The organism is Sphingopyxis sp. FD7, from assembly GCF_003609835.1.
GTDB lineage: Bacteria > Pseudomonadota > Alphaproteobacteria > Sphingomonadales > Sphingomonadaceae > Sphingopyxis.
The window spans coordinates 793,521-1,022,572 of the sequence record NZ_AP017898.1; the positions used below are offsets into that span (position 1 = coordinate 793,521).

The 229,052-nt window shown below is 64.1% G+C and carries 208 protein-coding genes, 4 tRNA genes, 4 pseudogenes and 2 CRISPR repeat arrays (2 of these 218 cut by a window edge); of the genes and pseudogenes, 107 read left to right on the forward strand and 109 right to left on the reverse strand.

The features are described 5' to 3' along the window. The 3 genes from SPYCA_RS03695 to SPYCA_RS03705 all read left to right on the forward strand — a co-directional run. Positions 1-226 carry the 3' portion of a DUF6878 family protein gene (locus SPYCA_RS03695; protein WP_120218990.1) on the forward strand. Its footprint begins 236 nt before the window's first position, so 226 of the gene's 462 nt are visible here — the last part of the coding sequence; the start codon falls outside the window, past its left edge; its stop codon occupies positions 224-226. 10 nt (positions 227-236) lie between these two features. Further along, positions 237-662, forward strand: coding sequence for a DUF6915 family protein (locus SPYCA_RS03700; protein ID WP_054587173.1), 426 nt, complete (start codon positions 237-239; stop codon positions 660-662). Positions 663-1,021: 359 nt separating this feature from the next. Then, positions 1,022-1,411, forward strand: a complete 390-nt coding sequence (locus SPYCA_RS03705) for a single-stranded DNA-binding protein (RefSeq protein WP_007688363.1) — start codon at positions 1,022-1,024, stop codon at positions 1,409-1,411. Positions 1,412-1,527: 116 nt separating this feature from the next. On the opposite strand, the gene SPYCA_RS19485 is transcribed toward SPYCA_RS03705, so the two are convergent. After that, on the reverse strand, positions 1,528-1,758 hold the full coding sequence (locus SPYCA_RS19485) for a DUF6437 family protein (protein WP_039338502.1): 231 nt from the start codon (positions 1,756-1,758) through the stop codon (positions 1,528-1,530). 323 nt (positions 1,759-2,081) lie between these two features. Between SPYCA_RS19485 and SPYCA_RS03715 the strand changes: the two genes are divergently transcribed. Further along, positions 2,082-2,318: a hypothetical protein gene (locus SPYCA_RS03715; RefSeq protein ID WP_030092316.1), complete on the forward strand. Its 237-nt coding sequence runs from the start codon at positions 2,082-2,084 to the stop codon at positions 2,316-2,318. Positions 2,319-2,420: 102 nt separating this feature from the next. Here SPYCA_RS03715 and SPYCA_RS03720 read toward each other — a convergent pair whose 3' ends face one another. Further along, positions 2,421-2,615 carry a hypothetical protein gene (locus tag SPYCA_RS03720; protein WP_120218992.1) on the reverse strand — a complete coding sequence of 65 codons (195 nt, stop codon included), beginning with the start codon at positions 2,613-2,615 and terminating at the stop codon, positions 2,421-2,423. Between SPYCA_RS03720 and SPYCA_RS18960 the strand changes: the two genes are divergently transcribed. The 5 genes from SPYCA_RS18960 (at position 2,614) to SPYCA_RS03740 (ending at position 9,047) form a co-directional block, all read left to right on the forward strand. Then, positions 2,614-2,925: a helix-hairpin-helix domain-containing protein gene (locus SPYCA_RS18960; protein ID WP_146625084.1), complete on the forward strand. Its 312-nt coding sequence runs from the start codon at positions 2,614-2,616 to the stop codon at positions 2,923-2,925. The genes SPYCA_RS03720 and SPYCA_RS18960 overlap by 2 nt on opposite strands. A 128-nt stretch (positions 2,926-3,053) precedes the next feature. Continuing rightward, on the forward strand, positions 3,054-3,386 hold the full coding sequence (locus SPYCA_RS03725; RefSeq protein ID WP_066275457.1) for a hypothetical protein: 333 nt from the start codon (positions 3,054-3,056) through the stop codon (positions 3,384-3,386). After that, positions 3,376-5,772, forward strand: coding sequence for a type IV secretion system DNA-binding domain-containing protein (locus SPYCA_RS03730; RefSeq protein WP_120218993.1), 2,397 nt, complete (start codon positions 3,376-3,378; stop codon positions 5,770-5,772). Before SPYCA_RS03725 ends, SPYCA_RS03730 begins: the two co-directional genes overlap by 11 nt. 37 nt (positions 5,773-5,809) lie before the next feature. Continuing rightward, positions 5,810-8,737, forward strand: coding sequence for a MobF family relaxase (mobF, locus tag SPYCA_RS03735; protein WP_120222134.1), 2,928 nt, complete (start codon positions 5,810-5,812; stop codon positions 8,735-8,737). Positions 8,738-8,807: 70 nt separating this feature from the next. Then, the gene (locus tag SPYCA_RS03740) at positions 8,808-9,047 is read left to right on the forward strand and encodes a hypothetical protein (protein ID WP_030092562.1); all 240 of its coding nucleotides are present in this window, start codon (positions 8,808-8,810) and stop codon (positions 9,045-9,047) included. A gap of 24 nt (positions 9,048-9,071) precedes the next feature. On the opposite strand, the gene SPYCA_RS19490 is transcribed toward SPYCA_RS03740, so the two are convergent. Genes SPYCA_RS19490 through SPYCA_RS03760 form a run of 4 tightly spaced genes read right to left on the reverse strand, consistent with a single transcriptional unit; the run spans position 9,072 to position 10,650 of the window. Continuing rightward, complete coding sequence (locus SPYCA_RS19490; protein ID WP_120218994.1) at positions 9,072-9,269, reverse strand: DUF6961 family protein; 198 nt, start codon at positions 9,267-9,269, stop codon at positions 9,072-9,074. After that, positions 9,269-9,574, reverse strand: coding sequence for a DUF5818 domain-containing protein (locus SPYCA_RS03750; protein ID WP_066561351.1), 306 nt, complete (start codon positions 9,572-9,574; stop codon positions 9,269-9,271). The genes SPYCA_RS19490 and SPYCA_RS03750 overlap by 1 nt, the downstream gene beginning before the upstream one ends. After that, on the reverse strand, positions 9,571-9,996 hold the full coding sequence (locus SPYCA_RS03755) for a thermonuclease family protein (RefSeq protein ID WP_120218995.1): 426 nt from the start codon (positions 9,994-9,996) through the stop codon (positions 9,571-9,573). The genes SPYCA_RS03750 and SPYCA_RS03755 overlap by 4 nt, the downstream gene beginning before the upstream one ends. Before the next feature lie 12 nt (positions 9,997-10,008). Then, entirely contained in the window at positions 10,009-10,650 is a 642-nt protein-coding gene (locus tag SPYCA_RS03760; protein ID WP_007688341.1) for a S24 family peptidase, read from the reverse strand. Between the two features lie 575 nt (positions 10,651-11,225). Between SPYCA_RS03760 and SPYCA_RS03770 the strand changes: the two genes are divergently transcribed. From SPYCA_RS03770 to SPYCA_RS03805, 6 genes are all read left to right on the forward strand, one after another. Then, positions 11,226-14,345, forward strand: coding sequence for a helicase-related protein (locus SPYCA_RS03770; RefSeq protein WP_120218997.1), 3,120 nt, complete (start codon positions 11,226-11,228; stop codon positions 14,343-14,345). A 4-nt stretch (positions 14,346-14,349) separates the two neighbouring features. Further along, positions 14,350-16,053 carry a hypothetical protein gene (locus tag SPYCA_RS18965; RefSeq protein WP_146625085.1) on the forward strand — a complete coding sequence of 568 codons (1,704 nt, stop codon included), beginning with the start codon at positions 14,350-14,352 and terminating at the stop codon, positions 16,051-16,053. Positions 16,054-16,224: 171 nt separating this feature from the next. Beyond that, positions 16,225-17,073: a WYL domain-containing protein gene (locus SPYCA_RS03785; protein ID WP_120219000.1), complete on the forward strand. Its 849-nt coding sequence runs from the start codon at positions 16,225-16,227 to the stop codon at positions 17,071-17,073. Positions 17,074-17,398: 325 nt separating this feature from the next. Beyond that, positions 17,399-18,762 (forward strand): IS3 family transposase gene (locus SPYCA_RS03795; RefSeq protein WP_085995949.1). Its coding sequence is split into 2 segments (ribosomal slippage): positions 17,399-17,746 and positions 17,749-18,762, totalling 1,362 coding nucleotides; the frame shifts between segments, so codons are not numbered across the junction. A gap of 152 nt (positions 18,763-18,914) precedes the next feature. Next, a complete protein-coding gene (locus SPYCA_RS03800) occupies positions 18,915-20,450 on the forward strand; it encodes a UvrD-helicase domain-containing protein (RefSeq protein ID WP_120219002.1) in 1,536 nt (511 codons plus the stop codon). 203 nt (positions 20,451-20,653) lie between these two features. Then, positions 20,654-20,884, forward strand: coding sequence for a hypothetical protein (locus SPYCA_RS03805; RefSeq protein ID WP_120219003.1), 231 nt, complete (start codon positions 20,654-20,656; stop codon positions 20,882-20,884). A gap of 10 nt (positions 20,885-20,894) precedes the next feature. On the opposite strand, the gene SPYCA_RS03810 is transcribed toward SPYCA_RS03805, so the two are convergent. From SPYCA_RS03810 to SPYCA_RS03895, 18 genes are read right to left on the reverse strand one after another with little or no spacing between them, the layout of a single operon-like run. Then, positions 20,895-23,597: a conjugal transfer protein TraG N-terminal domain-containing protein gene (locus tag SPYCA_RS03810; protein WP_120219004.1), complete on the reverse strand. Its 2,703-nt coding sequence runs from the start codon at positions 23,595-23,597 to the stop codon at positions 20,895-20,897. A 33-nt stretch (positions 23,598-23,630) separates the two neighbouring features. Beyond that, positions 23,631-25,067 (reverse strand): conjugal transfer protein TraH, encoded by a 1,437-nt coding sequence (locus SPYCA_RS03815; protein WP_120219005.1) that lies wholly within the window; start codon positions 25,065-25,067, stop codon positions 23,631-23,633. 1 nt (position 25,068) lies between these two features. Further along, on the reverse strand, positions 25,069-25,920 hold the full coding sequence (locus SPYCA_RS03820; protein WP_120219006.1) for a conjugal transfer protein TraF: 852 nt from the start codon (positions 25,918-25,920) through the stop codon (positions 25,069-25,071). Next, complete coding sequence (locus SPYCA_RS03825) at positions 25,901-27,628, reverse strand: conjugal transfer protein TraN (protein WP_120219007.1); 1,728 nt, start codon at positions 27,626-27,628, stop codon at positions 25,901-25,903. Before SPYCA_RS03825 ends, SPYCA_RS03820 begins: the two co-directional genes overlap by 20 nt. Beyond that, positions 27,625-28,389, reverse strand: a complete 765-nt coding sequence (gene trbC / locus SPYCA_RS03830; protein ID WP_120219008.1) for a type-F conjugative transfer system pilin assembly protein TrbC — start codon at positions 28,387-28,389, stop codon at positions 27,625-27,627. The genes SPYCA_RS03825 and trbC overlap by 4 nt, the downstream gene beginning before the upstream one ends. Beyond that, entirely contained in the window at positions 28,386-29,414 is a 1,029-nt protein-coding gene (gene traU / locus SPYCA_RS03835) for a conjugal transfer pilus assembly protein TraU (protein ID WP_120219009.1), read from the reverse strand. The genes trbC and traU overlap by 4 nt, the downstream gene beginning before the upstream one ends. Beyond that, entirely contained in the window at positions 29,411-30,058 is a 648-nt protein-coding gene (gene traW / locus SPYCA_RS03840) for a type-F conjugative transfer system protein TraW (RefSeq protein WP_120219010.1), read from the reverse strand. Before traW ends, traU begins: the two co-directional genes overlap by 4 nt. Beyond that, positions 30,055-30,579, reverse strand: a complete 525-nt coding sequence (locus SPYCA_RS03845; RefSeq protein ID WP_120219011.1) for a S26 family signal peptidase — start codon at positions 30,577-30,579, stop codon at positions 30,055-30,057. The genes traW and SPYCA_RS03845 overlap by 4 nt, the downstream gene beginning before the upstream one ends. Then, positions 30,566-30,973 (reverse strand): type-F conjugative transfer system protein TrbI, encoded by a 408-nt coding sequence (locus tag SPYCA_RS03850; protein WP_120219012.1) that lies wholly within the window; start codon positions 30,971-30,973, stop codon positions 30,566-30,568. The genes SPYCA_RS03845 and SPYCA_RS03850 overlap by 14 nt, the downstream gene beginning before the upstream one ends. Further along, entirely contained in the window at positions 30,970-31,362 is a 393-nt protein-coding gene (locus SPYCA_RS03855; protein WP_120219013.1) for a hypothetical protein, read from the reverse strand. Before SPYCA_RS03855 ends, SPYCA_RS03850 begins: the two co-directional genes overlap by 4 nt. A gap of 29 nt (positions 31,363-31,391) precedes the next feature. Then, positions 31,392-33,935 carry a type IV secretion system protein TraC gene (traC, locus tag SPYCA_RS03860; RefSeq protein ID WP_120219014.1) on the reverse strand — a complete coding sequence of 848 codons (2,544 nt, stop codon included), beginning with the start codon at positions 33,933-33,935 and terminating at the stop codon, positions 31,392-31,394. Beyond that, a complete protein-coding gene (locus tag SPYCA_RS03865) occupies positions 33,935-34,744 on the reverse strand; it encodes a conjugal transfer protein TraV (RefSeq protein ID WP_120219015.1) in 810 nt (269 codons plus the stop codon). The genes traC and SPYCA_RS03865 overlap by 1 nt, the downstream gene beginning before the upstream one ends. A gap of 4 nt (positions 34,745-34,748) precedes the next feature. After that, positions 34,749-35,663: a DsbC family protein gene (locus tag SPYCA_RS03870; protein ID WP_120219016.1), complete on the reverse strand. Its 915-nt coding sequence runs from the start codon at positions 35,661-35,663 to the stop codon at positions 34,749-34,751. After that, a complete protein-coding gene (locus tag SPYCA_RS03875) occupies positions 35,660-37,000 on the reverse strand; it encodes a TrbI/VirB10 family protein (RefSeq protein WP_067402168.1) in 1,341 nt (446 codons plus the stop codon). The genes SPYCA_RS03870 and SPYCA_RS03875 overlap by 4 nt, the downstream gene beginning before the upstream one ends. Next, a complete protein-coding gene (locus SPYCA_RS03880) occupies positions 36,993-37,751 on the reverse strand; it encodes a type-F conjugative transfer system secretin TraK (protein ID WP_120219017.1) in 759 nt (252 codons plus the stop codon). The genes SPYCA_RS03875 and SPYCA_RS03880 overlap by 8 nt, the downstream gene beginning before the upstream one ends. After that, positions 37,751-38,323, reverse strand: a complete 573-nt coding sequence (locus tag SPYCA_RS03885) for a type IV conjugative transfer system protein TraE (RefSeq protein WP_120219018.1) — start codon at positions 38,321-38,323, stop codon at positions 37,751-37,753. Before SPYCA_RS03885 ends, SPYCA_RS03880 begins: the two co-directional genes overlap by 1 nt. Positions 38,324-38,334: 11 nt before the next feature. Continuing rightward, positions 38,335-38,622: a type IV conjugative transfer system protein TraL gene (gene traL, locus SPYCA_RS03890; protein ID WP_020819170.1), complete on the reverse strand. Its 288-nt coding sequence runs from the start codon at positions 38,620-38,622 to the stop codon at positions 38,335-38,337. 26 nt (positions 38,623-38,648) lie between these two features. Further along, entirely contained in the window at positions 38,649-38,978 is a 330-nt protein-coding gene (locus SPYCA_RS03895) for a hypothetical protein (protein WP_054725555.1), read from the reverse strand. Positions 38,979-39,328: 350 nt separating this feature from the next. On the opposite strand from SPYCA_RS03895, the gene SPYCA_RS03900 reads away from it, so the two are divergent. From SPYCA_RS03900 to SPYCA_RS03915, 4 genes are all read left to right on the forward strand, one after another. Further along, on the forward strand, positions 39,329-39,790 hold the full coding sequence (locus tag SPYCA_RS03900; RefSeq protein ID WP_073974478.1) for a hypothetical protein: 462 nt from the start codon (positions 39,329-39,331) through the stop codon (positions 39,788-39,790). A gap of 46 nt (positions 39,791-39,836) precedes the next feature. Further along, positions 39,837-40,070, forward strand: coding sequence for an AlpA family phage regulatory protein (locus tag SPYCA_RS03905; RefSeq protein ID WP_419470483.1), 234 nt, complete (start codon positions 39,837-39,839; stop codon positions 40,068-40,070). 288 nt (positions 40,071-40,358) lie between these two features. Then, positions 40,359-41,693, forward strand: a complete 1,335-nt coding sequence (chrA, locus tag SPYCA_RS03910) for a chromate efflux transporter (RefSeq protein WP_232003507.1) — start codon at positions 40,359-40,361, stop codon at positions 41,691-41,693. Positions 41,694-41,703: 10 nt separating this feature from the next. After that, entirely contained in the window at positions 41,704-42,423 is a 720-nt protein-coding gene (locus SPYCA_RS03915; RefSeq protein ID WP_081095187.1) for a superoxide dismutase, read from the forward strand. Here the strand turns inward: SPYCA_RS03915 and SPYCA_RS03920 are convergent, their stop codons facing one another. Genes SPYCA_RS03920 through SPYCA_RS03935 form a run of 4 tightly spaced genes read right to left on the reverse strand, consistent with a single transcriptional unit; the run spans position 42,424 to position 49,412 of the window. Beyond that, positions 42,424-43,740, reverse strand: coding sequence for an MFS transporter (locus SPYCA_RS03920; protein ID WP_067402161.1), 1,317 nt, complete (start codon positions 43,738-43,740; stop codon positions 42,424-42,426). A 35-nt stretch (positions 43,741-43,775) separates the two neighbouring features. Beyond that, the gene (locus SPYCA_RS03925) at positions 43,776-46,922 is read right to left on the reverse strand and encodes an efflux RND transporter permease subunit (RefSeq protein WP_067402159.1); all 3,147 of its coding nucleotides are present in this window, start codon (positions 46,920-46,922) and stop codon (positions 43,776-43,778) included. 13 nt (positions 46,923-46,935) lie between these two features. Further along, positions 46,936-48,186 carry an efflux RND transporter periplasmic adaptor subunit gene (locus tag SPYCA_RS03930; RefSeq protein ID WP_120219019.1) on the reverse strand — a complete coding sequence of 417 codons (1,251 nt, stop codon included), beginning with the start codon at positions 48,184-48,186 and terminating at the stop codon, positions 46,936-46,938. Between the two features lie 2 nt (positions 48,187-48,188). Further along, positions 48,189-49,412, reverse strand: a complete 1,224-nt coding sequence (locus tag SPYCA_RS03935) for a TolC family protein (RefSeq protein WP_120219020.1) — start codon at positions 49,410-49,412, stop codon at positions 48,189-48,191. A 1,224-nt stretch (positions 49,413-50,636) separates the two neighbouring features. On the opposite strand from SPYCA_RS03935, the gene SPYCA_RS03940 reads away from it, so the two are divergent. The 10 genes from SPYCA_RS03940 (at position 50,637) to SPYCA_RS03985 (ending at position 65,493) form a co-directional block, all read left to right on the forward strand. Beyond that, positions 50,637-51,275 (forward strand): tyrosine-type recombinase/integrase, encoded by a 639-nt coding sequence (locus tag SPYCA_RS03940; RefSeq protein WP_197715366.1) that lies wholly within the window; start codon positions 50,637-50,639, stop codon positions 51,273-51,275. A 236-nt stretch (positions 51,276-51,511) separates the two neighbouring features. After that, positions 51,512-54,436 (forward strand): TonB-dependent receptor, encoded by a 2,925-nt coding sequence (locus tag SPYCA_RS03945; RefSeq protein ID WP_232003510.1) that lies wholly within the window; start codon positions 51,512-51,514, stop codon positions 54,434-54,436. 109 nt (positions 54,437-54,545) lie between these two features. Continuing rightward, a complete protein-coding gene (locus tag SPYCA_RS03950; RefSeq protein WP_120219022.1) occupies positions 54,546-56,063 on the forward strand; it encodes a tryptophan halogenase family protein in 1,518 nt (505 codons plus the stop codon). Between the two features lie 19 nt (positions 56,064-56,082). Further along, a complete protein-coding gene (locus tag SPYCA_RS03955) occupies positions 56,083-56,799 on the forward strand; it encodes a SapC family protein (protein ID WP_120219023.1) in 717 nt (238 codons plus the stop codon). Continuing rightward, positions 56,792-57,817: a cupin-like domain-containing protein gene (locus tag SPYCA_RS03960; protein WP_120219024.1), complete on the forward strand. Its 1,026-nt coding sequence runs from the start codon at positions 56,792-56,794 to the stop codon at positions 57,815-57,817. Before SPYCA_RS03955 ends, SPYCA_RS03960 begins: the two co-directional genes overlap by 8 nt. A 5-nt stretch (positions 57,818-57,822) precedes the next feature. After that, positions 57,823-59,325 carry a tryptophan halogenase family protein gene (locus tag SPYCA_RS03965; RefSeq protein WP_120222136.1) on the forward strand — a complete coding sequence of 501 codons (1,503 nt, stop codon included), beginning with the start codon at positions 57,823-57,825 and terminating at the stop codon, positions 59,323-59,325. Next, complete coding sequence (locus tag SPYCA_RS03970) at positions 59,322-60,269, forward strand: glycoside hydrolase family 16 protein (RefSeq protein WP_120219025.1); 948 nt, start codon at positions 59,322-59,324, stop codon at positions 60,267-60,269. Before SPYCA_RS03965 ends, SPYCA_RS03970 begins: the two co-directional genes overlap by 4 nt. Before the next feature lie 3 nt (positions 60,270-60,272). Then, positions 60,273-61,328: a LacI family DNA-binding transcriptional regulator gene (locus SPYCA_RS03975; RefSeq protein WP_120219026.1), complete on the forward strand. Its 1,056-nt coding sequence runs from the start codon at positions 60,273-60,275 to the stop codon at positions 61,326-61,328. After that, complete coding sequence (locus SPYCA_RS03980; protein ID WP_331852517.1) at positions 61,276-62,529, forward strand: MFS transporter; 1,254 nt, start codon at positions 61,276-61,278, stop codon at positions 62,527-62,529. Before SPYCA_RS03975 ends, SPYCA_RS03980 begins: the two co-directional genes overlap by 53 nt. Positions 62,530-62,982: 453 nt before the next feature. Beyond that, positions 62,983-65,493 carry a glycoside hydrolase family 3 protein gene (locus SPYCA_RS03985; RefSeq protein ID WP_232003511.1) on the forward strand — a complete coding sequence of 837 codons (2,511 nt, stop codon included), beginning with the start codon at positions 62,983-62,985 and terminating at the stop codon, positions 65,491-65,493. 265 nt (positions 65,494-65,758) lie between these two features. Here SPYCA_RS03985 and SPYCA_RS03990 read toward each other — a convergent pair whose 3' ends face one another. Both SPYCA_RS03990 and SPYCA_RS03995 read right to left on the reverse strand, forming a co-directional pair. Continuing rightward, a complete protein-coding gene (locus SPYCA_RS03990; RefSeq protein WP_120219029.1) occupies positions 65,759-67,318 on the reverse strand; it encodes an MFS transporter in 1,560 nt (519 codons plus the stop codon). A gap of 193 nt (positions 67,319-67,511) precedes the next feature. Further along, the gene (locus tag SPYCA_RS03995; protein ID WP_120219030.1) at positions 67,512-68,849 is read right to left on the reverse strand and encodes an MFS transporter; all 1,338 of its coding nucleotides are present in this window, start codon (positions 68,847-68,849) and stop codon (positions 67,512-67,514) included. A gap of 169 nt (positions 68,850-69,018) precedes the next feature. Here SPYCA_RS03995 and cyoA point away from each other — a divergent pair, with 169 nt between their 5' ends. From cyoA to SPYCA_RS04030, 7 genes are read left to right on the forward strand one after another with little or no spacing between them, the layout of a single operon-like run. Next, positions 69,019-70,200 (forward strand): ubiquinol oxidase subunit II, encoded by a 1,182-nt coding sequence (cyoA, locus tag SPYCA_RS04000; protein WP_443029494.1) that lies wholly within the window; start codon positions 69,019-69,021, stop codon positions 70,198-70,200. 20 nt (positions 70,201-70,220) lie between these two features. Then, positions 70,221-72,239: a cytochrome o ubiquinol oxidase subunit I gene (cyoB, locus tag SPYCA_RS04005; RefSeq protein ID WP_120219031.1), complete on the forward strand. Its 2,019-nt coding sequence runs from the start codon at positions 70,221-70,223 to the stop codon at positions 72,237-72,239. A 4-nt stretch (positions 72,240-72,243) separates the two neighbouring features. Then, entirely contained in the window at positions 72,244-72,870 is a 627-nt protein-coding gene (cyoC, locus tag SPYCA_RS04010; protein WP_120219032.1) for a cytochrome o ubiquinol oxidase subunit III, read from the forward strand. Then, entirely contained in the window at positions 72,867-73,253 is a 387-nt protein-coding gene (gene cyoD / locus SPYCA_RS04015) for a cytochrome o ubiquinol oxidase subunit IV (protein WP_120219033.1), read from the forward strand. The genes cyoC and cyoD overlap by 4 nt, the downstream gene beginning before the upstream one ends. Next, the gene (locus SPYCA_RS04020; RefSeq protein ID WP_120219034.1) at positions 73,250-73,951 is read left to right on the forward strand and encodes an SURF1 family protein; all 702 of its coding nucleotides are present in this window, start codon (positions 73,250-73,252) and stop codon (positions 73,949-73,951) included. The genes cyoD and SPYCA_RS04020 overlap by 4 nt, the downstream gene beginning before the upstream one ends. Further along, positions 73,951-75,258 carry an ATP-binding protein gene (locus tag SPYCA_RS04025; RefSeq protein ID WP_120219035.1) on the forward strand — a complete coding sequence of 436 codons (1,308 nt, stop codon included), beginning with the start codon at positions 73,951-73,953 and terminating at the stop codon, positions 75,256-75,258. The genes SPYCA_RS04020 and SPYCA_RS04025 overlap by 1 nt, the downstream gene beginning before the upstream one ends. Further along, complete coding sequence (locus SPYCA_RS04030) at positions 75,255-75,788, forward strand: response regulator transcription factor (protein ID WP_120219036.1); 534 nt, start codon at positions 75,255-75,257, stop codon at positions 75,786-75,788. Before SPYCA_RS04025 ends, SPYCA_RS04030 begins: the two co-directional genes overlap by 4 nt. A gap of 117 nt (positions 75,789-75,905) precedes the next feature. Here the strand turns inward: SPYCA_RS04030 and SPYCA_RS04035 are convergent, their stop codons facing one another. The 3 genes from SPYCA_RS04035 to SPYCA_RS04045 all read right to left on the reverse strand — a co-directional run bounded on the left by SPYCA_RS04035 (position 75,906) and on the right by SPYCA_RS04045 (position 80,180). After that, positions 75,906-78,011, reverse strand: a complete 2,106-nt coding sequence (locus SPYCA_RS04035; protein WP_120219037.1) for a prolyl oligopeptidase family serine peptidase — start codon at positions 78,009-78,011, stop codon at positions 75,906-75,908. Positions 78,012-78,270: 259 nt separating this feature from the next. Further along, complete coding sequence (locus SPYCA_RS04040) at positions 78,271-78,693, reverse strand: DUF4112 domain-containing protein (RefSeq protein WP_120219038.1); 423 nt, start codon at positions 78,691-78,693, stop codon at positions 78,271-78,273. Positions 78,694-78,734: 41 nt separating this feature from the next. Continuing rightward, positions 78,735-80,180, reverse strand: coding sequence for an ABC transporter substrate-binding protein (locus SPYCA_RS04045; RefSeq protein ID WP_232003512.1), 1,446 nt, complete (start codon positions 80,178-80,180; stop codon positions 78,735-78,737). A gap of 140 nt (positions 80,181-80,320) precedes the next feature. Between SPYCA_RS04045 and SPYCA_RS04050 the strand changes: the two genes are divergently transcribed. Continuing rightward, positions 80,321-81,253, forward strand: coding sequence for a GNAT family N-acetyltransferase (locus tag SPYCA_RS04050; protein WP_120219040.1), 933 nt, complete (start codon positions 80,321-80,323; stop codon positions 81,251-81,253). A 25-nt stretch (positions 81,254-81,278) separates the two neighbouring features. Here SPYCA_RS04050 and SPYCA_RS04055 read toward each other — a convergent pair. Beyond that, positions 81,279-81,364 (reverse strand) — tRNA-Leu (locus tag SPYCA_RS04055). Between the two features lie 90 nt (positions 81,365-81,454). On the opposite strand from SPYCA_RS04055, the gene SPYCA_RS04060 reads away from it, so the two are divergent. Further along, complete coding sequence (locus SPYCA_RS04060; RefSeq protein ID WP_120219041.1) at positions 81,455-82,414, forward strand: ABC transporter ATP-binding protein; 960 nt, start codon at positions 81,455-81,457, stop codon at positions 82,412-82,414. Further along, positions 82,411-83,178, forward strand: a complete 768-nt coding sequence (locus SPYCA_RS04065) for an ABC transporter permease (RefSeq protein ID WP_120219042.1) — start codon at positions 82,411-82,413, stop codon at positions 83,176-83,178. The genes SPYCA_RS04060 and SPYCA_RS04065 overlap by 4 nt, the downstream gene beginning before the upstream one ends. A gap of 99 nt (positions 83,179-83,277) precedes the next feature. Here the strand turns inward: SPYCA_RS04065 and SPYCA_RS04070 are convergent, their stop codons facing one another. The 4 genes from SPYCA_RS04070 to aroA form a co-directional block, all read right to left on the reverse strand. Then, positions 83,278-83,556 (reverse strand): integration host factor subunit beta, encoded by a 279-nt coding sequence (locus tag SPYCA_RS04070; RefSeq protein ID WP_120219043.1) that lies wholly within the window; start codon positions 83,554-83,556, stop codon positions 83,278-83,280. Positions 83,557-83,763: 207 nt separating this feature from the next. Then, the gene (gene rpsA / locus SPYCA_RS04075) at positions 83,764-85,476 is read right to left on the reverse strand and encodes a 30S ribosomal protein S1 (RefSeq protein WP_120219044.1); all 1,713 of its coding nucleotides are present in this window, start codon (positions 85,474-85,476) and stop codon (positions 83,764-83,766) included. 488 nt (positions 85,477-85,964) lie between these two features. Beyond that, positions 85,965-86,594, reverse strand: a complete 630-nt coding sequence (locus SPYCA_RS04080; protein WP_120219045.1) for a (d)CMP kinase — start codon at positions 86,592-86,594, stop codon at positions 85,965-85,967. After that, the gene (aroA, locus tag SPYCA_RS04085; RefSeq protein ID WP_120219046.1) at positions 86,591-87,919 is read right to left on the reverse strand and encodes a 3-phosphoshikimate 1-carboxyvinyltransferase; all 1,329 of its coding nucleotides are present in this window, start codon (positions 87,917-87,919) and stop codon (positions 86,591-86,593) included. The genes SPYCA_RS04080 and aroA overlap by 4 nt, the downstream gene beginning before the upstream one ends. Before the next feature lie 125 nt (positions 87,920-88,044). Here aroA and SPYCA_RS04090 point away from each other — a divergent pair, with 125 nt between their 5' ends. Further along, a complete protein-coding gene (locus SPYCA_RS04090; protein ID WP_120219047.1) occupies positions 88,045-88,371 on the forward strand; it encodes a TIGR02300 family protein in 327 nt (108 codons plus the stop codon). A 118-nt stretch (positions 88,372-88,489) separates the two neighbouring features. Beyond that, positions 88,490-88,565, forward strand: a tRNA-Ala gene (locus tag SPYCA_RS04095). Positions 88,566-88,622: 57 nt separating this feature from the next. Here SPYCA_RS04095 and SPYCA_RS04100 read toward each other — a convergent pair. Continuing rightward, positions 88,623-89,066, reverse strand: coding sequence for an RrF2 family transcriptional regulator (locus SPYCA_RS04100; protein WP_120219048.1), 444 nt, complete (start codon positions 89,064-89,066; stop codon positions 88,623-88,625). A gap of 148 nt (positions 89,067-89,214) precedes the next feature. On the opposite strand from SPYCA_RS04100, the gene SPYCA_RS04105 reads away from it, so the two are divergent. From SPYCA_RS04105 to SPYCA_RS04115, 3 genes are all read left to right on the forward strand, one after another. Continuing rightward, positions 89,215-89,775 carry a hypothetical protein gene (locus SPYCA_RS04105; protein ID WP_232003513.1) on the forward strand — a complete coding sequence of 187 codons (561 nt, stop codon included), beginning with the start codon at positions 89,215-89,217 and terminating at the stop codon, positions 89,773-89,775. Then, a complete protein-coding gene (locus tag SPYCA_RS04110) occupies positions 89,759-90,469 on the forward strand; it encodes a hypothetical protein (RefSeq protein ID WP_232003514.1) in 711 nt (236 codons plus the stop codon). Before SPYCA_RS04105 ends, SPYCA_RS04110 begins: the two co-directional genes overlap by 17 nt. A 68-nt stretch (positions 90,470-90,537) precedes the next feature. Further along, a complete protein-coding gene (locus SPYCA_RS04115; RefSeq protein ID WP_120219049.1) occupies positions 90,538-91,140 on the forward strand; it encodes an HD domain-containing protein in 603 nt (200 codons plus the stop codon). A 108-nt stretch (positions 91,141-91,248) separates the two neighbouring features. Here the strand turns inward: SPYCA_RS04115 and SPYCA_RS04120 are convergent, their stop codons facing one another. After that, positions 91,249-92,052: an enoyl-CoA hydratase-related protein gene (locus SPYCA_RS04120; RefSeq protein ID WP_172594971.1), complete on the reverse strand. Its 804-nt coding sequence runs from the start codon at positions 92,050-92,052 to the stop codon at positions 91,249-91,251. Positions 92,053-92,450: 398 nt separating this feature from the next. Between SPYCA_RS04120 and rpoB the strand changes: the two genes are divergently transcribed. Together rpoB and rpoC are read left to right on the forward strand one after the other, a co-directional pair. Beyond that, a complete protein-coding gene (gene rpoB, locus SPYCA_RS04125; RefSeq protein WP_120219050.1) occupies positions 92,451-96,629 on the forward strand; it encodes a DNA-directed RNA polymerase subunit beta in 4,179 nt (1,392 codons plus the stop codon). Between the two features lie 127 nt (positions 96,630-96,756). After that, positions 96,757-101,034: a DNA-directed RNA polymerase subunit beta' gene (rpoC, locus tag SPYCA_RS04130; protein WP_120219051.1), complete on the forward strand. Its 4,278-nt coding sequence runs from the start codon at positions 96,757-96,759 to the stop codon at positions 101,032-101,034. A gap of 150 nt (positions 101,035-101,184) precedes the next feature. On the opposite strand, the gene SPYCA_RS04135 is transcribed toward rpoC, so the two are convergent. Continuing rightward, the gene (locus SPYCA_RS04135) at positions 101,185-102,012 is read right to left on the reverse strand and encodes an alpha/beta fold hydrolase (protein WP_120219052.1); all 828 of its coding nucleotides are present in this window, start codon (positions 102,010-102,012) and stop codon (positions 101,185-101,187) included. Between the two features lie 127 nt (positions 102,013-102,139). Here SPYCA_RS04135 and SPYCA_RS04140 point away from each other — a divergent pair, with 127 nt between their 5' ends. The 4 genes and pseudogenes from SPYCA_RS04140 to SPYCA_RS04155 all read left to right on the forward strand — a co-directional run bounded on the left by SPYCA_RS04140 (position 102,140) and on the right by SPYCA_RS04155 (position 105,640). Then, positions 102,140-103,153, forward strand: a complete 1,014-nt coding sequence (locus SPYCA_RS04140; protein ID WP_120219053.1) for a GlxA family transcriptional regulator — start codon at positions 102,140-102,142, stop codon at positions 103,151-103,153. Between the two features lie 163 nt (positions 103,154-103,316). Further along, positions 103,317-103,676: pseudogene (locus tag SPYCA_RS04145) on the forward strand (YciI family protein); the annotation flags it as partial. A 68-nt stretch (positions 103,677-103,744) separates the two neighbouring features. Then, a complete protein-coding gene (locus tag SPYCA_RS04150; protein WP_197715367.1) occupies positions 103,745-105,064 on the forward strand; it encodes an RNA polymerase sigma factor in 1,320 nt (439 codons plus the stop codon). 276 nt (positions 105,065-105,340) lie between these two features. Next, on the forward strand, positions 105,341-105,640 hold the full coding sequence (locus SPYCA_RS04155) for a hypothetical protein (protein ID WP_120219055.1): 300 nt from the start codon (positions 105,341-105,343) through the stop codon (positions 105,638-105,640). A gap of 31 nt (positions 105,641-105,671) precedes the next feature. On the opposite strand, the gene SPYCA_RS04160 is transcribed toward SPYCA_RS04155, so the two are convergent. The 10 genes from SPYCA_RS04160 to SPYCA_RS04200 form a co-directional block, all read right to left on the reverse strand. Next, on the reverse strand, positions 105,672-105,866 hold the full coding sequence (locus SPYCA_RS04160) for a hypothetical protein (RefSeq protein ID WP_120219056.1): 195 nt from the start codon (positions 105,864-105,866) through the stop codon (positions 105,672-105,674). Positions 105,867-105,893: 27 nt separating this feature from the next. After that, positions 105,894-106,046 (reverse strand): hypothetical protein, encoded by a 153-nt coding sequence (locus SPYCA_RS19195; protein WP_172594972.1) that lies wholly within the window; start codon positions 106,044-106,046, stop codon positions 105,894-105,896. A gap of 38 nt (positions 106,047-106,084) precedes the next feature. Continuing rightward, positions 106,085-106,342, reverse strand: a complete 258-nt coding sequence (gene infA, locus SPYCA_RS04165; protein WP_120219057.1) for a translation initiation factor IF-1 — start codon at positions 106,340-106,342, stop codon at positions 106,085-106,087. 2 nt (positions 106,343-106,344) lie between these two features. Then, the gene (locus SPYCA_RS04170) at positions 106,345-106,551 is read right to left on the reverse strand and encodes a cold-shock protein (protein WP_120219058.1); all 207 of its coding nucleotides are present in this window, start codon (positions 106,549-106,551) and stop codon (positions 106,345-106,347) included. Between the two features lie 541 nt (positions 106,552-107,092). Then, on the reverse strand, positions 107,093-108,802 hold the full coding sequence (gene leuA / locus SPYCA_RS04175) for a 2-isopropylmalate synthase (RefSeq protein WP_120219059.1): 1,710 nt from the start codon (positions 108,800-108,802) through the stop codon (positions 107,093-107,095). Between the two features lie 311 nt (positions 108,803-109,113). After that, entirely contained in the window at positions 109,114-109,602 is a 489-nt protein-coding gene (locus SPYCA_RS04180; protein ID WP_120219060.1) for a rhodanese-like domain-containing protein, read from the reverse strand. A gap of 127 nt (positions 109,603-109,729) precedes the next feature. After that, complete coding sequence (locus SPYCA_RS04185) at positions 109,730-110,083, reverse strand: hypothetical protein (protein ID WP_120219061.1); 354 nt, start codon at positions 110,081-110,083, stop codon at positions 109,730-109,732. Positions 110,084-110,171: 88 nt separating this feature from the next. Then, the gene (locus SPYCA_RS04190) at positions 110,172-110,816 is read right to left on the reverse strand and encodes a YceI family protein (protein WP_120219062.1); all 645 of its coding nucleotides are present in this window, start codon (positions 110,814-110,816) and stop codon (positions 110,172-110,174) included. A gap of 85 nt (positions 110,817-110,901) precedes the next feature. After that, positions 110,902-111,315: a hypothetical protein gene (locus tag SPYCA_RS04195; protein WP_232003515.1), complete on the reverse strand. Its 414-nt coding sequence runs from the start codon at positions 111,313-111,315 to the stop codon at positions 110,902-110,904. Positions 111,316-111,481: 166 nt separating this feature from the next. Then, positions 111,482-113,053, reverse strand: a complete 1,572-nt coding sequence (locus SPYCA_RS04200) for an amidase (RefSeq protein ID WP_120219063.1) — start codon at positions 113,051-113,053, stop codon at positions 111,482-111,484. Positions 113,054-113,167: 114 nt separating this feature from the next. Here SPYCA_RS04200 and SPYCA_RS04205 point away from each other — a divergent pair, with 114 nt between their 5' ends. Beyond that, positions 113,168-114,484 carry a spinster family MFS transporter gene (locus SPYCA_RS04205; protein WP_120222143.1) on the forward strand — a complete coding sequence of 439 codons (1,317 nt, stop codon included), beginning with the start codon at positions 113,168-113,170 and terminating at the stop codon, positions 114,482-114,484. Positions 114,485-114,594: 110 nt separating this feature from the next. On the opposite strand, the gene SPYCA_RS04210 is transcribed toward SPYCA_RS04205, so the two are convergent. Further along, positions 114,595-115,185, reverse strand: coding sequence for an NADPH-dependent FMN reductase (locus SPYCA_RS04210; protein WP_120219064.1), 591 nt, complete (start codon positions 115,183-115,185; stop codon positions 114,595-114,597). Positions 115,186-115,192: 7 nt separating this feature from the next. Beyond that, on the reverse strand, positions 115,193-116,482 hold the full coding sequence (locus SPYCA_RS04215) for an adenylosuccinate synthase (protein WP_120219065.1): 1,290 nt from the start codon (positions 116,480-116,482) through the stop codon (positions 115,193-115,195). 357 nt (positions 116,483-116,839) lie between these two features. Between SPYCA_RS04215 and SPYCA_RS04220 the strand changes: the two genes are divergently transcribed. After that, the gene (locus SPYCA_RS04220; RefSeq protein ID WP_232003635.1) at positions 116,840-117,664 is read left to right on the forward strand and encodes an alpha/beta hydrolase; all 825 of its coding nucleotides are present in this window, start codon (positions 116,840-116,842) and stop codon (positions 117,662-117,664) included. A 179-nt stretch (positions 117,665-117,843) separates the two neighbouring features. On the opposite strand, the gene SPYCA_RS04225 is transcribed toward SPYCA_RS04220, so the two are convergent. After that, on the reverse strand, positions 117,844-118,539 hold the full coding sequence (locus SPYCA_RS04225; RefSeq protein ID WP_120219067.1) for a glutathione S-transferase N-terminal domain-containing protein: 696 nt from the start codon (positions 118,537-118,539) through the stop codon (positions 117,844-117,846). Beyond that, positions 118,536-118,823 carry a chorismate mutase gene (locus SPYCA_RS04230; protein WP_120219068.1) on the reverse strand — a complete coding sequence of 96 codons (288 nt, stop codon included), beginning with the start codon at positions 118,821-118,823 and terminating at the stop codon, positions 118,536-118,538. Before SPYCA_RS04230 ends, SPYCA_RS04225 begins: the two co-directional genes overlap by 4 nt. Before the next feature lie 106 nt (positions 118,824-118,929). Here SPYCA_RS04230 and SPYCA_RS04235 point away from each other — a divergent pair, with 106 nt between their 5' ends. The 4 genes from SPYCA_RS04235 (at position 118,930) to SPYCA_RS04250 (ending at position 123,177) form a co-directional block, all read left to right on the forward strand. Then, on the forward strand, positions 118,930-119,943 hold the full coding sequence (locus SPYCA_RS04235) for a polyprenyl synthetase family protein (protein ID WP_120219069.1): 1,014 nt from the start codon (positions 118,930-118,932) through the stop codon (positions 119,941-119,943). Between the two features lie 43 nt (positions 119,944-119,986). Then, positions 119,987-120,367: a DUF1801 domain-containing protein gene (locus SPYCA_RS04240; protein WP_232003517.1), complete on the forward strand. Its 381-nt coding sequence runs from the start codon at positions 119,987-119,989 to the stop codon at positions 120,365-120,367. Beyond that, positions 120,364-122,832 (forward strand): ATP-dependent helicase HrpB, encoded by a 2,469-nt coding sequence (gene hrpB / locus SPYCA_RS04245; RefSeq protein ID WP_120219070.1) that lies wholly within the window; start codon positions 120,364-120,366, stop codon positions 122,830-122,832. Before SPYCA_RS04240 ends, hrpB begins: the two co-directional genes overlap by 4 nt. A 66-nt stretch (positions 122,833-122,898) precedes the next feature. Then, the gene (locus tag SPYCA_RS04250; protein ID WP_120219071.1) at positions 122,899-123,177 is read left to right on the forward strand and encodes an ETC complex I subunit; all 279 of its coding nucleotides are present in this window, start codon (positions 122,899-122,901) and stop codon (positions 123,175-123,177) included. 196 nt (positions 123,178-123,373) lie between these two features. Here SPYCA_RS04250 and SPYCA_RS04255 read toward each other — a convergent pair whose 3' ends face one another. The 5 genes from SPYCA_RS04255 to SPYCA_RS04275 form a co-directional block, all read right to left on the reverse strand. Then, positions 123,374-123,589, reverse strand: coding sequence for a DUF4170 domain-containing protein (locus SPYCA_RS04255; protein ID WP_120219072.1), 216 nt, complete (start codon positions 123,587-123,589; stop codon positions 123,374-123,376). A gap of 80 nt (positions 123,590-123,669) precedes the next feature. Beyond that, positions 123,670-124,026: a hypothetical protein gene (locus tag SPYCA_RS04260; RefSeq protein WP_120219073.1), complete on the reverse strand. Its 357-nt coding sequence runs from the start codon at positions 124,024-124,026 to the stop codon at positions 123,670-123,672. Next, a complete protein-coding gene (locus SPYCA_RS04265) occupies positions 124,010-124,393 on the reverse strand; it encodes a DUF3618 domain-containing protein (RefSeq protein ID WP_120219074.1) in 384 nt (127 codons plus the stop codon). The genes SPYCA_RS04260 and SPYCA_RS04265 overlap by 17 nt, the downstream gene beginning before the upstream one ends. Next, positions 124,393-124,842: a phage holin family protein gene (locus tag SPYCA_RS04270; RefSeq protein WP_120219075.1), complete on the reverse strand. Its 450-nt coding sequence runs from the start codon at positions 124,840-124,842 to the stop codon at positions 124,393-124,395. The genes SPYCA_RS04265 and SPYCA_RS04270 overlap by 1 nt, the downstream gene beginning before the upstream one ends. Before the next feature lie 7 nt (positions 124,843-124,849). Then, the gene (locus SPYCA_RS04275; protein ID WP_120219076.1) at positions 124,850-125,440 is read right to left on the reverse strand and encodes a hypothetical protein; all 591 of its coding nucleotides are present in this window, start codon (positions 125,438-125,440) and stop codon (positions 124,850-124,852) included. A gap of 154 nt (positions 125,441-125,594) precedes the next feature. On the opposite strand from SPYCA_RS04275, the gene eno reads away from it, so the two are divergent. From eno to SPYCA_RS04315, 7 genes are all read left to right on the forward strand, one after another. Continuing rightward, on the forward strand, positions 125,595-126,869 hold the full coding sequence (eno, locus tag SPYCA_RS04280) for a phosphopyruvate hydratase (protein WP_120219077.1): 1,275 nt from the start codon (positions 125,595-125,597) through the stop codon (positions 126,867-126,869). 163 nt (positions 126,870-127,032) lie between these two features. After that, complete coding sequence (locus SPYCA_RS04285; RefSeq protein ID WP_232003519.1) at positions 127,033-127,353, forward strand: FtsB family cell division protein; 321 nt, start codon at positions 127,033-127,035, stop codon at positions 127,351-127,353. Between the two features lie 255 nt (positions 127,354-127,608). Then, positions 127,609-128,679, forward strand: coding sequence for a pyruvate dehydrogenase (acetyl-transferring) E1 component subunit alpha (pdhA, locus tag SPYCA_RS04290; RefSeq protein WP_120219079.1), 1,071 nt, complete (start codon positions 127,609-127,611; stop codon positions 128,677-128,679). A 1-nt stretch (position 128,680) separates the two neighbouring features. Then, a complete protein-coding gene (locus SPYCA_RS04295) occupies positions 128,681-130,075 on the forward strand; it encodes a pyruvate dehydrogenase complex E1 component subunit beta (RefSeq protein ID WP_120219080.1) in 1,395 nt (464 codons plus the stop codon). Between the two features lie 175 nt (positions 130,076-130,250). Then, on the forward strand, positions 130,251-130,850 hold the full coding sequence (locus tag SPYCA_RS04300) for a hypothetical protein (protein WP_232003521.1): 600 nt from the start codon (positions 130,251-130,253) through the stop codon (positions 130,848-130,850). Between the two features lie 350 nt (positions 130,851-131,200). Then, on the forward strand, positions 131,201-131,926 hold the full coding sequence (gene cysE / locus SPYCA_RS04310; protein ID WP_120219082.1) for a serine O-acetyltransferase: 726 nt from the start codon (positions 131,201-131,203) through the stop codon (positions 131,924-131,926). Next, positions 131,926-132,273, forward strand: a complete 348-nt coding sequence (locus tag SPYCA_RS04315; RefSeq protein WP_120219083.1) for a DUF2794 domain-containing protein — start codon at positions 131,926-131,928, stop codon at positions 132,271-132,273. Before cysE ends, SPYCA_RS04315 begins: the two co-directional genes overlap by 1 nt. 3 nt (positions 132,274-132,276) lie before the next feature. Here the strand turns inward: SPYCA_RS04315 and SPYCA_RS04320 are convergent, their stop codons facing one another. Beyond that, complete coding sequence (locus tag SPYCA_RS04320; RefSeq protein ID WP_120219084.1) at positions 132,277-132,714, reverse strand: nuclear transport factor 2 family protein; 438 nt, start codon at positions 132,712-132,714, stop codon at positions 132,277-132,279. A 72-nt stretch (positions 132,715-132,786) separates the two neighbouring features. On the opposite strand from SPYCA_RS04320, the gene SPYCA_RS04325 reads away from it, so the two are divergent. After that, complete coding sequence (locus SPYCA_RS04325; RefSeq protein ID WP_120219085.1) at positions 132,787-133,692, forward strand: LysR family transcriptional regulator; 906 nt, start codon at positions 132,787-132,789, stop codon at positions 133,690-133,692. On the opposite strand, the gene SPYCA_RS04330 is transcribed toward SPYCA_RS04325, so the two are convergent. Then, positions 133,689-134,735, reverse strand: a complete 1,047-nt coding sequence (locus SPYCA_RS04330; protein WP_120219086.1) for a hypothetical protein — start codon at positions 134,733-134,735, stop codon at positions 133,689-133,691. The two genes, SPYCA_RS04325 and SPYCA_RS04330, sit on opposite strands and share 4 nt — an antisense overlap. A 234-nt stretch (positions 134,736-134,969) precedes the next feature. Continuing rightward, the gene (locus SPYCA_RS04335; protein ID WP_120219087.1) at positions 134,970-135,872 is read right to left on the reverse strand and encodes an SDR family oxidoreductase; all 903 of its coding nucleotides are present in this window, start codon (positions 135,870-135,872) and stop codon (positions 134,970-134,972) included. Positions 135,873-136,074: 202 nt separating this feature from the next. On the opposite strand from SPYCA_RS04335, the gene SPYCA_RS04340 reads away from it, so the two are divergent. Beyond that, positions 136,075-137,439 (forward strand): OprO/OprP family phosphate-selective porin, encoded by a 1,365-nt coding sequence (locus SPYCA_RS04340; protein ID WP_120219088.1) that lies wholly within the window; start codon positions 136,075-136,077, stop codon positions 137,437-137,439. A 14-nt stretch (positions 137,440-137,453) separates the two neighbouring features. Here the strand turns inward: SPYCA_RS04340 and SPYCA_RS04345 are convergent, their stop codons facing one another. The 4 genes from SPYCA_RS04345 to SPYCA_RS04360 form a co-directional block, all read right to left on the reverse strand. Further along, the gene (locus SPYCA_RS04345) at positions 137,454-138,875 is read right to left on the reverse strand and encodes a WS/DGAT/MGAT family O-acyltransferase (RefSeq protein WP_120219089.1); all 1,422 of its coding nucleotides are present in this window, start codon (positions 138,873-138,875) and stop codon (positions 137,454-137,456) included. An 84-nt stretch (positions 138,876-138,959) separates the two neighbouring features. Then, the gene (locus SPYCA_RS04350; RefSeq protein ID WP_120219090.1) at positions 138,960-139,268 is read right to left on the reverse strand and encodes a DUF1971 domain-containing protein; all 309 of its coding nucleotides are present in this window, start codon (positions 139,266-139,268) and stop codon (positions 138,960-138,962) included. Positions 139,269-139,278: 10 nt separating this feature from the next. Next, positions 139,279-139,686, reverse strand: coding sequence for a hypothetical protein (locus SPYCA_RS04355; protein ID WP_146625086.1), 408 nt, complete (start codon positions 139,684-139,686; stop codon positions 139,279-139,281). Beyond that, on the reverse strand, positions 139,679-140,164 hold the full coding sequence (locus SPYCA_RS04360; RefSeq protein WP_120219092.1) for a group III truncated hemoglobin: 486 nt from the start codon (positions 140,162-140,164) through the stop codon (positions 139,679-139,681). Before SPYCA_RS04360 ends, SPYCA_RS04355 begins: the two co-directional genes overlap by 8 nt. 82 nt (positions 140,165-140,246) lie before the next feature. On the opposite strand from SPYCA_RS04360, the gene SPYCA_RS04365 reads away from it, so the two are divergent. Next, positions 140,247-140,678, forward strand: a complete 432-nt coding sequence (locus tag SPYCA_RS04365; protein WP_120219093.1) for an RrF2 family transcriptional regulator — start codon at positions 140,247-140,249, stop codon at positions 140,676-140,678. 19 nt (positions 140,679-140,697) lie between these two features. On the opposite strand, the gene SPYCA_RS04370 is transcribed toward SPYCA_RS04365, so the two are convergent. Beyond that, on the reverse strand, positions 140,698-142,287 hold the full coding sequence (locus SPYCA_RS04370) for an AbgT family transporter (protein ID WP_120219094.1): 1,590 nt from the start codon (positions 142,285-142,287) through the stop codon (positions 140,698-140,700). Between the two features lie 56 nt (positions 142,288-142,343). Here SPYCA_RS04370 and SPYCA_RS04375 point away from each other — a divergent pair, with 56 nt between their 5' ends. The 17 genes from SPYCA_RS04375 to phhA all read left to right on the forward strand — a co-directional run bounded on the left by SPYCA_RS04375 (position 142,344) and on the right by phhA (position 159,971). After that, entirely contained in the window at positions 142,344-142,937 is a 594-nt protein-coding gene (locus SPYCA_RS04375; protein WP_120219095.1) for a thymidine kinase, read from the forward strand. Next, positions 142,930-143,466 (forward strand): GNAT family N-acetyltransferase, encoded by a 537-nt coding sequence (locus SPYCA_RS04380; RefSeq protein ID WP_120219096.1) that lies wholly within the window; start codon positions 142,930-142,932, stop codon positions 143,464-143,466. The genes SPYCA_RS04375 and SPYCA_RS04380 overlap by 8 nt, the downstream gene beginning before the upstream one ends. Positions 143,467-143,623: 157 nt before the next feature. Then, a complete protein-coding gene (locus SPYCA_RS04385; RefSeq protein WP_232003523.1) occupies positions 143,624-144,028 on the forward strand; it encodes a DUF6491 family protein in 405 nt (134 codons plus the stop codon). 32 nt (positions 144,029-144,060) lie between these two features. Further along, positions 144,061-145,017 (forward strand): tRNA pseudouridine(55) synthase TruB, encoded by a 957-nt coding sequence (gene truB / locus SPYCA_RS04390; protein WP_120219097.1) that lies wholly within the window; start codon positions 144,061-144,063, stop codon positions 145,015-145,017. Between the two features lie 24 nt (positions 145,018-145,041). Then, complete coding sequence (gene rpsO / locus SPYCA_RS04395; RefSeq protein ID WP_120222146.1) at positions 145,042-145,311, forward strand: 30S ribosomal protein S15; 270 nt, start codon at positions 145,042-145,044, stop codon at positions 145,309-145,311. 263 nt (positions 145,312-145,574) lie between these two features. After that, complete coding sequence (pnp, locus tag SPYCA_RS04400) at positions 145,575-147,875, forward strand: polyribonucleotide nucleotidyltransferase (protein ID WP_120219098.1); 2,301 nt, start codon at positions 145,575-145,577, stop codon at positions 147,873-147,875. Between the two features lie 297 nt (positions 147,876-148,172). Continuing rightward, positions 148,173-148,865, forward strand: a complete 693-nt coding sequence (locus SPYCA_RS04405) for a peptidylprolyl isomerase (protein ID WP_120222147.1) — start codon at positions 148,173-148,175, stop codon at positions 148,863-148,865. 97 nt (positions 148,866-148,962) lie between these two features. Continuing rightward, complete coding sequence (locus tag SPYCA_RS04410) at positions 148,963-149,757, forward strand: outer membrane protein assembly factor BamD (protein WP_120219099.1); 795 nt, start codon at positions 148,963-148,965, stop codon at positions 149,755-149,757. Between the two features lie 32 nt (positions 149,758-149,789). Continuing rightward, complete coding sequence (gene recN, locus SPYCA_RS04415) at positions 149,790-151,460, forward strand: DNA repair protein RecN (RefSeq protein WP_120219100.1); 1,671 nt, start codon at positions 149,790-149,792, stop codon at positions 151,458-151,460. Continuing rightward, on the forward strand, positions 151,457-152,143 hold the full coding sequence (locus SPYCA_RS04420) for a GNAT family N-acetyltransferase (RefSeq protein WP_172594973.1): 687 nt from the start codon (positions 151,457-151,459) through the stop codon (positions 152,141-152,143). The genes recN and SPYCA_RS04420 overlap by 4 nt, the downstream gene beginning before the upstream one ends. Positions 152,144-152,153: 10 nt before the next feature. Continuing rightward, positions 152,154-154,298 carry an NAD-dependent DNA ligase LigA gene (gene ligA, locus SPYCA_RS04425; protein WP_120219101.1) on the forward strand — a complete coding sequence of 715 codons (2,145 nt, stop codon included), beginning with the start codon at positions 152,154-152,156 and terminating at the stop codon, positions 154,296-154,298. 50 nt (positions 154,299-154,348) lie between these two features. After that, positions 154,349-154,747: a hypothetical protein gene (locus SPYCA_RS04430; RefSeq protein WP_146625087.1), complete on the forward strand. Its 399-nt coding sequence runs from the start codon at positions 154,349-154,351 to the stop codon at positions 154,745-154,747. 142 nt (positions 154,748-154,889) lie between these two features. Beyond that, positions 154,890-156,893, forward strand: coding sequence for a TonB-dependent receptor family protein (locus SPYCA_RS04435; RefSeq protein ID WP_120219103.1), 2,004 nt, complete (start codon positions 154,890-154,892; stop codon positions 156,891-156,893). A gap of 97 nt (positions 156,894-156,990) precedes the next feature. Further along, complete coding sequence (modA, locus tag SPYCA_RS04440; protein WP_120219104.1) at positions 156,991-157,755, forward strand: molybdate ABC transporter substrate-binding protein; 765 nt, start codon at positions 156,991-156,993, stop codon at positions 157,753-157,755. Beyond that, positions 157,755-158,450 (forward strand): molybdate ABC transporter permease subunit, encoded by a 696-nt coding sequence (gene modB / locus SPYCA_RS04445; protein ID WP_172595139.1) that lies wholly within the window; start codon positions 157,755-157,757, stop codon positions 158,448-158,450. The genes modA and modB overlap by 1 nt, the downstream gene beginning before the upstream one ends. Beyond that, positions 158,440-159,060, forward strand: a complete 621-nt coding sequence (locus tag SPYCA_RS04450; RefSeq protein WP_120219106.1) for a molybdenum ABC transporter ATP-binding protein — start codon at positions 158,440-158,442, stop codon at positions 159,058-159,060. Before modB ends, SPYCA_RS04450 begins: the two co-directional genes overlap by 11 nt. A gap of 38 nt (positions 159,061-159,098) precedes the next feature. Continuing rightward, positions 159,099-159,971 carry a phenylalanine 4-monooxygenase gene (phhA, locus tag SPYCA_RS04455; protein WP_120219107.1) on the forward strand — a complete coding sequence of 291 codons (873 nt, stop codon included), beginning with the start codon at positions 159,099-159,101 and terminating at the stop codon, positions 159,969-159,971. Between the two features lie 3 nt (positions 159,972-159,974). Here the strand turns inward: phhA and SPYCA_RS04460 are convergent, their stop codons facing one another. The 5 genes from SPYCA_RS04460 to SPYCA_RS04480 form a co-directional block, all read right to left on the reverse strand. After that, entirely contained in the window at positions 159,975-160,787 is an 813-nt protein-coding gene (locus SPYCA_RS04460) for a hypothetical protein (protein WP_120219108.1), read from the reverse strand. 62 nt (positions 160,788-160,849) lie between these two features. Beyond that, complete coding sequence (locus tag SPYCA_RS04465; RefSeq protein WP_120219109.1) at positions 160,850-161,821, reverse strand: 50S ribosomal protein L11 methyltransferase; 972 nt, start codon at positions 161,819-161,821, stop codon at positions 160,850-160,852. Next, positions 161,822-162,514, reverse strand: a complete 693-nt coding sequence (locus SPYCA_RS04470; protein ID WP_120219110.1) for an SDR family NAD(P)-dependent oxidoreductase — start codon at positions 162,512-162,514, stop codon at positions 161,822-161,824. It abuts the gene before it with no gap. A gap of 147 nt (positions 162,515-162,661) precedes the next feature. Next, on the reverse strand, positions 162,662-164,014 hold the full coding sequence (locus tag SPYCA_RS04475; protein WP_120219111.1) for a methyl-accepting chemotaxis protein: 1,353 nt from the start codon (positions 164,012-164,014) through the stop codon (positions 162,662-162,664). A gap of 100 nt (positions 164,015-164,114) precedes the next feature. Next, positions 164,115-164,582 carry an Lrp/AsnC family transcriptional regulator gene (locus SPYCA_RS04480; protein ID WP_120219112.1) on the reverse strand — a complete coding sequence of 156 codons (468 nt, stop codon included), beginning with the start codon at positions 164,580-164,582 and terminating at the stop codon, positions 164,115-164,117. Between the two features lie 154 nt (positions 164,583-164,736). Here SPYCA_RS04480 and ald point away from each other — a divergent pair, with 154 nt between their 5' ends. After that, positions 164,737-165,852 carry an alanine dehydrogenase gene (ald, locus tag SPYCA_RS04485; protein WP_120219113.1) on the forward strand — a complete coding sequence of 372 codons (1,116 nt, stop codon included), beginning with the start codon at positions 164,737-164,739 and terminating at the stop codon, positions 165,850-165,852. Positions 165,853-165,873: 21 nt separating this feature from the next. Continuing rightward, a complete protein-coding gene (locus SPYCA_RS04490) occupies positions 165,874-166,107 on the forward strand; it encodes a hypothetical protein (RefSeq protein ID WP_120219114.1) in 234 nt (77 codons plus the stop codon). A 68-nt stretch (positions 166,108-166,175) separates the two neighbouring features. Here SPYCA_RS04490 and SPYCA_RS04495 read toward each other — a convergent pair whose 3' ends face one another. Together SPYCA_RS04495 and SPYCA_RS04500 are read right to left on the reverse strand one after the other, a co-directional pair. After that, entirely contained in the window at positions 166,176-166,772 is a 597-nt protein-coding gene (locus SPYCA_RS04495; RefSeq protein ID WP_232003524.1) for an FMN-dependent NADH-azoreductase, read from the reverse strand. A gap of 114 nt (positions 166,773-166,886) precedes the next feature. After that, on the reverse strand, positions 166,887-167,585 hold the full coding sequence (locus SPYCA_RS04500; protein ID WP_120219116.1) for a pirin family protein: 699 nt from the start codon (positions 167,583-167,585) through the stop codon (positions 166,887-166,889). 134 nt (positions 167,586-167,719) lie between these two features. On the opposite strand from SPYCA_RS04500, the gene SPYCA_RS04505 reads away from it, so the two are divergent. Together SPYCA_RS04505 and ctrA are read left to right on the forward strand one after the other, a co-directional pair. After that, entirely contained in the window at positions 167,720-168,655 is a 936-nt protein-coding gene (locus SPYCA_RS04505) for a LysR family transcriptional regulator (RefSeq protein ID WP_120219117.1), read from the forward strand. Positions 168,656-168,851: 196 nt separating this feature from the next. After that, complete coding sequence (gene ctrA, locus SPYCA_RS04510) at positions 168,852-169,559, forward strand: response regulator transcription factor CtrA (protein WP_011540875.1); 708 nt, start codon at positions 168,852-168,854, stop codon at positions 169,557-169,559. Between the two features lie 356 nt (positions 169,560-169,915). On the opposite strand, the gene rplQ is transcribed toward ctrA, so the two are convergent. From rplQ to ychF, 5 genes are all read right to left on the reverse strand, one after another. Beyond that, a complete protein-coding gene (rplQ, locus tag SPYCA_RS04515; protein ID WP_120219118.1) occupies positions 169,916-170,335 on the reverse strand; it encodes a 50S ribosomal protein L17 in 420 nt (139 codons plus the stop codon). A 163-nt stretch (positions 170,336-170,498) separates the two neighbouring features. Next, positions 170,499-171,557, reverse strand: a complete 1,059-nt coding sequence (locus SPYCA_RS04520; protein ID WP_053554921.1) for a DNA-directed RNA polymerase subunit alpha — start codon at positions 171,555-171,557, stop codon at positions 170,499-170,501. A gap of 103 nt (positions 171,558-171,660) precedes the next feature. After that, positions 171,661-172,050 carry a 30S ribosomal protein S11 gene (gene rpsK, locus SPYCA_RS04525; RefSeq protein ID WP_003040416.1) on the reverse strand — a complete coding sequence of 130 codons (390 nt, stop codon included), beginning with the start codon at positions 172,048-172,050 and terminating at the stop codon, positions 171,661-171,663. Positions 172,051-172,128: 78 nt separating this feature from the next. Beyond that, the gene (gene rpsM / locus SPYCA_RS04530; protein ID WP_120219119.1) at positions 172,129-172,497 is read right to left on the reverse strand and encodes a 30S ribosomal protein S13; all 369 of its coding nucleotides are present in this window, start codon (positions 172,495-172,497) and stop codon (positions 172,129-172,131) included. A 207-nt stretch (positions 172,498-172,704) separates the two neighbouring features. Continuing rightward, the gene (gene ychF, locus SPYCA_RS04535; RefSeq protein ID WP_120219120.1) at positions 172,705-173,802 is read right to left on the reverse strand and encodes a redox-regulated ATPase YchF; all 1,098 of its coding nucleotides are present in this window, start codon (positions 173,800-173,802) and stop codon (positions 172,705-172,707) included. A 117-nt stretch (positions 173,803-173,919) separates the two neighbouring features. Between ychF and SPYCA_RS04540 the strand changes: the two genes are divergently transcribed. After that, the gene (locus SPYCA_RS04540) at positions 173,920-174,573 is read left to right on the forward strand and encodes a CAP domain-containing protein (RefSeq protein WP_120219121.1); all 654 of its coding nucleotides are present in this window, start codon (positions 173,920-173,922) and stop codon (positions 174,571-174,573) included. An 11-nt stretch (positions 174,574-174,584) separates the two neighbouring features. Here SPYCA_RS04540 and SPYCA_RS04545 read toward each other — a convergent pair whose 3' ends face one another. The 5 genes from SPYCA_RS04545 to SPYCA_RS04565 all read right to left on the reverse strand — a co-directional run bounded on the left by SPYCA_RS04545 (position 174,585) and on the right by SPYCA_RS04565 (position 179,539). After that, complete coding sequence (locus SPYCA_RS04545) at positions 174,585-175,571, reverse strand: SDR family oxidoreductase (protein WP_120219122.1); 987 nt, start codon at positions 175,569-175,571, stop codon at positions 174,585-174,587. 425 nt (positions 175,572-175,996) lie between these two features. Further along, positions 175,997-176,566, reverse strand: coding sequence for an aminoacyl-tRNA hydrolase (gene pth, locus SPYCA_RS04550; RefSeq protein ID WP_120219123.1), 570 nt, complete (start codon positions 176,564-176,566; stop codon positions 175,997-175,999). A gap of 146 nt (positions 176,567-176,712) precedes the next feature. Beyond that, positions 176,713-177,351, reverse strand: a complete 639-nt coding sequence (locus SPYCA_RS04555) for a 50S ribosomal protein L25/general stress protein Ctc (RefSeq protein WP_120219124.1) — start codon at positions 177,349-177,351, stop codon at positions 176,713-176,715. Positions 177,352-177,677: 326 nt separating this feature from the next. Further along, a complete protein-coding gene (locus tag SPYCA_RS04560; protein WP_232003525.1) occupies positions 177,678-178,460 on the reverse strand; it encodes a TraB/GumN family protein in 783 nt (260 codons plus the stop codon). A gap of 113 nt (positions 178,461-178,573) precedes the next feature. Next, positions 178,574-179,539 carry a TraB/GumN family protein gene (locus tag SPYCA_RS04565; RefSeq protein WP_120219126.1) on the reverse strand — a complete coding sequence of 322 codons (966 nt, stop codon included), beginning with the start codon at positions 179,537-179,539 and terminating at the stop codon, positions 178,574-178,576. Positions 179,540-179,786: 247 nt separating this feature from the next. Between SPYCA_RS04565 and SPYCA_RS04570 the strand changes: the two genes are divergently transcribed. From SPYCA_RS04570 to SPYCA_RS04595, 6 genes and pseudogenes are all read left to right on the forward strand, one after another. After that, entirely contained in the window at positions 179,787-180,668 is an 882-nt protein-coding gene (locus SPYCA_RS04570) for a glycine--tRNA ligase subunit alpha (RefSeq protein WP_120222149.1), read from the forward strand. A 148-nt stretch (positions 180,669-180,816) separates the two neighbouring features. Then, positions 180,817-183,093, forward strand: a complete 2,277-nt coding sequence (gene glyS / locus SPYCA_RS04575; protein ID WP_120219127.1) for a glycine--tRNA ligase subunit beta — start codon at positions 180,817-180,819, stop codon at positions 183,091-183,093. Between the two features lie 206 nt (positions 183,094-183,299). Beyond that, entirely contained in the window at positions 183,300-185,957 is a 2,658-nt protein-coding gene (ppdK, locus tag SPYCA_RS04580; RefSeq protein WP_120219128.1) for a pyruvate, phosphate dikinase, read from the forward strand. A 54-nt stretch (positions 185,958-186,011) separates the two neighbouring features. Further along, positions 186,012-186,088 (forward strand) — tRNA-Arg (locus SPYCA_RS04585). Between the two features lie 416 nt (positions 186,089-186,504). Beyond that, positions 186,505-186,924, forward strand: a pseudogene (locus SPYCA_RS19500) (transposase); the annotation flags it as partial. Positions 186,925-187,083: 159 nt separating this feature from the next. Next, positions 187,084-188,963: a CRISPR direct-repeat array (repeat unit 36 nt; unit sequence GTTGCAGCTGGACCGCGATTTCTGAAATGCTATGAC). Between the two features lie 113 nt (positions 188,964-189,076). Continuing rightward, positions 189,077-190,248, forward strand: a protein-coding gene (locus SPYCA_RS04595; RefSeq protein WP_120218809.1) for an IS3-like element ISSpma3 family transposase whose coding sequence is annotated in 2 segments (ribosomal slippage) — positions 189,077-189,329 and positions 189,329-190,248 — 1,173 coding nt in all. Because the reading frame shifts where the segments join, the coding sequence is not laid out codon by codon here. 63 nt (positions 190,249-190,311) lie between these two features. Next, positions 190,312-191,073: direct repeats of the CRISPR family, unit length 36 nt; unit sequence GTTGCAGCTGGACCGCGATTTCTGAAATGCTATGAC. Positions 191,074-191,145: 72 nt separating this feature from the next. Here the strand turns inward: SPYCA_RS04595 and cas2 are convergent. Genes cas2 through cas9 form a run of 3 tightly spaced genes read right to left on the reverse strand, consistent with a single transcriptional unit; the run spans position 191,146 to position 195,665 of the window. Then, a complete protein-coding gene (cas2, locus tag SPYCA_RS04600; RefSeq protein ID WP_197715368.1) occupies positions 191,146-191,475 on the reverse strand; it encodes a CRISPR-associated endonuclease Cas2 in 330 nt (109 codons plus the stop codon). Then, positions 191,472-192,404, reverse strand: coding sequence for a type II CRISPR-associated endonuclease Cas1 (gene cas1, locus SPYCA_RS04605; protein ID WP_120219130.1), 933 nt, complete (start codon positions 192,402-192,404; stop codon positions 191,472-191,474). The genes cas2 and cas1 overlap by 4 nt, the downstream gene beginning before the upstream one ends. Before the next feature lie 48 nt (positions 192,405-192,452). Further along, on the reverse strand, positions 192,453-195,665 hold the full coding sequence (cas9, locus tag SPYCA_RS04610; RefSeq protein ID WP_120219131.1) for a type II CRISPR RNA-guided endonuclease Cas9: 3,213 nt from the start codon (positions 195,663-195,665) through the stop codon (positions 192,453-192,455). A gap of 655 nt (positions 195,666-196,320) precedes the next feature. Between cas9 and SPYCA_RS04615 the strand changes: the two genes are divergently transcribed. Beyond that, positions 196,321-196,494, forward strand: a complete 174-nt coding sequence (locus tag SPYCA_RS04615; protein WP_232003527.1) for a transposase — start codon at positions 196,321-196,323, stop codon at positions 196,492-196,494. Between the two features lie 28 nt (positions 196,495-196,522). Here the strand turns inward: SPYCA_RS04615 and SPYCA_RS04620 are convergent. After that, positions 196,523-197,697 (reverse strand): IS3 family transposase gene (locus SPYCA_RS04620; RefSeq protein WP_120219132.1). Its coding sequence is split into 2 segments (ribosomal slippage): positions 196,523-197,412 and positions 197,412-197,697, totalling 1,176 coding nucleotides; the frame shifts between segments, so codons are not numbered across the junction. A gap of 19 nt (positions 197,698-197,716) precedes the next feature. On the opposite strand from SPYCA_RS04620, the gene SPYCA_RS04625 reads away from it, so the two are divergent. After that, a complete protein-coding gene (locus SPYCA_RS04625) occupies positions 197,717-198,271 on the forward strand; it encodes a site-specific integrase (protein ID WP_269462438.1) in 555 nt (184 codons plus the stop codon). Between the two features lie 17 nt (positions 198,272-198,288). On the opposite strand, the gene SPYCA_RS19200 is transcribed toward SPYCA_RS04625, so the two are convergent. Continuing rightward, positions 198,289-198,370 (reverse strand) — tRNA-Lys (locus SPYCA_RS19200). 94 nt (positions 198,371-198,464) lie between these two features. On the opposite strand from SPYCA_RS19200, the gene SPYCA_RS04630 reads away from it, so the two are divergent. Beyond that, complete coding sequence (locus SPYCA_RS04630; protein WP_120219134.1) at positions 198,465-199,736, forward strand: tyrosine-type recombinase/integrase; 1,272 nt, start codon at positions 198,465-198,467, stop codon at positions 199,734-199,736. Between the two features lie 89 nt (positions 199,737-199,825). Here SPYCA_RS04630 and SPYCA_RS04635 read toward each other — a convergent pair whose 3' ends face one another. After that, positions 199,826-200,482 (reverse strand): lytic transglycosylase domain-containing protein, encoded by a 657-nt coding sequence (locus SPYCA_RS04635; RefSeq protein WP_120219135.1) that lies wholly within the window; start codon positions 200,480-200,482, stop codon positions 199,826-199,828. Positions 200,483-200,606: 124 nt separating this feature from the next. Here SPYCA_RS04635 and SPYCA_RS04640 point away from each other — a divergent pair, with 124 nt between their 5' ends. The 4 genes from SPYCA_RS04640 to SPYCA_RS04655 are packed head-to-tail and all read left to right on the forward strand — an operon-like array spanning position 200,607 to position 207,010. Then, positions 200,607-201,536, forward strand: coding sequence for a DUF7146 domain-containing protein (locus tag SPYCA_RS04640; RefSeq protein WP_120219136.1), 930 nt, complete (start codon positions 200,607-200,609; stop codon positions 201,534-201,536). A 40-nt stretch (positions 201,537-201,576) separates the two neighbouring features. Continuing rightward, entirely contained in the window at positions 201,577-205,818 is a 4,242-nt protein-coding gene (locus SPYCA_RS04645) for a strawberry notch-like NTP hydrolase domain-containing protein (protein WP_120219137.1), read from the forward strand. 53 nt (positions 205,819-205,871) lie between these two features. Continuing rightward, positions 205,872-206,285 carry an MbcA/ParS/Xre antitoxin family protein gene (locus SPYCA_RS04650; protein WP_120222151.1) on the forward strand — a complete coding sequence of 138 codons (414 nt, stop codon included), beginning with the start codon at positions 205,872-205,874 and terminating at the stop codon, positions 206,283-206,285. After that, positions 206,282-207,010 carry an RES family NAD+ phosphorylase gene (locus tag SPYCA_RS04655; RefSeq protein WP_120219138.1) on the forward strand — a complete coding sequence of 243 codons (729 nt, stop codon included), beginning with the start codon at positions 206,282-206,284 and terminating at the stop codon, positions 207,008-207,010. Before SPYCA_RS04650 ends, SPYCA_RS04655 begins: the two co-directional genes overlap by 4 nt. A 233-nt stretch (positions 207,011-207,243) precedes the next feature. On the opposite strand, the gene SPYCA_RS04660 is transcribed toward SPYCA_RS04655, so the two are convergent. The 9 genes and pseudogenes from SPYCA_RS04660 to SPYCA_RS04700 form a co-directional block, all read right to left on the reverse strand. Continuing rightward, the gene (locus SPYCA_RS04660) at positions 207,244-208,065 is read right to left on the reverse strand and encodes an IS5 family transposase (protein WP_066114500.1); all 822 of its coding nucleotides are present in this window, start codon (positions 208,063-208,065) and stop codon (positions 207,244-207,246) included. Positions 208,066-208,144: 79 nt separating this feature from the next. Next, on the reverse strand, positions 208,145-208,546 hold the full coding sequence (locus SPYCA_RS04665; protein ID WP_232003528.1) for a DUF6933 domain-containing protein: 402 nt from the start codon (positions 208,544-208,546) through the stop codon (positions 208,145-208,147). A gap of 216 nt (positions 208,547-208,762) precedes the next feature. Then, on the reverse strand, positions 208,763-209,977 hold the full coding sequence (locus tag SPYCA_RS04670) for a restriction endonuclease (protein ID WP_120219139.1): 1,215 nt from the start codon (positions 209,975-209,977) through the stop codon (positions 208,763-208,765). 33 nt (positions 209,978-210,010) lie between these two features. Next, positions 210,011-210,202 (reverse strand): hypothetical protein, encoded by a 192-nt coding sequence (locus SPYCA_RS19375; protein ID WP_197715369.1) that lies wholly within the window; start codon positions 210,200-210,202, stop codon positions 210,011-210,013. Positions 210,203-210,388: 186 nt separating this feature from the next. Further along, a protein-coding gene (locus tag SPYCA_RS04680) for an IS3 family transposase (protein WP_120218721.1) occupies positions 210,389-211,560 on the reverse strand; the annotation gives its coding sequence in 2 pieces (ribosomal slippage) (positions 210,389-211,296 and positions 211,296-211,560; 1,173 coding nt in all). Between the two features lie 68 nt (positions 211,561-211,628). Further along, positions 211,629-212,444, reverse strand: a pseudogene (locus tag SPYCA_RS04685) (IS5 family transposase); the annotation flags it as partial. Between the two features lie 79 nt (positions 212,445-212,523). Continuing rightward, the gene (locus SPYCA_RS04690; RefSeq protein WP_197715370.1) at positions 212,524-214,368 is read right to left on the reverse strand and encodes a hypothetical protein; all 1,845 of its coding nucleotides are present in this window, start codon (positions 214,366-214,368) and stop codon (positions 212,524-212,526) included. A gap of 271 nt (positions 214,369-214,639) precedes the next feature. Next, a complete protein-coding gene (locus SPYCA_RS19380; protein WP_197715371.1) occupies positions 214,640-214,798 on the reverse strand; it encodes a hypothetical protein in 159 nt (52 codons plus the stop codon). A 271-nt stretch (positions 214,799-215,069) separates the two neighbouring features. After that, a complete protein-coding gene (locus SPYCA_RS04700; protein ID WP_120218713.1) occupies positions 215,070-216,293 on the reverse strand; it encodes an IS256 family transposase in 1,224 nt (407 codons plus the stop codon). A 58-nt stretch (positions 216,294-216,351) separates the two neighbouring features. On the opposite strand from SPYCA_RS04700, the pseudogene SPYCA_RS04705 reads away from it, so the two are divergent. After that, positions 216,352-216,990 (forward strand): annotated as a pseudogene (locus SPYCA_RS04705) (helix-turn-helix domain-containing protein); the annotation flags it as partial. Between the two features lie 155 nt (positions 216,991-217,145). Here SPYCA_RS04705 and SPYCA_RS04710 read toward each other — a convergent pair. The 4 genes from SPYCA_RS04710 to SPYCA_RS04725 all read right to left on the reverse strand — a co-directional run bounded on the left by SPYCA_RS04710 (position 217,146) and on the right by SPYCA_RS04725 (position 221,191). Then, the gene (locus SPYCA_RS04710) at positions 217,146-218,225 is read right to left on the reverse strand and encodes an IS5 family transposase (protein WP_120220341.1); all 1,080 of its coding nucleotides are present in this window, start codon (positions 218,223-218,225) and stop codon (positions 217,146-217,148) included. 135 nt (positions 218,226-218,360) lie between these two features. Further along, a complete protein-coding gene (locus SPYCA_RS04715) occupies positions 218,361-218,606 on the reverse strand; it encodes a transposase (protein WP_120219140.1) in 246 nt (81 codons plus the stop codon). A gap of 63 nt (positions 218,607-218,669) precedes the next feature. Then, positions 218,670-219,841 (reverse strand): IS3 family transposase gene (locus SPYCA_RS04720; protein ID WP_443029480.1). Its coding sequence is split into 2 segments (ribosomal slippage): positions 218,670-219,577 and positions 219,577-219,841, totalling 1,173 coding nucleotides; the frame shifts between segments, so codons are not numbered across the junction. Between the two features lie 138 nt (positions 219,842-219,979). Further along, the gene (locus tag SPYCA_RS04725) at positions 219,980-221,191 is read right to left on the reverse strand and encodes an IS256 family transposase (protein WP_066120009.1); all 1,212 of its coding nucleotides are present in this window, start codon (positions 221,189-221,191) and stop codon (positions 219,980-219,982) included. Positions 221,192-221,296: 105 nt separating this feature from the next. On the opposite strand from SPYCA_RS04725, the gene SPYCA_RS19505 reads away from it, so the two are divergent. Continuing rightward, a complete protein-coding gene (locus tag SPYCA_RS19505; RefSeq protein WP_232003636.1) occupies positions 221,297-221,743 on the forward strand; it encodes a S24 family peptidase in 447 nt (148 codons plus the stop codon). A gap of 408 nt (positions 221,744-222,151) precedes the next feature. On the opposite strand, the gene cueR is transcribed toward SPYCA_RS19505, so the two are convergent. The 5 genes from cueR to copC form a co-directional block, all read right to left on the reverse strand. Next, complete coding sequence (gene cueR / locus SPYCA_RS04735) at positions 222,152-222,541, reverse strand: Cu(I)-responsive transcriptional regulator (protein WP_011445792.1); 390 nt, start codon at positions 222,539-222,541, stop codon at positions 222,152-222,154. Continuing rightward, entirely contained in the window at positions 222,538-222,741 is a 204-nt protein-coding gene (locus SPYCA_RS04740) for a DUF2933 domain-containing protein (protein WP_066556611.1), read from the reverse strand. The genes cueR and SPYCA_RS04740 overlap by 4 nt, the downstream gene beginning before the upstream one ends. Beyond that, on the reverse strand, positions 222,738-225,083 hold the full coding sequence (locus tag SPYCA_RS04745; RefSeq protein WP_120219143.1) for a heavy metal translocating P-type ATPase: 2,346 nt from the start codon (positions 225,081-225,083) through the stop codon (positions 222,738-222,740). Before SPYCA_RS04745 ends, SPYCA_RS04740 begins: the two co-directional genes overlap by 4 nt. Before the next feature lie 64 nt (positions 225,084-225,147). Next, on the reverse strand, positions 225,148-226,080 hold the full coding sequence (copD, locus tag SPYCA_RS04750) for a copper homeostasis membrane protein CopD (RefSeq protein ID WP_120219144.1): 933 nt from the start codon (positions 226,078-226,080) through the stop codon (positions 225,148-225,150). Between the two features lie 4 nt (positions 226,081-226,084). Then, positions 226,085-226,468 carry a copper homeostasis periplasmic binding protein CopC gene (copC, locus tag SPYCA_RS04755; RefSeq protein WP_120219145.1) on the reverse strand — a complete coding sequence of 128 codons (384 nt, stop codon included), beginning with the start codon at positions 226,466-226,468 and terminating at the stop codon, positions 226,085-226,087. A 138-nt stretch (positions 226,469-226,606) separates the two neighbouring features. Here copC and SPYCA_RS18970 point away from each other — a divergent pair, with 138 nt between their 5' ends. The 4 genes from SPYCA_RS18970 to SPYCA_RS04770 all read left to right on the forward strand — a co-directional run. Then, positions 226,607-226,885, forward strand: coding sequence for a DUF3693 domain-containing protein (locus SPYCA_RS18970; RefSeq protein WP_143737092.1), 279 nt, complete (start codon positions 226,607-226,609; stop codon positions 226,883-226,885). Next, on the forward strand, positions 226,882-227,322 hold the full coding sequence (locus SPYCA_RS04760; RefSeq protein ID WP_027443891.1) for a Spy/CpxP family protein refolding chaperone: 441 nt from the start codon (positions 226,882-226,884) through the stop codon (positions 227,320-227,322). Before SPYCA_RS18970 ends, SPYCA_RS04760 begins: the two co-directional genes overlap by 4 nt. Beyond that, positions 227,319-227,888, forward strand: a complete 570-nt coding sequence (locus tag SPYCA_RS04765; protein WP_027443892.1) for an RNA polymerase sigma factor — start codon at positions 227,319-227,321, stop codon at positions 227,886-227,888. Before SPYCA_RS04760 ends, SPYCA_RS04765 begins: the two co-directional genes overlap by 4 nt. A gap of 61 nt (positions 227,889-227,949) precedes the next feature. Further along, positions 227,950-229,052 carry the 5' portion of a copper resistance system multicopper oxidase gene (locus tag SPYCA_RS04770; protein WP_120219146.1) on the forward strand. Its footprint extends 652 nt past the window's final position, so 1,103 of the gene's 1,755 nt are visible here — the first part of the coding sequence; the start codon lies at positions 227,950-227,952; its stop codon lies off the right edge, out of view.

The window sequence follows — 229,052 nt, forward strand, 5'->3', positions numbered from 1 at the left end:
GGAAGGCGAAGCAGACAGCGTTGATCGTACCGGTTCCAGAGAGCCGCAATCACTCGGGCAGGCACTCGAACAGCTGACCTACCTGTCGCTCGAACGTCACCATCCTGGCTGGGAGATCAACGACGGTGCCTGCGGCGAACTGGTGATTGATGTGGCTGAGGCGACTTTCGTGCTCGACTGCAGTCTGCGCTTCATCGCCACCGATGATCATTCGACCGAGCTCTAGGAGATTGAGCATGGCCCACTGCTATTACCACGCTCTCTCGTCGGTCCGGAAATGGGGCGGCACGGTCGATGACTATCTCCCGCTGCACCAGTGGTTCGACCAGTCCAAGGCAATCCTGGCAGACCCACGACACCGCGCGCTGCGGCACCATGCCGAGGGGATATTCATGCTCGAAACACTCTTCGGCGAGACCCTCGTCAATGCCGATGGCCGGGTCGTTCCGGTGCGTCTGGTCGGCGAACAGCACGTGCGCGAAGACTTGGGCTCGATCCCCTCCTTTGCCGATTGGGCGCGCTTGATCACGCCGCAGGCCTGGATGCTTCGCGGCAACCCTTTGGACGGCGCTGAAGGGGTGACGATCGACATGCCTGGCCGCGGTGAAGCAGTTGCGCCCAGGAGCGTGCCACCTGCTGAAGCGGTCGGTACCGTGATCTAAGAGGGGGGTCTCCGGTGAAGGGGCGGGGTGGATGATCCTGCCAAGACCGGAGGGAAACGAGTCAGGGCAAACCTGTTCAAGGCATCCAGCTCCACCCGGCTTCGATGCAAACCTGTCCCTGAATCACCCCTCGTCGAGACGCGCAACCCGGATCAGGTCCGACCGAGTTGCCGGGCACGATTTTGCGCATCGCTGGTGCCGAAAACCGGTTCCCACTTTTCGGCGCGATGCTGCGTGCCCGACTGCCCGCACCACCCGAACCAGTTCCGGGTTTCCCTTCGGTGCGCTTCGCCGCGGGGCGCTTCTGCTCGGGTTTTGCAGCCGGGATGGACCCGGAATGCTCGATCAGGAGAAAGCCCATGACCAATCTCGTTATCCTCGTTGGCCGCATCGCTCGCGACCCCGAGACCCGCACCACCCAGGGTGGAACCAGCATCACATCGATCTCGGTCGTGACCGACCGTCCCGCCCGCAAGGATGGCAAGACCTACAAGGACGAAAACGGCTACACCGCCAAGGACAGCGAATTCCACCGGATCACCTGCTTCAACGGCCTCGGCCAGAATGTCGCCAAGTACTGCACCAAGGGCCAGCTCGTGACGGTCGAAGGGCGCATCCACTACACCCAGTGGGAAGATCAGAGCGGCACCAAGCGCTACGGCTGCGAGATCATCGCCGACAAGGTCGACTTCCTCACCAAGGGCCGCTCCGGCAGCAACGAAGGTGCTCCCGATATCGATGAGGACTGAATGTCCTTGCCTCACGACAAGGCCCCGGTGGCAGACGCCATCGGGGCCTTTTCTTTTTGTACGCCGGCGATGCGGCGGCGCAGGGCATCGAACCCTTTGCCGCCGCCGGATGGGCTTTACGCGGGAGCAATCCGCTTCAGCGTTTCCTCGATCCCGAGCGCCATCGATGCGCGAACGATCTGGCGCAACTGCGCCGGATCGATCGTCTCCGCGCCGCACTCGATCAGCAGCTTTCCGAGTTCGGTCGCTGCTTCTTCGCGAAGACGCGCCTCCTCGTTCTCAAGTTGGGCACGCTGTTCACGCAGCTTCTTCAGCGCATCGCGGGCAGTGGGTTTGGACCTGGCCATAGTGCTTCCTTCTTGCTGGCCGTTGGTCCCCTCCGCTGCCGATCTTGGCACTGCGGGAGCATGTAGGAAAATGGTTTGTGGGGCAGGCGTTGCGCTTCTGCGCAGGCGTGGGAGAGGTCTCTCTCGCAGAAAGACCAAGTGTGATGCGGGCTTTGGGGCTGCGTCAAGGACGACGGGGCCCCACCATTTTTACCGGGCAAGCCCGGCAAAAATCGTTGCCCCCATCGCCGCTTCGCGGCCGCTATCGCGGTCCCTGACCCAGCCCGTCACCCACATCCTTCGCAGCTCCTGATGCGACGCATCGAACATCAGGAGGAAAGATCATGTACGCTTCACTGAACATTGCCGCTGCTGGTCCCGCCGCCGATCAGGCAGCCTTCGTTGCTGCCCTGGATCAGGCCCATGCCCGGTCCCTTCACAGCTACTTCACACAGTACGTCCTGACCGATGACGAGGCAGGCTATATCGCGGTCGATGAAGGCGACTACGGCGCCTTGCCCAAGGCCATGCTGGACCGTGTCATCGATACTGTGCCGGGCCGTCTCAGCGATGAATTCTGACTCGCCGGTTTGGGAGGAGGTCCGTCAGGGCTTCCTCCTTTCTTTTTGCTCGTAGACCGTTTCGGCAACCCTCGGCCGATACGGGAAGGCAGGTCGACAGCGTCAGTCGACGGTATCAGGACGGTCGAGATCGGCGAGCCGTTCCGGCATACCCAGAACCTTCAACGCCGCGGCCTCAATAGCTTCTGCCTGTGTCGGGAAAGCCTCGGAAGAACTGATCGACACCCCGTTCGGGTAAGTCACTGTCGCCTGGAAGCCGTTGCCCTTCGGTGTCGCACTCAGTGTGACCTGGCCCATGCGGCGCCTCCTTTCTGCCTGGAATATTGGCTGCAACATAGGCGTCAATCCCGTCTGTGCCTATCGCGATCCGCAGCTCGGCTACCTGCCGAGGACCCTGGGAACGGGGCTCGCAAATCGCATCATCCGCTACAGGATCAATAGCTGGTTCCTGTCCTCGCAGTTGGGGACATTTGGGCACACCGTACGCGACAAATCGCTGGATCAACTGGCAGAAAAACACGAAATTCCAGATGCATGGATCGAAATCTGCGAAATGGCAGCTTCTCCGTCAAAAGTGACGGGGGCGAGGGGAGTTACGTGGATTTGACCAAAGCGAGGCCGAGAATGGCGGAATTCGGCAGTCCTATATGTTCTTGACATGTTCTTGAATCTGACTTAGCTTCTACCTCGCCTTTCGCAGTGTGAACCGGGCTCCTGACCACAAGGAGTCCGTGCATGACACGGCCAATCTGTCTCCAGGTTTACATCTCGAGCGAGCTCAGCTCGATGATCCGCAAGGCTGCCAAGGCCAAAGGGATCAGCATGAGCGAGTGGGTTCGCGCCTTGCTCGCCAATGCCTGCACCGAGGACGAGCTTGCCTCGCGGCTCGACGCTTCCATTGAGCGAATTTCCCGCCGCTCGGTGTTCCTCATGGTCGGGGTTGATGCGCTGCTGGCAGGGCACCCCGACCACGCGCTGCGCGGTCGGGCTCACCAGGCTTACGTGCGCAAATGTAAGGAACTCGGTCTTTCCACAGCCGCTGGCGAGGGAGGCTCCGATGAAGCGTAATCTCGTCAACTTCACGCGTGGCAGCCAGCTGCTTGGACACTTCAGCTTCATGTTCGCGGCGGGTCTCAAGGGCCCATTGATTGTCGCCGCGCTCGTGATCTCATGGACCTCCTGGTGGACCATTTCGGCAGGCCTCACCGACCATGAAGTCTACCTCGTCTGGATGCGGATCTATGCTGCCATCTACGGCTTCATGGAGTTCGATCCCGCCAAGCGGATCACCCTGGAAACTGCCTTTGGCTCGACCATCCAGTTTCCGATTGCCCAGCTCGAAAGCTATCCGCCGGTGGTCCATGCGTGGCAGAAGCTGACTGCGCTTCTGACCAGTGCCTTGTGGCGGTCCGGCTTCCTCTTGGTCCCAGCCTTTGCCGTCTTCTACTGGTTCGCCGAGCGGTTCGGCGGTCGCTCCAAGGAGCGCAAACACGAGCGCGGCGCGATGCTCGTCACGCTCCCCGAGCTCGTCGATGAACTGACCGCGCACAACCGGCGCGAGCGCACCCGTGAGCTCGATGCCGCGCTGGGCTGGAAATGGCGGCTCAGCCTGCCGCGAGAGATCGCCGGGGTCTTTCCCTATCGGCCATCGCATATCGCCACGGTCACCTATCCGTGGCGGCTCGAACAAAGCCACGCAATGCTCATTGGCACCACCGGTATGGGCAAGACCGTGGCGATCTCCGACATGATTGCGGAAGCCAGAGCCAAGGGGCAGCGCTGCGTCGTCTTCGATCTGACCGGGGCCTTTATCGAGCACTTCCATGCGGCCCATTGCGACATCATCCTCAACCCGCTCGATGCGCGCTGCCCCCAGTGGAGCCTGTTTGAAGAATGCCGTTCCGAAGGTGAATTCTGGGCCGCAGCGGACGCCCTCGTCCCCCATGACGGGGGCGGAGAAGCCCAGTTCTGGGTGATTGCTGCCCGCGCGCTATTCGTCGAATTCTGCCTCAAACTCGTGGCCGAGGGCAGGGCGACCAACGACGCCCTGGCCCGTGAGCTGATGACCGCGGACCTGTCGCGCGTGCATGCCATGATGCGCGGTACGATCGCCGATCCGCTGACCGCGCCGGAAGCCGCCCGTATGGCGGAATCGATCCGGGCCGTTTTCAACGTCAACGCAAAGGCGCTCAAGCTGCTGCCGACTGCCGGACCTCGTTTCTCGGTCCGCCAGTGGATCGAGGACGGGGCCGATAGCGCCCAAAGCGAAGGCTCGATCCTGTTCATTTCGGCCCGCTATGTCGACATGAGCGTCTGCGCGCAGTTGCTTACGCTCTGGCTCGACACGGCCATGAACACGCTGATGACGATGCCCCGCACCCGCGATCTCAAGTGCTGGTTCTTCGTCGATGAGCTCGGCGCGTTGCACCGCCTGCCAGCCCTCGAGAAAGGCTTGCAGACGGCGCGCAATTTCGGCGGCGCCATTGTCCTTGGCCTTCACGCTTATGCCAAGCTCAAGGAGGTCTACGGCGAGAACATGGCGATGACGCTGGCATCGCTTGCCCGGACCAAACTGATCCTTGGAACCGCTGACCGCGAAACGGCCACCTGGTGCTCCGACTTCATCGGCCATCGCCAGGTCAGGGACATGGAAGAGGGCTACACTTACGGCTACAACAATGCCCGCGATGCGGTCAGCCTGACCCCGCGCAAGCATATCGAGCCGCTCCTGCTGCCTGACCAGCTGATGAACCTGCCGCGCCTGTCAGGGTACATCAAGTTCCCCGACGGCTTTCCCGCCGCACCGATCAAGCTGAAGCCCGTCGACCGACCCAAGCGGGCGGAGACCTTCATCGCCAGGGTCAAGGAAAGCCCGAAGGCAAGGGTCACGGTGCCCCATCCGGCGGCGGAGCAGGCCGAGCAGAAGGCAGCGCCAACAGGCAGCGAGCATCCCTCGTCTAACGATGACGGAGCGGGCAAGCCGGTCGTCCCGAAGCAGGGAGAACTGGCCCTGGATCAGGGACCGAAAGCCGCGCCGAGACAGGAGCCTGACGCGCCTGCCAAGGATCTTGGTCGAGCAGTGGAACACCCACCCGGCAAGCGAACCAAAGAGCGGGAACCGGCAGCTCGTTCCGGGCAGGAGAAGGCGGGCAAGGCCAGGAAGGAGCGATCGAATACCAGAACCGATGCTCCGCCGCGAAAGACTGGACCTTCCGCCCGCCCACTTCTCCCGACAGGCGAAGCCGCAACGGGGCGGGATCAGACGGCTGCTGCAAAGAGCGCTGCCCGGCCCGGCACGCCCGACACGAAGGCGCTGCAAGAGGGCAAGCCGGACAACCCGAAGAGCCAAGGCTCCAGCGATGCCGCCGCGCGCAAGCTGATGATCGAGGATGGTCTGCGGGAGCACGAGCCCCCGCCGATCACTGGTCCCGATCTTGGCGACATGGAGATGTGAGCATGGCGCTGACTGCCTCGGGATGGCGGACCGATCGATGCTGTCGGTAGCCAATGTCCGCACAGCCGGCGGCGCGGCCAACTACTTCGCTGCCGACAATTACTACACGCGGGCTGATGCCGATCGCTCGGGTGAATGGATGGGCAAGGGCGCTGCCGCGCTCGGGCTCGAGGGGACCGTCGACGCGCGGCAGTTCGAGGCGGTCCTTAAAGGACTGCTGCCCGATGGTAGCCGCGTCGGCAGTGACAACCGGGCGCACCGGGCGGGGACCGATCTCACCTTTTCGATGCCGAAGAGCTGGTCGGTCCTTGCTCTGGTGGGCGGCGACAAACGGATCCTCGATGCCTACGCGTCGGCCGTCCGGGAAACACTGCGCTGGGCCGAAAAGAACCTTGCCGAGACCCGGATGGAGGTTCGGGGCAGAGAGCGTGTTGTCCAGACCGGCAACCTTGCGATCGCGCTGTTCCAGCACGACACCAATCGCAACCAGGAGCCCAACGCCCACTTCCATGCCGTCATTGCCAATGTGACGAGAGGAGCCGATGGCAAATGGCGGGCGCTGCGCAATGATAAGCTCTGGCAGCACAATACTTTGCTCAATGCCATGACGATGGCGCGGTTTCGGCTGAGCGTCGAGAAGCTCGGTTACGAGGTCGGGGAGTTCGGCAAGCACGGCAATTTCGAGGCCGTCGGTGTGCCCAAAGACGTGCGCGATGCGTTCAGTTCGCGGCGGGCGGAGATTCTCGACCGCCTGGCAACGATGGAAGGGAGGGGGCTCGCCGCTCGCAGCGCAGCAAACCTAATGACCCGGGCGGACAAGGCGCGGATCGAGGATCGCGATGCGCTGCGGCAGCAGTGGCGGGATACGTCCACAAGGCTGGGCTTTGATCCCGCCATGGTCATTGCAAGGGCCAATGCCCGCAGCGCGCAGGACCTTGGCAATGTGACTGGCGTTGGGCCCACGATGCGCGCGATAGTCCGCAATGCTCAGGCCCTTGCAACCTCCTTGGCCGAGCGGCTTGGTCTACGGGAAGGTGACCCGCTGATACCCTCAAGGCTGACCAACCGCAGTGTCGAGCAGGTCGCCGCAATTCATGCAGTCGCCTCGGCTGTGCGGCATCTGGGCGAGCGGGAGGCAGCTTTCACCCGGGCCGAGATCTACCGCGCGGCGCTTGGCTTTGCGCTCCCAACCTCGCTCGCTGACATCGAGCAGCGCGTCGACCAGCTACTCCGACAGGGACATCTGGAGAAGGGCAGGGGCGCCGACCGGGAACTGCTGACGACACGCGATGCTATCAGCCTCGAACAGCGCATCATTGCTGGGGTCGAAGACGGGCGCGGCGCTGCGCCGGCGATTGTTTCTCCCGACCTTGCTGGGTCCCGTCTGCAGGCCCTGTCCCAGATCAAATATGGCCTAACCTTAAACGCTGGACAGGAAGGGGCAGGGCGTCTGCTACTTGGCTCGAACAATCGGATCGTCGCGATCCAAGGCGTCGCGGGCGCAGGCAAGAGCACGGTCCTCAAACCCGTCGCCGATATCCTGCGCGAGGAGGGAAGGGCCGTGCTCGGGCTCGCGGTGCAGAACACGTTGGTCCAGATGCTCGAGCGCGATACAGGCATTCCATCGATGACGGTGTCGCGGTTTCTCGCCCGGCACCGCGATCTCCTTGAAGGGGCCGATGCGGACCGTCTCGCCGAGGCGCGGGCCGACATGCGCGGCAGTGTCGTGCTGCTCGATGAGGCATCAATGGTCGGCAATGCCGACAAGGAGAAGCTTGTGCGGCTGGCAAACCTTCTCGAACTCGGCCGCTTTGCCAGCATTGGCGACCGCAAGCAGTTGGGTGCCGTCGATGCTGGAAAGCCATTCGATGTGATGCAGCAAGCCGGGATTGAGACGGCCATCATGAGCACCAATCTCCGCGCACGGACAGAGGGCCTTCGAGCTGCACAGCAGGCAGCGCAAGAAGGGCGCATCGAAGACGCCATGCGCCATTTGGCACCCCAGGTGATCGAGGTGGGAAATGACGTTGCTGTCGAAGCGGCCGCCGCCTGGCTGTCGCTTTCGACCGCCGAGCGCGAAGCAACCGCAATCTATGCCTCAGGCCGAAACTTGCGCAGTGCCGTGAACGATGCGGTGCAGACCGGCCTGAAGGCGAGCGGAGAGCTTGGTCCTGAAAACATGCGGCTCCAAACCCTGTCGCGCGTCAATGTAACCCGCGAGGAGCTGCGCTATGCGAGCACCTATGCCCCCGGCATGGTGGTCGATGTGGCGCGGCGTCAGCGCAGCCAAGGCCTTGCAGCAGGTGAATACCGGGTGGTCGGAACCGATGTGGCGCGCGAGCGGGTCACGCTGGAGAACGCGCGTGGCCGCCAGTTCGAGTTTCGTCCCGGTCAGATCAGGCCGCAAGGTGAGCAGGATCCGCTGCGTCTGTTCGAAGTCCGCGCCCTCGACATTTATACCGGCGACAGGATCCGGTGGACCGAGACCGATCACCAGCGGGGCCTGCTCAATGCCGACCAGGCCCGGATTGTCGCAGTCGACAAAGGGGCTGTCGTGGTGAAGACATCCTTGGGCGCAGAGCACAGGCTCGAGCAGGGCGACCCGATGCTGCGACGTCTCGATCTTGCCTATGCGCTGAATGCCCATATGGCGCAGGGGCTGACCTCCGATCGCGGCATTGCTGTCATGGACAGTCGCGAGCGTAATCTGGCCAACCAGCAGACGTTCCTGGTGACAGTTACACGGCTGCGCGATGGTCTCACGCTTTATGTCGATAATGCTGGCAAGCTTGAGGCAGCGGTCGAGCGCAATGCCGGCATGAAGCGTTCAGCGCTTGAAACGGTCGATCTCCTCCGCGATGCGGCAGCCAAAGGGCAGGCCAAAGATCGTGTGGCGCCTGCACCGGAACGCAAGCCGCCAGAGCTTGTCCGGTCGATCACCAAGCCATTCGAGATCGGCATCTAGCGTCCCGCTGTCCCCATGCGTCCGCACATGGCCGGTTGACGCGAAGTTCTTTATTTGTTCTCATTGACCCATGCCCCGAATCTCCGATGATATCCTGCTTACTCATCTCGAAGTCGCGCTGGCCGTTGCGCCGGAGCACACGCTCGTCCGTCTCAATGCCGATGATCCGCGCGCCCAGCGCAGCGCCAGGGTCGATCTTGCTCGTCATCTGGTCGAACGCATGCGCGGCTTCACCATCGAAGGCGACAGCCAGGGCGGCCAGGTCGCGCAATCGTGTCTGTTTCCGGGCGATCTGTCGCCGATCGGATGAACTGATTGGCCTTGTCGAGGAGGTTTACTGGAGTGGCCGGTCCGGGGCGTTGGAGCTCAGCTGAACAATCCGCTCGGCGATAGCCTGCCATGTCCGAATGCCTGCCTCGTCGCCAGCAAGTGCGAGCGCCCCAATCTGCTCGGCGACGTGCAAGGGAGCCTTGGCGCCATGAGTTTGCAGGACATGGTGGGCGCAGGCCCAAAGCTCCCAGTCGCTCAGCATCAGCCCAGCAGGCCGACGACACCGCCAACCGCCGCGTAGAGACCGTAGGCGACGAAGGCTACGGCAAGGAGGAATTCGAGGCGTAGTTTGAAGGCAGTCGGTCGAGGTTGTCCGACAGGCCATATCTGGTCGCAAGCAAATCCGTTGAACCCCGAACGCTCCCCGACCACTTCGACACGAGAGCCGATGAATTTCCGTACCTGGCGGGTGTTGTCGAGTTCCCAAGTCCCGCCACCGTCAGTTCGCAGCACTGGTCCGTTGGCCGCCCATTCGACGATGCCGGTCAGATGCGTGGTGCTGCTCACCGGCAAGCTGGGCCTTTCCAGTAGCGATCCCAGCGCAGGACAGTGCCGGTCTTGATCATGGCGCATGACAGATCGGCACCTGACGGCAGACGGCACCAGGCAGCGGTCCTGTTTCCGCCTGCGGACCCCTCGGAGCGGCATGTCAGCCGCGGACCTCTGACCACCACATGACCGGTCGAAATTGTTCCCTTCGCGCCGCCCATCAGATGTACAAGGGCGTCGCGCGCCTCAATTGCCGTGGCATTTGGGCAGGGCTGATTGGTGCGGCAGGTGCCGTCCATTTCCCGGGCCGCGATGCCGGCGATCCGCAGGTGAGGGCCTTCCGCACACCAGACCGGACCGTCACCATCCCAGACATGAGTCGGTGTGCAGGTAAAGGTCTGTCCGGAAGCGACGATCGAAGCGGCAAGGAGGGCAAGCATCAGAGAACCACCTTAGAGCGCCCGTCCGAACCAGAGAACCCGTCCGACGATGTTGAGCGTGCGTTTCTCGAGGCCGCGCCAGCTTGGATAGGCCGGGTTGTCGCTCAGAACCGACGCGCGCTTGCCCTGTGGTTCGAGGGCAATGCGCTTTACGCTCAACATGTCGTCCATCCGCAGGACATAGATCCCGTCTCTCAGCCGCGACTGGCCATCCCCGAGATCGACCATAACCTCGTCGCCATCGTGGAGGGTTGGCTCCATGGAGTCCCCATGGACCGCGATAATCGAGAGGCTCGATGCCTTGCTCGCGGTCAGTCGGCGCAGCCACTTCTCGTCGAAGCCGAACTGAGCGGATTTGGCTTCCATTTCGGCCAGAGCGCCATGGCCGGCCGATGCCTCGACATTGAGCAAAGGCACATGGACCAGTTCGACGACCGGGCCTGAGCGGCGGGCAGGTGCTCCAAGAACCTTCTCATCGACCCCGAAAAATCGCGCCAGAACCGAGCGGTCCTGCTCGTCCAGCTGCCTCGGGCTGCCGCGCCGAATATACTGCTGGATGTAAGCGGCATTGCGCCCCAACAGGCGCGAAACCGAGGAGTAATTCACCCCTCGTTGCTGGATCAGTTCGTCCAGGGCTCTCCGTGCGTCGTCCATGACTGCCAGTCCTATCGCGGGCGCCTAGGAAAATCGATCCTAGACTCTAGGAAGCCTTCCTAGTAAGAACATAACAAGAACGCAAGCTTAAAGCGAGTCGAGGGCGATGGAGCTACTGGAGCATATCGAGGCATATCTGGCGCAAACCCGGACGTCGCCAAGCACCTTCGGTCGGATGGCAGTTGGAGACCCAAGGCTGGTAGCCGATCTGAAATCTGGCAGGCGGCCACGTCGGCGGACCGAAGAGCGCTTGCGCGGCTATCTGAATGAGGCCGAAGCAAGGGCTGAAATCTGCCAAACTGGCTGAGCCGTTCCCTTCCAGTCCCGCCGTCACATCGGATGTCGCACGGCAGGATATTCGTGATCAGGCGTTCAGGACTATCAGCATCTAGGCTGGCAATGTCGAAATGAAGCCGTCGCCATGCTGAACCGATCTCCAGCGTAAGGGCCGTAAACAAGCCAGTTGCTGCCAACGGTCTTCCCAGTTAGACGATCTAAGGGTCAACTTTCTGTGCGGGTCAATTAACTGATTCGTATCTGCGCGGTTGATAGGGGAACGGGGGGCGCTTGAACCGATGAACTTCAAGCCTGGTGAACGAGTGCGCCTTAAGCGCGATCCTTCCGCAGTGGGGGTCGTTACGGACACGCCCCCTCAAGAAATGACGGGTCGCCTCATGATAGAGGTGGAATTTCCCACTGGTCGCGCCCGCCGCCCAGCCGGCCAGCTGGAACGCGTGGAGGCAGAAGTCGACGCGCTCGAGGACCTTCGCAATGGCAAGCTTTCCTCACCGATTGATCTGCGGCGTACGATCAATCACCTAAGAATGACCGGCAAGCTGGCAGACATGATCTACGCTATGGGTGCCACCAACACCCAGTTTCATGCCTATCAGTTCAAACCCCTGTTGAAGCTGCTCAACGCTCCGGCGCGAGGGCTTTTGATTGCGGACGAAGTCGGTCTGGGTAAGACCATTGAAGCAGGACTGATCTGGACTGAACTGGTTGCCCGTTTCGACACTCGGCGGCTGCTGGTGGTCTGTCCCAAGCCCCTCGTGGAAAAATGGCGGGCTGAGCTGCGCTCAAAGTTCAACGTGGAAGCCAAGGCGTGCAATGCGGCGGAGCTGATGGATCTGCTGCGCGATGATGCCGAGCGCAAGCAGGGCTTCGCCGCAATCGCATCACTTTCGTCGCTGCGGCCTCCAGCGAAATGGAATGACGATGTGGAGCCTGACCAGTCCGCGAGGGGGCAACTGGCTCGCTACCTGGCCGATGAACGAGATGATGAGCTGTTCGACCTGGTGATCTTCGATGAAGCCCACCACATGCGCAATGCCGATACCGCCAATCATAAACTCGGACAGCTGGTCACCGAGGCTGCAGACTATAGCCTTTTGCTATCCGCCACCCCCATTAACCTGCGCTCGAACGACCTGCGGGTGCTGCTGAAACTGCTTGATCCGGACACGTTTGAAAACGAATGGCAGTTTGCAATCCTGCAGGATGAAAACGCGCCTCTGGTCGCTGCCTGCGAAGCAGCCCGAAATCCGGGTGTCCCCATCGCCTCAGTGGCAAAATTGATAGATGAGCTGCCGCCTGGGCGGATTCTCAAAACCGGGGGGCGTCTCAAGCGGCTTCGCGCTGAACTGAAGTCTGGCGTAGAAGATACCCCTGAAACCAGGGTGCGTTTGGCCGCCCGGCTAGAGGAGATGTCCCTGCTTGGTTCGATTGTGAACCGAACACGACGCCGGGATGTGGCTGAGTTCAAGGTCGAGCGGCGGCCCAAGACCATTCCTTGGGAAATGTCAGCGGACGAACGCAAATTCTATGATCGAATTACGCATGCGATCGAGCGTTACGCCTACGACCGGGATCTCAATGAACGGTTCCTGCTGGCTCAGACACAGCGTCTTCTGGCGTCCAGCCTAGCGTCGGCTTATCGCCATTGGGGAGAGAAGACCGGCAATCTTTCGCTGGATGAAGAGGACGACGACGCGCCGAAATCGGTTCCAGGTCCGCTTGTCAGTGCTCTTGGCGAGATCTGCAATGACCGCACGGTCCTTGCAGAGCTGGAACGGAACGATACCAAGTTCGAGAGGCTGAGCGCTGCGATCAAAGACCTCAAGTCTGCAGATGGCGACCAGAAGCTCATTGTCTTTTCAAGCTTCAGGCGCGTCATCAGCTATCTCAAGGGGCGATTGGAATCCCAGGGGATTAATGTCGTGGAGCTCCACGGCGGGATCAAAGAGGACCGCCAGCAGACCCTTGAACGGTTCGCGGATGCGCCTCGCGGCACCGTGCTCCTGACCTCAGAAGTCGGCGGCGAAGGTCTTGACCTGCAATTCTGCCGCATCGTGCTCAATTGGGATCTGCCCTGGAATCCCATGAAAGTTGAACAGCGGATCGGCCGCGTCGATCGTATTGGTCAGCAGTCCGAATCCGTGGACATCATCAATCTTATTGCCAGCAATACCATCGAGGAGATCGTCTATGATCGCCTCTATCAGCGCCTCGACATTATTCGATACGCCCTAGGCGATTTCGAGCCGATTCTGGGCGAGATCGTCAAGGATCTCGACATCATCCTGTCTGACCCCACGCTGAGTCTCGCTGAGCGAGCAGCAGAGATCGACCGCGCGACCCAAGCGGCCGAAGCCCGCAAGCAGCAGGCGGATCAACTGGAGCGTGAGGCGCCTGGGCTCATCGCCCACGGAGAAAACATCCTCAACCGCATCAAGGAGGCCAACGCACCTCACAAAATGCTCTCGAGCAGCGACCTTCGGGACTACATCGTCAGCACGCTCGTGGAGAATTTCCCCGACACCAGATTTGATCGAGTGCCGGGCGCATCGGTGGAAATCTATGAAGCGCGTCTGTCCTCGCGCGCACAGGCAGAATTCGCACGGTTTCTGGACAGTTCGGCCAAGCGTTACCCGACGCGCTTCAGAAGAGATGCTGGATCTGGTGTCCGTGTCGTATTCGGCAGCAATCCAGACCCGGGCCGCTTTCGCGCGATCGATACCGTACCCATGACACACCCGTTGGCACGGTTTGCATCCGAGATCCGCCAACGCCGCCTCGCCGGTCTCGCCATTCGGCCTGTGACATCGCTTAAGATTTCCCGACAGGAAGCCGGCGGTCTGAAGCAGGGGCGATACGCAGTCGCGGTCGAACGCTGGTCGATCGATGGCCTCGTTCCCGTCGACAAGCTCTTTTATCTCGCATCAGAAATCCGGACTGGCGAGGTTATCGGACCTGACGAAGCCGAAAAGCTGCTCATTCAGGCCCTGACCTCCGATCCCAGCCTCTCGGCACTTGCTCCCGAGGAACTGAACAGCGCGATCGATGCTGTCGAAAACAGGATCATCCCGCTCATTGCCAATGCTCGGGACGATTTCGAGAATGCTGAGGCTGCTCGGCATTATGACCAGATCGAAACCCAAATTGCACTGGTCCAGGAACACCGGGAACGAAAACGCACCGACATGAAATCCCGGATTCTCGATCTGGAACTGTCAGGCGGCGATGTCCAACAGAAGGACAAGAAACTGCGATCTGCCAAGATGCTCCAAGGGAAGCTCGATAAATTTCTTGCCCGGATGGACGTCAAACTGGACGATCTGAAGGTCAAGGAGGATGCCTTTGAGATCGCCCAGCCGCAACTCGTCGGCGTGGCGATTATAGAAGTGGCGGGCTGATTCGATGAGCCGAAATCACAGCTTCCCGAAAGCTACGCTCGGTGATCTCGGGTCCGCGCTTGGGGAACTGAAACGCACGTTGATCAAATCTGAAGCCGCAGCTGCTGAAGCCAGACGTCAGCAAGAAGCCGAAGAGAAACGGCGCGCGGCCTCGCAACCGGCGAGACCGGTTCAACAGCCGACAGGTCCCAAGCCGAAATTGACTGCGGCAGCCTTGGCACGCCTAAACACGCCGTTACCAGGCGAAGCCAAGGAAGGCGCAGCGGAGGGATCGCAGCCGGCCGCGCCGCCAACGCCCCACAAACCTGTCGAGGCCGAAAAACCGGTCGCTCGGCCAGCACCTGCGCAAAAGCCCAAGCCTGCCGTGGCCGGCGATCCCGCGAAGTTGCGAAAATCCGCTGCGGATCGTGTGCGGGCGCTGGTCGGCGGTTCCACGCCTTCGGTCGAGGAGCGGCCTCATTCGATTTCCATTGCGAGCAAAGCAATTATTGACAGCGCCGTTGCTGCTGGATCAGCTATCTTGCGGGATCGTCCAGAACCAGACGAAGACGGTTACATCATCGGCTTCGATTTTGGCACAAGCTCGCTCAAGGTGGCCTATCGCCAGCCTTATGTGGCTGACGATCCTGTGGCCGTTATCCCCGTCCCAGATGAACTCCGATCCGCGAAGCATCCTGGCCTGTGGCAGAGCGTCATCTGGTATCACCCAGGAAACGAGGAATTCTCGCTATATCCGGTGGATGGCGCGATTGCGCTCGACGGTTTCAAAACCGGGTTGATTGCCGGCCATGGCTCGAACCCTATGCCTCAGGTGCCTCAGGTCACAAGAGCTGAAGCAGCAACGGCATTTCTGGCTCTGCAGTTCGCCTATATGGTCGGGGCCTATGCTCTTGAGCAACCACTGCACCCGGTCGGCGCGGATCATTTCGTGCTCATCAACATCGGAATTCCTGTCGCTGTTCGTGATGACAAGAGAGCTTTCACGGAGTTTTCCCGCCTGGTCACAGCAGCCTATGCGCTGGCGCCGAAAGTTCGCTCGTTGAACCTGCAGGCATTGAGGGCAGAGCTGGCGGCTGCGCCGTCCACCCTGCCTCCTTACTTGCAGCTTGTGCCTGAACTGACCGCAGCGATCGCTGGATATGCGGCAGACCCCATGGTTCAGCACGGCGCTCATATCCTGATCGATGTGGGCGCATCGACACTCGATATCGTCTCGTTCAATTTGCAGGCTCAGCTCAGAGCGTCAGTGTTCACAGCTGGCGTTGATCTGTTCGGAGCAAGTGCTCTCGAGGTTGCCCGATCTGCTGGGGTCGATGACACAACCTTCACCCGGGCATGCGATTACCTTTTCGAAGATGTATATGGGAAGGCTAAGGCCGACACCCGAGCTCCAAGCCTGTTCAAGCCAGGTCGGCGGCGGAGGCCGGTCCAGTTGGTGATTACCGGAGGCGGGTGCGACACCGACCTCCACACCCGCTATATAAACTTACTTCCTCAAGACCAGGTGCTTGGAGCCATCCCGTTGAAGCGGCCATCTCCGCCATCGAAAATCCTTCGAGAGAGAGGAGATCAGTCGCGTCTCCTTCTCGCCTACGGATTGACCCGTGACGTCACCGAGCTTCACGAATTGCGGCTCCCATCGGAGATAGACGACATTCCGCCGCTCCCTATTCAGACCTTTCGGATGATCGATAAGGATATGATCTGATTGCGGGCCGAGCATCAAGCATCACCGGCCGGCCGGGAATCCCGATTGGCCACGCTTGATGGTCTTGGTGGGAACATGCCGATTGCTGGTGACACTGTTCCCAGTTAGACGGCTCGAGAGTCAATTTTCTGGACGGGTCCAAAAATTGATTTGCAGGCGAAGGGATTGGCCATGGACGAGAAGCCGAATTTGAGATGGGGTGTCGAGCGCAAACTCGAGTTCATCGAATTCAGGCTTTTCTGGGAAGGCTACGTCAATCGCGGGGACATTATCGACACCTTCAACGTGTCGGTCAATCAGGCGTCTACGGACTTGAACCGTTACCTGGGGCTGGCACCGGACAATATGTGTTACGACAAAAGTGCCCGAACCTATGTCCGGACATCAGCATTCAAACCGCTTTTTCTGAAGCCTGATGCCAGCCTCTACCTGTCGCATGTGCGTTCGCTGTCGGATGGCCTCCTCGATAAACATGAGGCATGGATAGGAAATATCCCGGATTTCGGGAGCATTACTTTCCCGGCCAGAGGGGTGCTTCCGACGGTTCTTCGTACGATCGTAATTGCCATTCGTCGTCACGAGGCGGTCGAAATTTGCTACCAGTCGATGTCGTCACCAGAACCACAATGGCGCTGGATCATTCCTCACGCCCTCGGATTTGATGGCTTCCGCTGGCATGCCCGCGCGTTTTGCGAGCAAAGCGGCCAGTTCAAAGACTTCGTTTTGTCCCGCATCGCGGAAACCAAGCAAAGTCGCCCGGCGGACGCTCAGGCTACCAAGGATACGGCGTGGCACGATATCATTGAGCTAGAGATTGGGCCGCACCCGGATCTCAGCCTAAATCAGAAGCGGGTGATTGAACTTGACTACGGCATGCAAAACGGTCGAGTCGTCATTTCTGTTCGTAAAGCCTTACTCTACTATGCTTTAAAGAGGCTGGGCCTTGATACCGATCCTTCTGCGCGGAAGCCGCAGGACCAGCAGATTGTGTTGCTAAACAAGGATGCGATTGCGGCATGAGCATTTCTTACCAGGCACTTGTACTGTGACCGCTCAATCAATCCCGACCCCTGGAGCCTTAGTTCGACTTCGCTCAGCCACCTGGAAGGTTTTGGCGACATCGACGCTGAAGCTCGGCTATCGCGAAGTACATTGCCGAGGCTTGTCAGGGCTGGTTCGTGACAAAGAAGCCCGATTTGTCTGGGACCTCGAAAAGGGTGCACGCGTTCTCGATCCCGCAGCGATCCAGTTAGTTCCGGATGCTCCCCGTCAGCACCAATGGCACAGATTTGAGGTTGTGATTTAAGGAGGATTTGGGCTTCGTCGTAGTGACGAAGGAACGAAGATGAAGCCCAAATCCTCCAATGCAAAATCGCCGACCAAGGCCCCTGCGGAGCGGGTGGTGAAGGACATCCGGCGTGCAACCCGCCGGCACTTCTCGGCCGAAGACAAGATCCGCATCGTGCTGGATGGCCTGCGCGGCGAGGACAGCATCGCCGAGCTGTGCCGCAAGGAAGGCATTGCCCAGAGCCTGTATTACACCTGGTCGAAGGAGTTCATGGAAGCCGGCAAGCGCCGCCTGGCCGGCGACACCGCCCGTGCCGCGACCACTGGCGAGGTGCAGGATCTGCGCCGCGAAGCCCGCGCCCTGAAGGAATGCGTTGCCGACCTGACCCTGGAGAACCGCCTGCTCAAAAAAAGCATGATCGCGGATGGGGGCGACGACGAATGAGGTATCCCGCCTCGGAGAAGCTCGAGATCATCCGGATCGTCGAGCAGTCGCACCTGCCCGCCAAACGCACGCTGGACCAGCTCGGCATCGCCCGTCGGACCTTCTACCGCTGGTATGACCGGTTCCTCGAAGGCGGCCCGGAGGCCTTGGAGGATCGGCCGTCGGCGCCGACCCGGGTGTGGAACCGCATCGGCGATGATATCCAGGACCAGATCGTCGAGATGGCCCTGGACTACAGCGAACTGTCACCGCGCGAGCTGGCGGTGCGGTTCACCGACGAGAAGCGCTACTTCGTGTCGGAAGCCACGGTTTACCGCCTGTTGAAGGCCCATGATCTGATCACCAGCCCGGCCTATGTCGTGATCAAGGCCGCCGATCAGTTCCACACCAAGACCACCCGGCCGAACGAGATGTGGCAAACCGACTTCACCTACTTCAAGATCATCGGGTGGGGCTGGATGTACCTGTCGACCGTGCTCGACGACTTCTCGCGCTACATCATCGCCTGGAAACTGTGCACCAACATGCGGGCCGAGGACGTCACCGACACGCTGGACATGGCGCTGGCTGCCTCGGGCTGCGACAGCGCCACCGTGCTGCACAAACCCAGGCTGCTCAGCGATAACGGTCCCAGCTACATCGCTGGCGAACTGGCTGAATACATCGAAGCTCAGCAGATGAGTCATGTGCGCGGTGCACCGTGCCACCCTCAGACCCAGGGCAAGATCGAGCGCTGGCACCAGACTCTGAAGAACCGCATCCTGCTGGAGAACTACTTCCTGCCCGGCGACCTCGAGGCCCAGATCGAAGCCTTCGTCGAGCACTACAACAATCAACGTTACCACGAGAGCCTGAACAACGTGACGCCCGCCGACGCCTACTTCGGCAGGGCACCAGCCATCATCAAACAGCGTGAAAGGATCAAACGACAGACCATCGAATATCGGCGCTTGCAACACCGCAAGCTCGCCGCTTAAAATCCAGCCCCTGACGAGGCCCGCACTCCGCTAATTTACGCCGCGAGTTGTGCCAAATGTTCTGACGACGGACAATTCAGTCCCTGACCGGGATCGGCGGAGAGACTGAGGCAGAAGCCCAATTGCCTGTGACTGAGCTAACATTCGGTCAGATGATTGAGACGGAGCAGAGCCGCCAGACAATCTTCATCCCAGACAGCGAAGCCGAGCTGCGTCGTGTTTTCGAGGAAGGGCTCGAAGGATGGCGCATTTTCCTGCATCCGGAACAGCGCAAGATCGCCTACCGGGACTATAATGGCCCGGCCTTGGTCCGAGGTGGCGCTGGGACCGGCAAAACTGTCGTCGCGATGCACAGGGCTAAGCATCTGGCGGACCAGATCGAAAAGAGCCCGGACCGGGCGGGCCAGCGCGTCCTTCTTACTACCTTTACGACCAGCCTAGCCCATGACATCGAGGCCAACTTGCGGACGCTCTGCCCGGCCCATCTTGATGCGCGCCCGCCCCGGATCGAGGTCATCAATCTCGATCGATGGGTTTCCCAGTTCCTAAAGCGCAAGAGCTTTGCGCGCGAGGTTGCCTTCTTCGGGGAAGCGCGGGATCGGCTGGACCAAGTCTGGCGAGAAGTGCTTGACGATCATGAACTGCCGGAGGGGCTGTCTGAGGCATTTGTGCGGGCGGAGTGGTCGCAGATCATTCAGGCGAAAGGACTTGTCGACCAGAAGGCATACCTGAAGGCGTCCCGAGCCGGACGTGGCACCCCCCTCGATCGGAAAAAACGGGCGGCCCTTTGGGACATCTTCGCCGATTATCGGGCCCGACTGATCAGCGAGCGGCTCGCAGAGCCGGATGACGCGTACCGGGAGGCAACCGAGATCTTGTCCGCCGAGGCACCGAATCTTCCTTATTCGGCCGTGATTGTGGACGAGGCACAGGACATGGGAGAACAGGCGTTCCGATTGATCAGAGCGATCGTCCCGGAGAACCAATCCGGAGACAAAAACTCTCTTTTCATCGTGGGGGATGCGCATCAGCGGATCTACGGGCGGCGGGCCGCCATGTCCGCATGCGGGATCAACGTACGGGGCCGCTCAAAGCGGCTTCGGCTCAACTACCGTACGACACAAGAGATCCGTGCCTGGGCCGTCTCCATCCTTGAGGGGGTTAACGTGGACGACCTTGACGAGGGTACGGATAGTTTGCGTGGCTACATCAGCCTCATGCGCGGGGTCGCTCCGGAGCTGGTCGGGTGCCGATCCGAGGCGGAAGAATTGGATGGGTTGGTGGCTTGGGTCCGGTCACTCCCGACCGACCAAATCCGCCTCGCTGAGATCGGAGTCCTCTGCGCGCGTCGAGTGGACACGGACAGGGTCCAAGGCGCACTTCGCGCAGCTGGTATCGAGACCGTTATTCTGCAGTCTGGTGCGGACGACCGTTCCATTCCTGGAGTCAGGATCACCACGATGCACCGGGCCAAGGGGCTCGAGTTTTTTGCTGTTGCAATCCCGTTCCTATCTGATGGATCCTTTCCATCTCAGGGCGCTCTCAAGAGCGCTGTAAATGCAGCAGATCGGGACGACATAATTGCTCAGCACCGCTCGCTTCTCCACGTCGCCGCGACGCGAGCGAAGAAGGCGCTGCGAGTTTCATGGTCAGGTCGACCGACAAACCTTTTTACAGGGTCTAAGTGAGATACTCCTCCATCACATCGTCCTGTTCGACGGGGACCCGGACAGTGTCGGGGTGGCTGAGAACTTCATCGCGAAGATTCGGGGGGACGCGTTCCGAAACCAGCAGACGTTTTTTCGCTTCTTAGGGTATCACCAACGTTCGCGGTTTTCTCATTTTCCTGGCACCGTGAGAATGTTTCCTCTATGTTCCAACGGCAACTGAGATGAACGCCATCATGACGAATTTCGACATTGAAAACGCCGACGCTCGCGGAACCCGCAAGTGGGAAGGGCTGTCTGAAATCGATCAGGCGATCCGTGAAAATCGTCTGATGGAGTATCGGATCAAGAAGTCCTGGGCCGATCCTTGGGCGCGCAGTCTCACGATAGCGGTCCTAGTCGTCATTGCCGTTGGTTTTTCATACTTGGCTGGCGCGTCTTTCGGACTGTGGTGACCGTTGCAGGTCACCACTCCTTCACATCATCCGCTGCTTCTGCACTGGCACCTTGGGCTCCCTTGGTGATCGCGTCCAGACGTCCCCTAGAGCCGGTAATCTTCTGGCGACCGGCCGCCTGAGCCCTTTGCACTTCTTCATGGAGACCGTCGGCGCCCACCCGTGGTATCGAGCCGGAACCTCCGCCGCCGCTTTGTGCTCGGCCGCGCACCGATCCTGCGCCAGAGACTGCCGGACGGGATACGGACTGTCCGGGGACGAGTACGAGGCGATCGTCGATCCCGTCGCGAAGCTGCTCGGCATAGCTTTCAATGAACTTTGCCTGCAATGCTTGGCCCTCCGAGCTGAGCTGGAAAGTGACATCGTCGAACCGCGCATTGCCATAGAAATCGCGGTTGCTTTCGATCTCGGCGAGACCCCATTCGCGGTAGGCCTGCGACAGATTGAGGCTGCCTGCAGCGCTGTTGCCCTCGAAGAAGGACGCCTGGCTCTCGAGACGATTGGCAAGCTCCTCGGCCCGACGAGCTTCGATTGTGAAGCTCTGGGCTTCTGTCAGAGATGCGTTCATGCCGCTCGCGGTGCTCGAGATCGACGAGCTTGATGAGGTGCTGACCGAGCGGACGAACCCATCGCGGGTGCTCGACCAATTGCGGCTGTCAGACATCTGGGACAGGCTCCCGAAGATCCGCGAACGGTCTTCGGATGCGATGCCGATGTCGCTGTCGGTCCATGTGCGTGTCCCACCGCCCTTCAGGCCGACGTTGGCCGAAGCGACTCCATTTGAAATGCCCGCTTTGGCGCCCGCCTCGCCACCTAGGAACCAGGCGGTAGAGATGTCATCGGCGGCTCTGCGCGATAGCCCGAATTGCCGCTGCAGATTGGTTGATGCCTGGTCTACCTCGCTGAACGCGGTCTGGATGCTGTCGGAATTCGAGGTGCCGGTCGCGCTCTCGAAGGATGCGCCGCGACTGAACTGGTCCCTGAGCTCGCGGAACTTCGTGACAGCGCTGGTCGTCGATTCCGTGGCGACATTAGCATAAGTCTCGCTGTTGGCGCGGGCCTGCGATGCCATCGTCGAAAGGCGCGCCGTGAACTCCTGGCCCAGCGTCGGCGTGAAGGGATAGCTCGAGGTCGGGATCTGGTCGTAGCTGCCGTCAGGAAAGCTCGTGGTCATTGAGCCCGTGTCGCTAAAGGTCCGCGTCTGCGGCGCGCCATAGGTGAAGCTCGGCGCAATCGTGCCTTGTGCAAACTGACGAGTGAGAACGCTCGAGTTTTCGAAGCTCGTGTTGCCGAGCGAGACGTTGCCGGTACTCGCCTCGCGGGCCGCTTCCTCGGCCGCGTTCTGGCTCGGGTTCAGGTAGCTCGTGGCGTGGTGGGAAATCGCCATGGCGCCCTTGGCCACACCGCCTGCCAGGAACGGCACCGATGCGATGAGATAGCCGGCCAGCAGACCGATATCGCTGTTGACGTCGGCCATTCCGGTAAAGCTCGCCAGGCTGAGGCCGTTGCTGCCCGTGACCGCGCTCATGTCGGCCGCGCCCTTGTACATCAGCATCATGTGGAGGATCACGAACAGCGGCCCCCAGGCCGCGAGATAGAAGAAGCCTGTCACATAGCCCTTGAGTGCGACAGGTCCCGTCTTGGGGAGCAGGAAGAGCGGGAAGAGCACCGGGAACAGCGCGTAGAACAGCACGGTCAGCACGACGTTCAGGAGTGGGACCCACTTCATGGCGTTGCTCGCAATCGAGCCATAGGTCCGCTCGGTCTGAATGTCGGCGCGGGTCTGGGCGTAGACGTCGACATTGCCGGCGCCGCTGGTGCCGGACATCGAATGCATGGCCTGGCTCATCGCATTGATGGTCAGCGTCTGCTTGAAGATCTGGGTCGCATTGGCCGAGACGCCAGTCAGGTACTGATAGGCCACCGGCAGGTCGGCAAAGAGCTTCGCCTTGGCGAGCGCGGCGGTCTGGTTGGGGTAAAGCTGACGGCCAAACACCGATCCCATCGCATCGACGAGGCCGGCCCACTGCGCATTGAGCGTGTCATAGGCCTCGCGGCAGGTCACGATGTTCGAGCTCACCTGGCCCGAAGCGGTATCCCGCGTCAGGAACCGCTGCGCGCGCGCCTGGCTTCCCGGCGCGATCGTCGCCCAGATGTCGCCGGTTTCCGCGAGCTCCTTCATCGAGTAGCGGCCGAGCAGCACGTCGTAGAACACGCATTGCCGGAAATGCTCGTCGAGATTGGCAGCAAACTCCGGATCGGAAATCCGCAAGGACCGGGTCGCATCGTAGAGCCGCGCGCCGTAGATCATCCCGTTTTTCGAATAGTTGAGATCCCCAGGCAGGCCGAACACCACTTCTGCCGAGCCCGTCAGATAGTCGCCGACCTGGCTGGTAAAGCTCGCCATCAAGGCCAAGCCCAGCGGCACGTTGCTGACATTGGCCGGGGCAAGGCTCGGATTGAGCCGGTCGGTCACATGGACATCGAGCCGCGGCACCATGAGGCAGGAGTAGATGAGCGTTGCGCCGAGGAACCAGTTGATCCAGGCGCGCCAGTCCTGATTGAACGCGAGGGTGATGGCAGACAGGCCCAGCCCCATTACCATCACCACCTGGAGCAGGCTCTTGTAGCCCCCGTTGCCGGTCCAGGCGGCGACCGCCTGGAAGACGTTGACCAGATAGTCCCCGCCGCCGACCGTGAAAATCTCGACCATGTCTGTTGTCCCGCCTGGATGTGGTTGGTCCGGTCAGTGGGTGAGGGCGCGGTTCTGGACGCCGCGCGACCAGTCCAGCGATGCGGCCATTCCGGGCGACATCGAGGCGGCCAGCACGTTCTCGATGAACGCCGTCTTCTCGATGATCTGCAGCACCGCATTGACCTTGAGGTGCGTGTTGGCCTGCCGGTCAGCGAGAGCCTGACGCACGACATTGACCTGATTCTGCCACATCGCGATCTTGGCTTCGTCGGCCCCGATGAAGCTCGACATCGAGCGGCCCGCCTCGCTCACGATCCGGTCGAGCACGGCAAACAACAGGTCGACACTGGCGATCTCGGCCAGGGTCTCCCGGTCGTCGGTCGGCATGCCCCGGCCATAGGCCGCCTGGACGGTCAGGATCTTGTAGAGCGGGATAGACGCGACTTGCAGCAGTTCCTTCTGCTCTTCGCTGATCGCGGTGTCGTCCCGGATGGCCTGAACCATACCGCCGATGAGCGCCGCCACGCGCGGCCGCAGCGCTTTCGATGCCGGCAGGCTCAGCGACTTGAAGCCCGGGTTGAGGCACTTTTCCGGCTCGTCGCAGTCGAAAATGAGGACATTGCCATTCGCCGTGCCATCCAGCAGCGAAGTCACGAGGGTGGACGATGCCTCACCGACGATTGGCACGAACTTGCCCGGCTCATCGTCCTTTGGGGGCACGTATATTATCGTGCCGAGCAGCGTCATCGCATATTCGGCGAGCTCTTCGTCGAACCGGCCGCCTGGCGAGAAGAACGCCGACTTCTTGAGGATCGTCCAGGTGTAGTTTCGCGCAACGCCCGGATTGACGTCGTCATACTTGCCCGAGCCTTGCGCGGTCGTGCTCGAGCGCTGCCCCCTGGTGCCGCACCCATGCTTGGCCGCGGCATAGTCGGTGAAGATACCTTCGGAGTTGCCGATCGCTTCGCAGATCGCCTTGTCGGCAAGGTCGCCCTTCGGCCAGATCCCGCCCACCAGACCCTGCGCCATTTCGCAGGAGTTGATGTTGAGGTTGTTCATGAGCTGAGCCTTCTGGCTGAACTCCTGCATGATCTTCGAGCATTCCGGGCAGACCGTGTCGATCGCCAGGCTGAAGGCAAAGCCGACAGCATTGTTCGCGACTGCCTTCAGCATCGCGACGATCTCGCTCGTGTTGATGAAGCTGAAGGACCCCGCAAAGATGTCGATGCCGCCGCAACCGGCGCGGGCGCGCGGCAGCTGTAGATTGGCGATGTTGGTCGTCTTCTGCGGGAACCGCGTCCAGACATTGCCGAGGCTGTAATAGCCGGCCGACTGCCCTTGGAACGCGGTAGGTCCGTTGACGTTGGCAGCGCCCCCGACGTCGTTCAGAAACGAGTCCATCGAACTGCCGACGTCGGCCGATGCGCCAGACAGCGGGAGAGCGAAGGGGAGGGCGGCTGCCAGAAGCGCAGCGATGGCTCTTTTCATCCTAGTAGTCACGTCCAGCTTCCTTCGATGTGAGTAGGTAAATCCGGTCCTGCAGCTCGTCGGCGCTCATGACGCCGTAGCCGATCGGGATGGGGCGGCCGGTCTGCGCGTCCCAGAGCACGACCGCTGGCGTGATCTTGGGCTCGAGCCCCATGCGGCTGCGCTGGTTGGTCTCGACCGTGTAGTTCGGGAAATGCCGCGACGGGCCGCCATCGGTCGAAATTGCGCGCACCGCGATATGCCAGGTCGAGGCAACGCTCTGCACGATCGGCGACATGACTTCGCAAGCGCCGCAGCTCTGGGCGAAGAAGTAGAAGAGCCCGTAACGCTCGGAAAGCTGGGCCATCGCGGCGTTCCGTTCCGCGCTTCGCGAATCCTGCCACTGGCGCTTGCCAAGCGTCGAGACCGGGCGCTGCAGCGTGTAGTCGAGCTCGGGATCCTGCCAGATCGCCCGCTGCCAGACGTCGCTGAAGAGCGACGCCCGGTCGAGCTGGGCGCGCTGGAAGCGGATATAGGCCGTCACATTTGCTGGCGTCGGCTCGAGGATCGCCTTGGCCTTCAGTTCGCGCAAAGTCGCCGTGATCGCATCAAGTTGGCTGGTCGCGCTGGACGTAGGTGCTGGCGAGGGCGAATTCTGGTCCGGCGTCTTGGGCCGCTCGCAGTAGAACCAGTATCCAAGCCGCCGCTCCTCGCAATAGAAGCTATCCTGGCGCTCGGCCGGCTGCGCGCTCGGCGGCGCATCGGCCCGGCTTGCGGCCGACTGGGCGGTCGCCGGAGAAAACTGGCAAACGGAATTGGCAATCGCACAGGCGGCAAGCAGCCGCCACGCGGCCTTACTGGCGGGTGCGGGCATAGTAGTCCTCGATCTTCTGTTGGATGTCCTGGGTTGCCTGCAGCTCGTCAGGCAGGCGGGCGGCGTCGGTGAACTCGGCATAGACCTCGCTGAAATCCATTTTCGAGAGGTCGAGCCGGGCAAACTCGTCGATGGTGAAGCCCTGGCATTGCTCGGTCTTCGGCTTGCCCCAGGGCTTGTTCAGCTGCTGGCGACCCTGTTCCTGCAGGATCCGCGAGAGCTTGGATTCAAAGCAGCAGTAGACCTTGCGCTTGGTCAGGCACACGCCAAGGAAGGAGGACGAGCAATATGTGCCGACGTAGGCGCACAGACCCTGCGCATCCTTCTGATGCAGCAGCATCTCCTCGCGGCTGCAGCCCAGCGCCACGAGCAGCTGGATGCCGGGGATAAGCGGGAAACCCTTGCCCTTGCAGCAGTTGAGCACGCCGAAGACTTTGGACGAGCAGCTTTCCCGGGTCCCCTTGAACAAAGTGAGATTGTCCGGATCGAATTCGCGGCGCGCCTGGTTCATCGCGTTCAAGGCGACGGCCGCGTCCTTGAACTCGTCGTTAGCCTCGCGCTGGATGGTCTCGCACGAGCCATCGATGCAGTAGACATCACCGTCGCAGATGAACTGGCCGGTCGTTGCAGGCTGGTCTGGAACCGGGCAATCATAGACCCGCTCCCAGGTGCGGCAGGGCTCCCCCGCGAGGCAGTCTTCGCGCACCAGCTTGCAGCCTGGAGTGGCTTCAAGTGTCTGGCAGTCCTGTGCCTCGATGAACTGCGCACAGCTGTAACTGCGGCTCCAAGCCCAGCAAGGCTGCGTCACGGCGATGCCATCGATGATGCGGGTCACCGGATCGCTGTCCGTGCACGTCTCGGTGTCCTGCTGGCACGAGGTATCAGCCGCAAGACCAGCGCACAGGCTTTCATCGCGCGTGGTCGTGACGACGTTCTCGCCTGTCACCGAGTAGGGCGTCGCGCCATCGACCGGCGCCGTGCAACTGACGAGATCGACCCTCAGATCGCCCGAGTTACAGCCCCAGTAGATCCCGAAATAGGGATCGCACAGGTTGATCGGATAGGACTGCGTGACCGTGCATTGCGGCGCGGGGTAGCGGTTGCAGTTGTAGACCGAAGCCGGGTCCACACCGCTGCCGCCTACGCAATAGTAGCCGTAGACCTGCCGCTGCTCGACACGCGCGGTCAACGTCACGGGGCAGGTCCGCGTTTCCTGTGTCGCCGTATAGCCGACATTGCAGGTCGCCATGTAGCGCGCCGCGGTTCCGCTGGCCGGCGGCAAGGGCACGCAGCGTCCCTGTGAGCCGCCGATGGCCATTCCGCTCGTATAGGCGAGCGGGTCGTCGCTGATCACATTGCTGCGCGCGATCGTTGCGTCGAGATCCTGCGGCGCAAACCGGGCGCGCCGGTCCATCGAATCCCGCATGGCCTTGTAGCCGGTGTTGGTCGTCGCCTGGCTCGCCGCTTCGCGGCTCATCTGGTCAGGATCGTCGAAGTAACTTGCCTCACTCGGCGTGCCGCCGAAATTGGGAATGCGGTTTGCATCGGGGTTGGTGGTTGCTGCGTTTTGCGCCGAGGCTGCCTTGTCCCGTCCGAAAGCCTTGCCGTCGGCCTTGGCAGCATCGGTTGTGGTTTGGGCGTGGAGCGGGCCGACGAGGGCGAGAAGAAGCGCGCCCACGCCAGCGAGAGAGAGGACCGATCGTTTCATGGAACCTGCCTTTCAAGGCGGGCGAGGTGCTGGGCGGCGAGCAAAGCGCCGGGGCCGCCGCCGCGCGCGAAGGTCTCGAGCGCGTAAGCTGCGCTGACATTGCCGCTCATCCGGTCGTGCGGCGGCACTTGCGTCCGGCAGTCGAACCCGTCACATAGATCGAAGTCGCTGCTGGTGACGACGTAGGTGGGAACCGACTCGATCCCGAAGGCGCGGAACAGCCGCGGGTCGATGCCGACGCCGTCCAGCTGCTCGCCGGGCTTGGCAACTTTGGCCAATGCCGTGGTGAGAGCCTTGACGCTGTTGCCGGGCAGCCCGCGCAAGGCAATAACACCGCCAGCCTTGGTCACGTCGTCGATCATCGCACGCAGCGCTGCAGACGGCATCGATAGCGAAGCAAAGGCGATGAACCTCGGCGCCTCGCCCATGCCTTCGCTGGTCATGGCGCCGGCATCGGCCACCATCCGGTCAAAATCGAATGTGCTGGCCTCACCCGGCTTCGTGTTTGCGGCGGCCTCACGCATGTAGCGGCGAGCGTGCGCCTCGGCCTCGTCGGAGCTGGTCCTCGCCTCCCGCGCGAGGGCTTCGGCTCTGGCGCGGGCATTGGCGGACAGCGCGTCGGCATCGGGGGCACCAGCACTGGCCCGCGCCCGGATAGCGGCCAGATCGAGGTCCGGTTCGGCCGTCTGCGCCGAGGCGCCAGCCAAAGCAGCAAGGCTAGAAAGCGATGCGACGACAAGAAGATGAGGAAGTTTGTTCATAGCGCACAGCAATTCCGCTTGCGCCAGACCAGGTAGCCCATGTCCTCGCCAATGGCGGGATAGACCTGGCCTGCCGACATGAATGTGGTGGAGGCACCAATGGGCGCGCAGGCGTAGCGGCCCTTGGTCTGCGGATTGGGATTGGTGGCCTGGAAGCGGTACTGCTGCTTGCGCATCACCGGCATCAGGTACTTGCCGCAAAGCCCTTTGTTGCCCATCGTCCCCCAGGCGACGAGCTCGCGGTGGAGCTTGTAGGAGAAGCGGGCGAGCGCGAGCCGCGAGGCCTGCACATGGCCGATCGTTGCCGAGACATTGCCGTTGAGCGGATACATCGTGCCCTGGCAGCCCGCGCACCAGAACAGCTCATCGGTCGGCAGCTTAGCCGTTGCCGCCACGCAGTCCGCTGCACAGGCGGCAAGCGCCAAGGGATTGGCGAAGAGGACCGCCTCGGGATTGATGATCGCGGTGAGCTCGCTGTCCTGCCACAGCGGGTCAATCTCGGTGATGTAGAGGATGTCGATCGAGCCGGACTCGAGGCACAGGAAATCGGCGACGATCTCCATCCAGTAGATCAGCGGATAGGCATACCAGTGGACATGCCACTGCGAGTTGTACTGCGTGGCGCCGCCGACCGCCGATGGCCCCGCCATCGACTTGAAGCCGATGTCGAACCCCGGATCGAGCTTCATCCCGCCGAGATTGACGAAGCACCATGGCTTCATGCTGACGTCGGCAAGCCGGACCGGCTCCCAGAACCCCATGGCGATGCCGGGCCGCAAACCGCAGAGGCAAACAGGGAGAGCCGGGTTGCTCGGATCGGGACGGCTCGACGGCCAGATCTTCAGGCCACCGACCGAGATCGGAAACAGGCACGACCAGCAGATGTCCGTGATCGGATTGACGAACTTGCCAGTGCAGCGCCCGGGACCGGCCGCAGCCTGGGCAGGAGCACTGGACACGACGCTCAGGCTGGTGAGCAGAAGTACTCCGCAAAGCCATGACAGAAGGCGTTTTTTCTTGCTCATGACGGCGCACGCTCCTTGAGAGGCACGGGCTGTTCGGTGATGATGAGCGCGCGGCCCTGCTGCTCGACGGTTGCGGGCACCGCGCGAATGCCAAAGTGTTTCACCAGCGTGCCGCCCTGATCGAAGTAGAAGCGCCGCTGACGGGCCTTCATGAGTTCGAGCGGCGCACCGGCTACGAGGATGAGCTTCGCCTTGGTGCTGGCAAAGCGGCGGGTGGCCCAGGCGAGCTGCGCCGGGTCGTCCCCGTCGAGAAAGACGAGGGGTGCGCGCAGCGGCACAGTATCCAGAGGATTGACCCGCGTGCCTGCGGCAATGATGACCCGGCCCTTGTCGTCGGCAATGTCGCGCGGGGCGGTGATCGTCGGATCGAAGCGCCAGCTGCGCAGCGCAGAGGCGAGGGTGACGCCCGCGACCGGCTCTGGCCGGTTGACCCGGGCGATTGTCCGCCGCTTCAGCTCTTCGTTGAGACGGGCCGTTTCGCCGGTCTTCTCAAGCTGGGTGAGCCTGGCATGGATCTGCTGAAGCAGGTCCGGTTCGATGACCGGCCATACCGCGCCGTGCTGGCCGTAATCGCGAGCCATTGCCTGTGGTGCGATGGCCAGCGCCAGCGCAGTGGTGCAAACCGGCAGAGTGAGGAGCCTCACAGGATTGGCCTCCCGACCCCGAGTATGCGCGGTCCACAGATCCAACCGATCGCGGCATAGCGACTGTCGAAGCCATCCTTGTGTTCGCTGGTGACGAAGTAGCAGCCTTTCGGCACGCGCCCCGTAGGTCCAAGCGCCAGCGGTTCGCCGAGGCGGCTCTCAAGCTTGGCCTTGGCCACGGCCTCACCGTTGACGAAGTAGATGCGGTTTTGCTCGGTGATGATGTCGCCCGGAACACCGCTCACCCGCTTGCCGAACGGCTTGGGCTTCGCCCCGAAATGCTTGACCAACAAAGGCGAGGTGGGCGGGTCGAACAGGATGATGTCCCCGCGATGCACGGGTGCCCCTCGCGTGACCCATATGGCCCAGTAGGGCAGGCTGGGGCTCACATTGATCATAAGCGCATGGCCCTGCGCGAAGGCGGCAAGCGCGGAGAGCGCCAATGCCCCGGCACCGAGCCCGCCCCAAAGCACAAGCCGGCGCGCCGATGCTGAGCGGATCAAGAGATCAGCGGGCCGCATCGGGAAGGGCTCCCATGCGGCGCACGACGTCGGCACGCACAGACCCGGTCAGGTCGGGCGTGCTTCCGGCGACCACAGCTTCGGCAACCAGAACTGTCCGGCCTTCGCGTCCGAGCTTCTGTACCGAGGCTTCCACGGCCTTGAGGTAGGCCTGGACGCGCAGTCTGGTTTCTTCAGGCGGCCGACCGGCCCGTGCTTCGGCTTCGATGAAGTCGCCCATGATCCGGCTCAGCTGAACCGTGACGACCTCGCGCTTTTCCAGGGTGAGCAGCTTGTCCGTCGCCCAGACACCCCACAGCACCTGACCGACCATGCCAGCGCCGACCAGGACAGCGGTGAGATTGATCGTTGCAAGCCGCCCGCGCAGGCTCGATGTTGCCAGAATGTTCTTCACAGCTTTTCTCCCGAGAGTTCGCGGTCGAGATCGCGGATGAAGCGCGGCATGCGCCACACGACGACGAGCGTCGCGAGACCGATCAGAACGAACTTGCACTGGCCGAGGAATGTCACGCGCCGTGCGAGGTCGGCCGCCAGGAAGCGGTCACCGAGATTGGCGACATGGGCGAAGAAGGCATCGGGATTGCCGCCCGACAACAGCAGGAAGAACAGCAGCGGTAGGCCCAGCGCCATCAGGTAGGACGAGCCGAGAAACAGGCAGCCGCGAAGCAGAATGTAGCAGCCATCGGCCATGCGCGAGCGCAATGTCCGCACCGGCTGGCTGACGCGCTGTTCGTCTTCGGACGGGTCGGTCCGGTCGAACGGGGTGACGAGGTGGAGAGGCATGGAGATAGGGATCCTTTGGTGATGGGGTGTCAGCGGTTGGGATGAGCGATGCGCTCGATCGCATCGGCGAGCTGGTGCCCGCGCGCGATCTCGGCATCGATGGCGGCGAAGGTCTGGGGCGAACTCGAGAAGAGCGTTGCCGAATAGTCATCGAGCACGAGCCGCCCGATCGCCTCGGTCTCCGGCCCCTTGATGAACACCTCGGAATAGTCACTCCCGGAGCGCTTGAGACTGCGGATCAGCGTCTCGGTGCGATCGTCCATATCGAGGCGCTTGCTCGCCTTGAAATCGGCGATCGTCTCCGGCTTCTGCTGGAGGATCAGCATCCAGTCGCTGTTCTCGAGCGCCGCCGTAGCCCCGTGCGACTTGTAGTAGTCGTTGAGCGACTGGGTAGCGGTCGCCAGCGCGCCGCCATACTTGCGGCAGGTGCGGGCGTAGGTTTCGACGAATTCACCCATCGAGCCGCCCTTGAGCATCGACCAGGCTTCATCGATCAGCAGAAGCTTGCGCAGTGACCTTGGGCTTCGCGTCATGGCTTGGCTGGTCATGAACATAATGGCTGAGAGCACGACGCTGCGCAGATCCTCCCGGCTCGCGAGGTCCGACATCTCGAAGACCGTGAAGTCCGCATCGAGGTCGAGGCTTGCCTGGCCTTCGAAGAAGGCGCCGTAGGTTCCGCCCGCCATGTAGGGGGCGAGCGCGGTTGCGATGTCGGAAGCAGTGTCATGGCCGAGACTGGCAAGCATCTCGCCGACGGTCGTAACTGTGGCAGCCGCGCCGTGCTGCGCCCAGACGAAGTTGACCGCCCGGTCGATCAATCCGCGCTCAGTATCCGTCAGCTTCGCGCTGTGGCGAGCCATTTGCCCGACGATGGCCTTGATCATCCCGAAGCAGTCGAGACGGTAGTCCTCGTCTTCGGCGGCGCGGGTCGCATCGATCATCGAGAACGGGTTGAGGCAGAAGCCCGCTGCAATTGTGAACTCGACAAAGCGGCCGCCCTGCAGCTTGACCGAGTGCTCGAAGCTGCGGCCATCGTCGATCACGACAACCTGGGCGCCGGCGCCGCGCAGCGCGGCGCACATCTCCTGGAGCAGCACCGACTTGCCCGATCCCGACTTGCCGCAGATCGCGACATTGTGGTTGCCGGCCTCGTTCTCGAACGGGGACCAGAAGAAGGGCTGGCCGCGCCGCCCGACGAACAGCAGGTGGGGGTGGGCGCTGCCGAGATACTCGCCCTGCATGGGCACGATATTGGCAGCGGTCGTCGATAGCACGGTCTTGAACCGCTTCAGCCGCTCCATATCGGCGCCGAGCCCGTCAGCCAGGGTGAGCGGCATCGCGGCGAGCAATCCCTGGATCTGGAGGTAGCGCTCGTCGGTAAGGTCCCAGCCCGCCGCCTTGTAGATCGATTTGATCGCGCGTTCGTGGCGGTCGCCCTGGCCCAGCGGTGAATAGGTCGTCACACCGTAGAAGACCCGCACGAGACGGCGGCCTTCTTGGAGCTCGGCCTGAACATGCTGCCACTCGGCGGCCTGTTCGCCGATCCGAGGCAGGAACCGAGCGCTGCGGGTCCCGGCGAGGCTGGTCGTCCGCATGAACTTGAAGCCGGCCTTCGCCGATGCAGCCTCCTGGTCCGGATAGACGAGACACAGCATAGTGGCGGCGGGGCAGGGGAAGCGCAGCTTGTCGGTGAACAGGTCGCCGATCAGCCGCGCGCATTCCCACGGGGCCCAGCGCGATGGCATGTTGCGTACGGCAAAATGCCGGACATCGAAGGCATCGGGATAGACGGTCCCGATCTCGGGCACGCCGTCATTGACCTTGCCAGTGGGGCGGAAACGCTCGGTCACGAGCCGCATGCGATCTTCAGCCACCACCAGTTCGATGTCGTGGCGGATCGCCTGGGCGGCGATTGGATCATTCGGGTTGTAGGGCACCGCATCGTCCTGCGGGGCGGTGGTGGGCGAAGTCAGATCATCGATGACAGCGATGAGCGCTTCCGGCCCGACTTCGACCACGCCGAGATTGAGCGACTTGAGCATCGCCATCAGGCCATCGCGGGTCTGCTTGAGATCCTCGTTGCTGACCGACTTGGAGGTCGGCACCCCGACCGAGACGATGACCTGGTGATGCCGCGCATGGAAGGGCGCGTCCGGCGAGCCGGACTCCCAAACCAGCGAATAGAGCCGCCGCGCCCGGTGCCGGGCAATTGCCTCGTACACGCCGCCCTGGATGTAGCGTGGGGCGAACCACGGGGCGATGATCCTGCTGATGCGCGGGCTTGCAAGGTGGAGTACCTGAAGGCACGCGCCTGCTGGAAGTCCTTCCGAGAAGAACTGTCCCAGGATTTCCCCGGTGCGCTCGTCGGCTCCGATCAGCGGCGTAACCGAAAGGACAAAGCCCTTCGAGCGTGCGTTGAAGTAAAGGCGGGTTGCCGGATCGTAGACCCGGTAGGGGAGCCAGTCGGAGAGCATGTCGACCATGAGCTGCGGGCGGGCTTTGTCGGCGTGCTCGGCATCACCCAGCAATCCGCTGAGCAGCCGATCGACGACGGTCTTGAGTTGTTCGGCCATCACTTGGGCTCCTTGGGCTGCGAGGTGCTGACGATCGGCTGTTCGCCGGTTCTGACTGACGGGCGGATTGCAGCTTTCGCGGCTTCAATCGCCGCTGCGCTCGGGAACACCGGAGCGCTCTGCCCCGCCTCAGGCCGAGGGGCTCGATCACGCGGGGGAGGCGACGTGTCGAACCCCTCGACCGCCGGTGCCTTGGCACCGGCAACGGCCTCGCGCGCCGTGGAGGGGAGGACCAGCGGCGAGGCATCTGAAGTTTCGTTGAAGGGACTGGGGGCATCGGCGTCCGAGATGACGCCAACCTGACCCGCGTCGTCGCGTGCAGACGAGAAGGGCGACGCCTCGTCAGCTACGTTCGGGCCTCCCTCCGCGCCGTCCGGTGCTGGGGCTCTCTGAGCGGCCTTCAGCTGCCGACGGACCTGGCGCATCAGGGATCCGCCCTGGCCCTCGCCCGCCTTGCGGCGCAGCTCGGTGGCCCAGCGCGGATTTTCGACGACGGTCCAGGCGACCGCTTCGTCATGCAGCGTTCCAGCTTCATCGACATGAGCGGGGAAGACGACGCGCAAGGTGCGTTCCGCTGTGCGGCTGGTGTCGGCATCCACGACGCCTGACTTCTGCCGCGCGTCAGCATGGAGCAGCGTGCCGTTCGACAGATTGTCCGTCGCCTTGGCATCGATGACGTGAGCCGGTGCGCAGTCGCCCTTCGGCGCGCGGCAGGTGAAATCGCCCTCGACGTTGGTGCCGAACGTGGCGCAGCCACTGGCAAGACCGGCCAGACAGGCGCAGGCAAGGAGACGTGTCGGAAAACGCATGGGTCTATCCTTTGGGAGCAGGGGTGGGGGCCCGGTTGGGGCCAGCGCGCAGGAAGTCCCGGAGCACGGCGGCAGGCCGGAAGCCTTCGAGAACAGCGCCATCGGCGGGGCGCACGATCACAGGTGTGCCGCCAAAGCCGTGGGCGCGCGCGAAGGCCTCGTTGGCATCGAGCCCGCTTGTGTCGCAGGGTTTGGGATTGGCGAGCGCCAGACCCGAATAGGCCATATGCAGCGCCAGCTCAGGCCGGGGCGAGCACAGAACCCGTTCAGCATCGCGCCGGCTTTCGGCCCCGAAGATCGAGATCGGCCGCTCTTCAACCCGCGCTCCGATCGCCTTCAACTCGGCCTCGAGCTTCTTGCAATAGCCGCAGTGGAAGTCCGAAAAGACGACGACACGCGGACCATTGGCAGGACCCCAGGTGATCGCGCCTTTGGCGGGAAGCTTGCCGAGCGGGACATGGCGCGGCGGGGTGATCCGGGCTGACGCTGCGGCTGCGCTCGGGCTGCCTTCCGCTTGTGTTTCAGGATTGCTGCGCCGCGCTGCCCCCGCTGCCAACAGGTCGGGATTGAGGGCAAGCAATCGGGCGGCCGTCAGATCCTGACGGGCTTCCATGTCGTAGACCCGGCCGATTACCAGATATTTTGCGGCCCGGTCGACGTAGAAGAGCGTCGATTTGGATGCGACCTCGCACAGGCCGCCAAGGCCCTTGCAGTTGATTGCGTCGATCGGCGTCTTGGGCAGGCGCAGCTTGAGCGCCTCTCGAACCTTCGCCGTGTCCGGAGCGGCAGCGGGGGCAGCAAGGCTTGCCACACCCCATCCCGTCGCAGCTGACACGGCGATGATCGCCGCCAGTCCGGCGCTGGCACGCAACCAGCGGCGCCGACGATTGTCCTGCTCGAGGAGAGTATTTTCAATCATTGGGAGTTCCTCACGTAGACGCCGTCGAGGAACACGATCTCGACATCGATGCCGGTCGGCATCTCGACGACGGGTTGATACTGTTCGGCGCGCTCGATCAGGTATTTGCTGACCGTGTCGGCCGCATCGGCGGCACCCTGGCCAAGCCCGCCGCCGAGAATGTCGCCGGCCGATAGCTTGGAGCGACTGCCGTCGGGGTTGGTCGTGACGCCGGAAAAGACGCTGTTGGCATTGGCCGAGAAGCCGCGCCCAAAGCCGCCGACGATCCCGGCCAGCAGGGCCTGGCTGACGAGGCTGCCTTCGCGGCTTACGACACGGCCGCGGACCCCGGACTTGCCAGCGAAGCTTATGAAGCCTTTGACCTCGCTCACTGCGACCCTGCCGCCAGGCTGATCGCAGGTCATGCGGGCGAGCTTCACATAGACCTTTTCGCTGCTGAGATCCCCGCGTGCCGCGCCGTTGACGACGCAGCCCTGAATCCGGGTGGTCAGAACCCTTCCGTTCTGCATCACCGAACGAGCAGGGCCGGTAATCCGAAGCACCACAGGCAGCGGATCGGTCTGGCTGGCGACACCTGCCGAGGCATCGACGCCGACGATTACGCGTGCCGGAGCGTAGGAGTTGGGCGGCAGATAATCGGGCGAATCCTCGACGACGACCGGTGGCGCATCGGGCCGGCCCACACGGAGGCCATTGGTCGCTGCCTTGTCGGAGCTGAAGCTCATCAACTTCACCTCGCCAGGCGACGAGATCATGCCGCCCTGCGGATCACCCCCAGTGGGCGCAGCTCCTGACTGGGACGAACGGGCTCGCGCGTCGTAGCCGCCTGCCTGCGGCCCATAAGCCGGTGGCAGAACAGCCGGTGCCGGTGATGCAGGCTGCGCGGCAAGCCGGGTCTTGAGCTCGGCGTTCTCTGCCGAGATGGCATCGATCGCGGCCTGTCCATCGACCCGCATGGCCTGGTTTTCGGCCTTGAGAGCGGCGAGCTGCGCCTCGATCTCCGTCCGCGGGACGCTCCCATCCTTCAGCGCCTTCTGCTCGCGGGTGACCGCATCGAGCCTGTTGCCGTAGGTCGCGACGAACTCGCGCTGCGACAGGTCGCGGTTGACCAGGCCTGCCGTGTCGATCGTCTGCGCCGCATTGGGATCGCCGGTCTTGTCCTTGTCGTCGCCGCCAAGGATGAACCAGCTTCCGCCGATGAGGGCGAGTGCTCCCAGCGACCCCAGCAGCAGCTTCTGACGGCGCGCGGTGCGGGCGTTGAGCCCGGAAAGTTCGGACGATGCCGCGCTCTCGGCCTGCAAAGGGGAAGTGCTTGGCGTATGGGTTGCATCAGTCATTGCCTGTCTCCCCGCTTGCGCCGACAACAAAGGCCGTGGTGCTGGCCCCGGGTTCGAGCTTTGGCTCGGCGATCGAGACGGCGAGCGTGTCGCGCGGTGCGAGATCGCGTTCGGCGAGCGTCACGCTTTTCGCTCCGCGATTGTGGATGCGGACGACCTTCCCAGTGAGGCTGGCGCCGCGATAATCAGCGATGAGCTGGACTTCGAGATCGCCGACCCGTGCGGGTATGGCAGTCGATTGGCGGACCTCGAAACCGTCGACCGTCCGGTCATTGGCCATCGCCTGGATGAGCCTGACGGCGCTGGTCTCGATCGGGGTCTGGCTTTCCCAATCCGCCGCCCGGTTCTTCGCGATGGCGGGGTTGGTGATGAAGACCTGGGTCGCCGGAATTTGCTCAACCCGGCACGCGACCTTGTAGACGAAGCCCTTCTTCGTGGTGGTGAAGAAGCTGATCGACCGTGCCGCGTAAGTTTCTGGCACCGACACATAGATGTCGCCGCGCACCGGCTCGTTCGTCACGGCAAAGTCGTTGTAGGGCGTGCCGGTCGAGATCTTCGAGACGCTGGCGAACTGGTCGTCGACCAATGCGAAGCGGGTCAGCTCTCGCGCTGAAACGCTGCATTCGATCGCCGCGCCATCGGCGGCCTGTTTGAACTGGTCGGCCGCATGGGCGGGGGTAGTTGCTACGGCGAGCAGCGCGGCCGCGCTCAGAAGTAGGACCCGTGCGTGGGCCGCTGGTCGGTAAGCCATCACTGGGCCTCCTTGGATTTGTCCTGTGGGGGGAGCTGCGCAAACCCGGAGAGCGCGAGGCGCAGGCCGCGGTACGTCCAGCTGAAACGGAAGCGGCGTTCGTCACTGGCAATCACCTGCGCGCCGACGAAGGTCTTGAGCGTGCCGGTCACATCCGATGTCAGACCCTTGGGATCGACAGTCATCGACCGGATCACGAATGCCTGGGTGACATCCGAGCCCCGCTGCTCTTCGACGATCCGGACGAGCTCGGCCTTGAGGCGGCCGTAGCTTGCGGGATCAGCCAGCTTCAGGATTTCGTTCATCCAGTAATCGAGGCCTTCCGGACTGCGATTGAGAAGAACAAGGGCAGCATCGCGGGTGACGAGCTCGAGATAATCGGCATCGACCCCGGCACTGCTCACGGTGAGCGCTTTGGGAACGGTCGGAACCAGCACCACTTCGCGGTCGCGGGTGGCGGCAAGGCTCCCGGCGACGACCAGTGCAAGGCCAAGGCCGGCGCTAGTGAGCGCAAAGAGGTTCCGCTGGCGCAGCAGCGATTGCTGCCGTTCGTGGGATATGTCGGAATACATGGAAGTGCCCCTCAACCGGCGAGTAGTCGGCAGTGAGAAGGCGGCGTTGCCTTGAGGCCCAGAAATCCTGCAGGCAGATACCAGTATGCGGCGTGGGCTACCCAGGAGCTGGCGCGTCCTGCTTTGGCCTTTCGCAATGCGAACCAGGCGCCGAAGGCGACTATGATGCCGATAAAGATATGCTGGGTGAGGATCCCCCAGGTGAAGGGGGCCAGCATTCCCGCGAACTCGTCGATGGTCCAGAAGCCGATAAGCTCCGGGTCATCGAGACGCCGGGGAATGATGTAAGGGTCTGCCATGGCGACGCCGCCTTCCCTTGCCGCGTTCAGATGACCGCGGTCACGACCGAGGTGACGATCGGAACACCGGTGCCGACGCCGATGCCGACACCCACCGGAACGGCGACCTGGCCGAGCGAAAAGCGCCCGGACGCCAGACCGATCAGGCCGCCAGCGAGGCTGAGAACCGTGATGATCTTGCCGCCGGAGCCTTCCAGAAAGTCGGTGAACTTGGTGAGGGCAGGGGTGAAGGTCGTATCAGCGCCAGCATAGGCGGCGCTCGCCGCAAGCGCCGCGACTGCGACCGGGATGGCAATGTTGAGGGTCTTGCCGAGGCCCTTGACGCTGGCGCGCCGGGGGAGGGTGAGAGACTGCATGTGAAGCTCCGGTTGAAGGGGTGGTCACAGCGTTCTTGCGTTCGCTGTGTGTTCCACATGCATCTAGGAAATGTTCGTAGGAAAGTGTTCAGCGGCAATACCGTCTGGAGGTGGAAGGATGCGGACGCATCTTTTCCCGCTGAACGCATAAAATCGACGATAAAGACGTACCATCAGTCATTTTGTGTCGGTGAACGCCGTCCCGGGAGGCGGGATTTGGCGACGACTCGGATAAAGGAACTGATTCGCCTCTAAACGAGATGTTCCGTTTATGTTCTTTTCGTTTTCCTACATGGGGTGCTTCGCGATATGCCTGCGACTCGAACCAGTGCAGATACAAGGAGACACCCATGCACCATCCAACCGCCGCCGCCAGACCGGCCAATGAAAGCCTGGCACGCGTGCTCGCCCATGCGATCGAAGCCGCTGGCAAGCCCCGCCACAGGATTGCCAGTGAATGCGGAATGCACCGCGAGACCCTGCTTCGCCTTGCGCGCGGCGAGCGGCCTATCGGGCTCGACGATGCGGCACTTGTGCTCGCCGCCTGTGGAGCGCACTCCCGCGCGACGATGATCCTTGCTCTTGCCGGGCAGGAAGACCTCGCCTGCGAGTGGATGCATGGCGAAATGGGCGAATTTCTCGAAGAGTTCTTCACAAGCCTCCCAGTCCATCTTCAGCGGACCCTCGGACGGCGGATTGAGGATCTGCGGCCTCGGTGGGCCAACGGCACCTCACAGCTCGTGGCACGAATGCTTGCCAAGCACATCGATGATTTTGTGGACCGGGACATCGCGATGTCGCTGCCCCGGTAAATGCCAAAGTTCGGAGGGGATCGAACCCAAGCAAGTGAGATCAACAATGCCGCATGCAACACCAGATGAAATGCACACGCCTCAACCGCCCGAAGCAGCACCGCCGGCGAGGCTTTTGCGCCTGCCGGAAGTGATCGCCCGGGTCGGACTGCGCCGCTCCGCTATCTATCAGCGTATGAGCGAGGGCCGGTTCCCGAGATCGCGATCGCTGGGGCCGAAATGTGTCGTATGGGTCGAAGCGGAAATCAACGACTGGATGCGAGATATTGTGTCGAGCTAAAGGCGTTTCCGGGCCAATTTGGCACGGTATGTCGGCGGCCGACCTGACTGCAGGCACTTACAGTGGTCATACTGACAGTCTGCGTCACCCGGATAATATTCTGCTGAAAAAGTGGGATGCAAGGGATGCTAACAAGCGGCGCGGCTGGATGATTGGCGCGCGGGTGTCTGCTTGATCTCCCTTTATTTGGACGCTAAACAGCACCCCAGCGGGGCTAAGCAACCTCCCGCCGAGGTCAAGACAGGCCCAAGCGTTGCCTCGTTGCCTTGCCATTTCCGGTGGGGCGAATTGCGCGAGGTTATCTTGGCTTCACTGGCTACTTCCCCGTCCATCACATTTGCCGAACTGCTGCGGGTGTTTACCCGTATCGGCTTCCTTAGTTTCGGAGGCCCCGCCGGACAGATCGCGCTCATGCACCGCGAGCTGGTGGATGAGCACAAATGGATAAGCGAGGAGGACTTTCTCCACGCGCTCAATTTTTGCCACCTGCTTCCCGGCCCCGAAGCGCAGCAGCTGGCGACGTGGATTGGCTGGCGACTGCATGGCTGGCGCGGCGGGCTGGCTGCAGGCTTGCTGTTCGTAATTCCCGGTGCGCTGATCATCCTCGCGCTGTCGGTGCTTTATGCGATCGCCGCCAATCTCGCATGGGTCGAAGCGCTGTTTCTGGGCGTGAAGGCGGCGGTGCTGGCCATCGTCGTGCAAGCTCTCCTGCGGATTGCCGGGCGCGCACTCGATACGGGCCTGAAGCGCGGGCTCGCGGCGGCGGCCTTTGTCGGCCTGTTCTTCTTCGATCTCCCATTCCCGCTGATCGTGCTGGGGTCAGGGGTCATCGGCATGATCGCGGGGAAGAGGCGACCCGATCTGCTGGCGCTCAAGCCAGCCACAGGGGCTGACGCTGTGCCGGAGCGGCCATGGCGCACCACCTTCTTCTCGATTGCGCTGTGGGGCGCAGTGTGGGCGGCGCCGATGGTGCTGATTGCGGCGACGCTGGGGCGCGAGCATGTGTTGTGGGATATCGGGGCCTTCTTCTCGCAGCTTGCCGTGGTGACCTTTGGCGGGGCCTATGCTGTGCTCGCCTATATGGCGCAGGAGGCAGTGCAGGGTTTCGGCTGGCTCCAGCCCGGTGAAATGGCCGACGGGCTCGGCCTGGCCGAGACCACACCGGGGCCACTGATCCTTGTCACCCAATTCGTCGGCTATCTCGCCGCCTTCCGCGCGCCCGAGCCGTTCTCGCCGCTGATGGCAGGGTTCCTCGGGGCGATGCTGACGACCTGGGTCACCTTTGCGCCGTGCTTCATGTGGATCTTCGCCTTTGCCCCGTGGATTGACCGGCTCGGCCGTGCGGTGGCGCTGAAAGGCGGGCTGGCAGCGGTGACGGCGGCGGTGGTGGGGGTGATCGGCAACCTGACCGCGTGGTTCGCGCTGCACGTGCTGTTTACCGCGGTGGGCCAGCGCCATGTCGGCCCGGTTCGGCTCTACTGGCCCGAGCTTGCCAGCTTCGACTGGCGCGCGGGCTTGCTGGCACTACTGGCCTTCACGCTCGCCTTCGGCTTGAAGTGGTCGGTGCTGCGCGTGCTGGCGGCCTGCGGGGTGGGCGGACTGGTTCTGGTTCTGGCGACGTGAGGAGGACGATATGAGCGATATTACCCGAAGGCAGGCAATCGGCACCGCCGCCCTTTCCGCAGCCGGCGCGGCGCTGGTAGCAACCCATGGCAGCGTTGCCGGGCAGGCGCCGGCCTCTGCTGCCGCCGCCTTCGCCGGAAAGCACACCCCCAAGCCGCTGCGCTTTAACCCCGCTAAACTAACCGGGCTGTCGGAGAAGCTCATCACCTCGCACTGGGAGAACAATTACCAGGGCTCGGTGCGCGGGCTCAATACCATCGAGACCCGGCTCGCCGCGGCGATGGCCGATCCCGAATTTCCGCCGGTCGCCTACTCCGGGCTCAAGCGCGAGGAACTGCACCGCACCGGATCGGTGGTGCTGCACGAGCTCTATTTCGGCGCGCTCGGCGGGATTGGCACTCCCGGCGGATCGATCACCGAAGCGCTGACAAGCTGGTTCGGCGGATACGATGCCTGGGCGGCCGAGTTCCGGCGCACCGCGATGAGCCTTGCCGGCGGATCGGGCTGGTGCGTGCTCACGTGGAACGCGCACACCCGGTCGCTCCACAATTACTGGGCTTGGGATCACATGCACGGCGCGGTGACCGGCACCCCGCTGATCGCGCTCGACATGTATGAACATGCCTATCACATGGACTATGGCACCGCCGCCGCGCGCTATGTCGATGCTTTCATGGCCAATCTCGACTGGGAGGTGGTCGACGCGCGGTATCGCGCGGCGATTGCCTGATCAGGAGCGGCCCGGCCAGTGTCCGTGCAAGTCGTCGATGACATAGGGATGGGCGTGTTGCCCACCGCCATGCCCGGCCAGATGCGGATGGTCTGCGGGCAGATCGGGGTGGTCGTGGGCCAATGCGGCGGGGTCGTTCGTCGGCCAGCGCCATAGCGCCAGCAACAGTCCCGCAGCGCCGAGCCCCGCCAGTGCGACCAAGGCGGTTGTCATGCCGAAGCGGGCGCCCGCCTGCCCCGCGATCGGATAGGCCATCAGCCAGCAGACATGGCTGAGCGCGAACTGCGCGGCGAAGAGCGCGGGGCGATCAGCCTCGCTGGATGACCGCCGCAGCAGCCTGCCACCCGGCGTAACGCAGAGCGAATAGCCGATACCCATCACCAGCCACCCGGCAAGAAGATGGGGCCAATCGAGCGCCAGACCTGCCAGTCCGCCAAGCGTCACGGTGAGGATTAGAGCCCCCGTGAGCATGACCGTCCGGTCGGCGATGTGCTGCAACACCCGCGGCAGCGCGAGGGCGGCCAGCATCGAGCCGCCGCCATAGGCCGCAAGCGCCAGAGCCACATCGCCTTGGCTGCGGCCCATGCCCTTCACAATGACGACCGTGTTGACGATCACCATTGCGCTGCCCGCCGCAGCAGTGAGGGTCACGGCCAGCAGGCCGAGCAGGCGGGGTGTCTTCAAATAGATGCGCGCGCCGCGCGTGGTCTTGCGCCAGACACTCTCGACAATCGCCGCGGCAGCCTTGCGATGCGGCAGCGCGGCCGTGACGACCAGCAGCGCCGAGATCGCAAAGCCGATCGCTGTGCCCGCGAACAGCCAGTGGAAGCTGATCACCGTCAGGAGCGCAGCGGCCAGAATCGGGCTCAGCAGGCTTTCCAGATCATAGGCGAGGCGCGAAAGCGAGAGTGCGCGGGTGTATTCCTCCTCGTCCGGGAGAATATCGGGGATGGTCGCCTGAAACGTCGGCGTGAAGGCCGCCGAGGCCGATTGCAGCAGGAAGATCAGCAGATAGACCTGCCAGACCGCATCGACGAACGGGAGCGTCAGTGCAGCACCGGCGCGCAGCAGGTCCATCGCCACCAACAGTCCCTTGCGCGGCAGCCTGTCGGCATAGGCCCCGACCACCGGCGCGACGCCGATATAAGCCACCATCTTGATCGCCAGCGCCGTGCCCAGCACCGCACCCGCATCCGCGCCGGCGATCTCGTAAGCCAGCAGACCGAGGGCCACCGTGGCAAGCCCCGTCCCCACCAGCGCGATGACCTGCGCCAGAAACAGATGCCGGTAGGTGCGGTGTGCAAGCACGGATAGCATGATCGGGTTCTCCTATCCCTTGCCGCCCAGATGTATCATGCCACGTTCGCCGGCATGGCCGAACCTTGTTGCGCCTCCACCTCCCTCCCGCGCACCATGCGGTAGAGCGCGGGCAGGACGATGAGGGTCAGGATGGTCGAGGAAATGATCCCGCCGATCACCACGGTCGCCAGCGGACGCTGGACTTCGGAGCCGAGCCCGACGTTGAGCGCCATCGGCACGAAGCCGAGGCTTGCGACCAGCGCGGTCATCAGCACCGGGCGCAGGCGCGCCTGTGCACCGTCGCGGATCGCGTCCTCCAGCCCGCTGCCTTCCTCCATCAACTGCTTGATGAAGGTCAGCATCACCACCCCGTTGAGCACCGCAACCCCGGACAGGGCGATGAACCCGACCCCGGCCGAGATCGAGAACGGGATACCGCGCAGCAGCAGCGCCGCGATCCCGCCGGTCAGCGCAAGCGGCACGCCGGAGAACACCACCAGGGCATCCTTCCATGACCGGAACAGGGTGACGAGCAGGCCGAAGATCAGCAGCAGCGCGAGCGGGACGACGATCTGCAAGCGCGTCGCCGCCGATTGCAATTGCTCGAAGGTCCCGCCGTAATCGATCCAGTAGCCTTCGGGCAGCTCGACCTCGGCACCGATCCGCTCCTTCGCCTCGGCGATGAACGATCCCAGATCGCGGCCACGGACATTGGTGGTCACCACCGCGCGGCGCTTGCCGTCCTCGCGGCTGATCTGGTTCGGCCCCTGAATGCGCTCGATGCTGGCGACCTCGGACAGCGGCACAGCGCCGCCGCTAGGAAGCGGGATGGGCAGGCGCTCGATCACCTGCGGGTCCTGCCGCAGCTGCTCGGGCAGACGCACGACGATGTCGAAACGCCGGTCACCCTCGAAGATCTGCCCCGCCTCGGCACCACCGATGGCGGTGGCGACCACGGTCTGGACATCATCGACATTGAGGCCGAGCTGGGTGAGCTTGAGCCGGTCGGGCACAACCTGGATGAACGGCAGGCCGGTAACCTGTTCGGTCTGGGCGTCCTGCGATCCGGCAATGCTGCCGACCACGTTCTCGATTTCGGCTGCGGTTGCCGCCAGCTGATCGAGATCGTCACCATAGACCTTGATCGCGACATCCGAACGCACGCCCGCGATCAGTTCGTTGAAACGCATCTGGATCGGCTGGATGAACTCGTAGCGCGAGCCCGGCACTTCCTGCACGGCCTTGTTCATCTCCGCGACCAGTTGGGCCTTTGGCTTGCGCGGATCGGGCCATTGATCGCGCGGCTTCATGATGACGAAGGTATCGGCGACCGAAGGCGGCACCGGATCTGTGGCAACATCGGCGGTGCCGATCTTGGCGAACACCATGTCGACCTCCGGGAACTTCTTGATCCGGTCTTCGAGGGCGCTCTGCATCTGCACCGCCTGGGTCAGGCTCGTCCCGGGAATGCGTAGCGCGTGCAGCGCGATGTCGCCTTCATCGAGATTGGGAATGAACTCCGACCCCAGACGCGTCGCGGCGAGACCGCTCAGCGCCACCAGCACGGCCGCTGCGCCAACGACGATCCGGCGCTGACGGATCGCGAAATCGAGCATCGGGACATAGCGGGATTTGGCCGTGCGCATGACGCGGTTCTCTTTCTCCTCGACCCGGCCGGTGACGAAGGTCGCCACGGCTGCGGGAACGAAGGTGAGCGACAGCAGCAAGGCGGCCGTGAGCGCCATCACCACCACCAGCGCCATCGGGTGGAAGGTCTTCCCTTCCACGCCCTCCAGCGCGAAGATCGGGATGTAGACAATGGTGATGATCAGGATGCCGAACAGGCTCGGGCGGATAACCTCCGCCGAGGCACCGGCGGCGAGCTTGAACCGCTCTTCACGGTCAAGCACCCGGCCAAGCCTGTGCTGTGCCTCGCCGAACCGCCTGAGGCAGTTTTCGACGATGATCACCGCACCATCGACGATGAGGCCAAAGTCGAGCGCGCCAAGGCTCATGAGATTGCCCGATACATTGGTCTGCACCATGCCCGTGATGGTCATCAGGAACGACAGCGGGATCACCGCCGCCGTGATCAGCGCCGCGCGGATATTGCCGAGCAGCACGAACAGCACCACGATCACCAGCAGCGCGCCTTCGGCAAGGTTGCGTTCGACGGTGGAGACGGTGGCCTCGACCAGCTTGGAGCGGTCGTAGACAGTCTTGGCGACAACCCCGCCGGGAAGCGAACGGTTCACCTCCTCAAGGCGTTCGGCCACTGCGACGCTGACTTCGCGCGCGTTCTCGCCGACCAGCATGTAGATGGTGCCGAGCACCACCTCCTGCCCGTCCTTGGTCGCCGCGCCGTTGCGGATTTCCGAGCCGATCTCGACATCGGCGACATCCGCGATCCGCACCGGCACGCCGCCGCGTGTCGCAACGATGATGCCGGCCAGGTCACGCTCGCCCTGCGCCTGCCCCGGCACGCGGATCAGGTATTGCGCGCCCGAACGCTCGATGTAACCCGCGCCGACATTGCCATTGTTGGCTTCGAGCGCGGCGATGACGTTCTCGACCGTCAGGCCGAAGCCTGCGAGCCGCGAGGGATCGGGGGCGACGACATATTCCTTGCGGTAGCCACCCACCGAATTGACTTCGGTGACCCCCGGCACGTTGCGCAGCTGGGGGCGAACGACCCAGTCGTGCAGCGTGCGCAGATCCTGCGCGGTGTAGCGCGTGCCATCGCTTTTGACCGCCCCCGGCTTGGCCTCGATCGTATACATGAAGATTTCGCCCAGCCCGGTCGCGATCGGGCCCAGTTCGGGCTCGATCCCGGCGGGCAGGGTCGAACGCACGCCTTGCAGGCGCTCGTTGACGAGCTGGCGGGCGAAATAGATGTCGGTGCCGTCGGCGAACACCACCGTCACCTGGCTCAGGCCGTAGCGCGAGACCGAGCGCGTGTATTCGAGCCCCGGCAGGCCGGCGATCGCCGTCTCGACCGGGAAGGTGATGCGCTGCTCGGCCTCCAGCGGCGAGAAGCCAGGCGCGGCCGTATTGATCTGCACCTGGACATTGGTGATGTCGGGCACGGCATCGATCTTCAGCCGCCCGAAGCTGTAGGCCCCGATGGCGGCCAGAAGCAGGACCGCGACCAGCACTGCGACACGCTGCCGGATCGACAGCTCGATAATTTTCTCAAGCATTTCCGGGGGCCTCTCAGTGATCGTGGCTTGCGCCGGACTTTTCGATGTCGGCCTTGATGACGTAGCTGTTCTCGGCGGCGTAAACCGTGCCCGGCTTGATGCCGCTGATCACCTCGGTCCATTCCGGCCCCTCCTTGCCGAGTTCGAGCATTCGCACTTCATAGGTCTGGCCGATCTTGGCAAAGACCACGCGGAAGTCGCGGAACTGCTGGATCGCGTCGGTCCTGACCGCCAGCGGCACCTGGCGCTGTTCCACGGTCACCAGCCCGCGCACTGCCATGCCGGGACGCCAGAAGCCGTCGCGGTTGGGAAGCGCAGCCCGCGCGGTCACGGCCTGGCTGGTGACATCGGCAAGCGGGAGGAAATCGCGGATCACCGCGCTCTGCGTGCGCTCGCCTTCCAATCCGCGGATCTGGACCTGCTGGCCGGGGCGCACCCGCTCGATGTCGCGCGGGAAGATCGGGAAGGTCGCCACGGTGCGCGCCGGGTCGGAAATCACGAACAGCGGCTCGCTATCGGCAATCGACCCCACATTGGCATTGCGCGCACTGATCACGCCCGCCATCGGTGCGTAGATCGCATAGGTCTGGAGCGAATAGCTGCTCTCCACCTTCGCGAGCAGCGTTCCCTTGGCCACCCGGTCGCCGACGTTCCTGAACACCGCCACCACCGGGCCGGGATACTTGGCGCCCACCTCGGCGCTGCCGGCCGGATCGAGTTCGACCCGGCCAATGATCTCGACCGTATCGCCGATCGCTTGCGAGCCGACGGTCTCCGTCTCGATGCCGGCAGCACGCGCGGCCGCATCGGTGATGGTCGCGCGGCCCTCGTAGGATGCAAAGCTCCACTTGTGAGCCTTGCCGCCCATGCTCGCCTCGACCACGACATCGAAGCTGTGCGGCTCGACCAGCACCGCATTGCCGCGCAGGAAATCGTCCTGCGGGGCGAAGTCGAAGGTGGTCTTCTCCCCGTCGAGCCGCGCGATCATGACGCGCGCCTTGACCTCTTTGGGATCAAGCGGCTTGTCGTCACGGTAGGCGTAGAGCCGGTATTCGGGCGGCACGCCATCCTCGAACACGGTGACCTCGATGGCAAAATCGCCGTCGCGCAGCATCCGCCCGTTGTGCGGCCCGCGCTCGTAATCGGCGGCCGCAGCAGCTTCGGCTTCGGCGCTTTCTGCGGTCCCGGCATTCTCACCCGCTTGACCGCAGGCGATGAGAGGTGCCGCGAGAAGAGCGGCTGCGATGAGATAGATACGGCGCATGGTCAGTTACCCCCAACGAGTTCGGCAAACCGGCCGGTCAGGCGATCAAGTTCAGCCTTGGCACGGTGATATTCGGTCATGGCATCGACCATCCGCACGCGTGCGTCATGCAGCGCGTTTTGCGCGGTCGAGACGTCGAGAAAGGTGAAGCCGCCGCGCTTGTAGCCCGCCAGCACTTCGCGCAGCGTCTGCTCGGCGCCGGGCACGACCTTGGTGCGGATCGCCTCCGCCTCGTGGCCCGCTTCCTCGACCCGCTCCACGGCAAAGCCAATGGCGCGGCGCCGCTCGAACCGCTCGACGGCAAGGTCGGCTTCGATCTGGCGCTTCTCGGCTTCGGCGCGGTCGCGATTGGCCTGGTTGAGTGCGCGGTTCGATAGCGGCAGCGAGAAGCCGCCAACAAGAGCGACATCGCCCGTGCCAAGGAAACGCGGGCCGGCGAACACGGTCGGATCGGTGCGCGCGTTCGCGGCCTGCAATCGGATATTGGCATCGGCGCGGCGGCTGCGCGCCTCATACAAGGCCAGATCGATCGAGGCGAGATCGTCCGGCACTGTGCCTGCTGGCGCAAAGTCGAGAAAGGCGTCGGTCACAACCGCGAACTCTTTGTCGGCCTGTCCGGTGAGCAAAGCAAGTCGGGCCTTGGCCGCTTCCACCGCATGTTCGGCCAATTCCAAATCGACCTTGGCTTCCGCCAGCTGCGTGCGCGCGCGCGTTCCTGCAAAGAGCGGATCGCGGGCATCGTCCACCCGGCGCTGCACGTCTTTCTGGAGCGCTTCGGCGATCTCGACCCGGCTGCGCGCGAGTTCGAGATCGAGCGTCGCGGCCTGCACCTCGACGTAGAGTTGCTGGACCTTCTGGGCGAGATCGAGCCGCGCGATCAGCCCCTGCGCCTGCGCGACCCCGATGTCGCCTTCGGCCAGTGCCACCCGGGCCGCACGCTTGCCGCCCCGCTCGATGCGCTGATTATAGGTGGCATCGATCTGGAACTGGTTGAAACCATTCGTCCCGATGTTCTCGACGGCGCCGTCGATGGTCGCAGCGGGCTTTGTATCAGCAGCCGCGCGCGCGGCCTCCAGCACTTCCACCCGGGCTGTTGCTGCGGCACCCAGCGGCGAGTTGGCCACAGACTGGCGGATCGCCTCTTCGAGGGTCAGCGTATCGGCATTGGCCGCTCCCGCTGACAGGAACGTGACCGCAAGCAGTGCGGCACGCAGTATCGTCTTCATTTCACCTGCTCCTGACACGTCTGCTCAAGGCGCGGCCGGACTCAGCCGGCAGCACCGTGCAACGATGTCAGGCGGTTCGCGGAGGTCTCAGAAGCGAGTTGGGGCGGGAGATAGCCGCAAGCGATGCAGGCGGCGGAAAATGGAGCTCCTTCGCCGATGGCAGGCCTCCAAATTCGGTATGATCGGCGGACAGCAGGGCGAAGCCATGCCCGGCCATGGAGCCATGACTATGCGTCAGGCCTCTCTCCGGATCCCGCTGATCGGCCGGTGCGTCCCCAAGCGCCGCCTTCTCGAAGCTTGCCCCCGGGTCCACAGCGTGAACATGGTCCGAATGGTGCGTATGAACGGCCGTGGCAGAGGACAACTGCTCGTGCACAGCCAAATGCGCATCCCAAGCTCTGCCCGAAAGGAGCATCGCGCAGAGGACAAGGAGCAGGCCAAGCCGGGCAAACATCTGGAAAAGGCTAGGGCCAAACTATGCTCGAAGCAATATGTCTTTCCCCGTGCGTCGCTCGCAGGGGTCTATGGTGCAGGCAAGTCTCGAGCACCGAGACCCTCTATAGGCAACGCATCTGAGCCAATTTTAGGCCTTGGCGACTGGTGAGCTCGTGCCGGGAGAGGAGCCTTGTTTCCGATTAATGAACACGCATGGCAGGTCATCGCCGCCGCTCTATTCAGCTGTCACGCGGCTGCGATGCCGCCTTGATTTTGCGACGCCATAATCGGCGAGACGGGGTGCTGGCTAACTCTGAAGACAGATTGGAGGACAGCGGCCTCTCCGGAATGCGTGATCAACGCCGGCATTTTGCAATCAGCTCAGTCACAGAATCGATAGGGTCAATGCCTGAGTGAGCCGTAATGTCCGGTTTTGCCTTGAGAGCTGGCATTGAGGACATTGAAATCTGATGGCCGAAAAGTCCCACGATCTGGCTCTAGCGCGTACCGCTCTTTCAGGGGTTGAACCAGCGATTGTCGCTCGGGTTGAGCCGATCGGTCACATGGATTGTGCACCTTCTGAGGTCAGATAAAACGCCTAAGGCGAACGACTGTACGTCGCAAGGAACCCATTATGTGGGAGGAAATGTGGGAGAATACATCTGAAAATCCATTATTTATCTATAAAATACAGTACTTAATGAGGTGGTTCGGTACAAGCCCTGCCACCATTTGTTCCCCTTCTGGCTTCCGTTATCCTCCTAGAACTTGTAACCAAGCCGAGCATTTGTGCGGGTTGGTCACTCCGGCACTGTCCGGCACCTTCCGACCCTTGGAACGAAATTTGGGGGTAGGGGGGATCGGTCGATACCCCCAGAGGCGGAGAATCGAGGTACGCTCACCGACGTCCCGATCAAGAAAGCCAGGCCCGCTGACAAGCCTTACAAGATGCCAGATTCCGACGGACTCTATGTGCTGGCGTCGACCACGGGCAATCGGTCCTGGCGCCTCAAGTACCGGCTCGGCAAAAAGGAGAAGCTGCTCACCTTCGGCAGCTATCCCGACGTCTCGCTGATCCGCGCGCGCGAGCTTCGCGAGGCGGCGAAGGCCACGCTGCGCGACGGACGAGATCCCGCCGTGGAGAAGAAGCAGCCCGCGGCGGCGCGGACCTTCGCAGCGGCGAACATCTTCGAGGCATGCGCCCGGGAATGGTACGCGCTCAACAAACCGCGCTGGAGCCCGGCGCATGTCCCCGCATTCTGGAAGGTTTGCGCCCACGCTTGCTTGGCGTCGGTTTCCGTCCCGTCGCACGCTCCATTTCCTCCAGCCAGGCGGTCGAGCCGATCGGCCGACCCGGCGTTTCGGCTTTACGCAGCGCCGCATATCCGTTCGGGAAAAGGGCGCCTGTGTTCGCGGCTGCGGCGGTGAGCCGATCGCGGATACCGGCCGTCGGCAGTCCGTGAGGAGAATCGGCAGGAGTCACGCGAAACCGGTGCCGCGGCGCAGCGGTCCGGAGCCCTCGCCCGACGCGATAAGGCTTGACGAAGTGAACGTTATCATTTAGGTGAACGTTCACAATTCGCGCTACAATCGCGCAAATACATAATCCTGGGGAGGAATTGCCGATGAATGATTCGCGGAAGGTCAGTTTCGATCGCTTGACAATGGGCGCTTCGTTGCTTGCGATCGGCATCGCATCTCAACCGGTCCTCGCCCAGGAAAGCGTCACCGCGCAGAATGAGGATGACGCGATCGTCGTCACCGGCATCCGCGCGAGCCTTGAGCAGGCACAGGACATCAAGCGCGACGCGCAAGGCATTGTCGATGCCATTTCCGCCGAAGACATCGGCAAGTTCCCCGACACCAATCTGGCCGAATCCCTGCAACGCATCACGGGCGTGTCGATCGACCGGGCGAGCGGGGAAGGGTCGACCGTCACCGTCCGCGGCTTCGGTCCCGAATTCAATCTTGTCGTGGTGAACGGCCGACAGATGCCGACTTCGACCTTGGGCGACGGCTTTTCGGCGCCGTCGTCGCGCAGCTTTGATTTTGGCAACCTCGCCGCCGAGGGCGTCGCGGGGGTCGAGGTTTACAAGTCGGGCCGCGCGTCGCTTCCCACTGGCGGTATCGGCTCGGTCATCAACATCAAGCTGCCGCGACCGTTGGATCGCCCCGGTCTCAGGGGCAGCATCGGTGTCAAGGGCGTTTACGACACGTCGCAACTTTATGGAACGGACGTCACGCCCGAAATCTCGGGCATCGTCAGCAAGACCTTCGCCGATGACCGCATCGGAATCCTGCTCGCCGGTTCGTATCAGAAGCGCAATGGCGGGCAGGCGCAGTTTACGGTGGGCAATTGGCGGCCGGGCTATACGGGCGCCGAGAATAACTGGGGTACGCTTGCGCAGCCCGGAGATCCGCGGTTCGCCAATATCGAAAACCGTCCGGGACCCACCGACATTTACCAGGTTCCGCAGAATGCGGCCTATGATTTTTACGATTTTCAACGCGAACGGATCAACGGACAGGCGGTGTTGCAGTTCAGGCCGACGGACAGGCTCGACGTATCGCTCGACTATATTTTTGCTCAAAACACGTTCGACAGCCGGCAAAGCAGCATCGGCGTGTGGTTCAATCACAATGACACGTCGAGCAGCTGGACCAACGGCCCTGCCGCCGGGGCCAATTTCTACGCGGAGAATTTCGCCGCAGCCGAAGGTAAGGATCTGGCGATCACCGGCGCGGTCGGCTCGAACCGCAATATCAACCATTCGTTCGGCGGCAACATCAAGTGGGAAGGGCCGTGGGGACTCCGCCTCGAGCTCGATGGTCACCATTCCACGGCCGAATCGAAGCCGACCTCGCCTTATGGCAGCGGAATTGCCGTTGGCACCGCAATCTTTGGCGTCGCCAGTCAGCGAGTGGACTTCACCTCGGACATGCCGGTCATGTCCGTCACGATGCATCCTGGTTCCGAGATTGCGGCGGAGAATATCCGTCCGGCGGGCAACGCCTTCCGCAATGCCTATATGAAGGATACGATCGATCAGGTCAGCTTGCGTGGCGGGTTCGATTTTGACGCATCATTTATCGAAAGTCTCGATTTTGGCGCGAGCTACATCGAGAATGATGTGCGTACCGCATTCGGGGTGATCCAGAACGACACCTGGGGCGGAACCCTGTCTGCGGCGGACACGCCGGATTCGCTTTTTGTTCCGCGTGCCCTTGCCCCCGACCTTGCCGGCATGAATGGATCGAGCGATCCGGCAGTCATCCCTACCTATTTTCTGATCGACACGGCGGGGCTGATTTCGCTCCTCGACGACAGGCTCGGTATATGTGACGCCGCGCCGGGCGATACGTGTCTGGCGCCCTATTCCACCGACCGGCGCATCGTCGAGAAGTCGGTCACGCCCTGGATCCAATCCTTTCACAGCTTCGATCTGGGCGATGCCAGGGCGAATCTTCGCCTCGGGCTTCGCTACGAGAAGACCAAGGTTACATCGAGGGCGCTTGCCGAGATCCCGACGGGCACCGTCTGGGTGGCGCAAAATGAAATCAGTCTGGTCAAAACGCCCGGCACCGATTTCACGACGCTGAAAGGCGAATATGAGAACTGGCTTCCGGCGATCGATTTCGATCTGTCGCCCTTTGAAAATGTGAAGCTGCGCGCATCATACAGCCACACGATCACCCGCCCCGACTATGCCAGCATGCAAGGCGGCATCACGCTCGCGCAACCGTTGCGCGTGGGGGCCGGCGGCAGCCAGGCGAGCGCGGGTAATCCGGCGCTGCTTCCCTACAAGTCCAAGAACGTCGATCTGTCGGCCGAATGGTATTATGATCGCGCGAGCTATGTGTCGGTGGGCTTCTTCAACAAGAAGGTCAGCAATTTCATCGCCAACGACACCACCCAGACGCCCCTGTTCGACCTGCCCGATCCCTCGCAAGGTGCGGCGGCGGCAGCAGCGCGCCAGGCGCTCGGGTCAAACGCCAGTTTTGACCAGATCGTCGCCTGGGTGCAGGCCAACCGGCCCGCCGACTATGTGGCCGGCGTCGGCACGGCGGGCGGCATAGCGGGACGCGCGGGCGATCCGAATGTCATCTTCACCTTCACCCAGCCATCGAACAGCGATCAACAGGCGCGGCTTTGGGGGTGGGAGTTCGCGATCCAGCATAATTTCTGGGACACCGGCTTCGGTGCGATCCTGAACTATACCGTGGTCAACAGCGATACGGCATTCGATAACACATTGCCGTGGACGACGACGCAATTCGCTGTGCCCGGCGCGAGCGACAGCGCCAACGCAGTGCTATATTACGACAAAAACGGCTTGCAGGCGCGCATCGCCTATAACTGGCGGGACCGGTTCCTGGCGGGCAAGGATCAGGATCCCTATTACATCAAGTCCTACGGCCAGTTCGACGCCAGCCTGAGTTACGAGTTCAAGAAGGGGCTTACGGCATTTGTCGAAGGCATCAATATCACCAAGGCCGACCGGACCGGCGTGCGCCGCAACGATCGCGCGATTTTCTTCGCGGCGCCTGGCTATGCCCGCTATTCGGCAGGCATACGGTTCACCTTCTGACGGAGCAGGCGTGACCCGCAAACCGCGCTGACGACGATGGGCCGCATTGCTTCCGCAGTGCGGCCCATCTGTTTTGTTTCGCAACCAATGTCGGATATCTGATCGAGCGATGGACAGATCGATTCACAATGTGGTGATCGTCGGAGGGGGAACCGCAGGCTGGCTCTCGGCATGCGTCCTGGCGGCGCGCCGTCCCGATCTGTCGATCATGTTGATCGAAGCGCCCAACATCGCCCCGATTGGCGTCGGGGAAGGCACCTGGCCGACGATGCGCGAAACCCTGGCGACGATCGGCATCGAGGAAAGCGAGTTCCTGCGCGAGTGCGATGCGTCGTTCAAGCAGGGATCGCTGTTCGTCGGGTGGGTGAACGGCGCGCCGGATGATCGCTATCTTCATCCTTTTTCCGCTCCGCCGCCGCATGACATGCGCGACTTGTTGGCGGCCTGGCGAGCGGATGAAGACGCCACCTCCTTTGCCGCTGCAATGACGCCGCAGGCCGCGATCTGCGAACGCAACCTTGCTCCGCGCCACCCTGCGATGCCGGACTATGCGGGAACGGTAAACTACGCCTATCATCTTGACGCCGGGAAATTTGCCCGGCTTCTCGCGCGCCATGCCACCGAACGGCTCGGCGTGACACATATCGCTGCCGAAGTTGCCGGAATTATCGGCGGTAGCGATGGCGATATTGCGGCACTTGGGTTGCGTGACGGCAGGTCGATCGAGGGCGATCTGTTCGTCGATTGCAGCGGACAGGCGGCACTTCTTATCGGCGGGCATTACGGCGTCGAATGGATTGATCGCGCCGACGTTTCTTTCAACGACCGCGCCCTTGCCGTGCAGGTGCCGACCCAGGCGGGAAGCGCTATCGCATCGCAGACCATCGGGACAGCCCACCGGGCCGGCTGGATCTGGGACATCGCGCTGCCGACGCGGCGCGGGATCGGCTGCGTCTATGCGGCGCGTTTCATGTCGGACGGGGAGGCTGACGCCACGCTGCGCGATTATATCGCCGCGAACATGCCGGAGGTCCACGCTCGTGACCTGACACCGCGCGCCTTGGCGTTCCGGACGGGGTATCGCGCGCGTCTGTGGCACAAGAATTGCGTGGCTGTCGGGCTTTCTGCCGGTTTCATCGAACCGCTTGAGGCCTCGGCGATCGTAATGATCGAGCTTTCGCTGCGCGCGCTTGCCGACAATTTTCCCGCCGGTCGTGCCGCTATGGATATTCATGCGCGGCGCTTCAACGCGCTGTTCCACTATCGCTGGGAACGCATCGTCGATTTCCTCAAGCTCCATTATGTGCTCAGCCAGCGCGACGACCCCTATTGGAAAGCCCATCGCGCTCCCGCGACGATTCCCCCCCGGCTCGCGGAGCAACTCGCGCTTTGGCGTGACCAGCCTCCGTCAGCATGGGATTTTCCCCAGATGGACGAAGTCTTCCCGGCCGCGAGCCAGCAGTATATCTTGTACGGTATGCGCCCTGGCGAAACGGTGTCGCCGTGTCGACCTCGATCGCACGTCGCCGCCCGACTGGCCGACATATCCGAACGCGCACGCGCGCTGGCGGCCGCGCTGCCCGAGAATGCGGCCTATTTTGCCGCGCTGCGAGCGCGCGCCGCCTAGCCAGAAAGATCTGCCGTCAATGAGCAACCATCAAATCCTCGATCCGGCCGATCATGCCGAGCTACGCGTCCATATGGGTCCGGGTGCAGAGTTCGGCGACAAGGTCATGGCATGCCTGGCGGTCCCCAACGAGTTTCGCCGGTTGGCCACAGACTATCCGATATTGTTCCATTACGACCAGGAAAGTCGCAGCTTTTCGGCGCTTGCCCTGATGGGGTTTGAGAAGGGCGAGAATCTGTTCCTCGACGGCAACTCCTGGTCCGCATCGGCCAAGCCCATGGCACTTGCCATACAACCCTTTCTCATCGGTCGTTCGCGTGACGGCAGTTCGTCGGCTCAGGTACATGTCGATCTTGACCATCCGCGCATCGCCAGCGGCGTTGACGGCGTTCGCGTGTTCGACGAGGCAGGTCGCCCGACGCCCTATCTTGAACAAATCATATCCATGCTCGCCGAACTCGATGAGGGACACCGAAAGAGCGGCGAGTTTTTCGCTGCGCTCGACCGTTACGATCTGCTCGAACCCTTCGCGCTTGACGTGCCGCGCGAGGGCGGCGGCGAACACCGGCTGGTGGGTTATCATCTCATCAACGAGACCAAATTGCGTGCCCTTGAGCCTGGAGCGATGAGCGAGCTTCATGCGGCCGGACATTTGCTGCCGCTGTTCATGGCGCTCGCCTCCCTGGGAAACCTTGGCAAGCTTGCGCGCCGCCGCGCCGCGAAACATGATGGCTGAGCGCGCTGCCATCCTCGACGAACTCCCGCATGTCGTCGAGAGGGCCGTGGCGCCCGACGCGCTCGATGGGCGTTTGTCGAATGCGCAAGAGCCCTTCGTCGTGCGTGGTCTCGCGGCGCACTGGCCGCTGGTGGAGGCGGGCAGGGCCGGAAACGCCGCAGTGCGCGATTATCTGGTGGAACGTGCCCGATCGCGCCGATTTCCCGTCAATATCGGCGAACCAGGCGGTGGCGACCGGCTTTTTTACAATGCGGCGATGGGGATGAATTTCCGTATGGCGCAGGGGCCGCTCGCCGAAATACTGGACGGAATTATTGCCAATGCCGGCAAGGTCGATGCGCCGGTCATCTATCTCTCGTCGATCGACATGGGAGGGTATTTCGATGGGTTGCGCGAGGAAAACCGATTGCCGCTCGGGAATCGGGCTCCGATCGAAAGCATCTGGATCGGCGGACCCACGCGCATTGCGGCGCACAATGACGTGCCGCATAACCTGGCAATCTGCGCGGCGGGGCGGCGGCGCTTCACCATCTTTCCGCCCGAGGAGTTTTCGAATCTGTATCTCGGCCCGCTCGAGAACACGCCGGCGGGCCGGCCTGTCAGCATGGTCGATTTCCGGGCCCCCGATTTTTCGGCGCACCCCCGGTTTCGCGACGCGCTCGATCGCGCCCAGGTCGCCGACCTCGCGCCCGGAGACGCCATTTTCGTGCCCTCGCTGTGGTGGCACCATGTCGAGGGTCTGGCGCCCCTGAATGTGCTGGTCAATTATTGGTGGAGCGACGTTCCCAACCATCTTGGAAAGCCGGAAGATGCGCTGCTCCACGCGATCCTTGCCCTGCGCGACCTGTCGACCGCCGACAAGGCGCGCTGGCGGGCCTTGTTCGACCATTATGTCTTCGCCAACGGAGCCGAAGTGACCGATCACCTGCCTGTTGAAGCGCGCGGGATACTCGCGCCGCTTACTCCCGAAACTGCCGGACAAATCCGCGCGCGGCTTCTGCGAAGCCTGTCGCGATGATCGGCATGGTCGCCAGCGCCCCCAAGCTCAGGATCGTCATTGCCGGCGGCGGGACCGCCGGCTGGATGGCGGCGGCCGCCTTGTCGAGCGCCCTGGGCGCGGCCATCGATCTGACGCTGATCGAATCCGACGCCATCGGGACGATAGGCGTTGGCGAAAGCACGATCCCGCCGATTCTTCTGTTCAATCGGTTGATCGGGGTCAACGAAGCCGAATTCATGCGCGCGACCCAGGCGACATTCAAATTGGGGATTCGGTTTGAAAACTGGAAGGATATCGGCGAAAGCTATTTCCATTCGTTCGGAACGACGGGCAAGGATCATTGGTCGGCGGGGTTCCAGCATTTCTGGCTCCACGGCCTGACCTGCGGGCACGACCGGACCTATGACGATTACTGCCTGGAGCTGAAGGCCGCGCTTGAGGGCAAATTTGCGCATCTGCCCGATGACCGCATGAATTATGCCTATCAACTTGATTCATCGCTTTACGCTGCCTTCTTGCGCAAGCGAGCGGAAGGTGATGGCGCAAGGCGCATCGAAGGCCGGATCGCCGCGGTCGAGATTGACGGTGCGAGCGGGAGTATTGCCGCCCTGATGCTCGACGGCGAGCGACGGATCGAAGGCGATCTTTTCATCGATTGCACCGGTTTTCGTGCGCTGCTGATCGAGGGAGCCCTGCATGCGGGGTTCGACGACTGGACCCACTATCTTCCCTGCGATTCCGCAATTGCCGTGCAGACCGCAAGCGTCGCCCCGCCCGTGCCCTACACGCGCGCGATCGCGCATGACGCCGGATGGCAATGGCGCATTCCGTTGCAGCATCGCCAGGGGAACGGGATCGTTTATTGCAGTCGCTATCTTGCCAGGGAGGAAGCGCTCGATCGGTTGCTCGGTTCCGTGGAAGGCGACGTGATCACCGCGCCCAACTTCATCGACTATCGCACGGGAGTGCGGCGCAGGCAGTGGTATCGAAACTGCGTGGCAATCGGTCTTTCGGGCGGATTCATGGAGCCGCTCGAATCAACCTCGATTCACCTGATACAACGAGCCATCCTGCGTCTTATCCGCATGTTGCCTGCGGGGCCTGTAAGCGAGCGCGACATCGCCGAGTTCAATGATCAGCAGTTTGCCGACATGGAGCAGATTCGCGACTTTCTCATTCTCCATTACAAGGTGACCGAGCGGCGCGATTCACCCTTTTGGCGGCAGTGCGCGGCGATGCCGATCCCGGCGAGCCTCGAACAGAAAATCGAGCTGTTTCGCGAAACAGGGAGAGTGTTCCGCAGAAACGAGGAACTCTTCGTCGAAAACAGCTGGGTGCAGGTGATGATGGGCCAGGGCATCATTCCGCAGCGGTACCATCCGATCGCCGCGAAACTGCGCCGCGAGGAACTGGACGCGTTTTTGTCGATGCTGCGCGACGGCGTCGAGCGAACGGTCGCAAGCCTGCCCGCGCATGAAGCCTATATCGCCCAGTATTGCGCAGCCGGCGGGCGGCATGAAACATGACGCTCGCGGTTGTCGTCGCACTTGTTCTGGAGAGCGCGCCCGCACCCGCGGCGGTGTCGGCGGCGGATAATTGGACCCTGATTTGGTCGGACGAGTTCGATGGGGCAACGCTCGACCGGGCGAAGTGGGGTTTCGATGTCGATTGCTGGGGCGGAGGTAATGACGAGCGACAATGTTACACCGACAGCCTCCGCAACGCGCAGTTGAGATATGGCAAGCTTGTTATCACCGCGCGCGAGGAGGCGGTAAAAGGCGCCGCCCTTCCTGCTCGCATGCGGGAGCGATCACCGGTCCCGCCAGCCGAAGTTGCGCGCGAATATAGTTCCGCGCGGCTCACCACGCGCGGCAAGGCTTCGTGGACCTATGGCAAGATCGAGGTTCGTGCACGGCTGCCCCAGGGACAGGGCACATGGCCCGCGATCTGGATGCTCCCGGACGAAGACCGCTATGGGGGCTGGGCCGCGTCGGGGGAGATCGACATCCTCGAGGCGGTAAACCTTGGCGTAGCCTGCGAACAATGTCCCGGCGGCCGTGAGAACAGGATCCTGGGCACGCTGCATTTCGGCGGGGCGTGGCCGAACAACAAGCACAAGGGCGAGGAGATGGCCTTCCGCTCGGTGCTGGATGGCGAGTTCCACACCTATACGCTCGTCTGGTATCCTGATCGGATGATCTGGCAAGTGGACGGGCGGACATTTGCCGAGCGCCGCGCAGACGAATGGTGGACGAGCGGATCGAACGCGCCGGGAGCCCCCTTCAACCGACCGTTTCACCTCATCATCAACCTTGCAATCGGCGGCCGGCTTGCGGAGTCCCGCGGGCTTGGCGGCGTCCAGCGTGGCGGCTATCCCAAGCGCATGGAGGTCGATTGGGTTCGGGTCTGGCAAATGAGCGGGACAGCGACTGGCTCCGCGACCGGCCAAGCGGCTGAAAGGGGCGAATAGAAAATGGCTAGACGCCGTCAGGCGGTGACGATCAAGCATGTGGCTGCCGACGCCGGCGTGTCGCTGCAAACGGTCAGCCGTGTCATCAACAATGAACCCAATGTGCGTTCGGCAATGAAAGCTCGCGTCCAGGCGTCGATCGACAAGCTTGGCTATGTGCCGTCGATTGCGGCCCGTCGGATGAGCGGATCGCGCTCTTACCTGATTCTGGCGATCAACGATCGCGATCGTACGATCGCGGACTGGACGGCGCGACAGGGCACCGATTGGGTGGATCAGATGCTGCTTGGCGGCATGCTCAAGTGCGCCGAATATGGCTATCGGCTTATTTTCGAGCTTGTCGACACGCATAGCGATCATGTCGAACGCGAACTGCGCGCGACCATCGCGGCACTTCAGCCCGACGGGGTGATTTTGACGCCTCCTCACTCCGACAACCCGCTGATCGTGCGATTGCTCGAGCGGCAACGAATACCCTTTGCGCGCATCGGATCGCGCGGCGAGGGGGCGGGCATCGCCTTGGTAATGGACGACGAGAGCATGGCGCGCCGCGCGACGCGCCACCTGATTGATCTTGGCCATCGGCGCATCGCTTTCATTGCAGGTTCAAGCGAATATCCGCTGAGCCAATGGCGCGTCGAGGGGTGGGAAAGCGAAATGCGGGCGGCGGGATTGCCGGTTGCCGGGCTCGTGGCAAAAGGGGACTTCACTTACGAATCGGGCGCGGCCGCCACGCGGCGGCTTCTTGGTTCTTCTCATCCTCCGTCCGCCATCATCGCCAGCAATGACCAGATGGCGCTCGCCGCCCTCGAAGTCGCGCGCGAACTGGGGGTCGGTATTCCGTCGCGGCTTTCGCTCGTAAGTTTCGACAATACGCCGATCGTGCGTTTCACCCAGCCGACGCTCACCGCCGTGGACCAGCCGGTCGCCGAAACGGTGTCGCGCGCTGTCGAAATGATCATCAAGGCGCAGCGGGGGGAAAAGTTGCCGCCGCAACCTGTCATTGTTGCCGGAGGCTTCGTCGAACGCGAATCGACTTCTGCGCCTGCGCATGGATGATTCCGCGCCGCATCAGCACCAGTCGATCGCCTTCATGCTGCTTTATGCCCTGGCGGTTGCCGGCGGAACCATGGCCTATGTCCCGTTCCTCACCATCCTGCTTCCGTCGCGCATCGCCGCGCTGGCAGGGCCTGCCGACGTGCAATGGCTTGGCCTGCTGACCTTTGCGGGCGCCGTCGCGGCCAGTATTGGCGGTATCGTCTTCGGCTGGCTCAGCGACATCACGAACAGCCGGCGAGGGTGGATTTTGTCGGGACTGGCGGTGACCGTCGCGCTGCTCCTGGCCGTCCCGCTGGCTGAAGATGTGTGGACACTCGTGTCGATCATCATTGTCTGGCAGCTCGCGCTCAACATGGTTCTCGGCCCACTTGCGGCCTGGGGCGGAGACCTCGTTCCCGACGATCAAAAGGGTCTCCTCGGCGGTCTTCTGGCATTTGCGCCCGCGCTTGGGGCCTGGTCGGGCGCGCTTGTCACCCTGCCCATGCTTGAAACATTCGAATCGCGACTTTTCGCGCTTGCGTTGCTGGTCGTGGCCGCCGTCACCCCGGCGACCGTTTTTGCGCGCCCCCGACGTTTGGAAATGCTGAGGCGGGCACCGCCGCCGGATTCCGATGAACCGATCGGAACGGCGTCAAAGGGACCGGCCGTGCGGATGTGGGTCGCCCGCTTCCTCGTCCAGATTTCCGAGGCGGCGTTGTTCGCCTATCTCTACTTCTGGTTTCGTTCGATCGACCCCGAGATGGGCGATAACGAAAAGGCGCGCCTGTTCAGTCTTGCCCTCACCATCGCAATACCGATCGCGCTCTACTGCGGCCGCTGGTCCGATCGCAAAGACCGCCCGTTTTTTCCCCTTGTGATCAGCAGCGCGATTTCGGCGGTCGGGATGCTGGGCATGGCGCTCGCTTCCTCGGCCGACCTCGCCAAGCTCGCCTATCTTCTCTTTGGCATCGCGACCACCGTGTTTCTGGCCTTGCACGCTGGTCAGACGCTTCGGATTCTGCCGCGTTCGGATCGCCGTGGACGTGATCTCGGATTTTTCAACCTGACCAACACGCTTCCGTCGCTGATCATGCCGCTACTGACGATCCTGGTTGTCCCTGGATTCGGTTTCGAGGCGCTGTTTCTGGTGCTTGCGGCGCTCACTGTCCTTGCAACGTTGATCCTGACCACAATCCAGCGCCCCAATCCCGCGCGCAGCTAGACCCTGTTTCCGTGAGATTGAAGCGCGAGACGGAGCCGATTTTGCCGCGAGGCGAGGCGCGAGGAGGGAGCGATGGCTTTCCATCGTGACCGACGAGCGACGACGTCCTCGCGGCAAAATCGGCCCGCCGCCGCAGGCGGTCGTCCAGCGAGCCGGGCCGGGCGCGCCGCGTCGCTTGCACGGGCCCACCGGCCCGCACGGCGCAACGCTCCTCCCCGGCACAGCGCGCTGCACGATCTCGTCGCTTCAATCTCACTGAAACAGGGTCTAATCCGACCTACAGCGCTGGCGGCCCTCCGCGCGTCCGGTGCTCAGGTGCAAAGCACGCTGCGCTCCGGGTCATGGAAAACCACCATTTTGACCTACGGTCGTCTTCGACTTTGACTCGCCAGCTTCCGAGGGTCGATCCGTCCTGGTCCTCTTGATTTTGACAAATCTTTGTGACAGATAGAAATGAGAACGTTCACAATAAAGGGAGAGGCGATGCGGCGGACGTCTATAGCGATGGCACTTGGACTCTTGCTTGCAGGAGCCGCGGGCACCGCCGCCGGGATGGAAGAAGGGGGCGCGCGGGTGCATCCTGAAATCTGGCCCGTTGCGCGAAGCCCGCAAGCGATCAGCGACCCGGCCACCGAACGCCGCATCGACGTGCTGCTCGATCGGATGACGGTCGAGCAAAAGGTCGGACAGTTGATTCAGGCCGACATCAGCGCGATTACGCCCAAGGATCTCGAAACTTATCCCCTCGGGTCAATTCTTGCCGGGGGAAACAGCGGCCCCTTTGGCAATGAACGTTCGACCGCCGCCGAATGGGCGCGACTCGTGCGAGCGTTTCGGGAAGTGTCGCTGCGACCGGGAGCGAATGGTGTCGCCGTTCCGATCCTCTTCGGCATCGACGCGGTCCACGGACACAATAATGTCCCCGGGGCGACGATTTTCCCTCACAATATCGGGCTCGGCGCCGCGCGCGACCCCGATCTGATCCGTCGGATCGGCGAAGTCACGGCTGCCGAGATTGCCGCGAGCGGTATCGAATGGACTTTTGCGCCGACGCTCGCGGTGCCGCGCGATCTTCGCTGGGGCCGATCCTATGAGGGCTATGCCGCCGATCCGTACCTCGTGGCGCAATATGCCAAAGCAATGACACTGGGACTGCAGGGAAAGCTCGCGCCGGCGCAGCCCATCGCAAAAGATCGTGTCGCTGCGACGGCAAAACATTTCTTGGCCGACGGTGGAACGGAGCATGGCAAGGACCAGGGTGACGCCAGGATCAGCGAGACCGAACTGATCGCGATACATGCGCAAGGCTATCCCGCAGCGATCGACGCGGGGGCGTTAACGGTCATGGCCAGCTTTTCAAGCTGGAACGGGACCAAGCATCACGGCAATAAAGAGCTGCTGACCACGATCCTCAAACAGCGGATGGGCTTCGAGGGATTTGTTGTCGGCGACTGGAACGGTCACGGTCAGGTTCCCGGTTGCAGCGTCACCGATTGTCCCAAATCCATCCTGGCCGGACTGGACATGTTCATGGCGCCGGACAGCTGGAAGGGGCTTTATGCGTCGACGCTCGATCAGGCGAAGTCAGGGATCATTCCCGCGGCGCGGCTCGACGATGCGGTCCGGCGGATTCTGCGCGTGAAGTTCAAGCTGGGACTTTTCGACGACGTCCGGACCTTCCCGACCAGTCCATCGGTCATCGGGTCGCCAGATCATCTGGCGGTCGCCCGCGAGGCCGTCGCCAAATCACTCGTTCTGCTCAAGAATAATGACGCTGTGCTCCCCATCCGGCCCGGCGCGCGCGTGCTGGTGACCGGCCGGGCAGCGAATAATATGGCAATGCAATCCGGCGGGTGGACAATCAGCTGGCAAGGTAGCGATGTCACCCGCGAGGATTTTCCGAACGGCCAGACGATCTGGGAAGGGATCGAAGAGGCGGTCGCCGCGGCGGGCGGCGCGGCGACGTTTTCAGTCGACGGAAGCTTCGCGACAAAGCCCGATGTCGCGATCTTCGTATTTGGCGAAGAGCCCTATGCCGAGTTTCAGGGCGATGTTCCCACGCTTGATTACCAGCCGGTCAATCCTGTCGACCTCGCTCAACTCAAGCGTCTGAAGGGGGCGGGCATTCCCGTCGTCGCCGTTTTTCTCTCTGGTCGACCGCTGTTCACCAACCCTGAAATCAACGCCGCGGACGCATTCGTTGCCGCGTGGCTGCCGGGTTCACAGGGCGCGGGCGTCGCGGACGTCCTTGTCGCACGTCGCGATGGCAAGCCGATCCGAGATTTCAGCGGAACATTGCCCTTTGCCTGGCCCGCTACCGCAGCATCGCCGATCGCTGCTCCATTGTTCCCGATCGGCTATGGTCTTCGCTACGATCAGCCGTCTAAGGTGCCCCGGCTCTCCGAGGATCCCGGAATCGACGTGGCGGCAGCGCTCAATCTCGAGAATTTTTTCGCGGGTGGACGTGCGCGCGCACCCTGGTCGATGAGCGTCGGAGACGATGGCGGTGTGCGACCGGTTGAATCGGCAGCGGTGGTCAGCCCGAACGGGATGCTTTCCGCAAAATCGGTTGACGTGATGGCGCAGGAAGATGGGAAGCAGTTTCGATGGGCTGGAACGGGCACGGTCCAGATTTCCGGGCCGAACGCCGATCTCACACATCATCTGGGTCAGGATATGGCATTGCGCCTTGATGTGCGCGTCGACGCTGTCGGCGAAGGACGCGTAAGCGTCGCGTTCGCAAATGCCGGGATCGACGTGACCGACTGGGTCGGCGCGGCGCCGACCGGAATATTGTCGACGCTCCAGATTCGGTTGCGCTGTTTTGCCGACCGCGGCGCCGACCTGCAGCGCGTCGGCAATCCGCTCGGCCTGGCGGGGCACAAGGGGCTGGGACTCACGCTGCTCTCGGCGAGGGTCGAGCCCGCACCGAACGCGCCTTCTTGTCCGGTGCAGGCGGAATAGGGTCCGGTCGTTTCCGGTCGCGATCGCAAAGATACGAATGATGCTGACGCCCGATATGCAACCGGGCGGTGTTCTTGTCGCCCGCGAGGCCGTCTGCGATCGGTCGGCCCTCGAACGCTGACCTCGACGTTGACGCGCGCGATTCCATCGGCTGGCGCGCTGCGGTCGGGGCCGCGTGCTTGCGCGCGTTGTCGCGGGACCATTGCTGCCTTCCAGCCGGGCACGACAGGTCATCCGGTCGTCCATCTCGGTCGGCTGCAATCGTTCAGAGCCCGGCCTTGTCGAAGACATGTCCTTCGGGGTCAAGATCGCGCAGATCGCTCCCTCGCGTTTCGCGGCCGTACCGGGCGACCAGAAGGAGCGATGCGGCCATTACGGGCATGATCGTCAATATGCTTGCCACCAGCGACGGGACGATGGCGAATATCGCGAGGCCCTGCGCGCATACTCCGCCCAGTTTGCTGGATGCCGCGACCCAGCCGGTGTTGCGGCCGCGGACTCTCAGCGGGAAACTCTCGGCGCTATAGGGAAGAAGCATCGCGATGATGGCGTTGCTGCCCACTATGAGCAGGGCTGCGGGCAAGAGCGGTGATGCGTTTTCAACCAGCGCGAACCAGAGCATTCCCCCGAGGCCGGCAAGCGTTGCAACGGATGCCGCAAGGAGCGACAGTTTCGTGCTCCAGGCGTGATAAATCCAGGCTACGAAAAATACGGTGGGAAGCGCGACAAGCGCGGAATCGGCAAGCAGGCGGCTCGACGATGACGTGCTGTATCCGCGCGCCACCAGTTCGGCCGGGAGCCACAGCAACAAGCCGAAGTTCACGAAACTCCATGCGATGGCGGTAAAGTTCAGCGCCACCACGCCGCCGACGAGTTCCGATCGCCGGTGCGAATCCTGTCGCGGCGGCGGCGGCGCTTGGTCCGTCCTGTGCAGGTCTGACCCGAAGCGCGCCATGATCCGCCGTGCTTCTGCATGTCGACCGCGCGCCATGAGAAACTTGGCCGACTCCGGAATGAAGGCTCCGAGCGCGACAAGCACAAGACCGCTCGGCAAATTGGCCAGCCACAAGATTCGCCAACTCAGAAGCGGCTCCAGCCAGGCGGCAATGAGGCTCGCCGCGACATAACCCCCCGCCGCACCCAGCCCGCCGACGAGCACCAGGCTCCAGCCCCGGTGGCGACTGGGCATCATCTCGGCAAGAAGCGCATAGGTAACGGGCAGCATGCCCCCCGCGGCAGCCCCCATCATAAAGCACATGACAATGTTCCAGGCCAATGACGGCATCGTTCCGCAAACGGACGTGCCGACAAACATCACGGCCGACAAAAGGATGGTCGCTTTGCGGCCGTAAACATCGGCCACGGCGCCCCAGACTATGGATCCGGCCACCGTTCCCAACAGCGCCGCAAAAGGGACGAGCGAAACGGTTTCGCGCGATAGCCCATATTCCTGCATCATTCCGGGTATCACAAACCCGAGACTTGCGGGCTTCATGATGTCGATGACGAGCGCGACAACCAGGGCTGCCATCAAACGCACATGCGCCGCGGAGAGGGGCGCATCTTCGGGCGCCGAGACCGACAGTCGGTCAGCCGCGACAATGTGCCGGGCGAGCTTCGCGGGAAGCAAACCCCAGGCGGCGACGCCGACGCCCGCGACGACGAGCGCCATGCCGACGACCATCATGCTGTCCACCGGCATTCCGGCCATCCGGAAACCGTGATCGCGCCCCATCCAGAACATCGGCAGATGGGCCGCCACGCCGATTGTAACCGCTGTCACTCCGATGAGGAAGAGCCAGGGACTGCGTCCATTGTCGAGCATATCGTCCTTGGCAAATCGAGGGCGGGAAACAGGCGCTAATCATCTTGTCATCATGGTGCGCCCACGTCGACTCAGGACTCGCCGCCGGATTCGATTTTCTCCACTGGGGAAAAAGGAATCCGTCCTGAACTCACCCTGCGGCCTCGCCTTGGACGGTGCAGATCGGCAAAACTTCGTAACCTGCGCAGGGCCCTCAATCGATCGTGCGCGCGAGTTCGCGGTTGAGCCATAGCGCAACGAGCGTCACGATCGCGCCCGACAGCAGATAGGCGCCCGCGGCGATCAGCCCGAATTCGCTCGACAGCCAGAGCGCGACCATCGGCGCGAAACCGGCGCCGAACAGCCAGGCGAGATCGGTGGTGAAGGCCGATCCGGTATAGCGGTGCCGCGGGGTGAAGTTCGACGAGAGCGCGCCCGACGATTGCCCGAACGACAGGCCGAGCAGCAGGAAGCCGAGTATCATGAAGCTCGCCTCGCCGGCCTGCCCTGCGTCGAGCAGCTGCGGGGCGAAACCGCTGAACGCCGCGATGGCCGCTGCGGTCGCGGCGAGCACGGTGCGGCGACCGAAGCGGTCGGCGAGATAGCCCGAGGCGATGATCGCGATCACGCCGCCGACGGCGGCGATCGCCTCGATCATCAGGAAGCGCGCGGGGGTTTCGTCGGTGAACAGGAACACCCACGACAGCGGATAGACGGTGACCATGTGGAACATCGCGAAGCTGGCAAGCGGGGCGAAGGCGCCGATGACGATGGTTTTCCATTCCGAGCGCATCGTGTCGAGCAGCGGCGCGGGCTGGAGCGCGCGATTCTCGAACAATTCGGCATATTCGGGGGTCACGACGATGCGCAGCCGCGCGAACAGCGCGACGACGTTGATCGCAAAGGCGACGAAGAAGGGATAGCGCCAGCCCCAGGCGAGGAAATCTTCGGCCGGCAGCGCCGAAATCAGGAACATGAAGAGCAGGCTGGCGACGATCAGGCCGAGCGGCGCGCCGAGCTGCGGGATCATCGCATACCAGCCGCGCTTCGATGCGGGGGCGTTCAATGCGAGCAGCGACGCGAGGCCGTCCCACGAGCCGCCGAGCGCGACGCCCTGGCCCATGCGGAACAGCGCGAGGAGCAGCGCGGCGCCGACGCCGATCGATTCATGGCCGGGCAGGAAGGCGATCGCCGCGGTCGATCCGCCGAGCAGGAACAGCGCGATGGTGAGCTTGGCGCCGCGGCCATAGGCGCGGTCGATGGCGGTGAAGATGACCGTGCCGACCGGACGCGCGACGAAGGCGAGGGCAAAGATCGCGAACGACCAGAGCGTGCCCGTCAGCGGATCGAGGTGCGGGAACACCAGCTTCGGAAACACCAGCACCGACGCGATCGCATAGACGAAGAAGTCAAAAAATTCGGACGTGCGGCCGATGATGACACCGATGGCGATTTCGGCTGGATCGATTTTGTGCCCCCCCTGTTCGTTGGCGCCGTGGAGCGCCCGCGCGTCGCGTTCGGCCTCGGTCGTGGGGACGGTGTCGGCAGCCATGGTATCGATCCTTGCGCTGGCGCCCGCCGCACGTCAGGGTGCGCAGGCACGAGTCGGTCTTAGGGCAAAAGCACCCGCAATAAAAACGCCCCTGCGCGATGACGACGGATCGTGGGATTGGACAAAATGTCCTATGTGCAGTGCGACGAAGGCGGCTTAGGCGCGCGTCATGCCCGCTGATCTCCCCCGTTTTTCCGCCCGGATGCGGCTGCTGCCGCTGCTCGCCGCAACGCCGCTCTTGTCGGGGTGCGGCATGGTCGTGCTCGATCCCGCAGGCGACGTCGCGCGTCAGCAGGGCGATCTGATCGTCCTGTCGACCGTGCTGATGCTGCTGATCATCGTGCCGGTGATGGCGCTGACGATCTTTTTCGCGTGGAAATATCGCGCGTCGAACCGGGACGCCACCTACAAGCCCGACTGGGACCATTCGACGCAGCTCGAGCTGGTCATCTGGTCGGCGCCGCTGCTCATCATCATCTGCCTCGGCGCGGTGACATGGGTGGCGACGCATCTGCTCGACCCCTATCGCCCGCTCGCACGCACGGGGCCGGGAAAGCCCGTCGCGGCGGAGGTGAAGCCGCTCGACGTGCAGGTCGTCGCGCTCGACTGGAAATGGCTGTTCATCTATCCCGAACAGGGGGTGGCGACCGTCAACGAGCTGGCGGTGCCGGTCGATCGGCCGCTGCGCTTCCGCATCTCTTCCTCTTCGGTGATGAACAGCTTTTACGTGCCCGCGCTCGCGGGGCAGATTTATGCGATGCCGGGGATGGAGACCAAGCTTCACGGCGTGTTCGACAAGACCGGCGAGTTCACCGGCTTTTCGGCCAATTATTCGGGCTGGGGCTTTTCGAACATGCGCTTCGGCGTCAAGAGCCTGACCGCCCGCGAGTTCGATCAATGGGTTGCCGCGACGCGCGCGTCGGCCGAGGGCGACCTTAGCCGCAATGCCTATCTGAAGCTCGAAACGCCGTCGCAGAAGGAGCCGGTGCGCCGCTTCGTCGCGAATGACCCGCAGCTGTTCGACGCAGTGGTCAACATGTGCGTCGAGCCGGGCAAGATGTGTATGCACGACATGATGTCGCTCGATGCCGCGGGCGGCGCGGGGATCGCGGGCATCGGCAATGTCCGGCAGGTCACCTATGACAAGTTCGCCGCGCGCGGCACCGTCGATGCCGCCCGCTGGTCGATGCGCTACGTCGCCGCCTGGTGCAGCGCGCCGGTGATGTCGAACGACCGCCCCGACGCGAAGCCCGTGTCGCCGGAAAAGCTGAAGGGCGAGGGGCTGCCGCTGCCGGGCAAGCCCGCCCGCACCGCGCTGAACGCGCCCGCCGCCACGCGCCCGCTGTCCTGACCGTCTGCCGAGCTGAACCCATGTCCGACGCTATCATCCCGCATCCCGCCCCGCCGACGCACCCGATTTTCGGCAAGCTGTCGATCGACGCGATCCCGCTGCACGAGCCGATCCTCGTCGCGACCTTCATCGGGGTGGCGATCGGCGGCATCGCCGTGCTCGCGCTGCTGACCAGATATCGCCTGTGGGGATATTTATGGAAGGAGTGGTTCACCACGGTCGACCACAAGCGGATCGGGATCATGTACATGATCCTGGGGCTGATCATGTTCCTGCGCGGCTTTGCCGACGCGATCATGATGCGATTGCAGCAGGTGATGGCGTTCGGCGGGTCCGAAGGCTATCTGAACGCGCATCATTATGACCAGGTGTTCACCGCGCACGGGGTCATCATGATCTTTTTCGTCGCGATGCCGTTCATCACCGGGCTGATGAACTATATCGTGCCGCTCCAGATCGGCGCGCGCGACGTCAGCTTTCCCTTCCTCAACAATTTCAGCTTCTGGATGACGAGCGCGGGCGCCGCGCTGACGATGATCTCGCTGTTCGTCGGCGAATATGCGCAGACCGGCTGGCTGGCCTATCCGCCCTTGTCGGGGATCGCCTACAGCCCCAATGTCGGGGTCGATTATTATATCTGGGGGCTTCAGATAGCCGGGGTGGGCACGACGCTGTCGGGCATCAACCTGATCGTCACCATATTGAAGCTGCGCGCGCCGGGCATGGGGCTGATGAAGATGCCGGTCTTTACCTGGACTTCGCTCTGCTCGAACATATTGATCGTCGCAAGCTTCCCGATCCTGACCGCGACGCTCGCGCTGCTCAGCCTCGATCGCTATGCTGGCACCAATTTCTTCACCAACGATCTCGGCGGATCGCCGATGATGTATGTGAACCTGATCTGGATCTGGGGGCACCCGGAGGTCTACATCCTCATCCTGCCGCTGTTCGGCGTGTTTTCCGAAGTCACCTCGACCTTCTCGGGCAAGCGGCTCTTCGGCTATACGTCGATGGTCTATGCGACGGTGTGCATCACGATCCTGTCGTACATCGTCTGGCTGCACCATTTCTTCACCATGGGGTCGGGCGCCAGCGTCAACAGCTTCTTCGGCATCACGACGATGGTGATTTCGATCCCGACGGGGGCCAAGCTCTTCAACTGGCTCTTCACCATGTACCGCGGCCGCATTCGCTATGAATTGCCGATGATGTGGACGATCGCCTTCATGCTGACCTTTGTCATCGGCGGCATGACCGGGGTGCTGCTCGCGGTGCCGCCCGCCGACTTCGTGCTGCACAATTCGCTGTTCCTGATCGCGCATTTCCACAATGTCATCATCGGCGGCGTATTGTTCGGCCTGTTCGCGGCGATCAATTACTGGTGGCCCAAGGCTTTCGGGTTCAAGCTCGATGTGTTCTGGGGCAAGATCAGCTTCTGGTGCTGGGTCGTCGGCTTCTGGGTCGCCTTTACCCCGCTCTATATCCTCGGCCTGATGGGCGTGACGCGGCGTATGCGCGTGTTTGACGACCCCAGCCTGCAAATCTGGTTCGCGATCGCCGGGGTCGGCGCGCTCATCATCGCCGCGGGCATCGGCGCGATGCTGGTCCAGTTCGCGGTGAGCATCTGGCGCCGCAAGGAGCTGCGCGAGGAAAGCGGCGATCCGTGGGACGGCCGCACGCTCGAATGGGCGACCAGCTCGCCGCCGCCCGATTACAACTTCGCCTTCACGCCGGTGATCCACGACCTCGATGCCTGGTACGACATGAAGAAGCGCGGGCACCAGCGGCCGGTCGGCGGCTATCGCGACATTCATATGCCGAGCAATACGGGGGCGGGAGTCATCCTGTCGGGCATCTGCCTTGTCCTGGGGTTTGCGCTCGTCTGGCATATCTGGTGGCTGGTGGCGGCGAGCTTTGTGGCGGTGGTCGCCGGGGCGATCGTCCATACGTTCAACTACAAGCGCGATTTCGACATTCCCGCGGCGACGGTCGCGGCGGTCGAGGACGCGCGCAGCCGCCAGCTGGCGGCCGGAGCCTGATGCGATGAGTGCCAAGACTTTGACCGCGAACGAGGCCGTGCAGTTCTACGACCTCGACGAACAGGCGCATCCGGAGGGGCACAGCACGATGCTGGGCTTCTGGATCTATCTGATGAGCGACTGCCTCATCTTTGCGATCCTCTTTGCCTGTTACGCCGTGCTCGGCGGCAGCTATGCCGCGGGGCCGGCGCCGAGGGATCTGTTCGACCTGAAACTGATCGCGCTCAACACCGCGATGCTGCTCTTCTCGTCGATCACCTACGGCTTTGCGGTGCTCCAGATGCAGCAGGGCAGGGTGAAGGGCGTGCAGATATGGCTCGCGATCACCGGCCTGTTCGGGCTCGCCTTCCTCGGTATCGAGCTTTACGAGTTCCACCATCTGATCGAGATCGGCGCGACGCCGCAGCGCAGCGCGTTCCTGTCGGCCTTTTTCACCCTCGTCGGCACGCACGGGCTGCACGTCACCTTCGGTATCATCTGGCTGGTGACCTTGATGGTCCAGCTGTCGAAGCACGGGCTGATCGCCGCGAACAAGCGCCGCGTGATGTGCCTTTCGATGTTCTGGCACTTCCTCGACGTCGTGTGGATCGGCGTCTTCACCTTTGTCTATCTGATGGGAGTGCTGCGATGAGCGCCGACCCTCACGCTGCGCATGGTCATGGCGAGATCGAGATGCCGCACGCGACGATGCGCGACTATGTCATCGGTTTTGTGCTGTCGGTGATCCTGACCGCCATCCCCTTCTGGCTGGTGATGACGATGCCGCTGAGCGCTGGAGTGACGGGGGCGATCATCATGGGCTTCGCCGTGGTGCAGATCGTCGTTCATATGATCTTTTTCCTGCACATGACGCCAAAGGCCGAGGGCGGCTGGTCGCTGACCTCGCTGGTGTTCACGGTGATCGTCGTGGTCATCATGCTCGCGGGGTCGCTGTGGGTGATGCACCACCTCAACACCAACATGATGCCGATGCCGCACGAGGCGACGGGCCAGCTTGCGAGCCAGGCGCCGTGACGCGCGCCCGCCGCGCGGGTTTTGCCGCGGCGGCGCTGATCGCGGCGATGCTTCTGGCGGGGCTCGGCGTGTGGCAGGTCGAGCGCCGCGCGTGGAAGCATGAGCTGGTCGCCGCGGTCGAGGCGCGCATCGCCGCCGCGCCGGTGGCGGCACCGGGACCGGAGGCGTGGCCGCGGATCGACGAGAAGGACGACGCCTATCGCCGCGTCACCGCGACGGGCGTGTTCCGCCACGACCGCGAAACGCTCGTGCAGGCGGTGACCGAGCGCGGCGCGGGCTTCTGGGTGCTGACGCCGCTCGAGACGCCGCGCTTCACGCTGCTCGTCAATCGCGGCTTCGTGCCCTCGAGTCGCCGCGAGGCATCGACGCGGGCGGCGGGCAATGTCGCTGGGCCGGTGACGGTGACGGGCCTTTTGCGCGTGAGCGAGCCCGGCGGCGCCTTCCTGCGCGACAACGATCCGGCCGAGAACCGCTGGTTCTCGCGCGATGTTGCAGCGATTGCGAAGGCGCGGGGACTGAAGCGGGCCGCGCCCTATTTCGTCGATGCCGACGCGGCGCCGAACCCCGGCGGCTATCCGGTCGGCGGGCTGACCGTCGTGCGTTTTCGCGATCATCATCTGGTCTACGCGCTGACCTGGTTCGCGCTTTGCGCGCTCAGCCTCTTTTTTGCCTGGCGGATGTGGCATAGTCGCGATTGATGACCGCGCTTTCGATCCTGCCGCCGACGTCCAGCACGGCGCCCGCCGGCCGCCGCAACATGGCGCTGCTGATCCAGCTGCGCTGGCTCGCGGTGGGCGGACAGCTCGCGACGATCGGTATCGTCAGCGGGCCGATGGGCATTTCGCTCGAGCGCGGTCCCCTGCTCGGCGCGATCCTCGTGCTCATCGCGATCAACCTCGCGAGCACCGCCTTGCTCCGTCGCGGCCGCGCGGTGACCAATGCCGAACTGACCGCCGCGCTGCTCTTCGATGTCGCCGCGCTTGGGTGGCAGCTGCACCACAGCGGCGGGCTCGCCAACCCCTTCGCCTCGCTGTTCCTGCTGCAAGTCGTGATCGGCGCGATCCTGCTCACGCCGCGTTCGTCATGGGCGATCGTCGCTGCGGCCTTGGTGGCGCTCGCGGCGCTCCGCATCGACCCGACGCCGCTTGTGCTGCCGCCCGCCTATGCCGCCGATCCGATGGGGCTTTATCTTCAGGGCAGCTTTGTCTGTTTCCTGCTGATCGCGGTGCTGCTCGTCGCGTTCGTCACGCGGATCAGCCGCAATTTGCGCGAGAGCGACGCCGCGCTCGCCGCGAGCCGCCAGCGCGCGGCGGAGGAGGATCATATCGTGCGCATGGGGCTGCTCGCATCGGGCGCGGCGCACGAGCTTGGCACGCCGCTCTCGACGCTGTCGGTGCTGATCGGCGACTGGAAGGCGGCGGCGCGGCTGAAGGACGACCGCGAGTTGCAGGAGGATCTTTCCGACATGGATGCCGCGGTGCAGCGGTGCAAGGCGATCGTCAGCGGCATTTTGATGTCGGCGGGCGAGGCGCGCGGCGAGGCGCCGCAACTCACCACGATGCGCGCGGCGTTCGGTGAGATTGTCGCCCACGCGCGCGCCGCGCGCCGCCCCGACACGCTGGAGTTCCACGACCGTTTCGGCGCCGATGTCGCGATCGTGTCGGACCCCGCGCTGCGGCAGGTGATCGGCAATGTGCTCGACAACGCCGCCGAAGTGTCGCCCGACTGGACCAGCTTCACCGCGTCGCGTGACGGTGAGATGCTGGTGATCGAAATCGCCGACCGCGGCCCCGGCTTCAGCGACGAGATGCTGGAGGGGTTCGGCCAGCCCTATCGCTCGACCAAGGGGCGCCCTGGCGGCGGGCTGGGGCTGTTCCTGCTCGTCAATGTGCTGCGCAAGCTCGGCGGCGGGGCGACGGTGGCAAACCGCGACGAGGGCGGGGCACTCGTGCGTATCTGGCTGCCGGTCGCGGCGCTCGCGCGGCCGGAGGGAGAAACGCAATGAGCGACAAGCGACAACTGCTGATCGTCGAGGATGACGAGGCGTTCGCGCGGACGCTGAAACGCTCGTTCGAGCGGCGCGGCTATGCGGTCGAGGTTGCGCACAGTCCCGACGAGATGGACGCGCTGCTCGCGACATTCCATCCCGGCTATGCGGTGGTCGACCTGAAACTGGGCAGCGCGTCGGGGCTGGCGTGCGTTCAGGCGCTGCGCGCCGCCGACCCGATGATGCGGATCGTCGTGCTGACGGGCTTTGCGAGCATCGCGACCGCGGTGGAGGCGATCAAGCTCGGCGCCTCCTATTATCTCGCCAAGCCGTCGAACACCGACGACATCGAGGCGGCATTCGAGCGCGCCGAGGGCAATCCCGACGCCGCGCTCGACGCGCGCCCCTCGTCGATCAAGACCGTCGAGTGGGAGCATATCCACCAGACGCTCGTCGAAACGGGCTTCAACATCTCCGAAACCGCGCGTCGGCTGGGGATGCACCGGCGGACCCTGGCGCGAAAGCTGGAGAAACGGCAGGTTCGCTGAAGGGGGCGGGACAACCACCTGCCGTCATCCTGGCGAAGGCCGGGATCTCACCGGTGCGTCAGGCCCAGACGGTGAGATCCCGGCCTTCGCCGGGATGACGGAGGGGAAAGGTTGGGGTTATTTCCCTTCAACCAGCTCGCGTTGCAGGAACCCGTGCAGCATCGCCGCGCGGACCGCGTCCTCGGCATGGTCGGCGCCGACCGAATGGCCGCCCTCCAGATATTCGTGATAATAGACGCGGTTGCCATTCTCCATCAGCCGCGCGGCATATTTGCGCGCGTGGCCGGGGTGGACGCGGTCGTCCTTGGTCGAAAGATAGAGGAAAATCGGCGGATAGGTCACGCCCTTGCGGATGTTGTGATAGGGCGAATATTTCGACAGGAACGCCCAGTCGCCCGGCTCGTCGGGGTCGCCATATTCGGCGACCCACGAGGCGCCCGCGAGCATCTTGTCATAGCGCCACATATCCTTGATCGGCGAACCCGAGATCACCGCGCCATAGAGGTCCGGCCGCTGCGTCATCGCCGCGCCGACGAGCACGCCGCCGTTCGAGCGGCCCGAAATCGCGATCCGGCCCTTGGCGCTGATGCCCGCCCTGACCAGATCCTCGGCGACCGCGTGCAGATCGTCGAAGCTGTTCTGGCGCTTTTCGCGGAGCGCCGCCTGATGCCAGGCGGGGCCATATTCGCCGCCGCCGCGGATGTTCGCGAGGACATAGGCGTTGCCGCCCTCGACCCAGAAAAGGCCGAGCGGCCCGGCGCGATAGGGCTGGCCGGTGAGGTATCCCGGCGTCTGCGCGGCGCGGAACCCGCCATAGGCGTGGATCAGCGCCGGAACGGGGCCGCTCGCGCCCTTTTTGCGGACGAGGAAATAGGGGATTTTCGTCCCGTCTTTGGAGGTCGCGAAACGCTTTTCGGCGGTCATGTCGTCGGCGTCGAAGGTCGCGGGCAGGCTCTGCACCGCCTTTGCCGCCTGACCGTCGGCGACGGCATAGAGCGTCGGCGGGGTCAGCATCGTCTCGGCGGTGGCCAGCAGCGTATCGCGCTTGCCGATTGTCCCGGCGATGCCGACGGTGGCATTGGCGGCGAGCGGCACCGCCTTGCGGCTCCATACGCCGGTCGCCGTGTCGCGGCGCAGCGCGAACAGCTTGCCCTCGACATCGTCCAGCGCCTTGACCCAAAGGATGTTGTCGGTCGCCGACACCTCCTCGATCGCCTGCGCCTTCGTCGGCGTCATCGCCGGGACGATGGCGACCTTGCGGTTCGCCGACATGTCGGCGAGCGACAGCGAGACGAGCGAGCCGGCAGGATTGTCGCCCCAGTCGCGGTTCAGAAAAACGATCAGCTGGCCGTCCAGCACATCGCGCACGCTGGCGGTTTCGGGCACGATTGTTGGGATGTAACGTGACCGGTCGCTGTTCGGCAGCAAGAGGTCGGCAGTGTAGAAGGTCTTGCCGCGGCTGATCATCGGCCAGCGCGTGTCGCCGTCGGTCAGCGCGAACACATTCATGCCGACGTCGTCGGGCGCGCCCTCGGCGACTATCGTGGCGGACGACAGCGGCGTCCCGCGTTTCCAGCGCTTGACGATGCGCGGATAACCCGACGCGGTCATGCTCCCCTCGCCATAGTCGGTCGCGACGAGCAACGTGTCGGCATCCTCCCACGTCACGCTGCTTTTCGCCAGCGGCAGCGTGAAGCCGCCGTCGACGAAACTTCGCGTCGTGCGGTCCCATTCGCGGACGATGTCGGCGTCGGTGCCGCCGGGGCTCAGCGAGACGAGGCAGCGCGTGTAATCGGGCGCAAGACAGTCGGCGCCGTGCCAGACCCAGCTCTGCCCCTCCGCCTTGCCGAGCGCGTCGACGTCGATCAGCGTGCGCCATTCGGGCTTGCCGGCCAGCCAGGCGTCGAGCGGGCTTTGGCGCCACAGGCCGCGCGGATTGGTGGCGTCGCGCCAGAAATTGGTGATCGTATCGCCCATCACCTCGCCGGGCATCGCGATCTGGCGATCGTCGTCGAGGATTTCGCGCGCACGCTTGCGGTCGGCCTCGAAGTCGGGGCGACTCCTGAGCAGCGCGTCGGCCTTGGCGTTTTCCTTCTTGACCCAGTCGAGCGCCTTCGGACCCTCGATGTCTTCGAGCCAGAGGTAAGGGTCGGCTTCCGGCGGCGCGGCCACGGCGGCAATGGAACAGCTGAGGGCAAGCGCGGCGAGGCTGGCGCGGATCATTCGGAACATCTCCCCTGGGGTTGGTGGCGCTGTGCTAGCAGCATCACACAGTACAGGGAAGCATCTGTCATACCGGGTAGGGGTCAGCCTGAATTTCCACCTGTGCGCGGTCCGCGTATGCTTCTTTTCTCGTCACCCTGAACTTGTTTCAGGGTCCATGGCCCGACCTCTCGACCAACGCAGCGTCGGACGAGGGAGCAGGCCATGGATGCTGAAACAAGTTCAGCATGACGAAGGAATGGAGTGACCCACGACAGGCTCACTGGTCGATGATGATCGTCCCCGGATGATGCTTGTCGAGATGCTTCTTGATGATGCGAAGGTTGCGCGTGTTCGAGCGGAAGAAAAAGTCGAACGCATCGCCGACCAGCGGGACCGCGCCGAGCGCGGTGTCGACACCCAGATTGCCGACCATCCGCCAGATCTTCCATTTCGGCATTCCCAGGTTACGCGCTTCCCAGATCAGGTAAGCGCCCATCGTCGCGGCGATGACGTCGCCGACGACGGGGACCAGCCCGACGATCGCGTCAAGGCCGACGGGGCGGCCCAGGCCCGGAATGACAAAGCTGCGTTCGAGCAGGGTTTCGAGCATTTCGACGCGCTTGCGCAGCGCGGCCGGGTTGGTGCGGTCCTGGATTAGCGCGTCGAAGATCGCGTCGGGATTGGGCGGCGCAGGGGCCATCGGCGTCCTTTCAAAAGCGCTCCGAGGCGAGCGTCACCGTATTAGTTGGGTATGGCAATCAGATGATTCAATGGATGCTGCGCACGGCCGTTCGCGCGCAGTCCCGTCAGGCGCTGCGACGCGACCGACCATCGCAGCGGCGTCGCGAGCGGGATGAAGGGGGCATAGCGCGCGAGCACCGCCTCCGCCTCGCCGATCTGCCGCGCGCGCTGACCGGCATCGACATTGGCGGTCGCCTGGTCGATCAGATCCTGCGCCTCGCGGTTGCAGAGCGTGTCGCGGCGGCACGACAGGCGGCGCAGCGCCCAGATCGGATCGTCGCTCGGCGCCACCTCGTCGATCAGCCGCAGATCGGCGCTCGACGCCATTTTGACGCGGCGGCTGGGCACGCCGATCGCCGCCAGATCGGCGGCGACATAGGCATAGAGGATGCGGCCGCCGGGCGAGTCGGGAACGGCGATGCGCAGTGGTTCGATTTCGCGTCCGGCGGCGCGCCAGGCGTCGACGACGCGGCGCGCCTGAGCGAGCCGCGACGTCGCGTCATAATCGGCCCACGCGGGCTGCAAGGGTGCAGGGCCACCGTCGCGCGTATAGAGCGCGGGGCGGAGCGTCACCTGCGGCTGCCATTCGGTCAGCCCGAAGGCTTCGATCAATCGTTCGCGTCGGATCGCGCGCAACAGCGCGTCGCGATTGGTGTCGGTCGCGAGGAAGCCTTCGGCGCGGACGAAGGCCAGCCCGAACAGGCCGGGCACGGGATCGACCACCAGCCGCGACCGGCCGATGTTCGAGGCGACGAAATAGGGCAGGGTGGAAAAGCGCCCGCCGATCACGCCGTCGGCATAGCCATTCTTGAACCGCGCGAGCGCGCCCTGCGGCGTCGTGCCGACGAGTTCGATCGACGCGGCGGGGTCATTCGCCGCGGCTTCGGCGGCTTCGGGATCTTCGGCGAGCGGATCGGGGACGGGGGAGAGCAGCAGCGCCTGACCAACCTTGCGCGCGCGCATCGGCCCCCAGCCCATGCCTCGGTTAACGATCGCCATCGACGGCTGCGCGAGCAGTTCGAGCAGCGCGGGTTGCGGCACTGACAGGCGGATTTCGATGACGGTATCGGTCATCGCCTTGATCGTCTCGACCTCGGGAAAATCATCCTTCAGCACATGGCGGCTGGCGGGGGCGAGGTAGGACCGCAGGATGGCGGCGACGGTCTCGGCGGTTACCTTGCTGCCATTGGTCCATTTCGCCTCGGCGATGCGAAAAATATAGCTGCGCCCGTCGGCGGTGACGGTCCAGCGGTTGGCCAGCCCGGTGTCGATCTGGCCTTCGCCGTCATAGCTGACCAGCCCCTGCGACGTCGCGTCGAGCAGCGCCGCATTGGCGGTGGAAAGCTCGCCCCGCGCCGGGTTCGCCATCGGGTTGAGCTCGCTCATCGCGGCGACGCGTACCGGCCCGCGCTCGCCGAACAGGTCGCAACCGGACAGCGTCAGCATCAGGCCGGCCGCGATAGCGATCGCGCGGCATATGGTGCGGCCCGTTGCTGTCATTCCGAAGCGTCCCTCAAATCGTGTAAGCCAATCATAACCATGTGCTGCCAAAGCTGGCTAGGGGTGTCGCGACGATTGGGCAGAGGATGACCGGCAGCGGGAACGGAGATGCGGGCGAGCGCGTCGCGCTGCGCATCGAAATCGCGGGGCGGACGCTCGGCCATATCCGGCGCGAGCTGGCCGTGGTGCCGCATGGCCTCGACGATATATTGACGCCGACGGCGCGCACGATGCCGCCCGCGGGCCGCGACGGCTGGCTGCTCCGGTCGCTGCCGCGCGATCGGCTGCCCGCGCTGAGGGCCGAACTGGACGGCTGGCTGGTCGTCGAGCGTCAGGCCTATCCGCGCCATTATGTGCCGATGGCGGGGCAGGGCTTCGACGACTGGTGGCAGGGCTTTTCGTCCAAAACGCGCTCGACCTTGTCGCGCAAGGCGCGGCGGCTCGCCGATCAGTTCGCGGGCGGCACGGCGGTGCGCGCCTATCGCACGGCGGACGAGATCGACGAGTTCATGGACATTGCCGCGATATTGTCGGCGCAGACCTATCAGTCGCGGCTGATGCAGGCTGGGTTGCCGGTGAGCGATGCCGACTGCGCGCGCGCCGTCGCTGCGGCGGCCGAGGACAAGGTCCGCGCCTTCCTGCTGTTCGCCGGCGATCGCGCGATCGCCTATCTCTATCTGCCCGTCGAACGCGACGTGCTGATTTATGCCTATCTGGGCTATGATCCCGCCTTTGCCGCGCTGTCGCCGGGAACCGTCCTGCATGTCGAGGCGATGCGCGCGCTGTTCGCCGAGGGGCGGTTTCGCGCCTTCGATTTCACCGAAGGCGACGGCGCACACAAGGCGCAGTTCGGGCGAGCTTCGGTCGATTGCGCCGACATATTGGTGCTGCGGCCGACGCTGCGCAATCGCGCGGCGCTGGGGCTGATGAGCGGCGTCGACCGGCTGGCGGGTGCGGGCAAGTCCCTGCTCGAACGGCTGGGTCTGCGCGCGAAAGCGAAGGCGCTGATTCGTCGCTGATTCGGCCCCGATCGGGGGGCGTATTTGGTGCGGACGGCGGGACTTGAACCCGCATGACACTAGGCCGGCAGATTTTAAGTCTGCTGCGTCTACCGATTTCGCCACGTCCGCACGCGCGGTGACGGTCAAGCCGACGGGCCGGGGGAGGTCAAGCAAGTTTCGCGCTTTGCGCCGGGCGCCGCGTCGGCTAGACCGCCTGCCATGACAGCCGTTCTCCAGCTCTCCGGCCTCGGAAAAACCTATAAAAGCGGTCACATAGCGCTCAGCAATGTCGATCTTGAAATCAACAAGGGCGAAATCTTCGCGCTGCTCGGGCCGAATGGCGCTGGCAAGACGACGCTGATCAGCATCGTCTGCGGAATCGTCACCGCGAGCAGCGGAACGGTGACCGTCGGCGGGCACGACCACGCCCGCGATTACCGCGCCGCGCGGTCGATGATCGGGCTGGTGCCGCAGGAATTGCACACCGACGCCTTTGAAACGGTGCTTGCGACGGTCAGTTTTTCGCGCGGGCTGTTCGGCAAGCCCAAGAACCCCGCCTATATCGAACAATTGCTCCGTGACCTGTCGCTGTGGGACAAGCGTGGCAGCAAGATCATGGAATTGTCAGGCGGCATGAAACGCCGCGTGATGATCGCCAAGGCGCTGAGCCATGAGCCCGAAATCCTGTTCCTCGACGAACCGACCGCGGGGGTCGATGTCGAACTGCGCCGGGATATGTGGGCGATGGTACACGGGCTGCGCGAGCGCGGCGTGACGATCATCCTGACGACGCATTATATCGAGGAGGCCGAGGAAATGGCCGACCGCGTCGGCGTCATCAGCAAGGGGCAGATCATTCTCGTCGAAGAAAAACATGCGCTCATCAAGAAGCTCGGGCGCAAGACGCTGACGCTGAACCTCGCCGAACCGCTCGGCGCGGTGCCGACCGAACTGGCCGACTGGAAGCTTGAACTGGCGGGCGACGGGCACGAGCTTGTCTATGAGTTCGACAGTCAGGCCGAGGCGACGGGCGTGCCCTCGCTGCTCCGCCGGATGAGCGACATCGGCGTCGGTTTCAAGGATCTGCACACCAGGCAAAGCTCGCTCGAGGATATTTTCGTCGGGCTGGTGCACGAAGACAAGCACGAGGGCAGGGGCGCGAGGGAGCCGGTCGCATGATTTCCAACGTCCGTGGCATCCGTGCCATCTATCTGTTCGAAATGGCGCGGTTCGGCCGCACCTTCTGGACCAGCCTGATGCTGCCCGTCATCACGACGGCGCTCTATTTCGTCGTCTTCGGCTCGGCGATCGGCGGCCGCATGGCCGAGGTCGGCGGCGTTCCCTATGGCGCGTTCATCGTGCCGGGGCTGATGATGCTGACGATGTTCACCGAAAGCATCAGCAACGCCTCCTTCGGCATCTATATGCCCAAATGGACGGGCACGATCTATGAAATGCTGTCGGCGCCGCTGTCGCCGCTGGAAACGGTGGTCGCTTATGTCGGCGCCGCAGCGACCAAATCGGTCATCATCGGATCGATCATCTTCGCGACCGCGCATCTGTTTGTCGATGTCCAGGTCGCGCATCCGCTGCTGATGGCCCTCTTCATGATCCTGATGGCGGTGACCTTTTGCCTCTTCGGTTTCATCATCGGCGTCTGGGCGCAAAGTTTCGAGCAGTTGCAGGTCATCCCGCTGCTCATCGTCTATCCGCTGACCTTCCTCGGCGGCGCCTTCTATTCGCTCGACATGCTCCCCGCCGCGTGGCGGACGGTGACCTTGTTCAACCCCGTCGTCTATCTCATCAGCGGCTTTCGCTGGACCTTCTTCGGGCAGGGCGACGTCGCGATCGAGGTGAGCATGGGCGCGGTCGCATTCTTCTTCGCGCTGTGCCTGGGCGTCATCTTCTGGGTGTTCAGGACCGGCTACCGGCTGAAAAACTGAGGTTCCGATAACGTCATTGCGAGCGCAGCGAAGCAATCTCCAGTTCGATAGCTGGAGATTGCTTCGCTGCGCTTGCAATGACGATGTTTGGATCGTCGCTCAGCTGTTCAGCCGCTCGCGCATTTCCTTGCCGGGTTTGAAATAGGGCACCTTTTTCGCCTTCACTTCGACAGCCGCGCCGGTGCGCGGGTTGCGGCCGGTGCGCGACTCGCGCGCGCGTGTCGAAAAGGCGCCGAAGCCGCGCAGTTCCACACGACCGCCGACCGCGAGCTGGTCGACGATGGAATCGAAGAAAGTGTCGATGATACGCTCGACCTCCTCGAGCCTCAAATCGCTGTTTTCGTTCGCGATCTTCTGAACCAGTTCTGACCGGATCATGTGCTTCCCCTATCTCGCATAGCCACGCTTTGCCCGCAAATGCAGGCGCATCGATCGTTGCCGTCGATTGTGCGTGAGACCCCTCCCAACGCGCGGACAGGGTATCATGAATCACTGTTCGGTCAAAATATATCACTGAAAGAAAAAGCCCGCAGAGGGACACTCTGCGGGCCTTTTCGATTGCCTTGCGGCGGACCGAAGAAATTATCAGTCCTTCTTGCCGGCCTTCAGCGCTTCGCCGAGGATGTCACCAAGCGACGCGCCGGAATCCGACGAGCCGTACTGTGCAACGGCTTCCTTCTCCTCCGCGATCTGCATCGCCTTGACGGAGAAGTTCGGCTTTTTCGAACGATCGAAACCGACAACCATCGCGTCGAACTTCTGACCGACCTGATAACGCTCGGGGCGCTGTTCGTCGCGGTCGCGGCCAAGGTCGGCGCGCTTGATGAAGCCGGTGGCGCCGTCTTCGCCGGCCTGCACTTCGAGGCCGTTGTCGCGGACTTCGAGGACCGAAACGGTGACGATGTCGTTCTTCTTCAGCGAGCCTGCAGCAGCGGCGCCGCCGCCAACAGCGGGAGCGCCCTTTTCAAGCTGCTTGATGCCGAGGCTGATGCGTTCCTTCTCGACATCGACGTCGAGAACCACAACCTGCACCTGCTCGCCCTTGCGGTGGAGGTGCAGCGCTTCTTCGCCCGAGATGCCCCATGCGATGTCCGACATGTGAACCATGCCGTCGACGTCGCCCGGCAGGCCGACGAACAGACCGAATTCGGTCGCGTTCTTGACCTCGCCTTCGACGACCGAGCCGACCGGATGCGCCTCGGCAAAGGCGCCCCAGGGGTTCGACTGCGCCTGCTTGAGGCCCAGCGAGATGCGGCGCTTGTCGCTGTCGACCTCGAGGACGATGACGTCGACTTCCTGGCTGGTCGAAACGATCTTGCCGGGGTGGACGTTCTTCTTGACCCACGACATTTCGCTGACGTGAACCAGGCCTTCGATGCCGGGTTCGAGTTCGACGAACGCACCGTAATCGGTGATGTTGGTGACCGTGCCCGACAGCTTCGCCCCGACCGGATATTTGGCGGCGACGCCTTCCCACGGATCGCTTTCGAGCTGCTTCATGCCCAGGCTGATACGCTGCGTGTCGCGGTTGATGCGGATGATCTGCACCTTGACCGTGTCGCCGATGTTGATGATTTCGCTCGGGTGGTTGACGCGCTTGTAGCTCATGTCGGTGACGTGGAGCAGGCCGTCGATGCCGCCGAGGTCGACGAAGGCGCCATAATCGGTGATGTTCTTCACCGCGCCTTCGATGATCTGGCCTTCTTCGAGGTTCTGGATCAGGCCGCTGCGCTGTTCGGCGCGCGTTTCTTCGAGGATCGCGCGGCGCGACACGACGATGTTGCCGCGGCGGCGATCCATCTTCAGGATCTGGAAGGGCTGCGGCAGGTCCATGAGCGGACCGACGTCGCGCACCGGGCGGATGTCGACCTGGCTACCCGGAAGGAAGGCCACGGCGCCGCCGAGGTCGACGGTGAAGCCGCCCTTGACGCGGCCGAAGATGACGCCTTCGACACGGGCTTCCTTGTTGAACTCCTCTTCGAGGCGATCCCAGGCGGCTTCGCGGCGGGCGCGGTCGCGCGACAGCATCGTTTCGCCATTGGCGTTTTCGACGCGGTCGACATAGACTTCGACTTCGTCGCCGACCTTGAGGTCGGCCTTCTGGCCGGGCATCGCGAACTCGCGAAGCGGCACACGGCCTTCGCTCTTCAGGCCGATGTCGATCACTGCCAGGTCATTTTCGATCGCGGTCACGGTGCCCTTGACGACGCGGCCTTCAAAGCCGCCGTCGGCGCCGCCGAGCGATTCGTCGAGCATCGCGGCGAAATCGTCGCGCGTCGGAAAAGCCGTAGAGGCCATAGAGTGTATTCCTTACTTCATTGTTCCGGCCAAGCGGTTGGTTCCGCTGGTCTTGTGGCCGATCCGTCCCGTCCGCCGGATGCGAAACGAAACATCGTCGGAGCGCTTCAAGGGCGAGACACGGGCAAAGCAAAAAGGGCGCGACGGGTGCGTCCCGTCACGCCCGGCGCTCGACATGCAAGCGACGGTTCATCCGTGCCTCGACCGGCAGAACGCCCGTCGGACGGCGCGCATATAGGCGGGGAAGGGGTTTTCGGCAAGGAAAAAGCCATGCCGACCAACGATGCCTCCGAACAGCGGAGCGGATGAGGATTCACGCGGAGACGCGGAGATTATGGCTCGGGCCGATAGGCCCCTTCATGCTTCACCGTCGCGGTTCCAGACAGGTTGCAGGAGAACGCCGCTTCGCGGCAGGCGCCATCTCTCCCCGCGTTTCCGCGTGAACCAAAATCCCCTGCGATCTCTGCGGCCCTGCGCGAATATATCTTTCAGCCTCGCCGTCCGACCTTGCTCTCGACGAAGGCGATCGCGGCGGCGATCGCGGCATCGCGGTTCATGTCGCTATTGTCGAGCAGCATCGCGTCGGGCGCGCGGAGCAGCGGCGCGTCGGCACGGCCGGTATCGCGCGCATCGCGGGCATGAACATCGGCGAGCACGGCGTCGAAGCCGATTTCGACCCCGCGCCCCAGCATTTCGGCATGGCGCCGCCGCGCGCGTTCCCCGGCGCTCGCGGTGACGAACAGCTTGGCGTCGGCGTGCGGCGCGATCACGGTGCCGATGTCGCGTCCGTCGAGCACCGCGCCGCCGGGCTGGTTGGCGAAATCGACCTGACGCTGAAACAGTGCGGCGCGGACCTGCGGATGGACCGACACGCGGCTGGCGAGGCTTCCCGTACTTTCGAAGCGCAACGCAGGGTCATCGAGCAGGCTGTCGGGAAAATTGCAGGCGGCAAGCGCGTCGGCGGCCTTGTCGGGATCGCCGTGATTGAGCTGCGTCTGATAGCCGACGGCGCGATAGAGGAGGCCGGTGTCGAGCACCGGCAGGCCGAAATGCGCGGCGAGCGCCCTGGCGATCGTTCCCTTGCCCGATGCCGTGGGGCCATCGATCGCGATAATCATTGCTGCAAGCCCGCAAGCAGCGGTTCGAAATTGGGGAAGCTCGTCGCGACCGGCGCCATGTCGTCGATCGTTACCGGCGCCTCGCTGACGAGGCCGACGACGGCAAAGCTCATGCAGATGCGATGATCGAGGTGGCCCGCGATGGTGGCGCCGCCGGGCAGCGGGTCGCCACCGCTGCCCTCGATGACAAGACCATCTTCCTTTTCCTCGATGCGCGCGCCGATGGCTTTGAGGCCGGTCGCCATGACCGCGAGGCGGTCGCTTTCCTTGACGCGCAACTCGTCGAGCCCCGTCGTCACCGTCCGCCCCTCGGCGAGCGCCGCGGCGACGAACAGGATCGGAAACTCGTCGATCATGCTCGGCGCGAGCGCCGGATCGACCTCCATGCCCTTCAATGCGCTGTGGCGGACGCGCAGATCGGCGACGGGTTCGCCGCCGACATCGCGCGCATCGAGCAATTCGATGTCGCCGCCCATTGCCTTCAAAACCTCGATCAGTCCCGCGCGCGTGGGGTTGAGCCCGACATTCGCGATGGTGATGTCGGAACCCGGCACGATCAGCGCCGCTACGATGAAGAAGGCCGCTGACGACGGGTCGCCGGGAACGACGATCGTCTGCGGCCTCAGTTCGGCCTCGCCGACGATGCGAATGTGCCGCGTGCCGCTGGCATCGGTGTCGACCGTCAAGTCGGCGCCAAAGCCGCGCAGCATGCGCTCGCTATGGTCGCGCGTCGGCACTGGCTCGATGACTTCGGTGATGCCCGGCGTGTTGAGTCCGGCGAGGAGGATTGCGCTCTTCACCTGCGCCGAGGCCATCGGAAGGCGATAGGAGAGGGGGATGGCCGGTGCGAGTCCGCGCACCATCAGCGGCAACCGCCCGCCCGGCGACGCGCCGATATCGGCGCCCATCTGTGACAGCGGGTCGATCACGCGGCCCATCGGGCGGCCCGACAGGCTGGCGTCGCCGATGAAGGTGGCGGTGATCGGATGGCTCGCAACGAGCCCCATGAGCAGGCGCGTCGAGGTGCCGCTGTTCCCCATGTCGAGCGCACCCTGCGGCTGGAGCAAGCCGCCAACGCCGACGCCGTGGATGCGCCATTCGCCGTCGTCGCGGCGCGCGATGCCCGCGCCCATCGCGCGCATCGCGGCGGCGGTGGCGAGCACATCATGCCCTTCGAGCAGGCCGGTGACGCGGCTTTCACCGACGGCCAGCGCCGACAGCATCAACGCGCGGTGCGAGATGCTCTTGTCCCCCGGAATGGCGATCCTGCCTTTCAGCGGGACAGAGGCAGAAAAGCGGCGCGGTGTGGCGATTTGGTCGGTCATTGCGAGCGGCTTTTGACAGCGGCCTTGCAATCTGGCAAGGCGCACGCCGATTTGGCGGATAGCTATTCAGGCGCCGCCGCTCTTCCGATATTTTTATCCTGTTTCCAAAGGATTATGAGGCGTTTATGATCAAGGCTGAATGGGGCACGAAACGCAGCTGCCCGAAATGCGCCACGCGATTCTATGATTTGACCAAGGACGATCCGGTCACCTGCATCAATTGCGGTTACGCCTGGATTCCGGAATCGGTGCTGAAATCGAAGCAGCCGATGCCGTTCGAGGAAGCCGAAAAGCCGGGCAAGGCCGCAAAGGACGATGTGGCGGCCGACGAGGATCTGGATCTGGACGTCGATGTTGACGAGGACAGCGATTCGCCCGACAATGACGTCGATCTGGGCGGCGACGACGATCTGGGCGTCGCGACCGGCGACGACGAGGACGACGAAAGCTGATCGGTTTTTCGCGAGGGGCAAAAACTTCGTCGAAAGACGATTTCGCCCCTTGCATCACCCGGCGGCGCTGCTAAAGGCGGCGTCCCGGTCGCGCCGCCCAGGCGCGACGAAATGGCACGGGGCCTTAGCTCAGCTGGGAGAGCGCCTGCATGGCATGCAGGAGGTCAGCGGTTCGATCCCGCTAGGCTCCACCATTCTTCAAAAAGGGCCCGCGCAAGCGGGCCTTTTTGTTGTCCGGCGGCGGCCGCCTCTCAGGCCGCTTCGTCGGTCTCGAAAACGGGTTCCAGTTCGATCGGGTCGGCGAGCGTGATGCGGTCGAGGATCGACGCGGTGTCGTCGCGCACCTTCAGCATCAGGCTGCGGAGTCGGCATTCGGCTTCGGGAAGGCAATTCTTGCAATGTTCGTGCGCGTTGCGCGCGGCGCAGGGGACGAGCGCCAGCGACCCGCGCGTCAGGCGGACCAGATCGCCATAGCTGATGTCGACCGGCGGCAGGGCGAGCTGGTAACCGCCGTCGCGGCCACGCTGCGAAATCAGCAGCCCCTCGCGCGCCATTTCGGAGAGGATCACGGTCAGGAACTTCGGCGGGATATTCTGCGCCTCGGCAATGTCCGCAAGCTGCACCTGGCCCTTGCCCCAATGATCGGCAAGATGCTGGAACGCGCGGATCGTATAGCGGGTCTTTTGCGAGAGCATGGCGGCGTTACTGTGACATTATTCTCCCTAATTCAACCTGTCTGGATGAGATAAGTTGCATGGTTGATGAAAATCACAGCGGGTGGCATGATTCGTCGATAGGGGGTTGCGTGACGGCCCGGTTGCGGGCGTGGAACAGGTGAAACAGATGATGGGTAAAATCCTGACGACCCCGGCGGTTTTGGCGGCCTGTCTGCTCGCGATCAGCCCCGCACAGGCGCAATTCGGCAGCCTCTTGCGCAAGGTGACCACGCCCGCGCCCGCGCCGAGCGAGGAGGGCAATGGCGGCTGTCCCAAGGGCAAGAAGGGCAGCAGCATCGGCCGCAACATCCTGGGCAATGTCATCAGCGATGCGGTCGGCGACGCGGCGAGCAAGGCGGGCGTTTATTCCTATGTCCCGATTGCGGAGGTGAGCGGGACGCTGACCGATGCGATCGCCTGCCGCCTTGATCCCGCCGAACAGGTACAGGCGGCCGCAGCGACCGAGGAGGTGACGCGCGGCGAAGAGGTCGGTGCGACCGCGAACTGGACGAGCGAAACGCGCCCCAACGTCAGCGGGTCGTCGACCGTGGCGTCGATCAACGACGAGCGTGGGGGGCGCAAATGTATGAACGTCAACGACTTCATCATTGTCGAGGGTGAGGAAACGCGCGTCACCAAACGTATGTGCAAGGGACCGGGCGAGTCGCGTTATGTCCTGGCGGCATAAGACCGCGCGGCTGGGACTCGCGGCCGCGGCGCTCGTCGGGGCGACCGGGGCGACCGGGATGGATCCGGTCAATCCGACCTGTCCGCTGAACCCCAACTGGTCGGACAATCCCACGATGAAGCTGACGATCGAAAAGCGCGGCGGCATGAAGGTGATGCTGGCGGAGGGGCGCGTCGATCCTGGTCTGCCCGACCGTCTTGCGGCCGCGCTCAAGGCAAACCCCGACGTAGGCGAAATCTGGCTGCGCTCGCCGGGCGGCGATGCGCGCGCCGGCAATGCCGCGGGGCGAATTATCCGGTCGAACATGGGGCTGACGACGCGCATTCCGAGCGGCTGGGCCTGTTTCAGCGCGTGCAATTTCGTTTTTATGGGGGGACAACCGCGCGTGATCGATCCCGGCGGCGTCTTCATGGTGCATATGTTCACTCGAACCGGTGATCGAGCGGCCATCGACATGAGCGTCGCGCTGGGCACCGACGCGACGCGCGAGCTTATCGGCGATATCGAACAGGACTCGGCCCTGCTCGCCAGCGAGGATAATGATTTTCTCATCCGAATGGGAATCTCCCGCAAATTGCTGACCGAGATCATGTATCGCCAGCAGGCGGTTGCCAGCGAGGACAATAAGTCGACGCGGCGGTGCCTGACGCTGGACGAAGCGCTGAAATATGGTGTGACCTACGCTCCCGAATGAGGAGCGCGGCATAGCGTTGCAAACCGAAACGAATGTCGTAGACTGGCGGTCGACAAGGAGAGGCTGCCATGACCGACATGACGCATGACCATGCGACCTTCCGTTCGATGATCGACGGGACGCAGGAGGATTGGGACATCATCGCGCGCGAGCAGAAGCTGTTCGCGCCGCAGAATGGCAGGCGCATCCTCGATCATCTGAAGCTGCTCGGCGGTGATTATGGGGGGTTTCCCGTGGACCGGCTCGAGCATTGTCTGCAAACCGCGACGCGCGCGCATCGGGACGGCCGCGACGAGGAATATGTCGTGATGGCGCTGCTCCACGACATCGGCGACACGCTGGGCGCGTTCAATCATCCCGACGTCGCGGCGGCGATCCTGAAACCCTTTCTGTCCGAGGAAAATCTGTGGATCGTGCAGCACCACGGCATCTTCCAGGGCCATTATTTCTTTCATTACATCGGCCTGGATCGCGACATGCGCGACCAGTTCAGGGATCACCCCTATTATGATGCCTGCGCCGAATTCTGCGAAAAATATGACGCGCCGGCGTTCGACCCCGATTATGACAGCGAGCCACTGGAGTTTTTCGAGCCGATGGTAGTGCGGCTGTGCTCCTATCCGCGCACGAGCATCTACAAGAAGGTGATGGCCGGGGAAGCGGCGGCGTAGGCCTCTATCCTCAACCGTCATCCCGGCGAAGGCCGGGATCTCACCCTATCGGTTTGCCGCACCGGCGAGATCCCTGCCTTCGCCGGTATGGCGACCAACGGGTCAGGCTTACTTCCCCTTGAACTCGGTCTTGCGCTTCTGCTGGAACGCCATGATGCCCTCCATCGCGTCGGCGGTGCCGCCGGCGATGAACTGGCCCCTGGCCTCGGCGTCGAGCGTGGTCGCGAAATCCTGTGACAGTCCGTCGCGCAAGACCTTGCGCATCGTGCCCAGCGCGATCGTCGGACCGTTCGCGAGGCGGGTGGCCAGGCCCCTGGCCTCGGCCATCAACTCGCCATCATCGACACATTTATAGATCATGCCCCAGTCGGCCGCCTGTTCGGCGCCGATCTTCTCGCCCAGCATCATCATCTGCAACGCGCGCGGCACGCCGATCAGGCGCGGCAGCAGCCAGGACGACCCGCCGTCGGGCACCAGACCGATATTGACGAAAGCCTGAAGGAAATAGGCGCTCGTGCCCGCGATGGTGAAGTCGCCCGACAGCGCGAAGCTGCACCCCACTCCTGCAGCGGGGCCGTTGACCGCAACGACGACGGGAATATCGAGGTTCGCGAGCGCCAGCAGCATCGGGTTGTAATGACCGCGCAGCGCATTGCGGCTCCGTGCCCCACCGCCGACCGTGCCGCCCGAACGATCGCCCGCCAGGTCGGCGCCCGAACAGAAACCGCGTCCTTCCCCGGTGATCAGCAGCGCGCGCGCGCCAAGCCCCGGCAAATGATCGAGCGCCGCGCGGATGTCGTCCGCCATCGCGGGCGGCATCGAATTGAGCCGATCGGGGCGATTGAGCGTGATCGTCGCGACGGCATCGGCGAAATCGAGCTTGATCGTGTCGAAAGCGGGCAGATCGGTCATGGAAATATCCTCTCGCTGGGGCTTTACCTTTACGTTCACGTAAAGGTGTGACGCATTTGGGGTGCGAGTGCAAGGGGCCGTGGGGGAGGGGCCCGAACCCGTTCGCATGTCATCCCGGCCTTCGCCGGGATGGCGACGGGGAGGGGCCGCAAACTGCTCGGCGCTGACCATCAACACCCAACCCCCGGCCGTTGACTCGGCGTGCGCCAAATCCTATATGGCGCCCATACCTCATCGTCCGAGATAGAGCCTGACTTTGCGCGGCGGGCTGTACGGATAGGGCGGCGGGGATTTCGAGATGCGTCAAGAAGCTGCGGTAAACCGGCAACGGTTGCCTGCGGCCTTTTTGCGTCTCTTCTGCGCTCGCGAGTCATTTTATCAAGGCGAGACAATCTCTTATGGCGACCAAGGCGAAGTCGGTGGGCCAGGCCCTCGAAGCAACCGCGACCAAGCGAATCCGCAAGCTGTTCGGCAACATCCACGAAGCGGTGGAGATGCCAAACCTCATCGAGGTGCAGCGCGAATCCTATGAGCAGTTTCTGCGTTCGGACCCCTCGATCGGCTATGTTTCGGGCCTTGAAAAGACGCTGCGCAGCGTTTTCCCGATCCGCGACTTCGCCGGCACCGCCGAGCTCGACTTCGTTCATTATGAACTCGAAGAGCCGAAATATGACGTCGAGGAATGCCGTCAGCGTGGCATCACCTATGCGGCGCCGATGAAGGTCACGCTGCGCCTGATCGTCTTCGAGGTCGACAGCGAAACCGACACGCGCAGCGTGCTCGATATCAAGGAGCAGGACGTGTACATGGGCGACATGCCGCTCATGACCGAGAACGGCACCTTCTTCGTCAACGGCACCGAGCGCGTCATCGTGTCGCAGATGCACCGTTCGCCGGGTGTGCTCTTCGACCATGACCGCGGCAAGACCCATTCTTCGGGCAAGTTCCTGTTCGCGGCGCGCGTGATCCCCTATCGCGGCTCGTGGCTCGATTTCGAGTTCGACGCCAAGGATATCGTCAACGTCCGTATCGACCGCAAGCGCAAGCTGCCGGTCACCAGCCTGCTCTATGCGCTGGGCATGACGGGCGAGGAAATCCTCAACCATTTTTATGACCGCCTCGTCTTCGAGCGCGCCGAAAATGGCTGGAAGGTTCCGTTCGTCGTCGAAAACTGGCGCGGGGCGAAGCCCGCGTTCGATGTCGTCGACGCCAAGACCGGCGAAGTCGTCTTTGCCGCGGGCCACAAGATCAGCCCGCGCCTCGCGAACAAGGCGGCGAAGGACGGGCTCGACACGCTGCTGATCCCGACCGAGGAAATCTTCGGTCGCTATTCGGCTTACGACCTCATCAACGAATCGACCGGGGAGATTTACATCGAGGCCGGCGACGAAGTGTCGGCCGAGAATCTGGAGAAGCTTGACGCCGCGGGTATCGACAAGCTGGTTCTGCTCGACATCGACCACAACAACACCGGCCCGTGGATTCGCAACACGCTGAAGGCCGACAAGGCCGAGGATCGCGACCAGGCGCTGTCGGACATCTACCGCGTCATGCGCCCTGGTGAACCGCCGACGCGCGAAACCGCGGAAGCGCTGTTCGCAGGCCTGTTCTTCGACCCCGAGCGTTACGATCTGTCGGCTGTCGGCCGCGTCAAGCTCAACATGCGCCTCGGCCTCGATGCCGAGGACACGGTCACGACGCTGCGCAGCGAGGACATTCTCGCCGTCGTCAAGGAGCTGGTGAACCTGAAGGACGGCAAGGGCGAAATCGACGACATCGACAATCTCGGCAACCGCCGCGTGCGTTCGGTCGGCGAACTGCTGGAAAACCAGTATCGCGTCGGCCTGCTGCGCATGGAGCGCGCGGTGAAGGAGCGGATGAGCTCGGTCGACGTGTCGACGGTGATGCCAAACGACCTGATCAACGCGAAGCCCGCGGTCGCCGCGGTGCGCGAATTCTTTGGTTCGTCGCAGCTTTCGCAGTTCATGGACCAGACCAACCCGCTGTCCGAAGTCACCCACAAGCGCCGCGTGTCGGCGCTCGGGCCGGGCGGTCTGACGCGCGAGCGCGCGGGCTTCGAGGTCCGCGACGTTCACCCGACGCATTATGGCCGCATCTGCCCGATCGAAACGCCCGAAGGCCCGAACATCGGCCTGATCAACAGCCTTGCGACCTTCGCCCGCGTCAACAAATATGGCTTTATCGAAACCCCGTACCGCCGCGTCGTCGACGGCAAGGTGACGAACGAAGTCGTCTATCTGTCGGCGATGGAGGAATCGAAGCACACGGTCGCGCAGGCGAACGCCGATTTGAACCCCGACGGCAGCTTCATCGACGAGCTGATCTCGGCGCGCGAAGCGGGCGAGTTCCTGATGGCGCCGCGCGAGCAGATCACGCTGATGGACGTGTCGCCGAAGCAGCTCGTTTCGGTCGCGGCGTCGCTGATCCCCTTCCTGGAAAACGATGACGCCAACCGCGCGCTGATGGGATCGAACATGCAGCGTCAGGCAGTGCCGTTGCTCCGCGCCGAGGCGCCGGTCGTCGGCACCGGCATGGAAGAGACGGTTGCGCGCGATTCGGGCGCCGCGATTGCGGCGCGCCGCGGCGGCGTGATCGACCAGGTCGATGCGACGCGTATCGTCATCCGTGCGACCGACATGGTCGAACCCGGCAAGTCGGGCGTCGACATCTATCGCCTGCAAAAGTTCCAGCGCTCGAACCAGAACACCTGCATCAACCAGCGTCCGCTGGTGAAGGTGGGCGACGTGGTCCGCGCCGGCGACATCATCGCCGACGGCCCGTCGACCGAGCTTGGCGAGCTGGCGCTCGGCAAGAATGTGCTCGTCGCGTTCATGCCGTGGAACGGCTATAATTATGAGGACTCGATCCTCATTTCCGAACGCATCGTGAAGGACGACGTCTTCACCTCGATCCATATCGAGGAGTTCGAGGTCACCGCGCGCGACACGCGCCTTGGCCCCGAAGACATCACGCGCGACATCCCCAACGTCGGCGAAGAAGCGCTGCGCAACCTCGACGAAGCGGGCATCGTCTATATCGGCGCCGAAGTCGGCCCTGGCGACATATTGGCCGGCAAGATCACCCCCAAGGGTGAATCGCCGATGACGCCGGAAGAGAAGCTGCTGCGCGCGATCTTCGGTGAAAAGGCCAGCGACGTGCGCGACACCTCGCTGCGTCTGCCGCCGGGCGTGTCGGGCACCGTCGTCGAGGTGCGCGTCTTCAACCGCCACGGTATCGACAAGGACGAACGCGCGATCGCGATCGAACGCGAGGAGATCGAGCGGCTGAAGCAGGACGCCGACGACGAGCGCGCGATCCTCAACCGCGCGACCTTCTCCAGCCTCAAGGATCTGCTGGTCGGCCAGACGACCAGCGCGGTGCCGAAGGGGCTTAAAAAGGGCGATACCGTCACCGAAGAGATGCTGGTCGGCCTCGACCGCGCCGACTGGTGGAAGCTCGCGGTGGTCGACGACAAGGCGCAGGCAGCGCTCGAAGCGATCAAGGCGCAATATGACGACGCGATCAAGCGCATCAACGCGAAATATGAGGACCGCGTCGAGAAGCTCCAGCGCGGCGACGAACTGGCGCCGGGCGTGCTCAAGATGGTCAAGGTGTTCGTCGCGGTGAAGCGCAAGCTGCAACCGGGCGACAAGATGGCCGGCCGGCACGGCAACAAGGGCGTCATCAGCCGCATCCTGCCGGTTGAGGACATGCCGTTCCTTGAAGACGGCACGCCGGTCGACATCGTGCTCAACCCGCTGGGCGTGCCTTCGCGCATGAACGTCGGACAGATCCTCGAAACGCATCTTGGCTGGGCGTCGCGCGGGCTTGGGCAACAGGTTACTCGGGCGCTGGAGGAGTGGCGCGACGCCAACCCCGATGCAACCGGCGGCGAAATGCCCGAGGCGGTGCGCGAGAAGCTGGAGCATGTCTATGGCGCCGAATATGTCGAAGACATCCGTTCGCGCGATGCCGAAGGCATTATCGAGCTGGCGTCGAACCTGAAGGTTGGTGTGCCGTTCGCGACGCCGGTGTTCGACGGCGCGAAGGAAGCCGATGTGTCGAACATGCTGACGCTGGCGGGACTCGATGAATCGGGTCAGTCGGACCTGTATGACGGCCGCACCGGCGACAAGTTCGACCGCAAGGTGACCGTGGGCTACATCTATATGCTGAAGCTGCACCACCTCGTCGACGACAAGATCCACGCGCGTTCGATCGGCCCCTACAGCCTCGTCACCCAGCAACCGCTGGGCGGCAAGGCGCAGTTCGGCGGCCAGCGCTTCGGCGAGATGGAGGTCTGGGCGCTCCAGGCCTATGGCGCGGCGTACACGCTCCAGGAAATGCTGACGGTCAAGTCCGACGACGTGATCGGCCGCACCAAGGTTTACGAAGCGATCGTCAAGGGCGACGACACCTTCGAGGCCGGCATTCCCGAAAGCTTCAACGTGCTCGTCAAGGAAATGCGCTCGCTGGGCCTCAACGTCGAATTGTCGTCCTATTCGGACGAAGATCCCGACGAAGGTCCGGAAGCCCTTCCCGAAGCCGCCGAATGAAATAGCTCCCTCTCCCCTTCAGGGGAGAGGGCTGGGGAGAGGGGCAGTCACTGCGCTGTCCCCGTGACCCCGCCCCCTCTCCCAACCCTCTCTCCCAAAGGGGAGAGGGCTAACGAGGAACCAGATTATGAACCAGCTTACCAACTTCATGAACCCGGTCGCGAAGCCCGAGACCTTCGACATGATCAAGATCGGCATCGCGAGCCCCGAGCGTATCCGCTCCTGGTCGTTCGGCGAGATCAAGAAGCCCGAGACGATCAACTACCGCACGTTCAAGCCCGAGCGTGACGGACTGTTCTGCGCGCGCATCTTTGGCCCGATCAAGGATTATGAATGCCTGTGCGGCAAGTATAAGCGCATGAAATACAAGGGCATCGTCTGCGAAAAATGCGGTGTCGAAGTCACGGTCACGAAAGTGCGCCGCGAGCGCATGGGCCATATCGAGCTCGCCGCGCCGGTCGCGCACATCTGGTTCCTGAAGTCGCTGCCGTCGCGCATCGGCCTGCTGCTCGACATGCAGCTGAAGCAGCTCGAGCGCGTCCTCTATTTCGAGGCCTATATCGTCCTCGAACCCGGCCTGACCCCGCTCGAGAAGTTCCAGCTCCTCACCGAAGACGAACTGCTCGACGCGCAGGATGAATATGGCGAGGACGCTTTCTCGGCCGGCATCGGCGCCGAGGCGATCCGCACGCTGCTCGAAAATCTCGACCTTGAGCAGGAGCGCGTCGACCTGATGGAAGAGCTGGCGACCACCAAGTCGGAGCTCAAGCCCAAGAAGATCATCAAGCGGCTGAAGGTCGTCGAAAGCTTCATCGAATCGGGCAACCGTCCCGAGTGGATGATCCTTGAAGTCGTCCCTGTGATCCCGCCCGAACTGCGCCCGCTGGTGCCGCTCGACGGCGGCCGCTTCGCGACGTCGGACCTCAACGACCTCTATCGGCGCGTCATCAACCGCAACAACCGTCTGAAAAGGCTGATGGAACTGCGCGCGCCGGACATCATCGTCCGCAACGAAAAGCGCATGTTGCAGGAAGCCGTCGACGCGCTGTTCGACAACGGCCGCCGCGGCCGCACGATCACGGGCGCCAACAAGAGGCCCCTCAAGTCGCTGTCCGACATGCTCAAGGGCAAGCAGGGCCGCTTCCGCCAGAATCTGCTCGGCAAGCGCGTCGACTATTCGGGCCGTTCGGTCATCGTGACCGGTCCCGAACTCAAGCTGCACCAGTGCGGCCTGCCCAAGAAGATGGCGCTCGAACTGTTCAAGCCCTTCATCTACGCGCGCCTCGACGCCAAGGGTCTGTCGATGACCCTGAAACAGGCGAAGAAGTGGGTCGAAAAGGAGCGCAAGGAAGTCTGGGACATCCTCGACGAGGTGATCCGCGAGCATCCGGTGCTGCTCAACCGCGCGCCGACGCTCCACCGCCTCGGCATCCAGGCGTTCGAGCCCGTGCTGATCGAGGGCAAGGCGATCCAGCTTCACCCGCTGGTCTGCGCCGCGTTCAACGCCGACTTCGACGGCGACCAGATGGCGGTCCACGTCCCGCTTTCGCTGGAAGCGCAGCTCGAAGCGCGTGTGCTGATGATGTCGACCAACAACATCCTCAGCCCCGCGAACGGCAAGCCGATCATCGTGCCGTCGCAGGACATGGTGCTCGGTCTCTATTATCTGTCGCTTGAGCGCGAAGGCGAACCGGGCGAGGGCATGTTGCTCGCCGACATGGCCGAAGTGCATCAGGCGCTGCACGTCGGCGCGGTCACGCTGCACTCGAAGATCATCAGCCGCGTCCCGCAAACCGACGAAGATGGCAATGAGTATCTCAAGCGCTTCGAAACCACGCCGGGCCGTATGCTGATCGGCGAATGCCTGCCGAAATCGCACACCGTGCCCTTCGACGTCGTCAACCGCCTTCTCACCAAGAAGGAAATCGGCGACGTGATCGACCAGGTCTATCGCCACACCGGCCAGAAGGAGACTGTGCTGTTCGCCGACGCGATCATGGCGCTGGGCTTCCGTCATGCCTTCAAGGCGGGCATCTCGTTCGGCAAGGACGATATGATCATCCCGGCGTCGAAGGAGCAGCTGGTCGACGAGACGCGCGCGCTCGTGAAGGATTTTGAACAGCAGTATCAGGACGGTCTGATCACGCAGCAGGAAAAATATAATAAGGCGATCGACGCCTGGTCGCAGTGCGGCGACAAGGTCGCGAACGCGATGATGGACGAAATCCGTGCAACGCCGAAGTTGGAGGACGGCCGCCTCGCCCCGATCAACTCCATCTATATGATGGCGCATTCGGGCGCGCGTGGTTCGCAGGCCCAGATGAAGCAGCTCGCGGGTATGCGCGGCCTGATGGCCAAGCCGTCGGGCGAGATTATCGAAACGCCGATCATCTCGAACTTCAAGGAAGGCCTGACCGTGCTCGAGTATTTCAACTCGACCCACGGTGCGCGCAAGGGTCTGGCCGATACGGCGCTCAAGACGGCGAACTCGGGTTATCTGACCCGCCGCCTGGTCGACGTCAGCCAGGACTGCGTCGTGATCGAGGAGGATTGCGGCACGACCCGCGGCATGGAAATGCGCGCGATCGTGCAGGGCGGCTCGACGATCGCCTCGCTCGGCGAGCGTATCCTCGGTCGCACGACGCTCGAAGATGTCGTCGACAAGGATGGCAATGTCATCGCGCCGGTCGGCACGCTGCTCGACGAAGCGACGACGCAGCGCATCGAGGATGCCGAAGTCCAGTCGGTGAAGATCCGTTCGCCGCTGGTCTGCGAAGCGACCATGGGCGTTTGCGGCAAATGCTATGGCCGCGACCTCGCCCGCGGCACGCCGGTCAACATCGGTGAAGCCGTCGGCGTCATCGCCGCGCAGTCGATCGGTGAGCCCGGCACGCAGCTGACGATGCGGACCTTCCACATCGGCGGTGCAGCGCAGGTCAACGAACAGTCGAACGTCGAAGCGATTTCGGACGGCACGATCGAGTATCGCGACATGGCGACGATCGTCGACCAGCGTGGCCGCCGCCTGGCGCTGTCGCGGTCGGGCGAGATCGCGATCATCGACAGCGAAGGGCGCGAGCGCGCGTCGCACAAGCTGCCCTATGGCGCGCAGATCATGCACAAGGACGGCGAAAAGGTGAAGAAGGGCGACCGGATCGCCGAATGGGATCCGTTCACCATGCCGCTCATCACCGAAAAGCAGGGCGTCGTGAAATATCAGGATCTGATCGACGGCAAGACGCTGACCGAACAGGTCGACGAAGCGACGGGCATCGCCCAGCGCGTCGTGATCGAATATCGCGCCGCGGGACGCAGCAAGAAGGAGGATCTTCAGCCGCGCCTGACGCTGCTCGACGACGCGTCGGGCGAAGCGGCGCGCTATCTGCTCGCGGTCGGCACGATGATCTCGGTCGAGGACGGTCAGGAAGTGCAGGCGGGCGACGTGCTGGCGCGCGTCAGCCGCGAAGCGTCGAAGACGCGCGACATCACCGGCGGTCTGCCGCGCGTTGCCGAGCTGTTCGAAGCGCGCATTCCGAAAGACAACAGCGTCATCGCGAAGATCAGCGGCCGGATCGAGTTCGTCAAGGATTACAAGGCGAAGCGCAAGATCGCGATCGTGCCGGAGGAAGGCGATCCGATCGAATATCTGATCCCCAAGTCGAAGGTTCTGGAAGTGCAGGAAGGCGACATGGTCAAGCGCGGCGACGCGCTGATCAGCGGTTCGCCGAACCCGCACGATATTCTCGACGTCATGGGCGTCGAGGCGCTGGCCGAATATCTGGTCGCGGAAATCCAGGAAGTTTATCGACTCCAGGGCGTGAAGATCAACGACAAGCACATCGAGGTGATCGTTCGCCAGATGCTGCAGAAGGTCGAGATCACCGACGGCGGCGACACCACGCTGCTGCCGGGCGAACAGCTCGATTATCTGGAGATGATGGAATATAACGCCAAGCTGCCGAAGAATGCCAAGCCCGCCGAGGGCCGTCCGGTGCTCCTCGGCATCACCAAGGCGTCGCTGCAAACGCGCAGCTTCGTCTCGGCGGCGTCCTTCCAGGAAACGACCCGCGTTCTCACCGAAGCGTCGGTGCAGGGCAAGATCGACTCGCTCCAGGGCCTCAAGGAAAATGTCATCGTCGGCCGCCTCATCCCGGCGGGCACCGGCGCGGCGATGAACCGCGTCCGCGTCACCGCCTCGTCGAAGGATGCCGCGCTGCGCGCCGCGATGCGCGCCGCGAACCAGGAGCATCTGATCGCGCCGCGGACCGCGGCCGAGGAGCATGAAGCCGAGCTGGCACAGGGTCCCGAAGCGGCGATCGGCGACGATCCGCTGGGCAAGGTGCAGGGCGAGGACTTCACGACCGACGATGTGATGGTCGAAGAACGCCCCGACGGCGAGGAATAAGCCCCTCGCGGCCATCGGCCACAGAAAAGCCCCGCCGGAGCGATCCGGCGGGGCTTTTTTTCGGCACCCCTGGCGACGCTTCGCGGGCGACCGGAGCACGTCTCCGCGATCGAGGAGGAGCGCAGGCCGGCTGGACCCCTCTCTTGCGGATCAGCTGTTGATGAAATCCAGAAGGTCGGCGTTGAACCGGTCCTGGTGGGTGACGGTCAGGCCATGGTCGGCGCCTTCATAGATTTTGAGCACCGCCTGCTTGACGATCTTCACCGTGGCGCGGGCCGAGGCATCGATGGGCACGATCTGGTCGTCGTCGCCGTGGAGGACGAGCGTCGGAACGTCGAACTTCTTCAGATCGTCGTTGAAGTCGCTTTCCGAAAAGGCGCGGATGCTGTCGAGCTGGCCCTTGAGCCCGCCCATCATGCCCTGCCGCACAAAATCGTCGCGCACCGCTTCGCTGATCGCCGCGCCGTCGCGGTTGTAGCCGTAGAAGGGGATGGTCAGATCCTTGAAGAACTGCGGCCGGTTGTCGAACGTCCCCTTGCGGATGCCGTCGAAGACGTCGAGCGGCAGCCCGCCCGGATTGGCTTCGGTCCTGAGCATCAACGGGGGGACCGCGCCGATCAGCGCGACCTTGGCAACCCGCACCGTGCCGTGACGACCGATATAGCGGGTGACTTCGCCGCCGCCGGTCGAGTGGCCGACGAGGATGACGTCTTTCAGGTCCAGCTGTTCGATCAGCTCGGCGAGGTCGTCGCCATATTGGTCCATATTATTGTTATCCCAAACCTGGTCCGAACGGCCATGGCTGCGGCGATCGTGGGCGATGGTGCGGAAACCCTGGTCCGCAAAGAAGACCATCTGGGCGTCCCAGGCGTCGGCGCTGAGCGGCCAGCCGTGCGAAAAGACGATCGGCTGTCCATCCTTCGGCCCCCAATCCTTGAAGAAGATGTTGGTGCCGTCCTTGGTGGTGATGCGGGTCATGTCGTGGTTCCTTTCAGTCTGGAGGGGCGGGATGTCCGTCTCGATGCACGGGAGATAGGGCGGACCGTCCTTGCGCGGGATTGGCGGACACGACATTATGCGGGCCGATTCCGACAAAGGAGCCGATATGCCCACGCCGACGCTGCCCGACGCGGCCATTGTGCCGCTGATCGAAGTCGGATTGATGATCTATCCCGACTGTCAGATGGGGATGGTCCACGGCATCACCGACCTGTTCGACGTCGCGGGCCGCTTTGCGGTGGACAATGGTCGGCGTCCGGTGCGCGTCAGCCACTGGCGGTTGCAGGAGGGCGGGGGCTTTGCGCGTTGCCGCGACAGCCATCCGGACGAAGCGGCGGGCAATTCGCCGACCGTGCTCGTCGTGCCAGGCAGCCTCCACAAGCTGATCGAGCCCGGCGAGGCCGAACCCTATGCGCGCTGGCTGCTCGACCGGCACGCGCAGGGTGCGGTGCTGGCGTCGAACTGCGGCGGCGCCTTCTTTCTTGCGGCAACGGGGCTGCTCGCGGGGCGGCCCGCGACGACCCACTGGTATTTTGCCGAGGAGTTCCGGCGCCGCTTTCCCGACGTCCGCATGGAGGCCGACCGGATGGTGATCGACGATGGCGACATCGTCACCGCGGGCGGCATGATGGCGTGGACCGACCTCGGCCTGCGTATCGTCGAGCGCCTGCTCGGTCCGACGGTGATGATCGAGACTGCGCGCTTCCTGCTGCTGGACCCCGCGGGGCGCGAACAGAAAAATTATGCGAGCTTTGCACCGAGGCTGACGCATGGCGACGAGCCGATCCTGAAGGTCCAGCACTGGTTGCAGGCGCGCCGCGCGGGTCCGGTCACGGTCGCCGAAATGGCGCGTGAGGCCGGGATGGAAGAGCGGACCTTTCAGCGGCGCTTCAAGGCGGCGACGGGGATGACGCCGGTCGAATATGTCCAGCATCTGCGCGTCGGCAAGGCGCGCGAGCTGCTGGAGTTCACGCGGCGCCCGGTCGATCAGATCGCCTGGAGCGTCGGCTATGAGGATGCGGCGGCGTTCCGCAAGCTGTTCCACCGCCTGATCGGCCTGTCGCCGCACGGCTATCGCCAGCGCTTTTCGACGCCGGGATCGCTGACCGAAGCGGCATGATCGGCGGCGACTATCCGGCAGGTAATCGCCGAGGCGGCGAAGGTTCGCGATAACGGCCAGTGAAGCGCCGACAATTTTTTTCGCCCATGTGTCGATTCCGGTTGGGCTCGTTCGTCGTCAGCATAGGAGGCCGCTGTTGGCCCCGCTAACAAGGAGATGACCAATGCGTGTGATGGTGTTCGTAAAGGCGACCGAGGACAGCGAAAAGGGCCTGCCGCCGACCGAAGAAATGACCGCGATGTTCGAGGCGATGGGCAAGTTCAACGAAGAACTGGTCAACGCCGGGGTGATGGTGTCGGGCGACGGGTTGAAGCCGTCGTCGCACGGCAAGCGGATCCACTTCGACGGCCCGAGCCGCACGGTGATCGACGGTCCTTTCGCCGAAGCGCGCGAACTGGTTGCCGGTTACTGGATCTGGGAGGTCAAGGACATGGACGAGGCGGTCGCCTGGGCCAAGCGCTGCCCCAATCCGATGATGGGGCCGAGCGACCTCGAGATCCGCCCCTTCTATGAAATGGAGGATTTCGGTGACGCGGTGACCCCCGAGATCGCCGAGCAGGAACAGCGCCTGCGCGAAAGGCTCGCCGGCGAATGACGCCTGTGTCCGCTGCCAGGCTTGCCTCGTCGGCGAGTTTCCCGGACAAGGCGGGCATGGCAGTGGACGATACCCACCGGGCAATCGAGGCGGTTTTCCGGATCGAACGGGCCAGGCTGATCGCCCGTCTTGCCCGCCTGACCCGCGACGTCGACCGCGCCGAGGAGCTGGCGCAGGATGCGCTGCTCGTCGCGCTGACCGAATGGCCGAAAAGCGGCGTTCCGGCCAATCCCGGCGCCTGGCTGATGGCCGCGGCGAAGCGGCGCGCGATCGACGGCATCCGGCATACCGCGATGCAGGGACGCAAGCATGCCGAGATCGCCCGCGAACTCGACGAGGAGCAGGGCATGAGTGCGGAGGCCATGGAAGCGGCGCTGGACGATCCGCTGGGCGACGAGTTGCTCGGCCTCATCTTCGCCGCCTGTCATCCGGTGATTTCGCGCGAAGCGCGCGCCGCGCTGACGCTGCGGCTGGTCGGCGGGCTGACGGTCGAGGAGATTGCGCGCGCCTTCCTGTCGAACGAGGCCGCGATTGCGGCGCGGATCACCCGCGCCAAGAAGGCGATCGCCAGGGCGGGCGTGGCGTTCGAGGTGCCGCGCGGCGCCGAGCTGGCGGCGCGGCTGCCCTCGGTGCTGGAGGTCGTCTATCTGATCTTCAACGAAGGCTATGCTGCGACCAGCGGGCCGTCGCTGGTGCGGCCCCCGCTGTGCGCCGAGGCGCAGCGGCTGGGACGTATCCTGGCGGCGCTGATGCCGGGCGAACCGGAGGTGCTGGGGCTGCTGGCGCTGATGGAGATTCAGGCGTCGCGGCTGGCGGCGCGCGCCGCGCCGGACGGCAGGTTCGTGCCGCTGACCGAGCAGAACCGCGCCCGCTGGGACCAGCTCCTGATCCGCCGCGGCCTCAATGCGCTGGCGCGGGTCGAGGCGCTGGGCGGCGCCGACGGACCCTATGCGTTGCAGGCGGCGCTTGCGGCGTGTCACGCAAGGGCGCTACGCGCCGAGGACACCGACTGGCGGCGCATCGCCGCACTTTACGACCGGCTGGGGCAGGTGACGCCATCGCCGGTGGTCGAGCTCAACCGTGCGGTCGCGCACAGCATGGCGTTCGGTCCCGAAGCGGGACTGAAGCTGGTCGACGCGATCGCCGACGAAGCGGCGCTGCGCAACTATGCCCCGCTGCCCGCGGCGCGCGGCGATTTCCTGCTGCGGGCCGGGCGAAAGGCCGAAGCGCGCGGCGCATTCGAGGCGGCGGCGGCGCTGTCGACCAATGAACGCGAACGCGAATGGCTGCTCGCCCGCGCCGCGGAATGCGGCTGAGGCGCGAGACAGGACAGCACTGACCGATGCGCTAACTATCGGTAATTGTGTCGTAACATTTCGCCTGTCGCCCCGTCGCTCGTCGACGATAGAAGGCCGCCGGTCGAAACAATACCTAGAATGCTTTGTTTCTGCGCCATGGTCGTGGTGGCTTTTCGCGGTGCCGCGAACGCCGCCTTTCAGTTCAGGAGTTTATCGCTTCGCCCGGCTGCTTTCACGGTGGACCAGATCGTGCCGGTTGCCCCTTCGCTTCCTCCCCCACGAAGGTGATCGGAAATGACCATTCCCCTCGACGCGGCCGCTGGCGGCTGCGAATGCCTGCCTTCGCGGCGGCGCTTCGAACGCGACGATCCGCCCGCCGAGCGGTCGGTAAACGCCTTTGTCCTGCGATATGAGGATCGCTGGTTCGGCATCGAAAAGCAGGTTGCGTTCGAGGCCCCCGATCTGGCTACCGCGCTGGCGATGGTCGAGCATGAGCCGATCGGGCGTTGGGCCGAATTGTCGCTGGACGGCAGGACGCTCTGCCGCTGCGGCGGCGAGCCTGATGGCGCGGCGCGTTATTGGGTCGTCGATTGATGGGCCAGGTCGCGGCGGCCTTGCCGCGCGATCATTCGGCCGTTTGAGCGGCGATCCGAACCTTCTCGGCGCGCAGTTTTTCGGTGTGGAGCAGCTTGTCGGCCATCGCCTGCCACGCCGCCGCGGCGCGCAGGTTGCGCTCGCGAACCTGGGTCAGCGCCGAGGCATCGGCCTCAGCGGTGCATTTTTCGGCTTGGGCAAGATAAAATTCGGTGGTGGCCGACACGGGGCTTTGCTCCTGTAAGGTGGCGGGTCAGTCGACCATATCGGCGATCAGGCGCCGGAGTTCGCGCCGCGACAGCGTCGGGCGGCGGCGCGGCGCATTCGCCGTCATGGCCTTTCCGGCCAGCGACAGCGCAGGCAGCGCGGGGATGATCGAGGGATTGGTCTGGAATAGAGTCATCATCTTTATCTTTGATTTCTGCGTTATGTGAATATGCCCGGTCAGCGCGAACGGCGCTGTCCGGGAGTGGCCGGCCCGCCGCCGCGTTCGCGGTAGACGAGGCGCCCCTTGCTGAGGTCATAGGGCGTCATTTCGACGCGGACCGCGTCGCCAACGACCGTCCGGATGCGGAAACGCCGCATCCGGCCGGCCGTATAGACGACGACCCGATGACCATTTTCGAGCAGGACGCCGAAGCGCCCGTCGGGCAGGACTTCGTCGACCTGCCCGTCGAAGGTCATCAGCTCCTCCTTGGCCAAGATCAGGCCGACTGGAGGTTGATCGCCGAAACCTTGCCGTTGCGGCCGGTTTCGAGCTCGTAGGAGACGCGCTGCTCCTTATTGAGCGTGTCCATGCCCGCGGCCTGGACCGCGGTGATGTGGACGAAGCTGTCGCCCGAGCCGTCTTCATTTTCGATGAAGCCATAGCCCTTGTCATTGTTGAAGAATTTTACGGTGCCGATCGGCATGAGAGTGTTTCCTTTCACGAAAACGGGAAATCCTCCGGCAAAAGCACCGGCGGAGCTGGCAGCATGTGAAGGGAAAAGTCTGCCCCGAAAGGCCGTCAAATTCCGTCGCAGGCGACGTTAGCGAGGCCGATATGGAGGATTTTTCCCGAAAAGTCAAGGTGGCGTCCAAAATTGCGGCGGATGGATGCGGGATCGGCGCGGCGATTTTGCTGGGTGTGCGATGATGAAGTTGATGCGGGGGCCGGGAATTATTTTGGCGGGAGGCCGCGATAAAGGCGGATTATTTGGGACTTTATCTTTCGGGCAAATATCCGTGCCCCGGTGAAAGCCGGGGTCCAGGGGCGCGGTGCGCAACGCGCGGCTTTTGCCCGCCCTGGGCCCCGGCTTTCGCCGGGGTACGGGTGGCACTGGCATCGAGCGAGGCCGGGGTGGCCGCGAGGGAAAGGTGGCCGCAAGCGCAGACGAGCGCTGCGCGCTCGGCCCCTCCGTCAGCCGCTTTGCGGCTGCCACCTCCCCATGGCTTCGCCACAGGGAGGATTGGTCAGGCGCCGTTGGCGGCGCTGAGGATCGCGCGGACGCTGGCCGTCGCGACGTCGGTGTCGAGGCCGCAGCCGAACAGGCTCTTCCCGTCGGCGGTGCGGCATTCGACGTAAGCGGCCGCCTGAACATTGCTGCCCTGGCCGATCGCGTGCTCGCTGTAATCGACGATGTCCATGACCGGGCCGCCCGATTCGGCGAGCGCGGCGATGACGCTCGACATCAGGCCGTTGCCGCGGCCGCTGACGCTGCGTTCCTGGCCGTCGATGCGGAGGACTCCAGCAAAGATGCGACTGGCCGTGGGTGCCCCTCCACCACTTCGTGGCCCCCCTCCCCGTTCCGGGGAGGAATGGCTTTCGGACCAGTCGACGAGCTGGAAGCGTTTGGCGTCGGTGGTCAGATAGGCGCGCTCGAAGGCGTGCCAGATGTCCTCGGCGCCGAGTTCGCGGCTCGTTTCGTCTGCCAATGCCTGTACGATGTGGCTGAAGCTCGCCTGCATTTTCTTGGGCAGTTTCAGCCCCTTGTCCTGTTCGAGCACCCAGGCGACGCCGCCCTTGCCCGACTGGCTGTTGACGCGGATCACCGCTTCATAGCTGCGCCCCAGGTCGGCGGGGTCGATGGGGAGATAAGGGACTTCCCAGCGTTCGTCATTCTGGCGCTCGCGCGCGGCGAAGCCCTTTTTGATCGCGTCCTGATGGCTGCCCGAAAAGGCGGTGTAGACGAGCGCGCCGCCATAGGGGTGGCGCGGGTGGACGGGGAGCTGGTTGCAATATTCGACCGTCGCGATGACCTCGTCGATATTCGAGAAGTCGAGGCCGGGGTCGACCCCCTGCGTGTACATGTTGAGCGCGATGGTGACGAGGCAGGTGTTGCCGGTGCGCTCGCCATTGCCGAACAGGCAGCCCTCGACGCGGTCGGCGCCCGCAAGCAGGCCGAGTTCGGCCGCCGCGACGCCGGTGCCGCGGTCGTTGTGGGTGTGCAGCGAGATGATCGCGCGGTCGCGGTTCGGCAGGTTCTTGGCGAAATACTCGATCTGGTCGGCGTAGATGTTGGGCGTCGCCGCCTCGACCGTCGCGGGGAGGTTGAGGATTATCGGGTTGTCGGGGGTGGGGGCGAGGATGCCCATCACCGCTTCGCACACCTCGATGCTGAAATCGAGCTCGGTGGTCGAGAAGCATTCGGGGCTGTACTGGAAACGCCAGTCGGTGCCGGGGAGGCGCGCGGCATTGTCGCGCAGCTGCTTCGCGCCGTCGATGGCGATCGCCTTGATGTCGGCCTTGTCCATGCCGAAGACGATCTTGCGCCACGCCGGTGCGAGCGCATTATAGACGTGGACGATCGCGGCGCGGGCGCCCGCGAGGCTGTCGAAGCTGGTGCGGATGAGGTCGGCGCGGCTTTGCGTCAGCACCTGCGGCGTGACATCGTCGGGGATGCGGCCCGAGCGGACGAGGCCCTGGATATAGTCGAAATCGGTCGCGCCGCTGGCGGGAAAGCCGACCTCGATCTCCTTGAACCCGGCCTTCACCAGCAGGTCGAAGAAGCGCGTTTTTTTCTCGGCATCCATCGGGTCGATCAACGACTGGTTGCCGTCGCGCAGGTCGGTCGACAGCCAGATGGGGGCGCGGGTGATCGTGCGCGCGGGCCATTCGCGGTGGGCGAGCGGAACCTGCGGAAAGGCGCTATATTTGACCGAGGGGTCAGGGAGCATGGTCATGGGATGAAAACTTCTTCTTCGGGTGGTTGCGTCAGTGTCGATCGGACCCTTGAGCGGGTGGCCGCGACAGCTGCGCAGCCAGTGTCACGCCCAAGGGCGTGTAAGTCGCAGAAGAAGAAGAGCGGCGGTGCGCATCGGCGCCCTAGTGATGCAAAATGTCGTGCTTGGCAAGGGGGGAGTGCGAAAATTGCGTGGGTGGCCACCCTTTCGTCATCCCGGGCTTGACCCGGGATCCCGCTTCTTGAGGCTCGCGCTGCTTTCGACATCAAGCGGGACCCCGGATCAAGTCCGGGGTGACGAGCAGAAGGATCTTACCCCGTCACCCACTCGACCTTCGGGTCATTGAAATCCACCACGTCGGCCAGCTCGCGGACATTGGGATAACCATAGCCGACGAGGTTGATGAAGGTCTGGATGTTGAGCGCGAGCGCGGCGGCTTTGACCGGCACCGGGCTTTGATCGTTCGAGAAATTATTGTTGCAATAGATAAGGATCGGACGGTTCGTGTCGGGGCCGATCACCGCGGCGAGGCTGTCGGCGGTGAAATCGGTGAGCGGCAGGTTGACGGCGCCCTTGATATGGCCGCGCGCAAAGGCATCCTTCGAGCGCGCGTCGAGCAGCAGCGCGCCGGGCCGCGCCGCCTCGGCCTTGAAGGCGTCGAAGGCGAGCAGGCGCGCTGCGCGCTGCGGCGCGACGCGGGCGGCGAGCGCCTCGAACGCGGGATAGTCGATCTGGGGGTTCGCCTGCGCGAAGGCGGGCGTGGCGATGGTGAGGGCGAGGGCGAGAAGCAGCGGGCGCATGATGATCCTCCCTTGAGTGGCGGGACGCTACGCCGCGCATGCTGGCCCTGCGATGAACCGGAAAAATGCCGCCGGGCCGCGCGGGAGGCGAGCGGCCCGGCGCAGTGCAGGGGAGCATTGCGGGAGGTCAGGCGGCTTCGCTGGCGTCCTCGTCTTCGTCCCAGGGCTCGAACAGCTCATCCTCGATCATATTGTCGACGGCGTGAACGCGCACGCCGATGCACCAGTCGGCGAGCGGGCCTTCCCATGCAGCCTCGACCTCGGTGAGCGCCTCGGCGGCGTCCGTGGGGCGGTCGCCGACAAGGTCGAAATCCTGCACGCCGTCCTCGGGCGGGGTGATATAGACATGGGGGTCCAGCCGGACGTTGCTCCAGCCCGCGGTGGGGGCAAGCCCTTCGGCCTCGACGGTCAGCTGCGGATTTTCCTCGTCACCCGCGATCCAGGCGGTGACCTCGACGATCTCGCGTATCAGTTCGCTCATCACGCGCGCTCCTTGTGCGAAAAGGGGCGGGGCCGCGTGGGCCCCATCCCTTCATAGGCGGCACGTGTGACAGATTGAGGTGCGCGCGTTACTGTTTCTCGAAAGCCGCGTGGATTTCGAGTTCGACCTCGTCGCTGACCATCGGGATGCCATAGGTAATGCCGAAATCGCTGCGGCGAATCGTGCCTTCGGCCTTGAATCCGACGGTCGCCTTCTTGTTGTACGGATTGGTGCCGGCACCGTGGAAATCGACGTCGAGCGTGACGGGTCTGGTCACGCCGTTCAGCGTCAGATTGCCCGTAACCCTGGCCTCATCGCCGTCGGCGTCGACGACAACGCTGGTTGAAACAAACCGGGCGTCGGCGGGGGACGCGCCGAAAAAGTCAGGCTTGCCGCCATCCTTGCCCGCGCGCAGCAGGTGATCGGTGAGCCCACTGCTCGCGGTCGTCACCTTGGCGACGGGGATCATCACATCGACCTTGGCGGCGGCGGGGTTGGCCGGGTCGATCACCAGCGTCCCGGTCACGTCGCCGAACAGGCCCGTGTATCGGCTGAAGCCGAAATGATCGACTTCCCAGACGACCATCGTGTGGCCGGGATCGGCGACGTAGGTGCCGGCGGCGACGCGCGCCTTGTCGGGAGTGCCGGGAAGGGCCGGTGCATTCTGTGCGACGACGACGGGCACGGCGACAACGGCAAGGGCGAGAGCGGCGAAGGGGGCGATACGGCGCATGAAAACCTCCTGCTGTGGGGGAGGGCATAGCTAGGCGAACGCGCCGCCCGCCGTCAACAAGGGCTGGTGAAACGCTGCATTTCCATCAGCGTGTCGATGTGCGGCGCGCCTCGAACCATTGGCGGAGCGCCAGCGCGGCGCAGCCGGTGAAGCCATAGCTGCCGACGGGCGAGCAGCTGTCGGGGCGGGTCTGGCGGGCGATATTGTCATAACCCTCGACCGCCGACGCCCAGCTGCCGCCACCCGCCGGTGCGTCGTCCTTGAGCTCCTCGCGCAGTTCCCTTGGCACGCGGTAACGGTCGGCTTCGGGACGCTGCGCGCAAACGATGATCTCGTCGCCCTGCGGTTCGGGGCAGGGGTCGTCGCCGAAGGTGTAGAGCACCGAGGTGCGCTGCGGCGGCTCGCCCGATTGCGCGAGCCTCTCGCCGTCCTGCGCCAGCGCGGGCGCCGCGGCCAGCGCAAGCAGGGAAAGGAGGAGGGCGGCGGTTCTGGTCATCATTATCGCATTCCCCTGGCCCCGCTGCCCCGCGCACATCATGGGCGGCGAAGATGAACCTGAGCCGAACCGGCGGCGCAACCGGCTGGTTTTGCGATACAATGGGACGAGCGGGGCGCACGGGCGACGGCGCTGGAGCCCGGCGGGCGGCCCTGATTTCCTCGGATCGTCAGGGTTCGATGCCGGCCCGGTAGGTCGGCGCCACCCTCATCCTGCTCGCCTGCTCATAGGCATGGCCCGCGGCCAGCACGTCGGCGTCGCTCCATTGGGGACCGATCAGCGACAGTCCGACCGGCAGCCCCTCGATCGTGCCCATCGGGACGGTCAGATGCGGATAGCCGGCGACGGCGGGAAGCTGACTCGCGCTGGGGCCGCTGTAGTGATCGCCGTTGACGAGGTCGCTCGTCCACGCGGGGCCGTTGGTCACGCCGACGAGCAGGTCGACGCGATGCGCCTTCATCAGCCGGTCGATGCCGTCGGCGCCGGCGAGCCGCGCGGCCCTGGCCTTTGCCTCCCGATAGGCTTCGCTGTCCAGGTCGCCCTTGCTTTCGGCCAACTCGAACAGCGACTGGTCGAACCAGCGCAATTCCTGGGGATGCGCCTTGTTGAAGGCGATGAGGTCGGCGAGGGTCCGTGGCCCGCCGGTGCCGGGCAGGCTGGCGAGATAGGCGGCCATGTCGGCCTTGAGCTCGGTCATCAGCACCTCGAACTCGGCCTCGCCCAGCGATTCCAGCCCCGTGCGGCTGTCGGCGATCTCGACGATCGTTGCGCCTGCGGTCGCCATCACGCGCAGGGCCGCGTCGAAAAGGGCGGCGATGTCGGCGCGGTCGCCGATGCGGTCGCGCAGGACGCCGATGCGCTTGCCTCGAAGCGCGTCCGCCGACAGCGCGGCCGCATAATCGACCTTGCGCGCATCGGCTTCGGCGGTCGCCGGATCGGCGGGGTCGCTGCCCGCGATCACGCCGAGCAGCACCGCGGCGTCGCGCACGGTCAGCGCCATCGGACCCGGGGTGTCCTGGCTGTGGCTGATCGGCACGATATGGGTGCGGCTGACCAGCCCGAGCGTGGGCTTGAATCCGACGACCCCGTTCACCCCGGCGGGACAGGTGATCGAGCCGTCGGTTTCGGTGCCGATCGCGAGCGGCGCAAGGCTTGCCGCGACCGCCGCGCCGCTACCCGACGAGGAGCCGCAGCTGTTGCGGTCGAGCGCATGGGGGTTGCGTGTCAGCCCGCCAACCGCGCTCCAACCGCTCGTCGAATCGTTCGACCGGATATTGGCCCATTCGCTGAGGTTCGCCTTGCCGAGAATCACCGCGCCGGCGGCGCGCAGCCGCGCAACGATCGGCGCGTCGCGGTCGGTTACATTATCCTTCAGCGCCAGCGACCCGGCGGTCGTCGGCAGCGGCCCGGCGGCCTCGATATTGTCCTTCAGCAGCACCGGAATCCCGTGGAGCGGGCCGCGCGCCGACCCCGCCTCGCGCTCCCGGTCGCGTCGGTACGCCTGAACCGTCGCATCGGGAAAGGTCGCGATCACCGCGTTCAAGACCGGGCCATTGTCGTCGATCCGGCGAATGCGGTCGAGGTAGGCGGCGGTGATAATGTCGCTGCTGATCCGCCCTGCCTCCATCTCGGCCTGCAACGTCGCCGCATCCTTGCCCTCCATGTCGGGAAGCGGCGGCGGCATCGCCGCGGCGGCGAACGGGAACAGCAAGGCGAGCGCGGCCAGGAAATTTTTTTGCATGGGAGGAAGGCTGGCAGCCGTAGCGGCAATTGCAAGCGGCAATTTTCATCGCGTCGCAGCGGCATTGACAGGGGCAGGCGCCCCCTGCACCTTTTTTGCCTTCGGGAGAGAATGATGAACGAAAAAGCTGCGCTTGCCGTGGGGGCTGGGTCGCCCGCCGCCGACAGTGCCGCCGCGAGCACGCGGACGATGCTGTGGATCCTGCTGATCGTCTATATCTTCAATTTCCTCGACCGGCAGATCGTCAATATCCTCGCCGAACCGATCAAGGCCGACCTCGGCCTCTCCGACACCGAGCTGGGGCTGCTCGCGGGCCCCGCCTTTGCGGTTTTCTATGCGCTGCTCGGCATTCCGATCGCGCGCTATGCCGACAAGGACGGGACCAACCGCGTCCGGCTGATCGCCGCCGCGCTCGCCATCTGGTCGGCGATGACCGCGGTGTGCGGTCTAGCGCAGAACTTTGTGCAGCTGCTCTTTGCGCGCATCGGCGTCGGCGTCGGCGAGGCGGGCTGCACCCCCGCCGCGCACTCGCTCATCACCGACAGCGTGCCGGCGGAGAAGCGCTCGTCAGCCATCGCCTTTTACGGCATGGGCGTGCCGATCGGTTCGCTGCTCGGGCTCATCATCGGCGGCATCGTCAACGACCTCTACGGCTGGCGCATCGCGCTGATGCTCGTCGGCGCGCCGGGCCTGCTCCTCGCGCTGATCGTGCTGCTGGTGATGCGCGAACCTCGGCACCGCCGCACTGCCGAGGCTGCGGCGACTGCCGCGGCGATGACGCAGCTTTCGACCCGCGAGGCGATGAAGGAAATCTTCGCCTCGCGCGCTTTCGTCTACATTCTGATCGCCGCCTCGGTCACCGCCTTCCTCGGCTATGGCAAGGCGCTGTGGACGATCAGCTATTTCATCCGCAGCCACGGCCTCTCGACGACCGAGGCGGGGTTGTCGATGGCGGTCGTGCTCGGCCTCGCCGGGGTGTTCGGCACCTGGCTCGGCGGCAAGATGGCCGATATGTTCGGCAAGCGCGACAGGAAGCATATCCTGACTTTCCCCGCCTATGGCATGGCGGTGGCCGCGCCGATCCTGTTCCTTGGCTATTATATGGAAAACTGGCTGATCGCGGTCGCGCTGCTCATCGTGCCGACGATCCTCAATTCGGCCTATTACGGTCCCGCCTATGGCTGTGTGCAGGGGCTGGTGCGCCCGCAGGCGCGCGCGGTCGCGGCGTCGATCATGCTTTTCGGCCAGAATCTGATCGGGCTGGGCTTCGGCCCCTTCCTCTTCGGGGTGTTGTCCGACCTGCTCGCGCCCGCCTATGGGCAGGAAAGCGTGCGCTATGTCCTCTATGGCGCGGCGTGGCTCGGGCTGATCCCTGCCTTTTTCTTCTGGCGCGCCAGCCTGCGGCTGAAGGCCGAGCTGAAGTCGGGGTAGGCGTTTATCGTCATTGCGAGCGGAGCGAAGCAATCTCCAGCCATCGGACTTGCGCAAAGCCGACAGCTGGAGATCGCCGCGTCGCCTTCGGCTCCTCGCGATGGCGAAGCCTAATAGGGCGGCGCTTGCCTGGCACGCTGCGTCTTCGCCGCGTCGATCCACCAATTGAGGTCGTCGGCGAAGCGCGGGAACGCCTTTTCCAGCCGCGCGCCGTCCTCGCCCGCGGGTTTTCCCTCGCCGTCGAAGGCATGGCCGATCCGCCCGACCGTCAGGATCGACGAGATCACCGCCATCCCCATTTCGCCCAATATGTCGCGCCATCCCATCATCGCGCGCACGCCCGCAAAGGGACCGGCCGAATAACAGGCGATCGCCGCGGGGCGCCAGAACCATTCCTCGAGGAAATGGTCGGTCAGATTCTTCAGTCCCGGCTGCGGCCCCCAATTATATTCGCCGGTGACGAAGACGAAGCCGTCGGCGGCGACAATCTTCTCCGCCAGTGCCGCCATCGCGGGCGGCGCCTCGCCCTTCGGATATTCCTTGTACATGCGGTCGAGCATGGGGAGGCCGATCGCCCTGGCGTCGATCAGTTCGGCACGGTCGCCGCGCGCGCCGATCGCATCGACCAGCCAGTTCGCCAGCTTGATGCCCTGCCGGTCGCGGCGGTAGCTGCCATAAAGGACGAGGATCGAGCGGGCCATGTGCCGCTCAGTCGCTGAACGGATCGCGGATCAGGATCGTGTCCTCGCGCTCGGGGCTGGTCGACACCAGCGCGATCGGCGTTTCAATGAGTTCCTGCACGCGCTGGATATATTTGATCGCCTGCGCGGGCAGGTCGGCATAGCTGCGCGCGCCCGCGGTCGATTCGCTCCACCCGTCCATTTCCTCATAGATCGGCTCGACCGCCGCCTGATCGGCGGCGTGCGCGGGGAAATAGTCGAGGATCTTGCCGCGCAGCCGGTATCCGGTGCAGATGCGGACCTTGTCGAAGCCGTCGAGCACGTCGAGCTTGGTCAGCGCGATGCCGGTGACGCCCGACACCGCGCAGCTCTGCCGCACCAGCACCGCGTCGAACCAGCCGCAGCGGCGCTTGCGCCCGGTGACGGTGCCGAACTCGTGCCCGCGCTCGCCCAAACGCTGGCCGACCTCGTCCTCCAGCTCGGTGGGGAAGGGGCCGCTGCCGACGCGCGTGGTATAGGCCTTGGCGATGCCGAGCACGAAGCCGACCGCGCCGGGGCCGAGGCCCGATCCCGACGCCGCGGTGCCGCTCACCGTGTTCGAGCTGGTGACAAAGGGATAGGTGCCATGGTCGATGTCGAGCAGCACGCCCTGCGCGCCCTCGAACAGGATGCGCGCACCGGCCTTGCGGACCTTTTTCAGCCGCTTCCACACCGGCTGCGCATATTCGAGCACATAGTCGGCGATTTCGCGCAGGTCGGCGAGCAATTGTTCGCGGTCGATCGGGGGCTGGCCGAAACCGGCGCGCAACGCGTCGTGGTGCGCGGTGAGGCGGTCGATCTGGGGTTCGAGATGGTCGAGATGCGCAAGGTCGCAGACGCGGATCGCGCGGCGCCCGACCTTGTCCTCATAGGCGGGGCCGATACCGCGCCCGGTGGTGCCGATCTTGCCCGCGCCCGCCGCGGTTTCGCGCAAGGCGTCAAGGTCGCGGTGAAAGGGCAGGATCAGCGCGCAATTGTCGGCGATCGCGAAATTGTCGGCGTTGATCTCGACCCCCTGGCCGCGCAGCTTGGCGATCTCGTCCCTGAGCGCCCAGGGATCGAGCACGACGCCATTGCCGATGATCGACAGCGTGCCGGTGACGATGCCGGAGGGCAGCAGCGACAGCTTGTACACCTGATCGCCGACGACGAGCGTATGGCCGGCGTTGTGACCGCCCTGGAACCGGACCACGGCGTCGGCGCGGCTCGCGAGCCAGTCGACGATCTTGCCCTTGCCCTCGTCGCCCCATTGCGACCCGATGACGGTAACATTTGCCATGATGCTGTCCTGCTGGATGCGGCCCTTTCGGCCCGGCGCGGCCTTAGCGGATTTGGCCGGAGAGGCAAGCGCGGAGCGGGATGATTTTGCGACAATTGGGCGTCACGCATTCGCGCGGACATGGTTCGATTTCTCATATCCCCATGAAGGCGCGAACCCGTCTCCGCTCGGCTCCATATGGCGGCGACGCGAGATGGCGCCCTGCCTTCGCAGGGGCATGGCAGAGGAGAAGCGGCGATGAAAAGACGGATTGGTGCGGGTGTTGTGATCGTGGCGGCCTTCGCGGCGGCCAGCGTGCTGGCGCCCGCCCCCTTTGCCGACGCGCGCGAGACCCTGCGCGAGCGGCTGCGCGACCGGATGGCCGAGCGGATGGGCGCCGACGAGGGGCCGAAGGCGCCGGGCGGCGAAACGATTTCCTACGGAAACAACGCGCTGCAAACCCTTGATGTTTGGCGCGCGAAAGGCGCGGAGGGACCGGCGCCGCTGATCGTCTTTGTCCATGGCGGCGGGTGGAAACGCGGCGACAAGGACAATGCGACGGGGCGTTTCAAGGCCGTGCATTATCCGGGGCAGGGCTATGCCTTTGCCTCGATCAACTATCGCCTCGTGCCCGCCGCGACGGTCGAGCAGCAGGCCGCCGATGTCGCGGGCGCGGTCAGGGCGCTGATCGACCGCGCGGGAAGCCTTGGCATCGACCGGCGGCGCATCGTGCTGATGGGGCACAGCGCGGGCGCGCATCTGGTCGCGCTCGTCGGCACCGATCCGCGCTATCTGCGCGGCGCGGGGCTGTCCTTCGCCGACATTGCCGGAGTGATCCCGATCGACGGCGCTGCCTATGACGTCGCGGCGCAGATGCAGGATGGGCCGCCGATCATGCAGAAAACCTATGCCCAGGCGTTCGGCGCCGACCCTGTGCGGCAGAAAGCCTTGTCACCGACGCAGCAGGCCGCTGCGCCCAATGCGCGCGAGTTCCTGCTGCTCTATGTTCAGCGCGCCGACGGGGTGCGGCAGGCAAAGGCGCTCGGCGCCGCGCTCGAACGGGGCGGCAGCCGCGTCGAGCATGGCAGCTTTCCCGGCGAGGGGCTGAAAGGCCATGCGGAGATCAATCGCAGCCTCGGCGATCCGGCCTATGCGCCGACGGGGTTCGTCGATGACTGGTTGAGGCGGGTGTTCGCGCGATAGGGGCGGCAAGGGCGATTATGGAGACGCGCCGTCAAAACTCGTCATGCTGAACTTGTTTCAGCATCCATGGCCTGATCTCTGATCCAGCGCCGCATCGAAGGAAACGCCGGGCCATGGACCCTGAAACAAGTTCAGGGTGACGGTGATGGAGATCGAGGCTCTTGGTTCAACCCCCGCCCTCAACCCGCCGTAACCTCCAGCCCGCGCCGCACGCCCGGCCGCGCCAGTCCGGCGTCCAGCCAGCGCTGGACGTGCGCGAAACGCTCAAACCCGACGATGTCGGCGGCGCCGTAAAAGCCGATCAGATTGCGCACCCAGCCGAGCAGCGAAATATCGGCGATGCTGTAATCGTCGCCCATCACCCAGGGCCGCGCCGCGAGCCGGTCGTCGAGCACGCCGAGCAGCCGCGCCGATTCGGCGGCGTAGCGATCGCGCGGCCGCTTGTCCGCATAGTCCCGCCCCGCGAACTTATGGAAAAAGCCGAGCTGGCCGAACATCGGGCCGACGCCGCCCATCTGCCACATCACCCACTGAATCGTTTCGTAGCGCGTCGCCGGATCGGGCGAGAGAAATTGCCCGCTCTTGTCGGCGAGATAGATCAGGATCGCGCCCGATTCGAACAGCGCGAGCGGCTTGCCACCCGGTCCCTGCGGGTCATAGATCGCCGGAATCTTGCCATTGGGGTTGAGCGCGAGGAAGGCGGGGTCATGGCTTTCATTCGCCATGATGTCGATGCGGTGCGGCTCATAGGCAAGGCCGCTTTCCTCCAGCATGATCCCCACCTTCACCCCGTTGGGCGTCGGCGCGGAGAAAAGCTGGAGCCGGTCGGGATATTGGGCGGGCCAGCGTGTGAAGACGGGATGGTTCATGCTCATGCGCCCTGCTCGCGTTTCGCCTGCCGGTGGTGGCGGATCACTTCGTCGATGATGAAGCGCAGGAACTTCTCGCTGAACTCGGGGTCGAGGTCGGCGTCGCGCGCGAGCGCGCGCAGCCGTTCGATCTGCCGCTCCTCGCGGCCGGGGTCGGCGGGGGGCAGGCCTTCGCGCGCCTTCAGCTCGCCGACCGCCTTGGTCACCTTGAAGCGCTCGGCGAGCATATAGACGAGCGCCGCGTCGATATTGTCGATGCTCTGGCGGTAACGGCTCAGCTGGTCGTCCATGCGCGGGGCTCCTCTGTTGCGGGGCACGCTTGGCACCGGCGAGGGGGCGGTGGCAAGCCGAAAGTCGTTGCAAAATTGCGGTCGCGCCGCCAAGGGTCGCGGCGATATGACTGCCGAAATCCATCAGCTTCACGGGGCTGTGCCGCCCTCGCTCGACCCGATGATGGCGCTCGTCGCCGCCGATATGAACGAGGTGAATGCCGTCATCCTCGACCGGATGCAGTCCGAAGTGCCGCTGATCCCCGAACTCGCGGGGCATCTGATCGCGGGTGGCGGCAAACGGATGCGGCCGATGCTGACCTTGGCGTGCGGGCGCCTGCTCGACTATCCGGGGCGCCGCCATTGCAAGCTGGCGGCGGCGGTCGAGTTCATCCACACCGCGACCCTGCTCCACGACGATGTCGTCGACAAATCGGACCTGCGCCGCGGCCGCAAGACCGCGAACGTCATCTGGGGCAACAGTGCGTCGGTGCTCGTCGGCGATTTCCTGTTCAGCCGCGCCTTCGAGGTGATGGTCGAGGACGGCTCGCTGAAGGTGCTGAAAATCCTCAGTCGCGCCTCGGCGGTGATCGCCGAGGGCGAGGTCAGCCAGCTGTCGGCGCAGCGGCGCATCGAAACGAGCGAGGACCAGTATCTCGCGATCATCAACGCCAAGACCGCCGAACTGTTCGCCGCGGCGTGCAAGATCGCCGCGGTCGTCGCCGAACGCGACGAAGCGACCGAAGCCGCGCTCGACGCCTATGGCCGAAATCTGGGCATCGCCTTCCAGCTCGTCGACGACGCCATCGACTATGTCTCCGACACTCAGACAATGGGCAAAGGCGTCGGCGACGATTTCCGCGACGGCAAGGTCACATTGCCGGTCATCCTCGCCTATGCGCGCGGGTCGGCGGCGGAGCGCGACTTCTGGAAGCAGGCGATCACCGGGCACAAGACGTCGGACGAGGACCTCGCCCACGCCACCGGCCTGTTGCGCAAGCATGACGCCATCGCCGACACGCTGGCGCGCGCGCGCCACTATGGCCAGCGGGCGGTCGATGCGATCGGCGGTTTTCGCGCCAGCCAGGCGAAAGCGGCGCTGACCGAAGCGGTCGCCTTCGCGGTCGCGCGGGCGTATTGAGACAGCTTTTCCATCGTCACCATATCGGGAACGACGAATGCCGATGATGGGTCCAGCCGCCGAAACGCCCGACGCGTACATCGCCGCGCTGTCGGGCTGGCAGCTGGAGCGCTGCCGGATGATGCGCACCGCGATCCTGGGCGCGGCGCCGTTTGACGAAACGATCAAATGGACCAATCTGGTGTTCATGGCCAATGGACCGTGCATATTGATCCGCGCCGAGGCGCAGCGCGTGCTGCTCGGCTTCTGGCGCGGCAAAAGGCTGCGCGCGCTCGATCCCCGGATCAAGGCGAGCGGCAAATATGAACTCGGCAATCTGGTGCTTACGGAAGCAACCGAGGTCACGGCAAAGCAGGTCGCGACGCTCGCTGCCGAGGCCTATCGGCTCAACATCGAACTGGGCAACCCCGCGGCGCGCGCATGAGTAACACCCAGCTGCCGATCGACGCCGCGCTGCCCGACATCATGGCGGCGCTGCTGTTGAAACCCAATGCCGTCGTCGTGGCGCCGCCGGGCGCGGGCAAGACGACGCGCGTTGCGCCGGCGATCCTGGGCCAGCCGTGGTGCAAGGGCGCGGTGTGGCTGCTTTCGCCGCGCCGACTCGCGGCGCGCGGCGCGGCCGAGCGGATATCGGAAGAGATGGGCGAGGCGGTCGGCGGCACGGTCGGTTATGCGACGCGGCTCGACAGCAAGCAGTCGGCGGCGACGCGCCTGCTGGTGATGACGCCCGGCCTGTTCCGCAACCGCATCCTGGCCGACCCCGAACTGTCGGGCGTGTCGGCGGTGCTGTTCGACGAGGTGCACGAGCGCAGCCTCGACGGCGATTTCGCGCTCGCGCTCGCCATCGACGCGCAACAAGGGCTGCGCGACGATTTGCGCCTGGTCGCCATGTCGGCGACGCTCGACGGCGCGCGTTTCGGCGCGCTGCTCGGCGACGCGCCGGTGGTGAAGAGCGAAGGCAAGATTTTCCCGCTCGAGCTGCGCCATGTCGGTCGCCGCGCCGAGGATCGGCTGGAGGCGTCGGTGCTGGCGGCGGTGCGGCAGGCGATGGCCGACGAGGCGGACGGCGACATGCTCGCATTTCTGCCCGGCGCCGCCGACATCGAGCGCGCCGCGAATGCGGTGGAGGAGGCGCGCCTGCCGCTCGCCGTCCATCGCCTGCACGGCCAGATCGACCCGGCGCTCCAGCGCAGAGCGCTCGTCCGCGATCCCGACGGGGGGCGCAAGCTGATCCTCGCGACGAGCATCGCCGAAACCAGCCTGACGATCGACGGCGTGCGCATCGTGATCGACGCGGGCCTGTCGCGCCGCCCGCGCTTCGACAAGGCGGCGGGCATATCGCGCCTCGTCACCGAACGCGCGAGCCAGGCGTCGGCGACGCAGCGCGCCGGTCGCGCGGCGCGGCAGGGGCCGGGGGTCGCCTATCGTCTTTGGGAGGCCGCGGCGACGGCGGGGATGCCGCCCTTCGACCCGCCCGAAATCCATGAGAGCGACCTGATGCCCGTCGTGCTCGACTGCGCGAGCTGGGGCATCATCGACCCGCGACAATTGGGCTGGCTCGATCCGCCGTCGCCCGCCGCGGTCGCCGAAGCCAAGACGCGGCTGCAAGCGATCGGCGCGCTCGGTGATGACGGGCGGATCACGGCGCATGGCAAGGCGCTTGCGGCGATCCCGCTTCCCGTGCCGCTCGCGCACATGCTGCTCGACGCAGCGCGCGCGGGCGAGGGCGAGCTGGCGGGCCGTCTTGCGGTGCTGCTCACCGAACCGGGGCTCGGCGGGCGCGGCGTCGATGTCGAGACGCGGCTGGCGCGCTGGCGCGGGCAGCGCGACGGGCGGTCCGAAGGGGCGTTTCGCCTCGCCCGGCGGCTGTCGGGCATTGCCGAGAAGCTCGCGGCGGACGCGGGCGATACCGCGCCGCGCTCGATCGGCGGCTGGGTCGCGACCGCCTGGCCCGAGCGCGTCGCGCGTAGGCGCGCCGGGCAGCGCGGCGATTATCTGAGCGTCGGCGGGCGCGCCTATCGCATCGATCCGGTCGATCCGCTGAGCAACCATGAATGGCTCGCGATTGCCGACGCGCAGGGCCATGCCGCGGGCGTACGTATCCTTGCTGCGGCGCCGATCGAAGCGGCCGAGGTCGAAGCCTTGTTCGCGGACCGTATCCTGTCCCATTCGACGAGCCGCTTTGACAGCGCGACCGACCGCGTCGATCATCGCCGCGAGCGGCGGCTGGGCGCGATCGCGCTGACGAGCGGGCAGGCGCCACGCGGCGACCATGCGGAGAGCGACATAGCCGTGCGCATGGCGGCGGTGCGCGAGAAGGGGCTGGGTCTGATCGGCTGGGGCCCGGCGGCGCAGGCGCTGCGCCAGCGTGCCTCCTTTGCGGGGATCGACGCGCTGTCGGCCGATGCGCTGGGCGACAGCCTCGAAATCTGGCTCGAACCCTTACTTGCCGGTTGCCGGGGGCTGCGCGACATCGGCGACCGCAGGCTCGCCGATGCGCTGATGGTGATGCTCGACTGGCCGGCGCGGCAGCTGCTCGAAAAACATGCGCCCGCCGACTACACGACCCCGGCGGGCAGTCGCCATCCGATCGACTATGGCGCCGACGGCGGCCCGACGGTCAGCGTGCGGGTGCAGGAGATGTTCGGGCTGTCGCGCCATCCGACCATCGGCGATCCGCCGGTGCCGCTGATTCTCGCGCTGACCTCGCCTGCCCACCGGCCGATTCAGACGACGCGCGACCTCGCCTCCTTCTGGGCGGGCAGCTGGCACGATGTGGCGCGCGAGATGCGCGGCCGCTATCCCAGGCACAGCTGGCCCGACGACCCCGCCAACGCGCGACCGACGCTGATGACCAAGGCGGCGCAGGCGCGGCGCGATGCGCAATAGGCCCCTTTTCGCCCGCGCCGCTTGCGGCTAAGGCGGCGGCAGAATAATCCGGTCAGGGACTCTCCGATGAAAGCGCGTATCTTCCAGAAGCCCAAAAATGCGATGCAGTCGGGGCGTGCGGGCACCGATCGCTGGATGCTGGAGTTTGCCCCCGCCGAGGCGCGCAAGCCCGACCCGCTGATGGGCTGGGCGGGCAGCGGCGACACACAACGCCAGCTGCGGCTGAGCTTTACGAGCCGCGAGGCGGCGGTCGCCTACGCCGAAAAATATGGGATCGACGCCGAGGTGATGCCGACGCCCGCGCGCAAGCTGAAGATCCAGGCCTACGCCGACAATTTCCGCTAACGATCGCGCGACCGGATTCGACTGAGTCGCCCCTTGTGTCGTCATCGCGGCGAAGGCCGGGATCTCGCCGTTGCGGCAGGATGCGAGGGCGAGATTCCGGCCTTCGCCGGAATGACGATTCAGACAGCTGGATTATAGTCCGACCGTTGTACCGTCATCGCGCGGGGACGACGCGAATTATTCGCCCTGTCGGCGATTATTCCGCGTCGGGCTGCAACAGCTTGTGCAGGTGGACGACGACATATTTCATTTCGGCATCGTCGACGGTGCGCTGCGCGGCGCTGCGCCACGCCTTTTCCGCCGATTTATAATCGGGATAGAGGCCGACGACATCGAGATTGTTGAGGTCGACGAAGTCGAGGCCCTGCGGATCGCTGACCCGGCCGCCGAACACGAGGTGCAATTTGCTCATCGCTGCTTTCCTTGCGGAGTACCGCTGGTTGGGGAGAAGCGGCGCCCCCTACCAGCGCTTCTCTTGTCCCGCAAGCGGGCTCATTCCTCGCCCGAGCGTCCCTTGGGCAGCAGCGAGCCGATGAGCGCGCCAACGGCGACCGCGCCGGCGACCAGCGCCAGCGGCTGCTTTTCGGCGACCTCCTTGAGCTTGCTGTTCGCGCGCTTCGCCTGCACCTTGCCCTTGGCATAGGCTTCGCTTGCCGCCTCGCGCGCGGCGCCCGCCTGTTCGCTGGCGCGCGCTGCGATCTCTTCGGTCGCGGCGCGGGCGCGGCCATAGCCTTCCTGGATGCGCGCCTTTGCCGCCTCGGCGGTCAGGCGAGCGTTCTCGGCGGTTTTCTCCGCAAGTTCACTCGCTTTCGCACGTGTTTCGCGCGCGGTTTCACTGAACGGCTTCATCATCTTCCTCCACTTGTCCGGTGTCATCTTCGTCGGCCGTGTCGGCACGAAAATGATCGGCGACACCCGCCGCCATATCCTGCACCTTGCGCGCCAGTCTGGGCGCATGTTCCCTGATCGGTTCGCGCAGCAGCCAGGCGATGCCCGCCGCGGCGGCGATCGCGATCGGCCAGCGATTGTCGCGAAACTCCTGCCGCATCGCGTGCGCGGCATCATCGACCTTGGTTCGCACGCGATATTTGCCGCGGTCGAGCAGCGCCGCCGGGTGCAGCGCCGCCTTGGCGACATCGAGCCGCCGGTAAAGCTCGGCGCGCTGGAGCATCGAGCGGCGCGCGGCGGCGATCAGGCGGTTGCGCGTGCGCGGCATCAGTCGTCCACCCCTTCATTCACCAGGTCGCGCCGCAGCGCGGTGCGAATGTCGCCATAGGCCCGCCGCGCGCGCCAGCCGGCGAGCGCCGCGATCAGCAGCAGCACCGCCACCACGATGATCGTCGCGAGCAACGGCCCCGTGTGCGGCGCGAGCGCAAGGATCGCGCCGAACGCCAGCGCAAGCATCGCGACGCCGAGCGCGCAGGCGGCGACGGCGCCCCACGCGGCACTCCACGTCGCGCCGTGCAGGGCGAGTTCGCCGCGCGCCTCGATCAGCGCCAGCTCGGCCTTTGCCGTCGCCGACAGATTTTCGACGACGTCGCCGACAATCTTGTCGAGCGGGACGGGTTCGCTGGTCGCCGGGCGACCATCGGGCGCATAGCCGTGGCTTATGCCGTCAAAGCTGCGCCCGGCGGGCGCGGGGGTTTCGGGGTCGGAGGATGCCAAGGCCCGATCAATCGTTCGAGCCGCCCTTGAGCATCCGGGCGAGCACGAAGCCGATCACCGTCGCGGCGCCGACCGCGATCGCGGGGTTCTTCTTGACCATGTCGCGCGTCGAAGCCGCAAGTTCGTCGAGATCCTTCTTGTCGAGCGTCGAGGCGAGGCCGGCGACGGTCGATGCCGCCGAGCGCGCATAGTCGCCGTACTGCTTGCCGAACTTGGCATCGACAGTGCCCGCGCTGTCCTCGAGCAGCCTGGCGAGGCTGCCCACGGCTTCGGCGGCCTTGTCCTTGCCCCTGGTCGCGGCATCGCGCGCCGACGCGGTGGCCTGTTTCTTGAGCGCAGCGGCTTCCTGCTTCAGCGATGCCGCCTTCTTCGACGCTTCGGACTTGATCGTGTCGCGCGTCACCGCCAGCTGATCGCGGATCGGATGCTCCCTGGCGGTCTTTGTCGACGCGGGCTTGCGAGCTGGCGCCGCCTTGGTGGCTGCGGCCTTCGCGGGGGCCTTGGGACGGGGCGCGGCGACTTTCTTGGTCGCGGGCGTAGCGGCTTTTGCCATCATCTTGTCCTCTTCTGTCGTATCGGGCGCCGCGCGGGCGGGCATCCTTTCTGGTCCTGTCCCAATATATAGCAAGCGGCGCCCTTTGGTTCCATAGCCGCGCAAAAATCCTATGCATATTGCGTCGGCGCGCAGCCGCCGATAACAGGCGGGCGCCTCATCCATCCGGCCGCTCCGGCCGCCAGCAGGGACATTATCCATGACCGCCATCATCGACATCCACGGCCGCGAAATCCTCGATAGCCGCGGCAATCCAACCGTCGAAGTCGATGTGTTGCTGGAGGACGGCAGCTTCGGCCGCGCCGCGGTGCCGTCGGGCGCCTCGACCGGCGCGCACGAGGCGGTCGAATTGCGCGACGGCGACAAGGCGCGCTATCTGGGCAAGGGCGTGACCAAGGCGGTCGCGGCGGTGAATGGCGAGATTGCCGAGGCGCTGATCGGCCTCGATGCCGAGGACCAGCGCGAAATCGACATGGCGATGATCGACCTCGACGGCACCGCGAACAAGAGCCGCCTCGGCGCCAACGCGATCCTCGGCGTCAGCCTGGCCGCCGCCAAGGCCGCCGCCGACGCACGCGGGCTGCCGCTTTATCGCTATGTCGGCGGCGTGTCGGCGCGCACCCTGCCGGTGCCGATGATGAACATCATCAACGGCGGCGAACATGCCGACAATCCGATCGACGTGCAGGAGTTCATGATCATGCCCGTCGGCGCGGGCAGCATCGCCGAGGCGGTGCGCTGGGGCAGCGAGATTTTCCACACGCTGAAGAAAGGCCTGTCGGCGAAAGGCCTTGCGACTGCGGTGGGTGACGAGGGCGGCTTCGCCCCGAACCTCGCCTCGACGCGCGCCGCGCTCGATTTCATCGCGGCGTCGGTCGATCAGGCCGGGTTCAAGCTGGGCAGCGACGTCGTGCTCGCACTGGATTGCGCCGCGACGGAGTTCTTCAGGAACGGGAAGTATGACATCAGCGGCGAGGGGCTTTCGCTGAGTCCCGAACAGATGGCCGACTATCTCGCCGCGCTCGTCAGGGATTACCCGATTCTGTCGATCGAGGACGGCATGAGCGAAGATGATTTCACCGGCTGGAAGGCGCTTACCGACCTGATCGGCGACAAGTGCCAGCTCGTCGGCGACGATCTGTTCGTCACCAACCCGGCGCGGCTCGAACAGGGGATCAGGGACGGTCTCGCCAATTCGCTGCTCGTCAAGGTCAATCAGATCGGCACCCTGTCGGAAACCCTCGACGCGGTCGATATGGCGCACCGCGCGCGCTACACCGCGGTGATGTCGCACCGTTCGGGCGAGACCGAGGATTCGACGATCGCCGACCTCGCGGTCGCGACGAACTGCGGCCAGATCAAGACCGGCAGCCTCGCGCGTTCGGACCGGCTTGCGAAATACAATCAGCTCATCCGCATCGAGGAAGAGCTGGGCGACATGGCGCGCTATCCGGGGATGGCGATTTTCGGATAAGCCCTTTTACCTCGTCATGCTGCACTTGTTTCAGCATCCACGGCCTGAACTCGCGAACCTGGGCCATGGATCCTGAAACAAGTTCAGGGTGACGATTAAGAATGCATAACCCGCACCCGACGCCTTGACGCCATGAATCGCCTGTGATTCAAGGGCGGCGATGATGCAGCGCCACAAGTTCCGCAAGTCGATGAGCCGCGCGACCGGGCCGGCGCTCGCCGTGATCGCGGTGCTGGCCATGCTGGGCTATGCGATCTTCGGCCCGACCGGGCTTTACGCCTGGGGCGAATATAGCCAGTCGGTCGAAAAGAAGCGCGTCGTGCTGAGCGAGTTGACCAAGAAAGAGCGCGAGCTTCAGAACCGCGTCAATTTGCTCGACCAGCGGCGCGTCGATCCCGATCTGGCGGAGGAATATGTGCGCTCGAAACTTGGCGCCTATCACCCCGACGAGGTGATCATTCCGATGGAGCCCGAGGCGAAGTAACGCTTCCATGCCGTCATTGCGAGCGGAGCGAAGCAATCCCCAGCTATCGACCTCGCGCCATGCTGAAAGCTGGCGACTGCCGCGTCGCCCCGGATCAAGTCCGGGGCTCGTCGCAATGACGCCGACAAGGTTTGCGGTGCCGAAGCTGCATACGTAAGTCGGCCCTGTGCGCGATCATGGCAGGCGTTGCCAAACCCGTCGCGCCGCTCCTATAGGGGGCCTTGCCGTAACGGCTAATCGCAAAGGAAATCCGCCTTGGCCAAAGCACCCGCGCGTAAGACTGCCGCGCCAAAAAAAGTCGCCTCCACCCCAGCTCCCTCGTCCAATCGCGAGCAGCCGCGCGACCCCGTCCCCTATGAGGCGACGCCGGAGGAGCTTGAGAAATTCTATCGCGACATGCTGCTCATCCGCCGTTTCGAGGAAAAGGCGGGGCAGCTTTATGGATTGGGCCTGATCGGCGGCTTCTGCCATCTCTATATCGGGCAGGAAGCGGTTGCGGTGGGGCTCCAGTCGGCGCTCGACGGCGAGAAGGATAGTGTCATCACCGGATACCGCGACCATGGCCACATGCTCGCTTACGGCATCGACCCCAAGGTCATCATGGCCGAGCTGACCGGCCGCGCCGCGGGCATCTCGAAGGGCAAGGGCGGCTCGATGCACATGTTCAGCGTCGAGCATAAGTTTTACGGTGGCCACGGGATCGTCGGCGCGCAGGTGTCGCTCGGCACCGGGCTTGCCTTTGCGCACAAATATCGCGGCGACGGCGGGGTGGCGATGGCCTATTTCGGCGACGGCGCCGCGAACCAGGGCCAGGTTTACGAGAGCTTCAACATGGCCGAGCTGTGGAAGCTGCCGATCATCTTCGTGATCGAGAATAATCAATATGCGATGGGCACGTCGGTCAACCGCGCGTCGGCCGAGGACCAGCTCTATCGCCGCGGCGAAAGCTTCCGCATTCCGGGGATGCAGGTCGACGGCATGGACGTTCTGGCGGTGCGCGGCGCGGCCGAGGCGGCGCTCGAATGGGTGCGCGCGGGCAAGGGGCCGGTGCTGATGGAACTCAAGACCTATCGCTATCGCGGCCATTCGATGTCCGACCCCGCCAAATATCGCAGCCGCGAGGAAGTGCAGGCGGTCCGCGACAAGTCGGACGCGATCGAGCATCTCAAGAAATTGATGACCGACGCCGGGATCGGCGAGGACCGGATCAAGGACATCGACAAGGAGATTCGTGCAATCGTTGCCGAATCGGCCGACTTTGCCGAAAGCGCGCCCGAACCCGACCTGTCCGAACTTTATACCGACGTGCTGGTGGAGCAGTATTGAGATGGCCATCGAACTGAAGATGCCGGCGCTGTCGCCGACGATGGAAGAAGGCACGCTCGCCAAGTGGCTCGTCAAGGAAGGCGACGCGGTGAAGTCGGGCGACATCCTGGCCGAGATCGAGACCGACAAGGCGACGATGGAGTTTGAAGCAGTCGACGAGGGCACGATCGCTCAGATCCTCGTTCCCGAAGGTACCGACAATGTGAAGGTCGGCACGGTGATCGCGACGATCGCGGGTGAGGGCGAGGATGCGGCGACGCCTGCCAAAGCCGTCGCCCCGGCGGAAGCTGGGGCCGCTATCGAAGCCACTCCTGCGCCAGCGGTCCCAGCTTCCGCCGGGACGACGGAGAAGGTCGAAAAACCCGCCGCGGTAGAACGGGCCGATGATCCCGCCATCCCCGAAGGCACCGCGATGGTGAAGCTCACCGTCCGCGAAGCGCTGCGCGACGCGATGGCCGAGGAGATGCGCGCCGACGACCGCGTGTTCGTGATGGGCGAGGAAGTCGCCGAATATCAGGGCGCCTACAAGGTCACGCAGGGCTTGCTCCAGGAGTTCGGCGCCAGCCGTGTGGTCGACACGCCGATCACCGAATATGGCTTCGCGGGTCTCGGCGCGGGCGCGGCGATGGGCGGCCTCAAGCCGATCATCGAGTTCATGACCTTCAACTTCGCGATGCAGGCGATCGACCACATCATCAACTCGGCGGCGAAGACCAACTATATGTCGGGCGGCCAGATGCGCTGTCCGATCGTGTTCCGCGGGCCCAACGGCGCGGCAGCGCGCGTCGGGGCGCAGCACAGCCAGAATTACGCGCCCTGGTATGCCAGCGTCCCCGGCCTGATCGTCATCGCGCCTTATGACGCCGCCGACGCCAAGGGGCTGCTGAAGGCCGCGATCCGCACCGAAGACCCGGTCGTCTTCCTCGAAAACGAGCTGCTCTATGGCCGCAGCTTCGAGGTTCCCGATATCGAGGATTTCGTCCTGCCGATCGGCAAGGCGCGCACCATGCGCGAAGGCAGCGACGTCACGATCGTCAGCTATTCGATCGGCGTCGGGCTCGCGCTCGAAGCCGCCGACAGCCTTGCGGGCGAGGGCATCGACGCCGAGGTGATCGACCTGCGCACCTTGCGTCCGCTCGACACCGCGACGGTGCTGGCGAGCCTCAAGAAGACGAACCGCCTCGTCGTCGTCGAGGAAGGCTGGCCGGTCTGCTCGATCGCCAGCGAACTCGCGATGGTCGCGATGGAGCAGGGCTTCGACGACCTCGACGCGCCCGTGATGCGCGTGTGCAACGAGGATGTGCCGCTGCCCTATGCCAACAATCTCGAAAAGGCCGCGCTGATCGACACGCCGCGGGTGGTGAAGGCGGTGAAGGCGGTCCTCCATCGCGCCTAGTCTCCCTCGTCATTGCGAGGAGCGAAGCCACGAAGCAATCTCCGGCGGGCGATTCATGGGGCCGCGGGCTGAAGATTGCTTCCCCCGGCCTTCGCCGGGGTCGCAATGACGATGCTGTGCTGGTAGCGCCGCGACGATGGATGACGCTGCTCCAGAAATTTCCTTCTGCCCCGACATGCGCGATCCGCGCGTCATGGTCGCGGTGCCGCGGGCGCGGCGCGCGGCGATGGCGGCGCTGTGGGGCCTCGCCGCACGGTTGACCAAATTGCTGCTCGATGCACGCGAGCCGCTGATCGGACAGATCAAGCTTGCGTGGTGGCGCGACATGATGGCGCTGCTCGCAAGCGATCCCGCCGCCTTGCCCAAGGGCGAACCCCTGCTCGCCGACCTTGCGGCAAGCTGGGCCGGGCAGGGCGGGCTCGATGCGCTGGTCGATGCGGCCGAAGCGATGCTGCTGGCCGAGAATGATGCCGAGCGGTGCGCGGCGGCCGCAAGCTTCGGCGCAGAGCTTTTCGCGCTGTCGGGAGGCGGAGCTGCGGCCGGGAAACGCTGGGGCCTGCTTTGGGGCGCCGGCGTCGTCGAGGCGAAGGATATGGCGCGCCGCCTTCTAGCCGATGCCAGGAACGCCGAGGCGCCCGCGCGCGGGGATTTCGCCGGCAGCCGCGCGCTGCGGATGCTCGACCACTGGGCCGCGGCGATCGCGCGCCGCGATGGCGCGCGCCATTTGCGGCGCGAGGGATTGCTGCTTTTGCGTATCGGGCTGTTCGGCCGCTGATCGAATAAATGCCGCCGGGGGTGGAAATGCGCCGGGCGAACATCTATCTTGCGCGGTACAGAATAGGGTCAGGACCCATTCATTGCGCGATCGAGGTTTGAGGCGATTTTGTTCAGTGTGAGGAGGCAAGGCGAAGGAATATGCCGATATTTCAAGACTTGCCGACGAAACAATGGACAAAATCGGTCAAATCCCGAAGGGACGTCGAAATGGCTTCGATCTCGGGCCCGCGCGGCCTTGCGGGTAGCGATGCTACCCGCTGCACCCGCCCGAACCCGATATCTTCGCCATTTCGACGCCTCGATCGCGCAATGAATGGGTCCTGACCCCAGGGTCGCAGGGGACAGTTTATGTTCAACGGGCTGATCGCCTATCTCGATTCGATCAAGGCGCGCGACCCCGCGCCGCGGTCGCGCTGGGAAATCCTGCTCTATCCGGGCCTGCTCGCGGTCGGGATGCACCGCGTCGCGCACTGGCTGTTCGAGGCGCGGCTGTTCTTCCTCGCGCGCTTCGTCAATCATCTGTCGCGCTTCCTGACCGCGATCGACATCCATCCGGGCGCGACGATCGGTCGGCACCTGTTCATCGACCATGGCTTCGGCGTTGTCATCGGGGAGACGGCGGAGATTGGCGACAATGTGTCGATCTATCAGGGGGTGACGCTCGGCGGCACGGACCCGGCGAACGGCATCGGCGGCAAGCGCCATCCGACGCTCGCCGACGACGTCATCGTCGGATCGGGCGCGCAGATACTGGGCCCGATCACGGTCAATGCGCGCGCGCGCGTCGGAGCCAATGCCGTGGTGACCAGGGATGTGCCCGAAGGTGCGGTGATGGTGGGCATACCCGCGCGTTCGACCTTGCTGGACGCAACCGAATATGCGCGCGAGTTCGTGCCTTACGGGACGCCGTGCAGCGAAACCTTCGATCCCGCGACACAAAAGGTCGAACTGTTGCAGTGCCAACTCGAGCAGATGCAGAAGCAGCTCGCGGCGCTGATCGCCGAACGCGACGCGGCGCGCGGCACCGAAGTCGAAGAGGCGCCGCGGCGCAGAGGGAGCCGGAAAAGCGCCTGATGGGAACGGTCACCCCCCTGCCGTTCCATGGCCGGACGGCGCCGCTTCAGACCGGTTTTGAACGCCCCGAACTCATGCGCATCCTTGATCTTTACGGCCGGATGGTCGCGGCGGGGCACTGGCGCGACTATGCAATGGATTTCCATCGCGACGCCGCGATCTTCTCCGCCTTTCGCCGCGCTGCCGAGCGCCCCGAATATCGCATCGAAAAACGTCCCGCGCTGCGGAACCGCCAGGGCATGTGGGCCCTGGTCTCCGAAGCGGGGGCGATTTTGAAACGCGGGGACGAATTGTCGAACATCCTCGCGCCCGTCGAACGCAAGCTGATGAAACTGGTCGGCGACTGACCGTCAGCCAGCGGCGGCGCGATGCGCCGCAAGGACCGCGTCGTAATTTCCGAGCACCCGTTCCTCCAGGTCGGTGTCGCCATATTCGATGACTTCGACGATCCTGCCGTCCGAAAAGCGGAACAGGAAGCAATAGTCATTATTATATCGCTCGCCGCGCCTCGTCGTCACGTCGCCGCGGACCTCCGCGACGACGGTGTCGCCCTCGGCGATCAGGTTGATCGCGCGCGCGGTATAGGTCGTCGCGAACAGCCCGAACAGCGGCGCGAGCAGGTCGCGACGCACCGCCTCCTGCCCCTCGAAGCGGCGCGACCAGCTTGAATGACCCGGAAGGCGCCAGACATAATCGGGGTGGACCGCCGCGCCAAAGGGCGCGCGGTCGCCGGTTTCGAGCGCGGCATAGATGCGGCGGATCGTTTCTTTGTTGGCCTGTGCGGTCATCGAATTTTCCTTTCGACGCCGATCATGCCCGCGGCTAGATCATAACAAAAATGAATATAGTGGATATTGGTTATGCGTGAACCGGATTTCGATCGCTGTGACCTCAATCTGCTGCGCCTGTTGCTCGCGTTGCTCGAAACGCGCGGGGTATCGGCGGCGGCGGAGCGCGTCGGATTGTCGCAGCCGGCGGTCAGCCGCGCGCTGGCGCGCCTCCGCCGCGATTTCGGCGATCCGCTGCTCGTTCGCACGGGCGGCGGCATGGCGCCCACGCCGCGCGCGGTCGCGCTGCTCGATCCGCTGCGCGCGCTGCTCGCGAAGACGGCGGCGCTCTATCGCGCCGAAGCGTTCGACCCGGCGTCGGCGCGGCAGGTCTTTCGCGCCGCCATGCCCGACGTGATCGCGGCGACGATCCTGCCGCGGTTCGCGGCGTTGCTGCTGGACGAAGCGCCATCGTGCCGTATCGAGATCGTCCCCTGGGCGATCGGCGCAATGCCCGGCGCGGGGGTAGAGATCGATTTTGCCATCAGTTGCGAGCCGCATCTCTATCGTTCGATGCGGATGGAGCCGCTGTTCGACGATGACGACCGGCTGGCGGTGCGCGCCGACCGCGCCGCGGCGATCGCCGCGATGGGACTGGCGGAGATCGCCGCCCTGCCGCACGTCGGCGTCGCGACCGCGGCGATGCCGCACGATCCGGTTGACCGCTGGTGGCGCGACGAGGGGCTGGAGCGCAATATCGCCGTGGTGGTGCCGCATTATCTTCAGGCGTTGCACCTGGTTGCGGGCAGCGATCTGGTCGCGGTGCTGCCGTCGCGTTTCTGCGCCGGGCCGGGCGCGGCGCTGGGCGTGGCGGCGGTGGACTTGCCGCTGGCCCCGTCGCCGGACCGGCAATGGCTGTTCACGCCCGTGACAGCCGAGGCCGATCCGGCATCGATCTGGCTGCGCGCGCTCGTCCGGCGCGCGGCAGCGGAGGTTTAGGCGGCCGCGGGCAATTGCCCGGCGACTTGCGCGGGCAACAGGCCGACGACGGCGCGGCGCGCATTCTGCCAGAAGGCCGACAACAGCAGCAGCGCCGAGCCGATCACGAAAGCGGTCAGCGCGACGTTGAGTTCGACCGCGCCGAACTGGTTGAACAGCTGCGTCAGCGCGAACAGCACATAGGCGAGCGCCGAGACGAGCAGCGCGCGGCGGTCGATCGCGAGCGCGATCAGCCCGAACAGCACATAGATGGCGACGACCATCAACGCCGCGCCGCTGCCGATATTGTCGCCCTCGGTGACGCCGAGCAGGTGAAAGATCGGATGCGCGATCATCGGTGCGGCGAGCAGGTGGAGCCAGAAGGCGACGTCGCTGCGCCGCGTCTGGCGTGCGCGGTCGCTCTTGTCCCACCACATGGCGAGCGCGAAGACGCCGAGTCCGGCGATAAGGACCAGCGCCATCACCAGCGTCGGATTATGATCGGGAACCCCGGTCAGCGACAGGATCAGCGCGATTGCGGTCGCGGCGAGGGCAGCCGTGCCCGCCGCGACGGTGATCGGCACCATGAAGCGTTTCCAGTGCAGCCAGGTCGCGCCCGCGGTCACCGCGGCGATCGTGCCGACGAGCAGCGCGCCGACGGTGTCGCCCGGACTGCTTCCGAAAATGGCCTCGCCATGTTCGACGAGGAAACCCGCCATTGTTGCAAAAACGCCGCCGGCGAAGGCGAGGACAAGGATGATGCTGGGCAGCGCCATGCGGCGGCGGCGCGTGAAATACTCCGCCAGAAGCCAGGCCGAACTCGCGACGAACGCGCCCGCCAACGCGCTGTGGATCGATTCGCCGATCCACGCCACCGCGACGAGCAGGATCACCGCCGCGATGCTGACGAAAATATCGTTGAAGCCGGTGATGAGGCGGAAGGATTCTTCATCCGCTCCGGGGGCGGCGCGCACCGATGCGATATGGCCGCGAAAAGCCGCGGCGGCCTCCGGCGTCAATATCTTTGCATCGACCGCGGCTTGCAGGTCGCTTTCACTATACATCGGGGTCGTCCTTCCTAGACCGATCCCCTTGCCCCGCCGAGACTATTCCAGAACTGTGTTGCTGTGTCAATACGGCATGGCGCCGTGATCCGCCCTGTCGCGCAGCGATGGGGAGGGGGACCGCTCGCGAAGCGAGTGGTGGAGGGGCGGCGACGTCTGCGCCAAGGCCCCTCCGTCAGCGGCTACGCCGCTGCCACCTCCCCATGCCTGCGGCACAGGGAGGATCGAAATGCCTCAACCCAGCGCCATCAGCGCCTTCATCACATTCATCGACTGTTCGCTGCCCGATTGCGGAACGGTGTCGCCGGTGCGGTCGATGATCTTGTCCCACGCGGCGGCGACGCCTTCGGGGGTGCGCTCGCCTTCGGGCAGCGCGACGCCGGGGGTCATGGTGACATAGGCGGCGTGATAGGCGCCCGCGCCCGCGCCGACGATCATGTTGGTCGGCGCGTCTTCGCTGACGAGATAGAGCGCGGCGGGAACGACATTTTCCGGCGTGAACTTCTCGAACAGCTCGGCGGGGAAAATATCCTCGGTCATCCGCGTGCCCGCAACCGGTGCGATGGTGTTGCAGCGGATATTATATTTTGCGCCTTCGAGGTGGAGCGTCTTGGTGAGGCCGGCGAGGCCCAGCTTCGCCGCGCCATAATTGGCCTGCCCGAAATTGCCGTAGAGGCCGGTCGACGATGCGGTCATCAGGATGCGGCCATAGGCCTGGTCGCGCATGATGTCCCAGCACGCCTTGGTGACATAGGCGCTGCCGAGCAGGTGAACCTTGACCACCAGGTCGAAATCGGCGGGCTCCATCTTGGCGAAGCTCTTGTCGCGCAGGATGCCGGCGTTGTTGATGAGAATGTGGACGCCGCCCCATTCCTCCTTCGCCTTTGCGACCATTTCGACCATCTGTTCATATTCGGTGACGCTGCCACCGTCGGGCATGGCGGTGCCGCCCGCGGCGCGAATCTCCTCGACCACCTGCAATGCCGCGTCCGAATGGCCGGTGCCGTCGCGCGCGCCGCCGAGGTCGTTGACCACGACCTTTGCGCCGCGCCGCGCAAGTTCGAGCGCATAGGCGCGGCCAAGCCCGCCGCCCGCGCCAGTGACAATGGCAACGCGGCCGTCAAAATTGATCGTCATGATGGTCTCCCGCAAAAGGCCCTTCGCCTGAAAGGTTGCCCGAAAAAACTGGAACGTCCTTAGCCGCTGGCGCCTCGCTGGCAAGGGGTCAGGAAAAATGGCGATGCAACAAAAATGTCATGCAATTGACGCGTAACGGTCACTTATACGCCATAACAGCGCCGCCAGTTTGTAACCCTTTCGTCACGGAGCTTTCCCTTCCATGCGCTATTCGCTGACCGCCGCCCTGCTGGCGACCTCGATCCTTTGCCTGCCGACGGCGGCGCGGGCGCAGGCGATGACGGCCGAGGAAGCTGCCGCGCTTCGCGCCGAGCTCGCGGCATTGAAGGCGCAGGTCGCGACGCTCGAATCGCGGCTCGACGCCGCGACCGTGCAGCCGACGCCGACAACTGCGCCCGCGCCAACGCCAGCGGCGCCGTCGGTCACCGCCAGGCCCGCGAGCGAGATCGCCTGGAAGGGCGCGCCCGAGATCAGGACCGCCGACGGCTGGAGCTTCAAGCCGCGTGGGCGGATGCAGCTTGATTTGGCCGCAGTCGATGCGCCGGTCGGTGCGACCGGCGTGCGGGGCGGCCTTAAAACCGAGTTCCGCCGCATCTATCTGGGTGTCGACGGCAAGATTCCCGGCGGTTTCGCCTATCGCGTCGAGGCTGATGTGGCGAACAGCTCGGTCGAGCTCACCGACGTTTACCTGACTTATGGCACCGGCCCGCTGTCGATCACTGCGGGGCAGATCAAACCCTTCTGGTCGCTCGACGAGATGACAAGCGACCTCTTCACCAGCTTCATGGAGCGTGCAGCCTTTGCGCAGGCCTTTGGTTTCGAGCGGCGCGTCGGCCTGTCAGCGCAATATAAGCGCGGCGACCTGCTGCTTCAGGCGGGGGTGTTCGGCGACAATGCCGAGGATCTGCTCGATGACACGAACAATGCGGTCAGCCTCGACGGTCGCGTCGTGTGGATGCCGAAGCTCGGCGATACGCAGCTGCACCTTGCCGCGTCGGGCCACTGGCGCGACCCCAATGACCCGGCGGCGCTGGGCCGTTATCGCGCCCGGCCCTTCGTTCACACGACCGACGTGCGGCTGGTCGATACCGGACAGATCGATGTGGCGAGCGAGCGCGGCGTCGGGCTGGAGGGCGCAGTGATCGCGGGGCCGTTCCACGCCGCGGGCGAAGCCTATTGGCACCGGGTCAACCGAACCGGCTCGGCCGATCCGACCTTCTTCGGCGGCTATGCCGAGGTCGGGATGGTGCTGACGCCGGGTGACCGCCGCGGATATAAGGACGGCGGTTTCGACCGGCTGAAGCCCTCGAAGCCGATCACCGCCGGCGGCATCGGCGCGTTTCAGGTGAACGCCCGTTACGATCATCTCGATCTCAACGACGGTGGAATCGTCGGCGGACGCCAGCAGGCGGCGCTGATCGGCCTTGTCTGGGCGCCGATCGACTATATCCGCATTTCTGCCAATTACGGCAAATTGTGGATCGACGATGCGCGCGTGGCGACGGCAACGGGCGATCGCGATTATACGGCGGACACTTTCGGACTGCGAACGCAGGTCGATTTCTGACGCGGATCGGCGGGCTATTTCGGCTTCTTGATGCCTGCCGCCGCCTCCAGTTCGACCAGAGCATCCTCCAGATAGTCGATCATCCGCTGTGCATGGGGCACGCTGCGGCGACAGGCGGTGATGCCGAAATCGATGTTTCTGAAGTTCGACACCTGGGTGATGTTCATCGCCATGCCGTCGACAGGGATGCTCGCGGGATACATGCCGTCAAGGCGCGCGCCGTTCCAGTACATCTGCTCGCGCGGGCCGGGGACGTTGGAAATGGTCGCCGAATAGGCGGGAAACCTGTCGGCGGTGCGGGTGAGCGCGGTGAGCATCATCGGGAAGCTGGTGATCGCGGTGTAAAGCTGAATCTGCTGCGCGGTCATCGCGCGCAGCTGCGCCTTCGCCGAGTTCATCGATTCCTGGATCGCCGCCATGCGGCTTGCCGGATCGTCGATATGCGTCGCAAGGTTCGCGGTGACCGATGCGACCGAATTGCCCGAATCGACGTCGTCCTTGGGCCGGATCGACACCGGCGCCATGGCCTTCAGGGGCTTGTCGGGCAGTTCGTTCAGCGACTGGAGATATTTGCGCATCGCGCCCGCGCACATGCCGAGCACCGCGTCGTTGATCGTGCCGTCATAGGCCTTGCCCATCGCGCGCACGCGTTCCAGCGACCAGCTTTGCGCGACAAAGCGCCGCGCGCCCGTGATGTTGCGGTTGAAGCTGGTGCGCGGCACCCCGGCAAAGGGGGTGACGAGGCCGTCGCCGCCGATGCCGAACATCGCCGCAAGATATTGGTTCATCGCCTTGGTCACCCCGACGCTGTTGCCCCATTGTTCCTTGAGGAAATCGCCGATCGCCCTGATGTCGGTGAGGTCGGGGCGCGGCGGTTTTTTGGGGGCGGGGAACTTGCGCTTATAGGCCTCATAGGCCTCGACCGACAGCGGCGAGGCGGTACGGCGCTCGTCGGGGTCGGGCGAGAACATCGAGTTGTAGAAATGGATGCTCGCCGCGCCATCCATCAGCGCGTGGTGGATTTTCTTGAAGGTCGCGATCTGGCGGTTGGGCAACCCCGAAATGAGCGTGATTTCCCACAGGGGCCGCGTGCGGTCGAGGAGGCTCGAATGGAGCCGCGAGGCCAGCTCGAACATCTCGCGATAGCGCCCCGGCCTGGGCAGCGCCGCGGCGCGGACATGATAGTGCATGTCGATGTCGCGGTCGGGGACGAGGCGGATCGGGCCGTACTGGCCGAAGGGGGTGAGCTTCAGCACTTCGCTGAACGGTCGCCTGAGGCCTTCCGACTCGCGGAGGAGGGCAAGCTGGTCATTGAGCCACTCGGTCTCGTCGACCCCGTCGGGCAGCGTATAGAGGTTGATGCCGCCAATGTGCATCGGCATCTCGCGACTTTCCCCCCACAGGAACATCGCATCGGTCACCGGCATCAACCGCATGGCAGCTCTCCCCTATGCTGCGTCTTGGCCGCGCAGCATGGCAGGGGAGGCGGGCGAGTCAAGGCCGGGGCCCGAGGGCGATCATCAGGCGGAGGCGGTCAACGCCCGGAACTCGATCGTGATCGTGACCGGGCCTTCCGGTTCCAGATGGTGCGGGACGCCAGGCGGGATCAGCATCGTATCGCCAGCCGCGATCCGGCGTGCGCCGCCGCTCGCGTCGTCCCAGCGGAAGCGGATCGCGCCCGTCACGACATGCAGCAACCCCCAGGCGCCGGGCTTCAGCCGATGCTCGCGGAGCAATCCGGCCGGAATCTCGGCCGCGGCAAAGGGGCCGATCTGGCGGTAAGCCGCCGCGCCCGTCGGCAGCGGCGGTCCGCGATCGGCGATCAGCATTTTTCCATCGTCAGAAGCTGGCGGCGCGGATGACGAAGAAGGTCAGGCCCAGAAAGGCGAAGCCCGCGGGCACGGCGAGCAGCTGCGCCGCGACGGTGCCGCGGTCCATCGGGCCGGTCCAGGTATCGAGCATCCCGCCGACGCGATCGAGCGGCGAGTCATGTTCGGGGCCCTTTTGCGCATGGAGCAGTCCGGCGGTCACGAAATACATCAGCATGTAAAGCAAGGAGATGGCGAGCATGAAGATCGTCGCTGTGTCGCGGCCGGTCGCCGCGGCGATGCCGACAAAGAAGACGGCATAGCAGGCGAACATCGCGCGCCACATCCAGCGCGGCAGCTGAAAACCCGCCTGGACCCCGCTGGTTTCATAGGGATCGTTGGACAGGCGGGCGGGATGAACGGCAGGCATGTCAGACATGGGGAAGCTCCACTTTGCTGGACAGATCGGCATCGCGGTCGCGATGCAGGCGGATGCCGGTGAGCAGGCTTTCGGCGATCATTCGCGCCTTCTCCCCGACCAGTTTCGCCGCTTCGGGTGTCGGCGCGATGCGGTGTAGCGTCGCGTAGAAGAGGTCGAGCCAGTGCGCGAAATGCGCGGCGTCGAGGCCGGGGATCGCGAGATGCTTGACCATCGGATTGCCCGAAAAACTGCCCGCGCTCAGCAGGATCGACTGCCAGAAGCGGTTCATCTGGGCGAGGTGCGCGGGCCAATCGTCGATGCGAGCGGCAAAGACCGGGCCGAGCAGCGCATCGGCCCGGGTCGCGGCGTAAAAATCATCGACGAAGGCCGCGATAAAGGTTTCGTCGATGCCGATGACCTTTGCATCGGCGCGCCGCGCCGCGCGCGCGGCGGCGGCGTGGGGATGGGCTGGCGCGTGCGCGCGGATCGGTTGCATCGGGCTCGACTCAATAATGGTATTTCAGATACCTCTTATTATCGCGGTTGAGATAAAAAGCAATATCCAATATACCTAATTAATGCGACTGAGCCTTCACAGCGACTATGCGCTGCGGATCCTGATGGCGCTGGCGGCGACCGGCCAGCAGATGTCGGTCGACGAGATCGCCAGCCACTACGGCATTTCGCGCAACCATCTGGCCAAGGTCGCGCAGCGGCTGCAAACACTGGGCTATGTCAGCGCGCAGCGCGGCCGCGGCGGGGGACTGACCCTCGCGCGAGCGCCGAGCGAAGTGATCGCGGGAACGGTCGTGCGCGAGTTTGAAAATCTGGGCGGCCTGGTCGAATGCATGGACCCGGCAACCTCGACCTGCCCGGTGCGCGGCGGATGCGGGTTGCAAGGTGCGCTCGGCGGCGCGCTCGCCGCCTTCCTCGCGCACCTCGACCGCTACACGCTCGCCGACCTGCTGCCGCAGCCCGCGCGGTTCCGCGCGCTGCTCGGCGCGGAGTGAGGCAGCGGGAGCCGCCCGGTCAGGGCGCCGAGGTCGGCACCGGGATATGCACGCTCGCGCCTGGCCCGAGGGGGAGGTCGAGCGCGACCCAGCCGATCACCAGCGCCGTGCCGGTGACGAGCAGCCCGATCGAATAGGGCAGCATCGTCGCGGCAAGGCTGCCCAGCCCGAAGCTCGGTTGCCAGCGCTGGCAGAAAATCAGGATCAGCGGGAAATAGACCATCAGCGGGGTGATGATGTTGGTCGACCCGTCGCCGACGCGATAGGCCGCGGTCGTCATTTCGGCGCTGATGCCGAGCAGCATCAGCATGGGCACGAGGACGGGTGCGAGTAGCGCCCACTTGGCGCTTGCCGACCCGACAAACAGGTTGAGCGCGGCGGTCAGCAGCACGATGGCGGCGAGCAGCACGGGCGCGGGCAGGTCCATCGCTTTCAGCCCGTCGGCGCCATGGACGGCGAGGATGAGGCCGAGGTTCGACCAGGCGAACATCGCGACGAAATGCGCCGCGGCAAAGGCGAGGACGAGATAATAGGCCATGTCGCCCATCGATTCGCTCATCATCTTAACCAGGTCGCGGTGGTTGCCGACGACGCCGGTGGCGCGGCCATAGGCCCAGCCGGCGAGCAGGAAGAGCAGGAAAAAGCCCGCGACGAGCGACTGGTAGAAGGGGGTGAAGCGGCCCTCGGGCGGTCCGTCCTCGGCGATCAATGGCGTGCCGGGGCCGAGCGTGAAGAGCAGCCACAGCCCGATGACCAGGAGGATCGCGAGGCCGGCGTGGCGCAGCCCCTTGCGCTCGCCGTCGTTCAGCGGACGGTCCTGTTCGCCGATGTCGCCCTTCGCCGCGAGACCGGCGGGGACATAGGCGCCAAGGCGCGGCTCGATGATACGGTCGGTGACGTACCAGATGACCGGCAGGAAGATGAAGAGCATCGCCGCGATGAAATACCAGTTGCCCGCGATATTCGCCTGCCAGTCGCCGAACACCGTTTCGACCGCGGCCTCGGTGATGCCGAACAGCAAGGCGTCGAGCTGGCCCGGCAGCAGATTGGCCGAAAAGCCGCCCGATACGCCCGCAAAGGCCGCGGCGATCCCCGCGACGGGATGGCGCCCGGCGGCGTGATAGATCACCGCCGCAAGCGGGATCAGCACGACATAGGCGGCGTCGGCGGCGAGATTGCCCATCATCGCGACAAAGGCGACCAGCGGGGTGAGCATCCATTTCGGCGCGCCGCGCACGCTCGCGCGCATCGCGGTGCCGAACAGGCCGCTGCGCTCGGCCACGCCCGCGCCGAGCATGACGACGAGCACATAGCCGAGCGGATGGAAATGGGTGAAGGTCGCGGGCATTTCGACCCACAGCCGCGCGATATTGTCGGCGCTGAGCAGGCTCGTTGCAGCGATGACTTTCTGTCGCCCGGTTTCGGGATCCACCTCGGTCGGGTGCAGCGCCGACCAGCCCGCCGCCGACGCGATCGCCGAAATGACGACAAGCATGCCGACGAGCCACAGAAACAGCACCACGGGATCGGGCAGGCGGTTGCCGACCCGTTCGATCCATCCCAGCACGCCCTTTTGCGGCGGCGTGGCGGCGGCGGTGCTGTCGGTCATCCTCAATCCCTTTTCGATCGGCTTGTCGTTCGCGTGGCGCCGACTATAGCCGGGCCATGGCCAAGCTCTACTTTTATTATGCCAGCATGAACGCAGGCAAATCGACCACGCTGTTGCAGGCGGATTTCAACTATCGCGAGCGCGGCATGGAGACAATGCTGTGGACCGCGGCGCTCGACGACCGCTATGGCACGGGGCAGGTGACGAGCCGCATCGGGCTGATGGCCGAGGCGCACAAGTTCGACCCCGACAGCGATTTGTTTGCGGCGGTGACTGCGGAGAATGCCGAGCGGCCGCTCGCCTGCGTGCTCGTCGACGAGGCGCAATTTCTGTCGCGCGAGCAGGTGTTGCAGCTGGCACGGCTCGCCGACGAGGCGAATATCCCGGTGCTCTGCTATGGCCTGCGCACCGATTTCGCCGCCAACCTGTTTCCGGGCTCGGCGGCCTTGCTCGGCCTCGCCGATGCGCTCGTCGAACTCAAAGCCGTGTGCGAATGCGGGCGCAAGGCGACGATGAACCTGCGCGTCGATGAAAGCGGCCGCGCGGTGGTCGAAGGCGCGCAGACCGAAATCGGCGGCAACGACCGCTATGTCGCGATGTGCCGGCGGCATTTCATGCAAAAGCGGCGCGAGGCGGCGGGTGATGCTTGACCGGCTTTATGTCGAGCTTGCCGACGGCGACCTTCGGCTCGTCAAGCTCGCCGAGGCGCATCGCGAAGCGCTGCGCGTCGCCTGCGCCGCCGATCCTGACATCTGGCCGATCTATTCGTCGAGCTATGACCCCGAGCATTTCGACGCGAGCTTCACCGCGCTCGTCGGGCATGAAAGCCGGATGCCCTATGCCATTTTCGACCGCGAAACGCTCGTCGGCATGACCGCGTGGCTGCGTCCCGATATGTCGGCGCAGACGATCGAGCTGGGCAACAGCTATATCCATCCCGCTGCGCGCGGCACCGGGCTCAACGGCCGGGTCAAGCGGCTGATGCTTAATCATGCGTTCGCTGTCGGCATCCGCCGCGTCGAGTTCCGCATCGACGAGCGGAACGGGCGGTCGCAGGCGGCGGTCGCCAAGCTTGGCTGCACCAAGGAAGGCGTGCTGCGCGCCGAGCGGATCACCTGGACCGGGCATGTGCGCGATACGGGGCTGTGGTCGATCTTGGCGGGGGAGTGGGCCGGATAACAGGCTTTGTCATTGCGAGCGCAGCGAAGCAATCTCCAGCTATCGACCTTGTGCACGGCCAAAAAGCTGGAGATTGCCGCGTCGCCTTCGGCTCCTCGCAATGACGGCCGCAGCAGGGTCAGCGCTGGTTCAGCCTGCTCCTGCTAGACGAGTCGCCATGAAGATACTCGCACTCTCCCTGGCCGCTGCGCTCCTTCCCCTTTCGGTCGCGGCGGCCGACGAGCCCGCCGGGGAACCGCGCGCGCTCGGCGTCGAATCGAGCATCGTCTTTCCGAGCGACAGCTCGATCCGCAACTGGCGCGCCGATGGCGAACGCGGCGTCTGGATCCAGGACCGCCGCGGCGACTGGTATTATGGCGCCTTTGCGGGATATTGCCGCGACATCGACTTCGCCCATGCGATCGGCGTCGAAACGCGCGGCGCGGCGCGGCTCGACCGTTTTTCGGCGATCATCGTGCGCGGCGAGCGCTGCCCGCTCTCCTCCTTCGTGACCTCCGCGCCGCCGCCGTCGAAGCGCGACAAGTCGAAGGACATCATGGGCGAAAAGCCCGCGGCAAATTGACAAGCGCGGCCCGGCGCGCCTAGCGCGCCCCCGTGGACGGCTGGATCATTCTCGACAAACCCATGGGGCTCGGATCGACGCAGGCGGTCGGCGCGGTCAAGCGCGTGTGCCGCGAGGCGGGGCTGGGCAAGGTCAAGGTGGGCCATGGCGGCACGCTCGACCCGCTCGCGTCGGGGGTGCTGCCGATCGCGCTGGGTGAGGCGACGAAGCTCACCGGACGGATGCTCGATGCGAGCAAGGTCTATGATTTCACCATCGCCTTCGGGACCGAAACCGCGGGCCTCGATGCCGAGGGTGACATCGTGGCGGTGAGCGACGTGCGGCCGACGCTGGCGGACATCGAGGCGGTGCTGCCGCGCTTCACCGGGCCGATCGAGCAGGTGCCTCCGGCTTATTCGGCGATCAAGATCGACGGGGAGCGGGCTTATGACCGCGCGCGCAAGGGCGAGGCCGTCGAGATGAAGGCGCGGGGGGTGACGATATACTCGCTTCGTCATGCCGGACTTGATCCGGCATCCATTGCCGCGGGCGCCGGATGGACCCCGGATCAAGTCCGGGGTGACGAGGGTGGGGAAGCGTGGTTGGATTCGATCACTCTCACCGCCCATGTCTCAAAGGGCACCTATATCCGCTCGCTCGCGCGCGACATTGCCCGCGCCGTCGGCAGTGTCGGCCATGTCACGATGCTCCGCCGGACGAAAGCCGGGCCATTTACGCTCGAACAGGCGATTTCGCTGGACAAATTGAACGCTTTCGGCCAAGGGGCCGCGCAATCAGAAGTATTTCTGCCGTTCGAGGCAGGGCTGGTCGACATCCCGGCTCTTGACCTTTCCCCGGAAGCGGCAGGGGCGATCCGTCAGGGTCGCGTCTGGACCGGGGTTAGCACGCACGACGGGCTCTATTGGGGACGCGACGCCGAAAACCGGCCCGTTGCCTTGATCGAGGCTTTGGCGGGAACGCTGAAGGTCGTGCGGGGCTTCAATCTGTAAGACACGATGTTCGAGGAAGAAATTATGTCGATTACCGCCGAGCGCAAAGCCGAAGTCATCAAGGACAATGCCCGTGCAACGGGCGACACCGGTTCGCCGGAAGTCCAGGTTGCGATCCTCACGGACCGCATCAACGCGCTGACCGAGCATTTCAAGGCGCACCACAAGGACAACCACAGCCGCCGCGGCCTGTTGATGATGGTCAACAAGCGCCGCAGCCTCCTCGACTATCTCAGGAAGAAGGACGAGGCCCGCTATTCGGCGCTGATCGCGAAGCTGGGCCTTCGCAAGTAACGCAATCGTTCGGCCCCCGGTAACGGGGGCCGTTTACGTATTGCGTTATCCCCGCGCAGGCGGGGATCCAGGGCGGGATCAAGCCGAAGCCTCATCCCGCCAGCGGCCCCCCGCCTTCGCGGGGGCGACACAAAGAACAAGGGCCGCTCCCGCATCCGGCGGGGCCGCCATAGGGCAGACAGACGCCCTACACCGCCCCGGGCCGGATTGCCCGGAATCAGAGGCCCCGCCCGGCATAGGGCCCGGCGGGCGAAGGAAAAAGCATGTTTGACGTGAAAAAAGTATCGATCGAGTGGGGCGGTGAAACGCTGACGCTCGAAACGGGCAAGGTTGCCCGTCAGGCCGACGGCGCCGTGATGGCGACGCTGGGCGAAACGGTCGTGCTGTGCGCCGTGACCGCCGCGAAGTCGGTGAAGGAGGGGCAGGATTTCTTTCCGCTCACCGTCCATTATCAGGAAAAATACTCGGCCGCGGGGCGCATCCCGGGCGGCTTCTTCAAGCGCGAACGCGGCGCGACCGAAAAGGAAACCCTGGTCAGCCGTCTGATCGACCGTCCGATCCGCCCGCTGTTCCCCGAAGGTTTCTATAACGAAATCAACGCCATTGCCCAGGTTCTGAGCTATGATGGCCACAATGAGCCCGACATCCTCGCGATGGTCGCCGCATCGGCCGCGCTCACCATCTCGGGCGTCCCCTTCATGGGCCCCATCGGCGCGGCGCGCGTCGGTTATCTGAACGGCGAATATATCCTCAACCCCACCGACGAACAGGTTGCCGAAGGCGACCTCGACCTCGTCGTCGCGGCGACGCACGACGCGGTGATGATGGTCGAATCCGAAGCCAATGAGCTGTCGGAAGAGGTCATGCTGGGCGCGGTGATGTTCGCGCACGATGCGTGCAAGGAGGTCGTCAAGGCGATCATCAAGCTCGCCGAACAGGCCGCGAAGGAACCCTGGGAGATCGCGCCTTCGGACGACAATGCCGCGCTCAAGGACAAGCTCAAGAAGCTGATCGGCAAGGATATTGCGGCCGCCTACAAGCTCACCGACAAGTCGGCGCGCTCGAACGCCCTCAACGCGGCGCGCGACAAGGCGAAGGCGATGTTCGCCGAAGACGGGCTCGACCCGCAGGCGGTGATGGCGGGCATCAAGCTCACCAAGAAGCTCGAAGCCGAAATCGTCCGCACCGCGATCCTGAAGGAAGGCAAGCGCATCGACGGCCGCACCACCACGCAGATCCGCCCGATCGTCGCCGAAACGCACTTCCTGCCCCGCGCGCACGGCTCGGCGCTGTTCACCCGCGGCGAGACGCAGACGATCGCGACCTGCACGCTCGGCACCAAGGATGCCGAACAGATGATCGACGGCCTCAACGGGCTGTCATATCAGCATTTCATGCTGCACTATAACTTCCCGCCCTATTCGGTCGGTGAAGTCGGCCGCTTCGGCGCGCCCGGCCGCCGCGAAGTCGGTCATGGCAAGCTTGCGTGGCGCGCGTTGCATCCGGTGCTGCCGACGAAGGACGAGTTCCCCTACACGATCCGCCTGACCAGCGACATCACCGAATCGAACGGTTCGTCGTCGATGGCGTCGGTGTGCGGCGGTTCGCTCGCGATGATGGACGCCGGCGTGCCGATCAAGCGTCCCGTCTCGGGCATCGCGATGGGCCTGATCCTCGAGGGCCAGGATTATGCGATCCTCAGCGATATCCTGGGCGACGAGGATCATCTCGGCGACATGGATTTCAAGGTCGCGGGCACGTCCGAAGGCATCACCACGATGCAGATGGACATCAAGATCGCGGGCATCACGCGCGAAATCTTCGAGGCCGCGCTCGCGCAGGCCAAGGAAGGCCGCGCGCACATCCTGGGCGAGATGAACAAGGCGCTCGGCGAAGTCCGCAGCGAATTGTCGGCGCACGCGCCGCGCATCGAAACGATGCAGATCGACAAGGCGAAGATCCGCGACGTCATCGGCACCGGCGGCAAGGTGATCCGCGAGATCGTCGCGACCACCGGCGCCAAGGTCGACATCGACGACGAAGGCCTCATCAAGATTTCGTCGAGCGACCTCGACCAGATCGAGGCCGCGCGCAAGTGGATCGCGGGCATTGTCGAGGAAGCCGAAGTCGGCAAAATCTATGACGGCAAGGTCGTCAATCTTGTCGATTTCGGGGCGTTCGTGAACTTCATGGGCGGCAAGGACGGCCTCGTCCATGTCTCGGAAATCAGGAACGAGCGCGTCGAAAAGGTCGCCGACGTCCTGTCCGAAGGGCAGGAGGTCAAGGTCAAGGTGCTCGAGATCGATCCGCGCGGCAAGGTCCGCCTGTCGATGCGCGTCGTCGATCAGGATACCGGCGAGGAACTCGAAGACACCCGCCCGGCGCGCGAACCGCGCGAGCGCGGTGACCGGGGCGATCGCGGCCCGCGCCGTGACGGCGGCGACCGCGGCCGCGGCGGCCGCGACCGTGGCCCGCGTCGCGACGGCGGCGATCGTGGGCCCCGCCGCGAACGCAGCGAAGGTCCGGAAGACCAGGGCCATGTGCCCGATTTCCTGAAGGACTGAGTCTTTCGATCAGCGAACAGGGAAGGGGCTGCCGAGAGGCGGCCCCTTTTCCTTTGGCGGAATGGCGGTTTTGGGCTGGGGAGCGGACAAGGTCGGTCCCCGCCCGAAAGGGGGCGGACGGCGGCCCGGCATGGAGTGCGCGCGGCCGAACCCAATTGCCCCGCAACGACGTTGGTTCGGTTCCGCGCGCGCCTCGATCACGTCGAGGTGCGCCTTTCCAGCCGGTCGGCCCGGCCCGTCGCCGCGCGACAGGAAAGCACTCGCGTCGGCGGCGCAGTTGCGTTTATGATCGGGGTCATGCTGAACCTTGTCTTCGCCTTCTTCTTCGCCGCCCAATCGCCGTCGGCTCCGCCGCAGGCCACGCAGTTGCCGCCGCCCGTGCCGCCGGTGCCCGCGCCCGTCACGCCGGTCGTCGAGGCCGACACGCGGCCCCATGTCGCACTCACCACCGATCTCGGCACGATCACCGTGCGGATCGAGGACAAGCGCGCGCCGGTCACCGCCGCCAATTTCCTTCGCTATGTCGATACGAAGCGGATGGACGGGTTCCAATTCTATCGCTCGACCCGCAGCTGGGGGCCTGCGAACCAGTTGATCCAGGCGGGCAATCGCGGCGATGCGCGCCGGAACTTTCCGCCCATCGCGCACGAGCCGACGACGACGACGGGCCTGACCAATTGCAAGGGCGCGCTGTCGATGGCGCGGCTCAATCCCGGCGACGCAACCACCGACTTTTTCCTGCTGCTCTCCGACATCAAGGGGTTCGACGCCGATGCGCCGGGGGGTGACGGGGCGGGCTTTGCGGTGTTCGGCGAAATCGTCGCGGGCGCCGATGTCGCCGCAGCAATCTTCAACGCGCCGATATCGCCCACCGCGGGCGAGGGGGTGATGGCGGGGCAGATTCTTGACCCGCATGTGACGATAAGGACGGCGCGCCGCGTCCCCGCGCCCGCCGATGCGCCAGAGGGCTGCGTGGTCAAAGCGGGATGACTCGTCCCGCCGCTTATTCCCGCAAGGCGACGCCGAAACCCGACCGGGCGGCCATCATTTATTTTGCGTTCATCCGCGCTGTGGCTATACCGCGCGCATGACTCATTTTGCACCTTCGCGCGCCGCCGCGCGCCTGCTCGCCGCCGCATTCGTGATCACGCCCATGCTCGCGGCCTGCGCCGGGGGCGGGGGAGTCAAGCAGGACACGCGCTATGTCGCGCGCGACGTCAACACGCTCTACCGCGCCGCGCAGGATCGGCTCGACCGCGGGCAATATGGTCTCGCCGCCGCGCTGTTCGATGAAGTCGAACGTCAGCACCCCTATTCGCCCTGGGCGCGCCGCGCGCAGCTGATGAGCTCGTTCAGCTATTATATGGACCGCGAATATACCCCGGCGATCGAAGCCGCGCAGCGCTTCCTCGCGATTCATCCGGGCAACAAGGACGCGCCCTATGCCTATTATCTGATCGCGCTCAGCTATTATGAGCAGATCAGCGACGTGACGCGCGACCAGCGGATCACGCAGCAGGCGCAGGCGGCGCTCGGCGAAATCGTCCGCCGCTATCCCGACAGCCGCTATGCCGCCGACGCGCGGCTGAAGCTCGACCTGGTGCAGGATCATCTCGCGGGCAAGGAGATGGAAATCGGGCGTTTCTATCAGCGCAGCTCGAACTGGCTCGCCGCGTCGATCCGCTTTCGCGAGGTCGTCGACAAATATCAGACGACCAGCCACGCGCCCGAGGCGCTCTACCGGTTGACCGAATCCTATCTCGCGCTTGGCATTCCCGAAGAAGCGAAGAAATCGGCGGCGGTGCTCGGCGCCAACTATCCGGGCAATGAATGGTATGAGCGCGCGTACAAGCTGATGCAGAAGCACGCGCCGAGCGCATAGATTCTGGCTTTGTTCTGCGGTAAGGACGGCGCGTGCTGACCGCATTGTCCATCGCCAACATCGTTCTCATCGAACGGCTCGACCTCGACTTCGAGGCCGGGCTGGGCGTGCTGACCGGCGAGACGGGGGCGGGGAAATCGATCCTGCTCGACGCGCTGGGCCTCGCGCTCGGCGCGCGCGCCGACAGCGCGCTGGTGCGGCAGGGGAGCGGGCAAGCACAGGTCACCGCGAGCTTCACCGCGCCCGCCGCGGGCAGCCCGCTCGCTGCGCTGCTCGCCGAAAATGACCTGGTGCAGGAACCGGGCGAGCCGCTGATCGTGCGTCGCACGCTGAAAGCCGACGGCGGCAGCCGCGCCTTTCTGAACGACCAGCCCTGTTCAGCGGCGCTGCTGCGCGAGGTCGGAGCGCATCTGGTCGAAATCCATGGCCAGCATGACGACCGCGGCTTGCTCGCGCCCGCGGGGCACCGCGCGCTGCTCGACGCCTATGCACGCGCCGACACCGCCGCGGTCGCCGCCGCCCATGCCGCGTGGCGCGCCGCCGAGGCGAAGCTTTCCGCCGCGCGCGCGGCCATCGCCGAGGCCGAGCGCGACCGCGAATGGCTCGCACATTGCGTCGCCGAACTGCGGGCGCTCGCTCCGCAACCGGGCGAAGAGGCCGAACTCGCCGAAGCGCGCGCCGCGATGCAGAAGGGCGAACGGCTCGCGGGCGACCTCGGCGCGATCCTTGAAGTCTTCGACGGCAGCGAGGGCGGCCCCGCGCTGCTGCGCGGCGCGGCGCGGCGGCTCGACCGGCTTGCGGGCGACCATGTGCTGCTCGCCGAGGCGCTCGCCGCGCTCGACCGCGCGATCATCGAGGCCGACGAGGCGGAGACGAAGCTGCACGAGGCGGCGCGCGCGCTGGAATATGACCCCGAACGGCTCGAGGCGGCCGAGACGCGGCTGTTCGAGCTGCGCGCGATGGCGCGCAAGCATGGATGCCAGCCGGACGAACTCGCCGAACTCACCGGCACGCTCGCCGCGCGGCTCGACGCGATCGAGGGCGGCAGCGCGGGCCTTGCGAAGCTTGAAGCCGCGGTCGCCGAGACGGCCGCCGCTTATACCCATGCCGCGACGGCGCTCTCCGATCAGCGCACGAAGGCGGCGGCGCGGCTCGACGCGGCGGTCGCGGGCGAGCTGGCGCCGCTGAAGCTCGACGCCGCGCGGTTCCAAACGCTTGTCGAGCGGCTTCCCGCCGACCGCTGGGGCGCCGATGGTATGGACCGCGTCGAGTTCCTGATCGCGACCAACCCCGGCGCGCCCTTTGCCCCGCTCGCCAGGATCGCGAGCGGCGGCGAATTGTCGCGCTTCATCCTCGCATTGAAGGTCGCGCTCGCCGAAGAGGGCGGCGCCGACACGATCATCTTCGACGAGATCGACCGCGGCGTCGGCGGCGCGGTGGCAAGCGCGATCGGCGAGCGGCTGGCGCGACTGGCCGGTGCGGGCAAGCAATTGCTCGCGGTGACGCACAGCCCGCAGGTCGCGGCCAAGGGCGCGTTCCACTTCATCATCGCCAAATCGAGCGAGGGGACCATCACGCGCACCAGCGTCCACGCGCTCGACGATCGCGGCCGCCGCGAAGAAATCGCGCGGATGCTGTCGGGGGCGGAGGTGACCGAGGAAGCAAGGGCACAGGCGGAGCGGCTGCTGGAGGTGGCGGCGTGACCTCGCCCCACCCCCTCGACCGCCCCGTCTGGTCGATGCTCACCGGCCGACAGGCGCATCTGGCGGAGGGCGACGCGCGCGCGCTCAGGATCGACCGCGATTATGGCGTGTTCGGGGTCGCCGCCGATACGGGCGCCGGGGCGCAGGCGGCGCTGGCCGCGCTGGTGCCCGCCGACGGCGAACTCTGGATCGTCGAGGGCGACCCCTGGCCGGTGCCGCCGGGGGTGCGCGAGGTGAAGCGCGCGGTGCTGGCGCAGATGGTTGCCGACGGACCCCCGCCGCCGCCGCGCGACGGCGAACCGCCGATCGTCGCGCTCCGCGATACGGATGCGCCCGAAATGGCCGCGCTCGCCGATCATGCCAAGCCGGGACCGTGGGGACCGGCGACGCACCGCTACGGTCCCTTTTTTGGGGTTCGCGAGGACGGCCGCCTGCTCGCGATGGCGGGGCAGAGGATGCTGATGTCCGGCATGGCGGAAGTCAGCGGCGTCGCGACCTGGGCCGATTGCCGCGGCCGCGGGCTGGCGCGCGCGCTGATCGGCCATGTCATGCGCGAAATGGTGGCGCGCGGCGAAACGCCTTTCCTGCACAGCTATGCGGATAATGCGGGCGCGATCGCGCTCTATGAATCCCTGGGCTTTCGCATCCGGCGACAGGTGCATGTGCTGGTGATCGCGCGGTAGGGGCTTTAAGATGAAAGACGTCGAATCGCTGACCGAGGCCGAGGCCGCGAACGAGCTGATGCGGCTCGCGAAAACGATCGCGCGTCACAACAAACTTTATCACGCCGAAGACAGCCCGGAGATTTCGGACGCCGATTATGACGCGCTCGTCCGCCGCAACAATGCGCTGGAGGAGGCCTTTCCGCACCTGATCCGCGCCGACAGCCCGAACAAGCTCGTGGGAGCCGCGGTCGAGGCCTCGCCGCTCGCGAAGGTGACGCACGCGCAGCGGATGATGAGCCTCGACAATGCCTTTGCGGCGGAGGACGTCGAGGAGTTTGCGGCGCGCGTGCGGCGCTTCCTCAATCTCGGCGAGGGCGAGCAGGTCGCGTTCACCGCCGAGGACAAGATCGACGGGCTGTCCTGCTCGCTGCGGTATGAAAAAGGCGTGCTGGTGCAGGCGGCAACGCGCGGCGACGGGACGGTGGGCGAGGATGTCACGCCGAACGTGCGGACGATTACCGACATTCCGGACGAGCTGGCGGGCGACATCCCCGACATCTTCGAGATCCGCGGCGAGGTCTATATGGCGAAGGCCGATTTTGCGGCGCTCAACGCGCGGCTGCTCGCCGAGGCCGACGATCCCGAAAAGGCGCGCCAGTTCGCCAATCCGCGCAACGCCGCCGCGGGATCGCTGCGCCAGAAGGACGCAAGCGTCACCGCGTCGCGCCCGCTGCGCTTCCTCGCGCACGGCTGGGGCGAGGTGAGCGCGCTGCCCGCCGACACGCAATTTGGGGTGATGAAGGCGATCGAAAGCTGGGGGGTGCCCGTGTCGCCGCTGCTGCGGCGCTGCGACGGCGTTGCCGACCTGCTCGACCATTACCGGATGATCGAGGCCGAGCGGGCCGAGCTGCCCTATGACATCGACGGCGTCGTCTACAAGGTCGACCGGCTCGACTGGCAGGCGCGGTTGGGGTTCGTCGCCAAGGCGCCGCGCTGGGCGGTCGCCCACAAGTTCCCCGCTGAACGCGCGCAGACGACGCTGGAAGCGATCGACATTCAGGTCGGACGCACGGGGAAGCTGACGCCGGTGGGACGGCTGACCCCCGTTACGGTCGGCGGGGTCGTCGTCTCCAACGTCACGCTTCACAATCGCGATGAAATCGCGCGCCTCGGCGTGCGTCCCGGCGACCGCGTCGTCATCCAGCGTGCGGGCGACGTGATCCCGCAGGTCGTCGAGAATCTGACGCGCGACGAAGCGCGCGAACCTTATGTCTTTCCCGACCATTGCCCGGTGTGCGGCAGCGAGGCGGTGGCCGAGGAGGGCGAGGTCGATGTGCGCTGCACCGGCGGGCTGATCTGCAACGCGCAGAAGTTCGAGCGGCTGCGCCACTTCGTCAGCCGCGGCGCGCTCGACATCGAGGGGCTGGGCGAAAAGAGCATCGCCGAGTTTCTGGCGCTCGGCTGGCTCGACAAGGGGCCGGCCGACATATTCCGCCTGAAAAATCATCGCGAAGCGCTGCTCGCGCGCGAGGGATGGAAGGAAAAGTCGGTCGACAATCTGCTCGCGGCGATCGAGGCGAAGCGGCAGCCCGACGCCGCGCGCCTGCTCTTCGGGCTCGGCATCCGCCATATCGGGGCGGTGACCGCGCGCGATCTGCTGAAGGGGATCGGCGACATCGCGCGGCTTCCCGACAAGGCGGCCGAACTGGGTGCCTGGATCGCCGCCAATCCGCGCGAAGAGGGCGAATCCGACGGCAGATATGCGGCGCGCAAGCTCGACGCGATCAAGGCGATCCTGGAGGTGCGCGCCGACGGCATCGGCCCCGCGGTTGCCGAAGCGCTCGGCGACTTCTTTCACGAACCGCATAATCGCGCGCTGTGGAACGATCTGCTCTCCGAAGTGTCGCCGCCGCCCTATGTGGTCGAAACGCGCGACAGCGAGGTGTCGGGCAAGACCGTCGTTTTCACCGGCAAGCTCGAGACGATGAGCCGCGACGAAGCCAAGGCGCAGGCCGAGGCGCTGGGCGCGAAGGCCGCGGGCAGCGTCAGCGCCAAGACCGACCTCGTCGTCGCCGGTCCCGGCGCGGGGTCGAAGCTCAAGCAGGCGGCGGCGCTCGGCATCCGCGTGATCGACGAGGCCGAATGGGCGGCGATCGTCGCGGCGGCGGGATAGGGCAATCCGCCCACTTGCCAGCCGCGCAGGCGCGCCATAAGGCGCGCGCCGTGACCCTGCTCGCCGCCTTTCGCCGTCCCGGCATCCTGCTCCTGCTGCCCGTGCTGCTGGCGCTCGCGGCGCGGATGCTCGTCGCGCCGGGCTGGATGATCGAAAGCGATGCAAACGGGTCGATCACCGTGCGCATCTGTTCGGACCCCGCCAATCCCGGCGCGACGATGACGATCCCGATCCCGATCGAAAAGACCGGCGAGCACGACATGGCGGAGGGGCAGCAGCATTGCCCGTGGGGTGCGCTGGCCACTGCGCCGATCGTTCCCGACCTGCCGGTTCTGGTTGCCGCGCCGATGGGAGCCGAGCCCGCGCCGCTTGCGCTGCCGTCACTGGGCTTTGCCCCCGGCATCGCATCGCCGCTGCCGCCCAGTACCGGACCACCTTCCCTAAGCTGACGCCTCGTCACCCCGGCGAAAGCCGGGGTCTCGCCCTTGCGCCCCGATGCGCCGTCGAGATTCCGGCCTTCGCCGGAATGACGAGTGATTTGCCGCGCCCTTTTACGCGGCTCCATGCCAGTTTTCCGGGGAAGATATTTCCATGACCAAATTCGCCACTCGCGCGGCGCGCTTGCTCGCGCTCGCCACCTGCCTTGCCGCCGTTCCTGCGCACGCCGACGAAGCGGCGGACAGCACTATCATCGTCACTGCGCCGCAACTGACCAACGAAGCCGAAGCGCGTGTCCAAAAGACCGCGGGTGGCGCCGATGTCGTCAGCCATCAGGATTATGCGGATAAATCCATTGTCAGCTTGCGCGACACGCTCGCCTTTTCGCCCGGCGTCTATCTCCAGCCGCGCTATGGGCAGGAGGTGCGCATTTCGATCCGCGGATCGGGACTGTCGCGCGGCTTTCACATGCGCGGCCTCACGCTGTTGCAGGATGGCGTGCCGATCAACCTGGCCGACGATAACGGCGATTTCCAGGAACTCGAACCGATCTTCTTCGACCATCTGGAGGTCTATCGCGGGGCAAATGCGCTGCGTTTCGGGTCGGGAACACTGGGCGGCGCGGTCAATGGCGTGACGCCGACCGGGCGTACGGCGACAGGCTTTTACCTGCGCGGCGATGTCGGCAGCTTCGGCAGCTATCGCGGCCTGATTTCCGCGGGGGCTGTGGGCCAGCGGGTCGACGCCTGGGGCGCGGTCAGTGCCGACACGTCGGACGGCGACCGCGAGCATGTGGCGCGGCGCGGCTTCCGCTTCCACGGCAATGTCGGGATGCAGTTCAGCGACCTGATATCGAACCGCCTCTATGTCAGCTTCAACAATATCAATCAGGACATCCCCGGCGCGCTGACGCGCGAACAGGCGCTGACGGCTCCGCGCATGGCGAATTCGGGCAGCATCGCGGGCGACAATGCGCGCGACATCGATTCGCTGCGTATCCAGAACCGCACACGCTTCGATTGGGGCGCGCTCCGCGTCGACGTCGGCGTCTTTGTCAACGCCAAGCGGCTCTATCACCCGATCTTTCAGGTGATCGACCAGGACAGCACCGACCGTGGCGGATATGTCCGGCTCGACTATATGGATGATCTGATCGAAGCGACGCTGGGCGGCGAATTGCGCGTCGGCGACACCAGGTCGAAGCGCTTTGCGAACCTCGCGGGAAAGCGCGGTGCGGCGACCTTCGACGCCGATCTCGATGCGCACGCGGCGACAGTCTATGGCGAAGTCCGTTTGAAGCCCGTTGACAGGCTGTCGCTGATCGCGGGCGGCATTTACGCCGACGGGATGCGCAAGCAGCGCATCAACCGGAACAGCGCAGCACCGACGCAGAATGGCACCGTCGCCCGCGCCGATTTCAACGCTTTCTCGCCCAGGTTCGGCCTGTTGTTCGAGCCGGTGGCGGGGGCGCAAATCTATGCCAACTACAGCCGCTCGGTCGAGTTTCCGGGGTTCAGCGAGCTTGCGCAGATCGCGAGCTTCGTCCCGCTCGATCCGCAGCGCGCGTGGACGGCGGAGGTCGGCACGCGCGGCCGGGCTGGGCCGGTCAGCTGGGACATCACCCTCTATCGCAGCGACATCAAGGGCGAGCTGCTCCAGTATAATGTCGGCCCGGCGATCCCGGCGTCGACCTTCAACGCGGGGCGCACGCGGCATGAGGGGATAGAGGCGGCGTTCGAGGTCAAACCGGCCGTCTGGCTGCGGCTCCGTCAGGTCTATACCTCCAGCAATTTCCGCTTCCGCGATGATGCCGACTATGGCGACAACCGCCTGCCGGTGGTGCCGCGCCACGTCTACCGTGCAGAGGCGCGCATCGGCACCGACGCGCTGCATATGGCGCCGAATGTCGAATGGGTGCCCGATGGACCCTATGCCGACTATCGCAACCAGGTTCGCACCCCCGGCTATGCGCTGGTCGGCGTGACCGGCGGCGCGCGGCTGGCGGAGGGGGTCGACGCCTTTGTCGACGTGCGCAACATCACGGGCAAAAAGGCGATCGGCGACATCAGCGCGGCGATCGCCGTGACCGATGCCTCGGCCATTTATTACCCCGTCGAGCGCCGCGCCATAGCGGTCGGCGTCCGCGCGCGCTTCTGATCGGGAGGCGATGACCGGCGCCCGGCAAGCGCGTTGCTTCGCGCGGCGCGCTGGCTCGGCGTTGCGGTCGGAGGCTCGGCGCGCCTATAGCGGACGGATGGTCCCTGTCCTTCGCCTGCTGGTCGCGTTCGCCTTCTTGTCGCTGACGCCCGCCGCGGCGGCCCACGGGCGCGGCCCGGTGGTGCTTGCGGCGGCGAGCCTGCAGGAATCGCTCACCGAAGCGGCGGACGTCTGGGCGGCGCGCGGGCATTCCCGGCCCATTCTGTCCTTCGCGGCGTCGTCGGCGCTCGCGCGGCAGGTGATCGCGGGGGCGCCGGCCGACCTCTTTCTGTCAGCCGACGAGCCGTGGATGGATGCGGTGGCGAGGGCGGGGCGGCTCCGCGCGGGGACGCGCGCGACGCTGTTCGGCAACCGGCTCGTGCTCATCGCGCCCGCGCGCAGCCGCGTGCGGCTGAGCCCGGCACGCGGCTTTCCGCTCGCCCGCGCACTCGGCTCCGGCCGTCTCGCGATGGCCGATCCCGACGCGGTGCCCGCCGGGCGTTATGCGAAGGCGGCGCTGACCCATCTCGGCGTCTGGCGCAGCGTCGCGGGCCGACTCGCGCCCGCCGAAAATGTCCGCGCCGCGCTGGTGCTGGTCGAGCGGGGCGCCGCGCCGCTCGGCATCGTCTATGCCACCGACGCGCGCGCGTCGAAGGCGGTGCGCATTCTCGGCACATTTCCAGCGGCGAGTCATCCGCCGATCCGTTATCCGGTGGCGGTGTTGAAGGCCTCACGGCACCGCGATGCCGCGGCTTTCCGCGCCTTCCTTCTGTCCACACAGGGTCGTGCGATCTTTACGCGCCACGGCTTTTCGGCGCCGTGATGCTGTCGGCGGAGGAATGGGGGATCGTCGCGCTGTCGCTCAAGGTCGGCGGGCTCGCGGTGCTCGCGACGCTGCCGCTCGCCTTCCTGATCGCGTGGTTGCTCGCGCGTCATCGTTTCCCCGGCCGGATGCTTGTCGATGCGCTCGTCCACCTGCCGCTCGTGCTGCCGCCGGTCGTCACCGGCTGGCTGCTGCTCATCGCTTTCGGTCCAGCCGGGCCAGTGGGACGCTGGCTTGAGGACTGGTTCGGCGTCACCCTGATATTCCGCTGGACCGGCGCGGCGCTCGCGGCGGCGATCATGGCGCTGCCCCTGATGGTGCGCGCGATGCGGCTGTCGATCGAGGGGATCGACCGGCGGCTGGAGGGCGCGGCCCGCACATTGGGCGCCGGACGCTGGCACGCGTTTCGCACGATCAGCCTGCCGCTTGCGCTCCCCGGCATCCTCGCGGCGCTCGTCCTCGGCTTCGCGCGCTCGATCGGCGAGTTCGGCGCGACGATCACCTTTGTCTCGAACATTCCGGGCGAGACGCGCACCTTGCCGCTCGCCATCTATTCGGCGCTCCAGACGCCCGGCGGCGAGACGATGGTGACGCGGCTTGCGTTGCTGTCGGTGGCGCTGTCGCTCGGCGCGCTGGTCCTCTCCGAATGGCTCGTGCGCCGCACGCACGGCGAAAGGGCGCGGCGTGGCGATTGATATCGACGTCGAGAAGCGGCTGGGCGAGCGCAGCATCGCCGCGCGCTTCGCCGCAGGGCCGGGGCTGACGGCGCTGTTCGGGCCGTCGGGGGCGGGCAAGACGACTATCCTCAACATGGTCGCCGGACTGCTCCGCCCCGATCGCGGCCATATCCGCGTCGGCGAACGCAGCTTGTTCGGTCCCGGCGTCGATCTGGCGCCGGAGGCGCGGCGCATCGGCTATGTCTTTCAGGACGGACGGCTCTTTCCGCACAAGCGCGTGCGCGCGAACCTGCTTTATGGTCATGATCTTGCAGGCCCCGCGCACCGCTGGATGGGGTTCGACGAGGCGATGGCCTTCCTCGGCATCGACCATCTGCTGGGGCGCTGGCCGCAAAGCCTGTCGGGCGGCGAGGCGCAGCGGGTCGCGATCGGGCGTGCGCTGCTCGCGGGGCCGGAACTGCTGCTGATGGACGAACCGCTCGCGTCGCTCGACGCCGCGCGGCGCGACGAGATCATGGCCGTGATCGAGCGCATCCGCGACGAGCTGCGCGTGCCGATCCTCTACGTCAGCCACGACCGCGCCGAGGTCGAACGGCTGGCGACCGAGATCGTGCCGATCGGCGAATAAGTTTCACTTGAAACCATATTTGTGATAGAAGTCAGCCCATGGAAAGCCATTTTACCCACGTTCACGAAACGCCGCCGTCGGGCGCCGCGGCCGACTGGACGATTCCGCAGAACTGGGACGCCTTCACCGCCGCCGAACATGCGATGTGGGACCGGCTGTTCGCGCGCCAGTCGGCGATGCTGCCCGGTCGCGCTTCGGAGGCATTCTTGCGCGGCATCGACGTGCTCAAGCTCGAAAAGCCGGGCATCCCCGATTACCGCGAGCTCAACGCGCGGCTGATGGCGGCGACCGGGTGGCAGGTCGTGGCGGTGCCGGGACTGGTGCCCGACGACGTGTTTTTCGACCATCTCGCGAACCGGCGCTTTCCCGCGGGCAATTTCATCCGTACCCCCGACCAGCTCGATTACCTCCAGGAACCCGATGTCTTTCATGACGTGTTCGGTCATGTTCCGATGCTCGCCGACCCGGTGTTCGCCGACTATATGGTGGCCTATGGGGAAGGAGGCCTGCGCAGTCTGAAGTTCGATGCGCTGAAACAGCTGGCGCGGCTTTACTGGTACACGGTCGAATTCGGGCTGATCCGCGAAGCCGGGGCCTTGCGCATCTATGGCGCGGGCATCGTTTCCTCCTATGCGGAAAGCATTTTTGCGCTTGAATCGGACAGCCCGAACCGCATCGGCTTCGACCTCGCGCGCGTGATGCGCACCGATTACCGGATTGACGATTTTCAGCAGAATTATTTTGTGATCGACAGCCTCGAACAGTTGCTCGACGTGACCGTGAACACCGACTTCGCGCCGCTCTATGCCGCGAACGCCGCGCTGCCGCCGATCCCGATTGCCGACATCTTGCCCGGCGACGCGGTGGTCACCCGCGGCACGCAGGAATATGCCCTCGCCAAGAGCGGCTGACGTTCACTCGCTTTCCTTGCGCACCGTCGATATCAGCTGACGCCGCTGCTGAAAGGCTTCGCGGTCGGGCGGCACGGTATAGATACCGCGGAGCAGCGCCGCGTCGTGGCGCGACAGTTCGCGGCGCTCGGTTTCGCCGTCGAACAGCGAGAGGATCGACTCCTTCGGCGGCGGGGGATTGCTCCGGAATTCGGCGAGCGCGACCATGGCGGCGTAGGAGGCGACCGAGTCAAGCGGGGTGCCGTCGGCCTGATGGACGTCGATCACGACCGTCGCGGTCTGCAGCGCCCGCACGACCTGCGTGCTGACGATGCTGCTGTTATAGAGCTTTATATAATAATCATTGATCGGCATGCCGTCGCGGCTCTCGTCGCGCGTCGTATACCACCAGCGGATCGCACCCGTTCCGTCGAGCACGCGGTCGCGCGCCACGGGCCCTAGCTCGGCGAACTGTTGGGGCGCCTTGCGGCGCGCCGCACGCGCGAGCGCGCGCCCGTCCGCGCTGAAAGCGACGACGATATTGGGTCGGCATTCGGCTGGGGCGACATCGGCACCCGCCGCAGCGGCGACGGCGCGGACGCGTGCATTGACGATCGCGGCCACATGATCGTCGACCCCTATTGTGTGTGGACAAACAGGGTCTACCCATCGCGCGAGCGGTTTGAGCTGCACGACCCCGGAGCGGCGCACATATTCGGCCGCGCGCTTCTTTGCTTCCTCGCGGGTCAGCGGCGTCCCCGTGACGATGATCGAATCGGGATCGTCGCCGGCAATGGGCGCGGCGGCGAGCAGGGCGATGGCGGTAAACAGGCTCATGGCCGATTCTCCCGATGACGTGCCAAAAGCTAGCAAGCCACCGGTAAAATTCAACTATTTGGCTACCAGCTCCCGAAACTCGCGTCCGACGGGCTGGCGCGGTGCAGCGCGCGTTCTTTGCGCCGCCAGCCATAGCGGCGACGCTTGACGAGCAGCAGGCACGGCCATTCGGCGCTGCCGCCGCGCGCAGCGAGGCGAAAGCCCTGCGCGCGATAGGCAGCGAGCACGGGATCCATCTGGCGCGCGATCAGTCCCGCGAGGATCGCATGGCCGCCCGGCGCGGTCGCGGCTGCGATATCGGGGGCAAGCGTGATCAGCGGCCCGGCAAGAATGTTCGCGACAACAAGGTCATAGGGCACGCGGTGACGGATCGCCGGATGGTCGGTCCCCGGTGCGACCGCGAGCGCGAGCCGTCCGCCGCCGCGGCCCAGTGGCACGCCGTTGATCGCGGCATTGTCGCGGGTGACAAAGATGCTTGCGGGGTCGATGTCCGACGCGATCGTGCGCGCGCGCGGCCAGAGCGACATGGCGGCAAAGGCGAGCAGCCCGGTGCCGGTCCCGATATCGGCGATGTTGCGCGGGCTTGCGCCCTGCCGCGCCAGCCGGTCGAGCATCGCAAGGCAGCCCGCCGTCGTATCGTGCCCACCGGTGCCGAACGCCTGGCTCGCGTCGATCAGAAAGGGGGTCGTGCCAGGCGGTATGCGGTCGGCAAAACTGCTGGTATGGACAAAGAAGCGGCCCGCGCGGACGGGCTCGAGGCCCTGCTGCGATATCTTGACCCAATCCGCTTCGGGCAATGGCTCGACGATCGGCATATCGTCCCTGGCGCTTGGAACGAGCGAGCGGAGGAGGTCCAGCAGCGCCGCGTCGGGCTTGTTGTCCAGATAGACGTCGAGCTGCCACCGCCCCGAATCCTCGTCGATCTCGCGCGTAACCACCACCGGAGGCTGGGTCAGCGCATCGAGTGCCGGTATCTCGCCCGACAGCGCTTCGGCCTCGGCGCGGGTGCAGGGGAGGGAAGCGATCCAGTTCATTCAGCGCACATAGCTCGCGCCATTGATGTCGAGCACCGCGCCGGTCATCGACGCGGGTGCCTCCATCGCGCACCAGCGCGCCGTTTCGGCCACTTCATCGGGCGCCGCGACGCGTCCCAGCGGAATGTCGGCGAGCAATTTGTCGCCGCCGCGGCTTTCCAGATAGTCGTCGGCCATGCCCGTCATCGTGAAGCCGGGGCAGATCGCAAAGGCAAGGATGCCCTCCCTGGCATAGGCGCGTGCGATCGTCTTGGTCATCGCAACCATTCCCGCTTTCGATGCGGCATAGTGCCAGTGCGCGGGGCTGTCGCCGCGATACGCCGCCCGGCTCGCGATATTGACGATGCGTCCGCCCGACTGGCGCGCCTGCCAGTGCAGCACCGCGCAGCGGCAGAGCTGCGCGCTGGCGGTGAGGTTGACCTGCATCGTGCGGTTCCAGTTCGCGAGCCAGTCGGCGTCGGCCGCGTCAATGGGGTTCGCCTCGAACACCCCGGCGTTGTTGACGAGTATGTCGATGCGCCCGCCCAGCCGGTCGAGGCTCGTCTGCCACAACCGGTCGGGGGCCGCAGGGTCGGCCAGGTCGCCGTCGGCGCTCGACAGCGCGACCACCTTCGTTGCGTCGGTGCTCAGCGCTTTGGCGATCGCCGCGCCAATGCCGCGGCTCGCGCCGGTGATCAGGATGTGGGTTGGCATGATGCGGCTTTAGGCAGCGGGGCTGGGCTTGCCAAGCGGGCGCATCCCCAAACTCGTCATCCCGGCGAAGGCCGGGATCTCACCCTATCGGAATGACGCACCGGCGAGATCCCGGCCTTCGCCGGGATGACGATGAAATAAGTGAACTTACGCCACCCGGCGGCTGAACTCGCTGGCCGCCTGTTCGAGCTGTTGCAACCGTCCACCCATCTTGGCGAACTCCTGACTCAGCACACTGATCTCGCTCGCGACCATGCCCGAATCGTTGCGGATGCTGGCGATCGTCGACGACATGCTGTCGGCGGCCAGCGCGGTTTCGTCGACTGCGGCGGTGATCGAAGTCACCGTCTGCGCCTGCGCGTCCATCGCCTCGCGGATGCGTTGCGCCGAGCGTTGGACTTCAACGATCGTCTGCTGGATCGACTGGTTCGCGCTTACCGACCCGCGCGTCGCCTGCTGGATCGCGGCGATCTTGCCCGCGATATCGTCGGTCGCGCGCGCGGTTTCGTTGGCGAGGCTTTTCACCTCCTGCGCGACGACGGCAAAGCCACGGCCCGATTCACCCGCGCGCGCGGCTTCGATAGTGGCGTTGAGCGCGAGCAGGTTGGTCTGCCCGGCAATCTCGCGGATCAGTCCCAGGATCGACTCGATCGATTCGGCGTGGTGCGACAGCGCCTCGGACATGGCGACCGCTTCGCCCGCCTGTTCCGACGCGCGCGTCGCGACACTGGCCGAGGCTTCGACTTCGCTGCGTGCATCCTCGATCGCGCGGATCAGCCCCGCGGCGGTCGATGCCGCTTCGCGCATCGCCATCGCCGACTGTTCGGACGCTGCGGCGACCTCGCTCGTCTTGGCGATCATGCCCTTCGCCGCCTGGTCGGCCGAAGCCGCCTGCCTGGCGAGCTGCTCGCGCACGCCTTCCGTATCCTGCACCAGAGAGGCGATCGAGCGGTCAAAGTCGCGCGCGAGCGTCTGTCGTTCGCCGGAAATCACGGCGCGATCAAGCTTGCTGGCGTATCGCTGCATGATGTCGAACTCGAGCAGCGCAAGGCGGTTGATGGCGCTTGTCAGCCGTGCCAGCCGTTCGGCGTCGCCGATACAGGCCTCGACGACATATTCGATTGTCAGTCGCTGGCTTTCGGCGATGCACGACATGACCGAGGCAAGCGGCATTTTGACGCGCCGCGCCATATGCGTATTCTGACAGGCGATCGTCGCGGCTTCCTGTCCGGCCGCGTCGGCATATTTGACCGAGGCGTGGCGGGCGCTACCGCGGACATAGCGGTCGTAAAGCTCGCCTTCGACACGGCGATCCATGTTCGGCAGCGCATTGAACGCATCCCAATAGGCCCGCGCGACGGCTTCCTCGCGGCCGCCGACGATGGCATGGATTTCGGCCGCGTCTGCGGCCAGCCGGCCGTCGAGATCATAATAAGGAAAGCGCTCCGACATCAAAATCGGCTCGATCTGCTGTTTGTGAATCGGACTGTCCTTCACCATGATCCCATCCCTGGTCGATCCAAAGCCGCGCGGGTCTTCGCCCGTGTGCGTCCCACGAAACTGGTGAACGGGATATGCGGCAAGACTGGTAAATCGATCGTTAACCCGCGGCGGAGACCGGATAGCCCTCGAACGCCTTGATCGTGCGCAACGCAAAGGCGCTGTGCATCGCCGCCACGCCCGGCAGGCGCGACAGGCAATGGCGGTGCAGCCGGTCGAAATCGGCGACGCTGCGCGCCGCGACGCGCAGCCGATAATCGGAGGCGCCCGACAAGAGCTGGCATTCCAATATCTCGTCGAAACTTTTGACCGCGCTCTCGAACGCCGTCAGCGCTTCCTCGCTCTGCGAGGTCAGGCTGATGTCGACGAAGACGTCCAGTCCCAGCCCGATGCGTTCGGGCGACAGCCGCGCGGCATAGCCGGTAATGATTCCCGCCGCCTCGAGCGCGCGGATGCGGCGGTGGCACGCCGACGGCGACAGCCCGACGATCTCGCCGAGTTCGGCGGCAGGTTTCGGTCCCTTGCGCTGGAGCAGATGAAGCAGCTTTGCATCGATCCGATCAATCATTGTGCAGAAAATCCCGATGTTGCGCAAAAAACTTGCACATATGTGTCGAATCAAAGGATCATATGCAAGCACCTCGCGGGGCTTTGCTGCTATTCTTTTCCGAAGGCACCGCGCGCCGACCGGGCGCCATGGCCAAGGACAGTGGAGAGCGAAGATGATCATCGGCACCCCGAAGGAAATCAAGAATCACGAATATCGCGTCGGGCTGACCCCCGAAAGCGCGCGCGAGCTCGTCGTCCACGGCCACCGCGTCCTGGTGCAGACCGGCGCGGGCGAAGGCATCGGTGCGCACGACCGCTTTTATGTCGAAGCGGGCGCCGAGATCGTCCCGACGGCGGAAGAGATTTTTGCGGCCGCCGACATGGTCGTGAAAGTCAAGGAGCCGCAGCCAGGCGAGCGCGCGATGCTGCGCGAGGGGCAGATCCTCTACACCTATCTCCACCTCGCCCCCGACCCCGACCAGACGCGCGACCTGATGAAATCGGGCGCGGTGTGCATCGCCTATGAAACGGTCACCAGCCCGCACGGCGGGTTGCCGCTCTTGAAGCCGATGAGCCAGGTCGCGGGGCGCATGTCGATCCAGGCGGGCGCCACCGCGCTCGAAAAGGCGCATGGCGGTCGCGGGGTGTTGCTCGGCGGCGTCCCCGGCGTCGCGCCGGGCAAGGTGTGCGTGATCGGGGGCGGCGTCGTCGGCTTCAACGCGGCGCAAATGGCGGCGGGGCTCGGCGCCGACGTCACCATCCTCGACCGCGATCCCGAAGTGCTCGAACGCGTCGGCACCTTTTTCGAGGCACGCGCCAAGACGCGCTTCTCGAACCGCGCCAACCTGGCGGAATGCGTCGCCGAAGCCGACCTGGTGATCGGCGCGGTGCTGATCCCCGGCGCCGAAGCGCCCAAGCTGGTGACGCGCGAGATGCTCGGGACGATGCGGCCCGGCTCGGTGCTCGTCGACGTTGCGATCGACCAGGGCGGATGTTTTGAAACCAGCCATGCGACCACGCACGCCGATCCAACCTATGTGATCGACGGCATCGTCCATTATGCGGTGGCCAACATGCCGGGCGCGGTCGCGCGCACCAGCACCTATGCGCTGAACAATGTCACTTTGCCGCACGCGCTGCGCATCGCCGATCTCGGCTGGAAGGAAGCTTTGAAACGCGACGTGCATCTTGCGCAGGGTTTGAACGTTTGGAATGGTAAGGTGACGTTCGAAGCCGTAGCGGCAGCGATCGGAACCGATTATGTGCCTGTCGAACAGGCACTCGCCTGACGACAAGGACCATAGAGCAAGATGACCGACCAAGCCCCGCCGCCCAACGACGACGAACAAGAAGAAAATGAAGTGCTGCGCGCCGCGCGCGAGTTGCGGCAGCAGCGCGAGGCGGCCGAAGCAGCCGAAGCCGCGGACCAGGACGCGACCAAGGCGAAACGCGGCTGGAAAACCGCCGCCGCCGCGGGGCTGGGCATCGGATCGGCGGCGGTGATCGCCGCGCTGCTTTACGTTAATCGCGACAAGCTCAAATAAACCCGCCGGACTCCGGCGAACAAAAAAGGGCGGCCATCGCGGCCGCCCTTTTTCGTCAATGTCGCCAATCAGGCGGCCTGTTGCAGCGCCTCGATCGCCGAGGTCGCGCGCGCGATCGCCTCGCCGTCCATCATCTGCTGGTCGGCGGCGATGATCGTGACATCGGTGATGCCGACGAAGCCGAGGACGTGGCGGAGGTATCCGGTGGCGAAATCATGGTCGCTGCCAACGGGCACGCCGCCCGACGCGACGACCAGCCAGGCCTTCTTTCCCTTCAGCAGCCCTTCGGGACCGTTCTCGGTGTAGCGGAAGGTGCGGCGGGCGCGGGCGATCAGGTCGACCCAGGCCTTGAGCGACGCGGGGATCGCGAAATTATAGACGGGCACGCCGATGACGATGGTGTCCGCCGCTTCCAGTTCGGCGATCAGCTCGTCGGAGCTCGCGAGCGCGGCCTTCTGCTCGTCGCTGCGCTCGGTCTCGTCGGTGAAATTGGCGCCGACCCAGCTTTCGGTGAGCAGCGCGGGCGGGGCCAGCGCCAGGTCGCGGGTGGTGACCGCCGCGCCATAGCCCTGTTCGACGAGGCGTGCGACGAGCTGGTCGGTGAGCTGGCGCGTGGTCGATCCGCTGGTGCGGGCGCTGGCATCGATACGAAGGATATTGGACATCATATTACTCCTTGGGTTCAAGCGGGGAGAGGGGGTGCCGCGAGCCGGGGGCAACTCGCGGCACCGGGTAGGCCGCCGTCGGGGAGGGACGTCGGCGGCCGAGGCGGGGCTTCGTTACAGGCTGTCGACAAGGACCAGTTCGGCGTCGTCGATCGCCTCGACCTCGATCCGCCCGACATCGCGCAGCGCGATGCCGTCGCGGGGATCGGCGTCGTGGCCGTTGACGCGGATACGTCCCCTGGCGGCGACCAGATAGGCATGACGCCCGGCTTCGAGGTCATAGGAGACGCTTTCCCCGGCGTTCACCGTCGCCGCGGCGACGCGGGCATTGGCGCGGATCGGCAGCGCATCGCCGTCGCCGTCGATCCCGCTGGCCAGCGTCACGAACCGGCCCGAACGATCATTCTTGGGAAACTGCCGCGCCCCCCAGCCGGGATTGCCGCCCGCCTGATCGGGGATGATCCAGATCTGGAACAGCGTCGTTTCCTCATCTTCCAGGTTGAACTCGCTGTGCGTGACACCGGTGCCGGCGCTCATCACCTGCACGTCACCCGCGGCGGTGCGGCCGACGTTGCCCATGGAGTCGCGATGGCTGATCGCGCCCGTGCGGACATAGGTGATGATTTCCATGTCGCGGTGCGGGTGCGGGGGAAAGCCCGACTGCGCCGCGATCCGGTCGTCGTTCCACACGCGCAGCGCGCCCCAGCCCATGCGGTCGGGATCGTGATAGTTCGCGAAGGAAAAATGGTGGCGGGCGTCGAGCCAGCCATGGTCGGCGTGGCCCAGCGTGTCGAATTTGCGAATGTCGATCATGGCCTTGTCCTTTCTCTGCCGCCGCTGGGCCGGGGTGCCCGGCGGCGTTCATCTGTTGAGGACAAAATAAGGATTGGGATTGTTTCTAAAATAGCATAGATGGAAAATCATCGTTTCCATTTTGGAGCTATGGTATGGCGCTTCCCGATTATGAAGGCTGGGCCTGTTTCGTCGCCGTCGCCGACGGCGGCAGCTTTACCGCCGCCGCCGCCGCGCTCGGCCTGTCGAAAGCGAGCGTGTCGAAAGCGGTGACGCGCCTCGAGGCGTCGCTCGGTATCACCTTGCTCCACCGCAGCTCGCGCGTCGTTGCGGTATCGACCGCGGGGGCGGGGCTGCTCGAGGAGGCACGCGCGATGGTTGCCGCGGCGACCGCGGCGACCGAAGCGGCGCGCGGCGACCGGCTCGACCTCGCCGGCCCGATCCGCCTTGCAGCGCCGATGAGCTTCGGGATCAAGGTGCTCGGCCCCGTGCTCGCGGCCTTTCTTGAGCAGCATCCCGCGGTCGAGATCGAACTTTTGCTCAGCGACGCGCGCAACGACCCGATCGCCGAGGGCATCGACCTCACGCTGCGCATCGCGCCGCTCGCCGATTCCAGCCTGCTCGCCCGCACGATCGCGCCGGTCGCGGCGTCGCTGATCGCCAGCCCCGCCTATCTCGAAAAACATGGCACGCCCCGGCACCCGCTCGACCTCGCGCGCCATCGTCTTATCGGCTATGGCCACCGCCAGCGCGCGATGCCGCTCCATTTCTCGCGCAAGGGCGAAGAGGCGACGGTGCTGCCGACCGGGCCGCTGTTCGCGAACAATGGTGATGTCATGGTGCCGATGATCGTTGCGGGCGGCGGCATTGCGGTCCTGCCCGACTTTATCGCGGCCGACGAGCTCGCCGCGGGGACTGTGGTGCCGATCCTCACCGACTGGTCGCTGCCGCAATCACATCTCCACCTTCTTTCGCCCCCTTCGCGGCTGCGTCCGGCGCGCGTCCGCGCCTTTTCGGACCATCTCGTCGACACGCTCAAACGCTCCTGCAGCGGCGCCAACGATCGTTATGCGATGCTCCCCAAGGGGTGAAAGCGCGGTCTCCGACTGTTGCAAATAAGGCGCGACTCGTGGATTCCTGCGGGTTAAACCAAAATTAACCTTTTCCCTTCATTGCTTTCATGGTTAATGTTCCGGCAGTCCTGCAACGGGGGTTGGTCGGTGACATCCTTGATGGTCATGCGATCGGTTCGCGGGATCATCGTGGGAAACAGTCAAGGGGTGCCCAATGCGCGTACTGCTGATCGAGGACGAGCCGACGACCGCGAAAGCGATCGATACGATGCTCACGACCGAGGGCTTCAACGTCTACACCACCGATCTGGGCGAAGAGGGCCTCGATCTGGGTAAGCTCTATGATTACGACATCATCCTGCTCGACCTGAACCTGCCCGACATGCACGGCTATGACGTGCTCAAGAAGCTCCGCACCGCCAAGGTGCAGACGCCGGTGCTGATCCTGTCGGGCATTTCGGAAATGGACAGCAAGGTGCGCTCGTTCGGCTTCGGCGCCGACGATTATGTCACCAAGCCCTTCCACCGCGACGAGCTGGTCGCCCGCATCCACGCGGTCGTCCGCCGGTCGAAGGGGCACAGCCAGAGCGTCATCAAGACGGGCAAGCTCGCGGTCAATCTCGACACCAAGACGGTCGAGGTCGACAGCATCCGCGTGCATCTGACCGGCAAGGAATATCAGATGCTCGAACTGCTGAGCCTGCGCAAGGGCACGACGCTCACCAAGGAAATGTTCCTGAACCACCTCTATGGCGGGATGGACGAGCCTGAACTGAAGATCATCGACGTCTTCATCTGCAAGCTACGCAAGAAGCTCGCGCTCGCCTGCGGCGGCGACAATTATATCGAGACGGTCTGGGGCCGCGGTTATGTCCTTCGCGACATCGACGACGAAGGCAATGAGGTGCGCCGCGTCGCCTGACGCCGCGCATCGCGCACAAGTTAACCGAGGGAAGCCGGCGCGGAGCGATCCGCGCCGGTTTTCCTTTTTTGAGGATGCGCGGGGGGATGAAGTGAGCAGGCGACCGGTGGCGGCCTGAAGCGATCCTCCTCCAACGGGGGAGGGGGACCACCCGAAGGGTGGTGGAGGGGCACAGGAGGTCGAGCGCGGCATTCCGACTGCCCGTGCCCCTCCACCATGCGTCGCATGGTCCCCCTCCCCGTGCCGGGGAGGATCGGCAACGCCCGCTTTTCACCCCAAACCGCCGCCCCGCCAAAGAAAAAGGGCGGCTGTCCAACCGGACGCCGCCCTTGATTCCGTATGTCCGAAAGCGCGGTTTATGCGTCTTCCAGTTCCTCGTCGGTCATCACCGGGCCCGAATCCTGGCCCTTGGCATCGACGTCGCGGTCGACGAATTCGATGATCGCGATCGGCGCGGCGTCCGATGCGCGGATGCCGGCCTTGATGACGCGGGTATAGCCGCCGTTACGGTCCTTGTAGCGTTCGGCGAGCACGTCGAACAGCTTGGCAAGCTGTGCTTCGTCCATCAGGCGGCTCATCGCGAGGCGGCGGTTGGCGAGGCCCCCGCGCTTCGCCAGCGTGACCAGCTTTTCGACATAGGGACGCAGTTCCTTCGCCTTGGCGAGCGTCGTGGTGATCTGCTCATGCTTGATGAGCGCGGCCGACATGTTGCGGAACAGGGCCGTGCGGTGTGCGCTCGTGCGCTGCAGCTTCCGGCCACCCGATTTATGACGCATGATTTCTTCCTTCGTTTGTCAAAGGGGCCGTGTGAGGTACCCCAAGCCAGGTCGATTAAAGGGCCGACCCATTCCCGAAATCGTCATCCCAGCGAAAGCTGGGATCGCTCGCGGTGTGTCACCACGATAGCGGCCCCAGCTTTCGCTGGGGCGACGGCTATCTTTACCCCAGCAGTTCCTGCTCCAGCTTCTTGGCCATTTCCTCGATATTTTCGGGCGGCCAGCCGGGGATGTCCATGCCGAGGCGCAGGCCCATCGACGACAGCACTTCCTTGATTTCGTTCAGGGACTTGCGGCCGAAGTTCGGCGTGCGGAGCATTTCGGCTTCGGTCTTCTGAACCAGGTCACCGATATAGATGATATTGTCGTTCTTCAGGCAGTTGGCCGAACGGACCGACAGTTCGAGCTCGTCGACCTTCTTCAGGAGGAAGCGGTTGAGCTGATTGACGTCGGACTCGTCGCTGGCGGCCGAGGGGGCCGCCATGCCGATGAGGCCGCTGTCGTTCATCGCTTCCTCGAAGTGGACGAAGACCTGGAGCTGGTCCTGAAGGATGCGCGCGGCGTAAGCGACGGCATCTTCGGGCGTCACCGTGCCGTCGGTTTCGACGGTCAGGTTCAGCTTGTCATAGTCCAGTTCCTGCCCGATGCGGGCATTGTCGACCTTGTAGGCGACCTGGCGCACCGGCGAATAGAGCGAGTCGACCGGGATCAGCCCGATCGGCGCGTCGGCCGGACGGTTGGCGGTCGCGGGGACATAGCCCTTGCCGGTGTCGGCGACGAGTTCCATGTTCAGCGTCGCGCCCTCGTCGAGGTGGCAGATGACATGGTTCGGGTTCATCACCTTGATGTCGCCCGACACCATGATGTCGCCCGCCTTGACGGTCGCCGGGCCGGTCGCCGAAAGCTGGAGCCGCTTCGGCCCTTCGCCCTCCATCTTGAGCGCGATCTGCTTGACGTTGAGCACGATGTCGGTGACGTCTTCACGCACGCCGGCGAGGCTCGAAAACTCGTGCAGCACATTTTCGATCTTGATCGAGGTGATCGCCGCGCCCTGGAGCGACGAGAGCAGCACGCGGCGCAGCGCGTTGCCCAGCGTCAGACCGAAACCGCGTTCAAGCGGCTCGGCAACGAAGGTCGCCTTGCGCTTGCCGTCGCCGCCGGCCTTGATTTCCAGGTTGCTGGGCTTCTTCAATTCCTGCCAGTTCCGGATGTTGACAGTCATGGATTTCCCTTTGCTAGTGGCGGGACGGATGGGGGTCGGCCATCGGTCCAGCGAGGAGTTTTATGCGGGCGGCGCCCCGTTCCGGGGCGCGCCCGAAAGGACGTCAGACGCGGCGGCGCTTGGCCGGGCGGACGCCATTGTGCGGGATCGGGGTCACGTCGCGGATCGACGTGATGTGGAAACCCACGGCCTGCAACGCGCGCAGCGCCGATTCGCGACCGGCGCCGGGGCCCTTGACTTCGACTTCCAGCGTGCGGACGCCATGTTCGGCGGCCTTCTTGCCCGCGTCTTCGGCGCAGACCTGCGCCGCATAGGGGGTCGATTTGCGGCTGCCCTTGAAACCCATCATGCCGGCGCTCGACCAGGCAATCGCATTGCCCTGCGCGTCGGTGATGGTGATCATCGTGTTGTTGAAGGTCGCGTTGACGTGGGCCACACCCGACGAGATATTCTTGCGTTCGCGCCGACGAAGGCGCTGCGGTTCACGAGCCATGATGAAATCCTAACCTAAATCCGTAAAGCGGGCCGGGGCGCAGCCGCGATGGGCGGCCGCCGACGCGGAAAAACCGACTTACTTTTTCTTGCCGGCGATCGGCTTGGCCTTGCCCTTGCGGGTGCGCGCATTGGTGTGCGTGCGCTGGCCGCGAACGGGAAGGCCCTTGCGATGGCGCAGGCCGCGATAGCAGGCGAGGTCCATCAGGCGCTTGATGTTCATCGCCGTGTTGCGGCGAAGATCGCCCTCGACCGTGTGGTCGGCGTCGATCGTTTCGCGGATCTGCAGGACTTCGGCGTCCGACAGGTCCTGAACGCGGCGGCTGTGGTCGATGCCCAGCTTGTCGGCGATGTCGACGGCGGTCTTGCGGCCGATGCCATGGATATAGGTGAGCGCGATGATCACGCGCTTGTTGGTGGGCAGGTTGACGCCCGCGATACGTGCCATTGTTAACTTTCTCCTGCTCCACAGGGCGCGCTGGCAAACGGCCCCATCTCAAAGCGTCTGATTTCCAACGCAAAAAACGGACCACGAACGCGCCGCTGCGCTTCGCCGTCCGGTCAGCCTGTCGGAATGGAAGCGCAACTAGGCTGAGTCGGACCGATTGTCAAGCGAAGCGCCCGGCGGCGGCGCGGCGGAATGGCCTGGGCCGCGTCAACTATGCAGGAAATGCATCACATCGCCGTCCTGCACGACATAGGCCTTGCCTTCGGCGCGCAGCTTGCCGGCCTCGCGTGCCCTGGCTTCGCCGCCCAGCGCGACATAATCGTCATAGGCGATCGTTTCGGCGCGGATGAAGCCCTTCTGGAAATCGCTGTGGATCTCGCCCGCGGCCTCGGGCGCGGTTGCGCCCTGATGCACCGTCCACGCGCGCGCTTCCTGCGGGCCGACGGTGAAGAAGGTGATGAGGTGGAGCAGCTCGTAACCCGCGCGGATGACGCGCGCGAGGCCGGTCTCGCTGAGGCCCATTTCGGACAGGAACTCCATCCGGTCGGCCATGTCCATCGTCACCAGCTCGCTCTCGATCGCCGCGGAGACGACGACCGCCTGCGCGCCTTCGGTCGCGGCCTTGGCGAACACCTTGTCCGAAAAGGCGTTGCCCTTCGCCGCGCTGCCCTCGTCGACGTTGCAGACATAGAGCACGGGTTTCGAGGTCAAAAGCTGCGCGTTGCGCAGCACGCGCGCTTCCTCGTCGCCCCTGGGTTCGACCAGCCGCGCGGGCCTGCCGTCGCGCAGCAGGTCAAGCGCCTGGCCCAGCACCGACGCGGCGATCCTGGCTTCCTTGTCGCCCTGTGCCGCCTTCTTGGCAAAGGCGGGGACGCGCTTTTCCAGGCTTTCGAGGTCGGCGAGCAGCAATTCGGTTTCGACCGTCTCGGCATCGGCGACGGGATCGACGCGGTTTTCGACATGCTGGATGTCGTCATCCTCGAAACAGCGCAGCACATGGACGATCGCATCGACCTCGCGGATATTGCCGAGGAACTGGTTGCCCAGCCCTTCACCCTTCGACGCGCCGCGCACGAGGCCGGCGATGTCGACGAAGGCGAGCTGCGTCGCGATGATCTTCTTGCTGCCGGCGATCGCCGCCAGCTTGTCGAGCCGGTCGTCGGGCACCGCGACATTGCCGATATTCGGCTCGATCGTGCAAAAGGGATAGTTCGCCGCCTGCGCCGCCGCGGTTTCGGTGAGCGCGTTGAACAAGGTGGACTTGCCGACGTTGGGCAGTCCGACGATCCCGCATTTGAAACCCATAAAAACTCCATCAGGCCGGATAACCCCGGCGTCGCAGCGCCCCTAGCGTCAAGTCGCGATGCGCGCCAGCCTTTGCGGTTGCGCTGCGTTCAGACTTGGCGCTTTATCGCCCGGCCTATGAAACCCTCGCGCCCGATTGCCGCCATTCTCTTCCTGCTCGCCTTGGGCACAACTTCCGCGCTCGCCGCCCCTGACCGCTTCGAGGCAGGGGTGTTCGCCGAACTCAACCGCTTCCGCAGCGATCCCGCCGCCTATGCCGATTTTCTGCGCGATTATCGCCCGCGGTTCGAGGGGCGGCGGCTGCGCGCCGCCGAGGAGGGGGAGATCGACATAATGACGCGCGAGGGCGTCGTCGCGGTCGACGAGGCGATCCGCGAACTCAGCCGCGAGCGGCCCTTGCCGCGTCTCGAATGGAGCGACCTGCTCGCCCGCGCCGCCGCCGATCATGTCGCGGTCCAGTCGCGGTCGGGCGCGGTCGGCCATTATACGCGGGGGCAGGGGCCCGGCGAGCGGATGCGCGCGCGCGGCGGCGGCCCCTATGTCAACGAAGTCATCACCTATGGCCATCACACGCCCGAAGGCGTCGTCGACCAGCTGCTGATCGACGATGGCGTTCCCGACCGCGGCCACCGTTTCAGCCTGCTCCGCCCGACGCACCGTTTTGTCGGCGTCGCCTGCGGGCGCCATCCGGTTCACCGCACGATGTGCGTGACGCTCATGGCGCAGACCGCCGACGGATCACCGCCCCCGCCGCCCAAACGGACACCGTAGCCGCCCCCGCCTCAGTCGTGGACCGCCTTCACCAGCGGCCCCAAGGCCGATCCGCCGAGCCAGGCGAGCTGGACCTCGGCTGACACGCGGTTGATCGCTTCCTGCGGCTTGTTCCCCGGATGCACCGCGCGGCGCAGCGGCCGCTTGCCCGCGGGCATCGCCATGATCTCGGCGATCGCGCGCGGCACGTCGAGCGGATCGGCGCTGCGTCCGCTGCCGTCCTCGGTCCCCATGCCGCGCGTGAAGGGCGCATAAGCCTCAAGCAGCGCCGGATCGCTGCGCTCTTTCAGCGCCCCCGTATAAGCGTTGCGGTTGACCCATACTTTCGTCGGATAACCGCCCGGCTGGATGACCGTGACGTCGATGCCGTGTGGCACCAGTTCATAGGCGAGCTGTTCGGACAGGGCCTCGACCGCGAATTTGGTCGCCGAATAATGGCCGCCGCCGGGCACGATGACGCGGCCGAGTTGCGAGGAGATGTTGAATATCTGTCCGCCCTTCGCCGTGCGCATCTGTGGCAGCAGCGCGCGGAGCATCCGCTGGATGCCAAAGACATTGGTGTCGAAGATCAGCTGCGTGGCCGTCATATCCTGCACCTCGACAGGTCCGGTGATGCCGATCCCGGCATTGTTGACCAGCGTGTCGATGTGCCCGCCCGCAATGTCGAGCGCCTTCGCGGTCCCGCTCGCGACCGAGGCATCGTTCGTCACGTCGATTTCGACGATGTGGAGGTCGAGCTTTTCTTTCGCGGCCTCGGCGGCCAGGCTTTCCGCTTCGGGGCGCGGCAGATTGCGCATTGTCGCGATCACCTTCGCCCCCGCGCGCGCATAGTGCAGTGCGCCGACGCGCCCGAACCCGCTCGAGCAGCCGGTAATCAGCACGGTGCGACCTTTCAGCGAGGGATTGTCGGCAGGCGTGGCGGCGTGCAGCAGGGCCGGGGCGGCGGACAGCGCGGCGGCCCCGGCAAGAATCTCGCGGCGATTGGGGGTATGCGGCATGGCGAACGGCTCCTTTCGAGGGTCATCATGCCTCAGTTGGGGGCGCGTGCCAAATTGGCGGTCGGGAGGGTGGTTTGCGGTGGGAAGCAACCCGATAACTCCGTCATGCTGGCTGCGGCGATGGCCTCGCTGTTTCAGCATCCATGGCCTGACCTCTGATCCGGCGCAGCGCCGAATGAAACGAGTGGGCCATGGACCCTGAAACAAGTTGGCGCTTATCCCGCTCGCATACGTAGGCGTCATTGCGAGCGCAGCGAAGCAATCTCCAGCTTGCGTAGCACCCGAACGATGGCTGGAGATTGCTTCGTCCCCCGGATCAAGTCCGGGGTCCTCGCAATGACGAGTGGGGTCTCCTTATGGTAAGGGGATAATCGCCAAACAAGTTCAGGGCGACGATGAAGAAATGGCCCGCAACCGCCCCCAACTCATCCCTGCAACCGCAACGCCAGATCGCTCTGGAACCGCACATCATCACCCTTCGCCAGCCATTCCGCCTCCGCGGCAATCGCGCCGAGCAGGTCGATCAGCGGCTCCATCTCGCTCTTGTGATAATTGCCGAGGACATGGCCCGTCACGCGGTCCTTGTGTCCCGGATGGCCGATGCCGATACGAACGCGGCGGAAATCGTCGCCGATATGCTGGATCATCGACCGGATGCCGTTGTGCCCCGCCGCGCCGCCGCCGCGCTTTACCTTCACCTTCATCGGCGCGAGGTCGAGCTCGTCGTAAAAGACGGTGACGTCGGCGGCGATCAGCTTGTAGAAATCGAGCGCCGCGCGCACGCTGCGGCCGCTTTCGTTCATGAAGGTGCCGGGTTTGAGCAGCAGGATGCGTTCCGCGCCGACGCGGCCGTCCTGAATCCAGCCCTGAAATTTCTTCGTGGGCGGCGGAAAATCGTGGAAATCGGCGATGACGTCGGCGGCCATGAAGCCGACATTGTGACGGTGCATCGCATATTTGGGCCCCGGATTGCCAAGGCCGACCCAGAGCTGCATTCTTTTTCTCCCCTCCACTTCAGGGGAGGGGCAGCGAGCCCCGGACTTGATCCGGGGTGCAGCGGGGCGGGCCGACCGGCCTAGCGCTGCCCCGCGGAACCCCACCCCAACCCCTCCCCCGATGGGGAGGGGCCGAAGTGCTGGTCTCAGGCTTCGTCGCCGCCTTCGGCTGCGCCTTCGCCTTCATCCTTCGTCGTGTCGCCGTCGCTCGACTTGAGCGCCGACGGGGCGACGATGGTGGCGATGGTGAAGTCGCGGTCGGTGATCGCGCTTTCGACGCCCTTCGGCAGGGTGACGTTGCTGATGTGGATCGAATCGCCGATGTCGAAACCGGTGACGTCGATCACGATCTCGTCGGGAATCTTGTCCGCGTCGCAGACCAGTTCCAGCTCGTGACGAACGATATTCAGTACGCCGCCGCGCTTCAGGCCCGGCGACTTTTCTTCGTTCTGGAACACGACCGGCACCGCGACGGTGACCTTGGCGTCCTTGGCGATACGCAGGAAGTCGGCGTGGATCGGGCGATCCTTGACCGGGTGGAAAGCGACGTCCTTGGGCAGGGTGCGGATGGTCTTGCCGCCGACCTCGATCATCACGACCGAGTTCATGAAGTGACCCGTCATCAGCTGCTTCATCAGCAGCTTTTCCTCGACGTGGATCATCAGGGGTTCTTCCTTGCCGCCATAGACGACGGCGGGGACGCGGCCATTGCGACGCAGATCACGCGAGGCTCCCTTGCCTCCGCGTTCGCGCGTCTCGGCCGTCAGCGTCAGCTGATCGCTCATATCATTTCTCCGAGAAACAGTTACACAGTTCCGCCGCGCCTCCAGGGATGACCATGGCGGAAGCCGGGGCGCTTAGCGGGGAACGGCCGGAAAAGCAAGCGGAACGGGGAGGGGCGGGAAAAGGATCGGGTTGGGGCCTCGCGCGTCGATGGGTTGGCGAGGGCAAATGTCTGGAAGCGGTCGGAATAGGACCTTCATTCCATCGTCATCCCGGCGAAGGCCGGGATCTCACCTTATCGGTTTACTGCACCGGCGAGATCCCGGCCTTCGCCGGGATGACGGAATTGAAGATGTCCGCTCTCCACCCCGATGCCGCCACACACCCGCTACTGCACCCGCCGGACCCGCACGCCCCGCGCTTCCAGCAACGCGGGCACACCATCCTCGCCCACCAGATGCCCCGCGCCGACCGCCATCAGCACCGTGCCCGGCCGCTCCATCCGGCGCGCCGCCCATTTGGTCCAGCGATGATTGCGATCGGTGATGATCGCCTTGCGCGCCGCGGGGACGGCGTCGATGTCCTCGTTGACGACCTTCTCCAGCGCCGCGACGTCGCCGCGGCTCCATGCCGCGGTCAGCGCGAGCACGTCGCGGGTCGCCGTATCGGCCTCTTCGGCCGCGCGAATGAGCAGCATACGCTGCGTCGCTGGATCGAGCGTTTCAAACAGCATCAGCTGTTCGCGTGCGCGTTCCAGTCCCGCGACCGGCTTGCCCGCCGTCTCGAAGCGTTCGGTCAGCTGCGCCTCGACTCCTTCCTCCGGAGACAGCTTGGCATTCTGCGCGATGCGCTGGCCGACCAGCACCATGACCGCCCAATCGTCCAGGCCGTCGCCGTTCAGCGGCCGCCCGCTCGCCTCCAGCGCGCGGTAACCCATCAGCGCCTTGCCGGTCAGTCGCGCGTCGATTGCCAGCGGAGCGCTGCGCGGCGCCAGCCTGCGGAATGTATCGGCGGCGGCGTCGAGCTGGGTCGGCGACAATTCCATCACCAGCTCGTCGGCGGCTTCGATCGCGGCGCCGACCGCGCCGTCGTCCCAATCGGTGCCGCGCGGCAGCGCGTGCATCGACCCCAGGATATAGATGCGCGTGTCGGCATCCTCGGCCAGCCACATTGCCGGCCGCGCCCTGGTTCCGGGATCGGCGGGGCCGCACGCCGCGAGCAGCAACGGCAGAAGGGCCGCCGCGATGCTGCGCCTCCCTGGGCCGGGCGAGGCCGATGCCCGCCTCAATAATCGACCCGTGTTACCGTCAGGCCGCGCTCTTTCAGATAGTCCTGCACGCTCTTTTCGCCCGCCAGATGCCCCGCGCCGACCGCGACGAACAGCGTTCCCGGCTGTTCCATCCGGGCTTTCAGCGCGTCGGCCCAGCGCGCGTTGCGATCGTAGAGCAGCGTCTCAGCCAGTTCGGGCGTCGCGGCGAGGCTTTCGTTCATCGCAACGGCGAGCCCGTCGGGGTCGCCCTTCGCCCACAGCACGACCATCTTGTCGAGCGTCGGCCCCAGCGTGTCGAGATCCTTCACCACCGAATTGAGGAAGGCGATTTGCTGCGGTTCGGGCAGACCATCGAAAAAGCCGAGCTGCTCGCCCAGCGTCTCGAATCCCGCCACGGGCTTGCCGCTCGCCTTGGCAAAGCGCGTGAGCTGCTTTTCGGCGCCCTGTTCGGGATCATAACCCAATTTGGTGAGCGGCAGGACCGACAGGGTGATGGCGGGGAACCAGGGTTCGAACATGTCAAACTGCGCCGGAGGCAGGCCGACGCTCGCCATCGCCGCCTGATAGGCCGCAAGCTGCTCCGCGTCGAGCCGCGAGGTCAGCGTCGTGCCGTTCGCGTCGATCGCGAGCGGCAGCATCGTCCTGGCCACCTCGGCCTGGTCGTCGGGCAGCACGAGTTCGAGCATCAGCTGGTCCGATTTGTCGAACGCATCCTTCACCGCCTCGTCGAACCAGCTGAGGCCGGGTTTCAGCACATGGACGGTGCCGAACAGATAGATGGTCGTGTCCTCGTCCCTGACGACCCATAGCGCGGGATCGGCGTCGACGGTCGCGGGCGGGGCAGCGACCGCGGGTGCTGCTGTAGCCGCCGCGGGCGCCGGTTCGGCGGCGGAGGCCATATTGCCGCCGGGGATCAGCGCGCATTGCGCAAAGGGAATGATTGCGCAGGTCGAGGCGAGCGTCTTGAACCAGCTGTTCATCGGGAGGGCCTTTCGTGGATCGGTTATGGCGGTTGAGAGGATGAGGAGCGGCGACCTTCAACCACATAAGGGTGGGGGAGTTCAAGGGCGGCCGAAACGAAGCCATGGGCCGGCGGTGCGCACTGCCCGTTTGCCCGCCCTTGACCCCCGCGCGCGGCTGCGCCAAGGGCGGCGGCACTTGTTGCACCTGCGAAAGAGCGGAATTGTGGCCGACGCGGCGGAGACGAAACCCTTAAGCTTTCAGGATATGATCCTGACGCTGCACGCCTATTGGAGCGCGCGCGGCTGCGCGATTTTGCAGCCCTATGACATGCGCGTCGGCGCAGGGACATTCCACCCCGCGACCACCCTGCGCAGCCTGGGGCCCGAGCCGTGGAACGTCGCCTATGTCCAGCCGAGCCGTCGGCCCACGGATGGCCGCTATGGCGAGAATCCGAACCGGCTCCAGCATTATTACCAATATCAGGTGATCCTGAAGCCCTCGCCCGCCGACCTGCAGGAACAATATCTGGGCAGCCTCGCCGCGATCGGCATCGACCCGCTGCTCCACGACATTCGCTTCGTCGAGGACGACTGGGAATCGCCGACGCTCGGCGCGTGGGGGCTGGGCTGGGAAGTCTGGTGCGACGGGATGGAAGTCACCCAGTTCACCTATTTCCAGCAGATGGGCGGTTTCGATTGCAAGCCCGTCGCGGGCGAGCTGACCTATGGGCTCGAGCGGCTCGCCATGTATATCCAGGGCGTCGACAATGTGTACGACCTGCGCTTCTCCGACCCCGTCGGCGACGTGCCGGGGGTGAGCTATGGCGACGTGTTCCTCGAGAATGAACGCCAATTCTCGAAATGGAACTTCGAGGTCGCCGACACCGACAGCCTGTTCGCGGGCTTCAGGGCCGCCGAAGCCGAATGCCAGCGCGCGATCGAGGCGGGGGTGCCGCTCGCCGCCTATGACCAGGCGATCGAGGCGAGCCATTTGTTCAACCTGCTCCAGGCGCGCGGCGTGATCAGCGTGCAGGAACGCGCCAATTATATGGCGCGCGTCCGCGATCTGGCGAAGGGCAGCTGCAAGGCATGGATCGACAGCCAGTCCGAACGCTGGACCCAAAACTATCCGGGGTGGACGCTATGATGGCGGCAAGCGCGATCCTCCCCCACCGGGGGAGGGGGACCATGCGCAGCATGGTGGAGGGGTACGCGGTGTCGAGCGCTGTGGACGCGGGCCCGTGCCCCTCCACCAGCTTCGCTGGTCCCCCTCCCCGTGCCGGGGAGGATCAAGAATGACCGATTTTCTGCTCGAACTGCGCAGCGAGGAAATCCCGGCGCGGATGCAGGCGGGCGCGCGTGCCGAACTCGACAAGCTGTTCCGCGCGCAGATGGCCGCTGCGGGCATCGAGGTCGGCGACCTCACCATCTGGTCGACGCCGCGCCGCCTCGCGCTGATAGCGAAAGGCCTGCCCGAAGCGACCGCTGCGGTTAGCGAAGAGATGAAAGGCCCACGCACCAGCGCGCCGCCGCAGGCGCTCGAAGGCTTCCTCCGCAAGACCGGGCTGACGCAGGACCAGCTCGAAGATCGCGACGGCGTCTGGTTCGCCGTCATCGACAAGCCCGGCCGCGCGACCGCCGACGTGCTCGCCGAGGTGATCCCCGCGATCATTCGCGGCTTTGCCTGGCCCAAGTCGATGCGCTGGGGCCGCGAAAGCGCCAGCAGCGAAAGCCTGCGCTGGGTGCGCCCGCTGTCGGGCATCGTCGCGATCTTCGGCGAAGAGCTGATTCCGTGTGAAGTTAGCGGGATTTCCGCGGGTTTCGCGACGCGCGGCCATCGCTTCCACTGCCCCGGCGAGATCACGATCGGCTCGGCGTCGGACTATGTCGAAAAGTTGCGCGCCTGCCATGTCATCGTCGACCATGAAGAGCGCCAGTCGATGATCCGCGACGGCGCTGCGAAAGTCGCGGCCGACGCCGGATTGGGTCTGGTCGAGGACGAGGGGCTGGTGATCGAGAATGCCGGGCTGACCGAATGGCCGGTGCCCTTGCTCGGCCGCTTCGACGAGGCATTTCTGGAGGTGCCGCCCGAGGTCATCCAGCTCACCGCGCGCGTGAACCAGAAATATTTCGTCGTGAACGGCGCAGACGGCAAGCTCGCCAACGGCTTCGTCTGCACCGCGAACATCGATGCGGTCGATGGCGGCGCGGAGATCGTCGCGGGCAACCGCAAGGTGCTGGCGGCGCGGCTGTCGGACGCGCGCTTCTTCTGGGAGCAGGACCGCAAGACCCGACTGGAAGATCACGCGAAGAAGCTCGACCGCATTACGTTTCACGAAAAGCTGGGCACGGTTGCCGACAAGGTCGAGCGGGTGGCCAAGCTGGCGCGCTGGCTGGTCGAGCAAGGCATCGTTACGAACCGCACCCCGGCGAAAGCCGGGGTCCAGGGCGGCACGGAACAAACGGCAGCGCCAGGCAACCCTGGACCCCGGCTTTCGCCGGGGTGCAGCGATATTTCGACGGCGGAATTGGCCGACCAGGCCGAACTCGCCGCGCGCTTGTGCAAGGCCGACCTCGTCACCGAAATGGTCGGCGAGTTCCCCGAATTGCAGGGCCTGATGGGCGGCTATTACGCCCGCGCCGAAGGCTTGCCCGATGCGGTCGCCGACGCGATCCGCGACCATTACAAGCCGGTCGGGCAGGGCGATGATGTGCCAACCGCACCGGTGACCGTGGCGGTGAGCTTGGCGGATAAGTTGGATACAATTGCTGGCTTCTTCATGAAGAATATGAAGCCAACGGGATCAAAAGATCCCTTCGCCTTGCGTCGAGCTTGGCTTGCCAACATCTCTTTGGTTATAGAAAATGATATTCGAGGCGAGTTGACCGCATGGCTTGCAAAAGCCCGCAATCTTTACCTTGAGCAGGGCATTGGCGACGAACGAAGTTATCCTGACGCCGGTGGCTCAATCGAAAATGCGGTTGGTGCAGCTATGGAGCAAGTCTTCATGCTGGATGTTCGGGACTTTCTCGCCGACCGCCTCAAGGTCCAACAACGCGAAGCGGGCGTTCGCCACGACCTGATCGACGCGGTTTTCGCGCTCGGGGGCGAGGATGATCTTGTCCGCCTGCTCGCCCGCGTGAAGGCGCTGCAGGCGTTTATGGCGACCGACGACGGCACCAACCTGCTCGCGGGCTACAAGCGCGCGGCGAATATTTTGAAACAAGCCAGTGTTCCGGCGGAAGCCGGAACCCAGGGTGGCCAAGAACGGACGTCTGCGGATGCACGCCCTGGGCTCCGGCTTTCGCCGGAGCGCATGACGGATGTGGATCGGGCTTTGCTTGCCGCCCTCGACACCGCCGAACCGGCTGCGCGCAACGCTGTCGAAGAAGAACGCTTCACCGATGCGATGGCCGCGCTCGCGAGCCTCCGCGCGCCGATCGACGCCTTTTTCGACGGCGTGATGGTCAACGATCCCGACGAAGCGGTCCGCGCCTATCGGCTCGGCTTGCTCGCGCGATTTACCGGCGCGGTGCATGGCGTCGCCGATTTCTCGAAGATAGAGGGATAAAGCGAACCGTCAGTTTCCGTTCGTGTCGAGCGAAGTCGAGACACCGGGAAGGCGAGGATGAACGATGGGTATGTCGACTGCGCTCGATGCGAACGGGAATTGAGATGCCGCTTAGCTTATAACGAACGAAGCAAAACTGAATCGACCAAGTGCGATTGCATACCTATCCAGCCGCAACCTCCTCCCCGGGGCAGCAGGAGCAAGAGATGACGAAGATGGTGCATTTGTTCGGCGGCGCGGCCACCACGACCGAGCGGTCGAAGGAATTGCTGGGCGGCAAGGGGTCGAACCTCGCCGAAATGGCCTCGATCGGCCTGCCGGTGCCGCCGGGCTTCACGATCACCACCGAAGTCTGCACCGCCTATTACGCCAATGGCGAACAATATCCGGCCGGGCTGGCCCAAGAGGTCGCCGCGGGCATCGCGCATATCGAGGCGATCACCGGCAAGCGTTTCGGCGACGCCACCGACCCGCTGCTCGTTTCGGTGCGCTCGGGCGCGCGCGTGTCGATGCCGGGGATGATGGACACGGTGCTCAACCTGGGGCTCAACGACAGGACCGTCATCGGCCTCGCGGAAGCCTCGGGCGATCCGCGCTTCGCGTGGGACAGCTATCGCCGCTTCGTCCAGATGTATGCCGACGTCGTCATGGGCCTCGACCATGCCGAGTTCGAGGAGGCGCTGGAAATCGCCAAGGAAGACAAGGGATTTTTCCTCGATACCGAAATGTCGGCTGAAGACTGGCAGGCGCTGGTCAAACAATATCAGGCGATCGTCGAGCGCGAGACCGGCGCACCCTTTCCACAGGAGCCGAACGACCAGCTGTGGGGCGCGATCGGCGCGGTGTTCGCGAGCTGGGAAAGCGACCGCGCGAGAGTCTATCGCCGCCTGAACTCGATCCCCGCCGAATGGGGCACCGCGGTCAATGTGCAGGCGATGGTGTTTGGCAATATGGGCGACACGTCGGCGACCGGCGTGGCTTTCACCCGCGATCCCGCGACGGGTGAGCGCGCCTGGTATGGCGAATGGCTGATCAATGCGCAAGGCGAAGACGTCGTGGCGGGAATCCGCACCCCGCAATATCTGACAAGGCAAGCGCGCGAGAAGGCGGGCGCCAAGCCGCTCAGCATGGAAGAGGCGATGCCCGAAACCTTCGCCGAATTGGGCCGCGTCTTCGACACGCTCGAAAATCATTATCGCGACATGCAGGACATCGAGTTCACCGTCGAGCGCGGGACGCTTTGGATGCTGCAAACGCGCTCGGGCAAGCGCACCGCCAAGGCGGCGCTCAAGATTGCGGTCGATATGGCGGCCGAGGGGCTGATCAGCGAGGAGGAGGCCGTGGGCCGCGTCGATCCGGGCGCGCTCGATCAGCTGCTTCACCCGACGCTGGATCCCAAGGCCCCGCGCGACGTTTTGACCAGGGGACTGCCCGCCAGCCCCGGCGCGGCGTCGGGCAGGATCATGTTCACCGCCGACAGCGCGGAGAAAGCCACCGCGATGGGCGAGGCGGTGATCCTCGTCCGCGTCGAGACGTCGCCTGAGGACATCCACGGAATGCACGCGGCCAAGGGCATCCTCACCGCACGCGGCGGGATGACCAGCCACGCGGCGGTTGTCGCGCGCGGCATGGGGCGCCCCTGCGTCTCGGGCGCGGGCGGACTGAGTATCGATGGCGCCGCGCGCGTGCTCCGCGTTGCGGGTCGCGAACTGCGCGAGGGCGACATCATCACCCTCGACGGCTCGACCGGCGAGGTGATGGCGGGCGAGGTTCCGACCTTGATGCCCGAACTCGTCGGCGATTTCGGCACGCTGATGGGCTGGGCCGACAAGGTGCGCCGGATGAGGGTGCGTACCAACGCCGAAACCCCGCAGGACGCGCAGGTCGCGCGCGACTTCGGCGCCGAGGGGATCGGGCTGTGCCGCACCGAACATATGTTCTTCGACGCCGCGCGCATCACCGCGGTGCGCGAGATGATTCTCGCCGACAGCGAGGACGGTCGCCGCGCCGCGCTCGCCAAGCTGCTTCCCGAACAGCGCGGCGACTTTGCCGCGATCTTCCGCGTGATGGCGGGGCTGCCGGTGACGATCCGTCTGCTCGACCCGCCACTCCACGAGTTTCTGCCGACGCGCGAGGAGGATTTTGCCGATGTGGCCGCCGCGGCGGGGGTGGGGATCGAGGCGCTGAAAGCGCGCGCGAACGAGCTGCACGAGTTCAATCCGATGCTCGGCCATCGCGGGTGTCGCCTCGGGGTCACCTATCCCGAAATATATGAGATGCAGGCACGCGCGATTTTCGAGGCGGCGTGCGACGTCGCCGCCGAAACCGGCGCGGCGCCGATCCCCGAGGTGATGATTCCGCTCGTCGCCACGCGCCGCGAGTTCGACCTGATGAAGGCGGTCGTCGACGCCCAGGCGAAGGCGGTGTTCGCCGAAAAGGGGCGTGAGATCGCCTATCTGGTGGGAACGATGATCGAACTGCCGCGCGCCGCGCTGATGGCGGGCGAGATCGCCGAGTCGGCGGAGTTTTTCAGCTTCGGCACCAACGATCTGACGCAGACGACGATCGGCATCAGCCGCGACGACGCCGGGCGCTTCCTGACGCAATATGTCGACAAGGGCATTTTCGTCACCGACCCTTTCGTCAGCCTCGACGTCGAGGGCGTGGGACAGTTGATCGAGCTCGCCGCGACACGTGGCCGCAAAACGCGCGCGGGCATCAAGCTCGGCATCTGCGGCGAACATGGCGGCGATGCGCCGAGCATTCTTTTTTGCGAGAAAACTGGGCTCGATTACGTCAGCGCCTCGCCCTATCGCGTGCCGATCGCGCGGCTCGCGGCGGCGCAGGCGGCGCTGCGCAAATAATCGCCCAAAGGGGCTTGCGCGACTCCGCGCGGCCCCCTAAAGGCACCGCTCCACGCACCCGTAGCTCAGCTGGATAGAGCATCAGACTACGAATCTGAGGGTCGGGCGTTCGAATCGCTCCGGGTGCGCCAGCTTTTTCGAGGCCTTCCGCGTTTCGATGCGGGAGGCCTTTTGCGGTCAGCAATCACATGGCAGTCTCGCAAACCGGTTTCGCGTCGGTGCCGCAGCGGGAGCAAGTCCCGCCGCCAGGGCCGAGCGCATGGGGCGAGGGAAGTCGAAGCCTGCGTCGAGATGGCGGCAGCGCCCCTCGCGGGGGTGCTGTTCGACCACTTCAAATGGCGCGGGGCGAGAGCGCCGTCGCGCGACGCGGCGCCGTGACGCCGATAGCCGGGGCCATTGGGATAATCGGGTCGTATGGGGGAATCCCCTGAGTCTTTTGTTCGACGTGACAGATCCCCGGGAATGTGACCCGTTTTGATTAGAATCCGACGCGAAGGAGTCGGATAGAATATAGCAAAGCAGGTTCAGCGAAGAGCAGATCATCGCGATGTTGAAGGAGCATGAGGTAGGGGTGCCGTCGGCGGATGTATGCCGTCGGCACGGGGTCAGCTCGGCGACCTTCTACAAGTATAAGGCCAAGTTCGGGGTGTGGAGTGTCGGAGGTGCGGCGTCTTCGGGCGCTGGAGGACAAGAACGCGAAGCTGAAGAAGCGCCTGGCCGAGGCCATGCGTGACAATGCGGTGCTGAAGGATCTGACATCAAAAAAATGGTGACGCCCGGCGCCAAGCGGGAGGCCGTCGCATATGCTCGTGACCATCACGGGCTGAGCGAGCGTCGGGCGTGCAGCCTGGTGGGCGTGAGCCGCCGAGTGATCAGATATGAGCCGACGAGGCCGGATGACGGTGCTCTGCGGCAACGCCTGCGCGAACTGCCGACCGAGCGCCGCCGGTTCGGCTATCGTCGCCTGGGGTGTCCGGCATCCCCGTTGCCCGGGAACTGACGATGCTGATCGGCCTGCGGGGGAAGCCTCATATGGTCGTCAACGACAATGGCACCGAACTGACCTCGTCGGCGATCCTGCGCTGAATGCTATGACCTAGTCCGCCGTAGCACACTGAACCAGTTAGTTGCAGCTGGACCGCGATTTCTGAAATGCTATGACCAAGCGCCAGCTGACCTGATCCCACCCCTCGTTGCAGCTGGACCGCGATTTCTGAAATGCTATGACTAACATTACTGGTAACGCAATTAGAAATGTGTTGCAGCTGGACCGCGATTTCTGAAATGCTATGACTGCTCGCTCGCGTTTCCAGTCGATGAGATCGTTGCAGCTGGACCGCGATTTCTGAAATGCTATGACACCTGCCACGCCAGCGGCGCTAGCTATTAAGTTGCAGCTGGACCGCGATTTCTGAAATGCTATGACGCCATCGCAGTCAGGGCACCGTTCCGCCTGGTTGCAGCTGGACCGCGATTTCTGAAATGCTATGACCGAGCGGCGAGGAGGCAAGGCGGCGGGTCTGTTGCAGCTGGACCGCGATTTCTGAAATGCTATGACATTCGGTTCGGCTGGCTCGACGATTTCGACGTTGCAGCTGGACCGCGATTTCTGAAATGCTATGACCTTAACGAACGCCGGATCATTCCGTTCGTTGTTGCAGCTGGACCGCGATTTCTGAAATGCTATGACTTGCGCCTGAATGTCCACAGGATCAGCGGCGTTGCAGCTGGACCGCGATTTCTGAAATGCTATGACCCAGCGTCGGGTCGGCCGATGCGATGAGCTGTTGCAGCTGGACCGCGATTTCTGAAATGCTATGACCCGCAAAAAATCTCATCGCGCCCAGTCTCGTTGCAGCTGGACCGCGATTTCTGAAATGCTATGACGACGTCTTGGGGTTTGTTGTCGCTGCCCTCGTTGCAGCTGGACCGCGATTTCTGAAATGCTATGACGCCGCGCAGATCGAGGCCGTGACCGAATGCGTTGCAGCTGGACCGCGATTTCTGAAATGCTATGACGCAATCGACCGGCGGCATGTCGTGCGCCGTGTTGCAGCTGGACCGCGATTTCTGAAATGCTATGACTGTAGCAGCGTAGTGTAGAGGCCAACACGCGTTGCAGCTGGACCGCGATTTCTGAAATGCTATGACTCACGGCATTTTCGAAGCCGAGCGCAAGTTGTTGCAGCTGGACCGCGATTTCTGAAATGCTATGACCTATGTTTTCAACGTCAAAAGCGGCGGTAAGTTGCAGCTGGACCGCGATTTCTGAAATGCTATGACACAACGCTCAATGGTGGCGCGATTACTGGGTTGCAGCTGGACCGCGATTTCTGAAATGCTATGACTGATCCACGCATCGCCGCGCGCCATGCGCCGTTGCAGCTGGACCGCGATTTCTGAAATGCTATGACCGCCGTAGTAGCCCCAGCACGAGCCGTCCTGTTGCAGCTGGACCGCGATTTCTGAAATGCTATGACGCCGCCATGATAATACTTGATGTCGGCAGCGTTGCAGCTGGACCGCGATTTCTGAAATGCTATGACATAGGGGGTGGGTTACCGTGTGCAGCGGTCGTTGCAGCTGGACCGCGATTTCTGAAATGCTATGACGATCACCGACGTTGGACACAGACTCGATGAGTTGCAGCTGGACCGCGATTTCTGAAATGCTATGACGCCGACGCCATAGGTCGGCGGCAAGCGCAGTTGCAGCTGGACCGCGATTTCTGAAATGCTATGACTTTTTCAAGGTCAATCCTTTGGTTCGCATAGTTGCAGCTGGACCGCGATTTCTGAAATGCTATGACGGAATGCGCGGTGGCCTAATCCCCGGTCCGTTGCAGCTGGACCGCGATTTCTGAAATGCTATGACTCCTGCAGCTTCTCCGACGCCCGCTTATGGTTGCAGCTGGACCGCGATTTCTGAAATGCTATGACTGCGCTGGCAGAGGCTATCGGCCGGGCGCTGTTGCAGCTGGACCGCGATTTCTGAAATGCTATGACCCGTAATAATATACGGCATGACAAAAATCAGTTGCAGCTGGACCGCGATTGACGTGACCCCCTGATTTTCCTCCAACAGTGATTAGAGTCCGGTCTTGAAGGAAGGACGGACAGATGAAGCGTTTGAGGTTTTCGGAAGAGCAGATCATCGGGGTGTTGAAGGAAGCGGAGGCGGGCGCGAAGACCGGCGAGCTGGCGCGGCGACACGGGGTGTCGGAAGCAACGATCTACAACTGGAAGGCCAAGTATGGCGGCCTTGAGGTGTCGGAGGCGAAGCGGCTACGCTCGCTCGAGGACGAGAACGCGAAGCTGAAGCGGTTGCTTGCGGACTCGATGCTGGACAATGCGGCGCTGAAGGATCTTCTCACAAAAAAATGGTGACGCCCGCCGTTCAGCGGGAAGCGGTCGCCCATCTCCAGGCTTGCCATGGGATGAGCGAGCGGCGGGCGTGCCGTGTCACAGGCGCCGATCGGAAGAGCATGCGCTACCGGTCGCAGCGTGGCGACGATGCCGAGGTTCGGGAGAAGCTGCGCGAGTTGGCGCAGCAGCGTCGCCGGTTCGGTTATCGGCGCCTGCATATCCTGCTGCGCCGGGAGGGCGTGATGATCAACAGGAAGAAGACCCAGCGCCTGTATCGAGAGGAGGGGCTGATGGTCCGACGAAGACGCAACCGGCGCCGGGCGATCGGTGCGCGGGCGCCCGCACCGGTGCTCGCGCTGCCGAACCAGCGGTGGAGCCTCGACTTTGTGCATGATCAGATGGCGTCAGGTCGGCGGTTCCGGGTGCTCAACATCGTGGACGATGTCACGCGGGAGTGCCTGCGCGCGGTGCCCGACACGTCGATCTCCGGGCGCCGGGTCGTGCGCGAGCTCAGCGATCTGATCGAGGAGCGCGGCAGACCGGGGATGATCGTCAGCGACAATGGGACCGAGCTGACATCGAACGCGGTGCTCGCATGGTGCGGTGAGGTCGGGGTCGAGTGGCATTATATCGCGCCGGGCAAGCCGATGCAGAACGGCTATGTCGAGAGCTTCAATGGCCGGATGCGCGATGAGCTTCTGAACGAGACGCTGTTCCTCGACCTCGATCATGCCCGCACAGTGATCGCGGCCTGGGCCGAAGATTACAACCAGGCGCGGCCACACTCGGCCCTTGGATATGAGACACCGGCGGCGTTCGCCGCCGAACTGCATAAGCAATGGCCTGTGCAGCTACGCCCTTCGGGCTCCGCTGCACAGGCCATTGCTTACACTGCGCTCATGCGCAACAAAGCTGCTGGGCTCTAATCCCCGCTGGTGGAAACCAGGGGGTCACGTCACTCCCGCCCAACAATCCATCGTCGAGATGGAGTTGCAGCTGGACCGCGATTTCTGAAATGCTATGACCGCGCGATCAACGAGGGCGTTCCGATCACCGTTGCAGCTGGACCGCGATTTCTGAAATGCTATGACCTTCCGGCGTGCCGTAGAAGACCTGCGCTTGTTGCAGCTGGACCGCGATTTCTGAAATGCTATGACAGCCGATGCCTTGAAAGAACAAGGCTTCACGTTGCAGCTGGACCGCGATTTCTGAAATGCTATGACGCCCCATAGCGTCGGATTGAGCGTGCCCTGGTTGCAGCTGGACCGCGATTTCTGAAATGCTATGACATGGCCAGCGATCTGTTCTGGATGAAAGATGTTGCAGCTGGACCGCGATTTCTGAAATGCTATGACAGCGCTCGATAGTGCCAGCGGGACGGCCCAGTTGCAGCTGGACCGCGATTTCTGAAATGCTATGACGTCATCAGGGCTATCCCAGGCGATAGCATCGTTGCAGCTGGACCGCGATTTCTGAAATGCTATGACGGAAGGACCATCCGGGGACGCGGGACTTCCGTTGCAGCTGGACCGCGATTTCTGAAATGCTATGACCAGGGCTTTCGCCATCGCTCCCGCCACGCCGTTGCAGCTGGACCGCGATTTCTGAAATGCTATGACCGCACTGCCCGTCGAGCAGGCCGAACTTGCGTTGCAGCTGGACCGCGATTTCTGAAATGCTATGACCAGTCGGATTGGCACTATCCCTAGTAATATGTTGCAGCTGGACCGCGATTTCTGAAATGCTATGACGGATGGGCTCTTAACTGGTTGAACTGAAACCGGAAAAGATCCCATCTGTCACTGCAAAAATGCAGCGAATCATCAAAACAGGGCGAGTTGATCGGGATTTTTTCGTTGCCGCTGGCGACGTTGGCTCGAGAACCGGATGATATTCTCGTACTGCTTGTCGGTAAAGTTGAGCACATGAATCTCTCCGCGTTCGGGCAGGTGAGCCTCGATTCGCCGCAGGTAGGTTTCATAATGTTCTTTGCCATTGCAAAACCGAGCATAGATTGAAAACTGGCTCATTTCAAAGCCTTCATCAAGCAGAAACTCCCGGAATTTCGTCGCTTCGCGTGCGTGTTCCTTGGTGTCCACCGGCAGGTCGAACATAACGAATATCCACATCAGCCGGTATCCGCTCAGGTTCATGCTTCGATCGCAACTGATTGCCCGATCGAGGCCCAATCGAGAGGATCGGGTGGGTCAAACAGGGCCAGTGCCGATCTGCGTTCTTCGAAGCTTCGGGCAAGCGATTGCGCCAGTCGCTGGGCTGCCACGGACACGGGTGATACGACTCCGCCCAAGCGGAGATCATGGCCGATCAGACGCGCCAGCCGCTGTTTCGCTTGCGTGGTGACGGCGTCGACGCCTTCCTCGCTCATCCGCAGAACCAGCGCGTCAACAAGCGGTCGGAACGGCTCGACCAGATCGTCGGCCAATGCAAAGCCGTTGAGGCGACTATGGTGGTGCAGCCCGATCGCCGGGTGAAGCCCCGCGCCGATGATTGACCTAGCGACGCAGGATCGCACGACCGTGTAGCCATAGTTCAGAAGGGCATTCGGGCCATCGGCATTCTGATCCCGACGAAAATCGCTCCCGAACAGGGCGGGCCAGTATTTCCGCGCGGCCTGCGCCTCCAGATTATCCGGGTCGCCGGAACGAACGCGCCGTGCCATCAAGGCCAGTGCGTTGGCTTCATCCCTGCCTTGCGCCGCCAGCAACGAGGCTTGCAGCGAAATCTTGGAGACAATGATTTTCTGCCAGAGCTGTTTGAAAAGGGGACGCGGCGCCTCCCATTGTGCCCGCATTCTGGCAGCCTGAGCGTGATGACCATCAATGGGTGACATGATCGCCACCGGCAAATGGTTGGCCGCGCACAGCACCATGATTGCACCGCGTTCGGCAAGCGCGACGACCAGGCTGGTCGTCCAGGTCACGCCGTGGGCATGGACGATGACCGCCTGAATATCGTCGAGCGCTACGCGCCCCTGTTCCTGCCGATCAAGGCTGACGACAAGAAATCCGCGATAAGCAGAGAGATGGAGGTCGTTTGTGGCAATATCGACAATGCGATCCATGGCCAGCCTTTCGGGAGAGCAGGCTGGCACATCATGGATAATGACGGGTTAACGCGGCCCGGGGTCGAAAATGCGGCCGAGTTCATCGACGCGAACCTGGCGGGCTTTCATGTTCTTGAGCGCCGATGCCCCCGGCCCATAGAATTTGAAGGGGTCATCCGGGTTTTTGTTGCGCTCGGTCATATTTCCCGCTTCGTTGTGCTCGATCAGGAAAATCTGGCCGTTTTGTCCGTATTTCTGTACCCGCATAATCTGGCGAGGCCCGCCATCACGCTCAATCGCGATCAGATCATTCTGCCTGAGGCTCAGCACTTTCTTCGCTGCCGGGTGAGGGCGCTGTTCGATAAAGCCCGGCTGGTGAAGATCGAATGTCGAGATAACCTGATGGACCCATCGGCCGTCCGGCATCTGCCAGACATTATAGCGCGCATTGGAATCGCCCAGATAGCCCTTGTAGGGCTTGCCTGTTCGATCTCTGATCGGAATGAGCGTGAGTCCCTCCCGAACTCTCACCCGGCGAATGCCCCTGAAGTGCGGATGAGTGCGGGAAAAGTCGAGCAAGGCCTTCTCGAACTCCTTGCCCGCAACATCGCGCGTTGCCTGCCATAATGCGTCGCGCAGAGCGGTATCGGGAATGCGATCCGGATCGGCGATGTCCTTGGGCGTCAGGCTGGCGAGCGGAACGCGGTGGACAACGACCGGCAGGCCCGTATCGCTGATCAGGCCGGTGAAGCCATAAGCCGTGTCGTTGTGCAATTTGCCGGCCGTGATGTCGCGCCCCGGTTCGGGCTTGCCCCGGCGGCCGTGATCCGCCTTGTGACTCACGGTCGCGGCCAGAATCTTCTCACGCAGTTCGTCGCGGAAACGGCGATCGTTCGGATGCCGCGCCCACGGCATAGGCAAATCTTCAAACAGCCTGTCGAGATTCTGCTTTTCGGCGCGCGCCGCCGCCTTCGCAATCTCCGCGATCAGCGCCGGCGTCATGATGCCGACCACGGCGGCGTCGATCGCGTGATGACGATGATCGAGGCGGTTCTTGGGCGCATTGCTTTCCTTATTATCCACCCAATTATGATCGGGCAGGATGGAGTTCAGATCCCACAGGCGGCGCAACATCGCGGTCATCCCGCCATGAACGGCGAACACATGCCGCTCGCCGCGTTCGGGATAGAGGCAGGCCAGATATTTCGCCGCGATACGGGTGAGATATTGGGTATCGACCAGTTGCCGGGGCAGGAAGCTGCCTTCCTCCGCCGCATAGCGGTCCCGCGCATCCGGGCCGAAGCGCCATTGCTTCGAGCGGTGAAGGTGCGCAACCTGCTCCTGGATGATGGACCATCGGTCGGGATCATGGCCCCAGCGCTCCCAGGGGGTTTGACTGCCCTTCTCGCGGTTGCACCACGTATGGACAAGCACCTTGTTGCCAATGCCGTCATCATAGCTTTGGGAATATGGAACGATGTGGTCGATCTCGACATCGTTGTTCCGGATATGCGCCTGGCCGATATTCTCCCCGCAATAGGGGCAGCGGCGATTGAGGACGTCCTTGGGGTTCAGTTCCGTCCACAACCGCAGGATCAGTCGGTTGCGCCCGGTATCGCGGACGCCCATCGTGCCCAGCTTCGCGCCACGGTCGCGTGCGGCATCGGTGTTCTCCTTGAGTTGCCGATTATAGGCGACCTTCTCCTTTTCGTTGAGCTTCAGTTCGCGCGCCAGTTCGACGAAGATCTGGTCGGGCTTTCCGTGGACCCGGATGATCGCGCTCACCAGTCTGGCCAGCTGGTTCAGCCCGATATGGACGGTGGGATTGGTGATCTTGCCGAACCGGCGTTCATTCGCGTCGCCATATTCAGGCTTGCCCGGCGCGATCTCGCGCGAGAGGATTTCACCATAGTAAGGGAGTTGGTCGAACGCTTCCCCAGTCCGGAAATCGCTGTGATGAAATCCAGCCCGTTTCGCGGCTTCGGCGTAGGTGCAGACATCAGCCTTATATTCTTTGAGCAGCGCTTTTGTCGCCGTCAGTCCAAAGCGCCCATGCCCTTCGGGCAGTTTCGCGTTGGCGACAGCCAGCGCGGTTTCGTCGTCCAGCCCATATTCGCTTTTCAGCCAGGTCAGCAGGGTGTCGCTGTCCTCCTCTTCGAGCAGCCGTTCGATGATCGTCCATTGTTCTTCGGCGCTGAAATGAAACCAGCGCGGACCAAACAGTTTCTTGTGCGAAAGTTCGGCGCGCACCTCGTCACCATCCAGCGCCTTGCGGTTTTCGCCTTCCTTGTTGAACCGTTCGCCGTCCTTGAGTTTCAGCGTCTTGCCCAGCGTGTCGAAAGAAACCGACTTCTTGTCCTGCAACTTCAGGATCAGGGCGTCGCGCTCATCGAGCGTCAACGGGCGCCCGGCTGCACCCGGTGCAACCACCCTGAGCTGGTTGACCTCCTCATACAGGCGGCGCTGCTGGAACAGCGGATGCGCCTTGGGCAGGCGCTTCTCGTCCGTCGGCACGCCGTTGATTCCTGCGAAGGTGCAAGGACCGACAATCTGTGGCTTCAGCGGTCGTTGATATTCGATCACACGGTAAATGCCGTTCCATGCCTGCGGCGTCAGCAGGTCTGGATACCAGGCCTTTTGCGCATCCCAGATAGCGCGGAACTCGTCCAGCACATGCCGACGGTCCGGATAGAAGTCATAAGCCTTGCTGTCGGCGCGCATCCTGACGCGCTTGCCCATCGTGCCATTCGATTCATGATCGCGCTTGACCAGAAACTCGCCCAGGGTTCGCGCACCCAGTCGCCGCATGTCCTCGTCAAGCAGCCTGGTGGCCGTGGCGATCTTGCCATCCTCGCCGGCTTTCGACGTGCGCTCCGCCTTGCGGTTGGATTTGAAACCGCGCCGCTGGTTGAGATGGAACAGCGCGCGCCCGATCTGGTGAGGTTCCAGCTTCTCGTCGAGCGCGCGAACACGCAACGCATAGGGGTCTTGCGTCTCCAGCGCCCTGGCCAGTTCGGGATCGGCTGGCAGCAGTCCGTGCCGACGCAATTCCCGCAGCATGGCGGAACGCCGCCCGATATAGCGGTCCCGCCGCCGCCTTGCGCCGCGCGCCTCCCGCCGTTTGACCGCCAGCGGCGTGCCGGACCCGGAAACGGCGAGCTTCGACGGCTCGCGCCCGTCCGAAAAGATGCGCACGCCGATGTCGCGGATGCTGTCGCCGTCATAGAGGCACCAGCCGATGCTGTTGGTGCCGATGTCGAGGCCGAGACGCGTTGTCATATACGATTCCCTCCCTCAGCTTCCATCCGCAAGGGAAGGGGCGAGCGTCGGCTCGACCCTTCCAGGCTCCACCAGCTGCAGCCCGAATCGGACACGACAAGGGCTTTTTACCACAGGTCAATCGAAGTTAAAACTCCCTACTCCATTTAAATCACTTCCGATCACGGGCCAGGCGTGGCATGGTGGCGTTGGCGACTGATAAATGGAGTAGGCTGCAATCGGACCGGCGATTTCTGAACCTCTTGACATCAGCCGCGATTCCTGATGGACTGAATCCTTCAGAAATCGCGGTCCGGTTGTTAACAAGCAACTTGATTGCACCAAATAAGGTGGGGGCTACGGCCCCCATTTCTTACCGTTGCCCAAGAAGCGGGATTCGTAGTTGTGACCGAATCCGACCGTGTGGAAATGTTCGGTTGCCCGCTAATGCCAGACTCATCTGACAAGTACCGAGCAAATCATTCGTCGTAAATGGTTGCGGGCAACCCGGATGTCGTGGCGGTTGTTTACTGGCAAGGGTACCGTGTCCTGAAGACCGCCTTGCGGGAAGCTGCTGCGGGGTGCTGATAGCCGCTCTTTGCGAGGAGCGGTGATGAACGAGGATACCGGAGCGGCGGGAGCGAGTGTTCTCGTGAGTGGTCATATGAGTGATCGTATGAGCAGTCGGATCGCGGTCGTTGGCGGTCGTCGCCGTTGGTCGGTGGATCAGAAGCTGTCGATCCTGCGCGAGGCGTTCGGCCCCGACGGCTCGGTCTCGGCGACGTGCCAGCGGCACGCGGTCGGCAGCGGGATGCTTTATACGTGGCGCCGACAGGCCCTGTCGGGCTGATCTTCCCCCGGTTGCGCGGACACCAGGGTTAGCCCGTCATGCGTTGCTCGGCCTGTTCGGGGGTGAGATACCCGAGGGCCGAGTGCATGCGGTTCCGATTATAATAGCCTTCGATATATCCGAACAGAGCCTGCCGGGCTTCGAGATGCGTTGCCCAGCGGCATTGATGGACCAGTTCGACCTTCAGCGTATGGAAGAAGCTCTCCATCGGCGCGTTGTCGTAACAGTTCCCAGTGCGGCTCATCGACGCGGTCGCGCCGATCGCAGTGAGTTGATCGACATAAGCCCCGGCGGCATATTGCGATCCGCGATCGGAGTGATGCACGAGTCCGCGTAGCGGTCGCTGCCGTTGGGCGGCCATCATCAACGCAGCGAGCGTCAGTTCGGTGCGCATGTGATCCCGCATCGCCCAGCCCACGATCTTGCGAGTCGCCAGATCGAGCACGGCGGCCAGATACAGCCAGCCTTCGCCGGTCGGGATATAGCTGATATCGGCCAGCCACACGCGGTTCGGCGCCGTGGCTTCGAAGCGCTGCGCGAGCAGGTTCGGCGCGATCGGCAGGTAATGGCGGCTGTCGGTCGTCGAGGGCCGAAAGCGGCGACCGGCAAGCGCACGGATGCCGTGGCGGCGCATCAGCCGCTCGACACGACCGCGGCTGCAGCCGCGCCCTTCCGCGCGCAGCGCGGCATGCATCCGGGGACTGCCGTATCGCCCGGAATGCCGCGCCTGGATCCGACGGATATCGCCGAGCAACACGGTGTTCGCCGTCGTGCGCATACTCGGCGGCCGATCGCGCCAATCGTAATAGCCGCTGCGCGACACACCGAGCATGCGGCACATGACGCTGACCGGCCAGGTGCCAGCATGGGCGCGGATGAACTGGAACTTCACCGTGGCATCTCCGCGCAAATGCCGACCGCTTTTTTCAGAATGTCGCGCTCCATGCGCGTGCGATCGAGTTCGCGGCGCAGCCTGGCAATCTCCGACGCCTGATCCGCCGGCGACGCCATCGGCGATGATAGCGGCTTCGCCGCAGGCACTGTCCCCTTGATCTCCAGTGCCCGCTGCCAGCGCCTCAACATCGTCGGCATGATCCCCAGCTCACGCGCAACGTCGGTCTGCATCCGACCGCTCGTCTCCCACAGCGTCACAGCCTCGCGCTTGAACTCGTCTGTGAAATATCGCTTCCCAACCTTCGCCATCTTACACCTCCTCGCTCCAATGAGCCGTTCATCGGTGTCCGCGCAACCGGGGGAAGATCACTGGGAGCAGGTCGACTTGTCCCGCCGCATCGTCACGATCGGGCACGGCGACACCAAGAATGGCGAAGCACTGGGCGTACCGCTCAACGATCTCGCCATCGCGGTGCTCGAGCGGAGGATGGCGATCCAGCACGAATATGTGTTCACCTTCAAGGGCCGCGCGCTCGGCCAGGTGAATACCAAGACGTGGCGTGCGGCGCTCGTGCGGGCAGGGATCACCGACTTTCGTTGGCACGATCTTCGCCATACATGGGCAAGCTGGCTTCGGCAGAATGACGTGCCCACCTGGGTGCTTCAGGAGCTGGGCGGGTGGAAGTCCGAATCGATGGTGCGGCGCTATGCCCATATGTCGGTGAAGCATCTCCAGCCCTATGCCGACCAGCTGACGTTTTCGGTCACACCTCGGACCGGCGGAAATCCGCCAGCCGGGGGTTCGGCCGAAGGTCACAAAAATGGTCACAGTTCGGAGCCGCCAAGGCTCAAGCTCGTGGCCGGGACTGACCTAAGTTACTGATTATATTGAAGAATAAATGGTGGACGCACTAGGGCTCGAACCTAGGACCCGCTGATTAAGAGCCATGATCAGAGGGTCCTAGCGCGTCCGCATGTGTCCGAAAATGGCGGAAATCTGCGATTCACAGTCCGCATTGTTCTTGAAATGTTCACCAGTATCCACTACAAAAAGCTACCTAAGGTAGCAGGTACATATGGCGAACAAAGTAGGTTTGACGGACGCGAAGATCGCAGGGCTCAAGGCGCCGGCGGCTGGTCAGGTTGAGCTGGCCGATGGTATCGTCCCCGGCCTGAGGCTCCGCATGGGTGCCAGTGGTATCAAGACGTACATTCTGCGCAAGCGGGTTCAGGGCAAGTGGTTGAATGTGACCATCGGACGCCATGGTCCGAGTTTTACCCTCGCTCATGCGCGTAAGAAGGCGCGAGATCTGCTGGTCGATGTCGAGCAGGGCAAGAGCATTGCCAGGAAGCCGGGTGCTAAGAGGAAAGGGGCAAAGGGCGTCGGTACGGTCGCCGAGCTCTACGAGACGTATCTGTCCCAGCAGATCGAGGGCAAAAAGCGCAGCGCAAGGGAGTTCGATCGGGTCTTCCGAAAGTACATTGAGCCCGAGCTGGGAGACCGCCTCGCGGACTCCATTACCCGAGGTGACGTGAGCCGCTTTGTTGAGAAGATCGCATTCGAGCGGGGCAAGGAAACCCTGACGATGGCGCGGATCGTCTATCGCCATCTTTCGACCTTCTACACTTGGGCACTCACCAGACTCGAGCATATGCCCGCCAATCCCTGCCGGGACGCGTGGCGTCCGAAACGCAATGAACCTCGTGATCGCGTACTCAGCGACCGAGAACTCGCGGCGCTATGGCAATCTGCGGTCGAGGATGGCTATCCATTCGGTCACCTTGTGCAGATGCTTGTCCTTACGGCTCAACGCCGGGGTGAAGTGCTCGATGCAGCTTGCGACGAGTTCGATTTCAAGGCGAAGGTTTGGACCGTCCCAGGCGACCGAGCGAAAAATGGCAAAGCGAATGTGGTGCCGCTATCCGCGCAGGCCCTTGCAGTAGTCACAGAGGTCTTCGTGGCCGCAGGGATCGATCCTGACGATGCTCACAAGCAATCCCAGATTCTGTTGGCATCGAAGGTCACCAGCACGAACAGCGTTAGCGGCCTCTCGAAAGCATGGAAGCGGATCAGAGCAAGCGTGGACGAGAAGCTCGGCTACGAAGCCGGTCACTTCACAATGCATGACATTCGGCGGACGGTGGCAACTGGCCTCCAGCGTCTCGGCATACCTCTGGTGGTTTCTGAAGCGGTCCTCAATCACCAGTCAGGATCAGCTATGGCCGGTGTGGCGGGGGTTTATCACCGACACCAGTATACCAACGAGAAGCGCGAGGCGTTGGCGTTGTGGGGCAAGGAGGTAATGCAGATTGTAGCCAAGTACCCCGTCGAGGCCAAAAGCGGCTAAACTCCCGTGCAGTCGCTTGCCTGCAAAATGGTCCAGCCCGGCAACAATCCGTCGATTTCCTCTGTTTCGGCTAACTTGCGGATAAACCGCTAAAAGCGCCAATAGCGAAGGACGTCGCGGACATATCCGGGCGTTTCGCCATTCCGCGGTATCCCGCCCGCGCGTTCGACTGCACCTGGACCGGCATTGTAGGCTGCGACAGCGAGGTGAACCACGCCGAACCTGTCGAGCATCTGCCTCAGATACCGCGCCGCGCCGAAGATATTGGCCATGGGGTCAAAGCGATTGAAGACGCCAAGTTCCTTTGCCGTTGCTGGCATCAGCTGGCCAAGGCCCGCAGCGCCTGCCGGGCTGACAGCAAGGGGGTTATAGCGGGATTCCGTCCAGACGAGCGCGTCGAGCAGGCCGGTAGGCAATGAATACTTCGCTTCCGCCGCATAAACGTGGGGCAGGTAGCTCGCCCGCCGAAACCCGGATGCGGCAGTTTTGGCCTTGGGCTCGTATCTGTGCGGCAGGTTGACCCGTCCATTTTCTGCAACGCTCGAACTTGGTGCTGGGGCGGCTTGCGCGGATTGCCAGAACCCATGCTCGACCAACTGAAATCCGTTCGATGCTTCGGCAATCCGAAAGCCGCCTGAAGGACCGGCATGTTGCTCTGGTAAATCTGGCATTGGCAGTTCTTGGGCATTGGCAGGCATGGCTGATGCGATGGCAATGCCACCGATCAAGAGAGCTTTTATTGTCATTTCTCGATCCTTCTATAGCCGAATCGAGTGAGAACATATAAAGAACAAACGATGTAGGAAAATGCTTTGGCGCTGGTGCAGAGCGGAGGCTGCACGGGGAGGGCACCTCAACCGGAGTAGGTCGATGCCCCAGCTAGAGAAAAGTCATCAACTCGAACGCCGTGCCCGCACGATTATCGTACGCCTCAAGGGAACATGGCGCCAGGGCAAGGGCATGTGCTGCTGTCCTGCCCACGACGACCGCACACCGTCGCTCAGCGTGACCTTGGGGCGAAAGGCCATCCTGTTCCATTGCTTCGCCGGATGTTCGAATGAGGACGTCATTGCTGCATTGGATCGCCAGGGCGTTCGCAGCCGAGAGCTCTTTGATGGTTCTGGCCCTGGAACAGCTGATCGGCAAAATCAGAGTGACTTCAGTCCCAATGCGCGACGCTTGTGGCAATCGGCTTCGGCGATCTCCGACAGCCCGGTCGAACGATATCTCGGACAGCGCGGTCTCCAGCGCGCATCTGACCAGTTCCGCTACCTTGAACGTACGCCGCTCGGGCCACGCGGGGCAGTTAAGTTTCTCCCTGCGATGCTGGCCGCAGTCACGACTGACATTGGCGTTATCGCAGTACATAGGACATTTCTCGACGTGGCGAGCGGCAAGCTGGCCGGTTTCGAGCGGCCCAAGCGTGCGCTTGGCACCCTTGGCTGTGGTGCCGTCAGACTTGCGCCGGCAGTGCAGGGGCGTCTGGGTCTTGCCGAAGGTATCGAGAGCGCCCTGTCAGCCATGCAGCTCTTCGGGATCCCGTGCTGGGCGACGCTTGGAAACGAGCGGTTCGGTCTGGTTTCGATCCCGGAGAGCGTGCGCGAGCTCTACCTGTTCATCGACAATGATGCCGGAGGCGCTCTCGCCGAGGAGCGAGCGCTGAAGGCCTATGCTACGCCTAATCGTGTCATCCACTCGCGAGCACCGGCCTCGCCTGGTTTTGACTGGAACGATGAGCTGCAGTCGCGGCTTGCCCAAAAACCTGATCTATCGGGCAGAGGGGAGGGGGCCTTTGGCTGATTGAGGCCTGCCCGCCGCAGGACCTCGTCAGGAGGTTCCCATGTCCAATTCTTCCCTCGCCTTTGCATTCGATGACCCATCACCGCCCGTTGTTGTGATGGCGGCCCAGACCATGGCTTCTGAGCTGGCGGCAGGCCGCGCGCTTTCACGCAGCGACGTCACGCGCATCATGACAGAGCACTTCGGGGGGAGCGATGCTCTCGGGCGTTGGTCAGTTCGTGACGCCCATGCAGCCACCGAGCTGGCACAGGTTCAATACCTGCGAGCAGCGGATCAGATTCTGCTCTCGGCGTCGATCGACGAGGCGGAACAGTTCTTCTGCTCCCTCGATGCCCGACTGCCGACCCAGACCAATCGCAGCGACGAGCAGATCGAATGGCAGCAGTTTGCGACGCCGCCGCGCCTTGCCTGGCTTGCTGCCCGAGCTTGCGCGCTGGCCACTGGCGAGCTTGTGCTGGAACCCTCGGCCGGAACGGGCATGCTCGCGGTCTGGGCCGCCAAGGCCGGCTCGCGCCTTGCCCTCAACGAAATCTCGCCGCTCCGCCGCGACTGCCTGAATGCCCTGTTCCCGGCTGCCCGAGTGGCCGGTCATGACGCTGAGCTGATCGACGAACTGCTTGATCCCGCCATCACCCCAAGCGTCGTGTTGATGAACCCTCCCTATTCGCACGGCATCGAGCGAGGGCACGATAGTCGCACCGGCTCGCGCCACCTGAGGTCGGCCTGGAACCGTCTGGCGTCCGGCGGTCGGCTTTTCGCAATCATGCCCGAATGGTTCGATTGCGCGAGGTTTCTGGCGGGTCTGAAGGGGCCAGTTTCGCTGCGGCTCAATGCCGCCGTCGAACGCGCGTTCGTCAGGCAGGGCACCGGCATAACCACGCGGCTGTTGGTGTTCGACAAGGTGGACGACTCCCATGAGCCTGTCGCTATCCGCACAAACGACTTTCGCCAGCTGGTCGATCTTGTCGAGGCTCTGCCGGCTCGCGGCAGCTTGGAGGCTGTTCCCGAGCAATCGAGCCTCCCGGCTCGTGCGCCGTTTCGCCTGGTGGCCGCGCCGCGCAGGCCACTGCCGACACCGACCAGAATCACTCCTGCAGCATCCGCCATCGGGTCGCTCACGTACCAGACCCTCGAAACCCCTTCGCCGCTTGCCCCTCAGGTCGGCCACTATCTGCCCTATCGTCCGAGCAGAATCGTGATCGATGGCGCGGCGGAACATCCAACGCCGCTCGTTGAGTCCGTCGCCATGGGGTCGATCGCCGCACCGATTCCCGAAGCTGTGCCCCAGCTGCCCGACGGAATGATTGCCAAGGGACTGCTGTCGGCCGCCCAGGCAGAGACACTGATCTACGCGGCTAGCGCCCATGCGCGCGATCTACCCGGTCGGTTCGAGCCCGAGGACAAGGGCTGTTCGCTCAAGGCATCTGCGGAAGGCCAGACGTACCGCCTGGGCTATTTCCTCGGGGACGGAACGGGCGCCGGGAAGGGCCGTCAGGTTGCCAGCGTCATCCTCGATCGCTGGGTGCGCGGGGAGCGCCGCCATATCTGGATCTCGAAGAACGAGGCGCTGCTCGAAGATGCCCGGCGCGACTGGGCTGCGCTGGGTGGCCTCCCGATCGACATCCAGCCGCTCGCATCCTGGAAGCTCGGCACCCCCATCGCCATGCGCGATGGCATTCTCTTCGTGACCTACCCGACCCTGCGGTCGGGCCGAAACGATGCGACCCGCCTCGACCAGATCCTCGCCTGGGCGGGTGATGACTTCGACGGCGTGATCGTGTTCGACGAGGCGCACGCCATGGCCAATGCTGCTGGCGGCGAAGGATCGCGAGGCAAGGTCAAGGGATCGGAGCAGGGTATCGCTGGCGTGCGCCTGCAGAACCTCCTGCCGCGGGCACGCGTGCTCTACGCCTCGGCAACAGGTGCATCAGACGTCAACAATCTGGCCTATGCCACGCGCCTTGGCCTGTGGGGTCCGGAGACAGCCTTCGCCAATCGCGAGGCGTTCGTCGCCGACATTCGTGACGGCGGGATCGCAGCGATGGAACTGGTTGCGCGGGACCTCAAGTCGCTCGGCCTCTACACCGCGCGCGCATTGTCCTTCGCCGGCGTCGAATACGAAATCCTCGAGCATCGCCTGAGCGAGGATCAGATTGCGGTCTATGACGCCTATGCCGAGGCCTGGGCGATCATTCACGCCAACCTCCGAGAAGCGCTGGAAGCCACGCGGATCGTCGATAGCGAAACCGGCGGGACGCTCAATTCCGGTGCCAAGTCCGCAGCGCTCTCGATCTTCGAGGGAACCAAGCAGCGCTTCTTCGCGCAGCTGCTTCTGTCGATGAAGCTGCCCAGCCTGTTACCAGCTATCGACGCAGCGATTGGCGAGGGGAACGCCGTGGTCGTCCAGCTGGTCTCGACCGCAGAAGCCATGCTCAATCGTCGGCTTGCCGACCTCTCTGATGAGGAGCGCGAAGCGCTGGAGATCGATCTGTCCCCGCGGGAATATGTGATCGATTACCTCGCCAAGAGCTTTCCTGTCCGGCTGATGGCGGTCTTCACCGATGAAAACGGCAATCCTCGCTCAGAACCGATGAGCGATGAGCAAGGCGCGCCAGTACTATGCCGATCGGCACTCGCCGCCCGCAACCGGATGATCGAGCAGCTCTGCGCCTTGCCGCCCATCGCGACTGCGCTTGACGCCATCATCGAACGCTTCGGCGTCGATCAGGTGGCGGAAGTGACCGGCCGTACGCGGCGGCTGATCATTGGCGGCGATGGCCATCAGAAACTCCAATCCCGATCGCCGCGCGCGAACGTCGCTGAAACCCAGGCCTTCATGGATGGCAGCAAGCGCATCCTCGTCTTTTCCGACGCCGGGGGAACGGGGCGCAGCTACCATGCCGATCTCGCAGCCAAGAACCAGGCCCGCCGCGTTCATTTCCTGCTCGAGCCAGGATGGCGGGCTGACGCCGCAATCCAGGGGCTCGGACGGACCAATCGCACCAATCAGGCATCAGCGCCGCTATTCAAGCCGGTGACGACCGATGTCCGCGGCGAGCGCCGCTTCATCTCGACGATCGCGCGGCGGCTCGACAGCCTCGGGGCCCTGACGCGCGGGCAGCGCCAGACCGGCGGACAGAACCTGTTCGATCCGGCCGACAATCTCGAGAGCATCTACGTCAAGGAGGCGCTCCACCGCTGGTTCGGCTTGTTGTTCATCGGCAAGCTCGATGCGGTCAGCCTCGGGCGATTTCAGGACCTGACAGGCCTCAGGATTGAAGCACCCGACGGGTCGATGGTCGATGACCTGCCGTCGATCCAGCGCTGGCTCAATCGCATCCTCGCACTTCCCATCGCCTTACAGAACGCGATCTTCGATGAGTTCATGGGGCTGGTTGACGCGCGGATTGATGCCGCGCGTCAGGCCGGCACGCTCGATCTCGGCCTTGAGACCATCGCGGTCGAGGACTTCACGGTCCTGTCGGACACGCTGCTGCGCACGGATCCGGCGTCGGGCGCGACCACCCATCTGCTGGAACTGGAAATCGCCCGGGCCCTGAAGCCGCTGACGCTGAAGAGGCTCGAAGAGCTCTACGGCCTCGCCGGGCAACGGCAGCAACCTGTTCGGAACGCGCGTTCAGGCCGGGTTGGCTTGCTCGTACCCGCCCGCAGCATTCTTGCCGATGATGGCACGCGCGTGTCCCGCTTCGAATTGCTGCGTCCGCTGAAGCGCAGCCACATCACCGAGGATCAGCTGGCTGAGAGCAGCTGGGAGGGAATCTCCGTCGACGCTTTCCGCGAAGCCTGGGCAGCCGAAGTTGAGGAAGCGCGGACCAGCCACAAGCGCGAGCGCCTCTATCTTGCGACGGGCCTTCTGCTGCCGGTCTGGGACAAGCTCCCGTCCGATTTCGTGAGGGTCAGTCGCATATCGGCAGCGGATGGCCGCTCGCTGCTTGGCCGGGAGGTTCCGGTCCATTGCGTTCCGGAACTGTGCCGGGCGCTGGGTCTCGAACGCGAGCAAGCGCTGTCAGCCGACGACATCGTCCAGACTGTTCTGGCGACTGGCCGAGCCATGGAATTCATTGGCCGCGAGCAGCTCATGGTCAAGCGCAGTCTGGTCAATGGCTCACAGCGAATTGAACTTACCGGATGGAGCGTTGCCCGCCTTGACTGGTACAAGGCCCAAGGCTGCTTCTCGGAAATCATCCGCTACCAGACGCGGCTGTTCGTGCCGATCGATGGCGCGGCGAGCGTGGTTGCCAGATTGGCATCATCCGCATAGACGGTTGCCAAATGGCATTAATCGGCGTATATGATGCCATATGGAGAATCGCCATGCTGGCTCTACAACCCGTTGATACTGCCGTTACCGCTTTCCGTCCCGATCCGATTACCCAGGATGAGGCAGCTGCCATGTTCCGGGCAGTCCTCAATCTGTTCGGCAAATGGGAGCTGACCGACGACCAGGCGGCAACGCTGCTCGACATGCCATTGCGCTCCTATCGCCGCTGGAAGGCTGAAGGTGCCGGGCGCGTTTCGCGCGACGGACGCGCTCGTCTTTCTAACCTGATGGGCATCCACAAGGCGCTCCGGACCATCTACTCGGAGGCGACGCGGGGATATGCCTGGATCAGGGCAGCCAATGACGCGTTCGGTGGAGCCAGTGCGCTCGATGTGATGCTCGGAGGCGAACTCACCGACATCATGCGGGTGCGTCGCTACCTCGACGCCGAGCGTGGTGGCTGGTGAGCAAAACCGCGGATGTCCCGGTTTCTCGAGTTGAGTGGAGGGGCGCTGTCAGGATCATCCGCAGCGCCTTTCCGCCGATCGACCTGTTCGAGGACATCGCTGATCCAGCCGACTGGCCGCTGCTGATCTCGGCAGAGCAGAAGACCAATCCCCGCATCATGGCGACGATTGGCAATCTCGACCTCGTTCCAGTCGACCGACGCGTCGGCGGCAATGGGGCATCCTACCTCATGGCGCCATTCACTCATGTCAGCACTGACCGGCCGAGCCGATTTACCGATGGCAGCTATGGTGTTCTCTATGTCGGGGACCGGTTTGAAACCGCGTTGTTCGAGACGATCCACCACCATGCCCGCTTCATGGCACGGACAAAGGAAGCGCCTGGCTGGACCTCGCAGTTCCGGGAGATCGTTATGTCAGTCGATGCTGACCTCCATGATCTCAGAGATGTAGAACTCGCGCCGGCCCTGGATCCTGAAAGTTACGCAGCATCCCAAGCTCTGGCTGCGAATCTCAGGGGTGCGGAATCCGACGGCATTGTCTACCCGAGCATCCGACATCCTGGCGGGGAGTGCGTCGCACTCTTCTACCCGGACTGCGCGTCAAATCCTTTGCAGGGGCGCCACCTCGACTATCACTGGGATGGCGAGCGGGTTGACCTTGTCCGCGATGCCGGTTCGGGAGCTGTTTTCCGCATCGTCGATTTGCCCATCGATCCTGTCTGACCGCATGAGTTGGGCTTCCAGCGGAGTGCTGTAGGATCTCCGAGCACAGTTGCCGGCCAGCAGACTCATGTCTGCGCACCAGCCTTCACGAGTTCATGAAGGGCTTTGTCCGGCGAAACCGGACCCTTGTACAGCGGTCCACACGGTGTCTCCGCTAGCTTGGCGGAAATCGCTAGGAGGTCGTCATCATCACCCTTTTCATAGAGTCTGATTCAAAATTATCGCGATAGATTTCATGCTCTTGCGATACGGCGGACGAAGAGCTGAATTGAGGCGATGAACAGCCACGCGGTTGCCGATGCGATGGTCTGCTCGAAGTCTTTGGCGAGGCGGCGGTTGCGACCGAGCCACGCAAAGGTCCGCTCGACCACCCAGCGTCTGGGCAGGACCTCGAAGCCCTTGGCATGGTCGGATCGCTTGATGATCTCGACCGTCCACTTCCCGATCTTGCGCAGCGCCTGGCGAAGCTTGTCGCCAGCATAGCCGCCATCGGCGAAGATGTGCCTGAGCCAAGGGTGACGGCGGATGATCTCGGCCAGAACAAACGGCGCGCCATCGCGATCCTGCACGTCAGCGGTGTGGATCACGGCATGAACGAGATTGCCCTCGGTGTCGGTCACGATGTGTCGCTTGCGGCCCTTGATCTTCTTGCCTGCGTCATAGCCGCAAGGCCCGCCGCTTTCCGTGGTTTTCACGCTTTGGCTGTCGATGACCCCAGCGCTCGGAGAAGCCTCGCGCCCGAGGGCTTCCCGCCCGATCAGCAGCAGGGCGTGATTGAGCGAGAGCCACAGACCATTGTCGCGCCACAGATAGAACCAGCGCCGCACCGTCGAGACCGGAGGAAAGCAGGGCGGCAACATCCGCCAGGGCAGCCCACCGCGCAGCAGATACAGGATCGCCTCGATGATCCGCCGCAGCGGCCATTTGCGCGGTCGCCCTACACAGCAAGGGCCCGGAAGTAACGGCTCCAGCACGGCCCATTCCGCATCGGTCAAATCGCTTGGCAAAGCCAGGTCGGCACGGGCATACTGCGCCCGGGTGGTGTCGGTCCACATCGTTGAACTCCCGAAGTTTGTTGCAAAACCCCGTGAATCAGCGACTTGGGCTCGCGTCAAGCTAACCCGCTGGCACCACTCAACTTAATTTCGGATCAGGCTCATAGGCATAAGCGGCCAGCCAGAATTCGGTCTGCTTGACGAACTCATTGATGATGCCCACGACGCTCCGGTTCGCAGTCTTTGCGTACTGGACCTTGTCCATCCGCCAGATTTCCTGAGCGACGAATTCGCTTGGGACGCCGTGCTCCTTCAGAACCAGCGCCAAATGTGCCGGGAACCGTCGAGCAAGCGTGGCCGCTGGGGCTAGCGGCATAAGCACGGGAAGCAGCGTGCGCTCAGAAACCAGCAAAGCGACTTGCGGCTTCCAGAACAGCACCGTGGCATACCAATTGCCCAGCGCGGTGTCGCTTTGTCCGGGCTCAGCGATCTCGGGTTTGATCCGATCTAGCAGTTTCTTGGTGCAGAGGAGGTGAAACATGGCGGCTTAGGATAGTGCTCGCTGTCAAGCGCGTCCACTGACGCTACCGGCCAGGCCGCTGGAATGGTTGGAATTGAAGGGACCGACCAGGTCAAGACATTCAACATCGTGAATATGAGCGTCAGCTTTTGCTGAAATCCGTCATTCGGGTCGCTTACACCCTCCGGTCATTTTGTCACACAAGCGGCGTGCGGGAATCGAACGGTCTTGGCCGCCTCAATCGCAGAGGTCGAAGTAGGCTGGCACCCCGTTCCAAGGCGAGAACAGGGTGCTACCCGTCCAGTAGCTGACTTCGCCGTTGCGAACGGATCGCTTTGCACGAAAGACCGTTTCCGCCGTAAGTCGATCAAGGCAGGCGGGACCAATGTCGGGAACTTCCAGACCCCTCTGGCCATAGCCATCGTCCGATATCGTTCGAGCGGGTATGGCCATCAGAAGCGCCGCGTGCTTAGTCTGCTTCAGCACGATCGCGAATTGGTTCATGATTGCCGAGTAGCCTGTATTCGCTTGAACGATGCGGGGATCGTTCGCTGCTAGGTCCTGGATCAAACGTGAGACCGTTTCGGGCGAGATCAGCTTAGATTTGTCGCGGATGATCCCGTCGCTCGCGTTCCGGCACCAGTCCCGCACATGCTCGGACGTCGCGAGCGTCATCGGGATCTTGGTTCTGCTGGCGAATTTTCGCGCTGACGGCAGATAGTCGGAGGTCGTGACGAAGATGCTTCTCTGCGCGGCCTCTACATCAGCGACACCGTGAAGTGCCGCTACGGCGGAGAGGCCGATCTTATTCTTTGGCGCGTAGTGCTTGGCCTGGACGAGGGTTAATATGTCGCCAAGCGGATCACGCTGCAGGATCCGAATGTCGACGCCACCGTCGTTAGTGCCTGGGCCGAGTTCACAGGCGAACCCCTGGCTCTGGAAGATCCTGAAGAGAAGTATCTCATACTCTCTCCATGTCAGGCGCTCGAGATCAGCCGGACGCTTCGCGAAATGAGAGTACAGCTCCTCGTAAACGTCTGCCACGTCCTGCTGGACGAGGCTGCAGACCCACTGCCAGTTCGCCTGGTCGAGGAACGGCTGGAGCAGCGGGCTTTCGTCCGCGGGATATATGTGTGCGCTGACAGCGTCGTTTCGCTCATACCAGAAGCCATGGCGCTCGAGCAGCTCGTGGAATTCGACGTCGAGGCCATCGAATTCGCCGTCGAGCGCTCGGCCTAGGTCGCCGTCGAAGTGGAGGATCGTGACGACGGGCGTGTTTCCGGGTTCTCCGTCGATCCGTTCCGCGTAGGACTGGAAGCCGCAGTCAAACCAGAGTTCGTGCCGGGAGGCCCACTCTTGGACCGAGCGCTGGAGATTTGCGACCACGGCGTCGAGCTCCCCGTCGGACGGTAGTCGCGGCACACCGGTATTTTCGGCTTGCCTGGGCTTCATAGATCACATCGCTTGTTGGAAGTGGACGACATGCTACTTCTTTGAGAAGTCGATCTGTAGCTTTTCCCGGTACACCCCGATACGCTTGCTCGCCCGATCCACGATGTCCTCGTAAAGGAGGGTTTCGGCGTACAGCTCGCCCAGCATGCGTCCGGTGTCCGGATCTTCTAGAGCGCTAGTGTGGAAGAAGCTGCGACCGGACGCGAACTTCTTCCAGCCGATCATTCCCAGCGGATCGAGCGTATCTCCGACCAGATAGCCGTAGAACTTCTTGAGCCGTCCGTTCGACTTCGCTGCAAGTAGGTGCGCGTAGCGCGACAGGTCGCCGATGTGCTCGTCTAAGAGTCTGATTCAAAATTATCGCGATAGATTTCATGTGACCGGCCCCCACCGAGTGGTCCGGGCTATATGTTAGTGCATTGACGCCTCCATCGCCAGTGTCGGCCGTAGGTGGAGCGAAGCGGAACCGGAGGGCGACACTGGCGATGGAACGGCCTCCGGCGCGGGTGGTCGGTATCCCAGCGAGCTGTGCGGCCGGACGGTGTTGTAATGTCGCCGCCAGGCCTCGATCAGGATCCGGGCCTCGGCGAGCGAGTAGAAGATTTCGCCGTTGAGCAGTTCATCACGCAGCGATCCGTTGAAGCTCTCGCAATAGCCATTCTCCCATGGTGATCCGGGCGTGATATACAGCGTCTTCACGCCGATCTGGGCGAGCCATTGCTGCACCGCCGTCGCGATAAACTCCGGGCCATTGTCGGACCGTATGTGCGCTGGTGGCCCACGCGTGACGAACAGCTCGGCGAGCGCCGCCAGAACGTCATCGCTCCTGAGCTTGCGTGCCACCGGCAACGCCAGGCACTCCCGGCTCGCCTCGTCGATGATCGAAAGGATCCGGTATTTGCGACCATCGTGGGTCCGCCCTTCGACGAAGTCGTAGGACCAGACATGGCCGGGATACTCGGGCCGAAGCCGGATGCACGATCCGTCGTTCAGCCAGAGCCGCCCGCGCTTCGGCTGCCTTTGCGGTACCTTCAGCCCCTCGCGCCGCCAGATGCGCTCGACCCGCTTGCGGTTCACATGCCACCCCGCATCGCGCAGCAACGCCGTCACCCGGCGATAGCCATAACGACCATATTGCCGGGCCAGCGCAATGATGTCCTCGGTCAGAGCTGCTTCGTCGTTCGCCCCGCGGGGCGCCTTGCGCTGTGTCGATCGATGTTGCCCGAGCACACGGCACAGCCGCCGCTCAGACACCGGCATCATCATTCTGATGTGATCGATACAGCGCCTTCGGCGCGCGGGGCTCAGAAGTTTCCCCGGGCAGCCTCCTGCAATATCAGCTTGTCCAGCGTCAGGTCCGATATCGCACGCCGAAGCCGCGCATTCTCTTTCTCCAAGTCCTTCATCCGCCGCGCCTGGTCGGTCTTCAGACCGCCATATTCCTTACGCCACCGATAATAGGTCTGTTCCGTAACGCCGATCCGGCGACACGCTTCAGCCGTCGTCGCCCCCTGCGCCAACACGACCTCCGCTTCACGCAGCTTGCCGATAATCTCTTCCGGGCGATGCTTCTTGGCCGGCATTCATATTCTCCTTCGTCATCCAAAATATCATCAATTTTGGACCACTCAGAAGGGGGCAGATCACATGCTCTTGCGATACGGCGGACGAAGAGCTGAATTGAGGCGATGAACAGCCACGCGGTTGCCGATGCGATGGTCTGCTCGAAGTCTTTGGCGAGGCGGCGGTTGCGACCGAGCCACGCAAAGGTCCGCTCGACCACCCAGCGTCTGGGCAGGACCTCGAAGCCCTTGGCATGGTCGGATCGCTTGATGATCTCGACCGTCCACTTCCCGATCTTGCGCAGCGCCTGGCGAAGCTTGTCGCCAGCATAGCCGCCATCGGCGAAGATGTGCCTGAGCCAAGGGTGACGGCGGATGATCTCGGCCAGAACAAACGGCGCGCCATCGCGATCCTGCACGTCAGCGGTGTGGATCACGGCATGAACGAGATTGCCCTCGGTGTCGGTCACGATGTGTCGCTTGCGGCCCTTGATCTTCTTGCCTGCGTCATAGCCGCAAGGCCCGCCGCTTTCCGTGGTTTTCACGCTTTGGCTGTCGATGACCCCAGCGCTCGGAGAAGCCTCGCGCCCGAGGGCTTCCCGCCCGATCAGCAGCAGGGCGTGATTGAGCGAGAGCCACAGACCATTGTCGCGCCACAGATAGAACCAGCGCCGCACCGTCGAGACCGGAGGAAAGCAGGGCGGCAACATCCGCCAGGGCAGCCCACCGCGCAGCAGATACAGGATCGCCTCGATGATCCGCCGCAGCGGCCATTTGCGCGGTCGCCCTACACAGCAAGGGCCCGGAAGTAACGGCTCCAGCACGGCCCATTCCGCATCGGTCAAATCGCTTGGCAAAGCCAGGTCGGCACGGGCATACTGCGCCCGGGTGGTGTCGGTCCACATCGTTGAACTCCCGAAGTTTGTTGCAAAACCCCGTGAATCAGCGACTTGGGCTCGCGTCAAGCTAACCCGCTGGCACCACTCAACTTAATTTCGGATCAGGCTCTAATGGAACGCCCGGCGCCTTGAATTCTATGATGATAGCCGAGCCCTCCTCTCCGAAGATCGCGATGTCGGGCCGCTTGGCGGAATGATCCTTGGTCCGGCGGCGCAGGGTTTCCGCTAGCTCGGTGTCGATGGTCGGATCGAACAGCTTCTCTCCGTCGTCCCATTCGATCTGGGAGAGCGGTTTATCGGACGCGATGTATTCGTAATATTGATACTCTTCGCTCAGGAGCCAGATGTCGTGGTCGGTCGTCTCACGGCTGTCCTTTCGCATCGGGAAGAAGATGCTGTGGATGATCTGCTCGTCCTTGCGACGCTGGCCATCTTCGACGGCCTGCACGGCGAGGCCCCGTCCGCAGGCGAGCTTTAGGACTTCGACGATCGCTGCCCGACGGACGACGAGCTGGGAGAGGTTCGCCATGTCGAACGTCTTGAGGTACGAAGTATACTTCCACGACAGCTCGTTAATCTTGTGGCGGAAGTCGGCGGTGTGCGGCTCAGCTGCCTCGATCTCCGCGCGCAGGTCGAAGATCTCGGCGGTGTCGGCGACGATGCGTTCCTGGTACTTCTTCAGCACGCGCTCGGCGACGGACTTTGCAGTGTCGCCGTAGATGACCCGCGTGTCGGTGTCGGTAAGCATCGCCTGGATCACGCCGAACTTGTCAGCTACGTCCCTGATGACGTCGTCCTTGCTCCAGCCGGAGGGGGTGACCATCTCCGCAATGATAGGATCTATTTGTTCGTAGATGTCGGCGAATGCGACGGTCGCGTCGGTGAAGAGGTCGCAGACCGGCAGTTCGTCAGGAATCTCGTGGAATCCGTCGCGCTGCTCGTTGACGCGCCGGTCGAGGAGGTCGGCCTCGATCAGCACGATGTGGTGGAAGCCTTCGACCGGGCGGTTCTGCTCGGCAACCGTCTTCAGGTATCTCTTGGTTATGTCGAGCACCGGCGAGGATCTGGCGCAGAACGAGATCGCGTTGCGAGGAAGGTCGTAGGTCTGGGCGTCAAGCCGGTAGTGCGAGAGGGTGAAGGTCTGCGTCGTCCCCAACAGGTCGCCGGACTTGGGATCGCGTTCGGCGACCTCGGTCGACCTGACCACTGTCACTTCCGGCAGATCCGCCGCTGTCAGGCTGCTCCGTTCGACGCCACCATTGGAATGTCGGGTCTCAAACGCGATGACGAAGTCACCCAACTGCGACTTGAGGCTCACAAGGCGCTGCAGGAACGCGATCAGCATGTTGCGGCGCATGTTCGCCGCCGAGAAGACGTCGGACAAGGCTTCGGTCCTGAAGAGCTTTGCCCGCGTCGCGTCCCTGAGTCCCTCGAGCCTGATCGCGGTGCCTATCTGTCGTTCGTCGCCGTTGGTGCTGATGAAGTCGGCGACGTCGATCTTCTTGCGTGCAGCGTCGGGCACGAGTGTGCGGGTGGCGACCCCCGTCTCGTTGCGAAACGTGCTCTGCACCCCCACGCGCTCGAAGTGGTGAAAGTACTGAATGCGGCCCGAACCCTTGCACTTGCCGATCCCGGCGATGGCGAGGTCATCCTTGTACGAAGTGTCCTTGGTCACGAAGGCGTCGGCCTGGTCGTTACCGAAGCCGCAGCCATTGTCTTTGCAGGTGATCGATATGTCTGTGCCATCGGCAAGCAGACCAGACGAAGTGATGTCGGCCTCGATCGAGACCGCAAGACTCCGCGCCCCTGGATCGGTGTGCTGCCGGATCAGGAAGGCGTCGATCGAGTTCGAGATGAGTTCTTCGAGGACAACGTATCTGTCCGAACTTATCTTGGTGTTTTTCAGACTTCCACGAATATCGAGCGTCATTTTGAATCCGTCGGAAGGCTTACTTTAATGAGGCAGTCTTGCGGGCGCGGATGGCCCGAAGTCAAGTGTCTTGGGGAGCCGGGGCGGCTCCCAAGTTCGGTCTCATAGATCAGTCGCGGGTTCTGCTAAGGGAGCCTTATGCCGGGGAATCCCGATCAGCGGCCGGGGAAGATCTTGTTCTGATGGTCCACCGGGTCCGCGTTGGGGGCGACGATCACTGTCGGTCATTCGACCTAACAGTCGACAACCCTGAAAGCTGTCATCCGGATGCTCAGGTCTGCGTAGGCACGCAGCAATCGATGACCATCCAGCCGCGCCCGGTGAGAATGTCGAGTTCTCCCGCGGCAAAGACATCCTTGCGCATCGCTAGGCACAGGAGATGGGTGGGGCGCGTCATCGCGACATAGTGCAGTCGCAGCCTACCGAGCATTCGCGAACCTTCGGTGACCACGTTGCCTCGGCCATTCAGGCGCGACCCGCCCGCCTTAGCACCGAGGAGCCAGGGTTTGAGCTCGCTCAGGTGATGCGCGAAGTAGAAGCTGTCAAGCACCAGTGTCGCAGTGTGGGACTCGCCCTTCACCGAATGGATGGATCCCAGCCGGACGTGGACCTGCGGAGCGCCCTCGGGATAGGCGAACAGATTGTCGGTTCGCGCGATAGGGGACTGTCAGGAATTTCGTGTGTGGGCGGGCGGTTGAACATTAGGCCGCCATGGCCTTGATGAAGCGCTCACCGAACAGGACGGCGAACTGGGCCTTGGCCATGGACCACTCACGTGGCGGCATTCTCCACTCTTTCTCGGAGCGGTTCAAGATCAGATAGAGTAGCTTGGTTGCTGCTTCGTCGCTGGGGAAGTGCCCCCTGGCCCTCACCGCCCGCCGAAGCTGGGCGTTCAGAGCCTCGATAGCATTGGTCGTGTAGACGATCCTGCGGACCTCCTCCGGGAAGGCGAAGAAAGGTATGACCTCGCTCCATGCCCGGCGCCAGCTCTGGCCGATGGCAGGGTATTTTTGGCCCCATTCGCTGGCCTCGAAGGCGGTGAGTGCCTCCTCGGCAGCTTTGGCATCAACCGCGCGGTAAATGCCCTTCAGAGCAGCCGCCAGCGGCTTGCGGTGCTTCCAGGAGACGAAGTCCATCGAGTTGCGCAGCAGGTGCACGATGCAGGTCTGGACGATCGCCTCGGGGAACACGGCGGTGATCGCATCCGGGAAGCCCTTGAGGCCGTCGACGACGGCCAGCATGATATCTTCCACCCCGCGGTTCTTGAGCTCGTTCATCACGCGCAGCCAGAACTTGGCGCCCTCGTTCTGTTCGATCCACAGGCCCAGCACGACCTTGGTGCCGTCGGCCATCACGCCGAGCGCGATGTGGATCGCCTTGTTGCGGACCATGCCTTCATCGCGGATCTTGACCCGGATGGCATCGAAGAACACCAGCGGATAGGCCTGATCGAGCGGCCGGGCCTGCCAGGCGGCGACCTCCTCGAGCACGGCGTCGGTGACGGTCGATATCAGGTCCGGCGAGACGTCGATGCCATACAGCTCGCGCAGATACCCGGTAATCTCCCGGGTGCTCATCCCGCGGGCATACATCGAGATGATCTTGTCGTCGAAGCCCGGGAACCTGCGCTGATACTTGGCGATCAGCTGCGGATCGAAGCTGCCCTGCCGGTCGCGCGGGATCTCGATCTCGATCTTACCGGTGCCCGTGGCAACCGTCTTGCGGCCATAGCCATTGCGGCTGTTGCCAGCCTGCTCTTCGTGGCCGAGATGATGATCCATCTCGGCATTAAGCGCGCGTTCGGCCAAGGCCTTCTTCAGCGAATCCAGCAAGCCGCCTTGCTGCAAGGCCGCAGCAGCATCACCGCCAGCCAAAAGTTGATCCAGCAAATCAGACGGGATCACAGGTTCTTTGCGTCGAGACATAGTGGGACTCCTTCTCACCCATTATGCCCGCCCACACACGAAATTCCTGACAGTCCCCGCAACCACTGGCGAGGTGCAGGATCTGCGCCGCGAAGCCCGCGCCCTGAAGGAATGCGTGGCCTACCTGACGCTCGAAAACCGTCTGCTAAAAAAGCATGATCGCGGATGGGGAGGGCGAAGAATGAGGTATCCCGCATCCGAGAAACTCGAGATCATCCGGCTCGTCGAGCAGTCGCCCCTGCCCACCAAGCGGACACTGGACCAGCTCGGCATTGCCCGCCGGACGTTCTACCGCTGGTATGACCGCTACCTCGAGGGCGGCCCGGAGGCGCTGGAGGATCGACCCTCGGCGCCGAGCCGGGTGTGGAACCGCATCGCGCCTGAAGTGCAGGATCAGATCGTCGAGATGGCGCTGGAGCAGACGGAGCTGTCACCGCGCGAACTGGCTGTGCGATTTACCGATGAACGCCAATACTTTGTGTCTGAAGCGACGGTTTACCGCCTGCTGAAAGCACACGACCTGATCACCAGTCCGGCATACGTCGTGGTGAAAGCCGCCGATGCGTTCCATACCAAGACCACCCGGCCGAACGAGATGTGGCAGACCGACTTCACCTACTTCAAGATCATCGGGTGGGGCTGGTTGTATCTCTCCACCGTGCTCGACGACTTCTCGCGCTACATCATCGCCTGGGAAGCGAAGCTGGACACCCGCAACAACCGTGATTTTGGCGACTTGATTGGCCGCGGTGCGGCATGATGCCTACAGGATGACCGTTTGTGCGGACAGATTGTCCTTTTTGCGCTGGTTTTGATGGGCTTTTCATCCGCTGCTGCGGATTTCGGGCGCACCTATGCCGTGGCTGCGCGCCGTTCGTGGAAGATCAGGCGGTCGAAGTTGTAGGCGAGGTTGGCGAGCGTGAGTTTGGCCTGAGCACGGGCAATGCCGATGGTGCGGATGAACAGGCCATAGCGGTTTTTCTGGTGCGCAAAGACATGCTCGACCCGTGCCCGGATCGCTGACTTTGCCGCATTGGCCCGCGCCATGCGCTCGGGCATCGGCTTGCCCTTGGGCTTGCGGCGATGAATGCGGCTCTTGAGCATGTTGGCCTTGAGCCATGCCTCGTTCTTGCTGCTGCGATAGGCGCTGTCTGCCCAGACATCGCCAGCGGTGTTGCTCGTGTCGATCACCCTGCGCAACTGGCGCCCGTCGCTGTCGGCTGCCGAGGTGACGGTTGCTTTGCGGATAAAGCCGTAGCGCCGATCGATGCTGATATGCGACTTGTAGCCGAACACCGGCGTGGCGATCTGCGGCAGCGGCGTCCCATCGGGACGATGGCGGACCTTGCCCCCTATCTTCACCGTCCAGCGCGCGTCGACATCCTTTTGGTGCGCCTTGTTCGGCTTGCCGCGCCAGATCTGCCTTGCCGACTTGCCCGCCTTGATCGCGGCCTTCTCGTCCTCGGTGTTGCGCTGCTTGGGCGCGGGCACCAGCGTGGCATCGACGATCTGACCGCCCATCGCCAGATATCCCGCCTCGCGCAGTTGCTGCTCGAACGCCTGCATCAAAGCCTCGAGCGTGCCGCTCTGTGTGAGCCGGTTGCGATAGTGGCGGATGGTGTTTTCGTCTGGCATCGCGCCGCCAAGGTCGAAGCCGAAGAAGCGCATCCAGCTCAGCCGATCCCGGATCATGAACTCCATCCGCGCATCCGACAGATTATGCTGCGCCTGAACCACCAGTACCTTGAACATCGCCACAGGATCGAAGGCTGGCCGGCCGCCCTTGGCGCCGTCACTATAACCGAGGCCCTTGGTCAACAGCGGCCGGAAACGCTCGAACTCCACCGTGCCCGCCAAAACCTCCAGCGGGTCGCCGTCCTTGCTCAGCCGCTCCAGGTGCTCCGCCAGCGAAAACAGGCTGCGTGAGTGCATCAAACCTCTCCGTCCAATGCACAGAGTGAATCAGATCATGGCCCCAAACGCGAGGGGTTTTTGCGGGTGTCCAGCTGGCCAAAGGCCAACCTGTGCACCAACATGCGGGCAGAGGATGTAACCGACACGCTGGATTTAGGCCGTAGACTCATTAGCAGCGATCCATAGGCGTGCACAGAAGAGCTTGATGGCGGCGAGGAAGTTGTCGCTTCGTTTGTCGTATCTGGTGGCTAAACCTCTGGCGTTTTTGAGCTTCCCGAAAAACCGTTCGACCAAATTGCGATAACGGTAGAGAAAACTGCTGAATGCGAAGCCTTTACGGCGGTTGCGCTTGACTGGGATGTTGGCGAAGCCTCCCTGTGAGTTAATCCGGCGGCGAATGGCTGAGGTGGTCCCGCCTTCTTGGACAGTTTGGCGGCTAAGTTAAGCTAATCCCGGTTGTCGTTATGCCGCCTGTTTGATCATCAGATCATGGGGGGCATGCCCCCCATGATCTGATTGTCCGATCCGCCTATAGGCCTCGACTGGGGTTCTCCCGGCCAGGCCCGAGTGCGGACGCTGGGTGTTGTAATAGGTGATCCACCGGCCAAGGCCAGCCCGCAGTTCCGATCCGGTCTCGAAGGCATGGAGATAGACGCATTCGTACTTCAGGGATCGCCAGAGGCGCTCGATGAAGACGTTGTCCATCCACCGGCCCCGACCATCCATGCTGATGCGGACCTCAGCGTCGCGCAGCACGCTGGTGAAGGCCTGCGACGTAAACTGGCTGCCCTGGTCTGTGTTGAAGATTTCTGGCTTGCCGAACCGGGCCAGCGCCTCCTCCAGCGCCGCGACGCAGAAGCCGGCGTCCATCGTGTTCGACAGGCGCCAGGCCAGCACCTTGCGGCTCGCCCAGTCCATGATCGCCACCAGGTAGAGGAACCCGCGCCGCATGGGGATGTATGTCACATCGGCGCACCACACGTGGTTCGGCCGCTCGATCGTCAGCTTGCGCAGCAAGTATGGATAGATCCGGTGCTGCGGGTGCGGATCGCTCGTGCGCGGCCGCTGGTAGATCGGCGTCAGCCCCATCTTCGCCATCAACCGCCGTGCCCGACGGCGACCGACCTCGTGTCCGGCACGCCGCAGGTGCCGCGCCATCTGGCGGCTGCCGTACCATGGGCAGTCCAGGAACGCCGTGTCGATCACCGTCATCAGCGCCAGCGTCTCGTCCGTTTCCGGCACCGGTGCGTAGTAATAGGATGAGCGGCTGATCCGCAGCAAACGGCACTGTGTCGAGATCGACAGGCGGTGGTGAGCAGGTTCAACCATCGCCCGCCTCCAGTCCACGCTCATCGACCGAAGGCTTTCGCTAAAAAATCCCGCTCCACCACCAGTTGCCCAATCTTGGCGTGCAGTTTCTCTACCTCGCTCTCGCTGATAACCTTAGCCGCATCGCCGGCCCCGGAGAAGGTGCCTGCCATCCCATCGATGGCCTGGCGTTTCCACGATGCGATCATCGTGTGATGCACGCCATGCTTGGCTGCCAGCTCCGCCAGCGTCAGGTCGCCCCGGATCGCCTCCAGCGCCACCTTGGCTTTGAAATCCGCGCTGTAGCGCTTTCTCGTCGTCTTCATTCCCGTACCAATCCATCAGGTCGGGATTAGCTTAGCATCCTGTCCAGAAAACCGGCACCACCTCAGACAGTCGGGCAGCGATCGAGGTCGTGTCCGTCAATGTGGTGTAAATTCGGGTGTGGCCAGCGGGCTTCATTTTCAGGCGGCCTTTGGTGTAATCTGTAGCGGCTGAGCCTCCTCGATTGTTGGTGTGGCGAGCGCTGCCATGCCCTCGATCTGCATGTAGCGGTGCTGGAGCTGGTATTCGTCGTTCTGCTCGAGCAGGACGGCGCCGACGAGGCGGATGATGCTGTCCTCGTTGGGGAAGATGCCGACGACATCGGCGCGGCGCTTGACCTCCTTGTTCAGCCGTTCGAGCGGATTGGTGCTGTGGAGCTTGACCCGGTGCTGCTCAGGGAAGGTCATGTAGGCGAGCACGTCATGCTCGGCTTCATCCATGCAGGTGCCAAGCTTCGGCCAGCGGGCGCGCAGCTGGTCGGCAACCTGACGCCAGACCTGTGTCGCAGCGGCATGATCGGGCTGGAGGAAGACCTGGCGGATGGCGGCGGCAACAACGGTGTTCTGGCCCTTGGGAACGTAGGCCAGCGCATTGCGCATGAAGTGGACACGGCAGCGCTGCCAGGTGGCGCTGAGGACGCGGGTGATCGCTGCCTTGAGGCCTTCGTGGGCATCCGAGATGACCAGCTTGACCCCTGTCAGACCGCGCCGGGCGAGGTCCTTGAGGAAGTCTGACCAGAACACCTCTGCCTCCGAAGGGCCGATGTGCAGGCCGACGATCTCGCGCTTGCCCTCGGTGTTGACGGCAACGGCGATTATCGCGGCAACGCTGACGATCCGGCCGCCCTGGCGCACCTTCAGGTAAGTGGCATCGAGCCAGAGGTAGGGCCAGTCGCCGGCAAGCGGGCGCTTGAGGAAGGCATGGACGCGCTCGTCGATGTCCTTGCACAGCTTCGAGACCGAGGATTTGGAGATGCCGGTCATGCCCATGGCCTGCACCAGATCATCGACGCGCCGGGTGCTGACGCCGGCGATCCACGCCTCCTGGATCACGGCGACCAAGGCCTTCTCGACTGTCTTTCGCGGCTCCAGGAAGCCCGGGAAGTAGGCGCCGGTCCGCAGCTTGGGGATCCTCAGGTTGAGCGTGCCGAGCCGGGTATCGAGGCTGCGGTCGCGGTAGCCGTTGCGCCAGGTCGTCCGCTCGCCGGAACGCTCGTGCCGGGCGGCACCGACCAGGCCCTCGACGTCGGCCTCCATGATGATCTGCAATACGCTTTCGGCAATGGTGCGCAGAAAATCTCCATCTCCGCTCTTCGCCAAAAGCTCGGCAAGCGGTAGTCTGTCTTCGGTCATCGGGATCAACTCCTTGGTTGGTGTGAAGTCTGGAAACTCCACCTTACCAATGAGCCCGGTGGCCACCGAGATCGAAATCGCATGGGGTGGGGCATGCCCCACCCCATGCGATCACCTCAATCTACACCAGAAATTACACCACGAACGCGGACGCTAACGCGATCGATAATCAAAGTCCCCCTGCTGAACGGGACAGGCAACGATTCACGCTCACAATGGCGGCTGGTTGATGCGGCTTGGCTAGGTCGGCTGTGTGATCAGCCCGCCAGTGTCGCAATCTTGCCAATTGTTGGTGAGGCGATGGAGCCGACCCTCTGCAATGGCGACGAGGTTATGATTAGCCGAGTTCGCGCCCAGGAGAGCGTGCGTGAAGGCCTTTATGCCATCCGTGGGTCTTCTGAAATCTTCGTGAGGCGGATAGCGATCGACCCAACGAAGAACCGTCTGACCGTTCTGACCGATCACCCCGCATATCCGAGTTGGCAGGGCATCCAGCGCAAGGGCGTCGATATTGTCGGCCGGGTGATTTGGATCGGAGCTCGGGTGGCTTAGCTGTCTTGTTTCGCCGTGATGCTCGATGCTCTTAACGGCCATCCCAGCCGGTGATGCTGGTGCCGAGCAAAGATGGGTTTAGCAGTCGCGCTGGCTGGGTGGTGAAACGACGACTCGCTCAAGCGCAGTCGGACAACGGGCTAGCCATGAATCCTTCACCGTGAACGCTGATGTGTGGAGCCTGAGCCGCCGCAGCGCCGAATTTGCGCGCTGCTACCTAGAGAGCTACCTAGAACGAAAACGCTCCCGGTCGCTCGATCCGACGAGCTTTGTATCCGATTGAAAAATATGGGGAAAGTGGTGGACGCACTAGGGCTCGAACCTAGGACCCGCTGATTAAGAGCAATCTTTCCGTCCGGATGTGTTCGCGAGCGACCGCATCGATGTGCAGGTGTCCAGAGGATCTGGTCAACTGACTGCGATCCCGTCGAGGATCGGACAATCGGGTCTGCTGTCGCCGCTGCACCCTTCGGCCAGTTCCAGCAAGGCGCGCCGCATGGCTTCAAGTGCTGCGGCCTTGCGACCAAGGTCATCGGCATGTGCCAGGGCAACGGCCTTCACTTCACTGCTCGTCCGCTCGCGGTTGTCCCATAGGCCGAGGAGAGTGGTGATCTCCTCAAGCGAGAAGCCAAGGCCGCGGGCGTTGGCAATGAAGCGCAGGCGCTCGATCGATTGCGGCGAATAATCCCTGTAACCATTGTCGCGTCGGTCAGGGGGCGGCATCAACCCTACGCGCTCATAGTGCCGGATCATCCGCTCCGACACGCCAGTGGTCTTCGATGCCTGTCCGATGTTCATGGCCGCTGTTCGCCGAACTTCGGGTAGCGTCCTTGGTGGTGGCCGCCATGGAAGAAGTGCAGCAGCGGGCAGGCGAACAGGAATGCGTAAGGGATCAGCCCGAAGAAGTGCTGCCGGTGTTCCGGATAGAGCAGGAAAGCGGCGATCAGCGCGCCCGATGCCGCGGCCAGCAACCACGCGCGCTTGCTGGAAAGGCTCATAGCGCAATCCTCCTGAGACGCAGCGAATTACCGATGACGCTGACCGAGGAAAGTGCCATTGCAGCCGCTGCGATGATCGGTGAAAGCATGATGCCGAACAGCGGGTAGAGCGCGCCCGCAGCCACCGGGATACCAGCGACGTTGTAGGCAAAGGCGAAGAACAGGTTCTGCCGGATGTTGGTCATGGTTGCGTGGCTTAGGTGCCGGGCACGCGCTATCCCTGTCAAATCGCCCTTGAGCAGTGTGATGCCCGCGCTTTCGATCGCAACGTCTGTGCCGGTGCCCATGGCGATGCCGACATCGGCAGCAGCAAGCGCGGGGGCGTCGTTCACACCGTCGCCTGCCATCGCCACGATCCTGCCTTCGTCCCTCAAGCGCTTCACGATCGCGCTCTTCTGATCGGGCAGGACATCGGCTTCGATGTCGTCAATGCCGAGCCGCCGCGCGATGGCCTCAGCTGTGATGCGATTGTCTCCGGTCAACATGATGACATGGATGCCCGCTTCGGCCAGCGCCTTGAGCGCGGCAGGCGTGGTCTGTTTAACCGGATCGGCAATGCCGATGGCACCCGCAGCACGGCCATCAATGCCAAGGAAAATTGCGGTCGCCCCGTCAGCGCGCAGGGCGTCAGCACGCCTCGCCAGTTGGGCAGTCGAGATACCCTGCTCCTCAAGAAAGCGGGCATTGCCAGCAACAAGCCGATGTCCATCGACGATGCCGGTGATGCCCTTGCCGACGGGCTGATCGACGTCGCCAGGTTCACTGATTGCGAGACCCTTGGCTTCTGCATCCCGGACAATGGCCAGGGCCAGCGGATGCTCGCTGCTGCGTTCGAGGCTGGCGGCAAGGCGCAGAACCTCTTGGCTGTTGAACCCCTCGGCCGTCTCGATCGCGACCACCGCAGGCTTGCCTTCGGTGAGCGTGCCGGTCTTGTCGACGACAAGGGTATCGACCTTTTCCATGCGTTCGAGCGCCTCGGCATTCTTGATAAGGATACCGGCCTGGGCACCGCGTCCGACCCCCACCATGATCGACATCGGGGTTGCTAGACCAAGCGCACAGGGACAGGCGATGATCAGCACGGTCACCGCTGCAATCAGGCCATAGCCCATCGCCGGCGACGGGCCGACCAGGGACCAGACGACGAATGCGATCACCGCGACAGCGATCACCGCCGGCACGAACCAGCCAGACACGGCATCTGCAAGCCGCTGGATTGGCGCACGACTGCGCTGGGCTTCTGCCACCATCTGGACGATGCGTGCCAGCATGGTGTCGCGCCCAATCTTCTCGGCGCGCATCACGAGGCCACCGGTCTGATTTATCGTGCCGCCAATCAGCTTCGACGCTGCCTCCTTGATCACCGGCATGGACTCGCCAGTCACCATCGATTCATCGACCGTGCCGCGGCCGTCCAGCACCACGCCATCGACCGGCACCTTTTCGCCAGGGCGAATGCGCAAAGTGTCGCCGACCATTACCTGGTCGAGGGTGATCTCCTCGTCGCTGCCATCGGGACGAACCCGGCGGGCGAGCTTGGGCGAAAGGTCGAGCAATGCGCGGATTGCGCCACTGGTCGTCTCGCGGGCATGCAGTTCAAGCAGTTGGCCAAGCAAGACCAGGACGGTAATGACCGCTGCCGCCTCAAAATAGACCGCGACCGAGCCGTCCATCGCGCGAAACGCGGCCGGAAAAATGCCAGGCGCGAGCGTCGCCGCCATGCTGTAGGCCCAAGCGACTCCGGTCCCCATCGCGATCAGGGTGAACATGTTGAGATTGCGGCTCTTGATCGAGGCCAGGCCGCGTTCAAAAAAGGGCCAGCCAGCCCAGATAACCACTGGCGTTGCCAGCACCATCTGAACCAGGTTGCCGATGTTCCCATCCAGATAATGGCGCAGTCCTCTCAAGTGTCCGCCCATCTCGAGTGCCACTACCGGCAAGGCGAGGATGAGCCCGATCACAAAGCGCCGCTTCATGTCGGCATATTCCGGTGACGGTCCATCGCTGAGCGTCGGGGTCATCGGTTCCAGGGCCATGCCGCAGATCGGGCAGCTTCCCGGCCCTGCTTGCTGAACCTCCGGATGCATCGGGCAGGTCCAGATCGCGCCTTCTGGCACCGGTTCTGTCGGGCGCGGCGCATCAATCACATAGCGCGCCGGATGAGCTTCGAACTTGGTCAGACAGCCAGAGCTGCAGAAGTAGTGATGGGCGCCGTCATGGGTGGCGACATGCGTCGTCGTCGCAGGGTCAACGCTCATTCCGCAGATGGGGTCAATCACCATTCCTGGAGCCTTCGATCCGGAATGGGCGCATTTCGCATGGTCGTGATGCGACTCGGTCATACTTCGTGCTCCTCTGGTCGCACCTCTCATCAACCTTGACATCACGTCAGGGTCAAGAGGTAATTCACCCGTACGCCATGATCGGTTCCAGCGTACCCAGCCAGGCCACCACGGCGAGGATCGTAAGCACTGTGGACGTCTCCAGAATCAGGCTTTGCCGAAGACTACGTAACGCGGGGACCGGATTGCCGTTGGCGATGGCTGCACCAAGGGCGGGTGTCAGCCGCCAGCGGTTGACACCCGCCAGCATCAGCATTGCAGCAAACAGGGCGAGCTTGATAAGCAGGAGTTGGCCGTAGCGCGAAGCGAACAAGGCGTACGGATGCGGCAAGCCCATTAGGCTCAGGCTGTTGATGATGCCCGTGAGAACGATCAACCCGACCGCAAGCGTCCCAACCCGCGAGAATTGTTCAAGCGCCCGATGCGCGATCCTGATCTGCGCATCGGATTGCTGCGCCAATGGCTGAAAAAGCAGCCAGGAGAAGGCGGCGATTCCGCCGATCCATACAGCCGCCGCCAGCATGTGGACGATGTCGCTCAGCCGGTGGAGCGTTCCAGTCCACCCTTCGGTTGCACCGGCATGGCCAGTCCAAACCAGCGTGGCGATGGCAAGCACAGCCGAGGCAAGCAGACAGTATCTTGCTAGGTGTGGGGTTCGGCCAAGCCCCAGGGCGGCAAGCAGGGCAATTGCAACTGCCACCATGCGCACAACCCAGGCGCTGCCGATGGCGCTCTGTGTAACGATTTCCCTGAAGGCCGAGCCATCTACTGCCCAGAGGCTTGTCCCGGTCATGGCTGCGACAAGTGCGATCATGCCGCCGCCGGACAGCAGCAGTCCGAGCAGCGAAAGGAGGAGGGCGGGTTTGGCCAGCGGCAGCAAGACAGTGCCTCGCTCCTCGGGTTTCAGCGCGTAAAGCGAGAAGGCCGTCACACCTGCCAGCACCATTAGGTCGGCGTAAAGCGCGAACCGGATGGCGATGACAGGCAGGTTGTCCATGTCTTCAGCGTACGGTGAAGCTGAAGTTGCCGCCCATGCGATGCGTGTCGGCTCCGGCCGCGCTCCAGGTCACGCGGTAAGTGCCGGCGGCGAGCGGGCGGCGGAGCAGCAAAGTCATCGATTTCCGGTCCTTGCCCAGCTGCACGGTGAAACCCGTGATCGGCATCGGCGCATGGTTTGCCATACCCGGCATTCCCGTCATCGCGATCTCGGCCCGTGCCGTTGCGCCGATCACCGCCTCATTAAAGCGCAGTTCGATCCTCGTTGGTGCTTCGACCGTTGCATTGGCGGCCGGGGTCGAGGACACAAGCCGCGTATGCGCGCTGGCAAGCTGCGGGACCATAAGACCCAGAGCCGCGGCGGCGAGGGCAAGGCTGATCAATCGCATGAGGAAACTCCTTGGAATTGGCTACCAGGATGAAATACGCGCGCCGGAACAGCATCCCTCAAATTGGGCGGGTTCGGTTTTTCTGAGGGATCGGGGAAATGGCTTCGTATTGGATGTCGACACCTTGGGAGACTCACCATGTCAGATCTTGATCAGGCGCTCCGCCGTTTGGCCACACTTCCGGCCCCTTCGGGGCTGGCGACAATCGACGACAAAGTGCTTGCCGGAGTGGCTGCGAGCCGCCGCGAGGCTGCGGCCGGGTCTCGGCTGACGGGCTTTGCCGCAGCCCTCGCCCTGGCGGTTGGCATAGCGGGTGGTGGACTGGCGGGCGGCGAACCCGCCACAGCTCAGCCACTCTCACCCTTTGCCCCCGACAATCTGCTCGCACCTTCAACCTTGCTGGATGTGCACCCGTGAATTGGACCAGGCGGCTGATCGTTATCGGGCTTGTTGCATTTGCGGCGGCGCTGGCCGGAACTTATGCCGGTCGCGTCCTGTTCGCTCCGGAAGGGCAGAGCGAGACCGAACTCCACGCACTGCTGCACCGCGAACTCGAACTCGATGCCGCACAGGAAGCAAAGATTGAAGCAATCGAGCAGCGTTTTGCCACCCGCCGCAAGGTGCTTGAGCTGGAGATGCGGGCGGCCAATGCCCGTCTGGCCGAAGCGATAGAAGCGGAACATGGCTATGGTCCGGAAGTCACCGCCGCCATCGACCATACCCACAAGGTCATGGGTGAGATGCAGAAGGAAACACTGGAGCATCTCTTTGCCATGCGCGCCGTCCTGAGGCCCGATCAGGCGGCCAGGTTCGACCGGTCGGTTACCAGAGCCCTGACCCCGGAATTGCCGTGAGCCTTTCGCTGTCCGACGGAAGCGACGGCGAGCTCGCGGCACTGGCGCTCGCCGGTCGGCAAGACGCCTATCGCGAACTGCTGGCGCGCCACCGTGAAACTGTCTTTCGTCTGGTGCGAGCGTCGGTCGGCGACCCGCACGAGGCACTTGATATCACCCAGGAAACCTTCATCGCCGCGTTCTCGTCGCTTGGACGCTACGACCATGAGCGCCCTTTCCTGGTCTGGCTTAAGCACATCGCGCTCAACAAGTGCCGGGACTGGGCGAGGCGGAGAAAGGTTCGGGCTTTCTTCACGCGAGCAGCGCCGCTGGAGATGGCTTTCGAAGTTTCGGATGATTCCATTCCTGCCGACGTGCAAGCCGCGGACCGGACCGAACTGGCGCGCGTGACCGCGGCCATATCGCGCTTGCCGTCCCGTCTGCGCGAGGCGCTGGTCCTCCGCACGATCGACGGCCTCGGCCAGGCTGAAGCCGCAGAGGTGCTGGGAGTCAGCGAGAAGACGGTCGAGACCCGCCTCTATCGGGCCAGGGGAAAATTAAAGGCGATGCTTGGCAACCAGATCTGAGGGCTAGGGAAAGCGGCTGCGTATAGGACGTTGAAGCCGTCAATCTCACCGGACACCATTCATGCACTCTTTTGCGCTTGATCGCCGTACACTCATCCGTTCGGCTGCCTTGGGAGGCGGGGGCCTTGCGCTTTCGGCAGCGCTCCCGGCCTGGGCGCGCAGCGGAACTTCTGGTCTTGGTGCCCCGATGGCCGTGTTGTCCGGGGAGCAAATCGCACTATCCATCGGCCATGCCTCGCTCAGGGTCGGCGGACGTGATGGGCATGCCATCGGCATCAACGGTGCGACACCGGGCCCGGTCATCCGGTTAAAGGAGGGCCAGAAGGTTCGCCTCGCGGTGAACAACACGCTGAACGAGGAAACCTCAATTCATTGGCACGGGTTGCTCGTGCCTTTCCAGATGGACGGCGTGCCGGGAGTGAGCTTTCCCGGGATCAAGGCCGGACAGACCTTCGTGTACGAGTTTCCCGTCAGGCAGTCTGGCACCTATTGGTATCACAGCCACTCCGGCATGCAGGAAGCGTTGGGCATGTATGGCGCGATCGTCATCGATCCCGCCGCGCCCGATCCGGTGGTCTATGACCGCGAACATGTAATCATGCTCGCCGACTGGAGCTTCATGCATCCGCACACCCAGTTGCGGAAGTTGAAGGCCCAGCCCGGCTATTTCAACATGCAAAAGCAGACCTTTTCGGGATTGCTCGATGGCAAAGACCAGTCCGCTTCCGAGCGCCGTATGTGGGCCAAGATGCGGATGGACCCGACAGACATTTCGGATGTCACCGGCGCAACCTATCATTTCCTGGTCAACGGGCATGACAGCGCCGCGAATTGGACCGGACTGTTCGCCCCCGGCGAGCGGGTGCGCCTGCGCATCATCAATGCCGCCGCCATGACCAATTTCAATGTCCGGATTCCGGGCCTTGCGATGACGGTGGTTGCCGCCGATGGGCAGAACGTGCAGCCAGTCGAGACCGACGAGTTCCAGATCGGCATTGCCGAGACCTATGACGTCATAGTGGAGCCCAGGAGTGATGAGGCTTATGGCTTCATCGCCGAAGCCATCGACCGCTCCGGTCAGGTGCGCGCCACGCTTGCTCCGCGCCTCGGCATGGTCGCGCCAATCCCGGCGATCCGCGAACGCCCGCTGCTGTCCATGAAAGA

Coding starts and splice junctions, on each gene's coding strand:
- SPYCA_RS03700 (WP_054587173.1), top strand. CDS start 237: ATGGCCCACTGCTATTACCACGCTCTCTCGTCGGTCCGGAAATGGGGC.
- SPYCA_RS03705 (WP_007688363.1), top strand. CDS start 1,022: ATGACCAATCTCGTTATCCTCGTTGGCCGCATCGCTCGCGACCCCGAG.
- SPYCA_RS19485 (WP_039338502.1), bottom strand. CDS start 1,758: ATGGCCAGGTCCAAACCCACTGCCCGCGATGCGCTGAAGAAGCTGCGT.
- SPYCA_RS03715 (WP_030092316.1), top strand. CDS start 2,082: ATGTACGCTTCACTGAACATTGCCGCTGCTGGTCCCGCCGCCGATCAG.
- SPYCA_RS18960 (WP_146625084.1), top strand. CDS start 2,614: ATGCGGCGCCTCCTTTCTGCCTGGAATATTGGCTGCAACATAGGCGTC.
- SPYCA_RS03720 (WP_120218992.1), bottom strand. CDS start 2,615: ATGGGCCAGGTCACACTGAGTGCGACACCGAAGGGCAACGGCTTCCAG.
- SPYCA_RS03725 (WP_066275457.1), top strand. CDS start 3,054: ATGACACGGCCAATCTGTCTCCAGGTTTACATCTCGAGCGAGCTCAGC.
- SPYCA_RS03730 (WP_120218993.1), top strand. CDS start 3,376: ATGAAGCGTAATCTCGTCAACTTCACGCGTGGCAGCCAGCTGCTTGGA.
- mobF (WP_120222134.1), top strand. CDS start 5,810: ATGCTGTCGGTAGCCAATGTCCGCACAGCCGGCGGCGCGGCCAACTAC.
- SPYCA_RS03740 (WP_030092562.1), top strand. CDS start 8,808: ATGCCCCGAATCTCCGATGATATCCTGCTTACTCATCTCGAAGTCGCG.
- SPYCA_RS19490 (WP_120218994.1), bottom strand. CDS start 9,269: ATGCTGAGCGACTGGGAGCTTTGGGCCTGCGCCCACCATGTCCTGCAA.
- SPYCA_RS03755 (WP_120218995.1), bottom strand. CDS start 9,996: ATGCTTGCCCTCCTTGCCGCTTCGATCGTCGCTTCCGGACAGACCTTT.
- SPYCA_RS03760 (WP_007688341.1), bottom strand. CDS start 10,650: ATGGACGACGCACGGAGAGCCCTGGACGAACTGATCCAGCAACGAGGG.
- SPYCA_RS03770 (WP_120218997.1), top strand. CDS start 11,226: ATGAACTTCAAGCCTGGTGAACGAGTGCGCCTTAAGCGCGATCCTTCC.
- SPYCA_RS18965 (WP_146625085.1), top strand. CDS start 14,350: ATGAGCCGAAATCACAGCTTCCCGAAAGCTACGCTCGGTGATCTCGGG.
- SPYCA_RS03785 (WP_120219000.1), top strand. CDS start 16,225: ATGGACGAGAAGCCGAATTTGAGATGGGGTGTCGAGCGCAAACTCGAG.
- SPYCA_RS03800 (WP_120219002.1), top strand. CDS start 18,915: ATGATTGAGACGGAGCAGAGCCGCCAGACAATCTTCATCCCAGACAGC.
- SPYCA_RS03805 (WP_120219003.1), top strand. CDS start 20,654: ATGAACGCCATCATGACGAATTTCGACATTGAAAACGCCGACGCTCGC.
- SPYCA_RS03810 (WP_120219004.1), bottom strand. CDS start 23,597: ATGGTCGAGATTTTCACGGTCGGCGGCGGGGACTATCTGGTCAACGTC.
- SPYCA_RS03815 (WP_120219005.1), bottom strand. CDS start 25,067: ATGAAAAGAGCCATCGCTGCGCTTCTGGCAGCCGCCCTCCCCTTCGCT.
- SPYCA_RS03820 (WP_120219006.1), bottom strand. CDS start 25,920: ATGCCCGCACCCGCCAGTAAGGCCGCGTGGCGGCTGCTTGCCGCCTGT.
- SPYCA_RS03825 (WP_120219007.1), bottom strand. CDS start 27,628: ATGAAACGATCGGTCCTCTCTCTCGCTGGCGTGGGCGCGCTTCTTCTC.
- trbC (WP_120219008.1), bottom strand. CDS start 28,389: ATGAACAAACTTCCTCATCTTCTTGTCGTCGCATCGCTTTCTAGCCTT.
- traU (WP_120219009.1), bottom strand. CDS start 29,414: ATGAGCAAGAAAAAACGCCTTCTGTCATGGCTTTGCGGAGTACTTCTG.
- SPYCA_RS03845 (WP_120219011.1), bottom strand. CDS start 30,579: ATGCGGCCCGCTGATCTCTTGATCCGCTCAGCATCGGCGCGCCGGCTT.
- SPYCA_RS03855 (WP_120219013.1), bottom strand. CDS start 31,362: ATGCCTCTCCACCTCGTCACCCCGTTCGACCGGACCGACCCGTCCGAA.
- traC (WP_120219014.1), bottom strand. CDS start 33,935: ATGGCCGAACAACTCAAGACCGTCGTCGATCGGCTGCTCAGCGGATTG.
- SPYCA_RS03865 (WP_120219015.1), bottom strand. CDS start 34,744: ATGCGTTTTCCGACACGTCTCCTTGCCTGCGCCTGTCTGGCCGGTCTT.
- SPYCA_RS03870 (WP_120219016.1), bottom strand. CDS start 35,663: ATGATTGAAAATACTCTCCTCGAGCAGGACAATCGTCGGCGCCGCTGG.
- SPYCA_RS03875 (WP_067402168.1), bottom strand. CDS start 37,000: ATGACTGATGCAACCCATACGCCAAGCACTTCCCCTTTGCAGGCCGAG.
- SPYCA_RS03880 (WP_120219017.1), bottom strand. CDS start 37,751: ATGGCTTACCGACCAGCGGCCCACGCACGGGTCCTACTTCTGAGCGCG.
- SPYCA_RS03885 (WP_120219018.1), bottom strand. CDS start 38,323: ATGTATTCCGACATATCCCACGAACGGCAGCAATCGCTGCTGCGCCAG.
- traL (WP_020819170.1), bottom strand. CDS start 38,622: ATGGCAGACCCTTACATCATTCCCCGGCGTCTCGATGACCCGGAGCTT.
- SPYCA_RS03895 (WP_054725555.1), bottom strand. CDS start 38,978: ATGCAGTCTCTCACCCTCCCCCGGCGCGCCAGCGTCAAGGGCCTCGGC.
- SPYCA_RS03900 (WP_073974478.1), top strand. CDS start 39,329: ATGCACCATCCAACCGCCGCCGCCAGACCGGCCAATGAAAGCCTGGCA.
- SPYCA_RS03905 (WP_419470483.1), top strand. CDS start 39,837: ATGCCGCATGCAACACCAGATGAAATGCACACGCCTCAACCGCCCGAA.
- SPYCA_RS03915 (WP_081095187.1), top strand. CDS start 41,704: ATGAGCGATATTACCCGAAGGCAGGCAATCGGCACCGCCGCCCTTTCC.
- SPYCA_RS03920 (WP_067402161.1), bottom strand. CDS start 43,740: ATGCTATCCGTGCTTGCACACCGCACCTACCGGCATCTGTTTCTGGCG.
- SPYCA_RS03925 (WP_067402159.1), bottom strand. CDS start 46,922: ATGCTTGAGAAAATTATCGAGCTGTCGATCCGGCAGCGTGTCGCAGTG.
- SPYCA_RS03930 (WP_120219019.1), bottom strand. CDS start 48,186: ATGCGCCGTATCTATCTCATCGCAGCCGCTCTTCTCGCGGCACCTCTC.
- SPYCA_RS03935 (WP_120219020.1), bottom strand. CDS start 49,412: ATGAAGACGATACTGCGTGCCGCACTGCTTGCGGTCACGTTCCTGTCA.
- SPYCA_RS03945 (WP_232003510.1), top strand. CDS start 51,512: ATGGGCGCTTCGTTGCTTGCGATCGGCATCGCATCTCAACCGGTCCTC.
- SPYCA_RS03950 (WP_120219022.1), top strand. CDS start 54,546: ATGGACAGATCGATTCACAATGTGGTGATCGTCGGAGGGGGAACCGCA.
- SPYCA_RS03955 (WP_120219023.1), top strand. CDS start 56,083: ATGAGCAACCATCAAATCCTCGATCCGGCCGATCATGCCGAGCTACGC.
- SPYCA_RS03960 (WP_120219024.1), top strand. CDS start 56,792: ATGGCTGAGCGCGCTGCCATCCTCGACGAACTCCCGCATGTCGTCGAG.
- SPYCA_RS03965 (WP_120222136.1), top strand. CDS start 57,823: ATGGTCGCCAGCGCCCCCAAGCTCAGGATCGTCATTGCCGGCGGCGGG.
- SPYCA_RS03970 (WP_120219025.1), top strand. CDS start 59,322: ATGACGCTCGCGGTTGTCGTCGCACTTGTTCTGGAGAGCGCGCCCGCA.
- SPYCA_RS03975 (WP_120219026.1), top strand. CDS start 60,273: ATGGCTAGACGCCGTCAGGCGGTGACGATCAAGCATGTGGCTGCCGAC.
- SPYCA_RS03985 (WP_232003511.1), top strand. CDS start 62,983: ATGAGAACGTTCACAATAAAGGGAGAGGCGATGCGGCGGACGTCTATA.
- SPYCA_RS03990 (WP_120219029.1), bottom strand. CDS start 67,318: ATGCTCGACAATGGACGCAGTCCCTGGCTCTTCCTCATCGGAGTGACA.
- SPYCA_RS03995 (WP_120219030.1), bottom strand. CDS start 68,849: ATGGCTGCCGACACCGTCCCCACGACCGAGGCCGAACGCGACGCGCGG.
- cyoA (WP_443029494.1), top strand. CDS start 69,019: ATGCCCGCTGATCTCCCCCGTTTTTCCGCCCGGATGCGGCTGCTGCCG.
- cyoB (WP_120219031.1), top strand. CDS start 70,221: ATGTCCGACGCTATCATCCCGCATCCCGCCCCGCCGACGCACCCGATT.
- cyoC (WP_120219032.1), top strand. CDS start 72,244: ATGAGTGCCAAGACTTTGACCGCGAACGAGGCCGTGCAGTTCTACGAC.
- cyoD (WP_120219033.1), top strand. CDS start 72,867: ATGAGCGCCGACCCTCACGCTGCGCATGGTCATGGCGAGATCGAGATG.
- SPYCA_RS04025 (WP_120219035.1), top strand. CDS start 73,951: ATGACCGCGCTTTCGATCCTGCCGCCGACGTCCAGCACGGCGCCCGCC.
- SPYCA_RS04030 (WP_120219036.1), top strand. CDS start 75,255: ATGAGCGACAAGCGACAACTGCTGATCGTCGAGGATGACGAGGCGTTC.
- SPYCA_RS04035 (WP_120219037.1), bottom strand. CDS start 78,011: ATGATCCGCGCCAGCCTCGCCGCGCTTGCCCTCAGCTGTTCCATTGCC.
- SPYCA_RS04040 (WP_120219038.1), bottom strand. CDS start 78,693: ATGGCCCCTGCGCCGCCCAATCCCGACGCGATCTTCGACGCGCTAATC.
- SPYCA_RS04045 (WP_232003512.1), bottom strand. CDS start 80,180: ATGCTGACGCTGTCCGGTTGCGACCTGTTCGGCGAGCGCGGGCCGGTA.
- SPYCA_RS04050 (WP_120219040.1), top strand. CDS start 80,321: ATGACCGGCAGCGGGAACGGAGATGCGGGCGAGCGCGTCGCGCTGCGC.
- SPYCA_RS04060 (WP_120219041.1), top strand. CDS start 81,455: ATGACAGCCGTTCTCCAGCTCTCCGGCCTCGGAAAAACCTATAAAAGC.
- SPYCA_RS04065 (WP_120219042.1), top strand. CDS start 82,411: ATGATTTCCAACGTCCGTGGCATCCGTGCCATCTATCTGTTCGAAATG.
- SPYCA_RS04070 (WP_120219043.1), bottom strand. CDS start 83,556: ATGATCCGGTCAGAACTGGTTCAGAAGATCGCGAACGAAAACAGCGAT.
- rpsA (WP_120219044.1), bottom strand. CDS start 85,476: ATGGCCTCTACGGCTTTTCCGACGCGCGACGATTTCGCCGCGATGCTC.
- SPYCA_RS04080 (WP_120219045.1), bottom strand. CDS start 86,594: ATGATTATCGCGATCGATGGCCCCACGGCATCGGGCAAGGGAACGATC.
- aroA (WP_120219046.1), bottom strand. CDS start 87,919: ATGACCGACCAAATCGCCACACCGCGCCGCTTTTCTGCCTCTGTCCCG.
- SPYCA_RS04090 (WP_120219047.1), top strand. CDS start 88,045: ATGATCAAGGCTGAATGGGGCACGAAACGCAGCTGCCCGAAATGCGCC.
- SPYCA_RS04100 (WP_120219048.1), bottom strand. CDS start 89,066: ATGCTCTCGCAAAAGACCCGCTATACGATCCGCGCGTTCCAGCATCTT.
- SPYCA_RS04105 (WP_232003513.1), top strand. CDS start 89,215: ATGATGGGTAAAATCCTGACGACCCCGGCGGTTTTGGCGGCCTGTCTG.
- SPYCA_RS04110 (WP_232003514.1), top strand. CDS start 89,759: ATGTCCTGGCGGCATAAGACCGCGCGGCTGGGACTCGCGGCCGCGGCG.
- SPYCA_RS04115 (WP_120219049.1), top strand. CDS start 90,538: ATGACCGACATGACGCATGACCATGCGACCTTCCGTTCGATGATCGAC.
- SPYCA_RS04120 (WP_172594971.1), bottom strand. CDS start 92,052: ATGACCGATCTGCCCGCTTTCGACACGATCAAGCTCGATTTCGCCGAT.
- rpoB (WP_120219050.1), top strand. CDS start 92,451: ATGGCGACCAAGGCGAAGTCGGTGGGCCAGGCCCTCGAAGCAACCGCG.
- rpoC (WP_120219051.1), top strand. CDS start 96,757: ATGAACCAGCTTACCAACTTCATGAACCCGGTCGCGAAGCCCGAGACC.
- SPYCA_RS04135 (WP_120219052.1), bottom strand. CDS start 102,012: ATGACCCGCATCACCACCAAGGACGGCACCAACATCTTCTTCAAGGAT.
- SPYCA_RS04140 (WP_120219053.1), top strand. CDS start 102,140: ATGCCCACGCCGACGCTGCCCGACGCGGCCATTGTGCCGCTGATCGAA.
- SPYCA_RS04150 (WP_197715367.1), top strand. CDS start 103,745: ATGACGCCTGTGTCCGCTGCCAGGCTTGCCTCGTCGGCGAGTTTCCCG.
- SPYCA_RS04155 (WP_120219055.1), top strand. CDS start 105,341: ATGACCATTCCCCTCGACGCGGCCGCTGGCGGCTGCGAATGCCTGCCT.
- SPYCA_RS19195 (WP_172594972.1), bottom strand. CDS start 106,046: ATGATGACTCTATTCCAGACCAATCCCTCGATCATCCCCGCGCTGCCT.
- SPYCA_RS04170 (WP_120219058.1), bottom strand. CDS start 106,551: ATGCCGATCGGCACCGTAAAATTCTTCAACAATGACAAGGGCTATGGC.
- leuA (WP_120219059.1), bottom strand. CDS start 108,802: ATGACCATGCTCCCTGACCCCTCGGTCAAATATAGCGCCTTTCCGCAG.
- SPYCA_RS04180 (WP_120219060.1), bottom strand. CDS start 109,602: ATGCGCCCGCTGCTTCTCGCCCTCGCCCTCACCATCGCCACGCCCGCC.
- SPYCA_RS04185 (WP_120219061.1), bottom strand. CDS start 110,083: ATGAGCGAACTGATACGCGAGATCGTCGAGGTCACCGCCTGGATCGCG.
- SPYCA_RS04190 (WP_120219062.1), bottom strand. CDS start 110,816: ATGCGCCGTATCGCCCCCTTCGCCGCTCTCGCCCTTGCCGTTGTCGCC.
- SPYCA_RS04195 (WP_232003515.1), bottom strand. CDS start 111,315: ATGATGACCAGAACCGCCGCCCTCCTCCTTTCCCTGCTTGCGCTGGCC.
- SPYCA_RS04200 (WP_120219063.1), bottom strand. CDS start 113,053: ATGCAAAAAAATTTCCTGGCCGCGCTCGCCTTGCTGTTCCCGTTCGCC.
- SPYCA_RS04205 (WP_120222143.1), top strand. CDS start 113,168: ATGAACGAAAAAGCTGCGCTTGCCGTGGGGGCTGGGTCGCCCGCCGCC.
- SPYCA_RS04210 (WP_120219064.1), bottom strand. CDS start 115,185: ATGGCCCGCTCGATCCTCGTCCTTTATGGCAGCTACCGCCGCGACCGG.
- SPYCA_RS04215 (WP_120219065.1), bottom strand. CDS start 116,482: ATGGCAAATGTTACCGTCATCGGGTCGCAATGGGGCGACGAGGGCAAG.
- SPYCA_RS04220 (WP_232003635.1), top strand. CDS start 116,840: ATGGCCGAGCGGATGGGCGCCGACGAGGGGCCGAAGGCGCCGGGCGGC.
- SPYCA_RS04225 (WP_120219067.1), bottom strand. CDS start 118,539: ATGAGCATGAACCATCCCGTCTTCACACGCTGGCCCGCCCAATATCCC.
- SPYCA_RS04230 (WP_120219068.1), bottom strand. CDS start 118,823: ATGGACGACCAGCTGAGCCGTTACCGCCAGAGCATCGACAATATCGAC.
- SPYCA_RS04235 (WP_120219069.1), top strand. CDS start 118,930: ATGACTGCCGAAATCCATCAGCTTCACGGGGCTGTGCCGCCCTCGCTC.
- SPYCA_RS04240 (WP_232003517.1), top strand. CDS start 119,987: ATGATGGGTCCAGCCGCCGAAACGCCCGACGCGTACATCGCCGCGCTG.
- hrpB (WP_120219070.1), top strand. CDS start 120,364: ATGAGTAACACCCAGCTGCCGATCGACGCCGCGCTGCCCGACATCATG.
- SPYCA_RS04250 (WP_120219071.1), top strand. CDS start 122,899: ATGAAAGCGCGTATCTTCCAGAAGCCCAAAAATGCGATGCAGTCGGGG.
- SPYCA_RS04255 (WP_120219072.1), bottom strand. CDS start 123,589: ATGAGCAAATTGCACCTCGTGTTCGGCGGCCGGGTCAGCGATCCGCAG.
- SPYCA_RS04260 (WP_120219073.1), bottom strand. CDS start 124,026: ATGAAGCCGTTCAGTGAAACCGCGCGCGAAACACGTGCGAAAGCGAGT.
- SPYCA_RS04265 (WP_120219074.1), bottom strand. CDS start 124,393: ATGCCGCGCACGCGCAACCGCCTGATCGCCGCCGCGCGCCGCTCGATG.
- SPYCA_RS04275 (WP_120219076.1), bottom strand. CDS start 125,440: ATGCCCGCCCGCGCGGCGCCCGATACGACAGAAGAGGACAAGATGATG.
- eno (WP_120219077.1), top strand. CDS start 125,595: ATGACCGCCATCATCGACATCCACGGCCGCGAAATCCTCGATAGCCGC.
- SPYCA_RS04285 (WP_232003519.1), top strand. CDS start 127,033: ATGCAGCGCCACAAGTTCCGCAAGTCGATGAGCCGCGCGACCGGGCCG.
- SPYCA_RS04295 (WP_120219080.1), top strand. CDS start 128,681: ATGGCCATCGAACTGAAGATGCCGGCGCTGTCGCCGACGATGGAAGAA.
- SPYCA_RS04300 (WP_232003521.1), top strand. CDS start 130,251: ATGCGCGATCCGCGCGTCATGGTCGCGGTGCCGCGGGCGCGGCGCGCG.
- cysE (WP_120219082.1), top strand. CDS start 131,201: ATGTTCAACGGGCTGATCGCCTATCTCGATTCGATCAAGGCGCGCGAC.
- SPYCA_RS04315 (WP_120219083.1), top strand. CDS start 131,926: ATGGGAACGGTCACCCCCCTGCCGTTCCATGGCCGGACGGCGCCGCTT.
- SPYCA_RS04320 (WP_120219084.1), bottom strand. CDS start 132,714: ATGACCGCACAGGCCAACAAAGAAACGATCCGCCGCATCTATGCCGCG.
- SPYCA_RS04325 (WP_120219085.1), top strand. CDS start 132,787: ATGCGTGAACCGGATTTCGATCGCTGTGACCTCAATCTGCTGCGCCTG.
- SPYCA_RS04330 (WP_120219086.1), bottom strand. CDS start 134,735: ATGTATAGTGAAAGCGACCTGCAAGCCGCGGTCGATGCAAAGATATTG.
- SPYCA_RS04335 (WP_120219087.1), bottom strand. CDS start 135,872: ATGACGATCAATTTTGACGGCCGCGTTGCCATTGTCACTGGCGCGGGC.
- SPYCA_RS04340 (WP_120219088.1), top strand. CDS start 136,075: ATGCGCTATTCGCTGACCGCCGCCCTGCTGGCGACCTCGATCCTTTGC.
- SPYCA_RS04345 (WP_120219089.1), bottom strand. CDS start 138,875: ATGCGGTTGATGCCGGTGACCGATGCGATGTTCCTGTGGGGGGAAAGT.
- SPYCA_RS04350 (WP_120219090.1), bottom strand. CDS start 139,268: ATGCTGATCGCCGATCGCGGACCGCCGCTGCCGACGGGCGCGGCGGCT.
- SPYCA_RS04355 (WP_146625086.1), bottom strand. CDS start 139,686: ATGTCTGACATGCCTGCCGTTCATCCCGCCCGCCTGTCCAACGATCCC.
- SPYCA_RS04360 (WP_120219092.1), bottom strand. CDS start 140,164: ATGCAACCGATCCGCGCGCACGCGCCAGCCCATCCCCACGCCGCCGCC.
- SPYCA_RS04365 (WP_120219093.1), top strand. CDS start 140,247: ATGCGACTGAGCCTTCACAGCGACTATGCGCTGCGGATCCTGATGGCG.
- SPYCA_RS04370 (WP_120219094.1), bottom strand. CDS start 142,287: ATGACCGACAGCACCGCCGCCGCCACGCCGCCGCAAAAGGGCGTGCTG.
- SPYCA_RS04375 (WP_120219095.1), top strand. CDS start 142,344: ATGGCCAAGCTCTACTTTTATTATGCCAGCATGAACGCAGGCAAATCG.
- SPYCA_RS04380 (WP_120219096.1), top strand. CDS start 142,930: ATGCTTGACCGGCTTTATGTCGAGCTTGCCGACGGCGACCTTCGGCTC.
- SPYCA_RS04385 (WP_232003523.1), top strand. CDS start 143,624: ATGAAGATACTCGCACTCTCCCTGGCCGCTGCGCTCCTTCCCCTTTCG.
- rpsO (WP_120222146.1), top strand. CDS start 145,042: ATGTCGATTACCGCCGAGCGCAAAGCCGAAGTCATCAAGGACAATGCC.
- pnp (WP_120219098.1), top strand. CDS start 145,575: ATGTTTGACGTGAAAAAAGTATCGATCGAGTGGGGCGGTGAAACGCTG.
- SPYCA_RS04405 (WP_120222147.1), top strand. CDS start 148,173: ATGCTGAACCTTGTCTTCGCCTTCTTCTTCGCCGCCCAATCGCCGTCG.
- SPYCA_RS04410 (WP_120219099.1), top strand. CDS start 148,963: ATGACTCATTTTGCACCTTCGCGCGCCGCCGCGCGCCTGCTCGCCGCC.
- ligA (WP_120219101.1), top strand. CDS start 152,154: ATGAAAGACGTCGAATCGCTGACCGAGGCCGAGGCCGCGAACGAGCTG.
- SPYCA_RS04435 (WP_120219103.1), top strand. CDS start 154,890: ATGACCAAATTCGCCACTCGCGCGGCGCGCTTGCTCGCGCTCGCCACC.
- modA (WP_120219104.1), top strand. CDS start 156,991: ATGGTCCCTGTCCTTCGCCTGCTGGTCGCGTTCGCCTTCTTGTCGCTG.
- modB (WP_172595139.1), top strand. CDS start 157,755: ATGCTGTCGGCGGAGGAATGGGGGATCGTCGCGCTGTCGCTCAAGGTC.
- phhA (WP_120219107.1), top strand. CDS start 159,099: ATGGAAAGCCATTTTACCCACGTTCACGAAACGCCGCCGTCGGGCGCC.
- SPYCA_RS04460 (WP_120219108.1), bottom strand. CDS start 160,787: ATGAGCCTGTTTACCGCCATCGCCCTGCTCGCCGCCGCGCCCATTGCC.
- SPYCA_RS04465 (WP_120219109.1), bottom strand. CDS start 161,821: ATGAACTGGATCGCTTCCCTCCCCTGCACCCGCGCCGAGGCCGAAGCG.
- SPYCA_RS04470 (WP_120219110.1), bottom strand. CDS start 162,514: ATGCCAACCCACATCCTGATCACCGGCGCGAGCCGCGGCATTGGCGCG.
- SPYCA_RS04475 (WP_120219111.1), bottom strand. CDS start 164,014: ATGGTGAAGGACAGTCCGATTCACAAACAGCAGATCGAGCCGATTTTG.
- SPYCA_RS04480 (WP_120219112.1), bottom strand. CDS start 164,582: ATGATTGATCGGATCGATGCAAAGCTGCTTCATCTGCTCCAGCGCAAG.
- ald (WP_120219113.1), top strand. CDS start 164,737: ATGATCATCGGCACCCCGAAGGAAATCAAGAATCACGAATATCGCGTC.
- SPYCA_RS04490 (WP_120219114.1), top strand. CDS start 165,874: ATGACCGACCAAGCCCCGCCGCCCAACGACGACGAACAAGAAGAAAAT.
- SPYCA_RS04495 (WP_232003524.1), bottom strand. CDS start 166,772: ATGTCCAATATCCTTCGTATCGATGCCAGCGCCCGCACCAGCGGATCG.
- SPYCA_RS04500 (WP_120219116.1), bottom strand. CDS start 167,585: ATGATCGACATTCGCAAATTCGACACGCTGGGCCACGCCGACCATGGC.
- SPYCA_RS04505 (WP_120219117.1), top strand. CDS start 167,720: ATGGCGCTTCCCGATTATGAAGGCTGGGCCTGTTTCGTCGCCGTCGCC.
- ctrA (WP_011540875.1), top strand. CDS start 168,852: ATGCGCGTACTGCTGATCGAGGACGAGCCGACGACCGCGAAAGCGATC.
- rplQ (WP_120219118.1), bottom strand. CDS start 170,335: ATGCGTCATAAATCGGGTGGCCGGAAGCTGCAGCGCACGAGCGCACAC.
- SPYCA_RS04520 (WP_053554921.1), bottom strand. CDS start 171,557: ATGACTGTCAACATCCGGAACTGGCAGGAATTGAAGAAGCCCAGCAAC.
- rpsK (WP_003040416.1), bottom strand. CDS start 172,050: ATGGCTCGTGAACCGCAGCGCCTTCGTCGGCGCGAACGCAAGAATATC.
- rpsM (WP_120219119.1), bottom strand. CDS start 172,497: ATGGCACGTATCGCGGGCGTCAACCTGCCCACCAACAAGCGCGTGATC.
- ychF (WP_120219120.1), bottom strand. CDS start 173,802: ATGGGTTTCAAATGCGGGATCGTCGGACTGCCCAACGTCGGCAAGTCC.
- SPYCA_RS04540 (WP_120219121.1), top strand. CDS start 173,920: ATGAAACCCTCGCGCCCGATTGCCGCCATTCTCTTCCTGCTCGCCTTG.
- SPYCA_RS04545 (WP_120219122.1), bottom strand. CDS start 175,571: ATGCCGCATACCCCCAATCGCCGCGAGATTCTTGCCGGGGCCGCCGCG.
- pth (WP_120219123.1), bottom strand. CDS start 176,566: ATGCAGCTCTGGGTCGGCCTTGGCAATCCGGGGCCCAAATATGCGATG.
- SPYCA_RS04555 (WP_120219124.1), bottom strand. CDS start 177,351: ATGAGCGATCAGCTGACGCTGACGGCCGAGACGCGCGAACGCGGAGGC.
- SPYCA_RS04560 (WP_232003525.1), bottom strand. CDS start 178,460: ATGTGGCTGGCCGAGGATGCCGACACGCGCATCTATATCCTGGGGTCG.
- SPYCA_RS04565 (WP_120219126.1), bottom strand. CDS start 179,539: ATGAACAGCTGGTTCAAGACGCTCGCCTCGACCTGCGCAATCATTCCC.
- SPYCA_RS04570 (WP_120222149.1), top strand. CDS start 179,787: ATGATCCTGACGCTGCACGCCTATTGGAGCGCGCGCGGCTGCGCGATT.
- glyS (WP_120219127.1), top strand. CDS start 180,817: ATGACCGATTTTCTGCTCGAACTGCGCAGCGAGGAAATCCCGGCGCGG.
- ppdK (WP_120219128.1), top strand. CDS start 183,300: ATGACGAAGATGGTGCATTTGTTCGGCGGCGCGGCCACCACGACCGAG.
- cas2 (WP_197715368.1), bottom strand. CDS start 191,475: ATGAACCTGAGCGGATACCGGCTGATGTGGATATTCGTTATGTTCGAC.
- cas1 (WP_120219130.1), bottom strand. CDS start 192,404: ATGGATCGCATTGTCGATATTGCCACAAACGACCTCCATCTCTCTGCT.
- cas9 (WP_120219131.1), bottom strand. CDS start 195,665: ATGACAACGCGTCTCGGCCTCGACATCGGCACCAACAGCATCGGCTGG.
- SPYCA_RS04615 (WP_232003527.1), top strand. CDS start 196,321: ATGAGCAGTCGGATCGCGGTCGTTGGCGGTCGTCGCCGTTGGTCGGTG.
- SPYCA_RS04625 (WP_269462438.1), top strand. CDS start 197,717: ATGAGCCGTTCATCGGTGTCCGCGCAACCGGGGGAAGATCACTGGGAG.
- SPYCA_RS04630 (WP_120219134.1), top strand. CDS start 198,465: ATGGCGAACAAAGTAGGTTTGACGGACGCGAAGATCGCAGGGCTCAAG.
- SPYCA_RS04635 (WP_120219135.1), bottom strand. CDS start 200,482: ATGACAATAAAAGCTCTCTTGATCGGTGGCATTGCCATCGCATCAGCC.
- SPYCA_RS04640 (WP_120219136.1), top strand. CDS start 200,607: ATGCCCCAGCTAGAGAAAAGTCATCAACTCGAACGCCGTGCCCGCACG.
- SPYCA_RS04645 (WP_120219137.1), top strand. CDS start 201,577: ATGTCCAATTCTTCCCTCGCCTTTGCATTCGATGACCCATCACCGCCC.
- SPYCA_RS04650 (WP_120222151.1), top strand. CDS start 205,872: ATGCTGGCTCTACAACCCGTTGATACTGCCGTTACCGCTTTCCGTCCC.
- SPYCA_RS04660 (WP_066114500.1), bottom strand. CDS start 208,065: ATGTGGACCGACACCACCCGGGCGCAGTATGCCCGTGCCGACCTGGCT.
- SPYCA_RS04665 (WP_232003528.1), bottom strand. CDS start 208,546: ATGTTTCACCTCCTCTGCACCAAGAAACTGCTAGATCGGATCAAACCC.
- SPYCA_RS04670 (WP_120219139.1), bottom strand. CDS start 209,977: ATGAAGCCCAGGCAAGCCGAAAATACCGGTGTGCCGCGACTACCGTCC.
- SPYCA_RS19375 (WP_197715369.1), bottom strand. CDS start 210,202: ATGATCGGCTGGAAGAAGTTCGCGTCCGGTCGCAGCTTCTTCCACACT.
- SPYCA_RS04690 (WP_197715370.1), bottom strand. CDS start 214,368: ATGACGCTCGATATTCGTGGAAGTCTGAAAAACACCAAGATAAGTTCG.
- SPYCA_RS19380 (WP_197715371.1), bottom strand. CDS start 214,798: ATGCTCGGTAGGCTGCGACTGCACTATGTCGCGATGACGCGCCCCACC.
- SPYCA_RS04700 (WP_120218713.1), bottom strand. CDS start 216,293: ATGTCTCGACGCAAAGAACCTGTGATCCCGTCTGATTTGCTGGATCAA.
- SPYCA_RS04710 (WP_120220341.1), bottom strand. CDS start 218,225: ATGCACTCACGCAGCCTGTTTTCGCTGGCGGAGCACCTGGAGCGGCTG.
- SPYCA_RS04725 (WP_066120009.1), bottom strand. CDS start 221,191: ATGACCGAAGACAGACTACCGCTTGCCGAGCTTTTGGCGAAGAGCGGA.
- SPYCA_RS19505 (WP_232003636.1), top strand. CDS start 221,297: ATGCGATCACCTCAATCTACACCAGAAATTACACCACGAACGCGGACG.
- cueR (WP_011445792.1), bottom strand. CDS start 222,541: ATGAACATCGGACAGGCATCGAAGACCACTGGCGTGTCGGAGCGGATG.
- SPYCA_RS04740 (WP_066556611.1), bottom strand. CDS start 222,741: ATGAGCCTTTCCAGCAAGCGCGCGTGGTTGCTGGCCGCGGCATCGGGC.
- SPYCA_RS04745 (WP_120219143.1), bottom strand. CDS start 225,083: ATGACCGAGTCGCATCACGACCATGCGAAATGCGCCCATTCCGGATCG.
- copD (WP_120219144.1), bottom strand. CDS start 226,080: ATGGACAACCTGCCTGTCATCGCCATCCGGTTCGCGCTTTACGCCGAC.
- copC (WP_120219145.1), bottom strand. CDS start 226,468: ATGCGATTGATCAGCCTTGCCCTCGCCGCCGCGGCTCTGGGTCTTATG.
- SPYCA_RS18970 (WP_143737092.1), top strand. CDS start 226,607: ATGTCAGATCTTGATCAGGCGCTCCGCCGTTTGGCCACACTTCCGGCC.